General features: G+C 60.2%; 161 protein-coding genes, 9 tRNA genes and 1 other RNA gene (1 of these 171 only partly in view). 98 read left to right on the top strand and 73 right to left on the bottom strand.

Annotated elements, in window-relative coordinates; genetic code table 11:
- Positions 1-580, top strand: the 3' portion of a protein-coding gene (thrH, locus tag ACOYXJ_RS29375; protein WP_007916444.1) for a bifunctional phosphoserine phosphatase/homoserine phosphotransferase ThrH. It extends 38 nt beyond the left edge of the window; 580 of the gene's 618 nt are visible here — the last part of the coding sequence; the start codon falls outside the window, past its left edge; the stop codon is at positions 578-580.
- Between the two features lie 125 nt (positions 581-705).
- On the opposite strand, the gene pabB is transcribed toward thrH, so the two are convergent.
- The 4 genes from pabB to rloA all read right to left on the bottom strand — a co-directional run bounded on the left by pabB (position 706) and on the right by rloA (position 5,481).
- Entirely contained in the window at positions 706-2,049 is a 1,344-nt protein-coding gene (gene pabB, locus ACOYXJ_RS29370) for an aminodeoxychorismate synthase component I (RefSeq protein ID WP_460367237.1), read from the bottom strand.
- A 368-nt stretch (positions 2,050-2,417) separates the two neighbouring features.
- A complete protein-coding gene (locus tag ACOYXJ_RS29365) occupies positions 2,418-3,404 on the bottom strand; it encodes an alpha-L-glutamate ligase-like protein (protein ID WP_016983747.1) in 987 nt (328 codons plus the stop codon).
- Positions 3,404-4,939 carry an osmotic stress tolerance membrane protein RloB gene (gene rloB / locus ACOYXJ_RS29360; RefSeq protein WP_007916437.1) on the bottom strand — a complete coding sequence of 512 codons (1,536 nt, stop codon included), beginning with the start codon at positions 4,937-4,939 and terminating at the stop codon, positions 3,404-3,406. The genes ACOYXJ_RS29365 and rloB overlap by 1 nt, the downstream gene beginning before the upstream one ends.
- Before the next feature lie 5 nt (positions 4,940-4,944).
- The gene (gene rloA / locus ACOYXJ_RS29355; protein WP_016983749.1) at positions 4,945-5,481 is read right to left on the bottom strand and encodes a retropepsin-like aspartic peptidase RloA; all 537 of its coding nucleotides are present in this window, start codon (positions 5,479-5,481) and stop codon (positions 4,945-4,947) included.
- A gap of 406 nt (positions 5,482-5,887) precedes the next feature.
- On the opposite strand from rloA, the gene ACOYXJ_RS29350 reads away from it, so the two are divergent.
- The 6 genes from ACOYXJ_RS29350 to prpD all read left to right on the top strand — a co-directional run bounded on the left by ACOYXJ_RS29350 (position 5,888) and on the right by prpD (position 14,657).
- Positions 5,888-6,610: a GntR family transcriptional regulator gene (locus tag ACOYXJ_RS29350; RefSeq protein WP_172828118.1), complete on the top strand. Its 723-nt coding sequence runs from the start codon at positions 5,888-5,890 to the stop codon at positions 6,608-6,610.
- The gene (prpB, locus tag ACOYXJ_RS29345) at positions 6,607-7,500 is read left to right on the top strand and encodes a methylisocitrate lyase (protein WP_460367234.1); all 894 of its coding nucleotides are present in this window, start codon (positions 6,607-6,609) and stop codon (positions 7,498-7,500) included. Before ACOYXJ_RS29350 ends, prpB begins: the two co-directional genes overlap by 4 nt.
- Positions 7,501-7,638: 138 nt before the next feature.
- On the top strand, positions 7,639-8,766 hold the full coding sequence (gene prpC / locus ACOYXJ_RS29340) for a bifunctional 2-methylcitrate synthase/citrate synthase (protein ID WP_116032226.1): 1,128 nt from the start codon (positions 7,639-7,641) through the stop codon (positions 8,764-8,766).
- A gap of 203 nt (positions 8,767-8,969) precedes the next feature.
- Positions 8,970-11,564, top strand: a complete 2,595-nt coding sequence (acnD, locus tag ACOYXJ_RS29335; RefSeq protein ID WP_460367231.1) for a Fe/S-dependent 2-methylisocitrate dehydratase AcnD — start codon at positions 8,970-8,972, stop codon at positions 11,562-11,564.
- Positions 11,565-11,618: 54 nt separating this feature from the next.
- The gene (prpF, locus tag ACOYXJ_RS29330; RefSeq protein WP_460367229.1) at positions 11,619-12,809 is read left to right on the top strand and encodes a 2-methylaconitate cis-trans isomerase PrpF; all 1,191 of its coding nucleotides are present in this window, start codon (positions 11,619-11,621) and stop codon (positions 12,807-12,809) included.
- Between the two features lie 363 nt (positions 12,810-13,172).
- Positions 13,173-14,657, top strand: a complete 1,485-nt coding sequence (prpD, locus tag ACOYXJ_RS29325) for a 2-methylcitrate dehydratase (RefSeq protein WP_460367227.1) — start codon at positions 13,173-13,175, stop codon at positions 14,655-14,657.
- A gap of 89 nt (positions 14,658-14,746) precedes the next feature.
- On the opposite strand, the gene ACOYXJ_RS29320 is transcribed toward prpD, so the two are convergent.
- Positions 14,747-15,661: a DMT family transporter gene (locus ACOYXJ_RS29320; RefSeq protein ID WP_460373069.1), complete on the bottom strand. Its 915-nt coding sequence runs from the start codon at positions 15,659-15,661 to the stop codon at positions 14,747-14,749.
- 114 nt (positions 15,662-15,775) lie between these two features.
- Here ACOYXJ_RS29320 and ACOYXJ_RS29315 point away from each other — a divergent pair, with 114 nt between their 5' ends.
- Entirely contained in the window at positions 15,776-17,185 is a 1,410-nt protein-coding gene (locus tag ACOYXJ_RS29315; protein WP_460367225.1) for an aminotransferase-like domain-containing protein, read from the top strand.
- Positions 17,186-17,280: 95 nt separating this feature from the next.
- Here ACOYXJ_RS29315 and ppsR read toward each other — a convergent pair whose 3' ends face one another.
- Positions 17,281-18,099: a posphoenolpyruvate synthetase regulatory kinase/phosphorylase PpsR gene (ppsR, locus tag ACOYXJ_RS29310; RefSeq protein ID WP_016773826.1), complete on the bottom strand. Its 819-nt coding sequence runs from the start codon at positions 18,097-18,099 to the stop codon at positions 17,281-17,283.
- A 174-nt stretch (positions 18,100-18,273) separates the two neighbouring features.
- Here ppsR and ppsA point away from each other — a divergent pair, with 174 nt between their 5' ends.
- From ppsA to ACOYXJ_RS29270, 8 genes are all read left to right on the top strand, one after another.
- On the top strand, positions 18,274-20,649 hold the full coding sequence (gene ppsA, locus ACOYXJ_RS29305; protein WP_110719766.1) for a phosphoenolpyruvate synthase: 2,376 nt from the start codon (positions 18,274-18,276) through the stop codon (positions 20,647-20,649).
- 185 nt (positions 20,650-20,834) lie between these two features.
- On the top strand, positions 20,835-21,824 hold the full coding sequence (locus tag ACOYXJ_RS29300) for an alpha/beta fold hydrolase (RefSeq protein WP_460367222.1): 990 nt from the start codon (positions 20,835-20,837) through the stop codon (positions 21,822-21,824).
- 226 nt (positions 21,825-22,050) lie between these two features.
- On the top strand, positions 22,051-22,542 hold the full coding sequence (gene rraA / locus ACOYXJ_RS29295) for a ribonuclease E activity regulator RraA (RefSeq protein ID WP_102900780.1): 492 nt from the start codon (positions 22,051-22,053) through the stop codon (positions 22,540-22,542).
- A 22-nt stretch (positions 22,543-22,564) separates the two neighbouring features.
- Positions 22,565-23,560, top strand: coding sequence for a zinc transporter ZntB (locus ACOYXJ_RS29290; RefSeq protein ID WP_150794368.1), 996 nt, complete (start codon positions 22,565-22,567; stop codon positions 23,558-23,560).
- A 63-nt stretch (positions 23,561-23,623) separates the two neighbouring features.
- Positions 23,624-23,872, top strand: a complete 249-nt coding sequence (locus tag ACOYXJ_RS29285; RefSeq protein WP_102900778.1) for a CrfX protein — start codon at positions 23,624-23,626, stop codon at positions 23,870-23,872.
- Between the two features lie 2 nt (positions 23,873-23,874).
- Positions 23,875-24,699: a mechanosensitive ion channel family protein gene (locus ACOYXJ_RS29280; protein WP_007916401.1), complete on the top strand. Its 825-nt coding sequence runs from the start codon at positions 23,875-23,877 to the stop codon at positions 24,697-24,699.
- A 90-nt stretch (positions 24,700-24,789) separates the two neighbouring features.
- Positions 24,790-25,380: an RNA polymerase sigma factor SigX gene (sigX, locus tag ACOYXJ_RS29275; RefSeq protein WP_011333251.1), complete on the top strand. Its 591-nt coding sequence runs from the start codon at positions 24,790-24,792 to the stop codon at positions 25,378-25,380.
- Positions 25,381-25,487: 107 nt separating this feature from the next.
- Complete coding sequence (locus ACOYXJ_RS29270; protein ID WP_016985589.1) at positions 25,488-26,522, top strand: OmpA family protein; 1,035 nt, start codon at positions 25,488-25,490, stop codon at positions 26,520-26,522.
- A 90-nt stretch (positions 26,523-26,612) separates the two neighbouring features.
- On the opposite strand, the gene cobA is transcribed toward ACOYXJ_RS29270, so the two are convergent.
- From cobA to ACOYXJ_RS29230, 8 genes are all read right to left on the bottom strand, one after another.
- Complete coding sequence (gene cobA / locus ACOYXJ_RS29265; RefSeq protein ID WP_460367219.1) at positions 26,613-27,356, bottom strand: uroporphyrinogen-III C-methyltransferase; 744 nt, start codon at positions 27,354-27,356, stop codon at positions 26,613-26,615.
- Between the two features lie 13 nt (positions 27,357-27,369).
- A complete protein-coding gene (locus tag ACOYXJ_RS29260; protein ID WP_460367217.1) occupies positions 27,370-30,084 on the bottom strand; it encodes a nitrate reductase in 2,715 nt (904 codons plus the stop codon).
- Complete coding sequence (gene nirD / locus ACOYXJ_RS29255; protein WP_034152866.1) at positions 30,084-30,401, bottom strand: nitrite reductase small subunit NirD; 318 nt, start codon at positions 30,399-30,401, stop codon at positions 30,084-30,086. The genes ACOYXJ_RS29260 and nirD overlap by 1 nt, the downstream gene beginning before the upstream one ends.
- A complete protein-coding gene (nirB, locus tag ACOYXJ_RS29250; RefSeq protein ID WP_460367214.1) occupies positions 30,398-32,851 on the bottom strand; it encodes a nitrite reductase large subunit NirB in 2,454 nt (817 codons plus the stop codon). The genes nirD and nirB overlap by 4 nt, the downstream gene beginning before the upstream one ends.
- A 412-nt stretch (positions 32,852-33,263) precedes the next feature.
- Positions 33,264-34,934 carry a protein kinase domain-containing protein gene (locus ACOYXJ_RS29245; protein WP_460367212.1) on the bottom strand — a complete coding sequence of 557 codons (1,671 nt, stop codon included), beginning with the start codon at positions 34,932-34,934 and terminating at the stop codon, positions 33,264-33,266.
- 7 nt (positions 34,935-34,941) lie between these two features.
- On the bottom strand, positions 34,942-36,153 hold the full coding sequence (locus tag ACOYXJ_RS29240) for a nitrate/nitrite transporter (protein ID WP_102900773.1): 1,212 nt from the start codon (positions 36,151-36,153) through the stop codon (positions 34,942-34,944).
- Positions 36,154-36,716: 563 nt separating this feature from the next.
- A complete protein-coding gene (locus ACOYXJ_RS29235; protein WP_038365449.1) occupies positions 36,717-37,292 on the bottom strand; it encodes an ANTAR domain-containing response regulator in 576 nt (191 codons plus the stop codon).
- Between the two features lie 15 nt (positions 37,293-37,307).
- Positions 37,308-38,519, bottom strand: coding sequence for a CmpA/NrtA family ABC transporter substrate-binding protein (locus ACOYXJ_RS29230; protein WP_460367209.1), 1,212 nt, complete (start codon positions 38,517-38,519; stop codon positions 37,308-37,310).
- 223 nt (positions 38,520-38,742) lie between these two features.
- Between ACOYXJ_RS29230 and ACOYXJ_RS29225 the strand changes: the two genes are divergently transcribed.
- Positions 38,743-39,762, top strand: a complete 1,020-nt coding sequence (locus tag ACOYXJ_RS29225) for a quinone-dependent dihydroorotate dehydrogenase (protein ID WP_150794361.1) — start codon at positions 38,743-38,745, stop codon at positions 39,760-39,762.
- A 240-nt stretch (positions 39,763-40,002) separates the two neighbouring features.
- On the opposite strand, the gene rmf is transcribed toward ACOYXJ_RS29225, so the two are convergent.
- Positions 40,003-40,218: a ribosome modulation factor gene (rmf, locus tag ACOYXJ_RS29220; RefSeq protein WP_003223300.1), complete on the bottom strand. Its 216-nt coding sequence runs from the start codon at positions 40,216-40,218 to the stop codon at positions 40,003-40,005.
- Between the two features lie 532 nt (positions 40,219-40,750).
- Between rmf and rlmKL the strand changes: the two genes are divergently transcribed.
- The gene (rlmKL, locus tag ACOYXJ_RS29215) at positions 40,751-43,021 is read left to right on the top strand and encodes a bifunctional 23S rRNA (guanine(2069)-N(7))-methyltransferase RlmK/23S rRNA (guanine(2445)-N(2))-methyltransferase RlmL (protein ID WP_123448553.1); all 2,271 of its coding nucleotides are present in this window, start codon (positions 40,751-40,753) and stop codon (positions 43,019-43,021) included.
- Between the two features lie 145 nt (positions 43,022-43,166).
- Positions 43,167-45,548 (top strand): sensor domain-containing diguanylate cyclase, encoded by a 2,382-nt coding sequence (locus ACOYXJ_RS29210; protein WP_460367206.1) that lies wholly within the window; start codon positions 43,167-43,169, stop codon positions 45,546-45,548.
- A 120-nt stretch (positions 45,549-45,668) separates the two neighbouring features.
- Here ACOYXJ_RS29210 and dacB read toward each other — a convergent pair whose 3' ends face one another.
- Positions 45,669-47,129 carry a D-alanyl-D-alanine carboxypeptidase/D-alanyl-D-alanine endopeptidase gene (gene dacB, locus ACOYXJ_RS29205; RefSeq protein ID WP_150794359.1) on the bottom strand — a complete coding sequence of 487 codons (1,461 nt, stop codon included), beginning with the start codon at positions 47,127-47,129 and terminating at the stop codon, positions 45,669-45,671.
- A 233-nt stretch (positions 47,130-47,362) separates the two neighbouring features.
- On the opposite strand from dacB, the gene ACOYXJ_RS29200 reads away from it, so the two are divergent.
- Positions 47,363-47,707 (top strand): YggL family protein, encoded by a 345-nt coding sequence (locus ACOYXJ_RS29200; protein WP_007916365.1) that lies wholly within the window; start codon positions 47,363-47,365, stop codon positions 47,705-47,707.
- A gap of 256 nt (positions 47,708-47,963) precedes the next feature.
- Here ACOYXJ_RS29200 and ACOYXJ_RS29195 read toward each other — a convergent pair whose 3' ends face one another.
- Complete coding sequence (locus ACOYXJ_RS29195) at positions 47,964-49,154, bottom strand: benzoate/H(+) symporter BenE family transporter (protein ID WP_105707891.1); 1,191 nt, start codon at positions 49,152-49,154, stop codon at positions 47,964-47,966.
- 357 nt (positions 49,155-49,511) lie between these two features.
- Between ACOYXJ_RS29195 and ACOYXJ_RS29190 the strand changes: the two genes are divergently transcribed.
- Positions 49,512-50,276, top strand: coding sequence for a GntR family transcriptional regulator (locus ACOYXJ_RS29190; RefSeq protein WP_007918375.1), 765 nt, complete (start codon positions 49,512-49,514; stop codon positions 50,274-50,276).
- Positions 50,277-50,548: 272 nt separating this feature from the next.
- Here ACOYXJ_RS29190 and guaD read toward each other — a convergent pair whose 3' ends face one another.
- The 4 genes from guaD to xdhA form a co-directional block, all read right to left on the bottom strand.
- A complete protein-coding gene (guaD, locus tag ACOYXJ_RS29185) occupies positions 50,549-51,853 on the bottom strand; it encodes a guanine deaminase (RefSeq protein ID WP_460367203.1) in 1,305 nt (434 codons plus the stop codon).
- Between the two features lie 13 nt (positions 51,854-51,866).
- A complete protein-coding gene (gene xdhC, locus ACOYXJ_RS29180) occupies positions 51,867-52,724 on the bottom strand; it encodes a xanthine dehydrogenase accessory protein XdhC (protein ID WP_460367201.1) in 858 nt (285 codons plus the stop codon).
- 126 nt (positions 52,725-52,850) lie between these two features.
- Positions 52,851-55,244, bottom strand: coding sequence for a xanthine dehydrogenase molybdopterin binding subunit (xdhB, locus tag ACOYXJ_RS29175; protein ID WP_460367198.1), 2,394 nt, complete (start codon positions 55,242-55,244; stop codon positions 52,851-52,853).
- Positions 55,237-56,691, bottom strand: a complete 1,455-nt coding sequence (xdhA, locus tag ACOYXJ_RS29170; protein WP_460367196.1) for a xanthine dehydrogenase small subunit — start codon at positions 56,689-56,691, stop codon at positions 55,237-55,239. The genes xdhB and xdhA overlap by 8 nt, the downstream gene beginning before the upstream one ends.
- A 268-nt stretch (positions 56,692-56,959) precedes the next feature.
- Between xdhA and ACOYXJ_RS29165 the strand changes: the two genes are divergently transcribed.
- The 6 genes from ACOYXJ_RS29165 (at position 56,960) to ffs (ending at position 66,304) form a co-directional block, all read left to right on the top strand.
- Positions 56,960-57,619: a GntR family transcriptional regulator gene (locus ACOYXJ_RS29165; RefSeq protein ID WP_038365421.1), complete on the top strand. Its 660-nt coding sequence runs from the start codon at positions 56,960-56,962 to the stop codon at positions 57,617-57,619.
- Positions 57,620-57,621: 2 nt separating this feature from the next.
- The gene (gene smc / locus ACOYXJ_RS29160) at positions 57,622-61,110 is read left to right on the top strand and encodes a chromosome segregation protein SMC (protein WP_150794354.1); all 3,489 of its coding nucleotides are present in this window, start codon (positions 57,622-57,624) and stop codon (positions 61,108-61,110) included.
- A 259-nt stretch (positions 61,111-61,369) separates the two neighbouring features.
- Positions 61,370-62,233 (top strand): cell division protein ZipA, encoded by an 864-nt coding sequence (gene zipA / locus ACOYXJ_RS29155; protein WP_038365417.1) that lies wholly within the window; start codon positions 61,370-61,372, stop codon positions 62,231-62,233.
- Between the two features lie 161 nt (positions 62,234-62,394).
- Positions 62,395-64,752: an NAD-dependent DNA ligase LigA gene (ligA, locus tag ACOYXJ_RS29150; RefSeq protein ID WP_460367193.1), complete on the top strand. Its 2,358-nt coding sequence runs from the start codon at positions 62,395-62,397 to the stop codon at positions 64,750-64,752.
- A 157-nt stretch (positions 64,753-64,909) separates the two neighbouring features.
- Positions 64,910-66,073: a zinc-binding metallopeptidase family protein gene (locus tag ACOYXJ_RS29145; RefSeq protein WP_460367191.1), complete on the top strand. Its 1,164-nt coding sequence runs from the start codon at positions 64,910-64,912 to the stop codon at positions 66,071-66,073.
- Positions 66,074-66,207: 134 nt separating this feature from the next.
- Positions 66,208-66,304, top strand: an RNA gene (gene ffs, locus ACOYXJ_RS29140) — signal recognition particle sRNA small type.
- A gap of 196 nt (positions 66,305-66,500) precedes the next feature.
- Here ffs and ACOYXJ_RS29135 read toward each other — a convergent pair.
- Positions 66,501-67,250 carry a substrate-binding periplasmic protein gene (locus ACOYXJ_RS29135; RefSeq protein ID WP_460367189.1) on the bottom strand — a complete coding sequence of 250 codons (750 nt, stop codon included), beginning with the start codon at positions 67,248-67,250 and terminating at the stop codon, positions 66,501-66,503.
- Positions 67,251-67,395: 145 nt separating this feature from the next.
- On the opposite strand from ACOYXJ_RS29135, the gene dnaX reads away from it, so the two are divergent.
- From dnaX to ACOYXJ_RS29110, 5 genes are all read left to right on the top strand, one after another.
- On the top strand, positions 67,396-69,492 hold the full coding sequence (gene dnaX, locus ACOYXJ_RS29130; protein ID WP_460367186.1) for a DNA polymerase III subunit gamma/tau: 2,097 nt from the start codon (positions 67,396-67,398) through the stop codon (positions 69,490-69,492).
- A 67-nt stretch (positions 69,493-69,559) separates the two neighbouring features.
- The gene (locus tag ACOYXJ_RS29125; RefSeq protein WP_016984747.1) at positions 69,560-69,898 is read left to right on the top strand and encodes a YbaB/EbfC family nucleoid-associated protein; all 339 of its coding nucleotides are present in this window, start codon (positions 69,560-69,562) and stop codon (positions 69,896-69,898) included.
- Between the two features lie 275 nt (positions 69,899-70,173).
- Positions 70,174-71,208 carry an NADP-dependent oxidoreductase gene (locus ACOYXJ_RS29120; protein ID WP_150694861.1) on the top strand — a complete coding sequence of 345 codons (1,035 nt, stop codon included), beginning with the start codon at positions 70,174-70,176 and terminating at the stop codon, positions 71,206-71,208.
- 66 nt (positions 71,209-71,274) lie between these two features.
- Positions 71,275-71,877, top strand: a complete 603-nt coding sequence (recR, locus tag ACOYXJ_RS29115) for a recombination mediator RecR (protein ID WP_007918335.1) — start codon at positions 71,275-71,277, stop codon at positions 71,875-71,877.
- 192 nt (positions 71,878-72,069) lie between these two features.
- Positions 72,070-73,218 (top strand): acyl-CoA dehydrogenase family protein, encoded by a 1,149-nt coding sequence (locus ACOYXJ_RS29110; RefSeq protein ID WP_460367183.1) that lies wholly within the window; start codon positions 72,070-72,072, stop codon positions 73,216-73,218.
- Between the two features lie 110 nt (positions 73,219-73,328).
- Here ACOYXJ_RS29110 and ACOYXJ_RS29105 read toward each other — a convergent pair whose 3' ends face one another.
- Both ACOYXJ_RS29105 and fnr read right to left on the bottom strand, forming a co-directional pair.
- Positions 73,329-73,877, bottom strand: coding sequence for an adenine phosphoribosyltransferase (locus tag ACOYXJ_RS29105; protein WP_038365388.1), 549 nt, complete (start codon positions 73,875-73,877; stop codon positions 73,329-73,331).
- A gap of 78 nt (positions 73,878-73,955) precedes the next feature.
- Positions 73,956-74,690: a fumarate/nitrate reduction transcriptional regulator Fnr gene (gene fnr / locus ACOYXJ_RS29100; protein ID WP_003223347.1), complete on the bottom strand. Its 735-nt coding sequence runs from the start codon at positions 74,688-74,690 to the stop codon at positions 73,956-73,958.
- A 154-nt stretch (positions 74,691-74,844) separates the two neighbouring features.
- Between fnr and ACOYXJ_RS29095 the strand changes: the two genes are divergently transcribed.
- Complete coding sequence (locus tag ACOYXJ_RS29095; RefSeq protein ID WP_102900754.1) at positions 74,845-75,327, top strand: hypothetical protein; 483 nt, start codon at positions 74,845-74,847, stop codon at positions 75,325-75,327.
- Here the strand turns inward: ACOYXJ_RS29095 and hemN are convergent.
- The 7 genes from hemN to ACOYXJ_RS29060 form a co-directional block, all read right to left on the bottom strand.
- Positions 75,324-76,706 (bottom strand): oxygen-independent coproporphyrinogen III oxidase, encoded by a 1,383-nt coding sequence (gene hemN, locus ACOYXJ_RS29090; RefSeq protein ID WP_150794347.1) that lies wholly within the window; start codon positions 76,704-76,706, stop codon positions 75,324-75,326. The genes ACOYXJ_RS29095 and hemN overlap by 4 nt on opposite strands.
- 201 nt (positions 76,707-76,907) lie before the next feature.
- A complete protein-coding gene (locus ACOYXJ_RS29085; RefSeq protein WP_016984739.1) occupies positions 76,908-77,591 on the bottom strand; it encodes a sulfite exporter TauE/SafE family protein in 684 nt (227 codons plus the stop codon).
- Complete coding sequence (ccoS, locus tag ACOYXJ_RS29080; RefSeq protein ID WP_150705772.1) at positions 77,584-77,796, bottom strand: cbb3-type cytochrome oxidase assembly protein CcoS; 213 nt, start codon at positions 77,794-77,796, stop codon at positions 77,584-77,586. Before ccoS ends, ACOYXJ_RS29085 begins: the two co-directional genes overlap by 8 nt.
- Before the next feature lie 24 nt (positions 77,797-77,820).
- The gene (locus tag ACOYXJ_RS29075; RefSeq protein ID WP_460367180.1) at positions 77,821-80,271 is read right to left on the bottom strand and encodes a heavy metal translocating P-type ATPase; all 2,451 of its coding nucleotides are present in this window, start codon (positions 80,269-80,271) and stop codon (positions 77,821-77,823) included.
- A 211-nt stretch (positions 80,272-80,482) separates the two neighbouring features.
- Positions 80,483-81,022, bottom strand: a complete 540-nt coding sequence (locus ACOYXJ_RS29070; RefSeq protein ID WP_095120079.1) for a FixH family protein — start codon at positions 81,020-81,022, stop codon at positions 80,483-80,485.
- 11 nt (positions 81,023-81,033) lie between these two features.
- On the bottom strand, positions 81,034-82,449 hold the full coding sequence (ccoG, locus tag ACOYXJ_RS29065) for a cytochrome c oxidase accessory protein CcoG (RefSeq protein ID WP_007917180.1): 1,416 nt from the start codon (positions 82,447-82,449) through the stop codon (positions 81,034-81,036).
- Positions 82,450-82,712: 263 nt separating this feature from the next.
- On the bottom strand, positions 82,713-82,892 hold the full coding sequence (locus ACOYXJ_RS29060; RefSeq protein ID WP_150794344.1) for a hypothetical protein: 180 nt from the start codon (positions 82,890-82,892) through the stop codon (positions 82,713-82,715).
- A 12-nt stretch (positions 82,893-82,904) separates the two neighbouring features.
- Here ACOYXJ_RS29060 and ACOYXJ_RS29055 point away from each other — a divergent pair, with 12 nt between their 5' ends.
- On the top strand, positions 82,905-83,192 hold the full coding sequence (locus tag ACOYXJ_RS29055; RefSeq protein ID WP_460367177.1) for a hypothetical protein: 288 nt from the start codon (positions 82,905-82,907) through the stop codon (positions 83,190-83,192).
- A 102-nt stretch (positions 83,193-83,294) separates the two neighbouring features.
- Here the strand turns inward: ACOYXJ_RS29055 and ccoP (ACOYXJ_RS29050) are convergent, their stop codons facing one another.
- The 8 genes from ccoP (ACOYXJ_RS29050) to ccoN (ACOYXJ_RS29015) form a co-directional block, all read right to left on the bottom strand.
- Entirely contained in the window at positions 83,295-84,278 is a 984-nt protein-coding gene (gene ccoP, locus ACOYXJ_RS29050) for a cytochrome-c oxidase, cbb3-type subunit III (RefSeq protein ID WP_007917163.1), read from the bottom strand.
- Positions 84,275-84,460 carry a CcoQ/FixQ family Cbb3-type cytochrome c oxidase assembly chaperone gene (locus ACOYXJ_RS29045; protein WP_003175465.1) on the bottom strand — a complete coding sequence of 62 codons (186 nt, stop codon included), beginning with the start codon at positions 84,458-84,460 and terminating at the stop codon, positions 84,275-84,277. Before ACOYXJ_RS29045 ends, ccoP (ACOYXJ_RS29050) begins: the two co-directional genes overlap by 4 nt.
- Positions 84,461-84,465: 5 nt before the next feature.
- Entirely contained in the window at positions 84,466-85,074 is a 609-nt protein-coding gene (ccoO, locus tag ACOYXJ_RS29040) for a cytochrome-c oxidase, cbb3-type subunit II (protein ID WP_064391307.1), read from the bottom strand.
- Positions 85,074-86,516 (bottom strand): cytochrome-c oxidase, cbb3-type subunit I, encoded by a 1,443-nt coding sequence (gene ccoN / locus ACOYXJ_RS29035; RefSeq protein ID WP_077571867.1) that lies wholly within the window; start codon positions 86,514-86,516, stop codon positions 85,074-85,076. Before ccoN (ACOYXJ_RS29035) ends, ccoO (ACOYXJ_RS29040) begins: the two co-directional genes overlap by 1 nt.
- Before the next feature lie 482 nt (positions 86,517-86,998).
- Positions 86,999-87,952 carry a cytochrome-c oxidase, cbb3-type subunit III gene (gene ccoP / locus ACOYXJ_RS29030; RefSeq protein ID WP_460367174.1) on the bottom strand — a complete coding sequence of 318 codons (954 nt, stop codon included), beginning with the start codon at positions 87,950-87,952 and terminating at the stop codon, positions 86,999-87,001.
- On the bottom strand, positions 87,949-88,146 hold the full coding sequence (locus tag ACOYXJ_RS29025) for a cbb3-type cytochrome oxidase subunit 3 (RefSeq protein WP_008082033.1): 198 nt from the start codon (positions 88,144-88,146) through the stop codon (positions 87,949-87,951). The genes ccoP (ACOYXJ_RS29030) and ACOYXJ_RS29025 overlap by 4 nt, the downstream gene beginning before the upstream one ends.
- A gap of 3 nt (positions 88,147-88,149) precedes the next feature.
- Positions 88,150-88,758 (bottom strand): cytochrome-c oxidase, cbb3-type subunit II, encoded by a 609-nt coding sequence (gene ccoO, locus ACOYXJ_RS29020; RefSeq protein ID WP_003223389.1) that lies wholly within the window; start codon positions 88,756-88,758, stop codon positions 88,150-88,152.
- A 10-nt stretch (positions 88,759-88,768) separates the two neighbouring features.
- Positions 88,769-90,193, bottom strand: a complete 1,425-nt coding sequence (gene ccoN, locus ACOYXJ_RS29015) for a cytochrome-c oxidase, cbb3-type subunit I (RefSeq protein ID WP_034152830.1) — start codon at positions 90,191-90,193, stop codon at positions 88,769-88,771.
- A gap of 95 nt (positions 90,194-90,288) precedes the next feature.
- Here ccoN (ACOYXJ_RS29015) and ACOYXJ_RS29010 point away from each other — a divergent pair, with 95 nt between their 5' ends.
- Complete coding sequence (locus tag ACOYXJ_RS29010) at positions 90,289-90,969, top strand: alpha/beta family hydrolase (protein WP_460367171.1); 681 nt, start codon at positions 90,289-90,291, stop codon at positions 90,967-90,969.
- A gap of 1,045 nt (positions 90,970-92,014) precedes the next feature.
- The gene (locus tag ACOYXJ_RS29005; protein ID WP_460367169.1) at positions 92,015-92,380 is read left to right on the top strand and encodes a DUF6124 family protein; all 366 of its coding nucleotides are present in this window, start codon (positions 92,015-92,017) and stop codon (positions 92,378-92,380) included.
- Between the two features lie 204 nt (positions 92,381-92,584).
- Here the strand turns inward: ACOYXJ_RS29005 and ACOYXJ_RS29000 are convergent, their stop codons facing one another.
- The 3 genes from ACOYXJ_RS29000 to inhA form a co-directional block, all read right to left on the bottom strand.
- Complete coding sequence (locus tag ACOYXJ_RS29000) at positions 92,585-94,150, bottom strand: methyl-accepting chemotaxis protein (protein WP_007917140.1); 1,566 nt, start codon at positions 94,148-94,150, stop codon at positions 92,585-92,587.
- 102 nt (positions 94,151-94,252) lie between these two features.
- The gene (locus tag ACOYXJ_RS28995) at positions 94,253-95,044 is read right to left on the bottom strand and encodes a lysostaphin resistance A-like protein (RefSeq protein WP_460367167.1); all 792 of its coding nucleotides are present in this window, start codon (positions 95,042-95,044) and stop codon (positions 94,253-94,255) included.
- Between the two features lie 234 nt (positions 95,045-95,278).
- Positions 95,279-95,965, bottom strand: a complete 687-nt coding sequence (gene inhA / locus ACOYXJ_RS28990; protein ID WP_123592799.1) for an isonitrile hydratase — start codon at positions 95,963-95,965, stop codon at positions 95,279-95,281.
- Positions 95,966-96,054: 89 nt separating this feature from the next.
- Between inhA and ACOYXJ_RS28985 the strand changes: the two genes are divergently transcribed.
- Together ACOYXJ_RS28985 and ACOYXJ_RS28980 are read left to right on the top strand one after the other, a co-directional pair.
- The gene (locus tag ACOYXJ_RS28985; RefSeq protein WP_460367165.1) at positions 96,055-97,038 is read left to right on the top strand and encodes a GlxA family transcriptional regulator; all 984 of its coding nucleotides are present in this window, start codon (positions 96,055-96,057) and stop codon (positions 97,036-97,038) included.
- 75 nt (positions 97,039-97,113) lie between these two features.
- Positions 97,114-97,746, top strand: coding sequence for a hypothetical protein (locus ACOYXJ_RS28980; RefSeq protein WP_150794335.1), 633 nt, complete (start codon positions 97,114-97,116; stop codon positions 97,744-97,746).
- Here ACOYXJ_RS28980 and ACOYXJ_RS28975 read toward each other — a convergent pair.
- The 4 genes from ACOYXJ_RS28975 to ACOYXJ_RS28960 all read right to left on the bottom strand — a co-directional run bounded on the left by ACOYXJ_RS28975 (position 97,718) and on the right by ACOYXJ_RS28960 (position 102,221).
- Positions 97,718-98,107, bottom strand: coding sequence for a hypothetical protein (locus ACOYXJ_RS28975; protein WP_460367163.1), 390 nt, complete (start codon positions 98,105-98,107; stop codon positions 97,718-97,720). The genes ACOYXJ_RS28980 and ACOYXJ_RS28975 overlap by 29 nt on opposite strands.
- Before the next feature lie 360 nt (positions 98,108-98,467).
- A complete protein-coding gene (locus ACOYXJ_RS28970) occupies positions 98,468-100,294 on the bottom strand; it encodes a glycoside hydrolase family 15 protein (protein WP_150794334.1) in 1,827 nt (608 codons plus the stop codon).
- Positions 100,287-101,087 carry a 3-oxoacyl-ACP reductase FabG gene (fabG, locus tag ACOYXJ_RS28965; protein ID WP_460367161.1) on the bottom strand — a complete coding sequence of 267 codons (801 nt, stop codon included), beginning with the start codon at positions 101,085-101,087 and terminating at the stop codon, positions 100,287-100,289. Before fabG ends, ACOYXJ_RS28970 begins: the two co-directional genes overlap by 8 nt.
- 129 nt (positions 101,088-101,216) lie before the next feature.
- Positions 101,217-102,221 carry a terpene synthase family protein gene (locus tag ACOYXJ_RS28960; RefSeq protein WP_150794332.1) on the bottom strand — a complete coding sequence of 335 codons (1,005 nt, stop codon included), beginning with the start codon at positions 102,219-102,221 and terminating at the stop codon, positions 101,217-101,219.
- A gap of 328 nt (positions 102,222-102,549) precedes the next feature.
- On the opposite strand from ACOYXJ_RS28960, the gene ACOYXJ_RS28955 reads away from it, so the two are divergent.
- Positions 102,550-103,722 (top strand): MFS transporter, encoded by a 1,173-nt coding sequence (locus ACOYXJ_RS28955; RefSeq protein WP_460367159.1) that lies wholly within the window; start codon positions 102,550-102,552, stop codon positions 103,720-103,722.
- A gap of 111 nt (positions 103,723-103,833) precedes the next feature.
- On the opposite strand, the gene ACOYXJ_RS28950 is transcribed toward ACOYXJ_RS28955, so the two are convergent.
- On the bottom strand, positions 103,834-104,967 hold the full coding sequence (locus ACOYXJ_RS28950; RefSeq protein ID WP_460367157.1) for a cupin-like domain-containing protein: 1,134 nt from the start codon (positions 104,965-104,967) through the stop codon (positions 103,834-103,836).
- Between the two features lie 129 nt (positions 104,968-105,096).
- Between ACOYXJ_RS28950 and ACOYXJ_RS28945 the strand changes: the two genes are divergently transcribed.
- The 5 genes from ACOYXJ_RS28945 (at position 105,097) to ACOYXJ_RS28925 (ending at position 137,978) form a co-directional block, all read left to right on the top strand.
- A complete protein-coding gene (locus ACOYXJ_RS28945; RefSeq protein WP_460367155.1) occupies positions 105,097-105,834 on the top strand; it encodes a thioesterase II family protein in 738 nt (245 codons plus the stop codon).
- A gap of 240 nt (positions 105,835-106,074) precedes the next feature.
- Positions 106,075-118,395 carry a non-ribosomal peptide synthetase gene (locus ACOYXJ_RS28940; protein ID WP_460367153.1) on the top strand — a complete coding sequence of 4,107 codons (12,321 nt, stop codon included), beginning with the start codon at positions 106,075-106,077 and terminating at the stop codon, positions 118,393-118,395.
- A complete protein-coding gene (locus ACOYXJ_RS28935; RefSeq protein WP_460367151.1) occupies positions 118,395-131,921 on the top strand; it encodes a non-ribosomal peptide synthase/polyketide synthase in 13,527 nt (4,508 codons plus the stop codon). The genes ACOYXJ_RS28940 and ACOYXJ_RS28935 overlap by 1 nt, the downstream gene beginning before the upstream one ends.
- A complete protein-coding gene (locus ACOYXJ_RS28930) occupies positions 131,918-135,160 on the top strand; it encodes a non-ribosomal peptide synthetase (protein ID WP_460367149.1) in 3,243 nt (1,080 codons plus the stop codon). The genes ACOYXJ_RS28935 and ACOYXJ_RS28930 overlap by 4 nt, the downstream gene beginning before the upstream one ends.
- 337 nt (positions 135,161-135,497) lie before the next feature.
- Complete coding sequence (locus ACOYXJ_RS28925) at positions 135,498-137,978, top strand: TonB-dependent siderophore receptor (RefSeq protein WP_150794324.1); 2,481 nt, start codon at positions 135,498-135,500, stop codon at positions 137,976-137,978.
- Positions 137,979-138,158: 180 nt separating this feature from the next.
- Here the strand turns inward: ACOYXJ_RS28925 and ACOYXJ_RS28920 are convergent, their stop codons facing one another.
- The 5 genes from ACOYXJ_RS28920 to pvdM all read right to left on the bottom strand — a co-directional run bounded on the left by ACOYXJ_RS28920 (position 138,159) and on the right by pvdM (position 147,898).
- The gene (locus ACOYXJ_RS28920; protein WP_460373067.1) at positions 138,159-142,331 is read right to left on the bottom strand and encodes an amino acid adenylation domain-containing protein; all 4,173 of its coding nucleotides are present in this window, start codon (positions 142,329-142,331) and stop codon (positions 138,159-138,161) included.
- A 126-nt stretch (positions 142,332-142,457) separates the two neighbouring features.
- The gene (locus ACOYXJ_RS28915) at positions 142,458-144,119 is read right to left on the bottom strand and encodes a cyclic peptide export ABC transporter (protein WP_150794323.1); all 1,662 of its coding nucleotides are present in this window, start codon (positions 144,117-144,119) and stop codon (positions 142,458-142,460) included.
- Between the two features lie 161 nt (positions 144,120-144,280).
- The gene (gene pvdO, locus ACOYXJ_RS28910; protein ID WP_460367147.1) at positions 144,281-145,192 is read right to left on the bottom strand and encodes a dihydropyoverdine dehydrogenase; all 912 of its coding nucleotides are present in this window, start codon (positions 145,190-145,192) and stop codon (positions 144,281-144,283) included.
- Positions 145,193-145,238: 46 nt separating this feature from the next.
- The gene (gene pvdN, locus ACOYXJ_RS28905; RefSeq protein WP_460367144.1) at positions 145,239-146,531 is read right to left on the bottom strand and encodes a pyoverdine-tailoring periplasmic protein PvdN; all 1,293 of its coding nucleotides are present in this window, start codon (positions 146,529-146,531) and stop codon (positions 145,239-145,241) included.
- Positions 146,528-147,898 carry a pyoverdine-tailoring dipeptidase-like protein PvdM gene (gene pvdM, locus ACOYXJ_RS28900; RefSeq protein ID WP_150794321.1) on the bottom strand — a complete coding sequence of 457 codons (1,371 nt, stop codon included), beginning with the start codon at positions 147,896-147,898 and terminating at the stop codon, positions 146,528-146,530. Before pvdM ends, pvdN begins: the two co-directional genes overlap by 4 nt.
- A gap of 185 nt (positions 147,899-148,083) precedes the next feature.
- Between pvdM and pvdP the strand changes: the two genes are divergently transcribed.
- The gene (pvdP, locus tag ACOYXJ_RS28895) at positions 148,084-149,703 is read left to right on the top strand and encodes a pyoverdine maturation tyrosinase PvdP (RefSeq protein ID WP_460367142.1); all 1,620 of its coding nucleotides are present in this window, start codon (positions 148,084-148,086) and stop codon (positions 149,701-149,703) included.
- A gap of 133 nt (positions 149,704-149,836) precedes the next feature.
- On the opposite strand, the gene ACOYXJ_RS28890 is transcribed toward pvdP, so the two are convergent.
- Genes ACOYXJ_RS28890 through ACOYXJ_RS28880 form a run of 3 tightly spaced genes read right to left on the bottom strand, consistent with a single transcriptional unit; the run spans position 149,837 to position 154,385 of the window.
- Positions 149,837-151,231, bottom strand: coding sequence for an efflux transporter outer membrane subunit (locus tag ACOYXJ_RS28890; protein WP_460367140.1), 1,395 nt, complete (start codon positions 151,229-151,231; stop codon positions 149,837-149,839).
- Positions 151,232-151,238: 7 nt separating this feature from the next.
- On the bottom strand, positions 151,239-153,212 hold the full coding sequence (locus ACOYXJ_RS28885) for a MacB family efflux pump subunit (RefSeq protein ID WP_460367138.1): 1,974 nt from the start codon (positions 153,210-153,212) through the stop codon (positions 151,239-151,241).
- A complete protein-coding gene (locus ACOYXJ_RS28880; RefSeq protein ID WP_016983523.1) occupies positions 153,213-154,385 on the bottom strand; it encodes an efflux RND transporter periplasmic adaptor subunit in 1,173 nt (390 codons plus the stop codon).
- Between the two features lie 319 nt (positions 154,386-154,704).
- Between ACOYXJ_RS28880 and ACOYXJ_RS28875 the strand changes: the two genes are divergently transcribed.
- The 7 genes from ACOYXJ_RS28875 (at position 154,705) to ACOYXJ_RS28845 (ending at position 165,323) form a co-directional block, all read left to right on the top strand.
- On the top strand, positions 154,705-155,187 hold the full coding sequence (locus ACOYXJ_RS28875) for a sigma-70 family RNA polymerase sigma factor (RefSeq protein ID WP_150705744.1): 483 nt from the start codon (positions 154,705-154,707) through the stop codon (positions 155,185-155,187).
- A 132-nt stretch (positions 155,188-155,319) separates the two neighbouring features.
- The gene (locus ACOYXJ_RS28870) at positions 155,320-156,654 is read left to right on the top strand and encodes a lysine N(6)-hydroxylase/L-ornithine N(5)-oxygenase family protein (protein WP_150794318.1); all 1,335 of its coding nucleotides are present in this window, start codon (positions 155,320-155,322) and stop codon (positions 156,652-156,654) included.
- A gap of 578 nt (positions 156,655-157,232) precedes the next feature.
- Complete coding sequence (gene mgtA / locus ACOYXJ_RS28865) at positions 157,233-159,932, top strand: magnesium-translocating P-type ATPase (RefSeq protein WP_460367135.1); 2,700 nt, start codon at positions 157,233-157,235, stop codon at positions 159,930-159,932.
- 142 nt (positions 159,933-160,074) lie between these two features.
- Positions 160,075-160,791 (top strand): MgtC/SapB family protein, encoded by a 717-nt coding sequence (locus ACOYXJ_RS28860; RefSeq protein WP_007913384.1) that lies wholly within the window; start codon positions 160,075-160,077, stop codon positions 160,789-160,791.
- A 120-nt stretch (positions 160,792-160,911) separates the two neighbouring features.
- The gene (locus tag ACOYXJ_RS28855; RefSeq protein WP_150794315.1) at positions 160,912-161,334 is read left to right on the top strand and encodes a chemotaxis protein CheY; all 423 of its coding nucleotides are present in this window, start codon (positions 160,912-160,914) and stop codon (positions 161,332-161,334) included.
- Between the two features lie 134 nt (positions 161,335-161,468).
- Positions 161,469-162,095, top strand: a complete 627-nt coding sequence (locus tag ACOYXJ_RS28850; protein WP_150794314.1) for a response regulator transcription factor — start codon at positions 161,469-161,471, stop codon at positions 162,093-162,095.
- Positions 162,096-162,104: 9 nt separating this feature from the next.
- A complete protein-coding gene (locus ACOYXJ_RS28845; protein ID WP_460367133.1) occupies positions 162,105-165,323 on the top strand; it encodes a transporter substrate-binding domain-containing protein in 3,219 nt (1,072 codons plus the stop codon).
- Between the two features lie 4 nt (positions 165,324-165,327).
- Here ACOYXJ_RS28845 and dkgB read toward each other — a convergent pair whose 3' ends face one another.
- Both dkgB and ACOYXJ_RS28835 read right to left on the bottom strand, forming a co-directional pair.
- Positions 165,328-166,131, bottom strand: a complete 804-nt coding sequence (dkgB, locus tag ACOYXJ_RS28840) for a 2,5-didehydrogluconate reductase DkgB (protein WP_460367131.1) — start codon at positions 166,129-166,131, stop codon at positions 165,328-165,330.
- A gap of 229 nt (positions 166,132-166,360) precedes the next feature.
- Positions 166,361-167,269, bottom strand: a complete 909-nt coding sequence (locus ACOYXJ_RS28835) for a LysR substrate-binding domain-containing protein (protein WP_460373065.1) — start codon at positions 167,267-167,269, stop codon at positions 166,361-166,363.
- 105 nt (positions 167,270-167,374) lie between these two features.
- Here ACOYXJ_RS28835 and ACOYXJ_RS28830 point away from each other — a divergent pair, with 105 nt between their 5' ends.
- From ACOYXJ_RS28830 to ACOYXJ_RS28820, 3 genes are all read left to right on the top strand, one after another.
- The gene (locus ACOYXJ_RS28830) at positions 167,375-168,241 is read left to right on the top strand and encodes a pirin family protein (RefSeq protein ID WP_460367129.1); all 867 of its coding nucleotides are present in this window, start codon (positions 167,375-167,377) and stop codon (positions 168,239-168,241) included.
- An 86-nt stretch (positions 168,242-168,327) separates the two neighbouring features.
- Positions 168,328-168,954 carry an isochorismate family cysteine hydrolase YcaC gene (ycaC, locus tag ACOYXJ_RS28825; protein ID WP_460367127.1) on the top strand — a complete coding sequence of 209 codons (627 nt, stop codon included), beginning with the start codon at positions 168,328-168,330 and terminating at the stop codon, positions 168,952-168,954.
- 218 nt (positions 168,955-169,172) lie between these two features.
- A complete protein-coding gene (locus ACOYXJ_RS28820) occupies positions 169,173-170,615 on the top strand; it encodes a mechanosensitive ion channel domain-containing protein (RefSeq protein ID WP_460367125.1) in 1,443 nt (480 codons plus the stop codon).
- Between the two features lie 4 nt (positions 170,616-170,619).
- On the opposite strand, the gene ACOYXJ_RS28815 is transcribed toward ACOYXJ_RS28820, so the two are convergent.
- A complete protein-coding gene (locus ACOYXJ_RS28815; RefSeq protein ID WP_150794308.1) occupies positions 170,620-171,195 on the bottom strand; it encodes a GNAT family N-acetyltransferase in 576 nt (191 codons plus the stop codon).
- Positions 171,196-171,324: 129 nt separating this feature from the next.
- On the opposite strand from ACOYXJ_RS28815, the gene xth reads away from it, so the two are divergent.
- From xth to ACOYXJ_RS28800, 3 genes are all read left to right on the top strand, one after another.
- Positions 171,325-172,119 carry an exodeoxyribonuclease III gene (gene xth / locus ACOYXJ_RS28810; protein WP_460367123.1) on the top strand — a complete coding sequence of 265 codons (795 nt, stop codon included), beginning with the start codon at positions 171,325-171,327 and terminating at the stop codon, positions 172,117-172,119.
- A gap of 133 nt (positions 172,120-172,252) precedes the next feature.
- Positions 172,253-173,911, top strand: coding sequence for a hypothetical protein (locus ACOYXJ_RS28805; RefSeq protein ID WP_460367121.1), 1,659 nt, complete (start codon positions 172,253-172,255; stop codon positions 173,909-173,911).
- 189 nt (positions 173,912-174,100) lie between these two features.
- Positions 174,101-174,943, top strand: coding sequence for an arylamine N-acetyltransferase family protein (locus tag ACOYXJ_RS28800; protein WP_460367119.1), 843 nt, complete (start codon positions 174,101-174,103; stop codon positions 174,941-174,943).
- Here the strand turns inward: ACOYXJ_RS28800 and ACOYXJ_RS28795 are convergent.
- The 3 genes from ACOYXJ_RS28795 to ACOYXJ_RS28785 form a co-directional block, all read right to left on the bottom strand.
- Positions 174,925-175,356 (bottom strand): DUF4952 domain-containing protein, encoded by a 432-nt coding sequence (locus tag ACOYXJ_RS28795; RefSeq protein ID WP_460367117.1) that lies wholly within the window; start codon positions 175,354-175,356, stop codon positions 174,925-174,927. The two genes, ACOYXJ_RS28800 and ACOYXJ_RS28795, sit on opposite strands and share 19 nt — an antisense overlap.
- 72 nt (positions 175,357-175,428) lie before the next feature.
- Positions 175,429-176,106: a hypothetical protein gene (locus ACOYXJ_RS28790; protein WP_460367115.1), complete on the bottom strand. Its 678-nt coding sequence runs from the start codon at positions 176,104-176,106 to the stop codon at positions 175,429-175,431.
- 48 nt (positions 176,107-176,154) lie between these two features.
- On the bottom strand, positions 176,155-176,649 hold the full coding sequence (locus tag ACOYXJ_RS28785) for a PAAR domain-containing protein (RefSeq protein WP_460373063.1): 495 nt from the start codon (positions 176,647-176,649) through the stop codon (positions 176,155-176,157).
- 210 nt (positions 176,650-176,859) lie between these two features.
- Between ACOYXJ_RS28785 and ACOYXJ_RS28780 the strand changes: the two genes are divergently transcribed.
- The gene (locus ACOYXJ_RS28780; RefSeq protein WP_077571909.1) at positions 176,860-178,383 is read left to right on the top strand and encodes a nucleobase:cation symporter-2 family protein; all 1,524 of its coding nucleotides are present in this window, start codon (positions 176,860-176,862) and stop codon (positions 178,381-178,383) included.
- A 229-nt stretch (positions 178,384-178,612) separates the two neighbouring features.
- Here ACOYXJ_RS28780 and ACOYXJ_RS28775 read toward each other — a convergent pair.
- A tRNA-Asn gene (locus ACOYXJ_RS28775) sits at positions 178,613-178,688 on the bottom strand.
- Positions 178,689-178,907: 219 nt separating this feature from the next.
- On the opposite strand from ACOYXJ_RS28775, the gene ACOYXJ_RS28770 reads away from it, so the two are divergent.
- Positions 178,908-179,138: a hypothetical protein gene (locus tag ACOYXJ_RS28770; RefSeq protein ID WP_064116830.1), complete on the top strand. Its 231-nt coding sequence runs from the start codon at positions 178,908-178,910 to the stop codon at positions 179,136-179,138.
- Here ACOYXJ_RS28770 and ACOYXJ_RS28765 read toward each other — a convergent pair.
- Both ACOYXJ_RS28765 and ACOYXJ_RS28760 read right to left on the bottom strand, forming a co-directional pair.
- Positions 179,135-179,335 (bottom strand): hypothetical protein, encoded by a 201-nt coding sequence (locus ACOYXJ_RS28765; RefSeq protein ID WP_053118898.1) that lies wholly within the window; start codon positions 179,333-179,335, stop codon positions 179,135-179,137. The two genes, ACOYXJ_RS28770 and ACOYXJ_RS28765, sit on opposite strands and share 4 nt — an antisense overlap.
- Before the next feature lie 224 nt (positions 179,336-179,559).
- A complete protein-coding gene (locus ACOYXJ_RS28760; protein ID WP_460367112.1) occupies positions 179,560-180,756 on the bottom strand; it encodes an amino acid aminotransferase in 1,197 nt (398 codons plus the stop codon).
- Between the two features lie 337 nt (positions 180,757-181,093).
- Here ACOYXJ_RS28760 and uvrB point away from each other — a divergent pair, with 337 nt between their 5' ends.
- Positions 181,094-183,109 carry an excinuclease ABC subunit UvrB gene (gene uvrB / locus ACOYXJ_RS28755; RefSeq protein ID WP_007913411.1) on the top strand — a complete coding sequence of 672 codons (2,016 nt, stop codon included), beginning with the start codon at positions 181,094-181,096 and terminating at the stop codon, positions 183,107-183,109.
- Positions 183,110-183,225: 116 nt separating this feature from the next.
- Here the strand turns inward: uvrB and ACOYXJ_RS28750 are convergent, their stop codons facing one another.
- The gene (locus ACOYXJ_RS28750; RefSeq protein WP_460367110.1) at positions 183,226-184,776 is read right to left on the bottom strand and encodes an MDR family MFS transporter; all 1,551 of its coding nucleotides are present in this window, start codon (positions 184,774-184,776) and stop codon (positions 183,226-183,228) included.
- Complete coding sequence (locus ACOYXJ_RS28745; RefSeq protein WP_460367108.1) at positions 184,766-185,815, bottom strand: HlyD family secretion protein; 1,050 nt, start codon at positions 185,813-185,815, stop codon at positions 184,766-184,768. The genes ACOYXJ_RS28750 and ACOYXJ_RS28745 overlap by 11 nt, the downstream gene beginning before the upstream one ends.
- Positions 185,816-186,043: 228 nt before the next feature.
- Here ACOYXJ_RS28745 and gltX point away from each other — a divergent pair, with 228 nt between their 5' ends.
- From gltX to ACOYXJ_RS28685, 12 genes are all read left to right on the top strand, one after another.
- Complete coding sequence (gene gltX / locus ACOYXJ_RS28740; protein ID WP_007913414.1) at positions 186,044-187,525, top strand: glutamate--tRNA ligase; 1,482 nt, start codon at positions 186,044-186,046, stop codon at positions 187,523-187,525.
- Positions 187,526-187,728: 203 nt separating this feature from the next.
- Positions 187,729-187,804, top strand: a tRNA-Ala gene (locus ACOYXJ_RS28735).
- A 79-nt stretch (positions 187,805-187,883) separates the two neighbouring features.
- Positions 187,884-187,959: transfer RNA gene (locus ACOYXJ_RS28730), tRNA-Glu, on the top strand.
- A gap of 53 nt (positions 187,960-188,012) precedes the next feature.
- Positions 188,013-188,088 (top strand) — tRNA-Ala (locus tag ACOYXJ_RS28725).
- Between the two features lie 79 nt (positions 188,089-188,167).
- A tRNA-Glu gene (locus tag ACOYXJ_RS28720) sits at positions 188,168-188,243 on the top strand.
- A gap of 182 nt (positions 188,244-188,425) precedes the next feature.
- Positions 188,426-188,965, top strand: a complete 540-nt coding sequence (locus ACOYXJ_RS28715; RefSeq protein ID WP_007913421.1) for a TetR/AcrR family transcriptional regulator — start codon at positions 188,426-188,428, stop codon at positions 188,963-188,965.
- 30 nt (positions 188,966-188,995) lie between these two features.
- Positions 188,996-189,829, top strand: a complete 834-nt coding sequence (locus tag ACOYXJ_RS28710; RefSeq protein WP_150794302.1) for an alpha/beta fold hydrolase — start codon at positions 188,996-188,998, stop codon at positions 189,827-189,829.
- A gap of 46 nt (positions 189,830-189,875) precedes the next feature.
- Positions 189,876-190,325 carry an acyl-CoA thioesterase gene (locus ACOYXJ_RS28705; RefSeq protein WP_460372950.1) on the top strand — a complete coding sequence of 150 codons (450 nt, stop codon included), beginning with the start codon at positions 189,876-189,878 and terminating at the stop codon, positions 190,323-190,325.
- A 158-nt stretch (positions 190,326-190,483) separates the two neighbouring features.
- Positions 190,484-191,443, top strand: a complete 960-nt coding sequence (locus ACOYXJ_RS28700) for a tRNA dihydrouridine synthase (protein ID WP_460372948.1) — start codon at positions 190,484-190,486, stop codon at positions 191,441-191,443.
- Between the two features lie 121 nt (positions 191,444-191,564).
- Positions 191,565-192,011, top strand: a complete 447-nt coding sequence (locus tag ACOYXJ_RS28695) for an Hsp20 family protein (protein WP_007913433.1) — start codon at positions 191,565-191,567, stop codon at positions 192,009-192,011.
- 187 nt (positions 192,012-192,198) lie between these two features.
- Entirely contained in the window at positions 192,199-192,894 is a 696-nt protein-coding gene (locus ACOYXJ_RS28690; protein ID WP_460372946.1) for a DUF1266 domain-containing protein, read from the top strand.
- Complete coding sequence (locus ACOYXJ_RS28685; RefSeq protein WP_460372944.1) at positions 192,891-195,599, top strand: DUF805 domain-containing protein; 2,709 nt, start codon at positions 192,891-192,893, stop codon at positions 195,597-195,599. The genes ACOYXJ_RS28690 and ACOYXJ_RS28685 overlap by 4 nt, the downstream gene beginning before the upstream one ends.
- Here the strand turns inward: ACOYXJ_RS28685 and ACOYXJ_RS28680 are convergent.
- From ACOYXJ_RS28680 to ACOYXJ_RS28670, 3 genes are all read right to left on the bottom strand, one after another.
- The gene (locus ACOYXJ_RS28680; protein ID WP_460372942.1) at positions 195,596-197,287 is read right to left on the bottom strand and encodes an Hsp70 family protein; all 1,692 of its coding nucleotides are present in this window, start codon (positions 197,285-197,287) and stop codon (positions 195,596-195,598) included. The genes ACOYXJ_RS28685 and ACOYXJ_RS28680 overlap by 4 nt on opposite strands.
- Positions 197,288-197,373: 86 nt before the next feature.
- A complete protein-coding gene (locus ACOYXJ_RS28675; RefSeq protein ID WP_460372940.1) occupies positions 197,374-200,652 on the bottom strand; it encodes a sensor domain-containing protein in 3,279 nt (1,092 codons plus the stop codon).
- A gap of 74 nt (positions 200,653-200,726) precedes the next feature.
- Positions 200,727-201,611, bottom strand: a complete 885-nt coding sequence (locus ACOYXJ_RS28670; RefSeq protein WP_095123117.1) for a LysR family transcriptional regulator — start codon at positions 201,609-201,611, stop codon at positions 200,727-200,729.
- A gap of 140 nt (positions 201,612-201,751) precedes the next feature.
- Here ACOYXJ_RS28670 and leuC point away from each other — a divergent pair, with 140 nt between their 5' ends.
- From leuC to ACOYXJ_RS28555, 23 genes are all read left to right on the top strand, one after another.
- Positions 201,752-203,170, top strand: coding sequence for a 3-isopropylmalate dehydratase large subunit (gene leuC / locus ACOYXJ_RS28665; protein ID WP_460372938.1), 1,419 nt, complete (start codon positions 201,752-201,754; stop codon positions 203,168-203,170).
- 11 nt (positions 203,171-203,181) lie between these two features.
- Positions 203,182-203,826 (top strand): 3-isopropylmalate dehydratase small subunit, encoded by a 645-nt coding sequence (leuD, locus tag ACOYXJ_RS28660; protein ID WP_007913445.1) that lies wholly within the window; start codon positions 203,182-203,184, stop codon positions 203,824-203,826.
- Positions 203,827-203,960: 134 nt separating this feature from the next.
- Positions 203,961-204,728, top strand: a complete 768-nt coding sequence (locus tag ACOYXJ_RS28655; RefSeq protein WP_460372936.1) for a class I SAM-dependent methyltransferase — start codon at positions 203,961-203,963, stop codon at positions 204,726-204,728.
- Between the two features lie 54 nt (positions 204,729-204,782).
- On the top strand, positions 204,783-205,865 hold the full coding sequence (leuB, locus tag ACOYXJ_RS28650; RefSeq protein ID WP_460372934.1) for a 3-isopropylmalate dehydrogenase: 1,083 nt from the start codon (positions 204,783-204,785) through the stop codon (positions 205,863-205,865).
- 66 nt (positions 205,866-205,931) lie between these two features.
- On the top strand, positions 205,932-207,044 hold the full coding sequence (gene asd / locus ACOYXJ_RS28645) for an aspartate-semialdehyde dehydrogenase (protein WP_008083209.1): 1,113 nt from the start codon (positions 205,932-205,934) through the stop codon (positions 207,042-207,044).
- 244 nt (positions 207,045-207,288) lie between these two features.
- Complete coding sequence (locus ACOYXJ_RS28640; protein ID WP_460372932.1) at positions 207,289-208,299, top strand: aspartate-semialdehyde dehydrogenase; 1,011 nt, start codon at positions 207,289-207,291, stop codon at positions 208,297-208,299.
- Between the two features lie 208 nt (positions 208,300-208,507).
- The gene (locus ACOYXJ_RS28635; RefSeq protein ID WP_460372930.1) at positions 208,508-211,159 is read left to right on the top strand and encodes a FimV/HubP family polar landmark protein; all 2,652 of its coding nucleotides are present in this window, start codon (positions 208,508-208,510) and stop codon (positions 211,157-211,159) included.
- A 267-nt stretch (positions 211,160-211,426) separates the two neighbouring features.
- Positions 211,427-212,251 (top strand): tRNA pseudouridine(38-40) synthase TruA, encoded by an 825-nt coding sequence (gene truA, locus ACOYXJ_RS28630; RefSeq protein ID WP_460373061.1) that lies wholly within the window; start codon positions 211,427-211,429, stop codon positions 212,249-212,251.
- Positions 212,252-212,316: 65 nt separating this feature from the next.
- Entirely contained in the window at positions 212,317-212,955 is a 639-nt protein-coding gene (locus tag ACOYXJ_RS28625) for a phosphoribosylanthranilate isomerase (protein ID WP_460372928.1), read from the top strand.
- A gap of 204 nt (positions 212,956-213,159) precedes the next feature.
- Positions 213,160-214,080, top strand: coding sequence for an acetyl-CoA carboxylase, carboxyltransferase subunit beta (gene accD, locus ACOYXJ_RS28620; RefSeq protein WP_460372926.1), 921 nt, complete (start codon positions 213,160-213,162; stop codon positions 214,078-214,080).
- Positions 214,077-215,384, top strand: a complete 1,308-nt coding sequence (gene folC, locus ACOYXJ_RS28615; RefSeq protein ID WP_460372925.1) for a bifunctional tetrahydrofolate synthase/dihydrofolate synthase — start codon at positions 214,077-214,079, stop codon at positions 215,382-215,384. Before accD ends, folC begins: the two co-directional genes overlap by 4 nt.
- Complete coding sequence (locus ACOYXJ_RS28610) at positions 215,368-216,018, top strand: SPOR domain-containing protein (protein ID WP_150794289.1); 651 nt, start codon at positions 215,368-215,370, stop codon at positions 216,016-216,018. The genes folC and ACOYXJ_RS28610 overlap by 17 nt, the downstream gene beginning before the upstream one ends.
- A gap of 98 nt (positions 216,019-216,116) precedes the next feature.
- Positions 216,117-216,677: a CvpA family protein gene (locus ACOYXJ_RS28605; protein ID WP_007913461.1), complete on the top strand. Its 561-nt coding sequence runs from the start codon at positions 216,117-216,119 to the stop codon at positions 216,675-216,677.
- Positions 216,678-216,718: 41 nt separating this feature from the next.
- On the top strand, positions 216,719-218,224 hold the full coding sequence (gene purF, locus ACOYXJ_RS28600) for an amidophosphoribosyltransferase (RefSeq protein WP_016984539.1): 1,506 nt from the start codon (positions 216,719-216,721) through the stop codon (positions 218,222-218,224).
- Positions 218,225-218,297: 73 nt separating this feature from the next.
- Positions 218,298-219,509, top strand: coding sequence for an O-succinylhomoserine sulfhydrylase (locus ACOYXJ_RS28595; protein WP_095123129.1), 1,212 nt, complete (start codon positions 218,298-218,300; stop codon positions 219,507-219,509).
- Entirely contained in the window at positions 219,506-220,282 is a 777-nt protein-coding gene (locus ACOYXJ_RS28590; protein WP_460372922.1) for an SDR family oxidoreductase, read from the top strand. Before ACOYXJ_RS28595 ends, ACOYXJ_RS28590 begins: the two co-directional genes overlap by 4 nt.
- A gap of 215 nt (positions 220,283-220,497) precedes the next feature.
- A tRNA-Val gene (locus tag ACOYXJ_RS28585) sits at positions 220,498-220,573 on the top strand.
- 56 nt (positions 220,574-220,629) lie between these two features.
- A tRNA-Asp gene (locus ACOYXJ_RS28580) sits at positions 220,630-220,706 on the top strand.
- Positions 220,707-220,799: 93 nt separating this feature from the next.
- Positions 220,800-220,876 (top strand) — tRNA-Asp (locus tag ACOYXJ_RS28575).
- Positions 220,877-221,364: 488 nt separating this feature from the next.
- Complete coding sequence (locus ACOYXJ_RS28570; protein WP_460372920.1) at positions 221,365-224,196, top strand: xanthine dehydrogenase family protein molybdopterin-binding subunit; 2,832 nt, start codon at positions 221,365-221,367, stop codon at positions 224,194-224,196.
- On the top strand, positions 224,189-224,728 hold the full coding sequence (locus ACOYXJ_RS28565) for a (2Fe-2S)-binding protein (RefSeq protein WP_077571933.1): 540 nt from the start codon (positions 224,189-224,191) through the stop codon (positions 224,726-224,728). Before ACOYXJ_RS28570 ends, ACOYXJ_RS28565 begins: the two co-directional genes overlap by 8 nt.
- Positions 224,729-224,730: 2 nt before the next feature.
- Positions 224,731-225,966 (top strand): c-type cytochrome, encoded by a 1,236-nt coding sequence (locus ACOYXJ_RS28560; RefSeq protein WP_460372918.1) that lies wholly within the window; start codon positions 224,731-224,733, stop codon positions 225,964-225,966.
- A 1-nt stretch (position 225,967) separates the two neighbouring features.
- Positions 225,968-226,939: an XdhC family protein gene (locus ACOYXJ_RS28555; protein ID WP_150794285.1), complete on the top strand. Its 972-nt coding sequence runs from the start codon at positions 225,968-225,970 to the stop codon at positions 226,937-226,939.
- 47 nt (positions 226,940-226,986) lie between these two features.
- Here the strand turns inward: ACOYXJ_RS28555 and ACOYXJ_RS28550 are convergent, their stop codons facing one another.
- Positions 226,987-228,270, bottom strand: coding sequence for an NAD(P)/FAD-dependent oxidoreductase (locus ACOYXJ_RS28550; RefSeq protein ID WP_134174290.1), 1,284 nt, complete (start codon positions 228,268-228,270; stop codon positions 226,987-226,989).
- 183 nt (positions 228,271-228,453) lie between these two features.
- On the opposite strand from ACOYXJ_RS28550, the gene ACOYXJ_RS28545 reads away from it, so the two are divergent.
- Positions 228,454-228,530 (top strand) — tRNA-Val (locus tag ACOYXJ_RS28545).
- A 98-nt stretch (positions 228,531-228,628) separates the two neighbouring features.
- Here ACOYXJ_RS28545 and ACOYXJ_RS28540 read toward each other — a convergent pair.
- Genes ACOYXJ_RS28540 through ACOYXJ_RS28530 form a run of 3 tightly spaced genes read right to left on the bottom strand, consistent with a single transcriptional unit; the run spans position 228,629 to position 229,638 of the window.
- The gene (locus tag ACOYXJ_RS28540; protein WP_460380863.1) at positions 228,629-229,123 is read right to left on the bottom strand and encodes a tyrosine-type recombinase/integrase; all 495 of its coding nucleotides are present in this window, start codon (positions 229,121-229,123) and stop codon (positions 228,629-228,631) included.
- A 45-nt stretch (positions 229,124-229,168) separates the two neighbouring features.
- The gene (locus ACOYXJ_RS28535; protein WP_460372916.1) at positions 229,169-229,297 is read right to left on the bottom strand and encodes a hypothetical protein; all 129 of its coding nucleotides are present in this window, start codon (positions 229,295-229,297) and stop codon (positions 229,169-229,171) included.
- Positions 229,270-229,638 carry a hypothetical protein gene (locus tag ACOYXJ_RS28530; protein ID WP_460372914.1) on the bottom strand — a complete coding sequence of 123 codons (369 nt, stop codon included), beginning with the start codon at positions 229,636-229,638 and terminating at the stop codon, positions 229,270-229,272. Before ACOYXJ_RS28530 ends, ACOYXJ_RS28535 begins: the two co-directional genes overlap by 28 nt.
- Positions 229,639-229,743: 105 nt before the next feature.
- Between ACOYXJ_RS28530 and ACOYXJ_RS28525 the strand changes: the two genes are divergently transcribed.
- Positions 229,744-230,022 carry a hypothetical protein gene (locus ACOYXJ_RS28525; RefSeq protein ID WP_150794283.1) on the top strand — a complete coding sequence of 93 codons (279 nt, stop codon included), beginning with the start codon at positions 229,744-229,746 and terminating at the stop codon, positions 230,020-230,022.
- Positions 230,023-230,686: the final 664 nt, after the last annotated feature.

Genomic DNA, 230,686 nt, shown 5'->3' with positions numbered 1-230,686 from the left:
GCCGGAAATCTGGATCGCCTTCGCCGAAAAAACCGGAATCGAATCCCTCAAGGCCACCACCCGGGACATTCCCGATTACGACGTGCTGATGAAACAACGTCTGCGCATCCTCGATGAGCACGGTTTGAAGCTGTCGGACATTCAGGAAGTGATCGCCACGTTGAAGCCGCTGGATGGCGCGGTGGAGTTCGTCAACTGGTTGCGCGAACGCTTTCAGGTGGTGATTCTGTCGGATACGTTCTATGAATTCTCCCAGCCGCTGATGCGCCAGTTGGGCTTCCCGACCTTGCTTTGTCATCGGCTGATCACTGACGAAACCGGGCGGGTGACCAGCTATCAGTTACGTCAGAAAGATCCCAAGCGCCAGTCGGTGCTGGCATTCAAGAGCCTGTATTACCGGGTGATTGCGGCGGGGGATTCGTATAACGACACGACGATGCTGGGCGAGGCGGATGCGGGGATTCTGTTCCATGCACCGGAGAATGTGATTCGCGAGTTTCCGCAGTTTCCCGCGGTGCACACCTTTGCCGAGTTGAAGCAGGAGTTCTTGAAGGCCTCAAACCGCGACCTCAGCCTGTAAACCCAACCACCTGACGATCGTTCCCATGCTCTGCGTGGGAATGCCTCAATGGACGCTCCGCGTCCGCTTGGGACGCGGAGCGTCCCGGGCTGCATTCCCACGCGGAGCGTGGGAACGATCATTACTCAGAGGTTCTGCAGGGTTTCGAGGAGGATTCTGACTTTGGTAATCGACTCCTGATACTCCGCCTGCCAGTCCGAATCCGCGACAATCCCGCCACCGCCCCAGCAGCACACCTGCCCATCCTTGACCAACAGACTGCGAATCGCGATGGAGCTGTCCATCTCGCCACGCACGTCCAGATACAGCAACGAGCCGCAATAAAGGCCGCGCCGGGTCGGTTCCAGCTCATCAATGATCTGCATCGCGCGAATCTTCGGCGCGCCGGTGATCGAGCCGCCGGGGAAACTACCGGCGATCAGATTCAGTGCATCTTGATCCTTGGCCAGTTCACCGGTGACGCTGCTGACCAGGTGATGCACGTTCGGATAGCTTTCCAGGCTGAACAGCTCCGGCACCCGCACCGAACCGATGCGGCAAGTGCGCCCGAGGTCGTTGCGCAGCAGGTCGACGATCATCAGGTTTTCTGCGCGATCCTTGGGGCTGGCCAGCAGTTCGGCGGCGTTGGCGGCATCTTCGGCGGGTGTCAGACCACGCGGGCGGGTGCCTTTGATCGGGCGGGTTTCCACCTGACGCTGGCTGACTTTGACGAAGCGCTCCGGCGACAGGCTCAGCACTGCGCCGCCGTCGGGCAGGCTCTGGAAACCGGAGAACGGTGTCGGGCAGGCTTCGCGCAATTTGCAGTAAGCCAGCCATGGGTCGCCCTGGCACGAAGCGCGGAAGCGTTGGGCGAAGTTGACCTGATAGCAGTCGCCGGCCTGGATGTAATGCTGAATGCGTTCGAAGGCTTGGCGGTAATCGTCGGCCGAGAGGTCGGCGGTCATCGGGGCGTTCAGTTTGAACGGGGTCAGCGCATCAGCATGTGGCTGAGTGAATAACGCAATCAGGCGTTGTTTCTCGCCGTCGATCACGGACGGGTGGAAGACCAATTGGCTGGTGGCCATCTGGTGATCGCTGATCAGTGCCCAGGCGTACAGGCCAAAACGCGCATCCGGCAATTGCAGATCATCGCGCGCCTGACTCGGCAGGTTTTCGAGATGTCGGCCGAAGTCGTAGCTCAGATAGCCGATCAAGCCGCCAGCGAATGGCAGCTCGAAACCCATTGGCAATTCAGCCTCGCCCAAGCGACTGAGATTATCGCGCAGACGTTGCAGGAAAAAACTGCCGCTCTCATCCGGCAACACCGCCAGTTGTTCCAGCGGCCAGGCGCTGAGCAGGTCATATCGGCCACGGTCGGCACTCGGCCGGCCGCTGTCGAGCAGCACGGCGCCGGGGGCGTTGCGGATGGCCGCGAAGTAGTCGGCGGGATTGGCGCGGTAGGGCAGCGGGTGTACGGAGCAGGTCAACATGGGCGGGGCAGATCGGCCGTTGAGGCGGGGAGGGGATTGTAGTCCTCTCTCGGCTGTCAGATCAAAATCAAAAGCCTACCCCCTCACCCCAGCCCTCTCCCCCAAGGGGGCGAGGGGGAAAGGGAGCAGATCGGGGGCTTTTCAAAACTTGGGTTCGGCTCGATATCTTGGGGATGGAGCCGATCTGCATGCTTTTCAAGGCCAGGTTTCGGCTCGATATCTTGGGGAAAGGGCGCCGATCGTCATGCTTTTCAAGGCCTGAGTTCGACTCAAGACTTTCAAGTCGGCGTAGCTCTAATATCCACCTCGGTCAGTCCACTCTCCCTCTGGGAGAGGGCTAGGGTGAGGGGCTTTTAGCTTTTCAGCTCTTAGCCCTCGACAGCAGGAATATGCCCAAACATTTCCTGAGTAAACGCCACGCGCTCTTCAACCGTCTCCGTCACCCCACGCGCCTTCAGCTCTTCCAGCCGCGCTTCAACCGCGTGCGTGCGCAACGTCAGCCCACAATCGTTGGCGATCTGAATATTCAGCCCCGGCCGAGCATTCAGCTCCAGAATCAGCGGGCCTTTCTCCTGATCCAGCACCATATCAACGCCGATATAGCCCAACCCGCACAGCTCATAGCAGCCAGCGGCAAGTTTCATGAAACCGTCCCAGTAGGGCAGTTGCACGCCGTCCACCGCGTTGGTGGTGTCGGGGTGTTTGGTGATGATGTTGTTCAGCCAGGTGCCGCGCAACGTCAAACCGGTGGCCAGATCGACACCGACGCCAATCGCGCCCTGGTGCAGGTTGGCCTTGCCGCCGGACTGCCGGGTTGGCAGGCGTAGCATCGCCATCACCGGATAACCCATCAGCACAATGATGCGGATGTCCGGTACGCCTTCGTAGCTGATGCTCTTGAAGATCTGATCCGGGGTCACCCGGTATTCGATCAGCGCGCGGTCACGGTGGCCGCCCAGCGAATACAGGCCAGTGAGGATGCTCGAGATGTGATGCTCCAGCTCTTCATGGGCAAGGATTTTGCCCGACACCGTGCGATAGCGACCCTCGAAACGGTCGGCGATGACGATGATGCCGTCACCGCCAGCACCCTGCGCCGGTTTGATCACAAAGTCGCTGCGCCCGCCGATGATCTCGCCGAGTTTGTCGATTTCCTTCTCGGTGGAGATCACGCCATACAGTTCGGGCACGTGAATGCCGGCCTCGATCGCGCGTTCCTTAGTGATGATCTTGTCATCGACGATCGGGTACAGGCTGCGCTTGTTGTACTTGAGCACGTAGTCGGCGTTGCGTCGATTGATGCCCATGATGCCCCGCGCCTCGAGGGCCTTCCAGGTCTTCCAGAAACCGAACATCAGGCGTCAGCCTTCTTCAGGAAAGCCTTGAAACGCACCAGTTCAGTCAGGCGGTAGCCGCGATAACGACCCATCGCCAACATGAAGCCGACCAGAATCAGCAGGATCGCCGGGAAGGTAAACACGAAGTAAACCAGCTCAGGCACGGTCATGATCAGGTGCGCCAGGGAAGCGGCGAACAGCGTACCAATCGCGACTTTCATCGCATGGCTGGCGCCGCGCTCTTCCCAAGTGATCGACAGGCGTTCGATGGTCATGGTCAGAATCACCATCGGGAACAGCGCCACCGACAAGCCGCGCTCCAGGCCGAGCTTATGACTGAACAGGCTGATCGCCGCGATCAACACCACGACAAAGGTCAATACCACCGAGAGTCGCGGCAGCATTTGCAGCTTCAGGTGTTCCAGATACGAACGTAATGACAGGCCCAGCGCGGTGATCACGGTAAACAGCAGAATGCCGAAGCCCAGCTGCGTTTCGCGGAAGGCGAGGGCGATCAACACCGGGGTGAACGTGCCGAGCGTCTGCAGGCCGATCAGGTTGCGCAGGATCAGAATCACCAGCACGCCAATCGGGATCATCACCATGATCATGAACGTTTGCTGAGTCTGCAGCGGCAGGCCGTACAGCGAGTATTCGAGGAAGTTGGCGTCGGTGTTCTCGTCGGTCAGCTTGGCCAGACGAATCGCGTTCATCTCGCTGTTGTTCAGGCTGAAGGTCACGTTGGCTTTTTTGCCGCCGTCGACGGTGATCAGGTTTTCATCGCCGGTCCACCACAGCAGGCGGTCGGTCGGCAGGCCTTGCTCGCCGGTTTCCGGGTTGAAATACAGCCAGTCGTTGCCGTTGAAGCTGCGCAGCCACAGTTCAGGCGTTTGTGGCTGATCGGCGACGAGGCGGATGGTGTGGACTTTTTCCACCGGCACGTGGGCGATGGACAGCAGCAGCTCGACGATTTTGGCTTTGTGCGGTGTCGACGGATCGCCGGCCAGCAGCAGTTTCACGTTGTCATCGTTGACGTTGTTGACGCGTTTGATCGCCTCGCCAATAAACGTTTCGACGTCGGCGGAATGCTGGCGGATCGGCGCGAGCAGTGCTTCGGCGGCGATTTTCTCCGGGCCTTCGATGACCATGCTGTCGCGGAAGGTCGGGCCTTTGATCTTGGACTTTTCCGCGGTGTAACGCTTGGTCAGCACCAGACGGTAATAAAGCGTCTGATTCCCTTTGGCCCGGCGCGCCGACCAGGTGACCTTGCGGTTGCCGTCGACGCGGTTCACGGCCACGCCGTAATTATTGGAGATAAAGCTCTCGTTGAGGCTGACGTAATCGCGGCTCAACGGTGGCACGAACATCTGGATCTTCACCGGATCCTTGGTGCTGGCGACGAATTCGACCTTGGCGTCGATGTTCCACAAGTCGTCGGTCGCATCTTCGGTCACCGGGATGCCGAGCACGAAAATCTGATAGGCCGTAACCGAAACGCCCAGGAGCACCAGAATGGTGATCAGGATTTTCAGGTGGAAGGTTAGAGAACGCATGGAAATTACTCGGCGGTATGAGCGGCGATGGTGCAGGCGGGTTTGCCGGCAGCGTATTTAAGACTGGGGTCGACCAGCGCGTCGAAGCGTTTCAGCGCCTCGGAGCCAATCAAAAGCGGATATTGGAACGCACTTCGGTCGGTCAGGTTCACTTCGATGCTGCGCATCGCTGATCCCATGCAGATATCCAGCTCGATCACCGGACGGGCGGTGTACTTCTTGCCTTCTTCCGGGTCGTAGTCGCCGGCGCGGCGCTTGATCTTGCTGACCCGCGCCAGCGGCCGTTCGATCGGGTGCGAATGCGCGGCGTCGATGGCCAGGTAGAAACGCACCCAGGACTCACCGTTGCGTTTGAAGCGTTTGATGTCGCGGGCACTCAGCGAGGCGGTTTTCGCGCCGGTGTCGAGTTTCGCCGCGACTTCGAGATTGATGCCGTCAAGCGAAGCGTATTCGTTGAGGCCGTACACGGTTTTTTCCCCCGCGGCGGCGAGGCCGGGCAGGCAAAACAGGGCAAAGAATGTGGGAAAAGGCTTGAGTCTCATAAATCCTGGTGCGCAGCGTTCCGTTTTCGGTTCAGGTCCTTGGCAAAACTTGCGCAAGGCCCTTCGTGTGCCTGGCAGCTTTATATGACAAGCCGTACAAATGGCCAGCAAATGCGGGCGGCATTCTAGCACGGTGGGTTTATGGCGCCAGCGCCGGGGCCGGTCTATAACCCTTGGGATTCCCTGTGGGAGCGAGCCTGCTCGCGAAGGCGGTGCGTCATCCCAAGCAGATGCTGACTGACACTACGCTTTCGCGAGCAGACTCGCTCCCACAGGGATTAATCGACCAATGGAAGATTGCCTACGGTTATTAGACGATTGTCGACAATACCTATTTATCCTTTGACTGATGCGGGCGAATTGGCTAGTTTTTGCCGCATTGGATTTAAAGGTGTCGACAATCATGCTGGATCAACTCGATCCCCCGGTCATCAGCGGCGACGATTCCGAGACACTTTCGGAAAACGTCTTCCGGCGCATTCAGGCGGCCATCGTCAAAGGCGAGATCGCCCCGGGCAGCAAAATCTCCGAGCCGGAGCTGGCGCGCACTTACGGCATCAGCCGTGGGCCGTTGCGTGAGGCCATCCATCGGCTCGAAGGCCAGCGTCTGCTGGTGCGTGTACCGCACGTCGGTGCACGGGTGGTCTCGCTCAGCCATGCCGAATTGCTCGAACTCTACGAAATCCGCGAATCCCTCGAAGGCATGGCCTGCCGTTTGGCGGCCGAACGCATGAGCGTCGAAGAAATCGACGAACTGCGCCGGGTGCTGGAAACCCACGAGCGCGACGCGGCGTTTCAGGCCGGCGTCGGCTACTACCAGCAAGAAGGCGATTTCGACTTTCACTACCGGATCATCCAGGGCAGCGGCAACCGTACGCTGACGCAGATGCTCTGCGGCGAGCTGTATCAACTGGTGCGCATGTACCGCATCCAGTTTTCCACCACGCCGAACCGCCCGCGCCAGGCCTTTGCCGAACACCACCGGATTCTCGATGCCATCGCCGACCGTGACGGCGAACTCGCGGAATTGTTGATGCGCCGTCACATCGGCGCCTCGAAACGCAACATCGCCCGTCATTACCAGGACGGCGCCCACAATAAGACAGCCACTGAACGAGGTGAGTCATGAGTTCCAAGCACAGCACTCCAGGCCAGCGTTTCCGCGATGCGGTCGTCAGCGAGCACCCCTTGCAAGTGGTCGGCGCGATCAACGCCAACCACGCGCTGCTGGCCAAGCGCGCCGGTTTCAAGGCGATCTACCTGTCCGGTGGCGGGGTGGCCGCAGGCTCGCTCGGGGTGCCGGATCTGGGCATCACCGGTCTGGATGACGTGCTGACCGACGTGCGCCGCATCACCGACGTTTGCGATCTGCCGCTGCTGGTCGACGTCGACACCGGTTTTGGTTCGTCGGCGTTCAACGTCGCGCGCACGGTCAAGTCGATGATCAAGTTCGGCGCGGCGGCGATTCACATTGAGGATCAGGTCGGCGCCAAGCGCTGCGGCCACCGTCCGAATAAAGAGATCGTCAGCCAGCAGGAAATGATCGACCGCATCAAAGCCGCCGTCGATGCCCGCACCGATGACAGCTTCGTGATCATGGCGCGTACCGATGCGCTGGCGGTGGAAGGTCTGGAATCGGCACTCGATCGCGCGGCGGCGTGCATCGAGGCCGGTGCCGACATGATTTTCCCGGAAGCGATCACTGAGCTGGAAATGTACAAGCTGTTCGCCAACCGCGTGAAAGCGCCGATTCTGGCCAACATCACCGAGTTCGGTGCGACGCCGCTGTACACCACCGAGCAACTGGCCGGCGCTGACGTGTCGCTGGTGCTGTATCCGCTGTCGGCGTTCCGTGCGATGAACAAAGCTGCGGAAAACGTCTACACGGCGATCCGCCGTGACGGCACGCAACAGAATGTCATCGACACCATGCAGACTCGCATGGAGCTTTACGATCGCATCGATTACCACACCTTCGAGCAGAAGCTCGATGCGTTGTTTGCACAAAAGAAAGGCTGAACAAGACCCCTGTGGGAGCGAGCCTGCTCGCGAAAGCGGTGGATCAGGCTATATCAAAGTGACTGACACGACGCTTTCGCGAGCAGGCTCGCTCCCACAAGTTTTCCCCATACAAATTCAAGAAGATTGGAGAACACAATGGCCGAAGCAAAAGTACTCAGTGGCGCCGGGCTCCGTGGCCAGGTTGCCGGGCAAACCGCACTGTCCACCGTGGGCCAGGCCGGTGCCGGGCTGACCTATCGCGGCTACGACGTGCGCGAACTGGCAGCCGATGCACAATTTGAAGAAGTCGCGTATCTGCTGCTGTACGGCGAGCTGCCGACTCAAGCGCAACTCGACGAATACCAAGGCAAACTGAGCAAGCTGCGCGACCTGCCGCAAGCGCTGAAAGAGGTGCTCGAACGCATCCCCGCCGACGCCCACCCGATGGACGTGATGCGCACCGGTTGCTCGTTCCTTGGCAACCTCGAACCGGAGAAAGACTTCTCCGAGCAGCGCGACAAGACCGACCGCCTGCTCGCCGCGTTCCCGGCGATCATGTGCTACTGGTATCGCTTCAGCCACGACGGCAAACGCATCAATTGCGTCAGCGACGAGCCGACCATCGGCGGCCACTTCCTGCACCTGCTGCACGACAAGAAGCCAAGCGAACTGCACGTCAAAGTGATGAACGTTTCGCTGATCCTTTACGCCGAGCACGAATTCAACGCCTCGACCTTCACCGCACGGGTTTGCGCATCGACCCTGTCCGATCTGTATTCCTGCGTAACAGCCGCTATTGGTTCGCTGCGCGGCCCGTTGCACGGCGGCGCCAACGAAGCGGCGATGGAAATGATCGAGCGCTTCTCGTCGCCGGAAGAGGCGATCAAAGGCACCCTCGGCATGCTCGAGCGCAAGGACAAGATCATGGGCTTCGGCCACGCGATCTATAAGGACAGCGATCCGCGCAATGAGGTGATCAAGGGCTGGTCGAAAAAACTCGCGGATGAAGTCGGCGACAAGGTGCTGTTCCCGGTTTCCGAAGCCATCGACAAGACCATGTGGGAGCAGAAAAAACTCTTCCCTAACGCCGATTTCTACCATGCCTCGGCGTACCACTTCATGGGCATCCCGACCAAGCTGTTCACACCGATCTTCGTCTGCTCGCGCCTGACTGGCTGGGCTGCGCATGTGTTCGAGCAGCGCGCCAACAACCGCATCATCCGTCCAAGCGCCGAATACGTCGGCGTCGAACAGCGCAAGTTCGTGCCAATCGAACGTCGCTGAAATGGTGGGCTGACCCGATCCCGAAAGCCACCGCAAAACCCTGTAGGAGTGAGCCTGCTCGCGATGATGGACTGACATTCAACATTGATGTCGACTGATCTACCGCTATCGCGAGCAGGCTCACTCCTACAAGGGGCGGTGTGAATTTCGAGGTTGGTGCCAGGCCCACCCTTTGAAACCACCGTGACCCGAGTCCTGACCCGATGAACACAGAATTCCGCAAAACCCTGCCCGGCAGCCCTCTGGATTATTTCGACGCCCGCGCGGCTGTCGAAGCGATTCAGCCCGGCAGTTACGACACCCTGCCGTACACCTCCCGCGTGCTGGCGGAAAACCTCGTGCGTCGCTGCGACCCGGCCACGCTCACCGACTCCCTGAAGCAAATGATCGAACGCAAACGCGACCTCGACTTCCCGTGGTTCCCGGCGCGCGTGGTGTGTCACGACATTCTCGGTCAGACCGCACTGGTCGACCTCGCCGGCCTGCGCGACGCGATCGCCTTGCAGGGCGGTGACCCGGCGCAAGTCAACCCGGTGGTGCCGACGCAATTGATCGTCGACCACTCGCTGGCGGTGGAGGCGGGCGGTTTCGACAAGCAGGCGTTCGAGAAGAACCGCGCCATCGAGGACCGCCGCAATGAAGACCGTTTCCACTTCATCAACTGGACCAAAAAGGCCTTCAAGAACGTCGATGTGATCCCGCCGGGCAACGGCATCATGCACCAGATCAACCTGGAGAAAATGTCTCCGGTGATCCAGGTGCGCGAAGGCGTGGCATTCCCCGACACTTGCGTTGGCACCGACAGCCACACCCCGCACGTCGATGCCTTGGGCGTGATCGCCATCGGTGTCGGCGGCCTCGAAGCCGAGAGCGTGATGCTCGGTCGCGCGTCGTGGATGCGTCTGCCGGAAAGCGTCGGTGTTGAACTGACCGGCAAGCTGCAACCGGGCATCACCGCCACCGACATGGTGCTGGCGCTGACCGAATACCTGCGCAAACAGAAAGTCGTCGGCGCATGGCTGGAGTTCTTCGGCGAAGGCGCGGCGGCGCTGACCCTCGGCGACCGCGCGACCATCTCCAACATGGCCCCGGAATACGGCGCCACGGCGGCGATGTTCTACATCGACCAGCAAACCATCGATTACCTGAAACTCACTGGCCGCGAAGACCAGCAAGTGCAGTTGGTCGAGCAATACGCCAAGCTGACCGGCCTGTGGGCCGACAGCCTGAAAGGCGCGCAATACGAGCGCGGCCTGACCTTCGACCTGTCGTCGGTCGTGCGCAACATGGCCGGCCCGAGCAACCCGCACGCCCGCGTCGCGGTGGCGGATCTGGCAGCCAAAGGCATTTCCGGCCAGTGGGATGACGTGCCGGGACAAATGCCCGACGGCGCGGTGATCATCGCCGCCATCACCAGTTGCACCAACACCAGCAACCCGCGCAACGTGATTGCTGCCGGCCTGCTGGCGCGCAACGCCAACAAACTCGGCCTGACCCGCAAGCCGTGGGTGAAATCCTCGCTGGCACCGGGTTCGAAAACCGTCGCGCTGTACCTCGACGAAGCGGGACTAACCACGGAACTGGAACAGCTCGGTTTCGGCGTCGTCGCCTTCGCCTGCACCACCTGCAACGGCATGTCCGGTGCCCTTGATCCGGTGATCCAGCAAGAGATCATCGACCGCGATCTGTATGCCACCGCCGTGCTTTCCGGTAACCGCAACTTCGACGGACGCATCCACCCGTACGCCAAGCAAGCGTTCCTCGCATCGCCGCCACTGGTGGTCGCGTACGCCATCGCCGGGACCATCCGTTTCGATATCGAGAAAGATGTCTTGGGCGTGGTCGACGGCAAGGAAATTCGCCTGAAAGACATCTGGCCGAGCGACGAAGAAATCGACGCCGTGGTGAAATCTTCGGTCAAGCCTGAGCAGTTCCGTCAGGTCTACATTCCGATGTTTGCCGTTCACGAGGACACCGGGCCGAAAGTCACGCCGCTGTACGACTGGCGCGAGATGAGCACCTACATCCGCCGTCCGCCGTACTGGGAAGGCGCGCTGGCCGGCGCCCGTCCGCTTAAGGGCATGCGCCCGCTGGCGGTGCTGCCGGACAACATCACCACCGATCACCTGTCGCCATCCAACGCGATCATGCTCGACAGCGCCGCCGGCGAATACCTGGCGAAAATGGGCCTGCCGGAAGAGGACTTCAACTCGTACGCCACGCACCGTGGCGACCACTTGACCGCGCAGCGTGCAACGTTTGCCAACCCGAAACTGTTCAATGAAATGGTCGTGGAAAACGGCAAGGTCAAACAGGGTTCGCTGGCCCGTGTCGAGCCGGAAGGCAAAGTCATGCGTATGTGGGAAGCCATCGAAACCTACATGGAACGCAAGCAGCCGCTGATCATCATTGCCGGCGCCGATTACGGTCAGGGTTCGTCCCGTGACTGGGCGGCGAAAGGCGTGCGCCTGGCCGGTGTCGAAGCGATTGCCGCTGAAGGTTTCGAGCGCATTCACCGCACCAACCTGGTGGGCATGGGCGTGTTGCCGCTGGAGTTCAAGCCAGGCACCGACCGTCACACCCTGGCCATCGACGGCAGCGAAACCTACGACGTGATCGGCGAGCGCAAACCGCGTGCGGATCTGACGCTGGTGATTCACCGCAAGAACGGCGAGCGCGTTGACGTGCCGGTGACTTGCCGTCTGGATACCGCTGAAGAAGTGTCGATCTACGAGGCCGGCGGTGTGTTGCAACGCTTCGCTCAGGACTTCCTTGAAGAGTCGGCGGTTGCCGTTTAAATCAACTCATGTGGGCAGGGGATTTTAAGTCCCGTGCCCTCGGTAAGGAGCATCATGGCTCACGCACCACAAATAAAGATCCCCGCCACCTACATGCGCGGCGGCACCAGCAAAGGCGTGTTTTTCAGCCTCAAGGACCTGCCCGAAGCGGCGCAGATTCCCGGCCCGGTTCGCGACGCTTTATTGCTGCGCGTGATCGGCAGTCCTGACCCCTACGACAAACAAATCGACGGCATGGGCGGCGCGACATCGAGCACCAGCAAAACCGTGATCCTGTCGAAAAGCATCAAGGCTGATCACGACGTCGATTACCTTTTCGGCCAGGTCTCCATCGACAAGCCGTTCGTGGACTGGAGCGGCAACTGCGGCAACCTCTCGGCAGCGGTCGGTTCGTTTGCCATCAGCAACGGTCTGGTCGAGGCCAGCCGCATTCCGCACAACGGTGTCGCGGTGGTGCGCGTGTGGCAGGCCAACATCGGCAAAACGATTATTGCCCACGTGCCAATCACCAACGGTGAAGTGCAGGAAACCGGTGATTTCGAACTCGACGGCGTGACCTTTCCGGCGGCTGAAGTGCAGGTTGAATTCATGGATCCGGCGGCGGAAGAAGAGGGCGGCGGTGGTTCGATGTTTCCCACTGGCAACCTGATCGATGAGCTGGAAGTGCCGGGTGTTGGTACGTTCAAGGCGACCATGATCAATGCCGGAATCCCAACGATTTTCGTCAATGCCGAAGACATCGGTTACACCGGCACCGAGCTGCAAAGTGCGATCAACAGCGACCCGAAAGCGTTGCAGATGTTCGAGACGATTCGGGCTTATGGCGCGTTGCGCATGGGGCTGATATCGAATCTGGATGAAGCGGCCAAGCGGCAGCACACGCCGAAAGTTGCGTTCGTTGCCAAGCCTGCGGATTACGTGGCCTCCAGTGGCAAAACGGTTGGCGCTGGTGACATCGATTTGCTGGTGCGGGCGTTGTCGATGGGCAAGTTGCACCACGCGATGATGGGCACGGCGGCGGTGGCGATTGGTACTGCGGCGGCTATTTCCGGCACGTTGGTAAACCTTGCGGCCGGTGGCGTTGAACGGAATGCTGTGCGTTTCGGGCATCCGTCCGGGACGTTGCGCGTTGGCGCTGAAGCCAGTCTGGAAAACGGCGAGTGGGTGGTGAAGAAAGCCATCATGAGCCGTAGCGCGCGTGTCCTGATGGAAGGTTACGTGCGCATTCCCGGAGATTCCTTCTGATCCGAGAGCTTTTACCCTCACCCCAGCCCTCTCCCAAAGGGAGAGGGGGCCGACCGAGGTGTCTGGGGTTGTACATCGACCTGAGAGATTGAGTCGATTATGGATTTTGAGCGCCGACCGAGGTGTCGGGGATGTTCATCGATCTAATCGATTATGGATTCCGTGGAGATCGTTCACGTCGGTGCACCTCTACAGCATCCCCCAATCGGTTCCCTCTCCCTCGGGAGAGGGCTAGGGTGAGGGGCCTCCCACTGAAGAAACACAAAATGAGCAGGCACCCCAGACCTGCAATCAACCGGACCAAACCCGCCAAGCCCTGAGGAAGACCGCACCCACTCATCATTCCCGCACAGGAGAACCGCAATGAGCGCCAACGTCGACCTGAACAACCGACCCGACTATGATCGTGTCCTGCAGGACATCGCCGATTACGTCCTCACCTTCAAAGTCACCTCCGCCGAAGCCCTCGACACCGCCCGTAACTGCCTGATGGACACGCTGGGCTGCGGTCTGCTGGCGTTGCGCTTTCCCGAATGCACCAAGCATCTGGGCCCGATCGTCGAAGGGACAGTGGTTCCTTACGGTGCGCGGGTCCCCGGCACCAGCTATCGCCTCGACCCGGTGAAAGCCGCGTGGGACATCGGCTGCATCGTCCGCTGGCTCGACTACAACGACACCTGGCTCGCCGCCGAGTGGGGGCATCCGTCTGACAACCTCGGCGGAATTCTTGCGGTGGCTGATCACCTCTCGCAAAAACGTCTGGCCAACGGTGAGTCACCGCTGACGATTCGCGATGTGCTCGAAGCAATGATCATCGCCCACGAGATTCAAGGCGTGATTGCCCTGGAAAACTCCTTCAATCGCGTAGGGCTTGATCACGTCATCCTGGTGAAAGTCGCCTCGACCGCCGTTACCGCCAAACTGATGGGCGCCAATCGCGAGCAATTGTTGTCGGCGCTTTCCCATGCGTTCGCCGATGGTCAGGCGCTGCGTACCTATCGTCATGCGCCGAATGCCGGCTCTAGAAAGTCCTGGGCGGCGGGGGATGCGACGAGTCGTGGCGTGCGTCTGGCCGACATCGCCATGCGCGGCGAAATGGGTATTCCCGGCGTGCTGACTGCGAAACAGTGGGGCTTCTATGACGTGCTGTTCAGCCACACCAATAGCGATCTGGCGTTGAAACCGGATGATAAACGCGCTTTCAGTTTTTCGCGGCCGTTCGGCAGTTACGTGATGGAAAACGTCCTGTTCAAGATCAGCTTCCCCGCCGAATTCCATGCGCAAACCGCCTGTGAAACGGCGGTAACCTTGCACCCGCAGGTGCGCAATCGTCTGCATGAAATCGACCGGATCGTCATCACCACTCACGAATCGGCGATCCGCATCATTTCCAAAATCGGGCCGCTAGCCAATGCCGCCGACCGCGACCACTGCATCCAGTACATGACCGCCGTGCCGCTGGCGTTCGGCAATCTGGTCGCCGAGCAATACGAAGACGATTTCCACCGGGCGCATCCGGTCATCGATGTACTGCGCGAGAAAATGGTTATCGTCGAAGATCCGCGTTTCACTCGCGAATATCTGGAGGCCGACAAACGCTCGATCGCCAATGCCGTGCAGGTGTTTTTCAAGGACGGCAGCAGCACCGAAAACGTCGTTGTGGAATACCCGATCGGTCATCGTCGCCGCCGTGTCGAGGGCATTCCATTGCTGGAGGACAAGTTCAAGGCCAACCTGGCGACGCGTTTCACAGGTCAGCGCTGCGCCGAAATCTTCACGTTGTGCAAGGATCAGGCGCAGCTGGAGTCCACCCCGGTGAACCGTTTCGTCGACCTATTTGTGATCTGACGAAAAACCTGTAGGAGCTGCCGCAGACTGCGATCTTTTGACTTTGATTGTAAAAAACAGGATCAAAAGATCGCAGCCTGCGGCAGCTCCTACACGGACGATTTGCGCCATTTTTCGATGGGCAATTTGGTGATCGCAAAACCGCTCAACAAAATCGCCGAATAGATCATCAGCTCCCGGGACAGGGTTTGCCCCTCGTACCAGGCGCCGATGATCACGGCGAACACCGGGAAAATGATAAACACGAACGACAGAATGATCGGGCTCAAGCGTTTAAGCAGTAAAAAGTAAACGATGAATCCGCCGACCGAGGCCACCAGTCCCAGATACAGCAGGGCGCCCCACGAGCGGGCGCTGACGTCACTGAACACCGGTGTCTCAACGCGCAGTCCGACAATAAATAACATCACCCCGGCGATTCCGATCGGTAGCGTGTTGTAGGTGATCACGCTGATGGCGCTGCCATGTTTTTTCGTCACCACGTAACACAGCGCATGCATCACCGCTGCACACAGGATCGCCAGCACCCCCAGCCATTCCGCCTGATCGAGATGCAGACCCTGACTGCGAATAATCATGAACAGACTGCCAAAGCCGATAGCGATGCCGAGCATCTGCGACGGGTAGATTCTCTCGCGCAGAAACAGCGCGGAAAACAACAGGATAAACACCGGCATGCAACTGAACAGCAGTGCGGTCAGGCCGGACGATACGTGCATCTCACCGTAGTTGAGCAGGTAGTAAGGCAGGCTGAAATACGACAGCGTGACGAACACAAAAAACCAGCGACGTTGCCGGGGAAACAACAGCGGTTCCTTGCGCAACAGCGCGAAGCTGAGGAACAGCGGGAAGGCAATCAGAAAACGCAGCCCGGCGGCCGTCAGTGGCGGCACAGTTTCCACCGCAATCTTGATTCCCAGCCATGTCGTGCCCCAGCTCAGACAGACAATCAGAAACAGCGTGCCGGTGATCAATCCGGCGAGCCAGGGTTTGCTGATATTCATCGGTGTGCTGATAGCGGTCGACATGTGACGTGCTCCTCGCGGTGGAATTGACCTGATCGCGTAAACGGTCTATTTCTGATTGAACCTGTTTTCAGCACGCTATTCGGGGCGAGAATGACTGTCAAAGTAAGTATTGCCATGGTGTCAATCCTCCGCGACGGCCTCGCCAGTGGCGTCGGCGTGAAGTACAAACGCTTGGCCGATGCGGTCGCACAGGCCATCGACGAAGGTGTGATCGATGCGGGATGCAAGTTGCCGCCGCACCGATTGCTGGCCGACAGCCTGGGCGTGACCATCGGCACCATCAGCCGTGCCTACGGTGAACTGGAGCGTGTCGGATTGGTGGTTGCTCGCGTAGGAGATGGCACCTACGTCTGTCAGCGCGGGATGGAGCGGCCGCAGGACAAAGGCTTTCGCAATGTCAGCGATGAGCAGTCAGCCTGTTTCGACATGAGCCGCAATCAGCCGATTCCCGCACAGGAAGCGGCGTTCATGAGCCAGAGTCTGCAGGAACTGGCCAGCGATCCGCGGGTGCTACAGCAGTTGACCGGGTATACCGCTGAAGCCGGGTTGGCGCGGCATCGTGTGGCGGGGGCGGTGTGGTTGCAGCACGAAGCGTTCGTGCCGCACGCCGATCAGGTGTTGTGCGTCAACGGCGGTCAGCATGGTTTGTTGTGCGCGCTGATGGGCTTGCTCAAGGCCGGCGACACGGTGGTGACTGAGCAGTTGTCCTACCCCGGATTGATTGGAGTCGCACGTCAGCTCGGGATAAAACTCATTGGCGCGGCGATGGATGACGAAGGACTTGTGCCGTCGGCACTGGAGGAAATCTGCCGTCAGCATCGTGTTTCGGCGCTGTATTGCACCCCAACGATCCAGAATCCTACGGCCGCCGTGATGTCGATCCCACGGCGCGAGGCGATTGCCGATATCTGCCGCCGGCACAATTTGCTGATTATCGAAGACGAAGCCCACGCCGTGCTGGACCGTCAGCGTCCGTTGCCGCTGAGTTACTTTGCGCCTGAGCGCTCGGTGTTGATCGGCAGTCTGAGCAAGGCTGTTTCCGCCGGATTGCGCGTCGGTTATCTGCACGCGCCGCAAGCGTTGATCGGGCGTTTGAGTGCCGCCATTCGTGCAACGTCCTGGATGGCCAATCCGTTATCGATGGAAGTGGCCAGTCTGTGGATTGAAAGCGGTATGGCCGAGCGTTTGCTGGACGAGCAGATCAGCGAGATCGCTCGGCGCAAGGCGTTGGTGGCGCCTGTTCTGCAGGGTTTGAATTACAAGACTCACCCTTACAGCCCGCATTTCTGGGTGGAAGTGCCTGAGCTGTGGCGGGCGTCGCAGATTGCGGCGGAGTTGAAGGAGAACAACTATCTGGTGGCCACCGCTGAGGCGTTTGCGGTGGGGCACTCAGCGGTGCCGCAGTTTGTTCGGGTGAGTGTGTGTAATGCGGTGGGGGATGATCGGTTGTTGCTGGCAGGTTTTGAAGCTCTGGCCAAGGCATTAACAGACACCGTGTAATCGTTCTTCGCGAGCAGGCCCGCTCCCACATTTGAAACGCATTCCATTGTGGGAGCGAGCCTGCTCGCGAAAGCGTCAGCCCAGACACCACAAATCTACTTGAACCGCCGCTCCACACCTTTCTCGACCAGAATCTTCGCCGAAATCTCTTCCACCGAAAAATGCGTGGAGTTGATGTGCGGGATGTTCTCGCGGCGGAACAGATTCTCTACTTCACGCACTTCGAATTCGCACTGGGCGTAGCTCGAATAACGGCTGTTGGGCTTGCGCTCGTTGCGAATCGCGGTGAGGCGGTCGGGGTCGATGGTCAGACCGAACAGCTTGTGCTGATGAGCGCGCAGGGCCGTCGGCAGGGTCAGGCGTTCCATGTCGTCTTCGGTCAGCGGATAGTTGGCCGCGCGAATGCCGAACTGCATGGCCATGTACAGACACGTCGGCGTTTTGCCGCATCGCGACACGCCCACTAGTATCAAATCGGCTTTATCGTAATAGTGCGTGCGTGCGCCGTCGTCGTTGTCGAGGGCGAAATTCACCGCCTCGATGCGCTCCATGTAATTGGAGTTGTGCCCGATCGAATGAGACTTGCCGACGGTGTAGGAAGAATGCTCAGTCAGTTCCTGCTCCAGCGGGGCGAGGAAGGTCGAGAAAATGTCGATCATGAAACCATTGGACGTTGCGAGAATCTCACGGATGTCCTGATTGACGATGGTGTCGAAGATTATCGGGCGAAAGCCGTCGGTTTCGGCGGCTTTGTTGATTTGTTGTACCATGGCCCGCGCTTTTTCAACGCTGTCGATGTACGGTCGCGTGAATTTGCTGAAGGTAATGTTTTCGAACTGCGCCAGAAGGCTTTGACCCAGGGTTTCGGCTGTGATGCCGGTGCCATCGGAGATGAAGAAAGCAGATCGTTTCATTTGCACCTTGGGCCTTAAGCTAATGAGCATTTCTGGATATGATAGGCGCGATTTGCCGGCCGCCAATGGCCAGCATTCTCACTTATTTTCCAGGTCCAGGCCATACAACCGGCCAAGGCTCCCCCGGGCCGCCGGTTTCTGAGCTTTTCCAACACAGTTAGTGGAGAGATCACCTTGGTAGAGTACGTAGTTTCCCTCGATAAGCTCGGCAAACACGATGTTGAGCATGTGGGGGGCAAGAACGCATCCCTGGGCGAGATGATCAGTAACCTGGCAGGCGCCGGTGTTTCGGTCCCCGGCGGCTTCGCCACGACGGCTCAGGCTTATCGTGATTTCCTCGAACTGAGCGGCCTCAACGACCAGATCCACGCGGCCCTCGACGCGCTCGACGTCGACGACGTCAACGCCCTGGCCAAGACCGGCGCACAGATCCGTCAATGGATCATGGAAGCCGAATTCCCCGAAAAACTGAATGCCGAGATCCGCACCGCGTTCGCCGCACTGTCGGCCGGCAACCCTGACGTGGCCGTGGCCGTGCGTTCTTCCGCCACCGCTGAAGACTTGCCGGACGCTTCGTTCGCCGGTCAGCAGGAAACCTTCCTGAACATCCGTGGTGTGGAAAACGTAATCCGCGCCGCCAAAGAGGTGTTCGCTTCGCTGTTCAACGACCGTGCCATTTCCTACCGCGTGCATCAGGGCTTCGACCATAAACTGGTCGCTCTGTCGGCTGGCGTGCAGCGCATGGTGCGTTCGGAAACCGGCACTGCCGGCGTGATGTTCACCCTCGATACCGAATCCGGTTTCCGTGACGTGGTATTCATCACCGGCGCCTACGGCCTGGGCGAAACCGTCGTACAAGGCGCGGTCAACCCGGACGAATTCTATGTCCACAAGGGCACGCTGGAGGCCGGTCGTCCGGCGATTCTGCGTCGTAACCTGGGCAGCAAAGCCATCAAGATGATCTACGGCGACGAGGCCAAGGCCGGTCGTTCGGTCAAGACCATCGATGTCGACAAGGCTGATCGTGCGCGTTTCTGCCTGTCCGACGCTGAAGTCAGCGAGCTGGCCAAGCAAGCGATGATCATCGAAAAGCACTACGGCTGCCCGATGGACATCGAGTGGGCCAAGGACGGTGACGACGGCCAGCTGTACATCGTGCAGGCGCGTCCGGAAACCGTGAAAAGCCGCACCCAGGCCAACGTCATGGAACGTTACCTGCTGAAAGAAACTGGCACCGTGCTGGTGGAAGGTCGTGCGATTGGCCAGCGCATCGGCGCCGGTAAAGTGCGCATCATCAAGGACGTCTCCGAGATGGACAAAGTCCAGCCGGGCGACGTGCTGGTTTCTGACATGACCGACCCGGACTGGGAACCGGTGATGAAGCGCGCCAGCGCCATCGTCACCAACCGTGGCGGCCGTACCTGCCACGCGGCGATCATCGCTCGCGAGCTGGGCATCCCGGCAGTGGTCGGTTGCGGTAACGCCACCCAACTGCTGAAGGATGGTCAGGGCGTGACCGTGTCCTGCGCTGAAGGCGACACCGGTTACATCTTCGAAGGCGAGCTGGGCTTCGACATCAAGAAGAACTCCGTCGACGCCATGCCGGAGCTGCCGTTCAAGATCATGATGAACGTCGGCAACCCGGACCGCGCGTTTGACTTCGCGCAACTGCCGAACGCCGGTGTCGGCCTGGCCCGCCTGGAATTCATCATCAACCGCATGATCGGCGTACACCCGAAAGCGCTGTTGAACTACGACGGTCTGCCACAGGAAATCAAAGACAGCGTCGACAAGCGCATTGCCGGTTACAACGACCCGGTCGATTTCTACGTCGACAAACTGGTGGAAGGCATCAGCACTCTGGCTGCCGCGTTCACGCCGAAAAAAGTCATCGTGCGCCTGTCGGACTTCAAGTCCAACGAATACGCCAACCTGATCGGCGGCAAGCTGTACGAGCCGGAAGAAGAAAACCCGATGCTGGGTTTCCGTGGCGCTTCGCGTTACATCAGCGAATCGTTCCGTGACTGCTTCGAACTCGAATGCCGCGCGCTGAAACGTGTGCGCAACGAGATGGGCCTGACCAACGTTGAAATCATGGTGCCGTTCGTCCGTACCCTCGGCGAAGCCAGCCAGGTCGTCGATCTGCTCGCCGAAAACGGCTTGAAGCGCGGCGAGAACGGTCTGCGCGTGATCATGATGTGCGAGCTGCCATCCAACGCGATCCTTGCTGAAGAATTCCTCGAATTCTTCGACGGCTTCTCGATCGGTTCCAACGACCTGACGCAGCTGACCCTGGGTCTGGACCGCGATTCCGGTATCATTGCGCACCTGTTTGACGAACGTAATCCGGCGGTCAAGAAGCTCTTGGCCAACGCGATTGCCGCGTGCAACAAGGCCGGCAAGTACATCGGCATCTGCGGTCAGGGTCCATCCGACCACCCGGATCTGGCCAAGTGGCTGATGGAACAGGGCATCGAAAGCGTGTCGCTGAACCCGGATACCGTGCTGGAAACCTGGTTCTTCCTCGCCGAAGGCCAGGCACCGGCTTGATCAACATGTGAACGGGCCGCGTCTCCCTGTAGGAGTGAGCCTGCTCGCGATTGCGTCATGACAGTCAGCATTGATTCGAATGACACACCGCCATCGCGAGCAGGCTCACTCCTACACGATTCGGCTCCTTATGATTCAAACAGGGCGGGGTCTCCGGATGCCGCCCTTTTTTGTGCAAGAGCATTATGCAAAGCAGCAGTGACCTATTTCCTGTCGCCCTGATCAGCGCCGAACGGCGTGGCGATCTGAGCGAAGACGTGTATCGCCTGAAACCCGGCAACAGCCCCGACTGGTCTGTGGAAATCGCTGTGACCCGTTTGGGCATGGCTGATGACTCGCAGCCACGCGGCGTGCCGGTGATTCTGCTACACGGCAGTTTTTCCAATCGGCGCTTCTGGTTTTCACCGAAAGGTCTGGGCCTGGGCGCCTATTTGACGCGTCTGGGTTTCGACGTGTGGATTCCGGAGATGCGCGGCCACGGTTTGTCGCAGCGCAACGAGGAATACCGGCGCAACCGTGTCGCCGACTACGCCCGTTACGACTTGCCGGCGATTGCCGCGTTCGTGCGTGAGCAGAGCGGGCAGATTCCGCACTGGATCGGCCATTCGTTGGGCGGCATCACCTTGGCGGCGGCGCTCGGTGGCGAATACCTTGGCGAACCGGCAGTGGCTTCGGCGGCGTTTTTCGGCACCCAGGTCAGCCGTACTTACTGGCCGCTGAAAATTCCGCCGGTGGAGTGGAGCGGGCGCTTCATTCTCAAGCGCTTCGCACAGCTGTCGGGTTCGCGCCTCAAGCGTGGCCCGGAAGATGAGCCGATCGGTCTGGCACTGGAAAGCATGCGCTGGTACGGCTTGTTCGGCCGTTTTGGCGACAAGGACAAGGATTGGTGGGCGGGTCTGGCCGATGTTCAGGTGCCGGTGCTGGCAGTGAGCGCAGCGGGCGATCATCAGGATCCGGCCTGGGCCTGTCGCAAGTTGTTCGAACAGATCGGCTCGGCGCACAAGCAATTCATCAATCTGGGCCGCGAGCAGGGCTTCAACGATAATTTCGGTCATGTCGAGATGTTGGTGAGCAAAGCGGCGCAAACTGAGGTATGGCCATTGGTGGCGCGCTGGTTGAACGATCAGCAGACGCCGTTGCTGGGCGAGAAGCCGGACCTGGCCGCTGCGGTCTGAGAGGGAGGCCCTGAAAAGGGCATTTCGTTCGGGTTGGCTTGCGGCTAAGATATGACGAATTTTGCGGTTCTGGTCATATTCGGTGGCAGTTTAGCGATTACGTTTCAGCGTTTGTTCAGGTTCATTCAGCCAACATTCAATGAGCTAAGGTAAACAGCGACCACCGGAGATCGTCTCAAAAGAATGCGTCATCCTTGATCGTCTTCCTTGTTACAGGAGTTTTTCGATGAACCATTACCTTACGCCTGACCTGTGCGACGCCTATCCGGAGCTGGTGCAGGTGCTGGAACCGATGTTCAGCAATTTCGGCGGCCGTGATTCGTTCGGCGGTGAAATCGTGACCATCAAATGCTTCGAAGACAACTCGCTGGTCAAGGAACAGGCTGAACTCAAGGGCAACGGCAAGGTGCTGGTGGTCGATGGCGGTGGTTCGCTGCGACGTGCATTGCTGGGCGACATGATCGCCGAGAAAGCCGCTAAAAACGGTTGGGAAGGGCTGGTGATCTACGGCTGCATCCGTGACGTCGATGTGATTGCCCAGACCGATCTGGGCGTGCAGGCGTTGGCCAGCCACCCGATGAAAACCGAAAAACGCGGCATTGGTGACCTCAACGTCCCGGTGACTTTCGCCGGTGTGACGTTCCACCCGGGCCAATACATTTATGCGGACAACAACGGCGTGATCATCTCGCCGAGTCCGTTGAAAATGCCTGAATAAGCTTTTCGACAAAGGGATGCGGATGTTCGAGGAAGAAAACGCGCAATGGGGGCTGGTGCATGCCCTGGTGCTGGATGGAAAAGGCGGTGCGCGTTCGATAGCCCGGACTGAGCTCGACGATTTGCAGTTGCAGGCCCATGAAAGCCTGTGGCTGCATTGGGATCGCAGCCATCCGCAAACCCAGACCTGGCTGCGCAAATCCAGCGGTCTCAACGAATTCACCTGCGACTTGTTGCTGGAAGAGAACACCCGGCCGCGCCTGTTGCCGCTGCCGGATGCCGAGCTGTTGCTGTTTTTACGCGGGGTCAATCTCAATCCAGGCGCCGAGCCGGAAGACATGGTCTCGGTGCGGATTTTCGCTTCGGCCCAACGGGTGATTTCCCTGCGTTTGCGCCCATTGCGCGCCACCGATGAACTGTTGGTGCAATTGGCGGACGGCAAGGGCCCGAAAACCTCTTCTGAGCTCATCCTTTATCTGGCGCAGTTCCTCACCAACAAGGTGCAGGATCTGGTCACTTGCCTCTCGGAAATCGCCGACGAGGAAGAAGAAAAGATGGATGCCGACGAACGGTATACCCCCGAGCATGGCGCCATTTTGCACATCCGTCGCAGGGCTGCCGGGCTGAAGCGTTTTCTTGCGCCGCAGCGGGATATTTTCGGACAACTCACGCGGATAAAACTGCCGTGGTTTGTCGATGACGATGCCGATTACTGGAACGAATTGAACAACAGCCTGACCCGCTATCTCGAAGAGCTCGAATTGACCCGAGAGCGCGTGGGGCTTGTGCTGGAGGCCGAAGACCGGCGTTTGAGCGAGCGCATGAATCGCACGATGTACCGCTTCGGCATCATCACCTGCATCTTTTTGCCGATGAGTTTTATCACCGGTCTGCTGGGCATCAACGTCGGTGGAATTCCATTTGCCAGCAGCCCTTATGGTTTCCTGATCGCCTGCTTGACGGTGCTCGCCCTGGCCTTCGGTCAGTGGTGGTTATTCCGTCGTTTGCGCTGGGTCTGAAGATGGCGCATGTGACCCGACCAAATCTGCCCGCGTCTTTCACAGACATCACGAGAGGTGCGTATGCACGATCCGTTTGAACAGTCTTTGCGCGATATGCTCAACGCTTCGCCGTCCAGCCGCGACGACGATGCCTGTCTGGACCGCGTACTCAAAACCGCCAACCGCCAGGTTGGCGCCGGTGATCTGTTCAGCCTGCTGGGCCGCTGGCTGCCCGCGCTGATGATCGCCCTGAATAACGGATCGGCCCACGTCTCGCCGGTTTCCCGTCTTCGTAAACCTACCGCTCGCACTGCTGATAAGGCTGATTGAATATGGAACTCGACCTCTGGACTCAGAGCCTCGTCACTGCAATGACTGCGTTGTGGACCAAAGTAGCCAACTTCATCCCGAACCTGTTCGGCGCACTGGTCGTGCTGCTGTTGGGTTTCGTCGTGGCCAAGCTACTCGATACATTACTGTCCAAACTGCTCGCCAAACTCGGCCTCGATCGCCTGATGGGCGGTACCGGCCTGACTAAATTAATGTCGCGTGCGGGGCTGCAAGTTCCGATCTCGACCCTGATCGGCAAAATCGTCTACTGGTTTGTTCTGCTGATTTTTCTGGTTTCGGCAGCAGAATCCCTTGGCCTTGAGCGAGTTTCAGCTACGCTGGATATGTTGGCGCTCTATTTGCCGAAAGTATTCGGCGCGGCGCTGGTGTTGCTGGTAGGTGTTTTGCTCGCGCAATTGGCCAACGGGCTGGTGCGCGGGGCGGCAGAAGGCGTTGGCCTGGACTACGCTTCGGGGCTTGGGCGAATTGCTCAGGGGCTGGTTATCATCATCAGCATCTCGGTCGCGATCAGTCAGCTTGAAGTCAAGACTGACCTGCTGAACCATGTGATCGTCATCGTTTTGATTACCGTTGGTCTGGCCGTTGCGCTGGCCATGGGTTTGGGAAGCCGGGAAATTGCCGGTCAGATTCTTGCGGGAATCTATGTGCGTGAGTTGTATCAGGTTGGGCAACAAGTGCGTGTTGGCGAGGTCGAAGGGCAGATCGAGGAGATCGGCACGGTGAAAACCACATTGCTGACCGATGAGGGTGAGCTAGTCTCTCTTTCCAATCGGATCCTGCTGGAACAGCATGTGAGTAGCCGCTAATCCGGCAAACCCTGCTAATGTATGCCGCCGCGAAATGCCAGCTGATGCTGGTTGCGGTGGACATTGACCTGACTGTCGGCACGACTTGTTTTGAATAAAGCCCAAACGCTATCCACGCGCTACGACCCCCGCGAGCTCTCTGATGAGGAGTTGGTCGCGCGCTCGCATACCGAGCTTTTTCACGTAACGCGCGCCTATGAAGAACTGATGCGGCGTTACCAGCGAACATTATTTAACGTTTGTGCGAGATATCTTGGGAACGATCGCGACGCAGACGATGTCTGTCAGGAAGTCATGTTGAAGGTGCTGTATGGCCTGAAGAACTTCGAGGGGAAATCGAAGTTCAAAACGTGGCTCTACAGCATCACGTACAACGAATGTATTACGCAGTATCGGAAGGAACGGCGAAAGCGTCGCTTGATGGACGCATTGAGTCTTGACCCCCTCGAGGAAGCGTCCGAAGAAAAGGCGCCGAAACCCGAGGAGAAGGGCGGACTTGATCGCTGGCTGGTGTATGTGAACCCGATCGACCGCGAAATTCTGGTGCTACGATTTGTCGCAGAGCTGGAGTTTCAGGAGATCGCAGACATCATGCACATGGGTTTGAGTGCGACAAAAATGCGTTACAAACGTGCTCTAGATAAATTGCGTGAGAAATTTGCAGGCATTGCTGAAACTTAGTTCAGCGCAAATATCTCTTACGTGTAGGCAAGTTCTGATAGACTTGCCGCCGAGTTGTCCCCCGGTTTGCGGGACTGCTTCACAATCACCAGATGGGGATTTAACGGATGAAACTGAAAAACACCTTGGGCTTGGCCATTGGTTCTCTGATTGCCGCCACTTCGTTCGGCGCTCTGGCACAAGGCCAAGGCGCAGTTGAAATCGAAGGCTTCGCAAAGAAAGAACAATTCGACAGCGCTCGTAACTTCAAGAACAACGGCAACCTGTTCGGCGGTTCGATCGGTTACTTCCTGACCGACGACGTTGAACTGCGTCTGGGCTACGACGAAGTGCACAACGTACGTTCCGACGACGGTCGTAACATCAAGGGCGCGAACACCGCTCTGGACGCTCTGTACCACTTCAACAACCCAGGCGACATGCTGCGTCCATACGTATCGGCTGGTTTCTCCGATCAGAGCATCGGTCAGAACGGTTCCGGCGGTCGTGACCGCTCCACCTTCGCCAACCTGGGCGCTGGTGCCAAGCTGTACTTCACCGAGAACTTCTACGCCCGTGCCGGCGTTGAAGCTCAGTACAACATCGACCAGGGCGACACCGAGTGGGCTCCTAGCGTTGGTATCGGTGTGAACTTCGGTGGCGGCTCCAAGCCTGCTGCTGCTCCAGTTCCAGCACCAGCTGAAGTCTGCTCCGACAGCGACAACGATGGCGTTTGCGACAACGTTGACAAGTGCCCGGACACCCCAGCCAACGTAACTGTTGACGCTGACGGCTGCCCAGCAGTTGCTGAAGTTGTTCGTGTTGAGCTGGACGTTAAGTTCGACTTCGACAAGTCGGTTGTGAAGCCAAACAGCTACGGCGACATCAAAAACCTGGCTGACTTCATGAAGCAGTACCCATCCACCACCACTACTGTTGAAGGTCACACTGACTCCGTCGGTCCTGACGCTTACAACCAGAAACTGTCCGAGCGTCGTGCAAACGCCGTTAAGCAAGTTCTGACCAACCAGTACGGTGTTGAATCGTCCCGCGTTCAGTCTGTTGGCTACGGCGAATCCCGCCCAGTTGCTGACAACAAAACTGAAGCTGGCCGCGCTGTTAACCGTCGCGTAGAAGCGCAGGTTGAAGCTCAAGCTAAGTAATTAGCTGCCGCTCCGAGAAAAGCCCGGCTTAGGCCGGGCTTTTCTTTGTCTGCGATTTGAGTCTCAAGCGTTGAAAAAGTCAGGTTGTTCCTACATCGAGGCCACACGCGTCTCGCTGGCTTGCTCCGCATTACCAGCCACCGCGCCGATCACCAGTATCGCAGGGCTCTTCAATTTGAATCTGTAGGCCGCTTCGTTCATTGCCGTCAGATCACTCCGGCATTCGCGCTGCTCCGGCAACGATGCATTTTCGATCATTGCCACCGGCGTATCCGCCGCCATCCCGCCTGCCAATAACTGATCGCGAATCTCGCCCAGCTTGGCCACACCCATATAAATCACCAGCGTTGTGCCACTTTGCGCCAGTGCCTGCCAGTTCAACTGGCTGTCGTCCTGAGTATGCGCCGTCACCAGCGTCACACCTCGCGCCACACCCCGTAACGTCAGCGGAATATCGCACTGCGTCGCCCCAGCGAGCCCGGCGGTGATGCCATTGACCAGTTCCACCTCGACCCCACGCTCACGCAGCCACTGCGCCTCTTCGCCCCCTCGGCCGAAAATGCACGGATCGCCACCCTTGAGCCGCACCACACATTTGCCGTGGCGGGCATAGCGCAGCATCAGCCGATGGATAAACGCCTGCGGTGTCGAACGGCAGCCACCACGTTTACCTACCGCAATAATGCGTGCGGCAGGGCAGTGCTCCAGCACCGCGTCGTTGACCAGATCATCGATCAGCACCACATCGGCTTCGCGCAGGGCGCGCACTGCTTTGAGGGTCAATAATTCGGGATCACCAGGACCTGCACCCACCAGCCAGACTTTTGCGTTCACGGTGTTTTCCTCATCAGATGACGGCGACTGGCTGCACATCGGCAGCCAGCAAGCGTTTTATTTCCGGGACACAGGAGCCGCATTGCGTGCCGCAGCCCAAATTGTTTTTCAAACCTTGCAGATCCAGCCCTTGGCGAATGCCGGCGCAGACTGCGTTGAGACTGACGTTCTTGCAGTTGCACAGGGTTTTATCCGCGCTGGCCTGTACACCGTCGCTACCCGGTGGTGCGCTCATCGGCGCCAGTAACCAGCGCCGCAGTTGTTCGTCGGCGCGGCCCTCCAGCCACAACCCTTGCAACCAATGCTGCGCGAGGGTTTCGCCGGCCAGGCGAATCGCGGTGATACGACCGTTTTCAATACGCACGCGCTTGCCAATGGCCCGGCGAGGATCGTCATAGGCCAAAACCGGGCCGTCGATCAGTGACAGGCATCGGTCGATTTCACTGAGCAATTGCGCATCCGGCGCCTCACTGCTCGCAGCGCGTATCAGCAGCGCCGATCGCTCACGTCCGACAAGGCTGATACTCACGTAGGAAAATGCCTCACAGAGCGGTCGTAGCGTCTCGAAATGCCGTTGAACATCGCCCTCGATCAAGGCGAATAATTGCCAGGGCAGATTGACCGGTTCCACACGGACGCCGCTGTGCTTGAGTTCCGGTTGTTTCGACAGCGGATCAGAGGCCGGCAGGGTCAGGCTGTTCACGCCGCCCTTGAGAAAGCGGTCGCCCCAGTGCATCGGCAGAAATGCTTGCCCCGGACGTACGCTGTCATCACTACCGACCGCAACAATTACCGCGCCGCGACGACTCTTCAGATTGACCAGATCGCCCGGCTGCAAACGATGCCGGCGCATTTCGTCTGGATGCAGACTCAACACCGCTTCGCTGACATGCCCGAACAATTGCGCCGCCGTGCCGGTGCGGCTCATACCGTGCCATTGATCACGCAGGCGGCCAGTGATCAACGTCAGTGGAAAGCGAGCATCGCGCTGTTCTTTGGCGGCGCGGTAAGGGTCGGCAATGAAATGAGCGCGGCCAGTGGACGTAGGAAAAATACCGTCCCCGTAGAGTCGGAGTGTTCCTTCTCGGGCGCCGACAGGGAAGGGCCATTGCTGCGGTCCGATCTCGTCGATCAGCGCGTGACTGATCCCGGACATATCAAGATCCCGCCCACGCGTCAGCCCTTTGAATTCATCGAACAGTTGCGCAGGTTGGGTGAAAGTAAACAGGCTCGATGCAGAGGGACGCAGACGTTTCTCCAGACGCTGCGCGAAATCTACCGTAATCGCCCAATCCGGCCGCGTCTCACCCGGTGGGAGGATGGCTTTGCGCACGTGGGAAATGCGCCGCTCGGAATTGGTTACCGAGCCTTCCTTCTCGCCCCAACTGGCAGCGGGCAGTAGCAAGTCGGCGAATGCCGCAGTTTCAGTCGTGCGAAAAGCCTCCTGCAGCACTACAAACGGGCAAGCTTCCAGCGCCGCGCGCACCGCACTCTGATCCGGCATCGATTGCGCAGGGTTGGTGCAGGCGATCCACAACGCCTTGATCTTGCCGCTGCGCACTTGCTCGAACAGTTCGATGGCGCTGAGACCAGTGCTTTCCGGCAGTTGATCCACACCCCAATAAGCCGCCACTTCGGCGCGATGTTCAGGGTTGGCCGCGTCACGATGACCCGGCAACAGATTCGACAAACTACCGGTTTCGCGTCCGCCCATGGCATTCGGCTGACCGGTGAGAGAGAAAGGTCCTGCACCCGGACGACCGATTTGCCCGGTGGCCAAGTGCAGATTGATCAGCGCACTGTTTTTCGCGCTGCCAGCCGTGGACTGGTTCAAGCCCATGCACCACAGCGACAGAAAACTCGGCGAAGTGCCGACCCATTCGGCGCACTGCTGCAATTGCTCGACGCTGATGCCGCATAACTGCGAAACCATTTGTGGGGTGTAATCACGAACCAGACTTTTCAGTTCGGCGAGGCCATCGGTGTGCGCCTTGACGAAGTCGCGGTCGATCCAGTCTTCCCACAACAACAAATGCAAAATCCCATGAAACAAAGCGACATCTGTGCCCGGCAGAATCGCCAAGTGCAGGTCGGCGAGGTCGCAGGTGTCGGTGCGCCGAGGATCAATGACGATGACTTTCATCTGTGGGCGTCGGGATTTTGCCTCTTCCAGCCGGCGAAAAAGTACCGGATGGGCGTAGGCCATGTTACTGCCGACAATCATTACGCAATCGCTGAGTTCCAGATCCTCATAGCTGCACGGCGGGGCGTCGGCGCCGAGGCTGCGCTTGTAGCCGACCACCGCTGACGACATGCACAGGCGTGAATTGCTGTCGATGTTGTTGGTGCCGACCAGCGCCCGCGCGAGTTTGTTGAAGGCGTAATAATCCTCGGTCAGCAACTGTCCGGAGATATAGAACGCCACGCTGTCCGGGCCGTGTTCGGCGATGGTTTCGGCGAACACGTTGGCGGCATGTTCCAGCGCGGTGTCCCAATCCGTGCGGCTGCGGGCCAGGCCTTTGCCCAGACGCAGTTCCGGGTACAGCGCGCGGGCCGCGAGGTCGCCGGTCAGGTGCAGGGTCGAGCCCTTGCTGCACAGTTTGCCGAAGTTGGCCGGATGCGCCGGATCGCCGCTGACGCCGAGGATGCGCTCGCCGTCATGCTCGATCAGCACGCCGCAGCCGACCCCGCAATAACAGCAGGTCGAGGCGGTCGTCTGGCGGTTCATCAGACCGCGTCCCGCAGAGCCAACTGCACCCGACCGTTTTCGACCCGCGCCGGGTGATGGTGCGCGCAACCGATGTCAGGCGCCTGCGCTTCGCCAGACTCGAGATCGATTTGCCAGTTGTGCAGCGGACAGGCCACGCGTTTGCCGTAGATCAAACCTTGTGACAACGGCCCACCCTTGTGTGGGCAGCGGTCGTCGAGGGCGAAAACCTCATCGTCGCTTGTACGAAAAATCGCGATGTCACCTTTCGGTCCGGCAATGATCCGCGAACCGAGGGCGTTGATCTCGTCGAGGGCACAGATATCCAGCCAGTTCATGCTGGCACCTCCAGATTTTTCACGGGGATTACGTCGAATTCTTTCTTCAGTTGCGGCTGCGCCAGGCGTTCTTTCCACGGATCCTGTTCGAACGACAGGGAGAATTGCAGGCGCTCGTTCAGGGCTTTGCGGCGCTCCGGGTCTTCCAGCACGGCTTTCTTGATGTGCTCCATGCCGACCCGTTGCAGGTAGTGCACGGTGCGTTCGAGGTAGAAGGCTTCTTCGCGATACAGCTGCAGGAACGCGCCGTTGTATTCGCGTACTTCTTCGGCGGTTTTCAGCTTGACGAAGAACTCGGCGACTTCGGTTTTGATCCCGCCGTTGCCGCCGATGTACATCTCCCAACCGGAGTCGACGCCGATGATTCCTACGTCTTTGATTCCCGCTTCCGAGCAGTTGCGTGGGCATCCGGAGACGGCGAGTTTCACTTTGTGCGGCGACCACATGTTGAACAGGTCGTGCTCAAGCTCAATGCCCAGTTGCGTCGAGTTCTGCGTGCCGAAGCGGCAGAACTCGCTGCCGACGCAGGTTTTCACCGTGCGGATGGATTTGCCGTAAGCGTGGCCGGACGGCATGTCGAGATCCTTCCAGACACCCGGCAAATCCTGCTTCTTGATGCCAAGCAAGTCGATGCGCTGCCCGCCGGTGACCTTGACCATCGGCACGTTGTACTTGTCGGCCACGTCGGCAATCCGTCGCAGTTCCGAAGGATTGGTCACGCCGCCCCACATCCGTGGCACCACCGAATACGTGCCGTCCTTCTGGATGTTGGCGTGCGCACGCTCGTTGATCAGGCGTGACTGCGGATCGTCCTTGGCTTCGCCGGGCCAAGTGGAAATCAGGTAATAGTTGAGGGCCGGGCGGCACGTTGCGCAGCCGTTCGGCGTGCGCCAGTTGAGGTAGCTCATGGTGCCGGCGATGGTCAGCAGATGCTGTTCGCGAATGGCTTGGCGGATCTGGCCGTGATTGAGGTCGCTGCAACCGCAGATGGCTTTTTCGCTTTTCGGTTTGACGTCGGCCGCGCCACCCACGGTGTTGATCAGGATCTGCTCGACCAGCCCGGCGCAGGAGCCGCAGGAGCTGGCCGCTTTGGTGTGTTTCTTCACCTCATCGACGCTGAACAGGCCGTGTTCCTGAATGGCTTTGACGATGGTGCCTTTGCACACGCCGTTGCAACCGCAGACTTCGGCGGTGTCGGCCATGACCATGGCTTTGTCCTGGCCCTGATGTCCTACGTCGCCGAGGGCGTTTTCGCCGAACATCAAGTGATCGCGGATCTCGCCGATGGCGTGATTCTCACGAATCTGCCGGAAATACCAACCGCCATCTGCCGTATCGCCGTACAGACAGGCGCCGACCAGTACGTCATCCTTGATCACCAGTTTTTTGTACACGCCGCCGATCGGGTCGGAGAGGGTGATGGTCTCGGTGCCTTCGCCGCCCATGAAGTCGCCAGCGGAAAACAGGTCGATGCCAGTGACTTTCAATTTGGTCGAGGTCACCGAACCTTGATAACGGGCGAAGCCCAGTTGTGCGAGGTGGTTGGCGCACACCTTGGCCTGTTCGAACAATGGCGCGACCAGACCGTAGGCAATGCCGCGATGGCTGGCGCATTCGCCGATCGCGTAGATGCGCGGATCGTAGGTTTGCAGGGTGTCGTTGACCAGAATCCCGCGATTGCACGGGATGCCGGCTTTTTCCGCCAGTTCGGTGTTGGGGCGAATGCCGGCGGCCATCACCACCAGATCAGCGGGAATGATGTCGCCGTTCTTGAACTGCACCGAGCCGACCCGGCCATTGCCGGCGTCGTGCAAGGCCTGGGTCTGTTCGCACAGACGGAAGTGCAAGCCTCGGGATTCGAGGGCGCTTTGCAGCAGTTGGCCGCTGGTTTTATCCAGTTGCCGTTCCAGCAGCCATTCGCCGATGTGCACCACAGTGACGTGCATGCCGCGCAGCATCAGGCCATTGGCGGCTTCAAGGCCGAGCAGGCCACCGCCGATGACCACCGCGTGTTTGTGGGTTTTCGCGGTGTCGATCATCGCTTGGGTGTCGGCGATGTCGCGATAACCGATCACGCCCTGCAGGGTGTTGCCGGGGATCGGCAGAATGAAAGGCGTCGAGCCGGTGGCGATCAGCAGGCGGTCGTATTCGGCTTCGGTGCCGTCCTCGGCGATCACCCGGCGTTTGACCCGGTCGATCTCCACCACTTTGCGGTTGAGCAGCAACTTGATGTTGTTTTCCAGGTACCAGTCGAGGTCGTTGAGCACGATCTCCTCGAAGGTCTGCTCACCGGCCAGCACTGGTGAGAGCAGAATGCGGTTGTAGTTGGTGTGCGGTTCGGCGCCGAAGACGGTGATGTCGTACAGCTCGTTGCTCAGCTTGAGCAGTTCTTCGAGGGTGCGGACCCCGGCCATGCCATTGCCGATCATCACCAGTTTGAGTTTTTTCATCAGGTTCTCCGGGGAGCTGCGGCTGGCCTCTTGTGGGCAGTCAGGCCTTGCTCGAGAAATTTTGCGCAAACAAAAAAAGGCGTCCCGCTAGTTGCCTAGCGAGGACGCCTTTGTCCTGGTCCCGTTCTCTCGGGAAGCGCAGCCTTCGTCGTTGAAGGTTGGGCTTTATGTGTGTGTTGGTTGGGACAATGCAGTGGTTGTGCCAAGTGTGACGGTGGCGGGTTTATTGGGGTTTGGCAGTTTTTGAGGGTGATTTTTGCACTGAATCGAGGCGGGTTGCTCGTTCGTGGGGCGCTCAGGTAGATGGACTTGTGGTGATTGGGCTGACGTCATCGCGAGCAGGCTCACTCCTACAGGGGAACGCATTTCAAATTGTAGGAGTGAGCCTGCTCGCGATGGCCGCGACGCGGTGTCAGTGATGAAACAACAAAACGAGCAGCACCAGATTCCCGAGCAACGCCAACAACGCCATCGTCCGCCAGACCTTCAATGGCTCACGCTCCAGCAACGGTCGAGGCCGCACGCTCAAACTGCGCCTCTCGCCCTGTTCCAGCACCAACAACCACTCTTCAGCCGTTTCAAACCGTTGCTGCGGATCAGCCGCAACGCCGCGCTCCAGACTCTGCGCCAGCCATTCCGGCAGGTCCGGCCGATAACGGCTGGCACTTACCGGCAGACCAAAGCGCGGCCGTTGAAACGCTTCGATCTCGCCATAGGGAAAATGCCCAGTGAGCAAGAAATACAGGGTCACACCGACCGCATACAAGTCCTGCTGCACACTTGGCGGATCCCCACGAAACGCTTCCGGGGCGATATAACTGGGCGTTCCCGGTAGCGTCGACGGCGCGTCCTCGGACAAGCCTGGGCAGTACGCCAGGCCAAAATCCAGCAGGCGTAATTCACCGTCGTCGCCCGCGTGCAGGTTTTCCGGTTTGATGTCGCGGTGCAGAATCTGCCGCCGATGCAGCAGCCCGACCGCGCGCAACAGGCGCTCGGCGATGTCCTGCCACTGTGCCAACGGCGATGGGCCTGACTGTTGAAACAGCTGTGCCAGCGTCGCTCCGGAATATTCCCGCATCACGTAGTACAAATGCTGACGCTGCTGGCAGGCATGGACTTCAGGAAAGTGGCGACCGGCTACGCGTTTCAGAAACCATTCCTCGGACAACAGTGCTTGCCCGGCGTAGGAATCATCGGCGGAACGCGTAGGCAGGGTTTTCATAAGCCACGTCTGACCTTGTCCATCAAGCACCCGATACAGCAGCGATTGCTGGCTCTGAGCGACAACGTCCAGCACTTGCCAGCCTTCGAACGACTGACCGGGTTTCAGCGGTGGCGGCAGGGGCCATTGCTGCAGATGAATCAGCGCATCGCCGATACTGGCCTCACCCAAAGCATCCACCCGCACCAGCAAAGCACTGGCATTGTCCTGACTCCCGGCCAGATGCGCGGCATTGACCAGTGTTTGCGCGGCGCTGTGCAGATCCGGCTGATCACGCAGAATCGCCGCAATGGCGGTATCGCCGAGCGTCGACCAGACACCGTCACTGAGCAAAACAAAGTACTCGCCGTCGCGCAGTTCACCGTCAAGGAAGTCCAGCACCAGATGCTGATCCAGCCCCAATGCACGCTTGAGCACATGCTGCATGCCCGGCTGATCCCAGACATGATCTTCAGAGATCCGCTGCAAATTATCGCCGTGCCAGCGATACACCCGGCAATCGCCGACGTGGGCGAGGGTAAAACGCCGACCGCGCATGACCAAAGCACTGACCGTGGTGAGCAACGGTTGCCCACCACCGTTGGCCTGCAACCAGCGGTTTTGCGCGAGCAGCAGGCGATCCAGTGCCTGCGCCACGCTCCAGGTTTCCGGCGTGGCGTAGTAGTCGAGCGCCAGGGCCTGCACGGTCGAACGCGCAGCGAGGCCGCCATCGGCGCATTGGCTGACGCCGTCGGCGATGGCGAACAGATAACCTTTGCTCGCCGCCAGCGCCGGAGCGGGCGTGACCAGGCGCAAGGCGTCCTGATTCTCCGCGCGCGGGCCGGTGGCGCTGGCTTCGGCAAAACTCAGTTGCAGGGCCATTGACGCTTCAGACCCGCGCCGCCGTCACCGCCGCCGAACCCCAGGTGGTTCTCCAGCGACGCTTGACGCCGTGCAGGCCAAACCATGCCAACACGCCGAGGCTGGCGAACAACCACAGGGCCAGTTGATAGCTGCCGGTGCTCTGCTTGATCGCGCCCATGCCGGCGGCCAAGGCAAAACCGCCGATGCCGCCGGCCATGCCGATCAACCCGGTCATCACGCCGATTTCCAGACGAAAACGCTGCGGCACCAGTTGGAACACCGCACCGTTGCCCGCGCCCAATCCGAGCATGGTGCAGACGAAAAGTGCCAGCGCCGCGTAGGAACTCGGCAAGTTGAAACCAACCGCGGCGATGCACACGGCGGCGACGGTATACATCGCCAGCAATGTGCGAATGCCACCGAAGCGATCCGCCAGCGCGCCACCCAGCGGTCGCATCAAACTGCCGCCGAACACGCAGGCTGCGGTGTAGTAACCGGCCGTCACCGGGCTCAAGCCGTACTGATCGTTGAAGTAGCCGGGCAGGGCGCTGGCCAGACCGATGAAGCCGCCGAAGGTGACGCTGTAGAAAAACATGAACCACCAGCTGTCGCGGTCGCCCAAGGCTTTGAAGTAGTCGGTCATGGCTTTGGCTTTCGGCCGCTCAGGCGCGTTTTTCGCCAGCCAGGCGAACAGCACCAGGGTCAGGATCAGCGGGATCAGGGCGAAACCGAAGACATTGCTCCAGCCAAATGCGGCGGCGAGCACTGGCGCGAGCAGCGCGGCGAACACGGTGCCGGAGTTGCCCGCACCGGCAATGCCCATGGCTTTGCCCTGATGCTGTGGCGGATACCATTGCGAGGCCAGCGGCAGGGCGACGGCGAACGAGGCGCCGGCCATGCCGAGAAACAGGCCGAGGATCAGCGCCTGCTCGTAGCTATGAATGCCGATTTTCCAGGCACCGAACAGTGCGCAGATGACAATGACCTGGCCGATCAGCCCGGCGGTTTTCGGCGACAGTCGATCGGCGAGCATGCCCATCACAAAACGCAGCACCGCGCCCGCGAGGATCGGCGTGGCGACGACGAGGCCGCGTTGTTGCGTGGTTAGCTGCAGGTCGGCGGCGATTTGCACCGCCAACGGGCCGAGCAGGTACCAGACCATGAAGCTCAGGTCGAAATAGAGGAAGGCCGCGAACAGGGTCGGGGTGTGGCCGGATTTCCAGAAGCTTGAATTCATCGCGCACCTCAGCTGAAAAGAGTCTCGAAAGGAGTCATGCAACAGCAGGTGGGGCGCCGCCACGGCCGCACCACCGGCCCCGAGCTGTGGGGCCAAAACGCAAAAACGCCGCTACCTGATGCGCCGGTTGGGCGAACGGGTGAGCGACGTCTTTGTCGTGGGTGGGGCAACCGCCGTTGGTTACCTGTGCGTTTTACTTAGCGAGATTTGTGCCAACAGCCGGAAAATCAAAAGCCCCTCACCCTAGCCCTCTCCCAGAGGGAGAGGGGACTGATTGGGGGATGCTCGCGAAGTACGCCGACCTGTGATTTCTGCTGTGAATCCATAATCGACCGGGTCTTTCAGGTCGATGTTTGACGTCGGACAGCTCGGTCGGTCCCCTCTCCCAGAGGGAGAGGGGACTGATTGGGGGATGCGCGCGTAGTACGCCGACCTGTGATTTCTGCTGTGAATCCATAATCGACCGGGTCTTTCAGGTCGATGTGTGACGCCAGACACCTCGGTCAGTCCCCTCTCCCTCCGGGAGAGGGCTAGGGTGAGGGGCTCTCAGCGGTGAGAACGCCTCAGCCCAGCAACTCACTCATGGCAATAATCTGCTCCGCCACCTGAATCAGCTTCTGCTGGCGGCTCATCGCCTGGCGTCGCATCAAGGTGTAAGCCTCTTCCTCGTTGCAATCCTTCATCTTCATCAATAACCCCTTGGCCAGCTCAATGCGTTTGCGCTCAGCCAATTGCAGATCACGCGCCTGCAACTGCGCCCGCAACGCCTGATCACTCTCGAAGCGCGCCATTGCTACATCGAGAATCGGCTGCAAACGCTGGGCGTGAATGCCTTCGACGATGTAGGCACTGACCCCGGACTTGATCGCCTGGCGCATCACGCCGGGGTCATGTTCATCGGTAAACATCACGATTGGCCGTGGCTGGTCGCGGCTGACCAGCACGACTTGCTCCATGACATCGCGGCTCGGTGACTCGGTATCGATCAGGATCACGTCCGGTCGCACCGTTTCGACGCGCGCGGGCAGGTCGATGGTCAGACCGGATTCATCGATGACTTCGAAACCGGCTTCAGTCAGCGCGGCTTTCAGGCGCCCGACTTTTTTCGCTGTGTCGTTGATCAACAGAATGCGCAACATGTTTGCGGTCTCCTGTCAGCGGCGGGCGAGAAGGGGAACGTCGTCGTTCATCGCGTGCAGCTTGAAGCTGCGCGCATAACCGGCCGGGTCGCTGCCGTCCCAGATTTTGCCGTCGAGCAACTGGCTGCTGCGCATGTCGGTGCTCCACGCGGCAACACCGAGCTCAGTAGCGGCGTCGCGATACAGATCGAGTTGCTGAACCTTACGGGCGACAGCGAGGTAATCCGGGTCTTCGCGCAGCAAACCCCAGCGGCGGAACTGGGTCATGAACCACATGCCGTCCGACAGATAGGGCAGATTCACCTCGCCGTTGCCGTGGAAGCGCAGCGCATGAGGATCCTGCCAACGATTGCCCAGCCCATCGGCATAGTCACCGAGAAAACGCGGCTCAATACACGAAAGCGGCGCGTCCAGATACTCCGGCGCGCTGAGCAATTGCGCGGTGCTACGGCGATTCTCCGGGCTTTCTTCGATGAAGCGGCTGGCTTCAAGGATCGCCATCACCAGCGCGCGCGCCGTGTTCGGGTATTGCTCGACAAATTCGCGAGTGCAGCCGAGGACTTTTTCCGGGTGATCGGGCCAGATGGTCTGGCTGGTCGCCAGGGTGAAACCGAGATCCTGCTGCACCGCACTGGCGGCCCACGGTTCGCCAACGCAAAAACCGTCGATACGTCCGGCTTGCAGGTGCGCAACCATTTGCGGCGGCGGCACCACCACGCTGTCGACATCCTGCAACGGATGAATGCCCTGACTCGCCAGCCAGTAATACAGCCACATCGCATGAGTGCCAGTGGGAAAAGTCTGGGCGAAGGTGAGTTTTGCGCGGCTTTGGTGCACGTGGCGGTCCAGCGCTTCAGGACTGCTCACGCCAAGGTTCTGCAGACCGTGAGAGAGATTGAGGCTCTGACCGTTCTGATTCAGCCCCATCAGCACCGCCATGTCGGTCGACGCCACGCCGCCAATGCCCAGGTGCACGGCGTAGATCAGACCGTACAGACTGTGGGCGGCATCCAGTTCGCCGCTGACCAGTTTGTCGCGAAGGTTGGCCCAAGAGCTTTGGCGCTTGAGATTCAGGGTCAGCCCGTAAGGCTGGGCAAAGCCCTGTGTGGCAGCAACGACAACCGATGCGCAGTCGCTCAACGCCATGAAACCGAGGTTGATTGCAGTCTTTTCCGGGGCATCGCTGCCATTGACCCAGGCCAGTGGCCCTACCGAAGGTTCATTCATACACCGCCACCTCGAAAAAAAGCGCCGCCGCGGACTTTGCGCAGGCAAAACCCGGGACGACGCCATTGTCCTTGCCCGCGTGCCGTCATTGGCCTGCGCGCTGATATTCAAGGAGGGTGCAAGGCATATGCCAGTGCCAGTGATTTGCGCGTGCGCCTCGCGCCGCAGGTCGATGCCCGGCTATAATCGCCGCCTCTTTTCGCCGCCCGAGTCATCGCCGCCCATGTATTCCCTGGCCCGTCAGCTGTTGTTCAAACTTTCCCCGGAAACCTCCCACGATCTGTCGCTGGATCTGATCGGCGCGGGTGGGCGTTTGGGCCTCAACGGCTTGCTGTGCAAGGCGCCGGCGAAGAAGCCGGTGACGGTCATGGGCCTCGAATTCCCGAACCCGGTGGGTCTGGCGGCCGGTCTGGACAAGAATGGCGCGGCCATCGATGGCTTCGCACAACTGGGTTTCGGTTTTGTCGAAATCGGCACCGTGACCCCGCGCCCGCAGCCGGGCAACCCGAAACCACGGATCTTCCGCTTGCCGGAAGCCGAGGCGATCATCAACCGTATGGGTTTCAACAACCTCGGTGTGGATAACCTGCTGGCGCGCGTGGCAGCGGCGAAATACAAAGGCGTGCTGGGCATCAATATCGGCAAGAACTTCGATACGCCGGTCGAGCGTGCGGTCGATGATTATCTGATCTGCCTGGACAAGGTTTACGCCCACGCCAGCTATGTGACGGTCAATGTCAGTTCGCCAAACACCCCGGGCCTGCGCAGCCTGCAGTTCGGCGATTCGCTCAAGCAATTGCTCGCGGATCTGGCCACGCGCCGCGCTGAACTGGCGTTGCGTCATGGCAAACATGTGCCGTTGGCGATCAAGATCGCGCCGGACATGACCGACGAAGAGACCGCGCAGGTGGCTCAGGCGCTGATCGAAACGGGCATGGACGCGGTGATCGCGACCAACACCACGCTGAGCCGTGTCGGCGTCGAAGGTATGGAGCATGGCGACGAGGCGGGTGGTTTGTCCGGCGCGCCGGTGCGGGAGAAGAGCACGAATACGGTGAAGGTGCTGGCGGGTGAGTTGGCTGGGCGGTTGCCGATCATTGCGGCCGGTGGCATCACCGAAGGCAAGCATGCTGCCGAGAAGATCACTGCCGGTGCGAGCCTGGTGCAGATCTACTCCGGCTTCATCTATAAGGGCCCGGCACTGATCCGTGAGTCGGTAGACGCGATCGCCGCCCTGCGCTGATCCCTTGTGGGAGCGAGCCTGCTCGCGAAGGCGCCAGTTCAGTCAATATTTCTGTGACTGACACACCGCTTTCGCGAGCAGGCTCGCTCCCACAGGTTTTTTGTTTGGGCAAAGATAATGTGACAGGCATAAAAAAGGGCTCCTCGAAGGAGCCCCTGGGCCGCAGCCCGCCGTCCGGGAAGGACGTGCATGGTAAGTCGTTACAAATTCAGATTGTCGTGTCGGAATTAATGCCCTGTGTCAGCCGACGGCGTGAAGTTCGTTGAGTCTGTGGATTCCCGCAGTGCCGGTCATACCGTCCCAGTTGTCGCCGCGTCCTTCTCGCCAGCCGTTAATCCAGGCTTGGCGTACCGACGGTAGAGTAAATGGGCAAAGCTCACGGGATTTGCCACCAACGCCATATTGATATCCGCGCAAAAATGCTCTTTCCAACGGATCACGCTTAAGTCTTCTCATAGGGTGTTTCCCTCACTTGTTGACTGTTTTGTATCGCGTTGACCTCAACTGAGGTCTGGCAGAAGAAACCTGCCATGGTGCGGCTCGCTGCCGGCGTGGCGAGCCAAGGTGTTGACGCCGTTGCGACGTCAACCTGTGTTCAGTTCTAACCAATGAGTCACAACGATGGAATGACCGTTTTGTCATAAGGACGTAACGAAAAGAGTGCTATAGCGATAAGTAACCGCTTATTTATTGAACGTTTATTGAGCAAACCCCGGTATGATCGGCCCCGCGCTGGATGATGGGGTTAATTCTTTAGTGAGAATGACCCACGTTTGCGCTGGGGTATAAAGCGACGAAGGGTCGCTTTAAGACTTTTTGTTGCATCAACTTTTTTATCTGTCCCGGCATCTAAGCTCTTTTAACCCGAGCAGCGGGGATGGAACGGCACACCTTCGTGCCACGCGGGCGTTCTTTTAGAAAAGCGCCTGATTGAAAACCGGATCGGCAATGCGTTGCCGATTCACTAGCCAAAGGCTCTGGAAATACCATGTCCGACCGTTTCGAACTCTTCCTCACTTGCCCTAAAGGCCTTGAAGGCCTGCTCATCGAGGAAGCCGTCGGGCTTGGCCTTGAAGAAGCGCGCGAGCACACTTCCGCTGTGCGTGGCATGGCGACCATGGAAACCGCTTATCGCCTGTGCCTCTGGTCGCGCCTGGCCAACCGCGTGTTGCTGGTGCTCAAGCGCTTCCCGATGAAGGACGCTGAAGACCTGTACCACGGCGTGCTCGACATCGACTGGCAGGATCACATGCTCAGCGACGGCACCCTGGCCGTTGAATTCAGCGGCCACGGTTCCGGCATCGACAACACTCACTTCGGCGCCTTGAAAGTCAAAGACGCCATCGTCGACAAACTGCGCACGCCGCAGGGCGACCGTCCGTCGATCGACAAGCTCAACCCGGATCTGCGCATTCACCTGCGTCTGGATCGCGGCGAAGCGATTCTCTCCCTCGACCTCTCCGGCCACAGCCTGCACCAGCGCGGCTATCGCTTGCAGCAGGGCGCTGCACCGCTGAAGGAAAACCTCGCGGCGGCGATCCTGATCCGTTCCGGCTGGCCACGCATTGCTGCCGAAGGCGGCGCGCTGGCTGACCCGATGTGCGGTGTCGGTACGTTCCTCGTCGAAGCCGGCATGATTGCCGCCGACATGGCGCCGAACCTGCGCCGTGAGCAGTGGGGCTTTACCGCATGGCTCGGTCACGTGCCGGCACTGTGGAAAAAACTCCATGAAGAAGCCGTCGAGCGTGCCGCTGCCGGTCTGGCCAAGCCACCGTTGTGGATTCGCGGTTACGAAGCCGACCCTCGTCTGATTCAACCGGGCCGCAACAACGTTGAGCGTGCGGGCCTGAGCGAGTGGATCAAGATCTACCAGGGCGAAGTCGCGACCTTCGAGCCGCGTCCGGACCAGAACCAGAAAGGTCTGGTGATCTGCAACCCGCCGTACGGCGAGCGTCTCGGTGACGAAGCCAGTCTGCTGTATCTCTACCAGAACCTCGGCGAGCGTCTGCGTCAGGCCTGCCTGAACTGGGAAGCAGCGGTATTCACCGGCGCCCCGGATCTGGGCAAGCGCATGGGTATTCGCAGCCACAAACAGTATTCGTTCTGGAACGGCGCGCTGCCGTGCAAACTGTTGTTGATCAAAGTGCTGCCGGATCAGTTCGTCACTGGCGAGCGTCGCACCCCGGAACAGCGTCAGGCCGAGCGCGAGCAAGCGGCTTACGATCAGACCCCGGACGAGCCGCAAGAACGCAAGTTCAACAAGAACGGCAACCCGATCAAACCGACGCCAGCCCCGGCACCGGTGATTGAGCAGCCGCGCTTGAGCGAAGGCGGGCAGATGTTTGCCAACCGTCTGCAAAAGAACCTCAAGGCCATGGGCAAGTGGGTCAAGCGCGAAGGCATTGATTGCTACCGCGTCTACGATGCCGACATGCCTGAGTACGCGATGGCCATCGATCTGTACCACGATTGGGTGCACGTCCAGGAATACGCCGCGCCGAAATCCATTGATCCGGAAAAAGCCTCGGCGCGTATGTTCGACGCCTTGGCCGCCATTCCGCAGGCACTGAACGTCGACAAGAGCCGCGTGGTGGTCAAACGCCGCGAGCGCCAGAGCGGCACCAAGCAGTACGAGCGTCAGGCTGCGCAAGGCAAGTTCAATGAAGTCAGCGAGGGCGGCGTGAAGTTGCTGGTCAACCTCACCGACTACCTCGACACCGGCCTGTTCCTCGATCACCGTCCGATGCGCATGCGCATTCAGAAAGAGGCCGCCGGCAAGCGCTTCCTCAATCTGTTCTGCTACACCGCGACGGCCAGCGTCCATGCGGCCAAGGGCGGCGCGCGCAGCACCACCAGCGTCGATCTGTCGAAGACTTACCTCGATTGGGCGCGTCGCAACCTGTCGCTGAACGGCTATTCGGACAAGAACCGTCTGGAGCAGGGCGATGTGATGGCGTGGCTGGAAAGCAGCCGCGACGAGTACGACCTGATCTTTATCGATCCACCGACGTTCTCCAACTCCAAGCGCATGGAAGGTATCTTCGACGTGCAGCGTGATCAGGTGCAGTTGATTGACCTGGCCATGGCGCGTCTGGCGCCGGGCGGTGTGCTGTATTTCTCCAACAACTTCCGCAAATTCCAGTTGGAAGAAAACCTCGCCGAGCGTTACGCGGTCGAGGAAATCAGCGCGCAGACCATTGATCCGGATTTCGCCCGTAACACCAAGATCCACCGCGCCTGGAAAATCACGGCTCGTTGACGCTTTACCGGGTTGGATCCACAGAGCCTTGATTTTTAAAGGCTCCGTGGATCTGCCCGCGCTGGCTAAATTAGTGGCTAATAGCTATAACTCACACACGGTCAATGGGGTTTTCCCGTAAATGCTGGCGTAGTGAGTTGTCTTTATGTCGTTGCACCCCGTGCGCCCAAAGATTCTGGGTTTTATCAGCGAAGACGTCTCGGCCTGGCTGGTCGCGCTGCTGGTATTGCTCGCCGGTGGAATTCTCACGGGGCTGCTTGCCTGGGCCACCCTCAATCAGTTCCAGCAACAAACCCGTCAGCGTTTCCAACTGCTGGCCAACGAACGCTACACCCGCATCGAAGAACGCTTTCAGGATCAGGAACAACGCCTCGACGGCCTGCGCCGCTTCTTCGCCAACTCTGAATCGGTGTCCCGCGCCGAATTCGATGGTTACACCCAACCCTTATTAATGCGTACCCAGGCCTATTCGTTTGCCCTCAAGATCAAGGGTGGCGCGCGCGCGGCATTCGAGCAGCGCGTGCGTGACGAAGGCCTGACCAACTTCACCCTGCGTGAACTGAATGCCCAAGGCGAGCTGCAACTGGCTGGCGTGCGCGATGAATACGTACCGGTGCTCTACAGCCAGACGCAAAGTCGGCTCGGCTCACCGTTGGGTTATGACCTGCTCGCGCAACCTTTGCGGCGCGACACGTTGCAACGCGCCGACAGGCTCGGCGGGCTGGCGGTGTCGCAACCGATGCACCTGGTCAGTATCGAGCCATCCTATGCACGCGGTGTCCTGCTGGTGGCGCCAGTGAGTCGCAACGGCGAGCGCCAATCGTTCGGCTACGTGATGGCGGTGATCAGCATGCGTCAATTGCTGGCCGACGGTTTGCCGGATGCCTTCCATGACTACCTGTCAGTGCGCATTCTCGACATGTCGACCAATGATCAGCACGAGGTGTTGTTCGAATCGACCAACGATCCGGCACCGAGCGACCTGTCGGCCACGCGGTTACTGCGCATGGCCGATCACGACTATCAGGTCGATATTCTGCCGAGCGACGCCTTCGCGCAGGCCAATCATTCATCGGTCGGCAGCGTGCTCATTCTGGGTGGCTTGCTCAGTCTGCTGCTCAGCGCCTTGCTCTACGTGTTGGTCAGTCAGCGCCAGCGCGCCTTGCGCATGGTCGAGTTGCGCACGCAGGAGTTGCATGCCAGCGAACAGGAGCTGCGTGGCACTCACGGGCAGTTGCGCGGCGTGCTGAATGCCGCGACGCAGGTGGCGATCATTGCCACCGACTTGCGCGGGGTGATCAACACCTTCAATCCCGGCGCCGAACAAATGCTCGGTTACAGCAGCGCCGATGTCGTCGGCCACATGACTCTGGAAAACCTGCACCTGCCCCGCGAGCTGACGGCCCGTGCTGCCGAATTGAGTGCGCGCTACGGTAAAAGCATCCCGACCTGCCACGCGATGCTGGTCGAGGGCGGCGAAGTCGGCGGTCACGAGGCCCGCGAATGGACGCTGGTGCGCAGCGATGGCAGTCATCTGCCGGTGAACATGCTTGCCACGCCGGTACTGGATGAGCAGGGTTTGTGGGTCGGGCATCTGGCGATCTGCATCGACATCACCGAGCGCAAGCGCGTGCACGAGGTGCTGGCGGCGCGGGATGTGTTGCTGAAGAAGCTCAGCGCGCACGTGCCCGGCGGCATTTATCAATTCAAGATGGAATTCGACGGGCGCTTCAGTGTGATCTACGCCAGCGACGGCATCCGCGAGATCTACGAGCTGGAGCCGGACGTGCTGTTGTTCAACGCCGAGGCGATCTTCACGCGCATTCATCCACAGGACGTTACCCGCGTGCGCTCTTCGATTCGCGCCTCGGCCGACAGCCTCAGCCCGTGGCGCGAGGAATACCGTGTGCAGTTGCCCGAGCGCGGTCTGCGCTGGGTACGCGGCGAGGCGACGCCGGAAGAACTGCCGGGCGGCGGTGTGCTGTGGCACGGCTATATCTCGGACATTTCCGATTTGAAACGCGTGGAAGAAGAACTGCGCGCGCTGTCGGTGACCGACTCGCTGACCGGCATCCATAACCGCCGCTACTTCCAGGAACGCCTGACCACGGAAATGGCCCGGGTCGAGCGCGGCGGCGGTGAGTTGTCGGTGATCATGCTCGACATCGACCACTTCAAACGCATCAATGATCAGTATGGCCACGCCGTCGGTGACCGCGTGCTGCAAGCGGTGTGCGAACGCATCGGCCATCGTTTGCGGCGCACCGATGTGTTCTGTCGCTTGGGTGGCGAGGAATTCATGGTGCTGTGCCCGGACATCGACGGCGAACACGCCTACATGCTGGCGGTTGAACTGTGGCAGGGCTTGCGCAGTGCGCCGGTGGATGTGGTCGGTGTGGTCACGGCGAGTTTCGGGATCGCCAGTTGGCGACCGGGAGAGGGCGCGGATGCGCTGCTGTTGCGGGCGGATTCGGGGGTGTATATGGCAAAGCAGCGCGGGCGTGATCGTGTCGAGCAGATGAGCTAGGCCGCGACGCGATTCTCTTGTAGGAGTGAGCCTGCTCGCGATTGCGGTATGTCAGTCACACATGATGTATCTGGACTGACGCTATCGCGAGCAGGCTCACTCCTACAGGAGTCGCGGTGATCAGAGTACCGAAGCGGTCTGCGCCAGTTTCGGCTGCTTGTACAGATCCAGTAGCACCTGATCCAGCACCGACGATGCACCAAACGGCGCCTTGTCATTGAGGATCGCCACGACCGCCCAGGTATTGCCATTCACATCACGGCTGAAACCGGCAATCGCGCGCACGGTGTTCAGGGTGCCGGTCTTGACGTGCGCCTCACCGCGCATCGCCGTGGTCTTCAGACGCTTGCGCATGGTGCCGTCGGTACCGGCAATCGGCAGCGAGCTGATGTACTCGGCGGCATACGGGCTGTGCCAGGCGGCTTGCAGCATGCTCGCCATCTCACGGGCGCTGACCCGTTCGGCACGCGACAAACCAGAGCCGTTCTCCATCACCAGATGCGGCGCGGTGATGCCTTTCTTCGCCAGCCACTGACGCACTACGCGCTGGGCAGCTTTGGCGTCATCACCGTCGGCGTCGTTGCGAAAGCGTTGGCCGAGGCTGAGGAACAACTGCTGAGCCATGGTGTTGTTACTGTATTTGTTGATGTCGCGAATGATTTCCGCCAGATCCGGCGAGTAGGCACGCGCGAGCAGTTTGGCGTTGCTCGGGGTCGAGGCCAGACGATCCTTGCCCTGAATGCTGCCACCGAGTTCTTTCCAGATCGCCCGCACGGCGCCGGCCGTATAGGTCGCATGATCAAGCAGCGACAGGTAAGTCTGCGAGCTGCAACCTTCACCCAACTGGCCGGCAACGGTCACGGTCATGCTGCCATCGGGTTGCGCCACCGGGTTGTAGCGCACGCCGCCGGTGCATTGCTTGGAGGGCAGCGCTTTGACGGTGTTTTCAATGTGGATGCTGGCAATCGGCGGTTCTACCGAGATCAGCACGCGACCGCCGTCATTGCGGGCGACAAAGCGCAGAGCCTTGAGGTTGACCAGCAGCGAATCCGGTTTGACCAGAAACGGCTTGTTCTCGTCATTGCCGTCATCGTTGAATTCCGGCAGCACCGGTTGCACAAAGAAGTTGCGGTCGAGGATCAGGTCGCCGGTGATCTGCGTCACGCCGTTGGCGCGCAGGTCGCGCATCAGCAGCCAGAGTTTTTCCATGTTCAGCTTCGGATCGCCGCCACCCTTGAGGTAGAGGTTGCCGTTGAGGATGCCGCCGCTGAGGTCGCCGTCGGTGTAGAACTCGGTTTTCCACTGATGATTCGGGCCGAGCATTTCCAGCGCCGCGTAGGTGGTGACCAGTTTCATCGTCGAGGCCGGGTTGACCGACACGTCGGCGTTGAACACGGTCGGCGTGCCCGGGCCGTCGAGCGGCACCATCACCAGCGACAGGGCGCTGGGCTGCAGTTTACTGGCCTTGAGGGCTTTTTCGACGTTGGGGGTGAGGGCGGTGTTGATGGTGGCAGCAGAAACAGGCAGGGCCAGCGGCAGAAGAAGGCCGGCGAGAAGCAGAGGACGCAACGATTTGATCATATGAAATAAAACCCTACAGTCGAGGGGAAAATAACGAGGACATGGATGAAAAAGCCCTCAGCGGTCATGAAAGTGTCGGCATTATGCCCCAAGGTGTTACCGCTTGTGCCTTGTCCGGGTGGACCAATACGTTATTTTTTTACAGGCGGTCGGCTACAGGGGCCAGAGAGTCGGGCAATCGGCGGCTTAAACTGGTAAAGTGCCCGCCGTTAATACTTAAGAGGATTGTTCCAATGGCGACTAACCGTTCCCAGCGTCTGCGCAAAAAACTGTGCGTTGATGAATTTCAAGAGCTGGGTTTCGAACTGAACCTGGACTTCAAAGAAGACTTGTCCGAAGAAGCCATTGACGCTTTCCTCGAAGCCTTCATCAAAGAAGCCATGGAAGCCAACGGTCTGGGTTATGTTGGCGGCGACGACTTCGGTCTGGTTTGCCTGCAGAAGCGTGGCTCGGTCAACGAAGAGCAGCGTGCTGCCGTTGAAGCCTGGCTGAAAACCCGCTCTGAGCTGACCAAGTATGAAGTCAGCCCGTTGCTGGACGTTTGGTATCCGGAAAAGCCGATCAACGCGGCTAAGTGATACTGAAAAAAACGGCGACCTGAGGGTCGCCGTTTTTTTTCGTCTGGGGTTTGGGTGTTTGGTTTGGGATTTGTGGTGAGTCTGCCCCTCATCGGAACGCCGCCCGCCCAGCCCTCTCCCCCTGGAGAGGGAGACTACTTGTGGGCTTTTCAAAGCCTGAGTTCAACTCGGTATCCCACGTCGGCGTATGTCTTCCAAACACCTCGGTCAGTCCCCTCTCCCTCGGGGAGAGGGCTAGGGTGAGGGGCTTTTGACCTTAAGCTTTACGCCAATTCAAAATCACCAACGTCAAAACCCCCGCAACAATCCCCCAAAACGCCGAGCCAATGGAAAACAACGTCAGCCCCGACGCCGTGACCATAAAGGTAATCAACGCCGCCTCCCGTTCCTTCACCTCAGTCATGGCAATACTCAAACCATTGATGATCGAACCAAACAGCGCCAGCGCGGCAATCGACAGCACCAGTTCCTTCGGCAGCGCGGCAAACAACGCCGCCAACGTGGCGCCGAACACCCCGGCAATCCCGTAGAAAATTCCGCACCAAACCGCGGCGGTGTAGCGCTTGTTGCGATCTTCATGGGCGTGCGGCCCGGTGCAGATCGCCGCGCTGATCGCCGCCAGGTTGATGCCGTGCGAACCAAACGGTGCCAGCAACAGCGAGGCAATGCCTGTGGTGGTGATCAGCGGCGAGGCCGGGACGTTGTAGCCATCCGCGCGCAATACGGCGATACCGGGCATGTTCTGCGAGGTCATCGCGACCACGAACAAAGGAATGCCGATGCTGATGGTCGCCGCCAGCGAGAAGTGCGGCGTGGTCCACACCGGCGTCGCCACTTCCAGATGAAAACCGCTGAAATCCAGCAAACCCATGAACCCCGACAGCGCGGTGCCGATCAGCAGCGCGGCGAGCACGGCGTAACGCGGTGACAGGCGCTTGACTACTAAATAGGTGAAGAACATGCCCAACACCAGCCCGGTACGGTGCTGCGCGGCGACAAAGATTTCGCTGCCGATCTTGAACAGAATGCCCGCCAGCAATGCTGCCGCCAAGGAGGCCGGGATCTTTTTCACCAGGCGTTCGAAGCTGCCGGTCAGCCCGCAGATCGTCACCAGCACTGCGCAGGTGATGTAGGCGCCGATGGCCTCGCCATAACTGACGCCGCCCAGACTGGTGATCAGCAACGCCGCGCCGGGCGTCGACCAGGCGATGGTGATCGGCGTTCGATAACGCAGCGACAGGCCGATCGAACACACCGCCATGCCGATCGAGATCGCCCAGATCCACGAAGAAATCTGCCCGCTGGTCAGGCCCGCCGCTTGCCCGGCTTGAAACATCAGCACCAGTGAACTGGTGTAGCCGGTCATCATCGCGATGAAACCGGCGACGATGGCTGAAGGCGAAGTGTCGGCCAAGGGGCGCAGTTGAGTGTGGGTGGCGTCGTTCATGACAACGGTGTTCCTTATACCAATGAAGATGTCCCCTGTACGCCAAACCCCTGTGGGAGCGAGCCTGCTCGCGAAAGCGGTGTGTCAGTCAACATTCATTTTGAATTTGAAACGGCTTTCGCGAGCAGGCTCGCTCCCACAGGGGATTGTGGTCGACCAGCGGATTCTGCGATCAAGCCTAAACTCAATCGTAACGGATCGTTGCAATACAGCCGAAGTCACAAACAGCCGTACAGTCGTGTTGCCACCTTCCATTGTGTACAATCGCGCTGTTTTTTACGCGATACTTGCCAGCGACCTACTGTGCCGTATTACAGTCACGGTCTATTCGCCGCAGTTCTCCCGACTCGAGTGCCCATGAACGAACAGTTGCAACCCCTCAAGAAACAACCGCGAGCAGGCAAAGCCGGCCGCAGCGGAACCCAGGACGATATTGTCTACGCGCATATCTTCGAGGCCATCCTCGAACAGCGTCTGGCGCCCGGCACAAAATTGAGCGAAGAAGCGCTGGGGGAAATCTTCGGGGTCAGCCGCACCATCATTCGCCGTGCGCTGTCGCGTCTGGCCCATGAAGGCGTGGTGCTGTTGCGGCCGAACCGTGGCGCCGTGGTTGCCAGTCCGAGTGTGGAAGAGGCGCGTCAGGTGTTTCTCGCCCGCCGTCTGGTCGAGCGCGCGATCACTGAGCTGGCGGTGCAACACGCCACTGCCGAGCAGATTGCCGAATTGCGCCAGATGGTCAACGACGAGCGCGACAGCTTCTCCCGTGGCGATCGCGGCGCCGGCATTCGTCTGTCGGGCGAATTCCACCTGAAACTGGCGGAAGCGGCGATGAACGCACCGTTGATCAGCTTCCAGCGCAGCCTGGTTTCGCAGACGTCGCTTATCATTGCCCAGTATGAAAGCGGCAACCGCTCGCACTGCTCGTACGACGAACACACCCAATTGATCGACGCGATCGAGAAGCGCGACGGTGAGTTGGCGGTGAATCTGATGATGCATCACATGGATCACATCGACAGCAAGCTCAACCTCGACGAGGAAGGCGCGTCGGATGATCTGCATGCGGTGTTCTCGCATTTGTTGCAGACCAAGAAGCCTGGGCGTCCAGCGGCCAAGCTCTGAGCTGATACCGAGTCGACCCCTTCGCGAGCAGGCTCGCTCCCACAGGGGAATGCATTTCAAATGTGGGAGCGAGCCTGCTCGCGAAGGCGATCTGACAGGCAACAAAAAATCCCCCGGGGCTGAACACCTCCGGGGGATTTTTTGTGCCTGCCTGATCGTTCCCACGCTCTGCGTGGGAACGCCTCTGGGGACGCTCCGCGTCCAGTGACGCGGAGCGTCACGGGCTGCATTCCCATGCAGAGCGTGGGAACGATCATGGGGCGGGGGGAAACTCAGCGCTGATGCACCAAAGCACCCGCCGCATACGTCTGCTGCACCGTGCGGTCATCGCCCAGCGTCATCAACACAAACAACGTCTCGGCAATGTTGTTGGCCTGCTTCAAGCGATAGCTGAGCAGCGGCGTAGCGTTGTAATCCAGCACCAGGAAGTCAGCGTCGCTACCCGGTTGCAGGTTGCCGATCTTGTCTTCCAGACGCAGCGCGCGTGCGCCACCTAGAGTCGCCAGATACAGCGACTTGAACGGGCTCAGGCGCGCACCTTGCAACTGCATCACTTTGTACGCTTCGTTCAGCGTCTGCAGTAGCGAGAAACTGGTACCGCCGCCGACGTCAGTGCCCAGGCCGACATTGAGTTTGTGCTTCTCGGCCATCGGCAGGTTGAACAGGCCGCTGCCGAGGAACAGGTTCGAGGTCGGGCAGAACGAGATCGCCGAGCCGGTTTCCGCCAGTCGCGCGCATTCGTCGTCGCACAGGTGCACACCGTGGGCGAATACCGAGCGCTCGCCGAGCAGTTGGTAGTGATCGTAAACGTCGAGGTAGCCCTTGCGCTCCGGGAACAGCTCCTTGACCCACTCGATTTCCTTGAGGTTCTCGCTGATGTGGGTCTGCATATACAGATCCGGGTATTCGGTCAGCAGTTGCCCGGCAAGGGTCAGTTGTTCCGGAGTGCTGGTCGGCGCGAAGCGCGGGGTGACCGCATAGTGCAGACGACCCTTGCCATGCCAGCGCTCGATCAGCGCTTTGCTCTCGACGTAGCTCGATTCAGCAGTATCGGTCAGATAATCCGGCGCGTTGCGGTCCATCATCACCTTGCCGGCGATCATCCGCAGGTCGAGCTTCTCGGCCGCTTCGAAGAACGAGTTCACCGACTGCGGGTGCACGCTGCCGAAGACCAGCGCGGTGGTGGTGCCGTTGCGCAGCAGTTCCTTGACGAAAATGTCAGCGACTTCATCGGCGTGGGCCTTGTCGCCGAACTGGCTTTCGCAGGGGAAGGTATAGGTGTTCAGCCAGTCGAGCAGTTGCTCGCCGTAGGCACCGACCATGCCGGTTTGCGGAAAGTGAATGTGGGTGTCGATGAAGCCTGGGGTGATCAACGCGTCCTGGTAGTGCTCGATTTCGATGTCCGCCGCCAGGGTCGGCAGCAGCTCACTGGCGTGGCCGAGGGCGCTGATCTTGCCGCCATCGACCACCAGCAGGCCATCCTCGAAATATTCGTAGGAGGCTTCGATCCCGACTTCGGCGGGGTCGGCGATGCTGTGCAGGATGGCGGCGCGGTAGGCTTTGCGAGTCAGAGGCATGAGGGTTCTCTAATCAGTTTGAGGCTTTGAGTTTGGTCGCCTGACTGCGCCGCGAAACCGGCAGCAGTCTGGCAATCGGTTCGGCGCTGGCAGTCTGCTGGCCGAAGTTGGCGTTGTAGGTGGCAATGATTTCGCCGGCGATGGAGATGGCGATTTCCACAGGCAGTTTGCCTTTGACTTCGCCGATGCCCATCGGGCAGCGCATGCGTTGCACGACGCCGCTGTCGAAACCGCGATCGCGCAAACGGTGTTCGAACTTCACGCGTTTGGTCTTCGAACCGATCAGGCCGAAGTAGGCGAAGTCGTTGCGCTTGAGGATCGCAGCAGTGAGTTCAAGGTCGAGCTGATGGTTGTGGGTCATGACGATGCAGTAACTGCCGGCGGGCAGGTCATCGATTTCATCCACAGGCTCTTCGGCGACGATTTTACGCACGCCGTGAGGGATCTGTTCGGGGAATTCGGCAACACGCGAATCGATCCAGCGCACCCGGCAGGGCAGGCTGGCGAGCAGCGGCACCAAGGCGCGGCCAACGTGGCCGGCACCGAACACGGCGATTTGCGCCTGCACCTGGCCCATCGGTTCGAACAGCAACACGGTGGCGCCGCCGCAGCACTGGCCCAGGCTGGCGCCAAGGCTGAAGCGCTCCAGATGAGTGTCCTGCTTACCGCTGGCGAGCATCTCGCGGGCGATCTGCATGGCTTTGTATTCCAGATGCCCGCCACCAATGGTGTCGAAGCTCCGGTTAGCGCTGATGACCATTTTCGAACCGGCGTTACGTGGCGTCGAGCCGAGTTCTTCGATGATCGTCACCAGCACACAGGGTTCGCCCTGGTTCTGCAGGTCGGCGAGGGCGTCGATCCAGTTGTACATACACACCTCTCAGATCGTTCCCACGCTCTGCGTGGGAATGCATCACTGGACGCTCCGCGTCCGCTGTTCAGGATGCGACGCAGAGCGTCGCGGGCTGCATTCCCACGCAGAGCGTGGGAACGATCATCAAACAACCTCGGTTTCAGCTTCGACGGCTTTCACCGCTTTCAGCTGACGCATCTGCTCGCAGCCCCACAACACCCGCTCCGGCGTCGCTGGCGCATCGATCTGCGGCTGATGCTTGTAATCACCGAGGCTCGCCACCGCATCCTTGATCGCACACCACGAAGCAATCCCGAGCATGAACGGTGGTTCGCCGACAGCCTTGGAGTGGAACACCGTGTCTTCCGGGTTCTTGCGGTTTTCCACCAGCTTCACCCGTAGATCCAGCGGCATGTCCGCCACGGCCGGGATCTTGTAGCTGGCCGGGCCGTTGGTCATCAGCTTGCCTTTGTTGTTCCAGACCAGCTCTTCCATGGTCAGCCAGCCCATGCCCTGAATGAAACCTCCCTCGACCTGACCGATGTCGATGGACGGGTTCAGCGAGGCGCCGACGTCGTGAAGAATGTCGGTGCGCAGCATCTTGTACTCGCCGGTCAGGGTGTCGACGATCACTTCGCAGCACGCCGCGCCGAAGGCGAAGTAGTAGAACGGACGGCCACGGGCCTGGCTGCGGTCGTAGTAGATTTTCGGGGTCTTGTAGAACCCGGTGCTCGATAGCGACACCTGATTGAAATACGCCTGCTGGATCAGCGCTTCAAAGGTCAGGATATGGTCGCGAACGCGCACGTGGCCGTTGTGGAATTCAACGTCTTCTTCTGTGACTTTGAAGTGACGCGCAGCGAATTCGACCAGACGTTTCTTGATGATTTCCGCCGCGTTCTGCGCCGCTTTACCGTTCAGGTCAGCGCCGCTGGACGCCGCCGTCGGTGAGGTGTTCGGCACTTTGTCGGTGTTGGTCGCGGTGATCTGCACGCGGTCGATTTCCACCTGGAACACTTCGGCCACGACCTGCGCGACTTTGGTGTTCAGGCCCTGGCCCATTTCCGTGCCGCCGTGGTTCAGGTGGATGCTGCCGTCGGTGTAGATGTGGATCAGCGCACCGGCCTGGTTCAAGAAACTCGCGGTGAAGGAAATGCCGAATTTCACCGGGGTCAGCGCCAGACCTTTTTTCAGGATCGGGCTGTTGGCGTTGTAGCGACGGATCGCTTCGCGGCGTTCGTGATACTGGCTGCTTTCTTCCAGTTCGGCGGTCATCTCTTCGAGCATGTTGTGCTCGACAGTCTGGTAGTAGTGGGTGACGTTACGCTCGGTCTTGCCGTAGTAGTTGGCCTTGCGCACAGCCAGCGGATCGAGTTGCAGGTGACGGGCAATCGCGTCCATCACCTCTTCGATTGCGACCATGCCTTGCGGGCCACCGAAACCACGGTAAGCGGTGTTCGACGCGGTGTTGGTCTTGCAGCGGTGACCGTTAATGGTCGCATCGCCCAAGTAGTACGAGTTGTCCGAGTGGAACATCGCCCGGTCAACGATCGACGCGGACAGGTCCGGCGAACAGCCGCAGTTGCCGGCCAGGTCCATGTTGATCCCGTGCAGGCGCCCGGTGCTGTCGAAGCCGACGTCGTATTCGACGTAAAACGGGTGACGCTTGCCGGTCATCAGCATGTCTTCGACGCGCGGCAGGCGCATCTTCGTTGGCTGACCGGTGAGGTGCGCAACCACGGCGCACAGGCACGCCGGGCTGGCCGCTTGAGTTTCCTTGCCACCGAAACCACCGCCCATGCGGCGCATGTCGACGACGATTTTGTTCATCGACACGTCGAGTACTTCGGCGACCAGTTTTTGCACTTCGGTGGGGTTCTGCGTCGAGCAGTAAACGATCATACCGCCGTCTTCGGTTGGCATCACCGAGGAGATTTGTGTCTCTAGATAAAAGTGTTCCTGACCGCCAATGTGCAGCGTGCCTTGAATGCGGTGTTCAGCCGTGGCCAATGCACCGGCCGAATCACCACGTTGATGGGTGTGGCTGTCGAGCACGAAGTGGCGTTTGCGCAGCGCTTCAACCACGTCGAGCACAGGTTCGAGATCTTCGTATTCGATGATCGCCGCCATCGCGGCTTTGCGCGCAGTTTCCAGATCTTTTGCGGCAACGGCGAGCACTGGTTGTCCGACGAATTGCACGTCATCGATGGCCAGCAGCGGGTCGCCCGGCATCAACGGGCCGATGTCTTTCAGGCCCGGCACGTCTTCGTGGGTGATGGCGATGCGCACGCCTTCGAAGGCGTAGCACGGCGAGGTGTCGATGCTGATGATCTTCGCGTGGGCGCGGTCCGACAGGCGTGCGTACAGGTGCAGCTGGTTCGGAAATTCCAGACGGTCATCGATGTACTGCGCTTCACCGGACACGTGCTTGGCGGCGCTGTCGTGCTTGACGCTGCGGCCGACACCTGTGGTCAGGTCCTTGGCGAACAGTTCAGCCAGTTCAGCTTGGGTTTTCTCTACGCCGTGATGGTTAGACATAAGCGGTCACCCGAGTCTCGATGTGCGGTGTTTGCAGTTCGATGAAGTATTTACGCAGCAGGTTCTGCGCGCTGAGCAGGCGGTATTCCTTGCTGGCGCGGAAGTCAGAGAGTGGGGTGAAATCTTCCGCCAGCGCGGCGCAGGCACGCTCTACCACGGCGTTGTTGAACGGCGCACCGATCAGCGCGGCTTCACAATGGGCGGCGCGTTTCGGGATCGCAGCCATGCCGCCAAAGGCCATGCGCGCATCGGTAATCACGCCGTTTTCGACGCGCAGGTTGAACGCGGCGCAGACGGCGGAAATGTCATCGTCCAGACGCTTGGAGACTTTGTAGGCGCGGAACAACTGCTCGGCGCTGGCGCGCGGCACGATGATCTTCTCGATGAACTCACTTTCCTGACGGGCTGTAACCTTGTAGTCGATGAAGTAGTCGTCGAGGTCCAGGGTGCGGCGGGTTTCACCTTTGCACAGCACCACCTGCGCGCCGAGGGCGATCAGCAGTGGTGGCGAGTCACCGATCGGCGAGGCGTTGCCGATGTTGCCGCCGAGGGTGCCCTGGTTGCGGATTTGCAGCGAGGCGAAGCGGTGCAGCAGTTCGCCGAAGTCCGGGTACTCGGCGTTCAACGCTTCGTAGCAGTCGGAGAGGGCGGTGGCGGCGCCGATTTCGATGCGGTCGTCGAAGGTTTCGATGCGCTTCATTTCGGCGACGTTGCCGACGTAGATCATCACCGGCAGGGTGCGGTGGAACTGGGTGACTTCCAGTGCCAAGTCGGTGCCGCCGGCGAGCAGACGCGCTTGTGGATAAGCGTCGTAGAGATCGGCCAGGTCAGCGACAGTCAGCGGCACCAGGCAGCGCTTGTCGCCGCTGTTGAGTTCGCCGATATCGGTCGGGGCAATCGCTTTGAGGCGCGCGATGGTCTCCGCTTCGCGGGCATCGAACTGATCCGCTTGCTTGCCGCAGCAGGATTGCTCGGCAGCCGCCAGAATCGGCCGGTAGCCGGTGCAACGGCAGAGGTTGCCGGCCAGCGCTTCGTGGGCCTTGGCCTGATCCGGTGCATCGCTGTTCTTTTGCAGGGCGAACAGCGACATGACGAAGCCGGGGGTGCAGAAGCCGCACTGCGAGCCATGGCACTCGACCATGGCTTTCTGCACGCTGTGCAGTTCGCCTTTATGTTTGAGGTCTTCGACGCTGATCAATTGTTTGCCGTGCAGCGACGAAACAAAGGTCAGGCACGAGTTGAGGCTGCGATAGCGAATGTGTTCGCGGCCAGCCTCATCCGTTTGCAACTCGCCGACCACCACGGTGCAGGCGCCGCAGTCACCGCTAGCGCAACCTTCTTTGGTGCCGGATTTACCAACGTGTTCACGCAGGTAATTGAGCACAGTCAGATTCGGGTCCAGGGCGTGCTCGCTACGGAGTTCCTGGTTAAGTAAAAACTGGATCACGGAAGGCCTCGCAGACTCATTATTGTTGTTAACCGACGTGAACCGAATTTAGCAGGTCTGACTTTTCGGTCAATGGTTTTCTGACTTAAGGGTCAGGAAAAAGCATTTCGTCGATCAACAACGTGTCTATTCAGTATTGACCCTCATTGGATCCCCTGCTTTTTTGCGGGAATCGTGCCAAAAACCGCTGAGTGGGCACTCCGCCATGAGCCCGCATTTGCGCTACACTGCGCCGCTTGTGCAGATCGATAGAGTTTGAAGGACAACCATGACGTTCAAGGCGCCGGACAGCCTCGCCGAGCAAATCGCTCACCACCTCGCCGAACGCATCATTCGTGGCGAAATGAAGCCGGGAGAGCGCATCCAGGAACAGAAGGTCACGCTGGCGCTGAACGTCAGCCGCGGTTCGGTCCGCGAAGCCTTGCTGATCCTCGAACGCCGCCACCTGATCGCGATCCTGCCGCGCCGTGGCGCGCACGTCACCGAGCTGACGCCGCACAAGGTGCAGAGCCTGTGCACGCTGATGAGCGAGCTGTACATCCTGCTCGGCAACTCGGTGGCCAATGGCTGGCAAGTGCAGTCGGACATGGCGCCGTTCGTGCAGATTCAGCAGCGCCTGACCGCCAGCTACGAGCGTCAGGACATCCGCAGCTTTGTCGACGACAGCTTCAGCGTGATGCGTGCCGCCTATCCGTTCGCCAACAACCCGTACCTGCAAGAGACCGTCGAGAACCTCCAGCCGGCGATGAGCCGCGCGTACTTCCTCGCCCTCGAACAGCGCAAGGCCTCAATGAGCGAGTTCCTCGAACTGTTCGAACGCCTGCTCGCCGCCGTGCTCGCCCGTGATTTGCCGCAGATCCGCATCGTGCTGACGGCGTACGCCCAGCGCAGCTGCGATCTGGTGGTTTCCGCGCTGACGGTTGCCTAAGCGTGCGGCTCAAGTGCATCAAGCTGGCGGGATTCAAATCCTTCGTCGACCCGACCACGGTGAACTTCCCCAGTAACATGGCGGCGGTTGTCGGGCCGAACGGTTGCGGCAAGTCGAACATCATCGACGCCGTACGCTGGGTGATGGGCGAAAGTTCGGCGAAGAACCTGCGTGGCGAGTCGATGACCGACGTCATCTTCAATGGCTCGACCAGCCGCAAACCGGTGAGTCAGGCCAGCATCGAGCTGGTCTTCGATAACTCCGACGGCACCCTGCTGGGCGAGTACGCGGCCTACGCCGAGATTTCGATTCGCCGCAAAGTCACCCGCGACAGCCAGACCACGTATTACCTCAACGGCACCAAATGCCGTCGTCGCGACATCACCGATATCTTCCTCGGCACCGGCCTCGGCCCGCGCAGCTACTCGATCATCGAGCAGGGGATGATCTCCAAGCTGATCGAATCCAAACCCGAAGACCTGCGTAACTTCATCGAAGAAGCAGCCGGCATCTCGAAATATAAAGAGCGCCGCCGCGAGACCGAAAACCGTATCCGCCGCACCCACGAAAACCTTGCCCGTCTGACTGACCTGCGCGATGAGCTGGAGCGTCAGCTCGAACGCCTGCACCGCCAGGCCGAGGCCGCCAAGAAGTATCAGGAATTCAAAGCCGAAGAGCGTCAGCTCAAGGCGCAACTGTCGGCCCTGCGCTGGCAGGATCTCAACGATCAGGTCGGCCAGCGCGAGTCGATCATCGGCACCCAGGAAGTCAGTTTCGAAGCGCTGGTCGCCGAACAGCGCAATGCCGACGCGTCTATCGAGCGCCTGCGCGACGGTCACCATGACCTGTCCGAACGCTTCAATCTGGTGCAAGGGCGCTTCTATTCGGTCGGCGGCGACATTGCCCGGGTCGAGCAGAGCATCCAGCACGGTCAGCAACGTCTGCGGCAGTTGCAGGACGACTTGAAAGAAGCCGAGCGCGCCCGCCTGGAAACCGAGTCGCACCTGGGCCACGACCGCACCTTGCTGCTGACCCTCGGCGAAGAGCTGGACATGCTCACCCCTGAGCAGGAAGTCACCAGTGCTGCCGCCGAAGAAGCCGCCGCTGCGCTGGAAGATTCCGAATCGGTCATGCACGGCTGGCAGGAGCAGTGGGACGCCTTCAACCTGACCGCCGCCGAACCACGCCGTCAGGCCGAAGTGCAGCAGTCGCGCATCCAGCAGCTGGAAACCAGCATGGAGCGTCTTGCTGACCGGCAAAAGCGTCTTGGCGAAGAGCGCGCGTTGCTCTCGGCCGACCCGGAAGATGCAGCGATCATGGAGCTCAACGAGCAGCTCGCCGAGTCTGAAGCGACCCTCGAAGATTTGCAGACCAGTGAAGAAGCGCAGGTCGAAAAACTCGAACAACTGCGCCAGGAATTGCAGCAAGCGCTGACCGCGCAGCAGCAGGCGCAGGGCGATTTGCAGCGGCTCAATGGTCGCCTGGCTTCCCTTGAAGCCTTGCAGCAAGCCGCGCTCGACCCGGGCACCGGCACCGCCGAATGGTTGAAGGAACACAACCTCGCCGAGCGTCCGCGTCTGGCCGAAGGCCTGAAGGTCGAGGCCGGTTGGGAACTGGCGGTGGAAACCGTGCTCGGCGCCGATCTGCAAGCGGTGCTGGTCGACGACTTCAGCGGCTTCGATTTGTCCGGATTCACCCAAGGCGACTTGCGCCTGCTCAGCCCGGCCAGCGATGGCGTGCGCGTGGCGGGCAGCTTGCTCGATAAGGTCGATGCGCAGATTGATCTGTCGCCGTGGCTGGGCCAAGTCAAACCGGTCGACAGCCTTGAACAGGCTTTGGCCTTGCGCGGGCAGTTGAGCGCTGGCGAGAGTTTGATCAGCCGCGACGGTTACTGGGTCGGTCGGCACTTTTTACGCGTGCGTCGAGCCAGCGAAGCGGAAAGCGGCATGCTCGCCCGTGGCCAGGAAATCGAAGCGCTGCACCTCGAGCGGGAAGAAAAAGAAGCCACGGTCGAGGCCATGGAAACTCGTCTGCAAACGCTGCGCGCGCAACAGCGTCAGCAGGAAAACGGCCGCGAACATTTGCGTCGTTTGCTGCAAGACGAAGCGCGTCAGCAGGGCGAATTGAAAGCACAGCTGTCCGCCGGCAAAGCCAAGGCCGAACAGCTGACCTTGCGCCGCACGCGTCTTGATGAAGAGCTGGTCGAACTCGGCGAACAACGCGAACTCGAGCACGAACAGATCGGCGAAGCGCGCATGCAATTGCAGGAAGCGCTGGATGCCATGGCGCTCGACACCGAGCAGCGTGAATTACTGCTGGCCCAGCGCGACAGCCTGCGCGAACGCCTTGACCGGGTGCGCCAGGAGGCGCGGCAGCACAAGGATCACGCCCATCAATTGGCCGTGCGTCTCGGCTCGTTGCGCGCGCAGCATGACTCCACGCGTCAGGCGCTGGAGCGTCTGGAAATGCAGGCCGAGCGTCTCACTGAAAAGCGCGAACAGTTGAGTCTGAACCTGGAGGAGGGCGAGGCACCGCTGGAAGAGCTGCGCCTGAAACTCGAAGAGCTGCTCGACAAGCGCATGACCGTCGACGAAGAACTGAAAACCGCGCAGATCGCTTTGGAAGATGCCGACCGCGAATTGCGCGACGCGGAAAAGCGCCGGACGCAGGCCGAGCAGCAATCGCAGCTGATTCGCGGCCAGCTCGAGCAGCAGCGCATGGAATGGCAAGCCCTGACCGTGCGCCGCAAGGCTCTACAGGATCAATTGCTCGAAGACGGCTACGATCTCAACGGCGTGCTCGCGACATTGACCGCGCAAGCCAGTGAACGCGAAGCCGAAGAAGAACTCGAACGCATCAATGCGCGGATTCAGCGCCTGGGTGCGATCAACCTCGCGGCCATCGACGAATACACGCAACAATCCGAGCGTAAACGTTATCTGGATGCGCAGGACGCCGATCTGGTCGAAGCGCTGGAGACGCTGGAAAACGTCATTCGCAAGATCGACAAGGAAACCCGTAACCGCTTCAAAGATACCTTTGATCAGATCAATGGCGGTTTACAGGCACTTTTTCCAAAAGTTTTCGGTGGTGGACGGGCGTATTTGGAACTGACGGGCGAAGATCTACTCGATACAGGGGTAACGATCATGGCGCAGCCGCCCGGGAAGAAGAACAGCACCATCCATTTGCTCTCTGGCGGGGAAAAAGCCCTGACCGCGCTGGCACTGGTTTTTGCCATCTTCAAATTGAACCCGGCGCCGTTCTGCATGCTTGATGAGGTTGACGCGCCACTGGATGACGCTAACGTTGGACGCTACGCACGCTTGGTCAAAGAGATGTCGCAGACCGTGCAGTTCATCTATATCACCCACAACAAGATCGCCATGGAAATGGCCGAGCAGTTGATGGGCGTGACGATGCATGAGCCGGGTTGTTCGCGACTGGTAGCCGTGGATGTCGAGGAGGCGATGGCGATGGTGGACGCCTGAGCCAGCGTGGTGTCGGAAAGGTAATCGAGGGTTGTAGGACTTTTTTACCGGGTTCGACTTGCTGGCCAATCGACATATTCGCGCAAGCCAATGAGACAGACGGTGTAAAGTTGTCTTTGGTCGTGCTAGTTTAATGTCAATTTTTCGTATACGTGGGCAAAACGCCTGTCAGAACATAGAGTTGGCGCCACGTTTTAAAGCGGTTTGCACAATGTAAACCCCTTATTTTTCAGCATTTTTTATAGAGGCACGGGATTACATGGAAATCGGTCTGCGCGAGTGGCTGATCGTCATCGGCATCATTGTGATAGCCGGTATTCTTTTCGATGGCTGGCGCCGTATGCGCGGCGGCAAGGGAAAACTGAAATTCCGTCTTGACCGAAGTCTGTCCAACCTGCCGGACGAGGACACCAGCGCTGAGCTGTTGGGCCCGGCTCGCGTGCTGGATACACATAAAGAGCCGCAACTGGACGAACACGATCTGCCATCGGTAAGCATGCCGGCCCGCGAAGCACGCGAGCCTCGCGAATCCGGTTCGAAACGTGGCAAGCGTGGCAGCAATGGCCCGGCCCAGGGCGACCTGAACCTCGACCTGGATCTGGACGGCGGCCCGAGCTTCAGCAGTCGTGACGACGATTTCGCCGAAGACAGCAAGCCTTCGCCGGCGGTGGTCGACAAAGACCAGCCGCAAGCTGAAGAAGTCTTGGTGATCAGCGTGATCTGCCGTGACGCTGCCGGCTTCAAAGGCCCGGCGTTGTTGCAGAACATTCTCGAAAGCGGTCTGCGTTTCGGCGAGATGGATATTTTCCACCGCCACGAAAGCATGGCCGGCAACGGTGAAGTGCTGTTCTCCATGGCCAATGCGGTCAAGCCGGGTATCTTCGATCTGGACGACATCGACCATTTCAGCACCCCGGCGGTGAGCTTCTTCCTCGGCCTGCCAGGCCCGCGCCATCCGAAGCAAGCCTTCGACGTGATGGTGGCTGCAGCCCGCAAGCTGTCGCAGGAACTGAACGGCGAACTGAAAGATGACCAGCGCAGCGTTCTGACCGCACAGACCATCGAGCACTACCGTCAGCGCATCGTCGAATTCGAACGTCGCGCCCTGACCCAGAAGCGCTAAGGCCAAGATCAAAAGATCGCAGCCTCGTTACACTCTGCAGCTCCTACAGGATTGCGATGTCTGTAGGAGCTGCCGAAGGCTGCGATCTTTCGCTTCTGCTGCCAGAGATAGATGAATTAGAGCAGCCTCGGCTGCTCTTTTGCTTTATGAGAGAACACCCCATGACCGCCGCCAAAAACCGCATTCTCGAGCTACGCGCTGAACTCGATCAACACAACTACCGTTATCACGTCCTCGACGAGCCGAGCATTCCGGACGCCGAGTACGACCGGTTGTTCCACGAGCTCAAGGCGCTGGAAGCGGCCAACCCGGAACTGATCACCAGCGACTCGCCGACCCAGCGCGTTGGCAGCGTGGCGCTCACCGCGTTCACTCAGGTGCGTCACGAAGTGCCGATGCTCAGCCTCGGCAACGCCTTCGAAGAAAGTGACATGCGCGAGTTCGATCGCCGCGTGACCGAAGGTCTGGACTTGCCGGCCGGCGATTTGTTCGGTGGCGGCGGGGCGGTGGAGTACAGCTGCGAACCGAAACTCGATGGCCTGGCGGTCAGCCTGCTTTATCAGGACGGCGTGCTGGTGCGCGGTGCCACACGCGGCGACGGCACCACCGGTGAAGACATCAGCGTCAATGTGCGCACCGTGCGTAACATTCCGCTGAAGCTGCACGGCGAAGGCTGGCCGGCGACGCTGGAAGTGCGCGGTGAAGTGTTCATGTCCAAGGCCGGTTTCGAGCGCCTCAACGCCTCGCAACTGGAAGTCGGCGGCAAGACTTTCGCCAACCCGCGCAACGCTGCCGCCGGCAGTTTGCGTCAGCTCGATTCGAAGATCACCGCCAACCGTCCGCTGGAGTTCTGCTGCTACGGCATCGGCCAGGTTTCCCACGATATTTCAGATACGCACATCGGCAACCTCAAGCAGTTGCAGAAGTGGGGCATGCCGATCAGTCACGAACTGAAACTGGCCAAGGGTATCGGCGAATGCCTGGATTACTACCGCGACATCGGCGAGCGCCGTAACTCGCTGGCTTACGAAATCGACGGCGTGGTGTTCAAGGTCAACAGCATTGCCGATCAGCGCGAACTGGGCTTCCGCGCTCGCGAACCGCGTTGGGCGATCGCGCATAAATTCCCGGCGATGGAAGAGCTCACCGAACTGCTCGATGTGGAATTCCAGGTCGGCCGCACCGGCGCCGTTACGCCGGTGGCGCGTCTCAAGCCAGTGAAGGTTGCCGGCGTCACCGTGGCCAACGCCACGTTGCACAACATGGACGAAGTTGCGCGTCTGGGCCTGATGATCGGCGATACCGTGATCATTCGCCGTGCCGGTGATGTGATTCCGCAAGTCGTACAAGTGGTCATGGATCGCCGCCCTGAAAACGCGCGCGCGGTGCAGATTCCCGAGAGTTGCCCGGTGTGCGGTTCTCACGTCGAGCGTACGCAACTGATCAAACGCAGCAAAGGCAAGGAAACCGTCAGCGAAGGCGCGGTGTATCGCTGTGTCGGCCGTCTGGCCTGTGGCGCGCAACTGAAACAGGCGATCATCCACTTCGTCTCGCGTCGCGCGATGGACATCGAAGGCCTGGGCGACAAGAGTGTCGAGCAACTGGTCGATGAAGGTTTAGTCAATTCGCCGGCCGATCTTTACGCACTGAAGTTTGACGACATCGTCGATCTGGAAGGCTTTGCCGAAGTCTCCAGCAACAAGTTGCTGGCGGCGATCGAAGACAGCAAGAAGCCGGGGCTGGCGCGCTTCATCTATGCGCTGGGCATTCCCGATGTCGGCGAAGAGACGGCCAAGGTGCTGGCGCGCTCGCTGGGTTCGCTGGAGCGCGTGCAGCAGGCGCTGCCGCAAGTGCTGACCTACCTGCCGGACGTGGGTCTGGAAGTGGCGCACGAGATTCACAGCTTCTTTGAAGATGCGCATAACCAGCAGGTGATTACCGAGTTGCTCGGCCATGGTTTGCAGATTCAGGATCAGGGTGAGCTGGGCGCCGAGTTTGCCGCCAGCACCACGCTGGGTGGCTTCCTCGACAAGCTGCACATTCCTTCGGTTGGCCCCGGTGGCGCGCAGAAACTGGCGGACAAGTTCGGCTCGCTGGAAGCGGTGATGGATGCGGACTGGCTGGACATGCGTCAGGCTTTGCCGGAGAAACAGGCGAATTCGGTTCGCGAGTTTTTTGCTGTTCCGGAGCATCGTCAGTTAGCCGAGGACTCCGAAAAGCAACTGCGCGATTTCGGCATGCACTGGCAGAGCGAGAAGAAAGTCGTAGAAGGTTTGCCGTTGTCAGGCGAGACCTGGGTGCTGACCGGCAAGGTCGAGTTGATGAGCCGCGATGTCGCCAAGGAGCACTTGGAAAGCCTTGGCGCCAAGGTCGCCGGTTCGGTGTCGGCGAAGACTCATTGCGTGGTCGCGGGGCCGGGTGCCGGTTCCAAATTGACCAAGGCCAATGAGCTGGGCGTGAAAGTGATGGACGAAGAAACCTTCATCGCCTTCCTCAAAACCCACGGCGTCGCCGTTTAAGATTGATCGTTCCCACGCTCACGCGTGGGAATGCCGCCCCGGACGCTCCGCGTCCGCTGTGACGCAGAGCGTCACTGGATGCATTCCCGCGCAGAGCGTTGGAACGATCAGCCCGCCAGAATGATCTAGTCTTGGCAAGCCCCAGGGAGAGATCGCCATGCACCGCTTTTTCGAGCAGCTCAGTTCCCGCATCATCGCGCCGTTCATGGGCGAATCCTCACGCAACAGCAAAGTCTGGCCGTGCCGCTGCGGCCAGTCGCTGTTCTTTCGCAACAGCCAGTGCCTGGCCTGTAACGCCTTGCTCGGTTATCAACCCGAAGAAAGCCGCCTGACGTCGCTGCAGCCGGGGCCGTACGAGGGCACCTGGACGCTCGACGCCGATCCTGAGGCCGGGTTGTTCCGCCGCTGCGCCAACCTCGACACAGCCGCCGCATGCAACTGGCTGCTGCCGGCCAACGATCACGACAGCCTGTGCATCGCTTGCAGCCTCAACCGCACCATCCCTGACTTGTCTGATCCAGACAACCCTGAGCGCTGGCGCAAAGTCGAAATCGCCAAGCGTCGCCTCGTCGCGCAGTTGATCACCCTCGGCTTGCAGGTCATCCCGAAAACCGTCGATGAAGACACCGGTCTGGCGTTCGATTTCATCGGTGTCGACCTCGAAGGCAATGCGCCAATGACCGGCCACGCCAACGGCCTGATCACCCTCGACATCAAGGAAGCCGACGATGCTCACCGTGAGCAGGTGAGGGCGGCGATGCACGAACCCTATCGCACGCTGCTCGGGCATTTCCGTCATGAGGTCGGCCATTATTACTGGGATCGCCTGATCGCCAACGGTCCATGGCTCGGCTCATTCCGCAACCTGTTCGGCGACGAACGCGCCAGTTACGCCGAGGCGCTTGATCGCCACTATCAGCAAGGCGCGCCACTCGACTGGCCGCAGCACTACGTCAGCGCCTACGCAACCATGCACCCGTGGGAAGACTGGGCGGAAACCTGGGCGCATTACCTGCACATGATGGACGCCGTGGACACAGCGCTGGGTTTTGGCATGAGCGCGCGGGAAATGGATTTCGATTACCAGCCGTTTCCGCCCAGCACGCTCTATGACCCGGAGCATCCCGGTGGCGAGGCGTTTCTGTCGTTCGTCAACGCGTGGATCGAGTTGGCGGGGATGCTCAACGAATTGTCCCGCAGCATGGGCCAGCCGGATTTCTATCCGTTCGTGCTCCCGGCGCCGGCGATTGCCAAGCTGCACTTCATTCATCTGGTGATCCAGCAAGCAGGCGGCAGGGCGGATGAGGTGTTGGCCCTGTAGTAGCTGCCATCGGCTGCGATCTTTATGTCGTTGAAGCGATTCATGTTTTTAATCTGCAACCAACGGTTGTAACTTCGTCTCAGATAGGTACAATGGCGCGGCTCGCCGACAGGCAAGCGTCGTTATGGTGACCCCATCGGTCCCCCCGCAACGATTACCCGTGAACCTGGTCAGAGCCGGAAGGCAGCAGCCACAGCGGGAACATTGTGTGCCGGGGTGTGGCTGGTGGGGTTACCACCTTAACGAACAATCGAACGCTTCAACCAGAACTGCATGGGTTTCGCCCACTGCGGTTTTTTTGTGCCTGCGATTTACCAAGCCGACACGAATCCCCTGTAGGAGTGAGCCTGCTCGCGATGGCGGTGGGTCAGTCAGCTCATGTTTGGGAGACAGGACGCCATCGCGAGCAGGCTCACTCCTACAAGGGTTATGGGGAATTTTCAGAGCTGCCGGTATAGAGCCGGATAATCTGATCAATCTCCCCCGACATTTTCATCCGCAGCAACGTGCGCAATATCCGTTGCACCGGCACCTTCGGATCATTCCTCACATAGCAACCCACCTTCTGCTCCTGCAGCACGGCGACATCTTGCAGTTGCTGCTCAGGCATCAATCGCTGGTTGAACCAGTCCAGCGTCCACTGATTACTCACTGCATAGCGATAACGTCCGGCCAGCAGCTTCTCCAACACCTGCTCCTGATTGCGCGCATCTTCGCGTTGCAGGCGATCAGCATCAAACAGCGGTTGCAGGGTAGGGTAGGTGTAGCCCAGAACGGTGCCGATGGATTGGCGGGGCAGGTGTGCGGGGTCTGTGCTGGCCGGTTGATCCTTGCGGCTGATCAATAGATCGCGCTGAAAGAACAGCGGAAGGCTCCAGATGTAATCCCCTGACTGATTCGGCAGCCATGACTGTGCGGCATAGCAGCGCACGTCGATCTCGCCGTGTTCCATCGCGCTCTGCACGCGTGCGCGGGGCAGGACGTGAAACTCGGCCGGTACGCCGACCTGCGTGGCCAGGCTGAGCATCAGGTCGTAAAGAATGCCCTGGGTCGGACGGCCGCGTTCGTATTGCACCATCGGCATCGCCCAGCTGTCGGGCATGGCGAAGCGCAACGGGGTTTCCGCTGCCGTCACATTCAGGCTGATTCCCAGCAACGCCCCCACGGCCCACCGCATAAACGCTCCGGTAATTCCCGATCCCGAGCCGATAAAAGCCTCTGCTGATGCAGCTTAGCCATATTAGACGAGGACACCGGATGCAATTTTGCCCTTGCTCCGCTAGCATTAGCCGCTTCAGCTTCCTTCGTTGCGACGGTTTTCGATGAGTTATCAGGTTCTTGCACGTAAATGGCGTCCGCGCTCGTTCCGCGAAATGGTCGGCCAGACCCATGTGCTCAAGGCTCTGATCAATGCCTTGGACAGCCAACGGCTGCACCATGCGTACCTGTTCACCGGTACGCGTGGGGTGGGTAAGACCACGATTGCGCGGATCATTGCCAAATGCCTGAACTGTGAGACAGGTATCACTTCCAGCCCGTGCGGCGAGTGCTCGGTGTGCCGGGAAATCGACGAGGGCCGTTTCGTCGACCTGATCGAGATCGACGCCGCGAGCCGCACCAAGGTCGAAGACACCCGCGAGCTGCTCGACAACGTGCAGTACGCGCCGAGCCGTGGGCGCTTCAAGGTCTACCTGATCGACGAAGTGCACATGCTTTCCAGCCATTCCTTCAATGCGCTGCTGAAAACCCTCGAAGAGCCACCGCCGTACGTCAAGTTCATCCTCGCGACCACCGATCCGCAGAAACTTCCGGCAACGATTTTGTCGCGCTGTCTGCAGTTCTCGCTGAAGAACATGACGCCCGAGCGTGTGGTCGAGCATTTGACCCACGTCCTGACCGCCGAAAACGTACCCTTCGAAGACGATGCGCTGTGGTTGCTCGGCCGCGCCGCTGACGGTTCGATGCGGGACGCCATGAGCCTGACCGATCAGGCGATTGCCTTCGGTGAAGGCAAGGTGCTCGCCACCGACGTGCGGGCAATGCTCGGCACGCTGGATCACGGTCAGGTCTATGACGTGTTGCATTCGTTGATCGAGGGCGATGCCAAGGCGTTGCTCGAAGCTGTGCGTCACCTGGCTGAGCAAGGCCCGGACTGGAACGGCGTGCTCTCGGAAATTCTCAACGTGCTGCACCGCGTGGCCATCGCTCAGGCGTTGCCGGAAGGTGTCGACAACGGCCATGGCGACCGCGATCGCGTGCTGGCACTGGCACAGGCCTTGCCCGCCGAAGATGTGCAGTTCTATTACCAGATGGGTCTGATCGGTCGCCGCGATTTACCGCTGGCGCCGGATCCGCGCGGTGGTTTTGAAATGGTCCTGCTGCGGATGCTCGCCTTCCGGCCCGCCGACACCGCGGACGCCCCGAGGCAACCGCTAAAGCCAGTGGGGATCAGCCAGGCCACAGTTGATTCCGCAAACTCCGTGGCTGCCGCGCCTAAACCTGCGCCGGTAGTCGCTACGGCTGTTGTGCCGACGCCTGCTGCAGCGCCTGCGCCAGTGGCTGCACCTGCACCGGCTCCCGAGCCGGCGCCGGTTGCTCCTGTTGCCGCGCCAGAACCTGAGCCAGCGCCTGTCGTCGCTGAAGAAGTCGTCGACCTGCCGTGGAATGACCCGGTAGAGCCCGAGGCCGAGCCCGAACCTGCACAGCAACCCGCCGTCGAGCCGGTGCTGGAAACCACCGCCGAGCAACCCGAGTTGCCGCCGATGCCGCTGCCGACCCCGGACAGCGTCGTCCCGGAGGCGCCTGAGTGGGCTGCCGCGCCGATTCCCGAGCCGTCGGTCGCCGACGTTGATGCCGCTACCCCGGGCATGGACATGGACGATGAGCCGCCGTTGGACGAGGACTACATCGAGCCGGACATGGATTCGGCGTACAGCTATCTCGACGAACTGGCCAGCGAACACGCCGCCGAGCCTGCCCCGGAACCCGAGCCAGAGCCTGCTGCCGCGCCGGCCACCGGTCTGGCGTTGCAATGGCTGGAGCTGTTCCCGAAACTGCCGATCTCCGGCATGACCGGCAGCATCGCCGCCAACTGCACATTGATCGCCGTCGATGGCGACCATTGGCTGATGCACCTCGATCCGGCGCACAGCGCGCTGTTCAACGCCACGCAGCAGCGCCGTCTGAACGATGCGTTGAACCAGTTCCACGGTCGCACGCTGAGCCTGACCATCGAGCTGATCAAGCCCGAGCAGGAAACCCCAGCACAAGCCGCATCCCGTCGCCGCGCCAACCGTCAGCGCGAAGCGGAGGAATCGATCCACGGTGATCCGTTCATCCAGCAGATGGTTCAGCAGTTCGGCGCGGTGGTGCGACACGATACTATTGAACCTGTCGAGGCCCTGGTCACTCAGGGCTAGTAACTGAAGGCGTTCGGCTCCGTTGGCCGGGCGCTGTTTTGATCCAAGTACTTTTGAGGTGATTCCCATGATGAAAGGTGGCATGGCCGGCCTGATGAAGCAGGCGCAGCAGATGCAGGAAAAAATGGCCAAGATGCAGGAAGAGCTGGCCAACGCCGAAGTCACCGGTAAGGCCGGCGGCGATATGGTCACCGTGGTGATGACCGGTCGTCACGACGTCAAAAGCGTGAGCATCGACCCAAGCCTGGTCGAAGGCATGAGCGAAGACGACAAAGAGATGCTGGAAGCGGTTATCGCCTCTGCCGTCAACGATGCTGTGCGCAAGATCGAAAAGAACAGCCAGGACAAAATGGGCAACATGACCGCCGGCATGAACCTGCCAGCGGGTATGAAACTGCCATTCTGATTCGCCATTCGGCGGCAGATGAGCTACACAAAATGCCAGGCATCGCGCCTGGCATTTTTGTTTCTGACTGATCGTTCCCACGCTCTGCGTGGGAATGCAGCCCGGGACGCTCCGCGTCCCAAGTACAGAGCCGAACGCGGAGCGTCCGTTGCGGCATTCCCACGCGGAGCATGGGAACGATCAGCCCCGGCACCTGAATAAACATCGAACGCGCAAAAGCCTCAACGGTCTGCTCCCTATACCCGCTGAATTCACACTTCACAGGAGACGCTGACATGTCCGATCCTCTCACCCTCAATCAACGTTTCGTCCTCGCCTCACGCCCGGTCGGTGCACCAACCCCGGAAAACTTCCGCCTCGAACGTGAAGCGCTGCCGGATCTGCAGGACGGCGAGGTACTGCTGAAAACCCTGTACCTGTCTCTCGATCCCTACATGCGCGGACGCATGAGTGACGCGCCGTCCTACGCTGCCCCGGTACAAATCGGCGAAGTGATGACCGGCGGCGCTGTCAGCCGTGTCGAAGATTCGCGCCATCCAAAATTCCATAAAGGTGATCTGGTGGTCGGCGCCACCGGTTGGCAGAGCCACAGCATCAGCGACGGGCGCAACATCATTCCGATCCCGGCCGGGCTGCCGAGCCCGTCGATGGCCCTGGGTGTGTTGGGCATGCCGGGCATGACCGCGTACATGGGCTTGATGGACATCGGTCAGCCTAAAGAAGGCGAAACGCTAGTCGTCGCTGCGGCATCCGGCGCGGTGGGCTCGGTGGTCGGCCAGGTGGCGAAGATCAAAGGCCTGCGCGCGGTCGGCGTGGCCGGCGGTGCCGACAAATGCAAGTACGTGGTCGAAGAGCTGGGTTTCGATGCCTGCATCGATCACAAGGCGGCGGATTTTGCCGAACAACTGGCCAAAGCCTGTCCCGATGGCATCGACATCTATTACGAGAACGTCGGTGGTCATGTGTTCGATGCGGTGGTGCCGCTGCTCAATCCCAAGGCGCGCATTCCTTTGTGCGGTCTGATCGCTGGTTACAACGCCTCCGAAGCGCCGCAAGGCCCGGATCGTCTGCCGATGCTGCAACGCACACTGCTGACCAAGCGCGTGCGTATTCAGGGCTTCATCGTGTTCGACGATTACGGCGACCGTCAGCCGGAATTCATCAGCCACATGGTGCCGTGGGTGCGCGACGGCAAGGTGAAATTCCGCGAGGACGTGGTCGATGGACTGGAGCAGGCGCCTGAGGCGTTTATCGGTCTGCTCGAGGGGCGCAACTTCGGCAAACTGGTGGTGAAGGTCGCGCAGGACTGAGTATTTGACGCTGGCCGGAGGCGCGGGTATAAACCGCGTCTCGTTGTTTTGTCGGACTTTTTACCCATGAGCTTCAGCCCTTTGATTCGCCAACTGATCGACGCTCTGCGCACTCTGCCGGGCGTGGGTCAGAAAACCGCCCAGCGCATGGCGTTGCAGATGCTCGAGCGTGACCGTAGCGGCGGCTTGCGCTTGGCCCAGGCCCTCAGCCAGGCCATGGAAGGGGTCGGTCACTGCCGCCAGTGCCGCACGCTGACCGAAGACGATCTGTGCCCGCAATGCGCCGACACCCGCCGCGACGACACGTTGTTGTGTGTGGTGGAAGGACCTATGGATGTGTATGCCGTCGAGCAGACCGGCTTCCGTGGGCGCTACTTTGTGCTCAAGGGGCATTTGTCGCCGCTTGATGGCCTCGGGCCGGAGGCGATCGGCATTCCGCAGTTGATGACGCGAATCGAAGAAGCGGGGACGTTTACCGAAGTCATCCTCGCAACTAACCCGACCGTGGAAGGTGAGGCGACGGCGCATTACATCGCTCAGCTGCTGAGCAACAAAGGCCTGATCGCTTCGCGGATCGCTCACGGCGTACCGTTGGGTGGTGAGCTGGAACTGGTCGATGGCGGCACACTGGCGCATTCGTTTGCCGGGCGTAAACCGATTTCCCTCTGAATTTGTGGTGTCTGAACTGACGCCTTCGCGAGCAGGCTCGCTCCCACATTGGTTTTGTGTCGTTCACAAATCCCCTGTGGGAGCGAGCCTGCTCGCGAATGGCGCACCTCGGTCAATCTGATTCACACAATTGAGTTGAAAACCAAGCAAGCGCTCGGTTAAGTTCGGCGAACCCTTCCGTGGAGCTCGCCCATGCCTGCCTTTCAGGAATACTTCGACCCTAGCCACCAATTGGTCCGCGACAGCGTCAGACGTTTCGTCGAACGCGAGATCCTGCCGGACATCGACGAATGGGAAGAGGCGGAAAGCTTCCCCCGCGAGCTGTACCTGAAGGCTGGCGCGGCGGGCATCCTTGGCATCGGTTACCCGGAAGCGCTGGGAGGCAGCCATGCAGGCGATCTGTTCGCCAAGGTCGCCGCCAGTGAGGAATTGATGCGCTGCGGCTCTGGCGGCCTGGTAGCGGGGCTGGGATCGCTGGATATCGGCCTGCCACCGATCGTCAAATGGGCGCGTCCCGAAGTTCGCGAGCGCGTCGTGCCGCAAGTGCTCAGCGGCGAAAAGATCAGCGCACTGGCGATCACCGAACCCGGCGGCGGCTCCGACGTCGCCAACCTGCAAACCCGCGCCGTGCGCGACGGCGATTTCTATCGGGTAAGCGGCAGCAAAACCTTTATTACCAGTGGCGTGCGCGCCGATTTCTACACCGTTGCGGTACGCACCGGTGCGCCGGGTTTCGGCGGTATCAGCCTGTTGTTGATCGAAAAGGGCACGCCGGGCTTCACCGTTGGCCGTCAGTTGAAAAAAATGGGTTGGTGGGCGTCGGACACGGCTGAGTTGTTCTTCGACGACTGCCGGGTGCCTGTGGGCAATCTGATCGGTGCCGAAAACATGGGCTTCGCCTGCATTATGGGTAACTTTCAAAGCGAACGTCTGGCGCTGGCATTGATGGCCAACATGACTTCACAGCTAGCGTTGGAAGAAAGTCTGAAATGGGCGCGCGAGCGTGAGGCGTTCGGCAAGCCGATCGGCAAGTTTCAGGTAATCAAACATCGATTGGCGGAGATGGCCACGGCGCTGGAGGTGTCGCGGGAATTCACCTATCGGCAAGCGGCGAAAATGGCGGCGGGGCAGAGCGTGATCAAAGAGATTTCGATGGCAAAGAATTTTGCCACGGATACCTCGGACCGAATCACTACCGAGGCGGTGCAGATTCTTGGCGGGTTGGGCTATATGCGCGAGAGTCTGGTGGAGCGGCTGTATCGGGATAGCCGCATTCTGTCGATTGGCGGCGGGACGCGGGAGGTGATGAACGAGATCATCAGCAAGCAGATGGGGCTTTGATTTGTTGGTGAGGCGACCGGCCTCATCGCGAGCAGGCTCACTCCTACAGTGGAACGCATTCCAAATTGTAGGAGTGAGCCTGCTCGCGATGGCGGCCTGAAGGGCGCCGCTTATTTATCGGTCAACGCAAACTGCGTCAGGCAGAAGGTAGGAATGCCCATGTCCTCAAGCCGCTGCGACCCGTTCAACTCAGGCAAATCAATGATCGCCGCCGCCTCATGCACCCGCGCGCCCATGCGGCGAATCAGGTTGGCTGCTGCAATCAACGTCCCGCCAGTGGCGATCAAGTCATCGAACATCACCACCGAATCGCCTTCACAGAGGCTGTCGGCGTGCACTTCCAGAAACGCTTCGCCGTACTCGGTCGCGTAACCTTCCGCCAGCACGTCCGCCGGCAGTTTGCCTTGTTTGCGGAACAGCACCAGCGGCTTGTTCAACTGGTAAGCCAGCACCGAGCCGATCAGGAAGCCACGGGCATCCATCGCACCGATGTGGGTGAAATCGGCTTCAACGTAGCGGTGGGCGAAGCTGTCCATCACCAGGCGCAGGGCCGTCGGCGACTGGAACAGCGGGGTGATGTCGCGAAAGATCACGCCCGGTTTCGGGAAGTCGATCACAGGGCGGATAAGCGATTTGATGTCGAAGGAGTCGAAGACCATCGTCGAGGTGTCCTGGCAGGGCTGCAAACGGCGCAGTATACCCGCGGCTGAAACGATTCGCTCGGCCGCGGGTCGAGATCAGCCTTCGAGCGAGCCACCGGCCAGCGCGCAGAGCTGGATCGGGTCGAGGATGTGAATCTCCTTGCCCTCGGCGGCGATCAGCTCGTTTTGCTGGAAGCGCGTGAACACGCGAGACACGGTTTCCACCGCCAGGCCGAGGTAGTTACCGATTTCATTGCGCGACATGCTCAGGCGGAACTGATTGGCCGAGAAGCCGCGAGCGCGGAAGCGCGCGGACAGATTGACCAGGAACGTCGCGATGCGCTCGTCAGCGGTTTTCTTCGACAGCAGCAACATCATTTGCTGGTCGTCGCGGATTTCGCGGCTCATGACGCGCATCAACTGGCGGCGCAGCTGCGGCAGTTGCAGGGCCAGTTCATCAAGACGTTCAAAAGGGATTTCGCAGACCGAGGTGGTTTCCAGTGCCTGGGCGGAAACCGGGTGTTTCTCGGTGTCCATGCCGGACAGGCCGACCAGTTCGCTCGGCAGGTGGAACCCGGTGAGCTGTTCTTCGCCGCTGTCGCTGAGGCTGAAGGTCTTCAGGGCGCCGGAGCGTACTGCATAAACGGAATCGAACGTGTCGCCCTGGCGGAACAGGAACTCGCCTTTTTTCAACGGGCGGCCACGTTTGACGATTTCGTCCAGCGCATCCATGTCTTCCAGATTCAGAGAAAGTGGCAGACAGAGAGGGGCCAGGCTGCAATCCTTGCAATGGGCCTGGTTGTGAGCGCGCAGTTTAACTGGCTCGGACATTTCTTTAATCCTTGTGGGAAAACACACATAAGCCGTAAGGGTAACCTACGGGAGGACATTCAGGCCAGTCTGGGGCGACTTTGCCCTACAGGTGTAAAGCCGCAGGGCCAGCCGCCGATAAACAGGTATCAGAACGCATACAAGGAACGCTTCGATGGCCGCCATTGGCACGCTGGGCCCCGGTAGCAGCGACGTTGCGGCAATGCCGGAAACGTTTAAAACCTCTTTAGACAATGCACGGGAAGCAGGCTCGACCGAAGAGGCAACCCCGACCTTGGTCGAGGGCGTCAAAGTGTCGCTGTCCGGTGCCTCGATTGAAAAAGCCGCCAGTGTCGGTGGCGAAAACAGCGACATTGACGACAGCGGGCTGCCTGAGAACATCCAGCAATTGCTGAAGATGATCCGCAAGTTGCAAAAACAGATCGCCGAGAAAAAGGCACTCATCGAAGCGGTCATGACCGACAAACGCCTTTCCAACGAAGAAAAGATCAACAAACTCGCGGCTCTGCGCGGCGCCATTGCTGCGTTGAACACGGGGCTGATCACCGCCAATCTGGCCTTGTCCAAAGTGGTCGGGCAGTCGGGCCTGACGTCGGATCAGAATCTTAAAGTCGGTTCGCTGCTGACGAAAAACTAAATCACCCGCGAGAAACGCTGGCGGTTTTGCTGCTCAAGGTAGGCATCAAACACCATGCACACCGAGCGCACCAACAGGCGTCCCGCCGGCAACACCTCGATTCGTTCGCGATCCAGCTCGATCAGACCATCGCTGGCCATGCCTTGCAGTTGCGGCCATAGCGCGCCGAAATAGCCCTGAAAATCGATATTGAACTGCTGCTCGATCTCGGCGAATTCCAGACTGAAATTGCAGATCAGTTGCTGGATCACCGCGCGGCGCAAGCGATCATCGGCGTTGCACACCAGGCCACGGCTGGTCGCCAGTTGTGCGGCGGCGAGGGTGTTCTGGTACTCGTTGAGATCGCTGCTGTTCTGGCAGTACAGGTCGCCGATCTGGCTGATCGCTGACACCCCCAGACCAATCAGATCGCAATGACCGTGGGTGGTGTAACCCTGGAAGTTGCGTTGCAGGGTTTCCTCTTCTTGGGCAATGGCCAGTTCATCGTCGGGCAGGGCAAAGTGGTCCATGCCGATGTAGCGATAGCCAGCGGCGGTAAGCTGTTCGATAGTGCGCTCGAGCATTTCCAGTTTCTGCGCTGGCGCAGGCAATTCATTGCCGTTGATCCGCCGCTGCGGCATGAAACGCTCCGGCAGGTGCGCGTAGTTGAACACCGAGAGTCGATCCGGTTGCAGGCTGATCACTTCCTCGACGGTGCGGGCGAAGTTTTCCGGGGTCTGCTTGGGCAAGCCGTAGATCAGATCGATATTGATCGAGCGAAACTGCAGGGTGCGCGCGGCGTCGATCACCGCACGGGTTTCTTCCAGACTTTGCAGGCGATTGACTGCACGCTGCACCGCCGGATCAAGGTCTTGCAGGCCGATGCTGACCCGGTTGAAACCCAGTTCGCGCAGCAGGCCCATGGTCGACCAGTCGGCTTCACGCGGGTCGATCTCGATGCCGTAATCGCCAGAGTCGTCATCCAGCAGATTGAAATGCTTGCGCAGGTGCGCCATCAACTGCCGCAGTTCGTCATGGCTGAGAAAGGTCGGCGTGCCGCCGCCAAAGTGCAGTTGCTCGACCTTCTGCGCCGGGTCGAGGTGGCAGGCGATCAACTGGATTTCCTGTTCCAGCCGCTGCAAGTACGGCAACGCACGACCGCGATCCTTGGTGATGACCTTATTGCAGGCGCAGTAGTAGCAAATGTTCGCGCAGAACGGCACATGCACGTACAGCGACAAGGGGCGCAGGGCTTTGCGGCTGTCGCGCAGGGCATGGAACAGGTCGAAGGTGCCAACTTGACTGTGAAATTGCACAGCCGTCGGATAAGAGGTGTAGCGCGGCCCCGCCAGGTCATAGCGGCGGATCAGATCAGAGTCCCAACGAATGGCGTCGAGCATGCGGGCATTCCCCCGGATAGGCTGGCAGTGTGAGCGAGTCTAGGGGGACGCGTGCGGGGGCATCTTGATTTGCATCAACAGCAAGGAGATGTGTTGATCGTGCGGGCCTCTTCGCGAGCAGGCTCGCTCCCACATTGGATCGGTGGCGCAACACAAATCCCCTGTGGGAGCGAGCCTGCTCGCGAAGGCCGCGCCGCCGATCTAATGGCCCATAAGCCAATGCTGATGCGGGCCGGGAAGGGTCCAGATGCCGAACAGGATCACCAGCAAACCACCGGCCATGCGCACACTTCGTTTGCGCAAAATGGCGGTGACGCGTTCTGCCGCGAGGCCCGTGGCGAGCAGCACCGGCCAGGTGCCGAGGCCAAACGCAAGCATCAACAATGCACTGTCCAGCGCATTGCCCTGACTCGCCGACCACAACAACGTGCTGTAAACCAGTCCGCACGGCAGCCAGCCCCACAGCGCGCCAAGCAGTAGCGCACGAGGCAAACTCGACACCGGAAGCAAGCGGTTGGCGACGGGTTGGATGTAGCGCCACAAACCGCGTCCGAGACTTTCTATGCGCGTCAGTCCGCTCCACCAACCGGCCAGATACAAACCCATGGCGATCAGCAGTAGTCCGGCCAGCACGCGCATGAACAATGCGGCTGGACTGTTCGCGACCGCCCAGCCTGCAAGGCCAATCAGCAATCCGGCGGTGGCATAACTGAGGATCCGCCCCAGGTTGTACGCCAGCAGCAGACGAAAGCGCCGGCTGCGCTGTTCCTTGGGAATCGCCAGGGTCAGAGCGCCCATCAAACCGCCGCACATGCCCAGACAATGCCCGCCACCGAGCAAGCCAAGAATCAGTGCAGACACCAACAGCGGCGCCAGTTCAAGCATGGGGTGGGGCCTTGTCGTCCGGTTTGCTGGTGTTGGCTTCGTCCACCGCCGCGGTGTGGTTCGGATCCTGATCATCGAAGAGGATGCTGTGCGCCGGACCGTCGAGGTCGTCGTACTGACCGCTGTCCACTGCCCAGAAGAAGATGTAAACGGCGATGGCCACGATCAGCAGGGCGGCCGGGATCATCACGTAGAGAGCTGGCATCTGTACTCCAGACGCCCGCGCGGCTCAGGCCGGCAGCGGACGGGTTTCTGACCGGGTGCTGACGGGCGGCGAACTCGGCAGGCGAGTCAGGCGCAGCGCGTTGAGCACCACGGTCAACGAACTGATCGACATGCCGACGGCGGCCCACACCGGAGTGATCCAGCCGAGGGCGGCGAACGGCAACATGAGGCCATTGTACAGCGCCGCCCACAGCAGGTTCTCGATGATTACCCGGCGCGTGCGCCGCGCGAGCGAGAAGGCTTGGACCAGGGCGTCGAGGCGATTGGACAGCAGCACTGCATCGGCGCTGGTTTTCGCCAGATCGGTGGCTGAACCCATGGCCACGCTGATATCAGCGGCAGCCAGCACCGGCACGTCGTTGACGCCGTCACCGAGCATCAGCACCTTGCGACCTTCCTTGTGCAGTTGTTGCAGCACTTGCAGTTTGTCGTCCGGACGCAGACCGCCGCGAGCCTCATCAATGCCCAGTTCCGCTGCCACACTGGCGACCATCGGCGAGCTGTCACCGGACAAGAGCAGCGTCCGCCAGCCACGCGCCTTGCACGCGGCGAGCAGCGCCGGGGCGTCATCACGCAAGCGATCGTCGAGGACGAACCATGCCAGTGGTCCTTGAGTGTCGCCGAGCAGCAACCATTGGCCGGCCTCGTCCGGCATCGACGGTGTCGCGGTGCCGCTGAGGGCGCAGACAAATTCCGCCTGACCGATGCGCAAACGCTGCCCACCCACCAAGCCTTCAAGGCCAAGCCCCGGCGTGCTGTGGACTTCTTCAGCGGCCAGCGGGGCACGGCCGAAAGCGCGGGCAATCGGGTGTTCCGAACGGTTTTCCAGCGCGGCGGCGAGGCTTAGGCATTGATCGCTGTCGAGCGCGCCGAGTGGGCGAATCGAACGCAGCACCAGTCGGCCTTCGGTGAGGGTGCCGGTCTTGTCGAAGATCACTGTGTCGATCTGATTCAAACCTTCCAGCACATGGCCGCGCGTCAGCAGCAAACCGAGTTTGTGCAGGGTGCCGGTGGCGGCGGTGAGCGCGGTCGGCGTTGCCAGCGACAGTGCGCAAGGGCAGGTCGCAACCAGCATGGCGAGGACAATCCAGAATGCTCGCGACGAATCCAGTTCCCACCACAACAGGCCAATGGCGGCCGCCGCGATCAGCGATAACAGCAAAAACCATTGCGCGGCGCGATCGGCGATTTCCGCCAGTCGCGGTTTTTCCGCCTGGGCGCGATCGAGCAGGCGGACGATGGCTGACAGGCGCGTATCTTGACCCAGTGCCTGAACTTCCACGGTTAGCGCGCCTTCAACGTTGAGCGTGCCGGCGGTGACCGCGTCGCCCGGCATGCGCGGTTGCGGCAGGTATTCGCCGGTCAGCAGTGATTCGTCGATGCTCGACTGGCCGTCGATGATCTTGCCATCCGCCGGCAGAATCGAGCCGGCCTGTACCAGAATCCGCTCGCCGAGGCGTAGCTCGCTGAGCAGGATGCGTTCGCTCTGGCCGCTGTCGTCGAGGCGCAGACACGAGGCCGGCAATAGATTCACAAGCTGCGCCGTCGCCGCGGCGGTACGCTCGCGAGCGCGGCGTTCGAGATAACGCCCGGCAAGCAGAAACAGCGCAAACATTCCGACCGCATCGAAATACAACTCGCCAACGCCGGTGATCGAGGTCCAGATCCCGGCGATGTAGGCGCTGCCGATCGCCAGCGACACTGAAACATCCATGGTCAGGTGACGCGTGCGCAAATCGCGCATCGCCCCTTTGAAGAACGGCGCGCAGCTATAGAACACGATCGGCGTGGTCAGGAACAGCGCGACCCAGCGCAGAATCGTGTGCAGCTCGGGGCTGAGGTCGATGTTGAATTCCGGCCAGGTGGCCATGGTCGCCATCATTGCCTGGAACCACAGCAGACCGGCGACGCCGAGCTGGCGCAGGGCGAGGCGGTTTTCGCTGGCCAGTTGTTCGCTGGCGCGGTCGGCCTGATACGGGTGGGCGGCGTAACCGATGTGGCGCAGCTCGGCGAGGATCTGGCTCAGCGGTAATTGCGCGTCGGCCCAGCGTACGTGCAAACGATGGTTGGACAGGTTCAGCCGCGCCTCGGCCACGGCGGGCAACGTGCGCAGGTGTTTTTCGATCAGCCAGCCGCAGGCGGCGCAACTGATGCCTTCCATCAACAGCGTGGTTTCGGCCAGTTCGCCTTCGTGGCGGACGAAGGGTTGCTGGACATCGGCGCGGTCGTACAGGGCCAGTTCGTCGGTCAGTTGCACCGGCAGCGCTTCGGGGTTGGCTGAGGCTTCACTGCGATGTTGGTAATAGCTTTCCAGGCCACCAGCGACGATGGCTTCGGCCACGGCCTGACAGCCCGGGCAGCAGAACTCACGGGATTGCCCGAGTACGACAGCGGTAAAGCGGCTGCCGGTCGGGACGGGCAGGGCGCAGTGGTAGCAGGGGAGTGGGCTGGTCATGGCATCGTTGAGGGGGTAAGCCCTTGCATTGGAGTTGTCCGCTTGCCCTCACCCCAGCCCTCTCCCGGAGGGAGAGGGAGCCGATCGTGTGAGCCGGAAAAACAGGTTCAGTCGCCTGGATTTTCACTGTCATACACAAACCGTGCAAACGCTCGAGATCAGTTCCCTCTCCTGGGGGAGAGGGCTAGGGTGAGGGGGCTTTTGAAGTTGTTTACTTCTTCAAGTCTTCGGCACCTTGCAACGGTTCATCACCCAACAACAGATCCTTGTCATGGCTGACCAGTTCTTCTTCGAACATGCGCCACACATGGTCATCCTGACTGCCGAGCAACTCAACAAACCGGCGACCTTCAACCTTGTCGCCCAATTGCCCAATGTAGCGGCCCGTTTCAGTCTCGCTGCGAGTCAGGACAATCTTGCGATCCTTCTCGGGCTGCGTCGGCGAAATCAGGTTCAATTCCAGCGTCTTCGGTTGGCTGTCACCGCTCAGGCGCAAATCAACTTCACCGGTCACGTCATCCAGATGCATAGCCGCACGCATCTTCAGATTTTGCGCCAACAGTTCACGATCCAGCGAACGGTTGATGCCTTTGCCAGCCTCGTAGTAGTTGTCGTTGACCAGATTGTCCGGGTTGTTCACCGCAATAGTCACCATGGACAGAGTCAGGGTCACCGAACAGGCCAGAATCCCGATGATGATCCATGGCCAAAGGTGCTTGTACCAGGGACTTGCGGCGTTTGCTGCGGGCATGTTCAGTTCTCTCAACGGATTTGTGGGCCGATGAATCGGCTCTTGGCTTCAACGTGGACGCTGTCGTCATCGGCATCCTTGAGGAGGAATTTCACCTCGTTGGTGCTCGATGGCAGTTGTTCCGGTGCGCTCGACAACTCGACCGGCATGCTGACGATATCGCCGGCCGCGACCTTGATCTCGCGTTTGCCTTGCAGGCGCAGATCCGGCAAACCGCTGGCTTCGAGCACGTAGGTGTGGTCGCGCTGATCCTTGTTCATGATCTTCAGGCTGTAGACGTTTTCGATCCGGCCTTCGGCGTTTTCGCGGTACAGCACGCGGTCCTTGCTGACGTCGAAACCGACCAGCGAGCGCATGAAGAACGCAGTGACCAACAGGCTGATCATCGCCAGCAACACCACGGCGTAGCCGATCAGGCGTGGCCGCAGTTTATGGGTTTTCTGCCCGGACAGGTTGTGTTCGGTGGTGTAGCTGATCAGTCCGCGCGGGTAATCCATCTTGTCCATGATGCTGTCGCAGGCGTCGATGCACGCGGCGCAGCCGATGCACTCGATTTGCAGGCCATCGCGGATGTCGATGCCGGTCGGGCAGACCTGCACGCACATCGTGCAATCGATGCAATCACCGAGGCCCTGCGCTTTGTAATCGATACCTTTCTTGCGTGGGCCACGGCTTTCACCGCGACGCGGGTCGTAGGAAACGATCAGCGTGTCCTTGTCGAACATCACGCTCTGGAAGCGCGCATACGGGCACATGTAGATGCACACCTGCTCGCGCAACCAACCGGCGTTGCCGTAGGTGGCGAGGGTAAAGAAGCCGACCCAGAAATACGACCAGCCATCGGCTTGGCCGGTGAAGAACTCGAAGACCAGTTCGCGGATCGGCGAGAAGTAGCCGACGAAGGTCATGCCGGTGACAAAACCGATCAGCAACCACATCGAGTGTTTGGCGGCTTTGCGCAGCAACTTGTTGGCGCTCATCGGCGCCTTGTCGAGCTTGATGCGCTGGTTGCGGTCGCCTTCGGTGACCTTCTCGCACCACATGAAAATCCACGTCCACACACTTTGCGGGCAGGTGTAGCCGCACCAGACACGCCCGGCATACACGGTGATGAAGAACAGGCCGAACGCAGCAATGATCAACAGGCCCGAGAGCAGAATGAAGTCCTGTGGCCAGAAGGTCGCGCCGAAGATGAAGAACTTGCGTTCCGGCAGATTCCACCACACGGCCTGATGGCCGCCCCAGTTCAGCCACACCGTACCGAAATACAGCAGGAACAATGCGGCACCGCCCATCATCCGCAGATTGCGGAACAGGCCAGTGAAAGCGCGGGTGTAGATTTTTTCTCGAGAGGCGTAAAGATCAACGCTGTTGTTCGCGTTTTTGCTCGGTGGTGTGACGTCGTGTACCGGAATCTGGTTGCTCATCATTGCATCCCACGGCAGTGGAAAAATGCCTCGGTCGATACGTGCCGACCGGGGTCAGAAAGGGCGTTGCAGTGGCGTGATGATACGCCTGTCACGCCGACGAACGGGTGCGACCTTTGGTCGCGTTGGGGAAAAAACCTGAATGGTGTATCGAATGCAGCAAAGCATGATGCAGGTCAATTGACTATAGACGATGGGTGTTGCTGGAATCGGCTTCTGGCGGAAAGGGGCAACGCGAGCGCTGCCCCGCTTTCACTCATTGATCAGAGCAGTCGACCACCGCCAAGGCTGTCGAGCCCACCGCTGCCGCTTTTTCTGTCGACAGTGCTTTCGTCATTGACGGAGCGCTTTTGCCTGTTCGGATTTTCGGTGTCAGCCCGTGGCACGATGGCGTCGTCCGGGCTCGAGGTTTCGGTGTTCAGGGTTTCGTTTTGTTGGGTCACGGCTCAGCATCCTTGCTTGATAATATTCAGGGTATTCAATTGCGCGCTGCAGGCGAGTCCAGACGTTATCGCTTATCGTCGGACGTGCCCAGTGAAGTTCATTTGCCAGATATGACCGCGGGTCTTCACTCCCAGGGGTTGATCAACGCGACGCCGCTGGATTTGAATTCGCCGGTGTTGCGCGTCACCGGCGACGCCCGTTTCCAGTTCCTTCAGGGTGATGGCCGAGATGAACAGGCCATTCTGGCGTCCTCCCTGAGGAAGATTTGTAGCGGCGTTACTACCTATCTCGAAAGGTGACAACTGCTGAGTATCACCGCCGGTCGCGCAATCAATGACTGCAAACAAAACGGCCCCGCCAATTCTCATTGGCGGGGCCGTTTGTTGTTTCAGGCGTCGGCCTTACTCGGCGTTCGCTTCCGGTGCTTTTTCACCGTGGGACAGGCTGTAAACATACGCCGCCAGCAGGTGAACCTTGTCGTTGCCTTGCAGCTGTTCCTGCGCCGGCATCTGGCCCTGACGGCCGTAACGGATGGTCTGCTGCAGTTGCGCGAAGCTCGAACCGTAGATGAAGGCACCCGGGTGGGTCAGATCAGGCGCGCCCATGGCGGGTGTGCCCTTGCCGGCCGGTCCGTGGCAGGCCACGCAGTTGGCGGCGAACAGTTTGCCACCGTTGGCCGGATCAGCCTTGGTGCCTTCCGGCAGTTTGCGCCCATCCAGGTTGGTCACGACAAACGCTGCCACGTCGGCAACGCCTTGCTCACCAATCACTTCAGCCCAGGCCGGCATCACCGCGTGACGACCGCCCATGATGGTGGTCTTGATGGTTTCCGGTTCGCCGCCCCAGCGCCAGTCGGCGTCGGTCAGGTTAGGGAAGCCGTAAGCACCCTTGGCGTCGGAACCGTGGCACACCGAGCAGTTGGAGGCGAACAGACGGCCACCCATCTTCAGTGCTTGCGGGTCCTTGGCCACTTCTTCAATCGGCATGGCGGCGAACTTGGCGAAGATCGGACCGAACTTCGCGTCCGAGCGGGCCATTTCCTTTTCCCACTCGTGCACGCCGGTCCAGCCGGTCTGGCCGTTGGCGAACGCGGTCTGCTTGTCGTTATCGAGGTAGTTGTAACCCGGCAGCAGGCCTTTCCAGTTGCCCAGGCCCGGGTACAGCACCAGGTAACCCAAGGCAAAAATGATCGTGCCGACAAACAGCATGAACCACCATTTAGGCAGCGGGTTGTCGTACTCCTCGATCCCGTCGAAGGAGTGCCCGACCGTCTCGTCCGTCTGTTCGCTGCGCTGGCCCTTGCGGGTCGACAGCAGCAGCCAGGTCAGGGCGAAGATCGTACCGAGACTGAGGACTGTGACGTACAGACTCCAGAATGTAGTCATTCTTTGTTACTCCTAGAAGCTTGCTCGACGTGCTTGATGGCTTCGGGATCATCCGCAAAAGGCAACAAGGTCGCGTCTTCAAACTCCGACTTGCGCTTGGGGCTGAACACCCACAGCGCCAGACCGATGAAGGCCACCATCACGACAACGGTGCCCAGGCCACGAATCATCCCGATATCCATCTGATTCACCGTTTGCTTTTGATGATGGTGCCCAGGCCTTGCAGATAGGCCACCAGCGCGTCCATTTCGGTTTTGCCCTTCACGGCATCCTGTGCACCGGCGATGTCTTCGTCGGTGTAAGGGACGCCGAGGGTGCGCAAAACCTCCATTTTCTTGGCGGTTTCCTTGCCGTCGAGCTTGTTTTCCACGAGGAACGGGTAAGCCGGCATTTTCGACTCAGGCACCACGTTGCGCGGGTTGTACAAGTGCGCACGTTGCCAGTCATCGGAGTAACGACCGCCGACACGGGCCAGGTCCGGACCGGTACGTTTGGAACCCCACAGGAACGGGTGATCCCAGACGCTTTCACCGGCGACCGAGTAGTGGCCATAGCGTTCGGTTTCAGCACGGAACGGACGGATCATCTGCGAGTGGCAGCCGACACAGCCGTTGGCGATGTAAACGTCGCGGCCTTCCAGTTCCAGTGCCGAACGCGGCTTCATGCCTTCGACCGGCTTGTTGGTGACGTCCTGGAAAAACAGCGGAACGATTTGGGTCAGGCCGCCAATGCTGACGGCGATGACCATGAAGAAGGCCAGCAGGCCAATATTCTTCTCGACAGCTTCATGCTTCATCAGTGAGCTCCAACGACAGCGATCTGGGCAGCGGCTTCAGCTTCAACCGGGTTCGAGGCGCGCACCGTGCGCCAGACGTTGTAAGCCATCAGGAACATGCCGCTGGCGAAGAAAGCGCCGCCCAGGGCACGAACGATGTAACCCGGGTGGCTGGCTTGCAGCGCTTCAACGAACGAGTAGGTGAGGGTGCCGTCGTCGTTGATGGCACGCCACATCAGGCCCTGAGTGATGCCGTTGACCCACATCGAAGCGATGTACAGCACGGTGCCGATGGTCGCGAGCCAGAAGTGCGCGTTGATCAGGCCGACACTGTGCATCTGCGCACGGCCGAACAGCCGCGGGATCATGTGGTAGATCGCGCCGATCGAGATCATCGCTACCCAGCCGAGAGCGCCGGCGTGTACGTGGCCGATGGTCCAGTCGGTGTAGTGCGAGAGCGAGTTGACGGTCTTGATCGCCATCATCGGCCCTTCGAAGGTCGACATGCCGTAGAACGCCAGCGAGACCACGAGGAAGCGCAGGATCGGGTCGGTGCGCAACTTATGCCAGGCGCCCGACAGGGTCATCATGCCGTTGATCATGCCGCCCCAGCTTGGCGCCAGAAGAATGATCGACATTGCCATGCCCAGCGATTGTGCCCAATCCGGCAGTGCGGTGTAGTGCAGGTGGTGCGGGCCGGCCCAGATGTACAGGGTGATCAGTGCCCAGAAGTGCACGATCGACAGGCGATAAGAGTAAATCGGACGTTCGGCCTGTTTCGGCACGAAGTAATACATCATCCCCAGGAAGCCGGTGGTCAGGAAGAAACCCACGGCGTTGTGGCCGTACCACCACTGGATCATCGCGTCGGTCGCGCCCGAGTAGGCGGAGTAGGACTTGAACAGATTCACCGGCAGGGAAGCGTGGTTGACGATGTGCAGCATTGCGGTCACGACGATGAAAGCACCGTAGAACCAGTTACCGACATAGATGTGTTTGGTTTTGCGCTTGGTGATGGTGCCGAAGAACACCAGACCGTAGGTGACCCAGACAATGGCCAGCAAAATGGCGATCGGCCATTCCAGTTCCGCGTATTCCTTGGTGGTGGTGTAACCCAGTGGCAAGGTAATGATCGCGCCGACGATTACCGCTTGCCAGCCCCAGAAGGTGAAGGCCGCGAGGCTGTCGGAGATCAGTCGCGTCTGGCAGGTTCGCTGCACGACATAGTAGGAAGTGGCAAATAGTGCACAACCACCGAAGGCGAAAATCACCAGGTTTGTGTGCAACGGGCGCAGGCGTCCAAAGCTCGTCCACGGCAGACCGAAGTTCAATTCCGGCCAGACCAGTTGCGAGGCGATGAAAACACCGAGCCCCATGCCAAGGATCCCCCAGACCACCGTCATGATGGCGAACTGGCGGACTACCTTATAGTTATAAGCAGTCGGACTGATTGCTGTGCTCATTCTAAGGTTCCACGGTTTGGGTATTTTATTAGGATGTAATTCGGCCGCAAGTATGGGCAAAGCAGGGGGTCATTGCAACGCGCCATGACCTGGGTCAATGCTTTCCAACGCTGATTCTGCGGCCTTTCCATGCGCCGCGTAAGGACAAAATCGGCCTCGGACAAAATGTCGCAGCGGACGAAAAAAGCGAGGGGTTCAGGTCGCTTGTAACGGGGTGTGTTCAAACGCTCGGTTCGGGTGACGGACGGTGAATGGCACGACAGCCGGTATCTACCGGCGTTTGCGGCCACATCAGTCAGCCGGTTCGCGGAACACAGCAGTCAGCGTTGACCTGGAACCGGCACAAGCCAGTCCGCATCGAGCAAGCGTAGACCTGAATCAGAGGAACCGAAAGGAGAGGGTGTGAAGGGGTGCGACAATGCGTCGCAAAGGGGCAGGATGCTGCCGCACCGAGAAAGGTGCGGCAGAGGTGTACGCAATGATTACTTCTTGTTGTCTTCAGTAATCAGTTTTTCTGTATTCAATCCGTGCGACAGGCTGTACACATAAGCGGCCAGCAATTGCACTTTATCATTGCCCAATAGCTCGTTCTGCGCCGGCATATGACCCTGACGACCATGGCGAATGGTCTGCTCGAGTTGGGTCAGGCTGGTGCCGTAGATAAACCCGGCCGGGTGCGTCAGATTCGGCGCACCCATGGCTTCAGTGCCGTGGCCGGTTGCCCCATGACAGGCTACGCACGTGGTGCTGAACGCCTGCTGTCCGGCTTGCAGGTCTGCCTTGCTGTCGGCGGGCAATGGCAGACCGGCCAGTTCGTGACGCACATACGCGGCAACGTTCTTCACCCCGGCCTCGCCGAGCACTTCGCCCCAGGCCGGCATCGCCGCCATCCGGCCACCCATGATGGTGGTCTTGATGGTTTCGGCGTCGCCGCCCCAGCGCCAGTCGCTGTCAGCGAGGTTAGGGAAGCCGAACGCACCTTTCGCGTCGGAGCCGTGGCACACCGAGCAGTTGGAGGCGAACAGGCGGCCACCCATCTTCAGCGCCTGCGGATCCTTCGCCACTTCTTCCAGCGGCATGGCGGCGAACTTGGCGAAGATCGGCCCGAATCTGGCGTCGGCCTTGTTCATTTCCTTTTCCCACTCGTGCACGCCGGTCCAGCCATCCTCGTAACCCGGCAGGATGCCTTTCCAGTTGCCCAGGCCCGGATAGAGGATCAGATAGCCCACGGAAAACACCAGCGTGCCGGCGAACAGCATGAACCACCACTGCGGCAGCGGGTTGTCGTACTCCTCGATGCCGTCGAAGCTGTGGCCCATGGTCTGGTCGACGCTGCCCTTGGTTTCGCCCCGGCGGGTGCCGATCAGCAGCCACGTCAGGCCGATCAGGCTGCCGATGGTCAGTACGCAGATCCACGTACTCCAGAAGGTGGTCATGGCCGGGTACTCCTTGTCTCATTTGCTTGGGTTGTTTCGGCTTGCGGTTCGTCGGCGAACGGCAGCAGACGTGCTTCAGCGAATTCCGGGGTGCGCTTGCGGTTGAACACCCAAAGCGTTAAACCAACGAAGGCGACGAACACCACTACCGTGCCGAGGCCGCGAATCAGGCCTGCACTCATTTCAATGACCATGGTTCACCTCTTGCTCTTGATCGCAGTGCCGAGCACTTGCAGGTAGGAGACGAGGGCGTCCATTTCGGTCTTGCCCTTGAGGCTGGCCACCGCGCCGCTGATGTCGTCGTCGGTGTACGGCACGCCGAGGGTGCGCATGGTCTTGAGCTTGGTTTCGGTGTGGCTGCTGTCGACCGCTTGCGTAACCAGCCACGGATAGGCCGGCATCTTCGATTCCGGTACGACGTTGCGCGGGTTGTACAAGTGCGCGCGGTGCCAGTCATCCGAGTAACGCGCGCCGACCCGGGCCAGATCCGGCCCGGTACGTTTCGAGCCCCACAGGAATGGGTGATCCCAAACGCTTTCGCCGGCTACCGAGTAGTGCCCGTAACGCTCGGTTTCGGCGCGGAACGGGCGGATCATCTGCGAGTGGCAACCGACGCAGCCTTCGCGGATATAGATGTCGCGGCCTTCCAGTTGCAGCGCGGTGTAGGGCTTCATGCCTTCCACCGGTTTGTTGGTGACGTCCTGGAAGAACAGCGGGACGATCTGGGTCAGGCCGCCGATGCTCACGGCGAACACCATGAGCAACATCAACAGGCCGACGTTCTTTTCAATCGTTTCGTGTTTCATGGCGGACTCCTCAGGCCATCTGCGCGGCAGCGACGACATCAGCAGGCTGCGAGGCCCGCACGGTGCGCCAGGTGTTGTAAGCCATCAGGAACATGCCGCTGAGGAAGATCGCCCCACCGATCAGCCGCACGACGAAGCCTGGGTGGCTGGCCACCAGGGTTTCGACGAAGGAATAGGTCAGCGTGCCGTCCTCGTTCACCGCGCGCCACATCAGGCCCTGGGCGATGCCGTTGACCCACATCGATGCGATGTAGAGCACGGTGCCGATGGTCGCGAGCCAGAAGTGCGCGTTGATCAGGCCGACGCTGTGCATCTGCGCTTTGCCGAAGATTTTCGGGATCATGTGGTACAGCGCGCCGATCGAGATCATCGCCACCCAACCGAGCGCGCCGGCGTGTACGTGGCCGATGGTCCAGTCGGTGTAGTGGGAGAGGGCGTTGACGGTTTTGATCGCCATCATCGGACCTTCGAAGGTCGACATGCCGTAGAACGCCAGCGAGACCACGAGGAAGCGCAGGATCGGGTCGCTGCGCAACTTATGCCAGGCGCCCGAGAGGGTCATCATGCCGTTGATCATGCCGCCCCAGCTCGGTGCCAGCAGTATCAGCGACATCACCATGCCCAGCGACTGCGCCCAGTCCGGCAGCGCGGTGTAGTGCAAGTGGTGCGGGCCGGCCCAGATGTACAGGGTGATCAACGCCCAGAAGTGCACGATCGACAGGCGATACGAATACACCGGGCGCTCGGCCTGTTTCGGCACGAAGTAGTACATCATCCCGAGGAAACCGGCGGTGAGGAAAAAGCCTACGGCGTTGTGGCCGTACCACCATTGCACCATCGCGTCGGTTGCACCGGCGTACACCGAGTACGACTTGGTGAAACTCACCGGCAACTCAAGGTTGTTGACGATGTGCAGAATCGCCACGGTGATGATGAACGCGCCGAAGAACCAGTTGCCCACATAAATGTGCTTGGTCTTGCGCTGCATGATCGTGCCGAAGAACACGACGGCGTAGGCGACCCAGACGATGGTGATCAGGATGTCGATCGGCCATTCCAGCTCGGCGTATTCCTTGGAACTGGTGTAACCCAGCGGCAGGCTGATCGCCGCCAGCAGGATCACCAGTTGCCAGCCCCAGAAGCAGAACGCGGCGATTTTCGGCGCAAACAGCTGAGTCTGGCAGGTGCGTTGCACCGAGTAGAACGAACTGGCGAACAGCGCACAGCCACCGAACGCGAAGATCACCGCGTTGGTGTGCAGTGGGCGCAGGCGGCCGAAACTGGTCCAGGGCAAATTGAAGTTGAGTTCGGGCCAGACCAATTGGGCCGCGAGAAAAACCCCGAGCCCCATGCCGACGATGCCCCACACCACCGTCATAATGGCGAATTGGCGGACCACCTTGTAGTTGTAGGCGGTACTGATAGAAGTGTTCATGGTTCCCCATCCACGGTTCAGCCGAAGTGAGCGCGCGCAAGACACGCGGCGAATCCTTCGTCTGGAGTTATAGGCAGACTAAAAGCGAGGCAAGCATGGACAAACAGCACAAGGCCAGTATTGACGGGGATCAATGGGCGCAGTGCGTGCGGGATCATGGGTGGCTTTGGGACGCCGCCAGTGGTGAGGCTTCGGCGACGTTGATCCTTGCTCACGGTGCTGGTGCGCCGATGGATAGCGAGTGGATGACGGATATGGCTGGGCGCCTTGCCGGGCTTGGGGTGAATGTGTTGCGGTTTGAGTTTCCTTATATGGCGCAGCGGCGCGTTGATGGGGTGAAGCGGCCGCCGAATCCTGCGGGGAAATTGCAGGAATGCTGGCGTGCGGTGTATGCCGAGGTGCGGCGTCATGTCGCTGGGGGTTTGGCCATTGGCGGGAAGTCTATGGGTGGGCGGATGGCGAGTCTTTTGGCTGACGAATTGGGTGCCGATGCGTTGGTGTGTCTGGGGTATCCGTTTTATGCGGTGGGGAAGCCGGAGAAGCCTCGGGTTGAGCATTTGGCTTCCTTGCAGACTCGGACGTTGATTGTGCAAGGGGAGCGGGATGCGCTGGGCAATCGAGAGGCGGTTGAGGCGTATACGTTATCGCCGAGTATCAAGGTTTTTTGGCTGGTGGCCGGGGATCATGATTTGAAACCGCTCAAGGCTTCAGGTTTTACCCATGAACAGCATTTGGCCAGCGCCGCGCAGAAAGTAGCCGAGTTTCTCAGCAACTGACCGAGCTGGGCTGAAATTTTGAACTGCATGAAGATCTGCTCCCTTTCCCCTCGCCCCCTTGGGGGAGAGGGCTGGGGTGAGGGGGATCGATTTCAGCAACGACATATTTTTTGGGTACATATCCATTCCTGCGGCAACGGCCACTTAGGGTTCCGCCCTTACGGCGGGTCACTTTTTCCAAACGCCGAAAAAGTAACCAAAAAGGCTTGCTCCTACGTACGGCCCGCTCGCTAAAGCTCGGGGTTCCTTCGCTCCGGGATCGATCCGGGCGCAGCGCCTACGGTTTGCTTCGCTGCACCTCCTCTCGCTGTGTTTGGCTGCGCCAAACGGTCGCTGCGCTCCCACGCCCGGATCAATCCCTCCACTCAGCCTTCCGACGTCGCCCGTGGATCAAGATCAAAAGCAGGCGAGCTGACACTCGGCCTATTGAGTGGTGAAGAGCGGGGCGTAGTCGGCTTTGGATTTGTGGTGGATTTTTTCCTCACCCCAGCCCTCTCCCGGAGGGAGATAGAGCTGATTTGTGGGCCTTTCAGAATCTGAGTTCGACTCGGTATCGCACGTCGGCGTATCTCTTCCATTCCACGCGGTCAGTCCCCTCTCCCTCTGGGAGAGGGTTAGGGTGAGGGGCTATTTCGCTGACACGATAAAAAACTTGAAGCGCTCACTGTCCACCATTTCCCGTGCGTAAACATGATTTTGTGAGCACGTTTAAATTACACAACCCGTTACGCCACGGGGCCTACAACACCTTGCGCCGTTACCTACGCGTACGCCAGAATCCGCCGGCTTACACGACCATGGCTCGGGCTATATCGTTTCCCTGCCACTGCCCATCAGTGGTCGGGTTTAGTAGCCCGTATGGTTTTAGTAAGTGCATAGGTCCCATTAAGTCAGGCGCATCTGCCTGTACTCAATGGTGGCTGTGCTCAGGGCGCTTTCGAGCGCGCCGGTCTTGCTAATTCCTCCGGTCTACTAACCTGCGCACAGCCGCCACCCTTCTTTTAGTAGAGAACGGTCGCGGCCCTTGTTCAGGAATTAGATATTTATGTTCAAAGCCACGCCAAACCCTCCGGGCACAGACCCAACCCCTCACGACCCAGCGCTTGAGTCTCAAAAGACAAAAGAAGCAACCGATCGCGCCCTCGACTACTACCTCAGACCCGAAGCACTGGGTGCTCCACCAAGCTCGCCAAAATTTCGCCCCGTCTATCTCGTCGACCCCACGCTGGATGACGAAACCCTACTGGTCGAGGCGAGCGAGTCGCTTTCATACGCCCATGCCATGGCCGGCAACATCGCCAACTCAATAGGCGGCCCGGAGCGCAAACCGTTGCTGGCGCTGCAACAGGTGATCATGCTCAACGAACTGTTGGTCAATCGATTGCTGGATAAGCTGAAGTTGCCTCAGTAATTTCTCTGGCTGTTATGGCCTCTTCGCGAGCAGGCTCGCTCCCACATTGGAACTGCTCGGGACCACAGTTTTTTGTCCGACGACAATCCCCTGTGGGAGCGAGCCTGCTCGCGAAAGCGGCCTGCCCAACAACGTCCATTTCATACAGGCAACAAAAAACCCGGAAGCTCTCGCCATCCGGGTTTTTTGTTATCGCCAGTTCAATCAGCGGTTAAACCGCTCCACCAACGAGTACTGCGTATTCGCCGTCTTGGTCAGCTCTTCACTCAGCAACGCCGAGTTATGCGCCTGTTCCGACGTCTGATCCGCCAACTCCGAAATATTGCTGATGTTGCGGCTGATCTCTTCAGCCACCGCACTTTGCTCTTCCGTCGCCGCAGCAATCTGCGTGGTCATGTCGGTGATGTTGGCCACCGCTTCACTGATGCCGACTAACGCCTGATCCGCTTCGAGCACTCGCGCTACACCTTCTTCGGCCTGACGATGCCCGGCTTCCATGGTCTGTACGGCACTCGAAGCCGTCTGCTGCAACTTGGCGATCAGGGCGTGAATCTGCCCGGTCGATTCACTGGTGCGTTGCGCCAGTTGGCGAACTTCATCGGCCACTACCGCGAAACCACGGCCCATCTCACCGGCACGCGCGGCTTCAATCGCTGCGTTCAGCGCCAGCAGGTTGGTCTGGTCGGCGATGCCTTTGATCACGTCGACCACGCCGCCGATTTCGTCGCTGTCCTTGGCCAGTTGGGTCACGGTCAGACCGGTTTCCCCAACCACCACGGACAAACGCTGAATGGCTTCGCGGGTTTCCCCGGCGATGTCACGGCCGCGACCGGTCAGGCGATTGGCTTCCTGAGTGGCGTCAGCAGTGCGCTGCACGTGGCTGGCCACTTCCTGAGTAGTCGCGGCCATCTGGTTGACGGCGGTGGCGACCTGTTCGGTTTCCACCCGCTGACGTTCCAGGCCGGTCGAGCTGCTGTGTGCCAGTCGGTCGGATTGCTTGGCCTGATCGGTCAAGTGTTCGGCGGTGTCCTGCAGGCGGGTCAGGCAGGTTTTCAGGCGTGCTTCCTGGCTGAGGATCGACATTTCCAGACGCGCTTGGGCGCCACGGCTGTCGGTGTACATCTGCGCGATCAGCGGGTCGGAGGTGGTCTGCTCGGCCAGGCGCAGCAGGCGTTTAAGCCCGCGTTGTTGCCATTGCAGACCCATCAGGCCCAGCGGTACCGACAAACCGGCAGCCAGAGCAAAGCCCCACTGCGAGTTCAGCGTCGCGCCGATCACGAAGCTCAGTTGGCTGACCAGAATGAACGGCAGCCAGTCTTGCAGAACCGGCAGCCATTTATCGCTGGAAGGGATCGCCGACTTGCCTTGGTTGATGCGTTGGTAGAGCGCTTCGGCACGGCGGATCTGCTCGGCGGTGGGTTTGATCCGCACCGACTCGTAACCGACCACCTGATTGCCGTCGAACACCGGTGTTACATAGGCGTTAACCCAGTAATGGTCACCGGTCTTGCAGCGATTCTTGACAATGCCCATCCATGGCAAGCCTTGTTTCAATGTGCCCCACATGTGCGAAAACACCGCCGCCGGGACGTCTGGGTGACGGACCAGGTTGTGCGGTGCACGGATCAGCTCTTCACGCGAAAACCCGCTGATCTCGACGAAAGCGTCGTTGCAGTAGGTGATCACGCCCTTGGCATCAGTTGTGGAGATCAACCGCTGCTGAGCCGGGAAAGTCCGTTCGCGTTGTGTAATGGGCTGGTTGTTACGCATGGTTTTTCAATCCGCAAGGCTTTGAAAGGTTGTCGGCGGTGACAGCTTTTTATTGAAATTTTTTTTCAATAATCAGCACGGCGTCGCAAAACGGCGCTTGCTTCAGCCGGCGAGCATCGGATAGGTGAACAGGCCGAAGTGCAGCAGGTTCAGGCCGAAATGCGTGGCGATCGCCGCGCCGAGTCCGCCGAAACGGTAGGCCAGACCATAGCCGACACCCGCCAGGCCTGCCAGCAACACCCAAGTCCAGCCCGCGCCGGCATGCACCAGACCAAACAGCAACGAGGCCAGCAGCAGGGCGAGGTTTTCACCGTAAGGCAGGTGTTTGAAGCGGTGGCTGAGGCCGCCCTGTATATAGCCGCGAAACAGCGCTTCCTCGACCAGTGTCACCAGCAGCAGGTTATTCAGCACCCACAACCATGCCTGATCCGGCCACTTCGGCGCCCAGGCGATTACGCCAAGCAACAGCGCACCGCCAAGGGCCAGCATCGCGCTCAGCGTCAGGGCGAGGGCGGTGGCGTAGACGCTCAGACGCAATGAACGGCGCCCGACAATCCACGGGCAGACCAGTAGCAACCAGAAGCCAATCAGCGGTTTATCGAGATTCAGATACATCGAGAACGGCACGGCATTGTCGGTGAAGCGCTGCAGATCGATGGCGCGCCCGTTGGCAAACCCCGGCAACCAGTGCAACGCCAGCGCCAAGGCCAGCACGATGAACAGGCCATGGCCGAGAAACCGTGCGACCGGCACCTGTTGTTGGCGCACGGCAAAACCGGCGAACACCAGTAATCCAACGGAGATCAACGCCAGCCAACCGAGGTGGCCGTAGCTCAGCGCCCATCCGTAACCGAGGCTGAGAAGCGCCAGATAGAGCCATGGCAAAGCCTTCATCGAAAGTCCCTGTGCAGAATGTGTGGAGGGGCTTTCTACACGGGTGGGGGCGTGGGGACAAGTGAAGGTGTGGCGGGAAGTGGGGACGGCAAACAAACCCGAGGCCGCACACAAAACCCATTGTGGGAGCGAGCCTGCTCGCGAAAGCGGTGGGTCAGACAACATCAATGTCGACTGATCCGCCGTCTTCGCGAGCAGGCTCGCTCCCACAGGGGATTTATGTAGGGATTGGATCTAGTGCAGGTTAAGTTTCGCGGCAGCACGCTCGGTAATTTCCGTACGCAGCTTCAGCGATGGCGCTGCACGTAAACGTGCTTCATCGACAATCGCACCCGGCGCAGTCTCCGGGCTGCCTGCGTTGAACGGTGGCGCCGGAGCATATTCCAATTGCAACTGGATCAGTTGCGCCGCGTCAGCACCCACCAACTCTTCCGCCAGCACCAAGGCAAAATCGATCCCCGCCGTAATCCCGCCACCGGTAAACAGATTGCCGTCACGCACCACCCGATCCTTCACCGCAATCGCGCCCAGTGTCGGCAGCAGATCGTGATACGCCCAGTGCGTGGTCGCGCGTTTGCCTTGCAGCAGGCCCGCCGCGCCAAGGACCAGCGAACCGGTGCACACCGAGGTCACATACTTCGCTTGAAGAGCCTGGCGTTTGATGAAGTCCAGCGTCTGCGCGTCTTCCATCAACGGCCCGACACCGCCGCCACCGGGAATGCAGATCACGTCCAGGCACGGGCAATCCTCGAACGTGGTGGTCGGTTTCAGCAGCAGACCGGTGCTGGCGGTGACCGGCATCAAATCCTTCCAGATCAGATGTACTTGCACGCCCGGCAGCGAGGCGAGCACGTCATAGGGACCCGTCAGGTCGAGTTGCTGAACCTGTGGAAACAACAAAAAACCGATCTGCAGCGTCATTGTTCTTGCTCCATGAAAAAGGGTGGACGGCTTCACTGTAGGCGCGTAGGTTCTGGCGCATACGCCAATAACCCCACGAATTACGCCAAATGCCCAAAGCCATCCACGTACTCGCGTTTGCCAATATGCAGATACTCGATGTCACCGGACCGTTGCAGGTGTTCGCCTCGGCCAATGACCTCTGTCGTCAACGCGGTTTGTCCGTGCCCTATGCGCCGTCGGTGATTGCCAGCGAGGGCGGGGCGGTGATGTCCTCGGCGGGGCTGGCGGTATTGGCCGAACCGCTACCGCTGGAGCCCAGCGACACGCTGATCATCGCCGGTGGCTGGGGCATTTATCCTGCCGCCGAAGATGTGGCGTTGGTGGATTGGGTGCGCGAACATGCGGCGAAATGTCGGCGCGTAGCGTCAGTGTGCACCGGGGCATTTTTGCTCGCGGCCAGTGGCTGGCTCGACGGTCGTCGCGTCGTCACCCACTGGACCCGTTGCGAACAATTGGCGCAGCAACATCCGAAACTGCAGGTCGAGGCCAATCCGATTTTCATCACCGACGGCCCGGTATGGACCTCGGCGGGTGTCACCGCTGGCATCGATCTGGCACTGGCGATGGTTGAAGAGGATCTGGGCAGCGACATCGCCTTGGACGTCGCCCGCCATCTGGTGGTGTTCCTCAAACGCCCGGGCGGGCAATCGCAATTCAGCGTGACCTTGTCGTTGCAGAATCAGGGCAATCGTTTTGATGAGTTACATGCGTGGATCGCCGAGAACCTCACCTGCGACCTCGGCGTCCCGACCCTGGCCGAGCAGGCGGGCATGAGCGAACGCAGCTTCGTCCGCCACTACCGCGCCGACACCGGTCAAACTCCGGCGCGGGCCATCGAACTGATCCGCGTCGAAACCGCCCGGCGATTGCTCAGCGACACTGGTTTACCGGTCAAACGCATTGCGGCCAATTGCGGGTTTGGCAGTGAAGAAACCTTGCGCCGCAGTTTCCTGCGGGCGATTGGCGTGACGCCGCAAGCCTATCGCGAGCGGTTTTCGGTCAGCGCTGCAACCGATCCGGTCATGCCTTGAGGGTTTCCAGCGGGGCTTCTTCGGGTTCAGATAAACTGCGCAGCTAATTCTGCCGACCGACTTCAAGGACGATGCATGTCACTCAAACCGCTGCTTGCTCTGCTGGTACTCGTCGGAATGCTGGCCGGTTGTGCCTCGCCGCCCCCGTCACTGCCGGATACCCCGCAACGCCGTGAACTGATGGAGCGCATGTTTGCCAAGTCGACGATCATGCTGTCGTTCAAGGAACTCGAAGCACGAGCTGCCGCCGAGCCGGGCGAACCAAAGCGCCAAGTCTCAGCAGACGAAGCTTTGGCCAAACATAAGCAACAAATGAATGTCGACCTGCCAGCCGCGTACTGGCAGCAGCGCCGCGCAAACCTCGCGCAACTGATCGATGCCAGGGCCAAGGGCGAAGCCGTCGGTCTGGCGGCGTACAAAGAGAAGTACTTCGAGCAGTTGTCCCAGGCTCCGACGCCCATGCTAGCGGCTCTGGCCCATGCACCGCGGATGGACGCGCTTCCAGAGTTTCCATTAGTGCTGCCGAACGATCATCAACTCAGTTACTTCTACCTGATGACCGTCGCGGAAGAGACGTTCTGGGAGATTGAGCAGTTTTACCAGCACATGGCCGATCTGGATGCCCAGTACGGCGTGTGCGCGCTGTACCCGGGTTGCTACCGACCGGACTTCCGCACGGCTAAGCCTCGGCTTCCGCCACCTGATTGAAATACTTGCTCCGATCCGGGGTAAACGTCACCAGCATCTTCGTCCGCGAACAGGTCAGCGAACGTTCGCTGCTCAAGTCGATATCCAGATCCTCCCCACGTAACCCCTGCCATTGCGCCAGATATTTCAGCGAGCCATATTTTTCGTTTTTTTTCAGGCTGCGGCTCACACCACCTTTCCAGCCAAGCACGGGCAGTTCGCCGGCCAGACATTTTTGCGCGAGGTCGGGGAAGCGGGTGGCGCGCTGGCGGCCGATTTCCCAGCATTTGATCAGGCCTTTGTCCGCGGCTTCCCAGAGTTGGGTGCGGGTCAGGCCGCTGCGAAGGGGCGTGTCGATGGTGCGCTGGACGTGCTGGCTCATTCTGGTTCCTTGAATTCGGGTTTTATTGGACAGCTCCGCTGTGCCCGTTGCGGTGGATGGTAGGGGCGGATGTAACAGCTGGCAACAGGGTATTTCCGGGTGTGACTGCGAGTTGCGGGGTAGGGATGACAGGGGGGATGTTGAACCGCTGTAGTCCGCAGGTGTGTCCAACTGTGGTGAGGGGATTTATCCCCGTTGGCCTGCGCAGCGGCCCCAAAGTCAGAAGCCCCGGTACTTCTGGATGAATGAGTTGGATGGTTTGGGGGCTAATGCACAGCCGAGCAGGGATAAATACCCTCGCCACAGGGATCCTACAAAGTCATCGTTTTATGGGCTATTTCCTACAGCCTCTAGCGAACATTACGGCTGCCACTCACTCTTTTCCCCGCTCAAGCGCCGATCCAGAAAACTCGCCGCACTGATCAACGCCAGATGTGTCAGCGCTTGCGGTGTATTGCCCAAGTGTCGACCATGGCTGTCGAATTCCTCTGCATAGAGGCCCAGCGGGTTGGCATAACGCAGCAATTGCTCAAACTCCAGATGGGCTTTTTCAACCTGCCCCGCGCGAGCCAGGCATTCGACGTACCAGAATGAACACGCGGCAAACGCGCCCTCGGTGCCGGCCAGGCCATCGATATTGCTGTCGTCATTGCGATAGCGATAAACCATGCCGTCGCGCACCAAGGTCTTTTCGATGGCTTCAAGGGTCGACAGCCAGCGTGGATCCTTGGCGCTGACGAAACGCACCAGTGGCATCAACAGCATCGAACCGTCGAGTGCGGTGCCGCCCTTGTACTGGACGAAATGCCCGCGCTCTTCATCCCAGAAATTGTCCCAGATGTCGGCGTAAATCGCCTGTCGGGTCTGGTCCCACTGGGCGAACGGTGCCGGCAGCGAGCGCTTCGAGGCCAGTCGAATCGCCCGGTCAAGCGCCACCCAGCACATCAGTCGAGAATGCAGAAAGTGGTGCTGTTCACCGCGCATTTCCCAAATGCCTACATCCTTGGTCTGCCAGGTCTCACAGACTTGATCGACCACTTCGCGCACGTGTTTCCAGCCTTCGTGGGAAATCGCGTCGCCATATTTGTTGACCAGATACACCGCGTCCATCAGCTCGCCGAAGATGTCGAGCTGGATCTGCTCGTACGCGCCGTTGCCGATGCGCACCGGTTTTGCGCCGCCGTGTCCGGACAGATGATCCAGTTCGGTTTCCGGCAATTCCTGGCGACCGTCGATGGCGTAGAGAATATTCAGTTTCATCGGCTGGCCACAGCAGTCGCTGACCCGCCCGCGCAACCAGCCCATGTAGGCGTTGGCCTCGCCGACAAAGCCCAGGCGCATGAACGCGTACACCGTGAACGAGGCATCGCGGATCCATGTGTAGCGATAATCCCAGTTGCGCTCGCCACCCGGTGTTTCCGGAAGACCGAAGGTGGCGGCGGCGAGAATCGCGCCGTGTTTTCGCGATGTCAGCAGTTTCAACGCGAGGGCCGAGCGGTTGACCATTTCCCGCCAGCGGCCGCGGTAAATCGATTGACCGATCCAGTCGCGCCAGAACTTCAGCGTGCGTTCCATGCACAAGTGTCCGGCGCCTTCGGCGAATCGAGGATCATCGGTGGCACCGAGCATGAACGCCGCCGTTTCATTTTGCTTGAGCGTGAATTGCGCCACCGCCGCTTGCGCGTCGATCTGCATCGGCTGGTCCGAGGCCAGGCGCAGTGACGGTTGGCCGGCAGCGCTGAACGTCACGTCTTGTTGATCCATCTCTGCTCGGGTGTCGGCTCGGGCGTAATCGTGGCGCACGGCGCAGCGCATCGTGAAAGTCGCCGACCCGCTCACTACGCGAACCCGCCGCATCAGTAGCGGCAGGGCATCGTCACTGTCTCCGATAGGCAGCAGATCGGTGACTTCCACCACCGCCCGCTCGCTCAGCCAGCGGGTTTGCAGAACATTGGTGTCGGGCAGATAGATCTGCTCGCGGCGCGCGTCGGGCAAGTCCGGCGCCAACTGGAAAATCCCCGCGTCGGGGGTATCCAGCAACGAACAGAAAATCGACGGGCTGTCGAACTCCGGCCAGCAGAAAAAATCGACACTGCCGCGATCATTGACCAGCGCTGCACTGCGCATGTCGCCGATAATGCCGTGGGCGTCGATCGGGCTTTGTCGTTCCAGGTGATGCTCAGCCATTGCCGCGAAACTCCGGATAGAGGCTCATGCCGCCGTCGATGAACAGGGTGGTGCCAACGATGTAGTCGGCAGCATCCGAGGCGAGAAAGACCACGGCGTTGGCGACGTCTTCCGCGTCGCCGATACGCCCGTAGGGAATCAGATCAAGCAGCTTTTCGCCGGCAGCGCCTTCGGTGGCGTCTTTATTGATCGCCGTGCGAATCGCCCCCGGCGCGATGCCATTGATGCGGATGCGTTGATGGCTGACTTCCTGCGCGAGGGTCTGCATCAACTGATCGACGCCACCCTTGGACGCTGCATAGTTGACGTGCCCGGCCCAGGGAATGCGCTGGTGCACTGAACTCATGTGGATGATCTTGCCGGCCGCGCGGGACACGCCTTCACGAACGCCTTGGCGATTGAAGATCCGCAGGGCGGCGCGGGCGCAGAGGAATTGGCCGGTGAGGTTGACGCCGATCACCGCGTTCCAGTCGTCCAGCGACATATCCACAGCGGGCGCGTCTTTTTGCATACCCGAGTTGGCCACCAGAATATCCAGTGAGCCGAAGGCATCGAGGGTTTCGGCGAACAGCCGTTCAACCTCGTCTTCCTTTGATACGTCGGCGCGGATGGCGATGGCCTGGCCACCGTCGGCGACGATCTGCCGGGCAAGTGCTTCGGCAGGTTCGGCCTGTCGGTTGTAGTTGATGACCACTGCAGCGCCGGCAGCCGCAAGGGCCTTGGCGGCGGCGTGACCGATGCCAGAACTGGCGCCGGTGATCAGGGCTACCTGGCGGGTAAGGGAGATCTGCATGAGTGTCTGGGCCTGAAGCTTTGTCTTCAATAGCTGACTGGCCAGCGCAGGCGAGAGTTCAGTGAAAATTCTCTACACCCTCCTGGCCCAAATGCGCTGTGAGGCAGTTGAGCGTTTTATAGCGACCATTCAGATGTGGTAGCGCGCACTGTGTTTATGCCATTCCAGATTACCCGCCACCCAAGTGGTCAAGCCCTTCAAATAGCGTTTGGTCAAAGGTGCGGCATTGTTCAGCAGTTGCTTTTCGAGCGTTGAGTATTCCTGCATGACGGCATCATGAATATCCGCCGCCTTATCGATGGCCTCTTGCAGCGAGCAGTGATGTCTGGACGCCAGAAGGTAGGGAAGCTTGAAGTCTCCCGTTTCCTTGAGGTGCTCCTTGTACGCGGAATACAAGTCATTGACCAAAGTCGTGGCCAGTGCCGCCAAGGCGCTGATGCGATGAATCTGTGGGTGGGAATACAGGTTGGCGGGTACTTCGTAGCCACCAATAACATCAATCAGAACCTGACAAGGCCAGAAACTGTTGACCTGTCGGCTGGCCAGATATTCGGCGATGGTGGGTTGGGTACCGTAGATACGCCACGGGGCTTCGGCAGCCATGGTGACAAACATGGCAATGGTGATTTGCCGTACTCGAGCCACTTGTGATGGGGTGGAGAATTGCCCCACGCGTTTCATGTAAGACAGCAAGCCCCTGATTACCGGGTCGCACGTTTGTTGTTGCGAAAGTTCTTCATCGAAAGGCGCAGGCAAATACACCGGATCGATTGCCGTAATGGCGAACGACAGCATTTCGGCCACTTTCTCGGGGCGGCCACCGAGCGATAGGTCGTCACAATAATGGTCATCCACGGCGAACAGTGCCGCGAAACATTGCGCAGCGAGCAGTAACCTGTCCGGATCGTCCGTGTCGGCGTGGCACAACATCGCGTAGCGACCGAAGTCACTGGCGCGCAGTTTTTCGTGTTTACCGGCAAAGATACCCACGCTCGGTATCCACGTCATAAGACGCTCGTTGACTTCCTGGCCCAGCGCCTCATCAATGCGTGTCGGGGAAGGACAGAAAAGGCTGCGCACGACAAAGGGCGAAACGGCGCTGCGTGGTTGTGCCGTGAAGGTGGGGCGATTCATGGTCTGCTCCTTTTACGCCGCTTGCCTCGGGACACTGGATGCAGTCGTCGGGTCTGAGCAATGTTCTCAACCTGCGAGTTCCTGCATGGGTAACGTTGGGTATATGAATGCGCTTTGTTGGGGAACGATGCACCTGTCAGGTCTGACAGGTACGCATGATTTGCGACGAATGGTTGCGTTGCCAACAGCAGGCGGCTGAAGCTTCAAGTGTGAAAAAACGGTACTGGCTTCATTTGCATTTCAGGCCTTCACATTCCACCAACAATTGCGCGCTTCCACGCCCCCCGAGCCTATGGCAACTTGGCGGCCCTTGATGAGGCTGCAGTCCATGGCAAACCCCTACCGCGAACTGTTCTCCGCCCCCGGCGCAGGCAATTTTGTGCTGGCCGGGATGATCGCGCGCATGCCGATCTCCATGACCGGTATCGGTGTGATCACCATGCTTTCTCAGTTGAAGGGTGGCTACGCTTTGGCTGGTGGCGTGGCGGCGACGTTTGCGCTCGCCACGGCGTTTTGTGCGCCGCAGGTTTCAAGGCTGGTGGACCGCTTCGGTCAGGGGCGGATTCTGCCGGTATCGGCGTTGATCGGCGGCGGGGCACTGTTGATGTTGCTGCTCTGCACCCGCTTGCAGGCACCAACCTGGACGCTGTTCATTTTCGCCGCATTGGCCGGTTGCATGCCGAGCATGTCGGCGATGGTGCGCGCACGCTGGACCGAGATCTATCGTGGCCAGCCGCAATTACAGACCGCGTATGCGCTGGAATCGGTGCTTGATGAGGTCTGTTTTATTGTCGGTCCGCCGCTGTCGGTGGGGTTGTGCGTGGCGGTGTTTCCTGAGGCCGGGCCGTTGGCGGCGTTGTTGGCGCTCGCGATTGGTGTCACGGCGTTCGTCGCCCAGCGCAGCACCGAGCCGGCAGTGCATCCGCAGGAGTCGCATCATCAGGGTTCGATCATTGCATCGACGGACATTCAGCTACTGCTGGCGTTGATGATTGCCATGGGCATCATCGTCGGTGTGATTGATGTGGTCAGCGTCGCGTTTGCCCAGCAGCAAGGGCAACCGGCGGCAGCGAGCATTGTGTTGTCCGTGTACGCCATCGGTTCGTGCCTGGCCGGCATAGCCTTCGGTGCGATGCGCTCGAAATTGCCATTGCCGCAGTTGTTCCTGTACGGCGGCGTGGCGACGGCGGTGACGACGTTACCGCTGTTGCTGGCGAGCAATATTTTTGGCTTGTCGCTGGCCGTGTTCATTGCCGGACTGTTCTTCTCGCCGACGCTGATTGTGGCGATGGCGTTGATCGAGCGCATCGTGCCACCAGCCAAACTGACTGAAGGCCTGACCTGGCTGGTCACCGGTTTGAGTATCGGCGTGGCGATGGGGGCTGCGGGTTCCGGCTGGCTGGTGGATGCCTTCGGCGCCCGTAGCGGGTTCTGGCTGGCGATTGCGGCCGGGGCGGTGGTGCTGGGTTCGGCGGTACAGAGTTACCGCCATCTGAAATGAAATTTCCATTGTGGGAGCGAGCCTGCTCGCGAAAGCGGTGTGTCAGGCAACATTCAGATTGAATGTGAAATGGCTTTCGCGAGCAGGCTCGCTCCCACAGGATTTGCAGTGTTACCAGCCCCGTCCCGAATTCACCCAGAAATTCACTGACAGTGATGTCGACACCGACTCCACCTGATGGAACCAGCCCTCCGGCAGGAACAGCAAATCCCCGGCCTCCAGCGTTACGCGCAAGAAGGTCACGTCCCGAGCGGCGGGGAAGCGCTCGTAGTCCGGCGCATCGGGGTTGAAATCGCAGCCATCCAGACCGCCCTTGGGCGCCGTCGACCAGGTGCCCAAGGCTTCACGATGATGCGGCGCGGCGAGGGTGAATTTCTTCTGCCCCCAGACCTGCGCGAAGAGGTTGTCGGTGTCGTCACGATGCAACGGCGTCAACGTGCCTTTCGGCCCGATCCAGATACGCGGCGGGATGAATAACGAGGCGTCGAAGTAGGCCGGGTATTTGATCTGTTGCATCAGCTGCGCCGGCAGGATGTTGTTGCCCATATACGCTGGCGGCTCGCCATCGGCGCCCTTGACCGCCGGTTGGTCCAGCGAGGCGATGAAGTCGGCCATCGAGGTAGAGCGAAAATCACGTTCGGTGGAGAAGGTTTTCTTCACGTAGTCGCCATGGCGGGTAATGCCTTGCAGTTCGGCGAAATGCACCAGCGATTGTTCACGGCTGAGCTTGAACAGTGGCCAGTCCTGCAACGCATTGCTGATCACCACGGGAATGCCATTGGGCAGATAGCGGCTTTTGAACTCGGTGACCGACAGTTCGCTGCGCGCAAGACGTTCGATGCTGCTTTGGGTTGGCAGGCCGGCAGTGAGTTTTTCACTGAAGCGCGGCGGGGTCGGGTAGCGCTTGTTCATGTCGACTTTTTCCGCCACGGCGCGGCCGTGCATCGCATGCTCGATGATCTGCGGCAGCATCGTTGCCAGGCCCATGTTGCCGCCGATCTTCAGGCGCCCGCTGGCGAACAGCTCTTCGACGTTGGCCATGCCGCTCATGATCCCGAGGAAATCGCGCTCGGCGACTTCAATGGTCACGTCCGGGCTGGCGTGGCGTCCGGGCACGGTGCGGCTGCTGGCCTTGACCTCGGACCAGTAGGCCTGCTGCGGACCAAACACGAATTGAAAAACGCCTTCGATGCCGACGGCGCCGGCATTGGCGAACAGTTTGCCCAGGATGCTCTGCAGGTCCACGGTGATCCCTCATTATTGGTTTTGGCCTGAACAGTTAACGAGCACCTGTTGGGGGAATTTACCGGTCGATGACTAATTTGCCTGGCGCGGGATCCGTCTCTCTCTACAGATGAATTTTTCGAGGAAAGCGTGGTGACCAAGCTGACCCTGCTGTGCCTGCCGTACTCCGGCGCCAGTGCCATGGTCTATAGTCGCTGGCGGTCGAAACTGCCGCAGTGGCTACACTTGCAACCGGTTGAGCTGCCGGGACGTGGCGCACGTTTTGGTGAGCCGCTGCACACCGACATGCGTGGGCTGGCGATGCAACTGGCCAAGGAATTGCGTCCGACACTCAACGCACCTTATGCGCTGTTCGGCCACAGCCTTGGCGCGTTGCTGGCCTGCGAAATTGCTCATGCCTTGCGTGCGCTGGGTTGTCCGGAGCCGGTGGCGATGTTCGCTTCCGGCACGGCGGCGCCAACCCTGCGTGCCGATTACGATCGCGGCTTTGCCGACCCCAAGACCGACGCCGAGCTGATCGAACAACTGCGCACGCTCAATGGCACCAGCGAAGAAGTGCTGGCCAACGAAGAGCTGATGAGCCTGACCCTGCCGATCCTGCGCGCGGATTTTCAACTGTGCGGCAAGTTCGAACCGCTGGCGCGACCGCTGCTCAACTGCCCGGTGCATGTGCTCGGCGGCAAGGCTGATCGTGCCACCACCGAGCAATTGATCGGCTGGAGCAAGGAGACCCGCGGCAGTTTCTCGGTGGATATGCTCGCGGGCGGGCACTTCTTTATTCATGAGCATGAAGCGAAGGTGCTGAAGGTGATCAAGGATCAGCTCGATGTGCATCATCGCCGGCATGCCATGGCCGCAACCGCCTGAACACCGAAAACCCCTGTGGGAGCGAGCCTGCTCGCGAATGCGCCGTGTCAGCCAATATAGATGGCGCCTGACACACCGCGTTCGCGAGCAGGCTCGCTCCCACAATGATTTGCACATGTCTCAAACCCCGCATAGCCCCACCTGACAGTTGTTCTCATTCGCTAATTTTTCCGGTCTGCATTCGTTTTATAGGGATGACGTGCCTTTGTGCTTCCTGCCTACTGATCCGGATGCTGAGAAATGAATGCTGAAGACTCCTTGAAACTTGCTCGCCGGTTTATCGGGTTGCCCCTGGAAAAGCGCCAGATGTTCCTCGCGGCGCTGCAAAAGGAGGGCGTGGATTTTGCCCGGTTTCCGATTCCGGCCGGGATCGAGGCGGAGGATCGCCAAGCGCTGTCCTACGCGCAGCGACGCATGTGGTTTCTCTGGCAACTCGATCCGCACAGCGGCGCCTATAACCTGCCGGGCGCTGTGCGCCTGAGCGGTCGCCTAAACCTCGGCGCGCTGGAGCAAGCTTTCGCCAGCCTGGTCGAGCGGCACGAAACCCTGCGCACAGTCTTCCAGCGCCAGGCTGACGACAGCCTGTTGCAGGTGCCGGCCACGGCGCCACTGATGATCAGCCATGAAGATTTCAGCGCGCTGCCAGCCAGTGAGCGTGAACAGGCCGTGGTGCAGGCCGCCGAACAGCAATCGGTATTGCCGTTCGATCTGGCCGTCGGCCCGTTGCTGCGGGTGACCTTGCTCAAGCTCGCCGAGCAGGAACATGTTCTGCTGCTGACCCTGCACCACATCGTCTCCGATGGCTGGTCGATGAACGTGCTGATAGACGAATTCATTCGTTGCTACGACGCGTTCGATGCCGGCCAGCAGCCGCAACTGGCCGCGTTGCCGATCCAGTACAGCGACTACGCCTTGTGGCAGCGCCGCTGGCTCGAAGCGGGCGAACAGGCGCGCCAGCTCGATTACTGGCAAGCACAACTGGGCGACGAACACCCGGTGCTGGAGCTGCCGCTGGATCATGCCCGCCCGGCGATGCCGAGCTATCGCGGCACCCGTTACGAATTCGCCATTGATGGGCAACTGGCCGAACAGCTGCGCAACACCGCGCAGCAGCACCAGGTCACTTTATTCATGTTGTTGCTCGGTGCCTTCAACGCGCTGCTGCATCGCTACACCGGCCAGAGCGACATCCGTGTCGGCGTGCCGATTGCCAACCGTAACCGTGGCGAAATCGAAGGGCTGATCGGCTTCTTCGTCAACACCCAGGTGCTGCGCACCCGACTGGACGGGCAGACGCGGGTCGATGACCTGCTGCGCGCGATCAAGGAAACCGCGCTTGGCGCTCAGGCGCATCAGGATTTGCCGTTCGAGCAACTGGTCGAAGCGCTGAAACTGGAGCGCAGCCTCAGTCACACGCCGTTGTTCCAGGTGATGTACAACCACCAGCCGCAAGTGGCCGATATTGCCAGCCTCAGCACGGCGTCCGGCCTGGTGCTCGACAGCCTCGACTGGCAGAGCCGCACCACCCAGTTCGACCTGACCCTCGATACCTATGAGAAGGGCGGCAAGTTGCACGCGGCGCTGACGTACGCCAGCGACTTGTTCGAGGCTTCAACCATCGAACGCATGGCCCGCCATTGGTTGCGCTTGCTCTCGGCCATGGTCGCCGATCCGGCGCAACGCGTCGGCGAATTGCCGCTGCTGGAAGCGGATGAACAACACACGCTGGTGCATGACTGGAACAACGTCCACGCGGTCTATCCGACCGAAACACCCATCCACCAACTGATTGAGGCGCAAGTTACGCGCACGCCGAATGCGCCTGCGCTGGTCTTTGGCGAGCAGAACCTGAGCTACGCCGAACTGGATGCCCGGGCCAACCGCCTCGCGCATCTGTTGCGTGAGCAAGGCGTGCGGGCCGACAGTCTGGTCGGTGTTTGCGCGCTGCGCTCGGTAGAAATGGTCGTCGCGCTGCTGGCGATTCTCAAGGCCGGTGGTGCCTACGTACCACTCGATCCGGAGTACCCGCAGGAACGTCTGGCCTACATGATCGAGGACAGCGGCATCACCTTGCTGCTGACCCAGGATGCTTTGCTGGCATCGCTGCCGACTGACGGCGTGCAGGTCATCACGCTGGATCAACCGGGCCTGCTCGACCGCTACAGCGACAGCCGCCCGAACGTCAGTGTCGATCCGCTGAACCTGGCCTATGTGATTTACACCTCAGGCTCTACGGGTAAACCGAAAGGCGCCGGCAACAGCCACGCCGCGCTGGTCAACCGTTTGTACTGGATGCAAGAAGCCTACGGCCTCGACGCCAGTGATTCGGTGTTGCAGAAAACCCCGTTCAGTTTCGACGTGTCGGTCTGGGAGTTCTTCTGGCCGCTGCTGACCGGCGCGCGTCTGGTGGTTGCTGCGCCAGGTGCACACCGCGATCCACTGCAACTGATCGACATCATCAACCGCCACGGCATCAGCACGCTGCACTTTGTGCCGTCGATGTTGCAGGCGTTCATTCACGAGGCGGGCGTTGAAAGCTGCACCGGCCTCAAACGCATCGTGTGCAGCGGTGAAGCACTGCCGCTGGACGCGCAACAGCAAGTCTTCGCCAAACTGCCGAACGCCGGCCTCTACAACCTCTACGGCCCGACCGAAGCGGCCATCGACGTGACCCACTGGACGTGCGTTGACGAAGGCGCCGACAGCGTGCCGATCGGCCGGCCGATCGCCAACCTGCGCACCCATGTGCTTGATGCCGAGCTGCTGCCGGTACCGAGCGGCGTGGCCGGCGAACTGTACCTCGGCGGCGCCGGGCTGGCGCGCAGTTATCACCAGCGTCCGGCGCTGACCGCCGAGCGTTTTGTGCCGTGCCCGTTCCACGACGGCGCGCGGCTGTACCGCACCGGTGACCGGGTGCGCCAGCGTGCCGACGGTGTGATCGAATACCTCGGTCGTCTCGACCATCAAGTGAAACTGCGCGGTCTGCGCATCGAGCTGGGCGAAATCGAAACCCGCCTGATGCAGCATCCGCTGGTGCGCGAAGCGGTGGTGCTGGTGCAGGGCGGCAAGCACTTGGTGGCTTACCTTGTGCTGGAGAATGCTCAGGCGGACGAACAGTGGCAGCAGGACGTCAAAGCGTGGTTGCTCGGCAGCCTGCCGGAATTCATGGTGCCGACCTACCTGGTTACGCTGGCCAAACTGCCGGTCACCGCCAACGGCAAGCTCGACCGTAAAGCCTTGCCGCAACCGGACGCCGCGCCGCAACAAGCGTTCGTCGCGCCGCAGGATGCGCTGCAAAAAGCCTTGGCGGCGATCTGGGAAGATGTGCTCGGCCTTGAGCGCGTTGGTCTGGAAGACAACTTCTTCGAACTGGGCGGCGACTCGATCATCTCGATTCAAGTGGTCAGCCGTGCGCGGCAGGCCGGGATTCGTCTCAGCCCGCGCGACCTGTTCCAGTACCAGACCGTGCGCAGCCTCGCGCTGGTTGCCACGCTGGATAATCAGACCTCGGTAGATCAAGGGCCGGTGACCGGCGCCGCTGTGCTCGGGCCGATCCAGCAGCATTTCTTCAGTCGCGTGATGCCGCTGCGTGAACACTGGAACCAGTCGCTGCTGCTGACCCCGCGCGACACCCTGAATGCACAGTGGCTTGATGCCGCGCTGACGCAGGTGATCAATCACCATGACGCCTTGCGCCTGCGCTTTGTCGAAAGCGCCGACGGCTGGCAGCAAAGCCATGGCCCGTTGATTGAAGGGGCCGACCTGTGGTTGCGAGATGCCGAGTCCGCTGAACAGTTGCAGGCGCTGTGCAACGAAGCCCAACGCAGCCTCGATCTGCGAAACGGTCCGCTGCTGCGTGCACTGCTGGTGACGCTGGCCGATGGCACGCAGCGTCTCGCGTTGATCATTCACCATTTGGCGGTGGACGGCGTTTCCTGGCGGGTGTTGCTGGAAGATCTGCAGCAGGCTTACGAGCAATTGGCGGCGGGCGGCGGCATTCAGTTGCCGGCCAAGACCACTGCCTTCCAGAACTGGACCGCGCGCCTCGAAAGCGCCGCTGCATGCTTCGATGAACAACTGGATTACTGGAAAACCCAGCATCAAGCTGCGCAGGATCTGCCGTGCGAACGTCCCGATGGCAGCCTGCAAAACCTGCACGGCGAGAAAATCGAATGGCGCCTCGACGCCGAGCGCACGCGCCAGTTGCTGCAACAGGCACCGGCGGCGTATCGCACGCAGGTCAACGATCTGTTGCTGACCGCATTGGCCCGCACCATCAGCCGCTGGAGCCAGCAGCCCGGCACGTTGATCGAACTGGAAGGGCATGGCCGCGAAGACCTGTTCGACGACATCGACCTGACCCGCACTGTGGGCTGGTTCACCAGTCTGTTCGCGGTCAATCTGACGGCCGCCGACGATCTCGACGGGTCGATCAAGTCGATCAAGGAGCAGCTGCGCGCCGTGCCGGACAAAGGTCTGGGCTACGGCGTGCTGCGTTATCTGGCTGCGCCATCGGTGCGCGCCGAACTGGCAACGTTGGCGCCGCCACGGATTACCTTCAACTACCTCGGTCAGTTCGATCGTCAGTTCGACGAAGCGGCGCTGTTCGTACCTTCTGCCGAAACCAGCGGTGTCGCGCAGGATCCGGCCGCGCCTCTGGCCAACTGGCTGACCGTGGAAGGTCAGGTGTATGGCGGCGAGTTGTCGATGAGCTGGGGTTTCAGCCGCGAAATGTTCGACGGTGCGACCGTGCAGAAACTGGTGGATCAGTACGCCATCGAATTGCACGCGCTGATCGAGCATTGCTGCACGCTGCAAGCCGCACAGGCGACGCCATCGGACTTCCCACTGGCCCGCGTGACGCAAGCGCAACTGGATACGCTGCCGGTGCCGGCAGGTCAGCTCGACGATGTTTATCCTCTGTCGCCGATGCAGCAGGGCTTGCTGTTCCATACCCTCTACGAACAAGCGGCGGGTGAGTACATCAACCAGTTGCGCGTCGATGTGCAGGGTATCGACCCTGAGCGGTTCCGCGCCGCGTGGCAGGCCACCGTCGATGCACAGGAAATTCTGCGCAGCGGTTTCGTCTGGCAGGGCGAGTTGGCGCAGCCGCTGCAGATCGTTCACAAGCAGGTGCAGTTGCCGTTCCGCACGCTGGACTGGCGCGACCGCGACGATCAGCCCGCAGCGCTCGCGGCGTTGGCCGATGCCGAACGTCAGCAAGGCTTCGATCTGAGCTGTGCGCCACTGCTGCGACTGGTTCTAGTGCAGACCGGTGCCGAGCAATGGCATTTGATTTACACCCATCACCACATCCTGATGGACGGCTGGAGCAACTCGCAGTTGCTCGGCGAAGTCTTGCAGCGCTATAGCGGGCGCACGCCGGCGAGTGGCGGCGGGCGCTATCGTGATTACATTGCCTGGCTGCAACGCCAGGATGGCCAACTGAGTGAGGATTTCTGGAACGGTCAATTGGCCGCCCTGCAAGAGCCGACGCGACTGGCGCGCGCAGCCACCGGCGGCGAGAACCTCAGCGGTCACGGCGATTACTACCTGACCCTGGACGCGCAGCGCACGCAAGCGCTGGAGGCCTTCGCCCGCCAGCAAAAAGTCACCGTCAACACCTTGGTGCAAGCGGCGTGGCTGCTGTTGCTGCAACGCTATACCGGTCACGAAGCCGTGGCGTTCGGTGCGACCGTGGCTGGGCGTCCGGCGGATCTGCCGGGCATCGAGCAACAGGTCGGCCTGTTCATCAACACCTTGCCGGTGATCGGCGCGCCGCGTCCGGATCAAAGCGTTGGCAGCTGGTTGCAAGCGGTACAGGCGCAAAACCTCAGCTTGCGTGACTTCGAACACACGCCGCTGGCAGACATCCAGCGTTGGGCCGGGCAGGGCGGTGAAGCGCTGTTCGACAACATTCTGGTGTTCGAAAACTACCCGATTGCCCAGGCGCTGAGTCAGGCCGGGCAAGGGCTGACATTCGGTGAGGTCGGCAACCTCGAACAGACCCATTACGCGCTGAGTGTGGCGGTCACGCTTGGCCAGCAACTGGCGTTGCACTACAGCTTTGATCGCGGCCAGTTTGCCGACGATGTCATCGCCGACATCAGTGCGCACCTGCTGCAATTGCTTGAGCAGTTCACCGTGTCGGCCGAGCGCAATCTCGGTGAAATCGCTCTGGCAGATGCTCAAGAGCAGGCGCGCCAGCAAGGCGAAAACCAGCCGCAGCCGTACCCGGTGGACATCGGCGTGCATCAGCGCATTGCCGCGCTGGCCGCGGAAAATCCGCAGCGCACGGCGGTGATCTTCAACGGTCAGCGTTTCAGCTACGGTGAGATCGATCAGCGCGCCAATCAACTGGCGCACGCGCTGATCGCCCGTGGCGTCGGTGCGGAAACCCGCGTTGGCGTAGCGCTGCCGCGCAGTGAGTCGGTGATCGTCGCGCTGCTGGCGGTGCTCAAGGCGGGCGGCGCTTATGTGCCGCTGGACACCAGCTACCCGAGCGAACGTCTGGCCTATCTGATCGAAGATTCCGGGCTGGCGTTGTTGATCAGCGACTCGTCGGTGTCGGCGCAATTGCCGGTCGATGAATCGGTGCCGCTGCTGGAACTGGATCGTCTCGAGTTGCGCGAGTTGCCGATCAAGGCGCCGCACGTGCAACTCGATCCGCACAACCTCGCCTACGTGATCTACACCTCCGGTTCCACCGGCAATCCGAAAGGCGTCAGCGTCGCCCACGGCCCGCTGGCCATGCACTGCCAGGCCATCGGTCAACGTTATGAAATGCGTGACAGCGACTGTGAATTCCACTTCATGTCGTTCGCTTTCGACGGTGCCCACGAACGCTGGCTGACCAGCCTGACCCACGGCGCGTCGCTGTTGATTCGCGACGACAGCTTGTGGACGCCGGAGCAGACCTACAACGCGATGATCGAACACGGCGTGACCGTGGTCGCGTTCCCGCCGGTGTACTTGCAACAACTGGCCGAACACGCCGAGCGCGTCGGCAATCCGCCGAAGGTGCGTATCTATTGCTTCGGCGGTGATGCGGTGCCCAACGCCAGTTTCGAGCGGGTCAAACGCGCGCTCGATCCGGACTACATCATCAACGGTTACGGCCCGACCGAAACCGTGGTCACGCCGCTGATCTGGAAGGCCAGTCGCGAGGTGCCATGCGGCGCTGCGTATGCGCCAATCGGCAGCCGCATCGGTGACCGCAGCGCCTACGTGCTCGACGCCGATCTGAACCTGCTGCCGCAAGGCATGGCCGGTGAGTTGTACCTTGGAGGTACAGGGCTGGCGCGGGGTTATCTGAACCGTCCGGGGCTGACCGCCGAGCGCTTTGTGGCTGACCCGTTCAGCACCACCGGCGGTTTGCTTTATCGCACTGGCGACCTGGTGCGTCAGCGTGTCGATGGCACGTTCGACTATCTGGATCGCATCGACAATCAGGTGAAAATTCGCGGTTTCCGTATCGAGTTGGGCGAAGTCGAAGCGGCACTGCAAGCGCTCGACGGCGTGCGTGAAGCGGTGGTCGTGGCGCAGGAAGGCAGCGCCGGCAGTGGCAAGCGTCTGGTGGCGTATGTGGTGGGCGATGCAAGCCGTGCCGACTTCACCGACGATCTGCGTGCGCAACTGAAAGCCACGTTGCCGGCGCACATGGTGCCGGCGTACGTCTTGCGTCTGGAGCGCATGCCGCTGACGCCGAACGGCAAACTCGATCGCAAGAACCTGCCGAAACCGGACGTCAGCCAACTGCAACAAACCTACGTCGCACCGCAAACCGCGCTGGAACAGCAACTGGCTGCGATATGGCAGGACGTGCTCAAGCTTGAACAAGTCGGCAGCAGCGACAACTTCTTCGAACTGGGCGGCGATTCGATCATCTCGATTCAAGTGGTCAGCCGTGCGCGGCAGGCCGGGATTCGCTTTACACCGAAAGACCTGTTCCAGCACCAGACTATTGCCGCGTTGGCAGCAGTGGCGCAGACCGGTGAAGCGCTGCAACTGATCGATCAGCAACCGGTCACCGGCAGCACAGCACTGCTGCCAATTCATCAGGAGTTCTTCGCGCAGGCGATTCCCGATCGTCATCACTGGAACCAGTCAGTGATGCTCAAACCCAATCAACCCCTGAATGCTCACGTGCTCGAGCAGGCGCTGGATGCCTTGGTGCTGCATCACGACAGCTTGCGTCTGGATTTTGCCGAGCAGGCTGAGCGTTGGGTCGCGCAATACCGCGATGCTGCAACGCAAGCGGGCGAGACCATCCTCTGGCAAGTCGAGGTGGCAGACCTTACGGCGCTGGAGGCTCTGGGTGAAAAGGCCCAGCGCAGCCTGCAATTGAGCGGCGGCTCGCTGATTCGCGCGGTGTTGGCGAACCTGGCTGACGGCACGCAACGGCTGTTGCTGATCGTCCATCACCTGGTGGTCGACGGCGTGTCGTGGCGGATCCTGTTCGAAGACCTGCAAAACGCTTATCGGCAGATCCTCGCGGGTAATCCCGTGCAATTGCCGGCCAAGACCAGCGCAGTCAAAGTCTGGGCGGCAGCGTTGCAGGACTACGCGGCAACCCCTGCGTTGCAGACTGAATTGAGCTTCTGGCAGCAACAGTTGCAGGGCGCTTCGGCTGCTTTGCCTTACGACCATCCACACGGCGGGCAGCAACACGATCAGGCGCTGACGATCCGCAGCAAACTGGACAAAGCCCTGACCCGTCAACTCTTGCAGGATGCGCCACAGGCCTATCGCACGCAGGTCAACGATCTGCTGCTGACGGCATTGGCGCGAGTGATGGTGCGCTGGACCGGTGCTGACAACGCGTTGGTCTTGCTTGAGGGCCACGGTCGCGAAGACCTCTTCGACAGCATTGACCTGACCCGCACCGTTGGCTGGTTCACCAGTGTGTTCCCGGCGCGACTGTCGCCGGTGGCTGAACTCGGCGCATCGCTCAAGCAAGTCAAGGAGCAACTGCGGGCGATTCCGCACAAGGGCATCGGCTTCGGTGCTCTGGCACATCTGGGCGATGAGCAGTCTCGCAAGGCATTGCAAGGCTTGCCGGCACCGCGCCTGACGTTCAACTATCTGGGCCAGTTCGACGGCAGCTTCGATGCGGCCGACCAAGCCTTGTTCGCACCGACCAGCGAAGCCGGCGGTGCCGAAGTCAATATGCAAGGGCCACTGGGCAATCCGCTGGCGCTGAACGGCAAAGTCTTCGGCGGAGAACTGGACCTGAGCTGGACCTACAGCGGCGCCATGTTCGACGCGGCGACCATTCAGCGTCTAGCCGATGACTACGTGCAGGAGCTGACCGCGCTGATCGGCCATTGCTGCGACACCGGCAACCGTGGCGTGACGCCGTCGGACTTCCCGCTGGCGCACCTGTCGCAAGCACAACTGGATGCGCTGGTGCTGGAGCCGCAAGGCATCGATGACATCTATCCGCTGTCGCCGATGCAGCAGGGCATGCTGTTCCACACTTTGCTCGAACATGGCAATGGCGACTACATCAACCAGATGCGCCTCGACGTCGATGGTGTCGATCCGCAGCGTTTCCGCGCGGCCTGGCAAGCGGTGGTGGATGCCCACGACATTCTGCGCAGCGGGTTCTTCTGGCAGGGCGACTTGCCGCAACCGGTGCAAGTGGTGCAGCGCCAGGTCGAGGTGCCGTTCAGCGTGCTCGACTGGAACGGCAAGGCTAATCTGGATTCGGCGTTGCAAACCCTGGCTGATGAGGAGCGCGCACTGGGCCTGGATCTGAACAGTGCGCCGTTGTTGCGCCTGGTGCTGGTGCGCACCGCGACTGATCGTCATCACCTGATCTACACCAACCACCACATCCTGATGGATGGCTGGAGCAGCGCGCAGTTGCTCGGCGAAGTGTTGCAGCATTATCGCGGCGAAGCGGTGCCGCGTCCGGCGGGTCGCTATCGCGATTACATCGGTTGGCTGCAACGTCAGGATGCAACGGCGGCTGAAGCCTACTGGCTGGCGACGCTGGGCAATCTGCAAGAGCCGACGCGTCTGGCCAATGCCATTGCACGGCCAGTCGACGCTTTGCCGAGTGTCGGTTATGGCGACCATTACCAAGTGCTGGACGCCGACCTGAGCGTGCGTCTGGGTGAATTTGCCCGCGCTTCGAAAGTCACCGTCAACACGCTGGTGCAAGCCGCTTGGCTGTTGCTGTTGCAGCGTTACACCGGCAAGGACTGTGTGGCGTTCGGCGCGACCGTGGCCGGGCGTCCGGCGGATCTGCCGGGAGCCGAAGAACAGATCGGTCTGTTCATCAACACCTTGCCAGTGGTGGCCGCGCCGCAAGCGCAGCAGAGTCTGGCCAGTTGGCTGCAAGCCGTGCAGGCGCAGAACCTCGCTTCACGCGAGTTCGAACACACGCCGCTGGCGGATATTCAGCGCTGGGCCGGGCAGGGCGGTGACGCGTTGTTCGACAGCCTGATGGTGTTCGAGAACTACCCGATTGGCGAAGCGCTGGAGCGCGGTGCGCCGCAGGGGTTGCGTTTCGGTGCGGTGGTCAATCAGGAGCAGACCAACTATCCGTTGACCCTGCTGGTGAGCATGGGCGCGCAACTGTCGGTGCATTTCAGCTATCAGCGCGACAGCTTCGCCCCGGCCAGCGTGGCGCAGTTGGGTGCGCATTTGCACCGCTTGCTCAGCCAGATGACCGGCGCGGGCGAAGGCTTGCTCAGCGAGTTGAACCTGATCGACAACGGCCCAAGTGTCGACACTGATTTCGTCACCGAGCTGTGCATTCATCAAGGCATTGCCCGCCAAGTGGCAGCAACTCCGGATGCGCTGGCGGTGACCTTCGCCGATACGCGACTGACCTACGCCGAACTGGACGCGCAGGCCAATCGTCTGGCGCACAAGCTGATCGAGCTCGGTGTCGGTCCTGAAGTGCGCGTGGGTGTGGCGATACCGCGTTCCGAGCAGTTGCTGATTGCCTTGCTGGCGGTGCTCAAATCCGGTGGCGCGTATGTGCCGCTGGACCCGGATTACCCGGCTGATCGCGTTGCCTACATGCTCGAAGACAGCCGTGCGCGGGTGCTGCTCACTGAGCAGGCCGTTGCCGCAACCCTGAGCGTGCCGGGCGATACGCAAGTGCTGCTGATGGATCAGGTGTCATTGAGCGGATATTCAATGGTTGCACCTCAAACCACGGTGCAGCCGGACAACCTCGCCTATGTGATCTATACATCGGGTTCCACCGGCAAACCGAAAGGCGTGGCGATTGCCCATCGCAACGTCATGGCGCTGATCGACTGGTCGGCCAAGGTCTACAGCCGCGACGACATCCAAGGCGTGCTGGCGTCGACTTCGGTGTGCTTCGACCTGTCGGTGTGGGAGCTGTTTGTCACATTGGCCAACGGCGGTTCGCTGATCATTGCGCGTAACGCTTTGGAGCTGCCGAGCCTGCCGGCGCGTGATCAGGTACGCCTGATCAACACCGTGCCGTCGGCCATCGCTGCACTGCAACGCGCCGGGCAGATTCCTGCGAGCGTGCGCATCATCAATCTGGCTGGCGAACCGCTCAAGCAAGGCCTGGTCGACGCGCTGTATCAACAGTCGACGGTCGAGCACGTCTATGACCTTTACGGCCCGTCGGAAGACACCACCTATTCGACCTGGACCCGCCGCGCCGCCGGTGGCCAACCGCGCATCGGTCGTGCCCTCGATCACAGCGTCAGCCATTTGCTCGACGCCGATCTGCAAGCGGTGCCGCAAGGGGTTTCCGCCGAGCTGTACCTGTCCGGCGCCGGCATCACCCGTGGTTATCTGGGGCGTGCGGCGATGACCGCCGAGCGCTTCGTGCCAAACCCGTTCGTCGGCAATGGCGAGCGCATGTACCGCACCGGCGACCTGATTCGTGAACGCGAAGAGGGCGCGCTGGAGTACATGGGCCGGATCGACCATCAGGTGAAAATTCGTGGATTCCGCATCGAACTGGGCGAGATCGAGGCGCGATTGCTCGCTCAACCGGCGGTCACCGAAGCGGCGGTGCTGGCCGTTGAAGGCGAGGGCGGTGCGCAACTGGTGGCCTATGTGGTCGCCCCGCAGCTGGATCTGTACGACGGCGAAGCGCAGCGGCAACTGCGCGACGGACTAAAGACTGGCCTTAAGTCTTCGTTACCTGACTACATGATTCCCGCGCACCTGCTGTTCCTTGAGCAGTTGCCACTGACGCCCAACGGCAAACTCGACCGCAAGGCCCTGCCAGCGGTGGATGCCAGCCAGATGCAGGCCGCGTATGTCGCGCCGCAGAGTGAGCTTGAGCAGCAGGTCGCGGCGATCTGGCAGCAAGTGCTCGAGGTTGAACGCATTGGTCTGAACGATCACTTCTTCGAACTGGGCGGGCACTCGCTGCTGGCGGTCAACGTGGTGTCGCGCATGGCCCTCGAACTGGGCCTGACGCTGACCCCGCAACTGTTATTCCAGCACCCCGTCCTGAGTGACTTTGTCGCTCGACTCGATACAGGAGGCGGGGCAATCAACGAACAGAAACTGAGCAAGCTGGAAGCCCTGCTTGACGATATGGAGGAAGTCTGATGGACAAGAGTGTTGCTTTGAGGGTAGCCAAGCGCTTTATCACTCTGCCGCTGGACAAACGTAAGCTGTACCTGGAAAAGATGCTCGAAGAGGGCGTCTCTCCGGCCAACCTGCCGATCCCGGAAACACGTTCCGGGTTTGCAGCGATTCCTCTGTCGTACGCTCAGGAACGTCAACTGTTCCTCTGGCAAATGGACCCGCACAGCACCGCGTATCACATTCCCAGCGCCTTGCGCCTCAAGGGGCAACTGGATGTGGCGGCGCTGGAGCGCAGCTTCAATGCCGTGGCCGCGCGCCACGAAAGTTTGCGCACCACGTTTGCCGAGCACGGTGAAACCTTCTGCCAGGTGATTCACCCGCAGTTGCCGCTGAGCATCACCTTGACACCGTTGCCGGCCGGCCTCGACGCCGCTGGCGAAGAGGCGGCGATCAAGGCGTTCGTCGAAAGCGAAACCGCGCGCCCGTTCAATCTGCAACAGGGCCCGCTGCTGCGCGTGGCACTGCTGCAAGTGGCGCCAGACGATCATGTGCTGGTGTTGATCCAGCACCACATCATCTCTGATGGCTGGTCGATCAAAGTGCTGGTCAACGAGCTGATCCAGCATTACGCCGCCGACACCGCCGGGCAGCCACTGGCATTGCCGGAACTGGAGGTGCAATACGCCGACTACGCGATCTGGCAGCGTCACTGGCTGGAAGCGGGTGAGCGCGAGCGGCAACTGGCTTACTGGATCAAGACGCTGGACGGCGAGCAGCCAGTACTGGAGTTGCCGATCGATTTTCCGCGTCCGGCGGTGCAAAGCCTGCGCGGTGCACGTCTGCAACTGGACCTGCCAGCCGCCCTCGGCGATGCGCTCAAGCAACTGGCCCAGCGCGAAGGCGCCAGCCTGTTCATGGTGTTGCTGGCGTCGTTCCAGGCCTTGCTGCATCGCTACAGCGGTCAGGCGCAGATTCGCGTCGGCGTGCCGACCGCCAACCGCAATCGGGTCGAAACTGAAGGCCTGATCGGCTTCTTCGTCAACACCCAGGTACTCAATGCCGAGGTCAACGGCCAGTTGCCGTTCAACCAACTGCTGGCCCAGGTCAAGCAAGCGGCGATGGCCGCGCAGGCGCATCAGGATCTGCCGTTCGAGCAGTTGATCGAAGCACTGCAACCGGAACGCAGCCTGAGCCACAGCCCGGTGTTCCAGGTGATGTTCAACCACCAGACCAGCCGTGATCAGGGGCGTGGCGCGGTGCAACTGCCGCAGCTGAGCGTCGAGGATGTGCAGTGGGAAGGGCGCACCGCGCAGTTCGACCTGACCCTCAATACCTATGAATCGAATGACGGTTTCGCCGCCGAACTGACCTACGCCAGCGATCTGTTCAAGCCGCAAACGGTCGAGCGTCTGGCGCGTCACTGGCAGAACCTGTTGCAGGGCATCATTGCCGCGCCAACCCAGCGTGTCGGCGAACTGCCGCTGCTGGACAGCGCTGAACACGGGGTGTTGTTGCAGGACTGGTTGCGCGTGGCGGATCACAGTGCGCAGGCCGAGTGCGTGCAGCTGGACTTTGCCTTGCAGGCGCAGCGCAACCCGCAGGCGACGGCGCTGATCATCGGCGACGACGTACTGACGTTTGGCGAACTGGATGCCCGGGCCAACCAACTGGCGCACAAACTGATCGAGGCCGGCGTCGGCCCCGATCAATTGGTCGGCATCGCGGTGGAGCGCAGCGTTGAGATGATCGTCGGCCTGTTGGCGATCCTCAAGGCCGGCGGCGCCTATGTGCCGCTGGACCCAGCCTATCCAGAAGATCGTCTGGCCTACATGATCGAGGACAGCGGCCTGCAATTGCTGCTGACCCAAATGCATTTGCAAGCGCAGTTGCCGATCCCGGCGGGTGTGCACACCCTGTTGCTTGATCAGTCAGGTGACTGGCTAGCGACTTATCCACACACCGCGCCGGACGTTGCCGTCAACGGTGAGCATCTGGCGTACACGATCTACACATCCGGCTCTACCGGCAAACCGAAAGGCGTGATGGTGCGCCACGCGGCGCTGCGCAACTTTGTCGCGAGCATGATCAAGCAGCCGGGAATTGCCGCTGCTGATCGCATGCTGTCGCTGACCACGTTCTCGTTCGATATTTTTGGCCTGGAAATCTATGGCCCATTGCTCGCCGGCGCCTGTGTGGTGCTGACCGGCAAGGATGTGCATCAGGATCCGCAAGCGGTGCTCGAACTGATCGAGCGTCATGCCGTCAGCGTGCTGCAAGCCACGCCATCGACCTGGCGCATGCTGCTCGACAACGAACACGCAGCAATTCTCAAGGGCCGCACGTTCCTCTGTGGCGGTGAAGCGCTGCCGCAGGAGCTGGCCAATCGCATGCTGGCGCTGACGCCGAGCGTATGGAACCTCTATGGCCCGACCGAAACCACGATCTGGTCGGCGCAACATGCACTGAACGCGGACCACAGCCGTCCGTTCCTTGGCACGCCGATCGACAACACCGCGCTGTACATTCTCGGCAGCGACCTTGAGCTCAATCCGCTCGGCGCACCCGGTGAATTGCTGATCGGCGGTGACGGTCTGGCCCGTGGTTACTTCCAGCGTCCGAGCCTGACCGCTGAACGTTTTGTGCCGGATCCGTTCTCGGCAAACGGTGCGCGTCTGTACCGCACGGGCGACCTGACCCGTTATCGCGCAGAAGGCGTGATCGAGTACATCGGGCGCATCGACCATCAAGTGAAAATCCGTGGTTTCCGTATCGAACTCGGCGAGATCGAAGCGCGTTTGCTTGCATTGGGCTGCGTGCGAGAAACCGTGGTGGTCGCTCAGGACGGCCCGACCGGTCCGCAACTGGTCGGCTATGTGGTGCCGTCCGCCAGTGCTGTTGACGAAGTCGAACTGCGCGCTGAATTGAAAGCCAGTCTGAAGGCTGAGCTGCCGGAATACATGGTGCCGGCGCACCTGTTGTTCCTCGCGCAATTGCCGCTGACCCCGAATGGCAAAGTCGACCGCAAGGCCTTGCCGGCACCTGACGCCAGCCAGTTGCAGTCAACCTACATCGCGCCGCAAACCCCGACTCAACACGCCGTCGCCGAGATATGGCAAGCGGTGCTCAAGCTTGAGCGTGTCGGCCTGAGTGACAACTTCTTCGACCTTGGCGGCCACTCCTTGCTGGTGACCCAAGTAGTCTCGAGAGTGCGTCAGGCGCTGAACGTTCAGGTGCCGCTGCGCACGCTGTTCGAGCACAGCACGCTGGAAGATTTCGTTGCTGCTTTGGGTGTCGATCAGGCCACTCAGGAACCGGCGATTGTCGCGCTGCCGCGTACGCAACCGATGGCGCTTTCCTATGCGCAGGAGCGTCAGTGGTTCCTCTGGCAACTGGAACCGACCAGCAGCGCTTATCACGTTCCGGCCGCACTGCGTCTGCGCGGCGAACTGGATCTGGCGGCGTTGCAGCAAAGCTTCAATGCGCTGATCGCGCGCCACGAATCCCTGCGCACCTGCTTTGTCGAAGAGCAGGGCCAGACCCTGCAAGTGATCCAGGCCCAAGGCACGCTGGATCTGCAAGTGCAGGACGTGGCGGGGCTCGACGACGCGGCGCTGCAAGCGCTGGTCGCCGCAGAAACCCTGCACCTGTTCAACCTGCAGCAAGGCCCGTTGCTGCGAGTGAAGCTGCTGCGTCTGGCCGCCGATGATCACGCGCTGGTCATCACCTTGCACCACATCGTCTCCGATGGCTGGTCGATGAACATCATGGTCGATGAGCTCGTGGCGTTGTATGCCGCGTACAGTCAGGGTCAGACCGCACATTTGCCAACGCTGCCGGTGCAATACGCCGACTACGCCGTGTGGCAGAAACAGTGGATGGACGCCGGCGAGCGCGAGCGTCAATTGAGCTACTGGACCGCGCAACTCGGCGATGGCGATCAACCGTTGCTGGAGCTGCCGACCGACCGTCCGCGTCCGCCCGAGCAAAGCTATCGCGGCGCCCGTCGCGACATCCCGCTGAGCCGCGAACTGGCTACAGCGCTCAAGCAAGTCGCGCAACGTGAAAACGTCACCCTGTTCGCGCTGCTGCTAGCCTCGTTCCAGACCTTGCTGCACCGCTACAGCGGTCAGGCCGACATCCGTGTCGGCGTGCCGGTGGCTAACCGTAACCGGGTCGAGACCGAGGGCCTGATCGGCTTCTTCGTCAACACTCAGGTACTCAAGGCTGAGTTCGACAGCCAACAGACCTTCCGCGGCCTGTTGCAGCAAGTGAAGAACACCGTGCTCGGCGCTCAGGCGCATCAGGATCTGCCGTTCGAGCAACTGGTCGATGCGCTGCAACCGGAACGCAGCCTCAGCCACAGCCCGCTGTTCCAGGTGATGCACAACCACCAGAGCCAGGCGCGTCAGGCACAGGGCGCGACACGCCTGCCGCAACTGCACATCGAAGTCTTGCCTTGGGCGTCGAATACCGCGCAGTTCGACCTGACCCTGAACACCTTCGAATCGACCGACAACGTCTGGGCCGAGCTGACCTACGCCACTGACCTGTTCGACGTCGAGACCATCGAGCGCCTGTCGCAACACTGGACGAATCTGCTGCACGGCATCGTCGCCGACAGCGGCCAGCGCATTGCCGAACTGCCGCTGCACGACGCCGCCGAACGCGCGGCGACGCTGCTGCAATGGAACCCGGCCGTGGCCGATTTCCCTAACGAGCAGTGCCTGCATCACTTGATCGAAGCCCAGGCCGCCCGCGCACCGCAAGCCGTTGCCGTGACGTATGCCGAGCAATCCTTGAGCTACGGTGAACTCAACAGCCGTGCCAACCAGTTGGCCCACAAGCTGATCGCCAGCGGCGTCGGCCCGGACGTACGCGTCGGCCTCGCGGTAGAGCGCAGCCTCGACATGCTGGTCGGCCTGCTCGCCATTCTCAAGGCTGGCGGTGCTTACGTGCCGCTGGATCCGAGCTACCCGGAAGAACGCCTGAGCTACATGATTGGCGACAGCGGCATCGGCCTGCTGTTGACCCAGAGCCATTTGCTCGCACGTCTGCCAGTGCCGGACTCCGTACGCAGTCTGATGCTCGACCAGGATCGTGAAGATCTCGAAGGCTACAGTGACTGCAACCCGCACGTGCGCATGAGCGCCGACAACCTGGCGTACGTGATCTACACCTCGGGCTCGACCGGCCAGCCCAAGGGCACCTTGCTCGCCCATCGCAACGTGCTGCGCCTGTTCGAAGCCACTGCGGCGTGGTTCGATTTCGGCGCGCAGGATGTCTGGAGCCTGTTCCATTCCTACGCCTTCGACTTCTCCGTCTGGGAGATTTTCGGTGCGCTGCTGTACGGCGGCAAATTGGTGGTGGTGCCTTACGAGGTCAGCCGTGCGCCGGAAGATTTCTTCGCTTTACTGTGCCGCGAAGGCATCACCGTGCTCAACCAGACGCCCTCGGCGTTCAAGCAACTGATGCAAGTGGCCTGCGCCCCGGAACATGCCGCGCAACAGCTGGCGTTGCGTTATGTGGTGTTTGGCGGTGAAGCACTGGAAGTGAAGAGCCTGCGCCCGTGGTTCGAGCGTTTCGGCGATCAGGCACCACAACTGATCAACATGTACGGCATCACTGAAACCACCGTGCACGTGACTTACCGGCCGTTGTCGCTGGCCGATTTGCAGCGCGACGCGAGCAGCCCGATCGGCGAGCCGATTCCGGACCTGTCGTGGTATTTGCTCGACGGCGATCTCAACCCGGTGGCCAAGGGCTGCATCGGTGAGCTGTACGTCGGTCGCGCCGGTCTGGCTCGTGGATATCTGAACCGTGCCGACCTGACCACGCTGCGTTTCATTCCCGATCCGTTTGCCGCTGACGGCGGTCGTCTGTATCGCACCGGTGATCTGGCGCGCTATCGCGCCGACGGCGTGATCGAATACATCGGGCGGATCGACCATCAGGTGAAGATTCGCGGTTTCCGAATTGAGCTGGGCGAAATCGAAGCGCAACTGCTCGAACAGGCTGCCGTACGCCAAGCCGTGGTGCTGGCGCAACCGGGTCTCAGCGGTCAGCAACTGGTCGCCTGGCTGGTGCCGAGTGATGCCACGCTGCACGACGCCAGCCCAGCGGAACAGGCGCAGTGGCGTGACCGCGTGCGTGCCGAGCTCAAGGAAAACCTGCCGGATCACATGATCCCGGCGCACCTGTTGCTGCTCGCGCAATTGCCGCTGACCGCCAACGGCAAACTCAACCGCAGCGCGTTGCCGTCGCCGGATGCCAGTCAGGCTCAGCAGGCCTATCAGGCACCGCAAAGCGAGCTGGAACAGCGTTTGGCGGCAATCTGGCAAGACGTGCTGAAGCTGCCGCAAGTCGGCCTCAACGACAACTTCTTCGAACTGGGTGGCGACTCGATCATTTCGATTCAAGTGGTCAGCCGTGCACGGCAGGCCGGCATTCGCCTCAATCCCAAGGACTTGTTCCAGCACCAGACCATTCAGCGTCTGGCGCTGGTCGCGCAGTTGGGCGACGACGAAACGAGCATCGACCAACAAGCGGTGACCGGCGCGGCTTTGCTGCTGCCGATCCAGCAGCAGTTCTTCGACGACGAAATCCCTGAGCGTTATCACTGGAACCAGTCGGTGCTGCTCCAACCGCGCGAGCCGCTGGACGCGGAGAAAATCGAGCAAGTATTGCGCGCGCTGGTCGCGCATCACGATGCCTTGCGCCTGAGCTTCACTCAGCACGACGGCGTGTGGCAGGCCCAGCACCGCGCTGTTGAAGATCAGCCGCACAACCTGCTGTGGCAGGAAGACGTCGCCGATGCGGCTGCGCTGGAAGCCTTGGGCAACCGCGCGCAGCGCAGCCTCGATTTGCAGAACGGGCCGCTGTTGCGCGCCGCGCTGGCGAATCTGGCCGATGGCACGCAGCGCTTGCAGCTGGTGATCCATCACCTGGCTGTCGACGGTGTGTCGTGGCGGATTCTGCTGGAAGACCTGCAAAACGCTTATCAGCAATTGCTCGACGGTCAGCCACTGAAGCTGCCGGCGAAAACCAGCGCCTTCAAGGACTGGAGCGAGCACTTGCAGCGCTACGCCAACAGCGCAGCGTTGCAACAGGAACTGGCTTACTGGCAGGCGTGCCTGAGTGATGTCGGCAGCGATCTGCCGTGCAAGCGCATCGACGCCGGTCAGCAGAACAGACTGGCGCAGACGGTACAGACCAAACTGGGCGCGGAGCTGACCCGACAACTGTTGCAAGAAGCGCCGGCGGCGTATCGCACTCAGGTCAACGACCTGTTGCTGACCGCATTGGCGCGGGTGATCGGGCGCTGGAGCGGGCAGACGTCGACGCTGATTCAGCTCGAAGGCCATGGTCGTGAAGAGCTGTTCGACGGTGTCGATCTGACCCGCACCGTGGGCTGGTTCACCAGCCTGTTCCCGGTGCGTCTGACCCCCGCGGCTACGCCGGGCGAGTCGATCAAGCAGATCAAGGAACAACTGCGCTCGATCCCCAATAAGGGCATCGGTTTCGGCGCACTGCGTCACCTTGGCGATGCTCAGGCACAACAGAGCCTGCGCGCGTTGCCGACGCCGCGCATCACCTTCAACTACCTCGGCCAGTTCGACGGCAGTTTCGAGGGCGATGACGGCGCGCTGTTCGCTCCGGCGCCGGACAATGCCGGCCTCGATCAGAGCGCGGACGCGCCGCTGGGCAACTGGCTGACCCTCAATGGTCAGGTGTATGGCGGCGAATTGCGCGTGGGCTGGACCTTCAGCAGCGAGCGTTTCGACAACGCCGTGATCGAAGCACTGGCGGCGGATTACGCCGAAGAACTGGCCGCTTTGATCGAGCATTGCCTGACCCCGGGAGTCGAAGGCCTGACGCCGTCGGACTTCCCGCTGGCCGGCCTGACCCAGGCGCAGCTCGACGGCTTGCCAACCCGCCCACAGCAGATTGCAGACATTTATCCGTTGTCGCCGATGCAGCAGGGCATGTTGTTCCACACCCTCTACGCCCAACAGTCCGGTGATTACATCAACCAGATGTGTGTGGCCGTCGATGGCTTGCAGGTCGAGCGTTTCCGCGATGCCTGGCAAGCGGCGATGGACAGCCACGAAGTGCTGCGCAGCGGTTTTGTCTGGGAAGGCGATCTGCCCAACGCCCTGCAAGTGGTGCACAAAGGCTTGCAAGTGCCGTTCAGCGTGCTCGACTGGCGTGATCGCGGCGACCTGGCGCCAGCCCTGAAAGCCCTGGAGCTTGAGCAACGCCTGCAAGGTTTTGATTTGCACGCGGCGCCGTTGCTGCGCCTGGTCGTGGTGCAGGTGGCGGCTGAGCGCTTCCATCTGATTTACACCTCGCACCACATTCTGATGGACGGCTGGAGCAACTCGCAGTTGCTCGGCGATGTATTGCAGCGCTATCACGGCCACGCGCCGGCGATGGGGGCGGGGCGTTATCGCGATTACATCGAGTGGTTGGCGCAGCAGGATGCGCAAGTCACGGAAAACTTCTGGAAGGGCCAACTGGCCGACTTCGAGACACCGACGTATCTGGCCGATGCCGTGCCGCACCTCGTTGATGCAACCGCCACTGGTCAGGGTGAATACCTGCTGACCCTCGACACTCACGCGACCGCCGAACTCAACAGTTTTGCCCGGGCGCAAAAGGTCACGGTCAACACGCTGGTGCAAGCCGCGTGGCTGTTGCTGTTGCAACGCTATACCGGGCAGGACACTGTCACGTTCGGCGCCACGGTATCGGGGCGACCGGCGCAGTTGAATGGCGTCGAAGGCCAGATCGGGCTGTTCATCAACACCTTGCCGATCATTGCCAGCCCACGTGCCGAACAGTCGTTGCCGCAATGGCTGCAACAGGTGCAGGCACAGAACCTGTTGCTGCGCGAGCAAGAGCACACACCGCTGTTCGATATTCAGCGTTGGGCAGGGCAGAGCGGTGAGGCGTTGTTCGATAACATTCTGGTGTTCGAGAACTACCCGATTGCCGAAGCCTTGCAGCAAGCCGAATCGGCGGATCTGCGCTTTGGCGAGGTTGACCGGTATGAGCAGACCAACTATCCGCTGACGTTGATGGTCAACCTCGATCAGCAACTGACCGTGCATTTCAGCTATCAGCACACAAGCTTTGCCGCCAGTACCGTGATCAAACTGGCGACACAGTTGCAGCAACTGTTGAGCGGCATGCACGCCAGCGTCGATGCCTGCCTGGGCGAGTGGAACTTGCTGGAGGCAGGCGACGAGCAACGTATTCTGCGTGACTGGAATCCGCAGACAACCGCTGACCTTGAGCCGATTTGCATCCACCAGGCCATCGAGCGTCAGGTCGCTGCCCAGCCGGACGCGCGCGCCGTGACGTTCGGCCAGCAGTCCTTCACTTATGGCGATATCGATGCCCGGGCCAATCGCCTGGCGCACCGTTTGATCAGCACCGGCGTCGCCGCCGAAGTGCGCGTCGGTGTGGCGATGCAGCGCTCCGACAATCTGCTGGTGGCATTGCTCGCGGTCCTCAAGGCTGGTGGTACCTACGTGCCGCTGGATCCGGATTACCCGGCGGATCGGGTCGCCTACATGCTTGAAGACAGCCGCGCCCGCGTGCTGCTGACCGAGACCGATGTGGCGGCCACCCTGTCGCTCGCCAGCGACATGCAAGTGTTGCTGCTGGATCAACTGGATCTCTCGGCCTACAGCACGGTCGCGCCTGTCACCGACGTGAATGTGAACAATCTTGCTTACGTGATTTACACCTCTGGTTCCACCGGCAAGCCCAAAGGCGTATCGATCAGCCATGCCAACATCATGGCGCTCAGCGACTGGTCGAAGCACCTCTACAGCCGCGAGGACATTCAAGGTGTGCTCGCTTCGACGTCGGTGTGTTTCGACCTGTCGGTGTGGGAGCTGTTTGTCACCCTGGCCAATGGCGGTTCGTTGATCATTGCGCGCAACGCACTGGAGTTGCCGCACTTGCCGGCGCGCGATCAGGTGCGTCTGATCAATACCGTGCCGTCAGCAATCAATGCCTTGCAGGACTCTGGCGATATTCCTGCCAGCGTACGCATCATCAACCTGTGCGGCGAAGCGCTGAAGCAGAACCTGGTGGACACCCTGTATCAACAGGCGACCATCGCCGATATCTTCGACTTGTACGGCCCGTCGGAAGATACCGTTTACTCCACCTGGACCCGTCGAGAGGCAGGCGGCACGGCGAACATCGGTCGACCGATGATCCGCACCGCCAGTTATGTGCTGGGCGGCGATCTGCAACCGGCACCGCAGGGTGTGTCGGCGGAGTTGTACCTGGCCGGTGCCGGTCTGAGCCGTGGCTATCTGGGCCGGGCGGCGATGACCGCAGAGAAATTCGTGCCCAATCCGTTCGCCGGCAATGGCGAGCGTATGTACCGCACCGGCGACCTGACCCGTTATCTGGGCGACGGCACGTTGCAATACGTCGGGCGTATCGATCACCAGGTCAAGGTGCGCGGTTTCCGTATCGAGCTGGGCGAAATCGAAGCGCGTCTGTTGCAGATCGACAACGTCAGCCAGGCACTGGTGGTGGCGCAACCGATCGCCTCCAGCCATCAACTGGTGGCGTATGTGGTGGTCGATGACGCGACCGTGGCCAGCGCCGATGCGGCCGCGCAAGCGCTGCTGCGCGAAGCGCTGAAGACGCGACTCAAGGCGCACCTGCCGGACTACATGATTCCGGCGCACGTGCTGTTCCTCGCCAGCCTGCCGCTGACGCCGAACGGCAAGGTCGACCGCAAGGCCTTGCCGAGCGTCGACGCGTTTGTCGCGGCGGGTGACTTCGTTGCCCCGGTCGGTGAACTGGAACAGCAGATCGCAGCCATCTGGCAGAACGTCCTGGAACTCGATCAGGTCAGCCGCGAAGATCATTTCTTCGAACTGGGCGGGCACTCGCTGCTGGCCACTCAGGCCGTCTCGCGTTTGCGCCATTTGACCGGCGGCGCGTTGAGCCTGCGCGACCTGTTCAATTATCCGCGCCTCAAGGATCTGGCCACCTGGATGGCCGAGGAGCAGACACCGACCCTCGGCGGGACGGCCAGTCAGGCCGTTCCACTGAAGGCCTGGGGCGCCAAGTCGACGGCACCGCTGTCGTTGGTGCAACGTCGTTTGTGGGTCGCCGAACAATTGTCCGGCGGCAGCTCGGCCTACGGCATGCCGCTGGCCCTGCGCTTGCGCGGTGAGCTGTCGGTCGAGCGCTTCATGAGCAGTTTTGCCGAAGTGGTGCGCCGTCATGAAGTGTTGCGCACCGCGTACTCGCAGGATGACGAAGGTGATCCGATTGCGCTGATTGCCGAGCAGGTCGACGTCGACTTCCCGTTGCTCGATTTGTCCGGTCTGTCGCGCAGTGCCCAGGAAGAACAGGTCGCGCAGGCCGCGCTGGATAACGCACGGACACCGATCGATCTGGAGCAGGCGCCATTGTGGCGCGGGCGCATCCTGCATCTGTCACCGACCGAGCATGTGCTGCTGTTCTCCATGCATCACATCATTTCCGACGGTTGGTCGATGGGCGTATTGGTCAACGAACTGGTGCAGATCCATGAGTTGAGCAAGGCCGGTGACACCACGCCGTTGCCGGCGCTGGAAGTGCAATATTCCGACTTTGCCCTGTGGCAGCAGGAACTGGAACGCCAAGGCATTCTCGGCCAGCAGGCGGATTACTGGAGAGATGTACTAAGTGGCTACAGCGGGCAGCTCAACCTGCCGCTGGACACCCCGCGCGGGCCGGTGGCGTCGTACGACGGTGATGCTGTGCAGTTCCATCTGCCGAAGGATTTGAGCCAGGCCTTGCGCAAGGTTGCCAGTGATGCGGGCGTGACCCTTTACAGCACGCTGCTGGCGTCGTTCCAGGTGCTGTTGCATCAATTCAGCGGCGGCGACGATGTGTTGGTCGGCGCCGACGTCGCCGGGCGCGAGCAGGCGCAGCTGGAGCAACTGATCGGCTTCTTCGTCAACGTCTTGCCGTTGCGTTCACGCTTCTCGGCCGACACGGCGTTCTCGACTTTCCTGGCGGGCACTCAGGACACCTTGCTCGGCGCACTGGAGCATCAGGACCTGCCGCTGGACATGATCGTCGAATCCTGTGGCGTGCCGCGCCACAAGGGCATGAACCCGTTGGTGCAAGTGTTGTTCGTGATGAACAACCTGCCGGGCCGTACCCAATCCATGGGCGGTTTGAGCGTCGAGCCGCTGGCGGCGCTGCAGAGCCATTCTAAATTCGACATGGCATTGTTCGTTGACGAAGAAGAAGGGCAATTGCTGGGTAATTGGCAATTCGCCACAACCTTGTTCGGACACGAGCGCATTCAGTACCTGGTGCAGGCCTGGATAGCCCTGTTGGAACAGATCGTCGCTGATCAGGACATTCAATTGGGAGCTATCAGCATGCCAGTCGACAATTTAGCAGTGGCGGCCAAACCCGCTGCCCCCGGACCCAAGGCCGACAAACTGGGCAAGTTCCTCAAGCGTGGCGCCGCCCCGGTGGCCAAGGTTCGCCCGGCGCCGATCCGCGAATCGCTGATCGCTGCGCCGCAGCCGTTCCCGCTGTTGATGGAACCGAACGAGCCGCAGCTGGATTTGATCGAGTGGATCAAGCACAACCGGCCGCTGATCGAAGAAAAACTGGCGACCCACGCCGGCATTCTCTTCCGCGGTTTCGAGCTCGACGGCATTCAGGGTTTTGAAGCGTTCGCCGAAGCGATCCAGCCAGGCCTGTACGGTCAATACGGCGATCTGCCGAAGAAGGAGGGCGGCAAGAATACCTACCGCTCCACGCCGTACCCGGAACGCAAGATGATCCTGTTCCACAACGAGAGCTCGCACCAGGATCGCTGGCCGCGCAAGCAGATGTTCTATTGCGAGCAAGCAGCGCCGGTCGGCGGTGCAACGCCGGTAGTGGACTGCCGCTTGATGTACGAAAAACTGCCGGCAGAGCTGCGTGACAAGTTCGAGTCCAAAGGCTTGCTGTATGTGCGCACCTTCACCGACAACCTCGACGTGTCGTGGCAGCACTTCTTCAAGACCGAAGACCGTGCCGAAGTCGAAGCCCGCTGCCGCGCGGGCGGTATCGAGTGGCGCTGGCTCGACAACAACGAATTGCAAACCCGCACACCGGGGCCGGCGATCATTCGTCACCCGATCACCGGCGCCAAGTCATTTTTCAATCAGGTGCAGTTGCACCACATCTATTGGCTGGAGCCGGATGTGCGTGAAGACCTGCTATCGATGTTCGGCGCCGAGCGCATGCCGCGTCACGTGTATTACGGCGACGGCACACCGATCGAAGACGACGTGATGCAGCGCATTGGCGAGCTGTACGAAGAGTGCGCCGTGCGATTCGACTGGCAGAAAGGCGATGCCATTCTGCTCGACAACATGCTGGTGGCGCATGCCCGCGATCCGTTCGAGGGGCCGCGCAAGATTGTCGTCGCCATGGGTGACATGTACGACCACAGCAGCCTGGAGCGCCCGGCCAGCAACGCCCGGGCGGCATTGAATACCGAGGAAAGCGGCGCATGAGCGAAGTCATGAAGGACGAGCAGGATCCGGGTTTCGCCCTGACGCCTGAGCAACAGGCGCTGCTTGAGCGCCTGTCGAACACCGCCACCTGTGGCGAGGCCTTGCGCTGGCTCAGCGTTGTCATTGACGGAGATCTTGACCCGCAACGTTTGCAGGCCGCGTTCGATACCGTACTGGCACAACAGCCGATGCTGTTGGCGCGGCTGGACAAGGTCAGCGGTTTTCACGGTTTGCGTCAGGCTGCGGCCGACGCCGGACGCTTCCCGCTGACGATCCATGCCGGCGAGCAGCGCGCCGAGGACGTTCAGGCGCAAATCAGCGAATCGCTGGAGCGCGCCTTTGTCATCGGCGAATCAGCCAGTGTCCAGGCCGTGCTTTATCGCCTGGCGCCCCAGCAATGGCAGCTGCTGCTGGGCATTGCTCGCTACAGTGCCGACGCGCCATCGTTGAGCCTTGTGCTGCAACAAGTGCAGCAAGCGTACGCCGGGGTTCAGCCAACCGAAGACGAGGAGTCGGGGGAATTCGCCCAGTATCTGGAATGGCGCAGTGAGGTGGTGCTCGATGAAGACGCTGCCAGCGCGCGTACCTACTGGCAGCAGCACCTGCAAGGTGTGCAGACGGACATCGCAACGCCATGGCTGGCCGCTCGCAGCGCCAGCATTGAAACAAGTGCCGCCGATTCGCGCCTATCGCTGAATCTGCAGTCGGCGCAGCGTGATGCTCTGCAAGCGCTGGCCGAGCAGCTCGGTCAGCCAGTCGCCACGTTGCTGCAAGGCGCGTGGTGGGTGTTGCTGGGGCGTTTGAGCGGGCTCGATCACGCACTGGTCGGTCTGCGGCATGACAGCCGTGCCGACTATGAGTATTTCGCCAACGCCGTTGGCGTGTTCGAGAAAAGCTTGCCGCTCTCGCTGGATCTGCCTGGCAGCGCGCGCTTCAGTGACTGGCTGGGGCAACTGGCGGCGCGTGTCGAAGAACATCGCACCTGGCAGGAATACTGGACGCCGGAACTGGCGCTTGAAGCCGCGCGCCCGGCTTACGGCTTCAGCCTTGGCCAGATCGGCGTTGCCGCGAGCAGCGGCGGTCTGCGTTGGAGCGTGGCTGACGCCGTGCAGGTGCAGGCCGACGCTTTCGAGTTGTTGTTGCAAGTGCAACTGGACGAAAACCAGCGTCTTGCCGGTGTTGGTCTGCAGTACGCCGCTTCGCGCTATTCGCCAGCGGCAGCCAACGCCGTACTGGAACAGTTCGATGTGCTGTTGAGCGCGATTGTCGATGCGCCGCACACCGCACTGGCGCAACTCAACCTGCTCAGCCGCGCCGCCGAACAGCGCTTGCTGGCAATCAATCCGGCGATACAGGCGCTGGCTGATCAGCGTTATCTGCCTCAGCGCATCGCTGATCTGGCGCTGCGTACGCCGCACGCTATCGCCTTGACCGACGCTGAGCAGTCATTGAGCTACGGTCAGTTGCAGGCCCGCGTCGAAAGCGCCGCTCAGGGTTTGAACCATCAAGGTGTCAGCGCAGGCTCGATCATTGCGCTGGCGTTGCCACGCTCGGCGGATCTGGTGATCGCGATGTTGGCGAGCTGGCGCCTCGGGTGCGCGTATCTGCCGCTGGATGTGCAGTGGCCACAGGCGCGTCAGGCATTGATGCTGGAACAGGCCGGCGCCGCACTGTTGTTGACCGATACGGCGCACGTCACGGCTTGGCAGGATCAGCCGTACAAAGCTCACACGCTGGCAGAACTCGGCGCATCGGGCGCGCCGTTGCCCGCGCTTGCGACGCAAGGCACCGACATCGCTTATGTGCTGTTCACCTCCGGCTCTACCGGCATGCCTAAAGGTGTGGTGATCGAGCATCGGCAATTGCTCAATTACGTCGCTCAGGCCAGTCAGGCACTGGGTCTGGAACAGTGCAAAAACATCGGCTTCAGCTCCACTGTCGCGGCAGATCTGGGCAACACGGCGTTGTTCGGGGCGTTGTTCAACGGGGCGACCCTGCATGTTGCCAGCGATGCGCAGATGCAGGACGGCGCCTTGTTCGCCGAGTACCTGCAGCAGCATCAGGTCGACTGCCTGAAAATCGTCCCGTCGCACCTTGCGGCGCTGCTCGACAATGAGCAGGCAACCTTGCCGCACACGCTGGTGCTGGGCGGCGAACCGATTGCGCCGACGCTGATCGAGCGCATTGCGCGGCTGCGCAGTGATTGCCGGGTGTTCAACCACTATGGCCCGACCGAAGCCACCGTCGGCGTGATGATTCATCCACTGCCACTGCCACTGCCACTGGACGGCACGGCCAGCGATTGCTCGGCGCTGAGCCATGTGCTGGGCAACAATCAGGTGTATGTGCTGGACGCTGATTTGCGTTTGGCCCCCGTCGGTGTGCTGGGCGAGTTGTACCTGGGCGGTGCGCAATTGTGCCGTGGTTATTTGAATGCCGAGGCCGATGCTCAGACGTTCATCCAGAGTCCGTTCGATGCGGCGCAGCATTTGTATCGCACGGGTGATCTGGCGCGTTACCGCACGGACGGAGCGATCCAGTTGCACGGTCGGCGCGATCAGCAGGTCAAGGTGCGCGGGTTCCGTATCGAACTCGCGGAAATCGAAGCCGAGTTGCTGCGCCTGCCGGCGGTTGCCGAAGCGCTGGTGTTGCCTGCCGCGTCGACCGAGCAAGGTCTGCTGGCGTTTATCGTGCCGCAGCAGGGCGCCACAGCGAGTCTGCTCGACACCGCACGTGCCGAACTGAGTGCACGTCTGCCCGCCGTGATGGTGCCGCAGCATCTGCAACTGATCGAGCGTTTTCCACGGCTGGCCAACGGCAAGATCGATCGCAAGGCGCTGCAACAATTGGCCGCTACGGCAGCGGATGACGAAGGCGTTGCGCCGCGTGATGCACTGGAGCAATTGCTCGCCGTGCGCATGGCGCAACTGCTGGGGCTTGAACGCTTGAGCATCGAGCGCGACTTTTTCGCGGCCGGAGGCCATTCGCTGTTGGTGATCAAACTGGTCGCCGGTATTCGCAAGTTGCTGCAATGCGAAATTCATCCGGGACTGGTTTTCGATCATCCGACCGTGGCGTCGCTGGCGCTGGCGTTACGTGCGGTGGAAAGCAGCCCGGGGCAGTTGGAGAAAATGGCTCAGGTGCGCCTGCGCATGGAGGCGATGAGTCCTGAGGAAAAGGCCCGTCTGGCTGAGCAGGCGCGACAGTTGCAGGCCGCCAAGGCTGCGCAAACAAGCTGACACAGAAAGAAACAAAAGGCCGTCGCCCAACAGCGTCGGCCTTTTTTTTAACTTTTTGAGTTAATGATAAATAAACTCATTCCGGTTTTTTGGAGGTGCTGCGTCTTAATAAGGTATGTGGGCAAATCCGGTCAGGCAGGGCAGCCAAGGCAGCGGATTGTTCAGTAGAAAAATTTCGCCGTCGTCCAGCAGGATGACCGCGCCCGGGGAGGGGCCGGTCAACCGCGCACTGCCATGTCGCCCACGGGGCCAACGACAGTGGGCGGTTCCCATGTGCTGGCCGTGGCGGGCCCTTTGGCCCAATGGACTTTCACTTCTACCAATAATAGAGAGCACGATGTCAGCAATTCATGAGTTGAAACCTCTGTTCAAGGCACTCGTCATGTCCCGCGGCCTGCGTTCACGTCGCGTGTTGACCGGTCTGGGGCTGGTCTGTGTATTGCCTTTGAGCGCTCAGGTGATGGCTGAAAGCGTCAGCATCAATATCCCGGCGCAATCGTTGCCACAAGCGCTGCAGGCGTTCGGTCAGCAGACCAACCAGCAAGTGATCTACAACGCTGACGACATGGCCGGGCTCAAGAGCCACGCGGTCAGCGGCAAGATGAGCCCGCAGGCGGCCATCGCCGAATTGCTCAGGGGCACCGACGTGCGCTACAGCGTCGAGGGCAACACCCTGATGCTGGTGCGTGGCAGCAGCACTCAGGGTCTGGAGCTGGGTGCGACCAACATCAGCGCACGTCAGGTCGGCGCAACGACCGAAGGCAGCAACTCCTACACCTCCAACGCAGTGACGATTGGCAAGGGCACCCACACCCTCAAGGAAATCCCCCAGTCGGTCACCGTGATGACCCGCAAGCAGATGGACGACCAGGATCTGGTCGACCTCAAGGATGCGCTGAACCAGACCACCGGCGTCGTAGGTCTGCAGGGCGTCGGCAAGGGTTTGATCATCTCCTCGCGCGGTTTCCAGATCGATGACTGGCAGTACGACGGCGTGCCGATTCCACGTAACACCTATTCGCTGGGTAACTGGGCGACTCAGGATCTGGTGTTTTTCGATCGCCTGGAAATCCTGCGCGGTGCCTCCGGGTTGCTGCAAGGCACTGGCAGCCCTGGTGGCGCCATCAACCTGGTGCGCAAGCGCGGCCAGGCTGCACCGACTGTGTCCGTGACCGCCAAGGCTGGCTCCTGGGACCATTACGGTCTGCAGGTAGACGCGGGCGGCCCGCTGAACCAGGCCGGCACCATCCGCGGTCGCCTGGTGGCCGATCAGGATCAAAGCAACTCGTTCATTGATCACGACTGGAGCCGGACGTTGTCGCTGTACGGCTCGCTGGACTTCGACCTGAGCGAAGACACCACTCTGGGCCTGGCCGTCAGCCGTTCCGACGGTGATTCGCGTCCGATGATTCGTGGCCTGCCACGTTACGCTGACGGCAAGATGCCGGATGTCTCGCGCTCCACCTACACCGGTGCACGCTGGAACAGTTCCGACATCGACGTCACCACGCTTTACGCCGACCTCGAACATCGCTTCAACGAAGACTGGGCACTCAAGGTCGGTGCGGTGCGCATGACCGAGAGCAACAAGGCGAAAAACCAGCGCGTGCAAAGTGCCGGCGACGGTCTGGAACCGGATGGCAGCGGCGTGCAGTACGCCAACTTCGTGACGGATTTCGACTCGACAAAAGTCGGTATCGACATGAACCTGAATGGCAAGTTCGAAGCCTTGTCGATGCAGCAGGAAGTGATGTTGGGCGGTAACTTTTCCCAGCTCGAAACGGACGATCAGCTCGCCCGTACCTTCAGCAACAGTAGCGACACGATTTTCGGCGTCAACAATGACCGTCCCGATATCAACTACGACAGCCTGATCGCTTCCGGTGGTCGCGGCACGCTGAGTAAATACGACGTACGCCAGAAAGGCCTGTATGGCACCTGGCGCGTCAAGCCGATCGACGATCTGACTTTGGTGCTCGGCTCCCGTGTCAGCTGGTATGACTTCAGCTACAAATCCAAGGCGCAATCCTCGTTCGGCGGCATCACCAAGAACGACCCAAGCACCGCGACCGAAACCGGGGAAGTCACGCCTTACGCAGGTATCGTCTATGACCTGAGCCGCGAGTGGGCGGTTTACGCCAGTTACACCGACGTGTTCCAGCCGCAGACCAACCGCGATGCCGGTGGCACCGTGCTCAAACCGGTGGTCGGCAGCAACTACGAAATCGGTCTCAAGGGTGAGCTGATGGACGGCCGGGTCAACACCTCGTTGGCACTCTTCCGCTACGACCAGGAAAACCGTGCGGTCAACGACATTGCCGGTGGCTTCGAGTGCGACGGTTCGTATTGCTCGACGGCCTCGGGCAAAGTGCGCAGCCAGGGTATCGACGCCGAGATCAGCGGCGAAGTGGTGGAAGACCTGCAACTGTTCGCCGGTTATACCTACAACACCACCAAGTATCTCAAAGACCCGAACAACGAAGGCCGCGTGTTCAGCACCTGGACGCCAAAACACATGCTGCGCATGTGGGCCAACTACCAGTTGCCGGGTGAATGGGATCGTGTCAGCACCGGTCTGGGCTTCACCACTCAGAGCCATACGCTGGGCTATGAAGGGACCTACGATGTCGCGGGTTACACCGTATGGAACGCCCGTGTCGGTTACCAGCTGACTCCGGAAGTCGGTCTGGCGGTGAATGCCAACAACCTGTTCGACAAGAAGTACATTGCGGCCGGTTACAACCAGCTCGACGGCAACAACAACTTCGGTGATCCACGCAACCTGATGTTCTCCGTGAAGTGGACCCCAAAGTTCTGATGCACTGAAGGGCCTTCACCGAAGCGGCCCACGCTCCTCGAAAGAGGGCGTGGGCCGTTTTTTTGCATGCCGTCGGCAGGTGAATCGCGGTGGACGCAGCGCCCACAGGTTATGTGGCAAATCATGCAAAAAAAAACGCAGAAGCCAGCGCTTCTGCGTTTTTGTTTGCCCGTATGAAAGTCAGTTGTTCAGTGCCGCCTCACACGTCAGGAACACCGCTTCAAAGGACTCGAGCAACGACTCACCGTAAATCATGCTGCGGTGGGGCAGGTTGGAATGCACTGAGCCTTGCAGTCGTCCGCTGACGGTGTGTTCACGCAGCACCTGTTCCGAGTGCAACACCTGCTCCAGGGTCTTGTGCGACAGCGACCACCAGCAACTCGCCTCGACCTTGAGCGTTGGCAGCGTGAAGGCGTCGTAGGATTTCACCAGTCGGTCATGAATTTCGAACGCCTGGGCGTTCATGATTTCCTGTTTGATGGCGTCCAGTGTCGCCACCATTTCCTGTTCGCTGGTGGCGGCCTGTTGGCTGGCCCACTGGTAGAAAGCCTTGAGATCGGTTTGCGGGTTTTCGGCGAGGAAGCGTGCCGCCGGCTCGTGCAGATGAGCGAACATCAGGCTGAACATTTCCACGGCTGTCGCCAATTCATTTTGGGCACTGAAGTACTCGGGATTTTCTTCTTCCAGCGGTTTGCGCGGCAGATCGGCCGGCAACAGGCTGTCCGGCAAGGTGGTATCGACCAGGCCGAGAAAGCTCACTTCACGTCCCTGACGCTCCAGTTCGGCGGCGATGTCCATGGCGATGGAGCCGCCGAGCGACCAGCCCATCAGGCGATACGGGCCGTCAGCCTGTTTATCGATAATCTGTCGGGTGTAATCGGCGATCATTTGCGCCCATGTCTGGGCGTGGGCGTGTTTGTCGGCGAAGCCTGTGTGCATCACGCCGAAGGTGCGCGCGTGTTTGCTCAGGCGTTTGGCCAACGGTTGGTAGCAGAACACGATGCCGCCGCTGGGATGCAGGCAGAACAGCGGCGGGGCACTGGCGGCCGAGGCCGAGAGTTCCACCACGCATTGGGCTTGCTGCTGGTGTTGCGAAGCAATGAATTGCGCCAGGGCTTCGACGGTGGCGTGGGCGAGCATTTGCTGCAAGGCGAGTTTGATCCCCAGGCGCGCATTGAGCGCGGCAATAAACTGGATGGCCAGAATCGAATGCCCGCCCAGTTCGAAGAAGTTGTCGTCGAGGCCGACCCGGTCGACGTGCAGGGTTTCCTGCCAGAGCTCGGCCAGCGCTTGCTCCAATGCAGTTTCCGGGGCCTTGAAGCGGGTCTCCGATTGACTGAAATCAGGCAGCGGCAACGCCTTGCGATCAAGTTTGCCTGTCGGGCTGACGGGCATGGCTTCCAGCATCAGCAGATGGCTCGGCACCATGTAAGCGGGCAGACGGCTTTTCAGTTCAGCCTTGAGCGCTGCGCGCAGTTGATCGTGCTGTTCGCTCGACAAATCACTGTCGCTCGGCACGATATAACCGATCAACTGCATCCCGGCCAATCCTTCGCGGGCAAGGACCAGGGCTTCGCGAACGGCCGGGATTTGCAGCAGGCAGGATTCGATTTCACCGAGTTCGATACGGAAGCCGCGAATCTTCACTTGATGATCGAGTCGGCCGACGTATTCGATGACGCCATCGGCGCGATAGCGTGCCAGATCGCCGGTTCGGTACAGACGCCCGCCCTGCGTGCTGAACGGGTCAGGCATGAAGCGTTCGGCGGTCAGATCCGGGCGCTGGAAATAGCCCCGGGCCAATAGATCGCCGGCAATCACCAATTCACCGACGACGCCCACCGGGACCGGTTGGCCACCGCTGTCCAGCAGGTAAATGGCGCGTCCAGCCAAGGGGCGGCCGATCGGCATGGTTTTCGGCAGCGGCGCATGCCCGGTGACGTAGTCCGTGCAATCGAGCACCGTGGCACTGACCGTGGTTTCCGTCGGGCCATAGGTGTTGAGCAGGCGCACATGGCCAAGTCCCGCCTTGCCCCACGCCGCCACGCCTTCTGGTGGCATGGCTTCGCCGCCCACGATCACCTGGCGCAACGGGCCATAGTCACGGACACCGGCAGCGGCAAAATCCCTCGCCAGCATGTTCCAGTACGTGGTGGTCAGGTCGCTCACCGTGAATTGCTTGTCGAGCAACTGCTGATACCAGGTTTCGCTGTCCCAGATGTCCGGCCCGCGCAGTACCACCGACGCGCCGCAGATCAGCGCCGGGTAGAGCTGTTCGACAAAGGCATCGAAGTTGAACGTGGCAAATTGCAGCGAACGATCAGCGGCTGTAAGGCCGAGGAATTGCAGGGCGACTTGCGCGTGTCGGGTCAAAGCCGCCTGAGTAATCCCCACACCCTTTGGTCGACCGGTGGAACCTGAGGTGAACATCACATACGCCAGGTTATGGCCATGGGTACGGCAGGTCGGATTGTCGCTGTGCGCGCTGTCGGCGAGGTCGAGTTCATCGACGCACAGCACGCTTACCGCGGCTACCGAGGGCAGGCGCTGGCGCAAAGAGCGCTGGCTGAGCAGCACGCTCAAGCCGCTGTCTTCGATCATCCAGGTCAGGCGTTCCTGCGGGTATTCGGGATCGAGAGGCACGTACACACCGCCGGCCTTGAGCACCGCCAGCAGGCTGACGATCATCCGCGCCGAGCGCTCGACCGCGATGCCTACCCGCACTTCCGGGCCCACGCCGTAGCCGAGCAGGGTCTGTGCCAGGCCATTGGCTGCCGAGTTGAGTTGGGCATAGCTCATGCGCACGTCATCGCAAATCAGCGCGAGGGCCTGCGGCGTGGCCAGTGCCTGGCGTTCGAAGAGTTGATGCACGCCTTCGCTCGGCAATGGCGCAACGGCTGGGTTCCATTGTTCGCGTTGCTGGCGGCACTCGGTGTCGCTCAGCAGCGACAATTCGCTCAGGGCAACCTCGGGATTTGCAGTGATGGCGTGCAACAGGTTCTGCCAATGCCCGGCCAACCGCTCGATGGTGGCAGGGCTGTACAGGTCGCGGCTGAATTCGATGTTGGCGTCGATGCGGTTCAGGGAATAACTGACGTCCAGCGACAGGTCGAATTTCGCCTGCCCGCTGCCGGCATCGACAAAGTCCAGGGTCAATTCGCCCAGGTTCAGCGGCACCGAGGTGCCGGCGTCCGTGCGCCAGTTGAACAACACCTGGAACAACGGATTGATCTGCTGACTGCTTTGCAGTTGCAGGTCGTCGAAGCTCAATTCCAGCGGATAGTCGGCATGGTCGAGCGCGGCCAGCGATTCGCGGCGCAGACGCAGCAGAAAGTCCTTGCAAGGCTGCTGCGGGTCAATCCGCACGCGATAGACCTGAGTGCTGACAAAGAACCCGACCAGGTCCTGAATTTCACTGCGGTTACGTGTGGCGTTGGGCACGCCGACAGTGAAATCGTCCTGGCCACTGTAGCGGCTCAGGAGCAATTGCCAAGCACCCAGGGCGACCACAAAGGGAGTCAAACCGTGCTGCTGGCAGAAGCGATTGAGTGCTTGCGCCAAGGTGGCGGGCAGGCTGAAGTCGTGTTTGCCGGCCGCATGGCTATGCTGGTCGTTGCGCGCAAAGTCCACCGGCAGATCCAGCGGCGGCAACGTCTGGCCCAGATAATTCTGCCAGTATTCGGCGCTGGTCTTGCAGGCCGGGCTGTGCAGATAGTCGCCACGTTGCCAGTCGGCATAGTCGGCGTACTGGATGGCCGGGCGCGGCAGTGGCGCGCTCATGCCCATTGCCGCTTGCGCGTAGGCGCGGGTGAGGTCCTGCATCAGGATCGCGTTGGACCAGGCGTCCGAGGCGATATGGTGCATGTTGAGCAACAGCAAGTGCTCCGTGTCGGCGACTTGCAGCAGAGTCGCGCGCATCAGTGGTGCTTGCTTCAGGTCGAAGGGCTTGGCGGCCTCTTCGGCAATGCGCTGGGCAATCTGCTGTTCGCGTGCTTCAGCGCTCAGTCCGCGCAGATCATCGAACCCCAACGGCAGCGTTGCGTGTGCATCGACCACCTGCATGGCTACCCCGTCGATCTCGACGATCGCACTGCGCAGGACATCGTGGCGTTCGATGACTTTATTCAGCGCCATTTCCAGATGCTGTGCTTGCAGGGCACCGCTGAGGCGCACGGCGCGTGGCAGGTTATAGGCGGCACTGTCAGGTGTCAGCTGTTGCACGAACCACAGTCGCTGTTGCGCGAAGGAGAGGGGGGCCGGAGCCGGGTGGGGACGGGCAATGATGCCTTGGGATTGCTCGCCGGCATCTGCCATCAGCAGCGCCAGTACCTCATCATCGAGTAAGTCGTTCATCGGGCTCTCGTGGTTGGCAGCACCGTGAGCGCTGACGGCGTTGCCGACAGTCGGGTCCACGGCGATAAACATTCGGATTGAAGGCCGGCAGGACGGGTGTCCGGCCGGCTGCAAAGGTGCAATCGATCAAGCAGTCTCGAGGGGCTTCTTGTGGGTGACCACTCGGCCTCCCTCCATCCTCACCAACTGATCGGCGACGTCGAAGTAGCGGTCATCGTGGGAGATCACGATGATGGTCTTGCCCATCTGTTTCAGCTCCGGCAGCAGCTCGGTGTAGAAGATGCGCCGGAAGGCCGGGTCCTGATCGGCAGCCCATTCGTCGAACACCAGCACCGGACGCTCTTCCAGCCAGGCGTTGATCAGCGCCAGGCGTTTGCGCTGGCCGGTGGACAGATCGGTGGTACTGAAAACACCGTCGTTAATGCTCACCTTGTGCGCAATCTCCAGGCGTTCCAGATAGCGGCTGGTGTCGGCCGGCACTTGTTTATCGCCCTGTACCAGTTCATCGAACAGGTAGTAGTCGGCGAAAATCGTGGTGAACAGTTGGCGATAGTCATCGCGCGCCTGGGCATCGACCACCTGGCCATTGAGCAGGACTTCCCCGCGTTGTGGCGCATACAGGCCCAGCAACAATTTGATCAGGGTGGTTTTACCGCCGCCGTTCTCGCCGACGATAAACACGATGTCACCCTGCGCGATGTCCAGATTGACCGGCCCCAGTTCAAACGCTGCACTGCCCTGAACCGGCGGGAAGGCGTAGTGCACGTTGTGCATTTGCAACTGTTGCACCGCCGTTTTGCTCGCCGCAGCGGAGTCGCGCAGGAGCAAGTGCGGTTCCGGCGAGGAAAACTGTTCGGCCAGTTCGGCAATGCGTTTGAAGGCAATGTTCGCGCGACTGACCACCGGCAACGTGGTGACCAGATATTCCAGTGGGCCTTTCATGTACAGCAGCACCAGCACGAAGCCGCTGAGCACCGCTTTGTCGGTACCGAGCCAGAACGATTGCAGGGCCAGGGCCAGACCGATCACCACGAAAAACAGCATCGAGCCAAAGGTTTTTGCCACCACGAACGTGTTGATCGAACGGATGTGCGTGTTGCAGATGTAATCCGCCGTGCCCTCGATGCGCTGGCTGAACATGCGTTGGCGGCGCGGGCGATGAATACGCAGCTCCTTGGCGCCCGCGGCGATCGCGCTGTAGTGCTTCTGCAGTTCGTCTTCGGCTTCGCGCGCCGCTTCGAAACCTTTGATGCCTTTGGACCGGGCAATGTATTGCACGACGGTGCCGATCACGATCGCGATCAACAGCAGGGCAAACATCGGCAGGGACAGGTAGGCCAGGTAACCCAGGCAACCGAGGGTGACGGTGAACGCGATCGCCAGCGGCGCGAAGGAAAACGCGAAATCACTGACGGTGTCGACATCATGGGTCAGCACCGGAATCAGGCGATGGCTGCGAAACCGTTCGATCTGCTCGATGGGCGCCAGCAGGACTTTTTCGCCGAGTGATTTACGCAGGCCGGCGATGATGTGCTGGCCGACATGGTTGGTGCCGATGTCCGACAGAATCGAGGTCAACAGGGCGAACGCGCAGAGGCCGGCAAACGTCAGGAGTACGGTGGCTGACGGAACGCCGCTGCCGTTCAGGGCTTTGTTGATGGTCGCGAGCAGGGCAGTGACGCTGACGCCACCGAGCATGCCGAGCAGGATCGACAGCGCCACAACGACCCGGTAAGGCTTGAGCAGGCCGAGGACTTCACTGATGGCTCCGCGCGATTTTGTGGTCATGGAGGTTTCCGCTTCTAGTGCCGCTAACGGCATCGTTTCAAGGATTGGGCTGGTTAAAAGACGAAACCCGTGGGCGGCGATTTAGCCGACCACGGGTTTATCGAGGCTGAGGCGACGAGCGAGCGCCCAGCGCCGCCATGGCGGCTGCCGTTACCGCGTCCTTACAGATCGCGCGCGACGCGAAAACCAATCCAGTCGCCGCGGGTGTCGCTGTAGGTGGCGTTGCGGTTGCCCGAGCGCGAGAACACTGGTGCTTCACCCCAGTCGTTGCCGCGAATGCGGCGAATCTTGCAATCACCGGTCAGCCAGGCGCTGCCATCACTCGGCGCGCCGACATAGTTTTCGTTGTAGCAGTCGGCGGTCCATTCGTAGATGTTGCCGTGCATGTCGTAGACGCCGAAGGCATTGGCCGGGAACTTGCCTGCCGGAGCGGTGAAGTTGTAGCCGTCGGCGGCGCCATAGGTGTTGGCGTGTTTAGCGATGCTGTATTCCTTGCCTTCATCGAAGGGGAACGGGAAAGGCCCGGTGCTACCGGCACGGGCGGCGTATTCACGCAGCGATTCGCTGACCAGTCGATACGATTTACCGGTTTTCTTCGACAGCCAGGCTACATAGGCCTCGGCCTCGGGAAAGTCCATGCACACCGCCGGATGCTTGTCGGTGTACTGCTTTTTCGGATCGCTGCCCGCGTAGTCGGGAATACCGGCCTTGCACGCGCGGCCCGGGCGTTTGTCGCCGTCGGGCATCTGATAGCCGGTGTCGGCGAGGTAGGCGTCCCATTGCCCTTTGAGCACCTGGAAACGACTGATGGCCAGCGGTTTGGCAAAGGTCACCGGGTGCATCGGACCTTCGTCCGGCTCACGGCCGACTTCGTCATCCGGGGTGCCCATGGTGAAGGTGCCGGTGGGCAGCACGACCATTTCCGGGCAGTCCTTGCAGTCCTTGAAGACTTTGCCCGGTTTGAGCGGTTCGGCCGCTTGCGCCAGCCCCGGCAAGGCACAACCGAGCAATGCGGCCAGACCGAGCGCGGGCAACGCTTTCAAGGAAAAATTACGCAGTTCACTACTGTTCATCATGGTTCTCGATAACAGGTTGAAAGGAAGCGTGGGAGCGGGGCGCCTACAGCTGTTTGGCCAATAGCGCCATCAAACGATCGATTTGCGCTTCGTCGTTGAGCAGGCCCGGTGCGGTACGAATCACCGGACCCACGTCGCGGTTCACGGCGTCGGCAACCACCCGGTTCTGCATCAGGTACGCGGCGACTTTGTCGCTGTCCTGGCCCTTGACTCGAAAGAAGGTAAAACCGGCCGACAGTTGCGGACTCAGCGGGGTGACGAGTTCGATTTGCGGGTGTTCCAGCAGGCGCTTCTTCAGGTAGCTGTTGAGCGCGTGGATGCGCGCTTCGACCTCGGCCTTGCCCAGTTGCAGATGCAGCTTGAAGGCTTCGTCCAGCGCCCAGCGATATTCGAAGGAGTGATAGCCACCAGGCGTCATGGTGGTGGAAAACGCTGTGGCCTCGGAGAAGGTCGGGGTGATCGGCGTCACGTATTTGACCTCCTCGAAACGGCTGCAGACGATGCCGGTGCCGCGCGGGCCAAACATCCACTTGTGGGTGCCGGCGATGAAGAAGTCACAGTTCATCTGCGCGAAGCTCAGGTTGTCGACGCCGAAACCGTGCACGCCGTCGACCACATAAATGATCCGGTCGGCATCGCTGCGGCCACGGTTGTGCTTGTCGACGATGGCGCCGATGTCACCGATCGGCAGCTTCACGCCGCTGCCCGAATGCACCCAGCACATGCCCAGCACGCGGGTTTCAGGGCGGATGGCAGTGTCGATGGCGGCGAGGATTTCGGCTTTGGTCGCGGTCTGCGGATCCTTGAACAGACGGATCTTGCGCACCTGCGTGCCTTCACGTTCCTTGCGCAAGGCGAGGATGGTGTGGGTGGCGTAGTGTTCGTGGGCGGTGGTGAGAATTTCCTGATCGGGGCGCACATGCACACCGCCGTAAATCATCGTCAGACCTTCAGTGGTGCTGCCGGTCAGGGCGATCTGTTTGGCGTTGGCTTGCAGGTATTGGCCGGCCCAGACGCGCACGTTTTCCTCGCGCTGCTCGATCACGCCGAGGTCCCAATCCATGGCCAGGCCGGGATTTTTGTCGAGGGCGGCGCGATGCCGTTCAATCGCTTCGCGCACGGGTTTCGGGTGCGAGGTGATCAGGAAGTTGGAAAAGTGCAGGTAGTCCGGATCCTGATTGAACAGTTGCTGCAACTGCGTCCACTTGCTGCGCGGCATTGGCGCAGCGGGCGCAGCCGTGGCGGCAGCGCTGGCGATGTTCGGCAGGCTTGCGCCCAGTGGCAGCGCAGCGGCGAGCAGTCCGGCCTGTTTCAGAAAATCACGACGATTACTCATGGCTGCGTCGTTCCCTGCGCGTTGGCCAGCGCCGGTTTCGCGGCTTTTTCGACCTGATCCCAGACGCGCAGGAAGTTGCCACCCCAGAGTTTGCCGATGTCGGCTTCGGAGTAACCGCGCGACAGCAGTTCAGCGGTGACATTGCGGATCTCGCCGACGTTCTCGAAACCTTTGACGCCGCCGCCCTCATTGAAGTCGGAGCTGATACCGACATGGTCGATGCCGATCTTGCGCACGGCGTATTCGATGGCGTCGCCGAAATCCTTGAGGCTGGCCTTCGGTTCGTCTTCGAGGATCGCGTAGAGGCGGCTGGCGTACAGGCCGAATTTCGTTTCGGACCAGGCCGCAATGATCGGGTCGCCCGGCATCAGCGCCATCGCCAGGTTCGGCAATGGCGGCAAGTCGAATTCCTTGCGCAGCTCGTTGAGGCGATCCTGGGTCTTCTGGGTCAGCGGCCGCAGGTACTGCGAGAACGCGACGATTTGCACCACGCCGCCGCTGTTCTTGATCAGTTGCATCTCTTTGTCGCTGAGGTTGCGTGGGATGTCGACCATCGCGCGCGGCGCCGAGTGCGAGGCAACCAGCGGCGTACGGCTCAGCTGTGCGACTTGTTCGAGGGCCTTGGTCGACATCTGTGATACGTCGATGATCACGCCCAGATCATTGAGGCGCTTGACCGCCTGCTTGCCCAGATCGGAGAGGCCGTCGAGGGCGTCCGGTGAGTCATTGAGAAATGGCAGTGGGCGAGACGAATCCGCCCAGTCGTTGTTGCCGATGTAGCTGAAGCCGAACATGCGCATGCCACGCGCCGTCCACAGGTCCAGCAGATTCAGATCATGGCCCAGCGGATAGGCGTTGAGCATGCTGATGAAAATCGCGAACTTGCCTTCGCCGTGCAGGCGGCGCATATCGTCCGGGGTGTAGGCGATCGCGACCTGATTGGGGAAGTCGCGCACCATGCCGGAAATGATCCGGTAACGGATCTCTTGCTGGTTGCGCGCTTCGTCGATGAAGCCGGCAGTCGGTTTGTGGGGGGCATCGGGGCCGTTCCACATTTCCGGCCAGCCGAAAATGGTCAGCGCCGCGCCAGACAAACGACCGCGACTGGTTTTGGCCAGGTCGAACTGGCCGGAGCCATCCTTGTCGGCTTCGTGACCGTCGGTGCCGAAGTTCTGCATCAGGCTGACATGGCTGTCGAAAGAGAGCATGCGTTCGTGCAGTTCATCTGCCTGCTTCACAATCTTGGCGTCATAGCCAAGGTCGTCCTTGAACCAGTGATGCCAAGCGGCAAAGCCTGCACCGGCGCTGATCGCCAGGGCTAAGGGCAGGCCGATGAATAGAGCCTTTTTCGAACGTGGTTTTGTCATTGCCATCTCAGTCGGGTTCGCCATCGAGGTGCAGGCGCAAAGCCTTTGCTATCTGGGAGGAACGAGCGATCGAGCGGGAAATTTAGGGCGAGCGCCCCCCGGCGAAAATGACGGCTTAAATTTGCCCGGGCAGCAAACGTTCTAGCTTGGATAAAGCCTGCTTCATGGCTGACACAGGTAGGGCAATGAAGATTTCTCGACGATGGTTCATGGCGGGCCTGGCGCTGACCGGCGCAGCCGTGCCAGCGGCTTATTTTGGGCATCGTGAATGGACGAAGCCGGATCCGACGATCACTCCGGGTGAAGCGTCTTTCGACGTCGCCGACCTCGCCGGACAACGTTTGGCCAGTGCCTTGCGGGGCGTCTGGGATATTCGCTTCGAAGGCCGTGACGCGGGCCTTGAAGGCCTGCCGGTCAGGGGGCTGCAAGTGTTCCTCGACATCGGCCAGAAAGGTCGTGGCGTCTGTGGTTTTCTTGATACGCCGGAGCGTTTGCGTTCCGGCGAAACACCTCGTTACCGAATTCTTGGCGATCTGGCCGGTGCCGATGCGGCGAAACTGAGTTGGCGGCTGATCGGTGCGCAAGGCCAGATCAGCTATGAGCTGGAGATGATCCTTGATGAGGTCTGGGCCGATTTCGGCAACGCCGGCAAAGGCACCCTCAGCGGTAAAGTCTTGCGTCTGGATCGCCCCTTGGCCTTGCCGGTACAGGACAATGGTTTCGTCGCAGTCAAGCGACTGTTTCCCGAGGCGCGTGAACGTACGCCGTTGAATCCGACGTTGCTGGCCTGGTTGATTTCCCCCGAGCACCGACTGTTCCACCAGTTGTGGCATGCCACGCGGGACAAGTGGCACACCTTGCCGGAAGACAAGCGCGAAGCCCTGCGCGGCATCGGCTGGCAGCCCGGACCGCGTGACAAGGAGCGCGATGCCCGAGGGCCGCGCAAGGATCGCAACGGCTCCGGGGTGGATTTCTTCTTCATGCACCGGCACATGCTCGGCACGGCGCGTTCAATGCAGGACCTGCCATCGTGGGAATACTTTCCGCTGCCACAACCGGAATTGATCCGTGATCGCCCGGGCTTCGCCCGTTACTTCGACAATCATGACGGCACGGCGCTGCCGCCTGCATGGCTGGCTGATGGTGATGACGAGTACAGCAAGTGGGTCAGCGACATCAAGACGGCCGAGACCTACGAAAGCAACTTCCAGGTCTGGGAGTCGCAATACCGTGATCCGGTGTACCTGGCCAGACTCACGCTCGGACAGTTCGGTTCCGAGGTTGAATTGGGCCTGCACGACTGGCTGCACATGCGCTGGGCGTCTGTACCGCGCGACCCGTCGAACGGTCAGCCGGTGCCTTTCGCGCGTGATCCTGCCGACTTCGCTGCGCGTTGGTACGGCCCGGAAAATGACTTCCTTGGCGACCCGTTTTCATCCCACGTCAATCCGTCGTTCTGGCATTTTCATGGCTGGATCGACGACCGTATCGAAGACTGGTTTCGCGCGCACGAGCGCTTCCATCCGGGTGAAGTCACTCGCAAGGTGGTCAATGGTGTGCAGTGGTTTGCACCAGGGCGCTGGAACGAAGTCGATGATCCGTGGCTGGGGCCGGTCACGCATGGCTGCAGCACTACGCCGGGGTTGCAGGCGGGCAAGACGGTGGAGATGGACCCGGAAACCATGAAGCTGGCACTGCGCATCACCTTCCTCAATGACGAGAAAAAACTCGCCGGGCTGTTCCGCCGCGTGCCGCAACGGCCCTGGTATGCGCGCAATCTGAAGGCTAAAACCAGCCCGGCTTGAGGGTTGGGTCATCGTTCATTCGCGAGCAGGCTCGCTCCCACAGGTTCATGTATCAGACCGCAATGTCTGAGCTAACCACGAATTCCCTGTGGGAGCGAGCCTGCTCGCGAAAGCGGTCTGCCAGGCAACGCAATTATTGCGTCTGCCATCCACCACCCAGCGCCTTGTACAAGGCAATACTCGCCTGCATTCGCGACAGCCGCAGTTGCACGTTCTGATCCTGCGCCGCATACAGCGTGCGCTGGGTTTCCAGTACGGTCAGCAAGTCCTCGGCGCCGGCCTGATAACGGCTCTGGGCGATGTTGAAGGCGGTTTGCGCCTGGTTCAGTTCTTCGCTCTGCCACTGCCGTTGTTGATCAAGACCGCGGATGCTGTTGAGGGCTTTTTCGACGTCAGCGAAACCGTTGATGATGGCGCCTCGATAAGTTTCCAGCAGCTCCTCCTGACGAGCCGTCGCTTTGTCGCGTTCGGCCCCTAGACGACCATTGTTGAAGATCGGTGCGATCAGCCCGGCGGTGAGGTTGTAGAACGGACTGCGCCACACATCGTCAGCCTGGTTGGCGCCGGAGCCGATGCTCGCGCCCAGCGTGATTTTCGGCAGCATCGCCGCTCGTGCCACTGTGACGTTCGCCTGAGCTGCCGCCAATTGCGCCTCGGCGCGGGCAATATCCGGGCGCCGCGTCAGCAGTTCGCTGGGCACGCCGGCGGATATCGGCGGCCACTGCAACTGGTCAAAGGACTCGTGGCTGGCCGGCAGGTCTTGCACCGGGCGGCCGAGCAGGGCCGCCAGGGCGATCTGCGCGTCTCGAGCCTGTTGCTGGACGGTCGGCAGTTGGCGTTGCTGCGCGGCCACCAGGCTTTTTTGTTGCGCCAGTTCAAGCGCCGTGGCGGAGCCTGCGTTGTAGCGCGTCTGCACCAGTTGCAGGACGTTTTGCGCGTTGGCCAGATTAAGCTCGGCAATGCGGCTCTGTTCCTGTAGCGACAGGACCTGCGTGTAGCTGTTGGCGACGCCGCTGAGCAGGGTCAACTCGACGGTGGCGCGATCAAACTCGCTGGCTTGAAGGCTGAACTGTGCGCTGTCGCGCGATGCGCGCTTGCCGCCCCAGAAGTCGATTTCGTAACTGGCGCTGAGGCCGACGTCGAAGTAGTCCACCGCCCTGTTACTGCTGTCGGCATCCAGTTGACGATAGCCATCGCCACGCAACAGCTTTTGCCGATTGGCGTTGCCGGTACCTTGTATTTCCGGCAGCAACGAGCCGCCGGCAATCACGGTGTCGGCACGCGCCTGGCGCACGCGAGCGATGGCTGCGGCCAGGTCATAACTGCCGACCTGGGCCTGCTCGATCAATTGATCGAGTTGCGGGCTGGCGAAGCGCGTCCACCAGCGCAGGGCGTCGCGTTCGGCGCTGGTGTTGTGCGGTGATTGCCAGGCGGCAGGCGGCACGATGCCGCTGTCCGGGGGTTGTGGGGTACTGCCGCAAGCGCTGAGTATCAGGCAGACGGTCAACAGACTGAGGCGCGGTTTCATAGAGCGATCATTCACTGGTAAGGGCCGTGACCGGGTCGAGTCGGGCAGCTTTGCGGGCCGGCATGAAGCCGAAGACAACACCGGTGACCAAGGCGCAACCAAATGCGCCGAGTACCGCCATCAATGAGAACGCTACCGCGACTTCACTGAGAATCAGCACGCCGCCAATGATCAGCGCCAGGGCGATGCCGGCGATGCCGCCGACCACCGAGAGCATCACCGCTTCAGTGAGAAACTGGCGCAGGATGTCGCGCTGGCGGGCGCCGGTGGCCATGCGGATGCCGATCTCGCGAGTGCGTTCGCGAACGGTCATGAGCATGATGTTCATCACGCCGATGCCGCCGACCAGCAGCGAGATCGCCGCAATCGAGCCGAGCATCAGCGACAGGGTGTTTTGCGTGCGCGCTTCGGCCTGGATCATCGCGGCGTTGTTGGTCAGTTCGAAATCCTTCTTGCCGTTGTGCAGGTTCAGCATCAATTGTTTGATGGCGTGTTCGGTGTCCTTGACCTTGCGCGCGTCGGCGGCAGCGATGGCCACGTACTCCGGATTACGCGTGCCGAACAACCTCACGCTGGCGGCGGAGTAGGGCACGGCGATGCGGTTGTCACTGTCGGAATCGCCGGAGCTGGCACCTTTTTCCGCCAGTACCCCGACCACCTGAAACGGCACGTTCTCGATCAGAATGTACTGGCCGATCGGGTTGGCAACGTCTTTGAGGAGTTTGCTCCGCACCTTGTGGCCAATCACCGCAACGGCTGCTGCGTTCTGTTCGTCGGCCTCTGTGAAGTAACTGCCCTGAACCACCGGCCAGTTGAAGATTGCCGGGAAGTTGGTGTCATTGCCGCCAACGTAACTGAGGTGGTCGGCATTGCCGAAGCGCACACCGGCCTCGGCGCCGTTGACCGGCATGATCCGCTGTACTTGTGGCAGGCTCGCCAGGGCATGCACATCGTCGAGGGTGATGATGCCCGGTGGCGTTCGCGGGTTGGGCGCCGAGCCGCTGAGATAAATGATGTTCGAGCCGAACGCGCCCATTTGTGCCATGACCTGGCGCTTGCTGCCTTCGCCGACGGCGAGCATCACCACCACCGAGGCTACGCCGATGATGATGCCGAGCAGGGTCAGCGCGGTGCGGAAGCGGTTGATCCACATCACTCGCCAGGCGGCGTGCAGGGCGTCCACCAGTTCGCCTTTCCAGGCCCCGGTGGCTTCGGCACCTTCGCTCAAGCGCTTGCGCAGATCCACCGCTTGCAGGGCGCCGGGATTGGCACTGTGCTGGGCGTCAGGGTTGTTTCTGGCGCTATCGCTGATGATCAAGCCATCGCTGATTTCGATAATGCGTTTGGCCCGCGCCGCCACTTCGCGGTCGTGGGTGATGAGAATGACCACATGGCCCTGGCTCGCCAGTTCATCGAGCAGCGCCATGACTTCCTTGCCGCTGTGGCTGTCGAGGGCGCCGGTCGGTTCGTCGGCCAGGATGATATGGCCTCCATTCATCAGTGCGCGAGCAATCGACACGCGTTGTTGCTGGCCTCCGGAAAGCTGATGGGGGCGGTTGCCGGTGCGCGAGGCGAGGCCGAGACGGTCGAGCAGGGCGGCGGCGCGCGCGTGACGCTCGGCGGCAGGGGTGCCGGCGTAGATCGCCGGCATCTCGACGTTTTCCTGGGCCGAGCCGGACGGAATCAGGTGATAGCCCTGAAACACGAAACCGAAGGCTTCTCGGCGTAGCCAGGCGAGTTCATCGCTGTCGAGGCCGGCGACGTTTTCCCCGGCGAAGCGGTATTCGCCGGACGTCGGCCGGTCGAGGCAGCCGAGAATGTTCATCAGCGTCGATTTGCCGGAACCGGACGCGCCGACAATCGCCACGAACTCGCCGGCGTGAATCGACAGGTCGATGCCGCGCAACACGTGAACTTCGGGAGCGTCACCGCCGCCGTAGGATTTGCGGATGTCCTGCAGGTCGATCAGAGGCGTTTGCATTTAACCTCCGCTGCCGTCGGCCGGGCCGATCAGCAAATGATCGCCTTCGTTCAAGCCCTCGATAATCTGCACTTTGAGACGGTCGCTGATGCCGGTGCGTACTTCGCGGGACTGAATCTCGCCATTGGCGGCGATGACCTGCGCGGTCTGCCGATTGGCCGCCGCGCTGCCTTGCAGGGCGGCGACCGGTGCGGTGAGCACGTTTTTCGCCTGGTCAGCGACGAAGAACACTTGCGTGGTCATCTCTGCCATCAAGGCGTTGTCGGCGTTATCGACGTCCAGCAGCACGGTGTACAGCACCACGCGCGCGCTGCCGCTTTTACTCGAACTGGCCGGGCTGCCACCGCCCTGGCTGGTCTGGTCCAGCGGTTTGGGTGGCACCGGCAGAATTTGCCGAACGGTGCTGCTCCAGCGCCGATTGCCACCGCTGAGTGTGGTGAAGTAAGCAGTCATGCCCGGTTTGACATGGCCGATATCGGCCTCGGAGACCTCGGCCCAGACCGTCATCGGCGACAGTTTGGCGATGCGCAGAATCAGTGGCGTCTGTTGCTGGGCATTGAGTGTCTGGCCTTCGCGGGCATCGAGTGCGACCACGGTGCCTTCCATCGGCGCATAAATGCGCGTGTAACCGAGTTCGGCCTGATCACTGCGCAGGCTGGCCTCGGCCTGACGGATCTGGGCGCGGAACATGTCGATACGTGCCTGGGTGGCCTTGAGTTCGGCGCGGGCGGTCTGCACGTCTTCTTCACGGGTGGCGCCGCCGGCTGCGAGGTTCTGCTGGCGCTGGTACTTCTGCCGCGCCAGTTCGTGCTGCGCCTGTTGCTCTTGCAACTGCGCCTTGAGGTTTTCGATGGAGAACTGGCTGGCGTCGAGCTTGGCCTTTTGCGTCGACGGGTCGATTTCCACGAGCAATTGGCCTTGCTTGACCACGTCGCCGACTTCCACATGGATTTTGCGGATTTGCCCGGAGGCCTGGGCGCCGACATCCACGTAGCGCCGTGGCTGCAATGTGCCAAGGGCAGTGACGCTGCTTTCGATGTCGCCGCGACTGACTTGCACGGTGGCGAACTTGTCCCGGCCGGGCGGCAATATCTGCCAGGCGGCTACGGCGACAACGGGAATCAGACAAAGGGCTACGAGCAGGGCGCGTCGGGCGGGGCGGGGACGTTTCATGCAGGGTTCCGGCCAGTGGAAATCGACCCGTCATCCAGCCGGCACCGCACAGGGGCCAAGACCGAACGCTGGCGCAGGAGGCGACAGATACGGGGAACTGTTTTTTAAACGAGGGACGCGTTGGGTAATTTAAGCGCTGAAAAACGCGGTAACAGGTATAGAAGCTAACAATTTGTCGGGCAAATCGAAACAGCGCTTTAAATCTATATGAGAATTACTATAAATTACGCATCTGAAATTGCCAGCATCGTGCCACTGTCGTTTTGACGGTGGCGGGTGTGGCTCAAGGATCGAAACCGCACTGCTGCGGCCGGGAGTCATGTTGGAAAACTACTATCGCGAGCTGGTGTGTTTCCTGAACGCCAAGCTGGGCAACCGCCAGGTTGCCGAGGATGTGGTGCATGACGCCTATTTACGCGTACTCGAGCGCTCCAGCGACACGCCGATCGAGCAGCCCCGGGCGTTTCTTTATCGAACGGCATTGAATCTGGTCATCGACGACCATCGTCGCAATGCCTCGCGCCAGGTCGAATCGCTGGAAGTGCTCGACAACGAAGAGCGCTATTTCACCCCGTCGCCCCATGGCACCCTCGATCACGGTCAACGCCTGGAGATGCTCCAGCGCGCGCTGGCCGAATTATCGCCGCTGTGCCGCGAAAGCTTTCTGCTGCGCAAGATCGAAGGCCTGTCCCACAACGAAATCGCCGCAAGCTTGGGCATTTCCAAAGCGCTGGTGGAAAAACACATCGTCAATGCCATGAAGCATTGCCGGTTACGCATCAAACAATGGGACGCCCATTGATCCTTCCTCAGTAAATTTTTTTTCACCGTCCTCGTTCCTACTCAACAGACGATCTGCTGTCCTGCTTCGGGCCGGTCAGGTCACCCAGGCTTTATCCCCACGGTTGAGGGGTTCATCCAGAGGACACTGGAAATGACACAGGCAATTGCATCGCCCATCGTTCACGACCTGATCGGCGTCGGTTTCGGCCCTTCGAACCTGGCGCTGGCCATCGCTCTGCAAGAGCGCGGGCCGACCCACGGCGAGCTGGATGTGCTGTTCCTCGACAAGCAGGCCAATTACAGCTGGCATGGCAATACCCTGTCGACCCAGAGCGAGCTGCAGATTTCCTTCCTCAAGGATCTGGTGACCCTGCGCAATCCGACCAGCCCGTACTCGTTCGTCAATTACCTGAAGTACCACGGTCGCCTGGTCGACTTCATCAACCTCGGCACCTTCTATCCGTGCCGCATGGAATACAACGACTACCTGCGCTGGGTCGCCGGGCAGTTCACCGAACAAAGCCGTTACGGCGAAGAAGTGTTGACCATCGAGCCGGTGCTGCACAACCATCAGGTTGAAGCGCTGCGCGTCATCTCCCGTGGCACCGATGGCCAGCAATTCGTGCGCACCACCCGATCGGTTGTCGTCAGCGCCGGCGGCACCCCGCGAATCCCCGAGGCGTTCAAGGCGCTGAAGGGTGACACCCGTGTGTTCCACCATTCGCAATACCTGTCGCAAATGGCCAAACAACCTTGCGTGAACAATCAGCCGATGAGCATTGCGATCATCGGCGGCGGGCAGAGCGCGGCGGAAGCCTTTATCGATCTGAACGATTCGTTCCCGTCGGTGCAGGTCGACATGATCCTGCGCGGCTCGGCCCTGAAGCCTGCGGACGACAGCCCGTTCGTCAACGAAGTGTTCTCGCCGGAGTTCACCGATCTGGTGTTCCAGCAGAACAGTGCCGAGCGCGAACGTCTGGTCAACGAGTACCACAACACCAACTACTCGGTGGTCGACATCGACCTGATCGAGCGCATCTACGGCATCTTCTATCGTCAGAAGGTCTCGGGGATTGCCCGTCACGCGTTCCGCACCCTGACCACCGTCGAAAGCGCGACCGCCACCGACAACGGTATCGAACTGGCCGTGCGCAACAACGCCACCGGCGAAGTCACCGTGCGCAATTACGATGCGGTGGTCCTGGCCACCGGTTACGAGCGGCAGATGCACCGCAAACTGCTGGCGCCGCTGGAAGAGTATCTGGGTGACTTCGAAGTCGATCGCAACTACAAACTGATCACCGACGAGCGCTGCAAGGCTGGCCTCTACATGCAGGGCTTCTGCCAGGCCAGCCATGGTCTGAGTGACACGTTGCTGTCGGTGTTGCCGATCCGTGCGGACGAGATTGCCGGCTCACTGTATGAGCATGGCAAGAACCGTGGGCATCGTTCGATGGCGGATCTGCTGCTGGCGACTGCCAGCTAAACCTGCTTTGCCTGAACCAGATCGTTCCCACGCTCTGCGTGGGAATGCCTCAACGGACGCTCCGCGTTCGGCTTCTGGAAGGGACGCGGAGCGTCCCAGGCTGCATTCCCACGCAGAGCGTGGGAACGATCATCCTGAACCCTTCCTGAACATCCCCCACATTCCCCGAAACACCTCCTTTTGCCGGTTTACTCTCCAATCATCGGGGCGTAAGCTTCGCGCGTTTTCATCAATAGCGGAGACCCACAGTGGGTACTTGTTCGAGTGACAGTTGTCGGCCGGTCTCGGTAACCGGCAGATTCTCGGCAAGATAACGCGCAGACTTTCTCTGTCGTTGTCTCGCCGTAAAAGCGAGCAGCGGCATCCCGTGCATGACCCGTCCTGGGCCATGTCTCGACGTCCTTCTCATCGACGCTGAACAGAGCGTGATTGCGACTTTATTGTTGTGATCGCAGCCCTATCGACACGCCTGTCTTTTCTGACCGGCGCGCCAGGCCTTGCCGTGCCGGTTTTTCCGGCGGACGAGGTGCGGCCGTACCTGCTTGACGGTTTCCCGGCTGACCATAGGGGCAACAGCCATGAAACTTACGCTCAAGGAATTTTTCGCAGGCTTCCTGCGCACCCGCCACATCGCCCGGCACTTCCGTCGCCTGGCGCTGCTGGAATCGATCAACGACACCACGGTCAGCCGTGAAGTCCCGCCCACGCTGGCCAACACCCTGGTCGATGCCGCGCATTGCGACACCGCTGGTTTACTGTCGTCACTCGGCACGCATTCCGATGGCCTGACCGATTTCGAAGTCGATGCGCTGCGTGCGCAATACGGCCTCAACGAAGTCGAACACGAGCAGCCGCTGCCATGGTGGATTCACCTGTGGCACTGCTACAAAAACCCGTTCAACCTGCTGCTGACCCTGTTGGCGGTGATCTCGTGGCTGACCGAAGACCTCAAGGCTGCCGTGGTGATTTTCTCCATGGTGGTGCTGTCGACGCTGCTGCGCTTCTGGCAGGAAAGCAAATCCAACCAGGCCGCCGATGCGCTGAAAGCCATGGTCAGCAACACCGCCACGGTGATGCGCCGTGACGCGCCGCGCAGCGAATTGCCGATCAAGCAACTGGTGCCGGGCGATCTGATCGTGCTATCGGCTGGCGACATGATTCCTGCCGATTGCCGCGTGCTCAGCGCCAAGGATCTGTTCGTCAGTCAAGCGGCGATGACTGGTGAATCGATGCCGGTGGAGAAGTTTCCACATCAGCAGGATCGCGATACGCGCAATCCACTGGAGCTGGACAACATCCTGTTCATGGGCACCAACGTCGTGTCGGGTACGGCGGTGGCGGTGATTCTCACCACCGGCAACAGCACTTATTTCGGTGCGCTGGCCCAGCGTGTTGGCGCAACTGATCGTGCGGTAACTTCGTTCCAGCAAGGCGTGAATAAAGTCAGCTGGTTGTTGATCCGTTTCATGTTCGTGATGGCGCCGCTGGTGCTGTTCATCAACGGTTTCACCAAGGGTGACTGGACCGAAGCGCTGCTGTTCGCGCTATCGATTGCCGTCGGCCTGACCCCGGAAATGCTGCCGATGATCGTCACCTCGACGCTGGCCAAAGGCGCGGTGTTTCTGTCACGGAAAAAAGTCATCGTCAAACGTCTCGATGCGATCCAGAACTTCGGCGCCATGGATGTGCTGTGCACCGACAAGACCGGCACGCTGACTCAGGACAAGATCTTCCTCGCACGCAATGTCGATGTCTGGGGTAAAGACTCCGACGATGTGCTGGAAATGGCTTACCTCAACAGCTACTACCAGACCGGTCTGAAAAACCTGCTGGATGTCGCGGTGCTGGAACACGTGGAAATCCACCGTGAACTGAAAGTCGGCACGGCGTTTCGCAAGGTCGATGAGATCCCGTTCGACTTCAACCGTCGGCGCATGTCGGTGGTGGTCGAAGGGCGTAGCCAGCCACATCAACTGATCTGCAAAGGCGCCGTGGAAGAAGTATTGGCGGTGTGCAGCCGCGTGCGTCACGGCGAAGTCGATGAAGCCTTGAGCGATGAATTGCTGACCCGGATTCGTCAGGTCACCGCAGCATTCAACGCTGAAGGCTTGCGCGTGGTGGCCGTGGCCGCCCGCTCGATGCCGGAAGGTCGCGACACTTACAGCCTGGCCGATGAACAGGAACTGACGCTGATCGGTTACGTGGCGTTCCTCGATCCACCGAAGGAAAGCACCGCGCCAGCGCTCGAGGCCTTGGCCGAACATGGTGTGGCGGTAAAAGTGCTCACCGGCGATAACGAGCTGGTGACTGCGAAGATCTGCCGCGAAGTCGGTCTCGCGCAACAGGGATTACTGCTGGGCAATGACGTTGAGCGCATGAGCGATGCCGAACTGGCGGTGGCCGTGGAAACCACCAACGTCTTCGCCAAACTGACGCCGTCGCACAAGGAGCGCATCGTGCGCATCCTAAAGGGCAACGGTCATGTGGTCGGCTTCATGGGCGACGGCATCAACGATGCACCCGCGCTGCGAACTGCCGACATCGGAATTTCCGTGGACAGCGCGGTGGACATCGCCAAGGAAGCGGCGGACATCATCCTCCTCGAAAAGAGTCTGATGGTTTTGGAGGAGGGCGTGCTCGAAGGGCGGCGCACCTTCGCCAACATGCTCAAGTACATCAAGATGACCGCCAGCTCCAACTTCGGCAACGTGTTCTCGGTGCTGGTCGCCAGTGCGTTCATTCCGTTCCTGCCAATGCTGCCGATGCATCTACTGGTGCAGAACCTGCTCTACGACATTTCGCAGATTGCCATTCCATTCGATAACGTCGATGAGGAAATGCTGAAGAAACCACAACGCTGGCAGCCGGGCGACGTTGGGCGCTTCATGCTGTTCTTCGGCCCGATCAGTTCGATCTTTGACATCACCACGTTCGCCTTGATGTGGTACGTGTTTGACGCCAACACCCCGGATCACCAGACGCTGTTCCAGTCCGGCTGGTTCGTGGTCGGCTTGCTGACCCAGACGCTGATCGTGCACATGATTCGCACGCCGAAGATTCCGTTTCTGCAAAGCCGTGCAGCCATGCCGCTGCTGGTGATGACCGGAATCATCATGGCGGTCGGCATCTTCCTGCCGATGGGCCCGCTGGCGCACTACTTCAAATTGCAGGCGCTGCCGTCGCTGTACTTTGTGTTCCTGCCGGTGATTCTGCTGGCGTACATGGCGCTGACCCAGGCAGTGAAAGGTTTCTATATCCGCCGGTTCGGCTGGCAATAACAGCAGAACAACGCTGTTCCCAATGTGGGAGCGAGCCTGCTCGCGAAGGCGTCGTGTCAGTGCCATGGATGTTTGCTGACACACCGCCTTCGCGAGCAGGCTCGCTCCCACAGGGGGACTTTGTGTTTTCAAGGATTTCATCATGCAAGCCATCAACAACCTCAACCTCGATTCGCTGCTCGACACCCTCGTCAGCCTCAGCGCTGCTTTCATCCTCGGTGGTCTGATCGGTTTCGAGCGCCAGTACCGGCAACGCACTGCCGGCCTGCGCACCAACGTGCTGGTCGCCGTCGGCGCGGCGATTTTTGTCGACATGGCCAACCGCCTCGCCGGCGCTGAAGGCGCGGTGCGTGTGGTCGCCTACGTGGTGTCCGGCATCGGTTTTCTCGGCGCCGGGGTGATCATGCGCGAAGAGGGCAACGTGCGCGGCCTCAACACCGCCGCAACCCTGTGGACCTCCGCAGCGGTGGGCGCCTGTGCCGGGGCCGATCTGCTCGCCGAAGCCGTGCTTGGCACATTGTTCATTCTGGCTGCCAACACCTTGCTGCGGCCGATCGTCAACAATATCAACCGCCAGCCACTGGACGTGGTCTCGGCGGAAGTCACCAACATTGTCTACGTCATCGCTCGACGCTCACAGCAAACCGCCGTGTTCGCCTTGCTCGAAGCCGAGCTTGAGCGCAGCAATTACCCGGCCAGTGATGTCGACGTCCATGCCTTCGGTGCCGATGAAATCGAGATCGAAGCCACCCTGGCGACCACTTCGGTGGATGGTGATGAACTGGATGCTCTGGTGGCACGGATCTCGACGTCGGCCCTGGTGGTACAGGCGTTCTGGAGTCCGAGTACCACCGAGTGAGTGGCAACCGTGCTGGCTCTCAGGCGAACGGCCAATTTTTTCGGAAAAGTCCTACAGAAGCTGCCGATCAGGTTGCGTAGTCTTGCCGCACCCGAAAACCTGACTGCCAGGAGATTGAGCATGATCAATAAGGCCCTGCGTATCCTCATCGCCGACACGCAACATTTTTACCGGATGAAAATCGAGCGGTTGTTCAATGAGCTCGATTACTACCGTGTTGCACCGGTGCAGAGCCTCGCCGAGCTGTTGACACTGGTGGACTACGGTTGCGAACCGTTCGATGTGGTAGTCATCAACGCCGAACTGGCGGGCGGTGCGCTGGATCTGCCGGGATTCTTGCTCGATAACCCGCAGGTGCGTCATGCGATGGTCTACAAAGTGCCGTCGACAACGATGCAGATGGCCGAGGACTTTGCCTTGGGCAACCTGCAGATCAGTCATGCGGCATTGCCCAATGCACAGGCGATCACGCACTTGATGACGTGGGTCGACAGACCTCGGTCGGAGCAGGATGAGGCGTTGCGGCGTTTGGCTTATGCATAGAAAGACACTGGGCGCAACTGTCAGGTCTGACAGGTGATTCACTTGCCGTTACGTGTAACAGTCCCAGCGCAGCCACTGAGTCCGCGTGAGCCTGTGCCAGCGGTCCGTCGTCAGATTTTGCACCGGGAGTGGACATGAGGTCAGCGCTGATCGTCGACGATCATCCGGTGGTGCGCGCCGCCGTTAAAATCGTATTGCAGGCCGAAAGCTTTAAACAGATTCATGAGGTTGCCAATGGCGAGCAAGTGATGGAGATGATTCGTGAGCATTCGCCACAGTTGGTGGTGCTTGATCTCAATTTACCGGGGCTCAGTGGCCTGGACGTGATCGTGCGCATCAAGGCCAACTACCCGGCCTGCCGAATACTGGTGTTCTCCCTGCATGCGCCGGAGATCTATCAGGAACGCTGCCTGCGCGCCGGAGCCATGGCTTATGTGACCAAAAGCAATCAATTGCAGCAGTTGCACAAGGCGATCCAGGCGCTGATGGCGGGCTACAGCTATTTCAGCGCGCTGACTGACAGCACCAGTACTTTGAACGCTATCCAGCTATCGGAAAAGCAGATGATCGATCAGCTTTCCGACCGTGAGCTGGCCATTTTGCTGCAACTGGCACAAGGCAAAGCCAACAAGATCATTGCCCAGGACATGCATCTGAGCCACAAAACCGTCAGCACCTACAAGACCCGCCTGATGATCAAGCTGGGAATATTGTCACTGGTGATGCTACGCGAATTTGCCCAGCGTAACGGTTTGATTTGAGGATCGGCCATGGAGCTGCGTCGGGTCGTTTTCGCGCTGTTGATGACCCTCGGCGCATCGGCAGGAGCAAACGATGCGCCAGTGATGCTGGAAGTGCTGAGCCGGACCCGCCCGGAAAATATCCAGATACGACTGGACGGACAGGATCGTCAATGGCTGCAGGAGCATCCACTCTTGCGCGTCGGTATTTCAGGGCCCGACTATCCGCCGTTCGAGGTGACGCGCAATCGGCATGAGCTGGAAGGGCTGACGGCTGACTACGCGGATCTGATCGCGCAATTGCTCAACGTGCGGATACAGGTACAGCGCTACGCCAACCGGGATGCGGCCATGGCCGCGCTTAAACACGGTGAAGTGGAGCTGCTGGGCACTTCGAACAGTTTCGAGCTTGCTGATCCTGCGTTCATTTTGTCCCGGGCCTACGCCGAAGATCAGCCGATGCTGGTGACCCGGCTCGAAGAAACCTTGCCGGTGGATCTTGCGGGCAAGCGCGTGGCCATGGTCGAGGATTATCTGCCGTTGGCGAGTGTGCAGGCGTTCTATCCCGAAGCGAACGTGCAGCGCTACCCGTCGGCGATGGATGCACTCGGCGCCGTGGCGTTTGGCACAGATGACGTTTACCTGGGCGACTTCATCAGTGCCAACTACTTGATCAACACCAATTATCGTAACGATCTGCAGTTGACCGGGCCCGCCGGGCTCGACGCCAATCCGTTCGGCTTTGCGCTGCTGCGTAGCCAGGTGCGCCTCAAGCGTATCGTCGACCAGGCGTTGGCAGCCATCCCCATGGAACATCGGCAGCGCATCGAGCAGCGCTGGAGTGCCGGCCTTGCCGAGATGGCGGAACAATCACGGGTGCAACTCAGTGCCGTCGAGCGGCAATGGCGAGATCTGCACCCAGTGGTACGGGTCGGCGGCATTGAAGACTTCGCTCCCCTGACGTTCTTTGACGCGGATGGCCGTTTCAGCGGGCTTTCAGCGCAACTGCTGGCCTTGATCAGCCAGCGCAGCGGATTGAATTTCGAGATTGTCCGAGGGAGCTCGCTGGATCGTCAGATCGAGCAATTGAAAACCGGGGAACTGGATCTGTTGCCCGTGGTAACGCCCAGCAGTGAGCGCGAAAACGAACTGCAATTTACCCGTGCCTATCTGAATAATCCGTTTGTGCTGGTCAGTGCGGCAACGACGCAGGGTGTGCGCAGTTTCGACAATCTGCAGGGCAAGCGCTTGGCGATTTATCGCGGCCATCCATTGCGTGGTTATCTGCAGGAGCGCGTCCCGCACTTACGCATTGTCGACGTCAGAAGCCCCGCCGAGGGCATGGAAATGATTGCCAAGGGGCAGGTCGACGCCACGGTCAGCTCTTTGCTGGTCGCGCGCTTTCTGATCTCGCGTCATTACCGCGATCGTCTGCGCATCGCCAGTACCATCGGCGACCAACCGGCCCGGATCGCACTGGCCACTGCGCCGCAAGCGTCGGCGCTGCATTCGATCCTGAACAAGGCGCTGCTGAGCATCGCCCCGCAACAGATGGACGAACTGGTCGAACGCTGGAGCCATGACGTGGTGGTGGATGACAGCTATTGGTTGCGGCATCGCCGTGAGATTGTCTTTGCTTTCGCCGGTGCGGCAGGCTTGCTGATACTGGCGCTGGCGTGGATCGGTTTTCAGCGCTGGCAGATCCGCCAGCGTCAGCAGTGGTTACGGCAATTGCAGCAAGCCAAGGACGCGGCGGACGATGCCAACCGGGCCAAGACCACGTTTCTGGCAACCATGAGCCATGAAATTCGTACACCGATGAACGCCCTGATCGGCATGCTCGAGCTGGCTTTGAAACGGGCGGAGGAAGGCGTGACCGATCGATTGGCGATTCAGGTGGCCTCCAACGCCGGTCAACAGTTGTTGGCACTGATCGGTGACATTCTCGACATCGCGCGTATCGAGACTGGCCATTTGTCCCTGGTTCCCGAACGGGCCAATCTGCGTGAACTGGTGGTGTCGGTGTGTCGGGTGTTCGAAGGGCTGGCACGGCAGAAACGCTTGCTGTGGCACATCGAACTGGATGCCCATAGCGACGTCGATGTGTTGATTGATCCGACGCGCTTCAAGCAGGTGCTGTCAAACCTGCTGAGCAACGCGATCAAGTTCACCGAAGATGGCGAAGTGAGTCTGTGGCTGGTTGTGACGCCAACGTCAGCCGAGCGACTGGCGGTGAAGGTGCTCATCGAAGACAGCGGGATCGGGATCAGCAATGAGGACCGGCAACGGCTGTTCAGTCCGTTCGTGCAGGCGAGCAATAACGTTCAATCGGCGCGCAGCGGTTCCGGTCTGGGCCTGGTGATCAGTCGCAGCCTGTGCGAAATGATGGGCGGCGAATTGCGGCTCGACAGTGAACCGGGTCTCGGGACCCGGGTTGAAATCAGACTCCAGATGCCACTGCTGCAGGCGTTGTCACACGTTCCGGCCCACGCGCAAGTATTGGAGGCGGTAGGGCATTCACTCAGCGTTCTGGTGGTGGACGATCATCCGGTCAATCGTTTGTTGTTGTGCTGGCAGTTGAGTGAACTGGGGCATCGCACGGTTGACACCGAGGACGGTCATGCCGGGCTGGAGCGTTGGCGGGCACAGGCGTTCGATGTGGTGATCACCGACTGCAACATGCCACGGCGTAACGGCTACGCGCTCGCGCGGGCCATTCGTGATGAGGAAACGCAGAGCGCTCGGGCACCTTGCCTGATCCTCGGGTTTACCGCCAACGCGCAGGTGGAGGAGAAGCTTCGCTGCCTCGATGCCGGTATGGATGAGTGCCTGTTCAAACCGATTCGCTTGCACGATCTGCAGCAGGCCTTGAAGGGGGCCAGCCATTGTGAAAGTGAAGTTCAGTCGGTCGGGGAGGTCGCTCTGAAGGAACTCGATCTGAGTACGCTGGAGCAGATGGCCGGCAATGACCATTCGATGATCCGACGCCTGCGTGAAGAAGTATTGAGCAGCCTGCACAACGATCTGCAACAGCTCGACCAGATGAACCATGAACATGACCGCGGCGGACTGCGCGAGTTGGCCCATCACATCAAGGGGGGCGCGCAAATGGTCGGCGCGGCGCGGCTGGTGTCAGCGTGCACTGATCTGGAAGAGGCCTGCCGTGCGGCCGAAGCCGAGGCGGTCGTCATGGCGATCAAGACGTTGCGTGATGCCTTGCACGGCCTCGCGCAACGTCTTGAGGCTTAACGGTTCAATCCCACTGTGGCGCAATGCCTGTTGGACTGGTCAGGCGATAGCCACGATCGAGCGTGGCGATGTGCATCATGTCGGCATCGCTCAACGTGAGTGCGGTGGCGCCGAGGTTACTGAGCAGATTTGCGCGCTTGGTCGATGACGGAATCACCGCATAACCCGATTGCATCGCCCAGGCAAGAGTGACTTGCGCCGGGGTGGCCTGCAGGCGCTCGGCGATCTGCTGGATCAGCGGATCCTTGAGTACTTCGCCGTAAGCGAGGGTCATGTACGAGGTGACGTGAATGCCCTGGCTGTGGGCGAACTCGACCACTTGGCGGTTTTGCAGATACGGATGCAACTCGATCTGGTGGGTCGCGATGTTTTCGGCGCCGACGGCCGCAATGGCCTGTTTCATCAGGTCGATGGTGAAGTTCGAAATGCCGATCTGCCGGGTCAGGCCCAGACGCTTGGCTTCCAGCAATGCGCCCATGAATTCTTCGACCGGCACTTGGTTGTCCGGCGATGGCCAGTGGATGAGCGTCAGGTCGAGGTAGTCGGTCTGCAGCTTCTCCAGGCTCTCTTTGAGACTGGCAATCAGGCGCTCTCTGGCGAAGTTGGCAATCCAGATCTTGCTTGTGATGAACAGCTCTTCGCGGGGGATACCGCTGGCGGCGATGGCCACACCGACATCGGCTTCGTTTTCGTAGATCTGCGCGGTGTCGATGACCCGGTAGCCGAGTTCCAGGGCGGTACTGACCGAATCGATGACCACCTGGCCTTGCAGACGAAATGTACCAAGACCGAAAGCGGGAACAGACATGAAGGACTCCAGGGGTTGCAGTGGGAATGGTCAGGAGTATCCGCATCAGGATGGTTGAGAAAAACCGCTGACGGGACAAAGCACTGTTGATCAGAAGTCATGAATCATTTCCAGGATTTGTGTTGTCCGGGCTGGCCTCTTCGCGAGCAGGCTCGCTCCCACAGGAGATCTGCGGTGTTCACAAATCCCCTGTGGGAGCGAGCCTGCTCGCGAAGGGCGCACCACCAATTCAGGCAATATCGCTGTGCGCGAACTCCTCCCCGAGAAAATCAATCAATGTGCGTACCGACGGCAACAATCCGCGCCGCGACGGGAAAATCGCATGCACCACGCCGCACTTGGGCGCCCAACCCGGAATCAGCTCGACGACGCGTCCGGCGGCAATATCCTCACGCACCACCACACTCGGCAAGTGCGCCACGCCAACGCCGGCAATCACCGCCTGGCGCAAGGCAATCAAGTCATCGGTGACCATGCGCGGTGTGTGCCGAATCAGCGCCGTGTTGCCATTCGGCCCGAGCAACTCCCACTGATATTCGCGCTGCGCCGCCCCCCAATGCAGGCTCGGCAGGCCATTGAGGTCGGCGGGCGAGGGCGGTGATGACAGGTGTTCGACAAACTGCGGGCTGCCGACCACCGATTGCGTGCTGTTGCCCAGCACTTTCATGACCATGTCGGTGTTCTCCAGTGGTGGAAAACGCACCCGCAGCGCAATGTCGAATCCTTCGTGAATCAAATCGACCCGGCGGTTGGTGCTCTCGATGAACAACTCCACCAGCGGGTACTTGAGCATGTAGCGCGTGAGCATCGGCCCGACCCACGAATTGAGCAGCGCCGTCGGGCAACTCAGACGCACCAGACCTTGCGGTTCGGAACGATTGCGTTCGATCAGCTCGGCGGCGCTCTCGGCTTCGATGCGCATCGCTAGGCAGCGTTGGTAATAGGCCTGGCCGATTTCGGTCAGCGAACAATGGCGGCTGGTGCGATGCAGCAGGCGTACGCCGAGGCGTTCTTCCAGTTCGGCAATGCGTCGGCTGAGTTTTGATTTGGGCATGTCCAGTGCGCGCCCGGCGGCAGCGAAACCATGATGTTCGACCACTTGGGTGAAGTAGTAGAGGGTGTTGAGGTCTTCCACTATCGTTCTCCAGATAGAACGCTAAGGCTGATTTTTGCAGTCTAGTGCATTAATGGTCATGGATTTAAGCTTGATCCATCGCATCACTTACCCAAATTGGAGACAACCATGAAAAACATCATCGGTATCTACACCAGCCCGCGCGGCCATTGGGTCGGCGATGGTTTCCCGGTTCGCACACTGTTTTCCTACGACAACCTGGGCAAACACATCAGCCCGTTCCTGCTGCTCGATCACGCCGGCCCGGCCGATTTCACCCCGACCACCGAACGGCGTGGCGTTGGTCAGCATCCGCACCGTGGTTTCGAAACCGTGACTATCGTTTATGAAGGCGAGGTTCAGCACCGCGACTCGACCGGCAGTGGCGGTGTGATCGGCCCGGGCGATGTGCAATGGATGACTGCGGCTTCCGGGATCCTCCACGAGGAATTCCATTCGGAAAACTTCGCCAAAACCGGCGGCAAACTGGAAATGGTCCAGCTGTGGGTCAACCTGCCGGCCAAGGACAAAATGGCCGCGCCGGGCTACCAGACCATTCTCGACAGCGACATCCCGAGCATCGTGCTCAAGGACAACGCCGGCAGCCTGCGCCTGATCGCCGGTGAGTTCGATGGCCACACCGGCCCGTCGCGTACTTTCACACCGATTGATGTGTGGGATCTGCGCCTGAACGCCGGCAGGTTGCTGACGCTCGATCTGCACGAAGGCCGCAACACCGCGCTGGTGGTGCTCAAAGGCTCGGTGCAGGTCAACGGTGTGGAGTCGGTGCGCGAAGGGCAGTTGGCGCTGTTCGAACGCAACGGTCATCAACTGAGCCTCGAAGCCAGTCAGGATGCGGTGGTGCTGCTGCTCAGTGGCGAACCGATCGACGAACCGATCGTTGGCCACGGCCCGTTCGTGATGAACACCGAGCAGGAAATCCACCAGGCGTTCGCCGACTTCCAGTCCGGCTGTTTCGGCCAGATGCACGCTTAACGCATAACCACTCCGCTCTACACAGGACGCGTAGGCCGGTTCGCAGGCCAGGGATGGCTGTCGCCTATAGAAAAGAGGAAACGCACATGACCACTCAATACAAACGTCTGGACAAGAACAACGCTGCGGTGCTGCTGGTCGACCATCAGGCCGGGCTGCTGTCGCTGGTGCGCGACATCGATCCGGACAAATTCAAGAACAACGTGCTGGCCCTGGCCGATCTGGCCAAGTACTTCAAGCTGCCAACGATCCTCACCACCAGTTTCGAAACCGGCCCCAACGGCCCACTGGTGCCGGAGCTGAAAGCGCTGTTTCCGGATGCGCCGTACATCGCCCGTCCGGGGCAGATCAACGCTTGGGACAACGAAGATTTCGTCAAGGCGATCAAGGCGACGGGCAAGAAGCAACTGATCATTGCTGGCGTGGTGACTGAGGTCTGCGTGGCATTCCCGGCACTGTCGGCGATAGAGGAAGGTTTTGATGTGTTCGTGGTGACCGATGCCTCGGGCACGTTCAACGAACTGACCCGCGAATCGGCGTGGAATCGCATGTCCAGCGCCGGTGCGCAATTGATGACCTGGTTCGGTCTGGCCTGTGAGCTGCACCGCGACTGGCGCAACGACATCGAAGGGCTGGGCACGCTGTTCTCCAATCACATCCCGGATTACCGCAACCTGATGACCAGCTACAGCACCCTGACCAACGGCAAATAACCCAGGCCTTACGCAATACCTGTAGGAGTGAGCCTGCTCGCGATAGCGGTGGGTCAGTCAAAGAGATTTCGACTGATACCCCGCCATCGCGAGCAGGCTCACTCCTACATGGGTTTTGTGGTGTTTTTGCGCGGGTGTTCATCCTCTGAAATCAATTGCTCCTACACTTGCTCAATCTGTGCGATCTTCTCGCGATTGGCCCCCGTCGGAGTTGTTTGATGCTGTCTCTGCTCACCGAACACCCGTTGTTCTGCGCGTTGATCCTGATCCTCCTCGATCTGGGCCTGTGGCGTCTGATCAGTTCCCATGGCAGCGAGTGGAAACTGCTGGTGCGGGTGCTGATTTTCACTTTGTTCAGCGTGCTGCTGTTCAACGAAGGTCTCAACCCGATGGAGCCCGCACCGTGGGCCGACAACGTGCCGCTGCATCTGGCGGCGACCGGGTTGCAGATTGGCTGGTGGCTGTTCGGTGCGCGCACCCTGACGGTGCTGATCGGCGCGGTGATGATGCAGCGGGTCGGCCACACCGGGCGGCTGTTGCAGGACTTGCTCGGCGCGGTGATTTTCCTCATCGCGATCATTGCCGCGCTGGCCTATGTGCTGGATCTGCCGGTCAAAGGTGTGCTGGCGACGTCCGGTGCGCTGGCGATCATCGTCGGTCTGGCCTTGCAGAGTACGTTGAGCGATGTGTTCTCCGGCATCGTCCTCAACACCACCAAGCCGTATCAACTGGATGACTGGATCTCCATCGACGGCACCGAAGGCCGGGTCACCGATATCGACTGGCGCGCTACGCGCCTGCAAACCAGTCAGGGCAGCATGGCGGTGATTCCCAACTCGCTGGCGGCCAAGGCCAAGATCATCAACTTCAGTCGACCGAGCAACATGTTCGGCGTCGCGGTCAGCGTGCAGGTCAGCCCGCATGCCCGGCCCAGTTCGGTGATCGATGCGCTGGAGCGGGCGATGCAGGGCTGCCGGCAACTGCTCGACACGCCGGCGCCGAGCGTCTCCCTGAAAAGCTCCGGCAGCAGCGGGGCGGAATACGAGATCAGCGGGTTCGTTGCGTCGATGGGCGAGAAACGCGTGGTGCGCAATCAACTGTTTGACCTGGCGTATCGGCACTTGCAGGCGTCCGGGGTCAACCTGCTGTCGAGTGATGAAAGCACTGTGCCGACCAATTTGTCGCGACCACGGGCGCTGCTCGACAGTTCGCCGATCTTCTCGACCCTGCGCCAAGAAGAAAAAGACACCTTCAGCCAGAACATGAGCCTGCAAACCTTCCGCGCCGGCGAAGTCATTCTGGCGGGCGGCGAGGTCAGCGATCACCTGTTCATTATCGAGTCCGGCGTGGTTTCGGTGACCCTGAAGCGCCACGGCACAACATTCGAGTCCGGGCGCATGGGGCCGGGCGAGGTGATTGGCGAGGCTGGGATCTTGTCCGATACCGCGTTGCCGGCGGACTTTTCGGCGAAGACCTTTTGCGCGTTGTATCGCATCGAGAAGTCGTACCTCAAGCCGTGTCTCGATGCCCGTCATGACATTCATGACGCGATGCAGACACTGCTCGATTACCGCCTGCACAAGGCGCAATCGCTGACCGAGGAAGCGCCTGCGGTGGTACCGAAAAGAGGCTTTCTGCAGTGGCTGCGCAATCGCGCCTGAAGGGTCAGGCGCCGAGTTTCTGCTCCAGGTGCAAGCGCACCTGCGGCCACTCGTCGTCGATGATGCTGAACCGCACCGAGTTGCGCTTGCGTCCGTCCGGCATGATCCGCTCATGGCGGACGATGCCTTCCTGTTGTGCGCCAAGACGCAGGATGGCCTTGCGTGACTTCTGATTGTTCTCGTCGGTGGTGAACTGCACGCGCACGCAACCGAGCACGTCGAAGGCGTGGCGCAGCATCAGATACTTGGCTTCGGTGTTGACGAAGGATTTCTGCCAGCTCGCCGCGATCCAGCTGCTGCCGATTTCCAGCTTGCGATTGAGCGGGTCGATCTTCCAGAAGCGCGTTGAGCCGATCACTTCCCCGGTGTCTTTCAAAACAATGACAAACGGCATCACGGTACCGGCATCACGTCCATCGAGCGCTTTTTTCAGGTAGCTGTCGACGGTGCTTGCTGAAGGCACAACCGTGACGGTGAGATTCCACAATTCGCCATCGGCGGCAGCGTGGAGCAGGGCAGCGGCATCTGAATACTGAAGCGGGCGCAAAAGGATGCGCTGACCTTGTAGCGTGGTGGGCATGGGATTCAGGTCTCGGCTTTGCGGGCGAAAGGCGAGGGCCCATTACGCCGCACGAGACCGATCTGATGCAACCGGCGCGATGATCACGGGGTCACAATTTTTACAGCCCTTGGGCAGGAGCCTCAGCCGATGAAAAACCTGCGGATCGCCACCTACAACGTCAACGGTTTACGCGCACGTTTGCCGAACCTGCTGGATTGGCTCAAACGCGAGCAGCCGGACATCGCCTGCCTGCAAGAACTCAAATCCGTCGACACGGCATTCCCCGTCGCTGAACTGGAAGCCGCCGGTTACGGCGCAATCTGGCAGGGCCAGGCCTCGTGGAACGGCGTGGCGATTCTCGCCCGCGATGCGCAGCCGCTGGAGAGCCGGCGCGGTCTGCCGGGCGATCCGGATGACAAGCACAGTCGTTATCTGGAGGCAGCGGTGCACGGCGTGCTGGTCGGCTGCCTGTATCTGCCCAACGGCAATCCGCAGCCTGGGCCAAAATTTGATTACAAACTGGCCTGGTTTGAACGATTGATCAGCTATGCGAAAGACCTGCAAAGCAGCGATCACCCGGTGGTGCTGGCCGGTGACTACAACGTCGTACCCACCGACATGGACATTTACAACACCCGTTCCTGGCTCAAGGATGCGTTATTGCAACCCGAGAGCCGCGAGTGTTATCAACGCTTGCTCGATCAAGGCTGGACCGATTCGCTGCGCCATCTGTATCCCGAGGATCGCCTCTATACGTTTTGGGATTATTTCCGCCAGCACTGGCAAACCAACTCCGGTCTGCGCATCGATCATCTCCTGCTCAATCCGGCGCTGAGTCCGTATTTGCACGAGGCCGGGGTAGACGCCTGGGTACGCAATGAACCCCACGCCAGTGACCATGCGCCGACGTGGATTCGGATCGGCTCGCGCAAGCGGTCTTAGTAGAGATTCTTACTTGAGAATATTTATCAGGATAGTTTGTCAGTAATGGTCTGAAACCTATAGTGGCTTTTTGGTTGCGGATGTCGTAATTTTGAAAAATGGAAGTACAAAAAAATACGACGGAGCGGAGCGAATGGCCAGTTATTTTAAAGACGCGATTTCAAAAATTTATGGCGATGATGACGACTTCATTATTATTGGGCTAACCGGTCGCACCGGAAGTGGATGCTCGACAGTTGCTAAAATACTTTCTAAACCTCAAGCAGAAATAAAGCACTCACTTTATTCCGGTAATAATCCTGATTCAAATCCTCAAAGAAAACAGAAGATCGTTCTTAAGAATTTCGAAAAGACTTGGGAACCGTTTGTGACTATTCAAGCAAGTTCGGTTCTAACGCTTATGTTGTCGGAGTTGGATGTCGCTGAGTCATCTGTTTTTTTGGGTGGAGTGGATGGTATAAGTGAACAGGTTAAGCGGGAAATTATAGATGTTTTACAAGAAATAAAAAACGAACCTGTGGTTGAGGAGGATGTAAGAAGTTTGCGCCGTTACTACGCAGAATTTTTACCTGGGCAAAATGAAAAGCTTAAGCGAATTATTGGTGGGTCAGGATATGTCAAGCTGTTTCAGCAGGTTGGAAATAATTTAAGAAATTCAGGAAGTCCTACTTCCGAAGAGCGTAAAAGCGGTAGCTTTTATTCCTTGGCGGACAAAATAAATATAATCATAAAATTAATCCGTGCTGCGAGAGGCAAAGGGAAGAAAACTTTCATTGTTATCGATGCTATTCGAAATCCTTTTGAGGCGACATATTTTCAAGATCGTTACTCATCATTTTATCTTATGGCTGTCTCATGTGAAGATGAACAGCGTAAGAGACGATTGAGGCTATTAGGATATACTGATGAACAAGTCGGTAAGATTGACGGGGAAGAATATAGTTCTCGAAGCCTAGCTCAACAGTCAACGTATATAAAGCAAGATATACAAGCTTGTTTAGAGCGTTCGGAGCTCTATATAAGTAATCCAGACTCGGAAAATGCTGTCTCGGATTTCTCCAGTTTGGCAAATCAACTGATTACTTTCGTGTCGTTAATGACAAGGCCTGGGCTTGTAACACCCACACCTTTAGAACGCTGTATGCAAATGGCCTATACCGCAAAATTAAATTCTGGCTGTATTTCCAGGCAGGTGGGGGCAGTCGTTACGGATCTAAATTTTTCAGTTCAATCTGTAGGTTGGAATGATACACCGTATGGGCAAGTGCCTTGTAGTTTGCGTAACAGGTTTGATTTGGTTAGCGGTTATGATCAAGATGCTTATTCAGAGTATGAGAAAACTGATGTTGGTTATATCGAGAGATTCAGTGGGGAGAATTCTAAGTATCTTAAGATTGCGAGTACGGGAAGAAATATTTCCTATTGCTTTAAGAGTGAATACAATAGCCTGAAGAAAGAGAAGAATCAGGTGCATACTAGATCTCTGCATGCAGAAGAGAATGCTTTTTTGCAAATATCTAAGTATGGTGGAAGACCTATTGAGGGTGGTAAACTTTTTACAACGGCTAGTCCTTGTGAGTTGTGTTCAAAAAAAGCATATCAACTAGGTATTAAGGAGATTTATTACATTGATCCGTATCCAGGGATAGCTGTAACTCATATTTTGATGGGTGGAACTAATAACCCGCAGCTTATAATATTTTCTGGTGCTGTTGGGCGCGCTTTTCATAATTTATACTCTCCTCGGCTTCCCTATAAAGATGAGCTGAATGCGTTGGCGCTTGATGACTGATTTACTTGGGCCTCTGATTGCTTGCATGGAGGCCAACCCCCCTCATGCAACTGCAATCGTATCGCATCGGTTTGTGCGGGCGGCGATTGATTCGATTGGCGAAATCAATTGTCGAAAACAGTGCCTGATCCCGTATACATGGCGACCATCAACGCAGTGAACTGCGGCCCCATGCAAAAGGACTGAGCAATGAGTGAGCCACGCCTGACGAATCTGAAGCTGTACCTGCAACGTCTGGGTTTCGATGCGCCGCCGGCACCAACGCTGGCAACGCTGCGCCAATTGCAGTGGCGCCACACCGGCGTGTTTCCTTTCGAGAATCTGGCGACGATTACCGGCGCGGCGGTGTTGATCGATCTGCCGTCCATTGAAGAAAAAGTCTTGCTCGGTCGTCGCGGCGGTTACTGCTATGAGCTGAATAACCTGTTCTTTGCCTTGTTGCTGGAACTGGGCTTCGACGCTAGGGCCATCAGTGGGCGCGTGGTGATGAATCAGCCAGAAGGTAGCTGGACAGCGCGTACGCACCGTTTGAGTCTGGTGACTATCGACGACGTGCGTTACATCAGCGATGTCGGCTTCGGTGGCATGGTGCCAACGGCACCACTGCTCCTCGACACCGAAGCGGAGCAACCAACGCCACACGAACCTTATCGCATTGAAAAACAGGCCGACGGCTACATGCTGCGTGCCAACGTGGCGGGTGAATGGCGGCCGATGTACCTGTTCGACCTGCAACGCCAGGAAGACATCGATTACACCGTCGGCAACTGGTACGTCTCGACGCATCCGGAGTCACCGTTTACCCAACGTCTGATGGTCGCGCGCACCGGCGATGGTTGGCGCAAGACGCTGAACAACGGCAGCTTCGCTGTCCACCGCATGGGCGGCGAAAGCGAGCGGCGTGATGTCGCGGACGTCGAGGATCTACTCGATCTGCTTGAGGTTGAGTTCGGGATTCGGGTCGCGAGCCTGGAGTTGTTGAGGCCGGTGCTCGGACGCCTTATCCAGCCTGGTCAGGGATCTTCAGCGTAAGCATCGACCTGAATCGTAAAGAGATTGATCTTGGCCCACGACTCCCGTTGCCTGACCTCTGTTTCCTCTGAGCCAATGCTGATGAGGTAGTTGATGCCTGTTGCCGGGTCTCTGAAACCATTTTGGGTCGAGTCCCAGACACAACAGGCGCGCGTCATCGGCGAAATCCCGAAGTGCTGTTCAAAGTACTGTTCGGCTTTCGAAGCATTGGCCCCGGATACTTCATAGCTGGCGGAAAATGGCTGGCCCATGCGGTCAAGCGCCTGTTTGCAGCCTTTGAATTCAACAAACGATGGCTTGTCTGCGAGCTTCGACAGAAAGTCATCACAGCCAAAGTCGGCACTGGCACTGGCACTGCTGGCAATGACCAGCAACAGCGCGGGTATCCATCGGATAAGTAGCAACCGTTTCAATTATTTCTCCACCAGCAATTCACCGACATATTTCCCGCCTTCACCTTTGACTCGCTGGCAGATCAGGTAGTCTTAGATGTCGTTCCATTTGATCAACTCATAAAAGGTGACACAGCCGTCGGACAAATGACCGACATGGATGTAACGGCTGCTGTTGCCTTTTGTGCCTTGCAGTTCGATTGGAAACCAGACGTCGGTGCAATGCAGATTACCTTGTGCCTTGTAGCCATCCGTGGAGATATTTCCGTGGGAGCGGTCCGGGGCCATGATCCGGTGGCGTCCGGGTGGGATCGGGGTAAATTCGCCGCCCCACTGGCTGTTCAGCGTCACCTTCGCCGTTTTGCCATTGAAGCTGACCTGTGCCCATTGCTGCAGCAGTTTGCCTTTGAACTCCGAGACCGCATGGGCCGGTGCACCGGTGTACTTGACCTTGACGGTGGCCGGCGCCGTTGGCGGGGTATCCATCAGGTACTTCAAGGCATTTTCGGTTTTCAGGCTGGTCGTCTGTCCGACGAACTCCGAATTGCCATTTGCAATCCTGAAATAGGTTCGACCACCGGACTCCTTGGTGAAGGTCACTTTGGTGTATTCGCAGAGGGCGACGAGCGTGCCTTTTGGTTCGAGTTTTACACTCAGCCAACCGTTTTCGTCGGCTCGTTTGGTGTATTTGGTGACAACGACTGCGGGATGCGTACTGCCACTCTGCCGGTTCGAGGGAGCCCGGTTATTGTTGAGGATTGCCTGCGCCATGCTGGTTACAACTCCTTTCAGGTGAATTCAGCCACTGGTTTTTCCTGCTTAGGCAAGGTCGTCAGGCTCCAGATGCAGCAGTTCGCTCGCTCGGGTCGAGACTCTCTGGGTCAGTCCGCGCTCATTGGTAACGCCACGGATTACCTTGCCGGACGCGGTGGTGATTTTGTAAGCGAAGTCGGGCACGGGCTCGCCGTCGGCGTCCAGCAACGTGAACTGTTCGTCGAAACCGAGGTTGATCGGCGGAACCGGACTGATCGGCGCGCCACCACCACTCTGGCCAATGATGACGGTGCCGGAACCGCCAACGATAACGTCACCGTGGCTGCCCTGAATGCCTTGGGTGGCGGCGTTTTTACCGTTGATGAAGACGGTTGCGGAAATGTTACCGCTGATGGAACTGCCACAAGAGGCTGGATCGCCAAGGCGCGCGGCAGGCAAACCATCGAAGAATACGTCGGGAGAGCCGGCAACTATTTTCTGCGCGGCATGGGCAGGGCAGGTTGTGGCGTCTGTGACGCGTGCAGCGGGTTTTCCACTTATGGTGACTTCCTTTTCTTGCCCGGCGGGGGGCATCCGTTGATCCGTACGGCATGGCTTCTGATCGTGCCACGTGATGAGGGGGTACTCAAGTCATCAGGCCGTTTGAGTGACGGGTAACCCGCCCCTGATTTTTTGTATACAAAACCATGGACACTTGTCGCGAGTTTTGAATACAGTGTGCGCATAACAAAAAACAGGGAACCCCCCACCATGAAAACGCCCCATGTTTCACACCAACGGCCCGAGGACGAAAATCTCGGGGTCGGCGCGAATATGGCTTACGGCCTGCAACATGTTCTGACCATGTACGGCGGTATCGTTGCGGTGCCACTGATCATCGGCCAGGCGGCCGGCCTGTCGCCGGCGGATATTGGTTTGCTGATTGCTGCTTCATTGTTTGCGGGGGGGCTGGCGACGCTGCTGCAAACCCTGGGTCTACCGTTTTTTGGTTGTCAGTTGCCGCTGGTACAGGGTGTGTCGTTCTCCGGCGTGGCGACCATGGTCGCGATCGTCAGCAGTGGCGGGGAGGGCGGCTTTCAGTCGGTGCTTGGCGCGGTGATTGCCGCGTCCTTGATCGGGTTGCTGATCACGCCGGTATTCTCACGCATCACCAAGTTCTTCCCGCCACTGGTTACCGGTATCGTGATCACCACCATCGGCCTGACGCTGATGCCGGTGGCCGCACGCTGGGCCATGGGCGGTAACAGCCACGCGCCGGACTTCGGCAGCATGCAGAACATCGGTCTGGCGGCGGTCACGCTGGTGCTGGTGTTGCTGCTGAGCAAGGTCGGCAGCTCGACCATCTCGCGTCTGTCGATTCTGTTGGCCATGGTGATCGGCACCGTGCTGGCGGTATTCCTCGGTATGGCTGACTTCTCCAACGTCACCACCGGGCCGATGTTCGGCTTCCCGACGCCGTTTCACTTCGGCATGCCAACCTTCCACTTCGCCGCGATCCTGTCGATGTGCATCGTGGTCATGGTGACTCTGGTAGAGACTTCAGCGGACATTCTGGCGGTCGGTGAAATCATCGGCACCAAGGTCGATTCCAAGCGTCTGGGCAATGGCCTGCGCGCGGACATGCTGTCGAGCATGTTTGCGCCGATTTTCGGTTCGTTCACCCAGAGCGCCTTCGCCCAGAACGTCGGGCTGGTGGCGGTGACCGGGATCAAGAGCCGTTACGTGGTCGCTACTGGCGGCATCTTCCTGGTGATCCTTGGCCTGCTGCCATTCATGGGCCGGGTCATTGCGGCTGTGCCGACTTCGGTGCTCGGCGGCGCCGGTATCGTACTGTTCGGTACCGTGGCGGCAAGCGGCATCCGTACGCTGTCGAAAGTTGATTACCGCAACAACGTCAACCTCATCATCGTTGCTACTTCGATCGGTTTCGGCATGATCCCGATTGCCGCACCGAACTTCTACGATCACTTCCCAAGCTGGTTTGCGACCATTTTCCACTCGGGCATCAGCTCGTCGGCGATCATGGCGATCCTGCTCAACCTGGCGTTCAACCACTTCACCGCCGGTAACTCGGATCAGCAGTCGGTGTTTGCCGCGGCGGAAGAGCGGACCTTGCGTTACCGCGATCTGGCAGCGCTGCGCGAAGGCGACTACTTCAGCGATGGCAAGCTGCATGACTGCGATGGCAAGGAAGTGCCAGTCATCGAGCCGGATGATCACGACCATGGGCATGGTGCGCCGAAGGTGCAGGTCAAGAGCAGCGAGCACGTCTGACGGCTGTCTCTGAATAGAAAAGGGCCGATCTGTTAACCGCAGATCGGCCCTTTTTCATTTCAAGATCAAAAGATCGCAGCCTTCGGCAGCTCCTGCACAGATCTCATACTCCGCTGATTCTGCGGATGAACGCTGAATCTGTAGGAGCCGCCGAAGGCTGCGATCTTCTGATCTTTTCGAGCGGCCACAAAAAAGCCCCTGAATCTTTCGATTCAGGGGCTTTGCTATTTGGCTCCACAACCTGGACTCGAACCAGGGACCCAATGATTAACAGTCATTTGCTCTACCAACTGAGCTATTGCGGAATTGGTGCGTATGTTACTGATTCAAAAAGAGAAGTCAAGCATCGGTTGCAAAAATGAGTGAATCTTCGGGACGGACGGTGGTTTGTCAGCGATTGGCGGTTACCAGAACCGTAGCAGAGGTCTACCATGGCCGCCCGGAAGTGGTCACACGCGCTGCCGGCCATTCGCCGAAAAGGTACGTGACATGAAGCAGTCAATCCGCAACAACGAGGTGTTCGCATGAGCATCGCGCAAATCAGCCTGCCCAAGGGCGTCGGCCCACACGCCGAAAAACTCTTCGACGCGATCACTCAGGCCAGCACCGCTGAAGAGCTGAACCGCGCTGGCGGCAAGGCCGAAGGGTTCGTCCTCGGTCTGGAAAGCACCAAGGCGATCAAAAGCCAGATCGCCGAATCGCTGTACGTCGTCTATGACGATGCCGCGACTCAGCGCGCGAGCGAACTGGCTTAACTGCCGAAGGTGATAGTGCCCAGCATCAGTTTGGCGTAGGCCGCAGTGGCGGCCAGTTGCACCAGCCACAGCACAAGGCCACCCAGAAACACCCCGGCGGCGACTTGCAGCACCAGGCTTTTTTCGCGTTTGGCCGAGGCGCGGGGGATGAAATCATCCAGGTCGTCACGGTCGGCGCGCAGGTTGTCGTTTTTCATGTGGTTTCTCTCAAAAAACTCGGGTGTACACAAAACCTGTAGGAGTGAGCCTGCTCGCGATAGCGTTGTGTCAGGCAGTGAGGCGTCAACTGAGCCGACGCTATCGCGAGCAGGCTCACTCCTACATTTTGATTTGTGTGCAGTCTAGAGGGTATGGGGCGTTATTCGGGACAAATAAAAAACGGGAAGCCCCAAGGCTTCCCGTTTTTCATCACGCAGCGAAATCAGATGACCTGAACAATCGCATCCGTCACAGCCTTGATGTTGCTCTGGTTCAGCGCAGCCACGCAGATTCGGCCGGTGTCCAAAGCGTAGATGCCGAACTCGTTACGCAGGCGATGCACTTGCTCGGTGGTCAGACCGGAGTAAGAGAACATGCCGCGCTGACGACCAACGAAGCTGAAGTCGCGGTCCGGGGCTTTCTCTGCCAGCAGATCAACCATCTGCGTACGCATGCCGCGAATGCGCAAACGCATCTCTGCCAGCTCGGCTTCCCACTGCGCGCGCAGTTCCGGGCTGTTCAACACCGCAGCGACGATGCTAGCACCGTGAGTCGGCGGGTTGGAGTAGTTGGTGCGGATCACGCGTTTGACTTGCGACAGCACGCGCGCGCTTTCTTCTTTCGATTCGCTGATGATCGACAGGGCGCCAACGCGCTCGCCGTACAGCGAGAACGATTTGGAGAACGAGCTCGAGACGAAGAAGGTCAGGCCGGACTCAGCGAACAGGCGCACGGCAGCGGCGTCTTCATTGATGCCGTCGCCAAAACCCTGGTAAGCCATGTCGAGGAACGGCACGTGACCTTTGGCCTTGACCACGTCCAGCACGTTGTTCCAGTCCGCCGGGGTCAGGTCGACGCCGGTCGGGTTGTGGCAGCAAGCGTGGAGGATAACGATCGAGCCGTTTGGCAAGGCGTTGAGGTCTTCGAGCATGCCGGCACGGTTTACGTCATGGGTGGCAGCGTCGTAGTAACGGTAGTTCTGCACCGGAAAACCGGCGGTTTCGAACAGCGCGCGGTGGTTTTCCCAGCTCGGGTCGCTGATCGCCACGACGGCGTTCGGCAGCAGTTGCTTGAGGAAGTCGGCACCGATTTTCAGTGCGCCGGTCCCGCCGACAGCCTGAGTGGTGATGACGCGACCGGCGCTGATCAGCGGCGAGTCGTTGCCGAACAGCAGCTTTTGCACGGCCTGGTCGTAGGCAGCGATGCCATCGATCGGCAGGTAACCGCGCGAAGCGTGTTGAGCGACGCGAATCGTCTCGGCTTCGATCACGGCGCGCAGAAGTGGAATTCGCCCCTCTTCGTTGCAGTAAACACCCACGCCCAGGTTGACCTTGGTGGTCCGGGTATCGGCGTTGAATGCTTCGTTGAGGCCCAGGATTGGATCGCGGGGTGCCATTTCGACAGCGGAGAACAGGCTCATTATTGCGGCGGCTCTGAATGGAGAATGGAGGGACGTGTCGCGCTCCAGCCGGATGCACTAGAGCGGTGCACAAACGGGGAGCTAGTATAGAGGCCATTACTGAACAATGGCGACAGGCGATTCGGCTTTTCGGGTAAGTTTTTCCGATTATTTCTTGACCGTTAGTCGACTGCCCGTGTCAGAGTCTTTACCGGATGTAGGACGTTTGCCTTGAAAGGTGAGGCAATCGCCACCACATTCAGCACAATCCAGGTTTTTTCTTGCGCGACACCGGTCGTTTGCGGTCGTCCCCGTGGTGCTCCGCTTTGCTCGGAATGCCGCGATTCCAGAGGTGTTTATGTCCGAATTCCAGCTCGTCACCCGCTTCGAGCCCGCCGGCGACCAGCCAGAAGCCATCCGCCAATTGGTCGAAGGCATCGAGGCCGGGCTGGCGCACCAGACGCTGCTCGGTGTGACCGGCTCGGGCAAGACCTTCAGCATCGCCAATGTCATCTCGCAGATTCAGCGCCCGACGCTGGTGCTGGCGCCAAACAAGACCCTCGCCGCGCAGCTGTATGGTGAATTCAAGGCGTTCTTCCCGAATAATGCCGTCGAATACTTCGTTTCCTACTACGACTACTATCAGCCGGAAGCCTATGTGCCGTCGTCCGACACCTTCATCGAGAAGGATGCGTCGATCAACGACCACATCGAGCAGATGCGTCTGTCAGCGACCAAAGCGCTGCTGGAGCGCAAGGATGCGATCATCGTCACCACGGTGTCGTGCATCTACGGTCTCGGTAGCCCGGAAACCTATCTGAAAATGGTCTTGCACGTTGATCGCGGCGACAAGCTCGATCAGCGTGCATTACTGCGGCGTCTGGCCGATCTGCAATACACCCGCAACGACATGGATTTTGCCCGCGCAACCTTCCGGGTGCGCGGCGATGTGATCGATATCTACCCGGCGGAATCCGACCTGGAGGCGATCCGCATCGAGCTGTTCGACGACGAAGTCGAAAGTATTTCGGCGTTCGACCCGCTGACCGGTGAAGTCATCCGCAAGATGCCGCGCTTTACCTTTTACCCGAAGAGCCACTATGTGACGCCACGGGAAACCCTGCTCGACGCCATCGAACACATCAAAGTCGAATTGCAGGAACGCCTCGAATACCTGCGCAGCAACAACAAGCTGGTCGAAGCCCAGCGGCTGGAGCAGCGCACCCGTTTCGACCTGGAAATGATCCTCGAGTTGGGCTACTGCAACGGCATCGAAAACTACTCGCGCTACCTGTCCGGGCGTCCGGCCGGTGCCGCGCCGCCGACCCTTTACGATTACCTGCCGGCCGATGCCTTGCTGGTGATCGACGAGTCCCACGTCAGCGTGCCGCAAGTCGGCGCGATGTATAAGGGCGACCGTTCGCGTAAGGAAACCCTGGTCGAATACGGTTTCCGTCTGCCTTCCGCGCTGGATAACCGGCCAATGCGTTTTGACGAGTGGGAAGGGGTCAGTCCGCAGACCATTTTTGTTTCGGCAACCCCGGGCAACTACGAAGCCGAGCACGCCGGGCGGGTGGTCGAGCAAGTGGTACGGCCGACCGGTCTGGTCGACCCGCAGGTTGAAGTGCGTCCGGCGCTGACTCAGGTCGACGATCTGCTCTCGGAAATCAGCAAACGCGTGGCGGTCGAGGAGCGGGTGCTGGTCACCACGCTGACCAAACGCATGGCCGAAGACCTCACCGATTACCTCGCCGATCACGGCGTGCGCGTGCGTTATCTGCACTCGGACATCGACACCGTCGAGCGCGTGGAAATCATCCGTGATCTGCGCCTCGGCACCTTTGATGTGTTGGTCGGGATCAACTTGCTGCGTGAAGGTCTGGACATGCCGGAAGTGTCGCTGGTGGCGATTCTTGATGCCGACAAGGAAGGCTTCCTGCGTTCCGAGCGCTCGCTGATCCAGACCATTGGCCGCGCGGCGCGTAACCTCAATGGCCGGGCGATTCTGTATGCCGATCGCATGACCGGTTCGATGGAGCGCGCGATTGGCGAGACCGAGCGGCGTCGTGACAAGCAGATCGCCTTCAACCTGGAAAACGGCATCACCCCGCGCGGTGTGATCAAGGACGTCGCCGACATCATGGAAGGCGCCACTGTGCCGGGTTCGCGCAGCAAGAAGCGCAAAGGCATGGCCAAGGCTGCCGAAGAGAACGCCAAGTACGAAGCCGAACTGCGCTCGCCGAGCGAAATCACCAAACGCATTCGTGCGCTGGAAGAGAAGATGTATCAGTTGGCGCGGGATCTGGAATTTGAAGCGGCGGCGCAGATGCGCGATGAGATTGCCAAACTGCGCGAGCGGCTTTTGGCTGTGTAAGGAGGATCGTTCCCACGCTCTGCGTGGGAATGCAGCCCCGGACGCTCCGCGTCCGCTGTGACGCAGAGCGTCACCGGAGTCATTCCCACGCGGAGCACGGGAACGATCAGTTGCAGTTAGTGGGACTCCCCAGCCTTCAGCCCTTGCGGCAATTTCTTGGTCAACAAAATCGCCAACATGCTGATCCCCAGCGCAATCCCGACAAAGTGAAACGCATCGTTGTAAGCCATGATCGCCGCCTGCTGATGGACGATCTCACTCAACTTGCCCAACGCCGCCGTGTCACTGCCAAACCGATCGGTCATCGACGCCAGTCGCTCAGCCACCTGCGGGTTGGTCGGCACCACCGCCTCACGCAAATAATCGAAGTAAGTCTTGGTGCGCGCATCCAGCAGCGTTGCCAGCAAAGCAATCCCGATCGCACCACCGAGGTTACGCAGAATATTGAACAGACTCGACGCCGACCCCGCGTCCTGCGGCAGGATGTACGCCGTGGCGATCAGCGAAATGGTCACCATGATCAACGGCTGCCCCAGTGCCCGAATGATCTGGATCTGATTGAACTGCGGCCCGGCGAAATCCGGATTGAGCACGCCGGAAGAAAAACTCGCCAGTCCGAACAACCCGAAGCCGATCGTGCACAGCCATTTCGGCGAAACGAACTTCATCAGCTTCGGCACCAGCGGAATCAGAAACAGCTGCGGCACGCCCATCCACATGATCACTTCGCCGATCTGCAGGGCGTTGTAGTTCTGAATCTGCGCCAGGTACAGCGGCAGAAGATAGATCGAGCCGTACAGTCCGACCCCCATGCCCAGGCTGGAAATACTTGATAAGCCGAAGTTGCGATTGCGCAGAATGCCAAGGTTGATCAGCGGATTCGGTTTGGAGATCTGCACGATCACAAAGGTGATCAGGCTCACCAGCGCAATGCTGCCCAGCATCACGATCAGGCTCGATTCCAGCCAGTCCTTGCGATGGCCTTCCTCAAGAAAAACCTGCAAGCAACCGAGGCCAATCCCCAGCGTGAGGATGCCGGTGTAGTCGGTGCTTTTCAGCAGTTCCCAGTGCGCTTCTTTCTTCTCCAGCCCGTACATCAGGCCGGCGATCATGATCAGGCCCGGCGGAATGTTGATATAGAAGATGTATTCCCAACCCCAGTTTTCCGTGAGCCAGCCGCCCAGCGTCGGGCCGATGGACGGCGCGAACGTGGCGGTCATGGCGAACATCGCCATGCCTTTGGCGCGGTGGTGTTCGGGGAGCTTGATCAAGGTCAGGGTGAACGCCAGCGGAATCAACGCGCCGCCGGTGAAACCCTGCATGGCGCGGAAGACGATCATGCTCTCCAGGCTCCAGGCCATTGAGCACAGCAACGACGAAACCAGAAATCCCAGCGACACCCACACCGCCAGACGCCGCGCCGACAGCAACTGCACCAGCCACGCGGTCAGCGGGATCATGATGATTTCCGCGACCAGATACGAGGTGGAAATCCACGAGCCTTCTTCCAGCGTCGCCGACAACGCGCCCTGAATATCCTTCAGCGACGAGTTGGTGATCTGGATGTCGAGCACGGCCATAAAGGCGCCGAGCATCACGCTCATCACCGCAATCCAGTCGCGCCGGGTCGGTTCGCCGACCGGGCGCATCAGCGCATCACCGGCCATTGTCCGGGGCGTCTTTGATGTTCACTTTGGCGGTGACGGACATGCCCGGGCGGATCTTGCCGTGCAGCGGGTTGTCGGCCTTGAAGGTCAGTTTCACCGGAATCCGTTGCACGACTTTGGTGAAGTTGCCGGTGGCGTTGTCCGGCGGCAGCAGGCTGAACTGCGCGCCGGAGGCGGCGAACAGGCTATCGACCCGCGCTTCGATTGGCGTATCCCCATAGGCATCGAAGGTCAGCTCGGCTTTTTGGCCGGGTTGCATATGGCCGATCTGGGTTTCCTTGAAGTTGGCCTGCACCCAGATGTCTTCGTCCGGGACGATCGACAGCAGATAGGCACCGGCCTGCACCACTTGGCCGTTACGGGCGGCGCGTTGGCCAACGAGGCCGCTGATCGGCGCGTGGATTTCGCTGCGGGTCAGGTTGAGTTCGGCTTGCGCGAGGTCGGCGCGGGCGTTGGCAATCTGTGCGTCGAGGCGTTTGATTTCCGCGTTCAGGGCGTTGACCTGTTGGCGCTGGCCCTGTGCGTCGGCTTGCGCCTTGGCCACTTGCGAGCGGGCGATATGGGCGTCAGCGGAGAGGGTGGTTACGCGTTCCTCGGAAACGTAACCGGGTTTGCGCAGGGTTTCGGCGCGCGACAAATCCATCTGCGAGCGGCCAAGCGTGGCTTGGGTGGTCGCCACTTGCGCATCGCTGGCAGCGATCAGGCTCGACTGCTGAGTCAGTTTGCTTTGCGCCTGCAGGCGTTCGGCTTCACGGGTGGCGAGGGCGGCGTTGGCGCGGTCGATGGCCAGGCGGAAATCATTCGGTTCCAGGCGTACCAGCAACTGGTCTTTTTCCACGTGCTGATTGTCCTGCACCAGTACTTCATCGATGCGCGCGCTCAGTTGGCTCGAGACACGGGTGATTTCGCCCTGGACATAAGCGTTGTCGGTGCTTTCATAGAAGCGTCCCTTGAAAAACCAATGGGCAAAAAAGCCCCCGGCAATCAGCAGGACGAGCAGCAGAAATATCAACAGGCGACGCTTGAGTTGGGCAGGCATGGGCAAACTGTAGTCGAGGAATTGTAAGGAAAGTTATCAGCAGGCGAATCTGGCATACAGCCGATAAACGGTAAATGCCATCCGCTGATATTTGCCCATTCACCACGGCTTACGGGCGTTCCAGAGGCAAACTTGGCTTAAATGCCCTGCCTGCTGGAGCGGGGCGGGTGTCGCCTGTTACCATTCGCCGCTTGATTGTTTTGCTTTTCATTCTTTTCGAGACATGCCATGACCACCGTCCGCACTCGCATCGCGCCATCGCCTACCGGGGACCCCCACGTAGGTACCGCTTACATCGCATTGTTCAACTACTGCTTTGCCAAGCAGCATGGCGGTGAGTTCATCCTGCGCATCGAAGACACTGACCAGTTGCGTTCGACCCGCGAGTCTGAACAGCAGATCTTTGATGCCCTGCGCTGGTTGGGTATCGACTGGAGCGAAGGCCCGGACGTCGGCGGCCCGCACGGCCCGTACCGGCAGAGCGAGCGCGGTGACATCTACCAGAAGTACTGCCAGCAACTGGTCGACATGGGTCACGCGTTCCCGTGCTTCTGCACCGCTGAAGAACTCGATCAGATGCGCGCCGAGCAAATGGCTCGCGGCGAAACTCCGCGTTACGACGGCCGCGCGCTGCTGCTGTCGAAAGAAGAAGTCGCCGCCCGTCTGGCTGCCGGCGAACCGCACGTAATCCGCATGAAAGTGCCGAGCGAAGGCGTTTGCGTGGTGCCGGACATGCTCCGTGGTGATGTCGAGATCCCATGGGATCGCATGGACATGCAAGTACTGATGAAGACTGACGGTCTGCCGACGTACTTCCTCGCCAACGTCGTCGACGATCACCTGATGGGCATCACCCACGTGCTGCGCGGCGAAGAATGGCTGCCATCGGCGCCAAAACTGATTCTGCTCTACGAATACTTCGGCTGGGAACAACCCGAGCTGTGCTACATGCCGCTGCTGCGTAACCCGGACAAGAGCAAGCTGTCCAAGCGCAAGAACCCGACCTCGGTGACGTTCTACGAGCGCATGGGCTTCATGCCGGAAGCGATGCTCAACTACCTCGGCCGCATGGGCTGGTCGATGCCGGACGAGCGCGAGAAGTTCTCGCTGCAGGAAATGGTCGACAATTTCGACCTCAAGCGTGTTTCCCTCGGCGGGCCGATCTTCGACATCGAGAAGCTGTCCTGGCTAAACGGCCAGTGGCTGCGTGATCTGCCGGTGGAAGAGTTCGCCGCACGCGTGCAGAAGTGGGCGTTCAATTCCGAATACATGATGAAGATCGCGCCGCACGTTCAGGGTCGCGTCGAAACCTTCAGCCAGGTTGCACCGCTGGGCGGGTTCTTCTTCGCTGGTGGCGTCAATCCGGATGCCAAGCTGTTCGAATCGAAGAAACTCTCCGGCGATCAGGTTCGCCAGTTGATGCAGTTGATCCTGTGGAAGCTGGAAAGCCTGCGTCAGTGGGAGAAGGACAACATCACCGCGACGATTCAGGCAGTGGTCGAATCCCTCGAGCTGAAACTGCGTGATGCGATGCCGCTGATGTTTGCTGCGATCACCGGTCAGGCGAGTTCGGTCTCGGTGCTCGATGCCATGGAAATCCTCGGCCCGGATCTGACCCGGTATCGTCTGCGCCAGGCAATCGACCTGCTGGGCGGCGTGTCGAAGAAAGAAAACAAAGAGTGGGAAAAGCTGCTGGGCGCTATCGCTTAAGCACGCCTGACTCTGCAGGAACCACCGAAGGCCGGGATCTTTTGATTCCGGCCTTCGGCGTTTTTACCCCCGAATTTACGGGGGAGGGCGGTAAGTGATTGTTATGCCGACGAAAAACTTTGAAATTTTTCAAAAATAAGTTTGACAGGCTTTCGATACGCCCTTAAGATTCGCCCCGTCCTCAGCGATGACATCAACGATGAGGGGCTATAGCTCAGCTGGGAGAGCGCCTGCATGGCATGCAGGAGGTCAACGGTTCGATCCCGTTTAGCTCCACCAATTTACACTTCGAAGCCTGGCCACACCGGCTCCGAAGCGATCAACACTCAGCGTTGATCAGTTGTATAGAAGGGTTTGCGTCCCCTTCGTCTAGTGGCCTAGGACACCGCCCTTTCACGGCGGTAACAGGGGTTCGAGTCCCCTAGGGGACGCCAGTTTTACAGAAGCGATGTTACAAAATGTCGCTCCGCCGCGAGGCGAAAAATCCGGGGCTTTAGCTCAGCTGGGAGAGCGCCTGCATGGCATGCAGGAGGTCAGCGGTTCGATCCCGCTAAGCTCCACCAATTTACAAGTTCAAGGTCTGGCCACACCGGCCTTGAATCGATCAGATCTCAGCACTGATCAGTTGTATAGAAGGTTTGTGTCCCCTTCGTCTAGTGGCCTAGGACACCGCCCTTTCACGGCGGTAACAGGGGTTCGAGTCCCCTAGGGGACGCCACGATTACCCGCTCTGCGGGATTTTATAAGGGTCATTCAATTATTGAATGGCCCTTTTGTTTGTCTGGCGTTTGGCCAATTCTCCTTTTTCCTTACACTGTGCTTCAGACCAGCGGTCATATCCTTGACTTGCAGAATATTATTATGCGAATAATATTCTAGTCGTAATATTCGGAGGCAACGATGAACGATAAAAAAGCTCAAACCCGCGAACGCATCCTAAAGGCTGCCAGCGCCGCACTGATTCAGCGCGGCCCGGCTGACCCGAGCGTGGGCGAAGTGATGGGCGCAGCCGGCCTCACCGTCGGTGGCTTCTATGCGCACTTCGAAAGCAAGGACGCGATGATGCTCGAAGCGTTCAAGCAATTGCTCGGTCGCCGCCGCGACCTGATTGCCGACATGGATGCCGAATTGACCGGCGAAGAGCGCCGCGCTCTGGTCGCTGCGTTTTACCTGTCGCGCAAGCATCGTGATTCCAGCGACGCGGCGTGTCCGATTCCAGCTTCGATTGGCGAATTGGGTCGTCTGCCGGAATCGTTCCGCATCGCGCTGAACGAACACCTGGAGTTGATGATTGCGCAGTTGGCGTCCAGCCCTGAGGACACCGACAAAGCCCTGGCCGACGTGGCCTTGATGGTGGGTGGTCTGGCGCTCGCAAGGGCGTTGGGCCCGGGAGATTTATCCGATCGATTGCTGCGCGCTGCCAAGTCGGCGGTGCGTTGACCTGAAGGCAACACGCCTGAGGAGAGAGCGATGAACACGTTGAAGTGGGTTCGTGGCGTTAATGGCACCTTGGGCTGGATTGCACCGCAACGGGTAGCGAGCAAAATGCGTCTGGCGTTCATGACGCCGCGGTCGTTGCCGCTGCGCGATTGGGAGCTGCCGCTGCTGGCCAGCTCCGAACGCATCACTTTGCGCTTTGGCCTTTCGGCGCTGCGCTGGGGCCAAGGCCCGACCGTGCTGCTGATGCACGGCTGGGAAGGGCGGCCAACCCAGTTCGCTGCCCTGATCACCGCGCTAGTCGAGGCCGGTTATACCGTTGTTGCCCTGGATGGCCCGGCCCACGGGCGTTCGCCGGGGCGTGAAGCCAATGTCGTGCTGTTCGCTCGGGCGATGCTCGAAGCGGCTGCCGAGTTGCCGCCATTGCAAGCGGTCATCGGTCATTCCATGGGTGGCGCCAGCGCGATGCTCGCCGTACAACTGGGCCTGCGCACCGAAACCCTCGTCAGCATTGCCGCGCCGGCTCGAATCCTCGGCGTACTGCGCGGTTTTGCCCGCTACGTCGGTATGCCGCCGCGAGCGCGTTCCGCCTTTATTCGTCAGGTCGAACAAGATGTCGGGATGCGCGCCGCGACTCTCGACGTTGCCCACTATCAACTGGATATGCCTGGCCTGATCGTGCATGCCGAGGACGACAACTTCGTCTCGGTCAAGGAGTCGCAACTGATCCACGAATCCTGGTTCGACAGCCGCCTGTTGCGCCTTGAAGGCGGCGGGCATCAGCGTGTGCTGGCCGACCCGCGAGTGGTTGATGGCGTGTTATCACTGCTGGCCGGCCGCAGCCTTCAGGCGCGCCAATCGGCGTGAGCTCCGTTACACTGCCCCGGTTGAATACATTGATCGGGAGTGGGGCATGGGCTGGGATCGGGCAACGCCGTTTACCATTGATCTGCAAGTAGGCGCCGAGGACATTGACGGGCTGGGCCACGCGAACAACGCGGTGTACGTGACTTGGCTCGAGCGTTGCGCCTGGCGTCATTCGCAGCGTCTGGGCCTGGATCTGGTCGAGTATCGGCGACTGGATCGGGCGATGGCCGTGGTCCGTCACGAGATCGATTATCTGGCTGCGGCCTATGAAGGCGACGAACTGCAATTGGCGACCTGGATCGTCGATTGGGATCAGCGCCTGAAAATGACCCGGCAGTTCCAGCTCAAGCGCCCGAGCGACAACACCACGCTGCTGCGTGCGCAAACCACGTTTGTCTGCATCGAACTGTCCACGGGCAAGCCAAAGCGCATGCCGGCCGAGTTCGTCGAGGGCTATGGTCCGGCTATCCTGCTCTCAGAATCTGCGCAAATCTAAATTGTAGGAGTGAGCCTGCTCGCGATAGCGATGTACCAGTCGATGCAGAGGTGACTGACACACCGCGATCGCGAGCAGGCTCACTCCTACAAGGTTTCTGCGATTTCTTGCGATATCCAGTAAACTGCCGCACGTTTTTCTTCAAGTAGTGTTTTCCCATGCAAATTGCTCTGGCGCCCATGGAGGGGTTGGTCGACGACATTCTCCGCGACGTGCTGACCCGCGTTGGCGGCATCGACTGGTGCGTGACCGAATTCATTCGGGTCAACGATCAGTTGCTCACGCCGGCCTATTTCCACAAGTTCGGCCCGGAGTTGCTCAACGGTGCACGCACCGCGTCCGGTGTGCCATTGCGCGTGCAATTGCTCGGTTCCGATCCGGTGTGTCTGGCGGAAAACGCTGCACTGGCCTGCGAACTCGGCTCCGAAGTGATCGACCTCAACTTCGGCTGCCCGGCCAAGACCGTGAACAAATCCCGTGGCGGCGCCGTGCTGCTGAAAGAGCCTGAACTGCTCAATCAGATCGTCGAACACGTGCGCCGCGCCGTACCCGCGCATATTCCTGTGACCGCGAAAATGCGCCTGGGCTTCGATAGCCCCGACGGTTCGCTGGTCTGCGCCACGGCGCTGGCTGAGGGCGGCGCCGAGCACATCGTGGTTCACGCCCGTACGAAAATGGACGGCTACAAACCACCAGCACACTGGGAGTGGATTCCGCGCGTGCAGGACGTGGTCAAAGTCCCGGTGTTCGCCAACGGTGATATCTGGAGCGTCGAAGACTGGCGGCGTTGCCGCGAAATCAGTGGTGTGGAAGACATCATGCTCGGTCGCGGTCTGGTGTCGCGCCCGGATCTGGCCAAGCAGATCGCCGCCGCTCGTGCTGGTGAGGAAGTCGTCGAGATGACCTGGGCCGAGCTGATGCCGCTGATCCAGGACTTCTGGTTGCAAGCCAAAGCGAAGATGACTGCACGCCAATCGCCGGGCCGTTTGAAGCAATGGCTGGCCATGCTGACGCGCAATTATCCCGAGGCTACCGAGCTGTTCACCGTGCTGCGCCGTGAGACCGAGCCGGATCACGTCTCGCGTCTGCTCGGTTTGCCGGTCGCCGAAGCGGCCTGAAAAAAATCTGCAAATAATCTCTTGAAATCATTTCAGCGGTCCCTATCTAAGGGTTACGCGATGCCGAATTCGGGTCGCGGAGTCAAAAAACCTTGCTGATTGTTTTCAGGAGATTTGAACCATGAGTACTGCATTTTCCCTCGCGCCACTGTTCCGTTCCTCGGTAGGTTTCGACCGTTTCAACGACCTGTTCGAAACCGCCCTGCGTAACGAGCCAGGCAGCAGCTACCCACCTTACAACGTCGAAAAGCACGGTGATGATCAATACCGCATCGTCGTAGCGGCAGCCGGTTTCCAGGAAGAAGACCTGGAACTGCAAGTCGAGAAAGGTGTGCTGACCATCAGTGGTGGCAAGCGTGATGCCAACGAAGGCGTGACCTTCCTGCACCAGGGCATCGCCCAGCGTGCGTTCAAGCTGTCCTTCCGCCTGGCCGATCACATCGAGATCAAGGCTGCCGATCTGAGCAACGGTCTGCTGAGCATCGACCTGTTGCGGGTGATCCCGGAAGAAGCGAAAGCCAAACGCATCCCGATCAACGGGACGCAGAAGCCGGCGTTGCAGCACTGAGTCATGCGCCGCAACACAATCGTCTGAACCGGCGATGAGCCGCTGAATGAAGGCCCCGATACGTCGGGGCCTTTTTTGTGCGCGCAAGAAAACCGTTGTGCGACTTTGCCGCTGGCGGCGGTTTCTCTACAATCCACGGCAGTTTTGCCGACCCCATTCCTCACCGGTCGGCCTGGAGCCTTTTTTCATGGACGAGATTCAACAGCGCTGGCTGTGCGCCCTGTCTGCACCCATGGCGGCGATCAATACCGGCGCCAGCTACGACGACCCCGCGTTCTGCAATGATCGCTACATTGATCTGCAGGACAGTTGGGGGATCGATGACCGTGGCCAGCTGTTCGACATGCTCGTACGGATGACCGACGACGGCCATGCCAAGCACCTCAGCGCGGCCTACTTGGCGTGGCAGCGTTGTCTGCCGAGTGAATGGCAGGCCTTGCTGGACGATCTCTCCCCCCGTGAACGCATCCTGCACGAGTTTGCCAGTCGCACCTTCGGCAGTTGTGGGCCGGGCGGGATACTGTCCTGGGACTATGGCCGCATGGGCTTTCTCTTGCGCTGTGCGGTGCGCAATCAGTGGGTCGACCTGGACGAAAGCAATTGGCTGCACAGTCGTTTGGCCCTCAGAGCGCAATTTCACTACGGTAGCTGGATGGCTTACTTCGATGGCTTTGTCGTGGGCCGGACGTTTTGGTCCTGCCTGAGTGCCAGCGACGATGAGCTGGCGCGCGAACTCGATCGACAAGGCGCCAACGCCCTTAACCTGCGGATTGCCCGCGGCCTTGCCGAAAACATCCCTCGGTTCCTTGCTGATTTGCCGTGGCATATGGAAATCGATTTGCCGCCACGCCCGGCATCGCTCAAGGAGTTCGACTGGTCATGAGTTGCTGGATCCGCTTGGGCATCGAGCCTACCACCGACGAAAACCTGATCCGCAATGCCTACCGCGCACGTTTGCCAGCGCATCATCCGGAGACCGATCCGCAAGGGTTTCAGGCGCTGCGCATGGCCTACGAAAACGCCCTGCGTCTGGCGCGTGAAGACGAGGAAGAAGAGCCCGAGGACGAGGACGAGGACGAGTCCCAGGCCTCAGAACAGACTGTCGTTGAGGTTCCTCCGGCGTTCGGGGCGTTCTGCGAGCTGCTGGATGATCCCGCGCGCCGGTTCAATTTCTCCGCGTGGCAGGCCTTTGTCCGAGGGCTGGATGAGCTGTCGCTGGACGTGCTCGATGAACTCAACTGGGCGCTGTACCACCGGATGGCCGACGCCGGTCCGTTGTCGTACCGTTGCGCGAATCTGTTGGCCAAACGTATGGCCTGGGATCAACAGTTGCTGGATCTGGGTTTCGACGACGCACATCGGGTGGAATCCTTTCTCCAGCGAATCGAAACGCCGGACCCGTTCGATACGGATCTGATGAGCACATGGTCAGAGGCTGCGCAGACCGAATCACTGTGGTACGCCCGCAGCCTCGACTTCATCTTCAACCAGCGTCCACTGCCTGAGTTCGCCGACTTCGCCACTCAGCACACCTGCCTGCCGTTGCCGGAGGATGCCGCGTTCCTCAAGCGTCTGTTGGTGCAGTTCACTCAAGCGGGAATCGGCGGGCCGACGTTTTTGCAGTGCTGTATCGAGCAGCAGCTTGCTGCACCGGACGATGTCGACTGGCTTTACCTGCTGGCGTGTCAGAACAGTCTGCTGGGGCGGGACGATCAGGCATTGCCGTGCTGGATCCGGCTGTGGAACGAACATCGCCATCCGATGGCGGAAAGTCGTCTGCTGGAGTTGTGTGCCAAGCGTCAGCCGACTTTTCTGCCGCTGCTGATTCAGGCATTCGATCGCCTGCAGGGTATTTCTGCCTGGCCAGAGGATCTTGGCGATGACGCCCAGGTGTATGGCTGTCCGTCACAACATCCCGAGACGCTGAACCGCTGGCTGGGTGTCGGGCGGTTAAAGCTTGAGAGCCTTGCGCACAGTTTTGTCGATTGGCGCATGAGCGGTGATGAGCTGCCATTGCTCGCGCGATTGCTGGGCGAAAATGCCGACAGCCGATTGCTGCATCTGTACCGGCATGCCTGGGCGCTGCATCGCGGTGATACGGCGTTGTTGCAGCAGATTGTGGATGCACCGTTGCCGATCGATGCCCTCGAAAGCCTGGTGATGAGTGGGTTCAAATATCAGGCCGAGCAACACCTGCGCTGGTTGCGCAGGGCACCGATTGCGTTGGCCATGAGCGCGTTCAGCGACACGGACTCAGGTTCGCGGCCATTGCCGCAGGTGCTGACCGACGGCGAGCCGCACAAGGTCTGTCGGCTGTGGTTGCGGCGCTTGCGGCCTTACAACGACGCTGCGCTGGAACGACTGGCAGACGCGTTCACGCTGGCCGCGGTCAAAGATGATTGCGACTTGTCCGAACTCGACTTGATTCTGCAGTTGAGCCGGCGCGGGATTCAGTTGCCACCGGTCGGGCTGGGTGAGGCCACTTGGGAGTGGCATGCGCAGACTTTGTTTTTGCTGGCGTTGCTGGAACAACCCGAACGCTGGTTGCAGTTGATTGACGCGCAGTGCCTTGAGCGCCTGCCATTCAATCCGGCTCATCCTTTGAGTCGCCTGCAACCACTGCTGCGGCGCTTGCTGCGCGAGCAAGGCAATTGCAACGGTTTGCTCGGATGGCTGCAAGGCAATGATCCGGTGCACGGTTTGCTGGTGCAGCAATTGTTCAGCGTAGAGCAGGCACTCGACAGCGTGCGGTTGCCTGCCAATACCCTGCTTTACACCTGCCTCGAAAGTGATCGTGCGGCATGCGGCGACGATTTGCTGGGTTTGATGATGTTCTGGGGCGTGCTCTATCACGACCCGAGCCTGAGTGCCGAGCAGCATCGCGCATTGTTGCAATCGATTGCGGCAATCAGTTGTGAGGATGAATGGTTCGAAGGCTTCCGCGACGGTTTGATCAAGGGCGAACCGGTGTGGCCGCCGCGCAAAGTGCTGACGGATTTTGGTGTCGACAAACTGCTGGCGTACGAGGCGCTGGACGCGCTCAAGGGCTTGATTCGTTATGGCGCTGCCGGGGTGCCGAAAACGCGCGTCCTGCGCCAACTGCAACAGGGCAAGGACGATGTGCAGAACAGTGTCGGGTTGCGCCTGGCCCTTTGCGCGATATTGTCCTGGTCGGAACGATTACTGCTGGCGAAAAGCGATGTGCAGCCGGTACCGGCGACCGCGATCTGGCGTCTCGGCTCGCGGTTGGGGCGCAAGGCTTTTATCGCTCAGGTCTTGGGGTGTGTGGTAATTGCGCCGGTGGCAGGGCTGATCAGTGGCACCACGGGCGCTGGCATCCTTATCCTGTTATTGGCCGTGCTGCTGGTGTTCGGCGCCATTCTGCGTCGCTTGCACGACATGGGCCGGGGCATTCCGACGTTGCTGATCTTCATGGCGCTGACGCCGGTTCTGCCATTTTTGCCGTTGGTGTTGTTCGGGCTTGCCGGTGACAAGTTGCCCAACCGCTATGGTGTGCCGCCGGACAGCGGCGATACCGAGATGCTGTCCGGCGGCCTGCAGGCCGCGTTGCGGCGGCTCAACGGTTAGAGACGCAGTTGATCCAGCGCCTTGTTCAGCTCTGAGCGATGGCTGGCGATCTCCGCGGGTTGCTGGCCGCCGAGCACGCTGGTGAAGTTGTGCAACCATTCGGCAATGTGCTCGCGTTGCTCGCCCAGACTCTGCATCCATGCCCGCTCCAGACGAGCCAGCAATGTGCGGTTGGGCAGCGCATCGCGCGGATGGACTTTCAGAGTGGACAGCCGGTTATGGCTGTCGCGGCGCGCTTGCTCGTCCAGACCGGTGGGGCTACGGTCGATGCTGTGACTGTGGCGCTCTCCGGTTTCGAGCAGGGTGACGTCGACTTCGAGCAAACCGTTGATGTCATAACTGAAGCGCACGTCCAGTTCCTGGATGTGTTGAGTAGGCGTCAACGTGACATCGAAAGCATCAATCAGAATGTTGTCGCAAACCCACGGCCGTTCACCCTGATAGACGGCGATGCGCAGCAGCGATTGCTTAGGCTGGGTGGTGTAATAGCGCTCCACCCTTGACGTCGGAATGATGGTGTTACGTTCGATGATGGGCGAGAAGGCTCCTTTGATGTCTTCGCCACGCATGGTCGCAATCCCCAGCGTATACGGGCAGACATCCGTCAGAATCAACTCTTCGACCGCACCGTCGCGCGCCTTGCACGCCGCTTGCGTCGCCGCCCCCAACGCAACAATGGTATCCGGATCAAGATGCCGGTAAGGCAGGCGCCCGAACAGCGTGGCGACCATTTGCTGCACGGCCGGCATGCGCGTGGCGCCGCCGACCAGTACCAGGCTGTCGAGGTCGCGAGGTTTGAGGCGGGCATCGCGCAGGGCTTGCTCGATCGGCGCGCGCAAACGGGCCAGCAACGGTTCCCAGATTTTTACCGCCGCCGCTTCGTCCAGTGACCATTCGAAGGTCTTGTCGGCGTAGCGCCAGCTCAGGTGTTGAGTGCCTTCGCCGAGTTTGCATTTGAGCTGCTCAAGGGCATCACCGAGGCTGGCCATGCTTTGCGCATCGACCATTGCCGGGGTCAGTTGCCAGTGTTTCAGGCAGGCCTGCAACAGCGCGGCCGTGAAGTCTTCGCCGCCGAGAAAGTTGTCGCCGGTGGAGGCGTGCACTTCGATCAGCGGCAAAGCGTATTCCAGCACCGTGACGTCGAAGGTGCCGCCGCCGAGATCGAAGATCAGCGTGCGTTCGAATTTCTGCTCATGCAGTCCGTAAGCCATGGCGGCGGCCGTCGGTTCGTTGATCAGGCGCGTCACCGAGAGCCCGGCCAGTTCGGCGGCGAACAGCGTGCGTTTGCGTTGTTCATCGCTGAAATACGCCGGCACGGAAATCACCGCTTCCGACACCGGGTGGCCGAGAAAGGCTTCGGCGTCCTGCTTGAGTGAGCCGAGCACCAGCGCGGACAACTCTTCGGGGCTGAACTGACGTGTGCCGAGCTGGACTTGTTTATCGCTGCCCATGAAACGCTTGAATGCTGCAGCGCTGCGCTCGGGGTGCGTAGTCAGGCGGGCGCGGGCGGCTTTGCCGACCAGAATCGTGTCGTCTTCATCGAGGCTGATCACCGAGGGCGTCAGCACATCGCCCAGAGCGTTGGGAATCAGTCGGGCCTGACCGTCCTGCCAGACGGCGATCAGGCTGTTGGTGGTGCCAAGGTCGATGCCCAGCAAAGCCGGGCGGGGGAGGGTTGCATCCTGCATGACAGATCTCGAAACGGCGCAAAAAACGCGACCCTACAGGTTGCCGCAAATCGTGGCAATTGCGCGTCTGTTGCAACGTGCAGCGGTTATGGCAGGAGCTTTTTCAGATCCTCCAGCGCAACCGGTCGACTGTGCAGATAACCCTGATACAGATGGCAGCCCAGACCTTGCAGGAACGCCAGTTGTTCCGGGGTCTCCACACCTTCGGCAATCACCTCCAGCTCAAGGCTGCGCGCCATGGCGACAATCGCGCGAATGATCTCGGCATCGTTGGGGTCAGTGGTCGCATCTCGAATAAACGACTGATCGATTTTCAGCGTGTCCACCGGCAGCCGCTTGAGGTAAGTCAGCGACGAATAACCGGTGCCGAAGTCGTCCATGGCGAAACTTACGCCGAGCTTTTTCAGCCGGCGCATTTTGCTGATGGTGTCTTCCAGGTTCTGGATGACGATGCCTTCGGTGATTTCCAGTTTCAGCAGCGAGCAGGGCAGGCCATGGCTGCTCATGCTGTGTTCGATGCGCTCGACAAAATCGTTCTGGCGGAACTGTCGCGGGCTGATGTTGACGCACAGGCTGAAGTTCAGCGGGTCGACCAGTTTCAGCGCAATCAGTTGTTTGAAGGCATTGCAGGCTTCGTCGAGGATCCACGTGCCGACTTCGAGAATCAGGCCGCTGTCTTCCAGCACCTTGATGAACTCGGTAGGCGACTGCGCGCCCAGTTCCGGGTGATTCCAGCGCACCAGGGCTTCGGCGCCGATGATGCGGTTGTCGCGGGCATCGACCTGCGGCTGAAAGTGCACGTTGAATTCACCGCGCGACAGCGCCAGACGCAGGTCGGTCTCCATGCGCAGCCGCTCGCTGGCGGCTTTCTGCATGGTGTTGTGGTACATCTGCGTGGTGTTGCGCCCGGAATCCTTGGCCCGGTACAGCGCAATGTCGGCGCGTTTGAGCAGGTCGGTCGGCGTCGAGCCGTGATCGGGGATCAGCGCCACGCCGATGCTCGGCGTCACTTGCAGGCGCTGGCCGTCGAGGAACATCGGTTCCGAGAGCAATTCGCGCAGGGTGTCGGCCAGATTGCGCACTTGCGTGCTGACTTCATTGCGCGAGCCTTCGAGACCGCTGAGCAATACCACGAACTCATCGCCACCGAGGCGCGCGACCGTGTCTTCCATGCGCACGCTGGCTTCGAGCCGCGCGGTGATGATCTTCAGCACCGTATCCCCGACCGGATGGCCGAGGGAGTCGTTGATGTGCTTGAAGTGATCGAGATCGAGAAACAATAAGGCACCGCGCAGGTTGTGGCGCTTGAGCAGGGCGATCTGCTGGCTCAGGCGATCCATCAGCAGGGCGCGGTTGGGCAGGTTGGTCAGCGGGTCGTGATAGGCCAGATGGCGAATCTGCGCTTCGGCGTTTTTCAGCAGGCTGACGTCCCGCGCGGTCAGCAGCAGGCACGCGGTTTCATTTAGCGTGATCGGTTCGACCGAGACCTCCACCGTCAGCATTTCCCCGCGTTTGTTGCGCCCGAGCATTTCCTGATGATGCACGCGACCTTTGATTTGTAACTCGGCGAGTAAGGCCGAGCGCTGTTTTTCCTCTGCCCAGATACCGACCTGATACACGGTTTTGCCCACGACCTCTTCAGCACGATAGCCAGTGAGACGGCAGAAGCCGTCGTTGACCTCCAGATAACGTCCGGTGTCGCGTTCGGTGATGGTGATTGCGTCCGGGCTGGAGTGGAACGCCTTGGCGAATTTCTCTTCACTGGCTTTCAGCGCTGCTTCCGAGCGCTGCTGCTGGGTAATGTCGCGCAGGGTGGTGACGATGCAGGGCTGATCGCCGACGCTGATCTGCCGGCTGGAAATCACGCAGGTCAGCGACTGGCCGTCCTTGTGCTGGACGATGATCGCGACGTTGCTCAGGCCTTGTTCGCGGATAACCCTTTCGATGCGTTGCAGGCTTTTTGCCGATGCGTCCCACAGGCCGATTTCTTCGGCGGTGTGGCCGATCACGTCGGCGGCGCTCCAGCCGAAGGTCTGGGTAAAGCTGTTATTGATTTCGATGAACTCGCCACTGTCCTGGCGGGTGACGCAGATCGGGTCCGGGCTGACCTGGAACAGCGTGGCGAATTTCTCTTCCGAGGCCACCAGCCGCTGCTCGCGCTCGACCTGATCAGTGATGTCGAGCAAGGTGCCGGCCATGCGCAGCGGCGCGCCATTGTCGTCACGGTAGAGGCGGGCGCGGCTTTCCAGATAGCGCGAACTGCCGTCCGGCAATTGCACGCGATAGGTCAGCTGATAATTGCCCGCCGGGCCTTCGCGCAGGCTGCGGTAGGCGTCGCGCATGCTGTCGCGTTCCTCACCGGGCACGCCTTCGAAAAACTCTTCGAACGACTCATGAAACGGTTTCGGTTCCAGCCCGTGCAGTTGCGCGGCCCGCGCTGAACCGTAGAGCATGCCGCTGGGGATGTGCCAGTCCCAGGTGCCGAGCTGTGCCGAGTCCAGCGCCAGATCGAGGCGTTCCTGGCTGTCCTTCAAGGCGTGTTCGGCGGCTTTGCGTTCGGTGGTGTCGAGGAAGGTGCTGAGCAGATATGGCTGGCCTTCGAGCTCGACTTTCTGCGCGCTGAGAATGCCGTCGTGAATCTGCCCGTTGCTGGCGCGAAACTGCACCTCCATGCTGATCAATTCGCCCTTGGTGTTGGTCTTCTTCACCAGTTCGCCGCGTTGCTCCGGATGCACCCACAAACCCAGCTCAAGGGTGGTGCGGCCGATGGCGCTCTGCACCGGCCAGCCGAACAGGCTTTCGAAATACTGATTGGCTTCGCTGATCAGGCCGTCTTCCTGGCGGGTCAGCAAGACCATGTTCGGGCACAGGTGAAAAAGTGTCGCGAAACGTTTCTCCGAGCTGCTCAGGGCCTGTTCGCGTTGGCGCTGGTGGGTGATTTCACGAATCACCCCGATCATTCGGGGGCGGCCGTTTTTGTCCGGCAGCAGGCTACCGTTGATCTCCAGCCAATGCAGACTGCCGTCGGGCCAGCGGATGCGGTGGTGCATCGCTTGTTCCAGCGGCGCACCGGCAATCACGGCGTGGAAGGCGCGAACGGTTTTGGCGCGGTCTTCCGGCGGCAGCAAATCAAGGTATTCGAGATCTGCTGGCAGCGGTTGCCGCGGATCGAAGCCGAACAATGCCTGGGTGCCACGCGACCAACTGATCTGCCCGCGCTCGATGTCCCAATACCAGGCGCCGAGCCGCGCACCGTTGAGCGCCGCCAGCAATTGCGGCGCACTCTCCCAGCTCTGCTCGGAATGACGCGGGTCAATCGCCTGAATACGCGGCATCGGCGGAGTTCGGTCAACAGATTTCGGCATTGTGGACAGGCCTTGAGCTGATGGTGGCATTAGGCACAGGGGCAGCGGCTCTATAGGAGTAGCACAAGTTGGCCTCAAGTCCCTGGCAGATCGATTTGTGCATCCAGCAACGCCATAAAGGCTCTTGCCGCGTTCGAGAGCGTCCGTTCAGTGTGCAGGATATAGCCTAGCTGGCGACTGAGCTGTATGCCCGGCAATACGATGCTCGCCACCTGCTCATCGAGCATGGTGCGCGGCAAAACGCTCCAGGCCAGGCCGATCGAGACCATCATCTTGATGGTTTCCAGATAGTTGGTACTCATGGCGATGTTCGGCGTCAGCCCTTGGGCCTCGAACAAGCGCTGGACAATATGGTGGGTGAAGGTGTTGCCACCGGGGAAAACCGCCGGATGACCGGCGATGTCGGCCAGATTGACCGGGCCATTGCTGATCAGCGAATGCTCCGGGGCGACCACGAAATCCAGCGGGTCATCCCACACCGGTGTGGCTTTGACCAGTGTGTGTGGCTCAGGCGCGAGGGTGATGACCGCCAGTTCGGCACGGCCGTGGAGAATTTCCTCGTAGGCCACTTCCGAGTCGAGGAACTGAATATCCAGCGCCACCTGTGGGTAGCGACGGGTGAATTCCCTTAATAGCGGCGGCAAACGGTGCAGGCCAATGTGGTGACTGGTGGCCAGGGTCAGGCGCCCGCTGACTTCGCCGGTCAGATTGGTCAGCGCGCGGCGAGTATCATCGAGCACGTTGAGAATCTGATAAGCCCGCGGCAGCAGGGCACGCCCGGCCTCGGTCAGGCCGACTTCACGGCCCAGCCGATCAAACAACCGCACCTTCAATTGCTGCTCCAGCCCGGCGATGCGTTTGCTGATCGCTGGCTGTGTCAGGTGCAAGCGTTCGCCGGCGCCGGAGAAGCTGCCGGTCTCGGCAATCGCGATAAAAGCGTTGAGGTTGGCCAGATCCATGTTCGTATTCCAGTTGGTTATCCAAAGCATAAAAAATATGAATTTGAGTTATTTAATCTAACCCCATAGGATCGGCCTCACAAGCCAAAGGGTTATTGATAAGCCCAGGGCATAGAAACAAGCTGATGAGGAACCGTCTGATGGCCGGCAAAACGCTCTACGACAAGCTCTGGGATTCGCATTTGGTCAAGCAGCGCGACGATGGCTCGGCGCTGATCTACATCGATCGTCACATCATCCACGAAGTGACCTCGCCGCAAGCCTTTGAAGGCCTGCGTCTGGCCGGGCGCAAGCCTTGGCGCATCGATGCCAACATCGCGACCCCGGACCACAACGTACCGACCACCCCGGAGCGCAAGGGCGGCATCGAAGCCATTGCCGACCAGGTCTCGCGTTTGCAGGTTCAGACCCTCGATGACAACTGCGATGAATACGGCATTGTCGAGTTCAAGATGAATGACGTGCGCCAAGGCATCGTTCACGTGATCAGCCCGGAGCAGGGCGCGACCTTGCCGGGCATGACCGTGGTCTGCGGCGACTCGCACACCTCGACCCACGGCGCGTTCGGCGCTTTGGCTCACGGTATCGGCACTTCCGAGGTCGAGCACGTGCTCGCCACCCAGTGCCTGGTCGCGAAGAAAATGAAGAACATGCTGGTTCGCGTTGAAGGGCAATTGCCGTTCGGCGTGACCGCCAAGGACATCGTCCTCGCAGTGATCGGCAAGATCGGCACCGCCGGCGGTAACGGCCATGCCATCGAATTCGCTGGCAGCGCAATCCGCGACTTGTCCGTCGAAGGCCGCATGACCATCTGCAACATGTCCATCGAAGCTGGCGCTCGCGTCGGTCTGGTGGCCGCGGATCAGAAGACTGTCGATTACGTGAAGGGCCGTCCATTCGCCCCGAAAGGCGCGGAATGGGACATGGCTGTCGAAGCCTGGAAAAACCTGGTCTCCGACGCCGATGCCAAATTCGATACCGTGGTTGAACTCGACGCTGCGCAGATCAAGCCGCAAGTCAGCTGGGGTACCTCCCCGGAAATGGTTTTGGCCGTTGATCAGAACGTGCCGGACCCGGCCAAAGAGATGGATCTGGTCAAACGCGACTCGATCGTCCGCGCCTTGAAATACATGGGTTTGACTGCCAATCAGGCGATCACCGACATTCTGCTGGATCGTGTATTCATCGGTTCCTGCACCAACTCGCGCATCGAAGACTTGCGCGCTGCGGCGGTGATCGCCAAGGGCCGCAAAGTCGCGTCGACCATCAAGCAAGCGATCGTGGTGCCGGGCTCGGGTCTGGTCAAGGCGCAAGCCGAAGCCGAAGGTCTCGACAAAATTTTCCTCGAAGCCGGTTTCGAATGGCGTGAGCCGGGTTGCTCGATGTGCCTGGCGATGAACCCGGACCGTTTGGAGTCCGGCGAGCATTGCGCCTCGACGTCCAACCGTAACTTCGAAGGCCGTCAGGGCGCCGGTGGCCGTACCCACCTCGTCAGCCCGGCCATGGCGGCGGCGGCAGCGGTGAACGGTCGTTTCATCGACGTTCGTGAATTGATTTAAAGGAGCACAGCATGAAAGCTTTTACTCAGCACACTGGTCTTGTCGCGCCTTTGGATCGTGCCAACGTCGACACTGACCAAATCATTCCGAAACAGTTTTTGAAGTCGATCAAACGCACCGGTTTCGGCCCGAACCTGTTCGATGAATGGCGTTACCTCGATGTGGGGCAGCCGTATCAAGACAACTCCAAGCGTCCGCTGAACAAGGACTTCGTCCTCAACGCCGAGCGTTATCAAGGCGCCAGTGTGTTGCTGGCCCGTGAGAACTTCGGTTGCGGCTCCAGCCGTGAACACGCGCCGTGGGCCCTGGAAGAATACGGTTTCCGCAGCATCATCGCGCCGAGCTACGCCGACATTTTCTTCAACAACAGCTTCAAGAACGGCTTGTTGCCGATCATCTTGAGCGACGCTGAGGTTGATGAGTTATTCAAGCAGGTTGAGGCCGAGCCGGGTTATCAATTGCAGGTCGATCTGCAAGCGCAGACCGTGACCCGTCCGGATGGCAAGGTGTACAGCTTCGAGATCGATGCGTTTCGCAAGCACTGCCTGTTGAATGGTCTGGACGATATTGGCCTGACCTTGCAGGACGGTGATGCGATTGCGACGTTTGAGGCCAAGCACCGTGTGAGCCAGCCTTGGTTGTTCCGCGACGCATAATTTGCGTATGGCGAATGGCGCCATCGCGAGCAGGCTCACTCCTACAGGGGAACGCATTCCAAATGTAGGAGTGAGCCTGCTCGCGATGAGGTCCGCAAAGGCAATACAAGACTCCAACCCAAAAGGAAGTCCCCATGACCAGCACCGCCCAGCACACCCAGGTCGTACAAAAGCAATTCGGTGAACAGGCCGCCGCCTACCTGAGCAGCGCCGTTCACGCGCAGGGCACCGAATTCGCACTGCTACAAGCTGAGCTGGCCGGGCAGGGCAACGCACGGGTGCTGGACTTGGGTTGCGGCGCCGGTCATGTCAGTTTCCACGTCGCACCGCTGGTCAGGGAAGTGGTCGCCTACGACCTGTCGCAGCAAATGCTCGACGTGGTCGCCGCCGCTGCCGTTGATCGCGGTTTCACCAACATTGCCACGGTCGATGGCGCCGCCGAGCGCCTGCCGTTTGCCGATGGCGAGTTCGACTTCGTGTTCAGCCGTTATTCGGCGCATCACTGGAGCGATCTCGGCGTGGCCCTCCGCGAGGTGCGTCGGGTGCTGAAACCGGGCGGTGTGGCGGCGTTCGTTGATGTGTTGTCACCGGGCAGTCCGTTGTTCGACACTTACCTGCAAAGCGTTGAAGTGCTGCGTGACACCAGTCATGTGCGCGATTATTCCGCCGCTGAGTGGCTGCGGCAGGTCAGCGAGGCCGGTTTGCACGTGCGCAGTACCACGCGTCAGCGCCTGCGTCTGGAGTACACCAGTTGGGTTGAACGCATGCGCACGCCTGAAGTGATGCGCGCGGCGATCCGCCAGTTGCAGCAGTCGATGGGCAATGAAGTGCGCGAATATTTTGAGATTGATGCTGATGGTTCGTTCAGTACAGATGTCATCGTGCTGATGGCCGAGCGATAAGAATTTTTCCGGGCGCGCCTAAGGTGGCGCACCGACTGAAGACACGAGGAAAGCATGAGCAAGCAGATTCTGATTCTCCCAGGTGATGGTATTGGTCCGGAAATCATGGCCGAAGCGGTCAAGGTGCTGGAGTTGGCCAACGACAAGTACAGCCTGGGTTTCGAGCTGAGCCATGACCTGATCGGTGGCGCGGCCATCGACAAGCACGGCGTGCCGCTGGCCGACGAAACCCTCGACCGTGCCCGCGCCGCCGATGCTGTGCTGTTGGGCGCCGTCGGCGGCCCGAAATGGGACACCATCGAGCGTGATATCCGCCCTGAGCGTGGTCTGCTGAAAATCCGTGCGCAACTGGGCCTGTTCGGCAACCTGCGTCCGGCGATCCTGTACCCGCAACTGGCCGACGCTTCGAGCCTGAAGCCGGAAATCGTTGCCGGTCTGGACATCCTCATCGTTCGCGAGCTGACCGGCGGTATCTACTTCGGCGCGCCACGCGGCACCCGCACCCTGGAAAACGGCGAGCGTCAGTCCTACGACACGCTGCCGTACAGCGAAAGCGAAATCCGTCGCATCGCCCGCGTCGGTTTCGACATGGCCATGGTTCGCGGCAAGAAACTCTGCTCGGTGGACAAGGCCAACGTGCTGGCCTCCAGCCAACTGTGGCGTGAAGTGGTCGAGCAAGTGGCCAAGGATTACCCGCAAGTCGAACTGAGCCACATGTACGTCGACAACGCCGCCATGCAACTGGTGCGCGCACCGAAGCAGTTCGACGTGATCGTCACCGACAATATGTTCGGCGACATCCTGTCCGACGAAGCGTCGATGCTCACCGGCTCCATCGGCATGCTGCCGTCGGCCTCGCTGGACTCCAATAACAAGGGCATGTACGAGCCTTGCCACGGTTCCGCTCCGGACATCGCCGGCAAAGGCATTGCCAACCCGTTGGCGACCATTCTGTCGGTGTCGATGATGCTGCGTTACAGCTTCAATCTGCACGACGCGGCCGATGCCATCGAAAAAGCCGTCAGCGTTGTCCTCGATCAAGGGCTGCGCACCGGCGACATCTATTCGGCCGGTTGTAGCAAAGTCGGTACGCAGGAAATGGGCGACGCAGTAGTCGCCGCGCTGCGGAATCTGTAATCTCTCGGGCCCGCTGCGAAATTCAATACAAAGCAGCGGCCCACTTTTCAAGAAGGTGTAGTTGCGATGAAACGTGTAGGTCTGATCGGTTGGCGCGGGATGGTCGGTTCCGTGCTCATGCAGCGGATGCTGGAAGAGCAGGATTTCGATCTAATCGAGCCGGTGTTTTTCACCACTTCCAACGTCGGTGGCCAAGGCCCGTCCGTGGGCAAGGACATTGCTCCGCTCAAGGATGCTTACAGCATTGATGAGCTGAAGACCCTCGACGTGATTCTGACCTGCCAGGGCGGCGACTACACCAGCGAAGTGTTCCCCAAGCTGCGCGAAGCCGGCTGGCAGGGTTACTGGATCGACGCGGCCTCGAGCCTGCGCATGAACGATGACGCGGTGATCATTCTCGATCCGGTCAACCGCAAGGTCATCGACCAGCAGCTCGACGCGGGCACCAAGAACTACATCGGCGGCAACTGCACCGTCAGCCTGATGCTGATGGGCCTGGGCGGTCTGTTCGAAGCCGGTCTGGTCGAGTGGATGAGCGCCATGACCTATCAGGCGGCCTCCGGTGCCGGCGCGCAGAACATGCGTGAACTGATCAAGCAAATGGGCGCGACCCACGCCGCTGTCGCTGATCAACTGGCCGATCCGGCCAGCGCGATCCTCGACATCGACCGTCGCGTGGCCGATGCCATGCGCAGCGAAGCCTACCCGACGGAAAACTTCGGCGTACCTTTGGCCGGCAGCCTGATCCCGTGGATCGACAAGGAACTGCCGAACGGCCAAAGCCGTGAAGAGTGGAAAGCTCAAGCCGAGACCAACAAGATCCTCGGTCGCTTCAAGAGCCCGATCCCGGTCGACGGCATCTGCGTGCGCATCGGTGCCATGCGCTGCCACAGCCAGGCGTTGACCATCAAGCTGAACAAAGACGTGCCGATCGCCGATATCGAAGGGCTGATCAGCCAGCACAACCCTTGGGTCAAGCTGGTGCCGAACAACCGCGATATCAGCATGCAGGAGCTGAGCCCGACCAAGGTCACCGGCACCCTGAATGTGCCGGTTGGCCGTCTGCGCAAGCTGAACATGGGCTCGCAGTTCCTCGGCGCGTTCACCGTCGGCGACCAACTGCTGTGGGGCGCGGCCGAACCGCTGCGTCGCATGTTGCGGATTTTGCTTGAGCGTTGATCGCTTGAAGTAATGAAAGAACCCGTGCCTTGTGAGAGGTGCGGGTTTTTTTATGCCGATCGTTCCCACGCTCTGCGTGGGAATGCATCCCGGGACGCTCCGCGTCCCTTTACAAGCCGAACGCAGAGCGTCCGATGTGGCATTCCCACGCAGAGCGTGGGAACGATCTGGGTGGGCAGAAATTGCCTGTGCGCCAGTCACCCGGTAAAGTGCCGCTCCCCCCGTTTCGCCAGAGGCTCGCACCATGACCCAGACCCTAGATATTGCCGTGATCGGCGCCACCGGTACTGTCGGCGAAACCCTCGTACAGATTCTCGAAGAACGCAGCTTCCCGGTTGCTAACCTGCACCTGTTGGCGAGCAGCGAATCCGCCGGCAGTTCGGTGCTGTTCCGCAACAAGAACGTACGCGTTCGCGAAGTCGACGAGTTCGACTTCAGCAAAGTCAAACTGGTGTTTTTCGCCGCAGGCCCGGCGATTACCCTGAGCTACGCCGCCCGTGCCCACGCCGCCGGTTGCTCGCTGATCGACTTGTCCGGCGCCTTGCCGGCCGATCAGGCGCCGCAAATCGTGCCGGAAGCCAACGCCGAAGTGCTCGCCGGTCTGAAGGCGCCGTTCCAGGTCAGCAGTCCAAGCCCGTCGGCCACTTCGCTGGCCGTGGTGCTGGCGCCGCTGCTCGATCTGATCGATCTGCAATATGTGAATGTCACCGCCAATCTGGCCGTTTCCGCCCAAGGTCGTGAAGCCGTGACTGAGCTGGCGCGACAGACCGCCGAGCTGCTGAACATGCGCCCATTGGAACCGACTTTCTTCGATCGGCAGATGGCCTTCAACCTGCTGGCTCAGGTCGGCACACCTGACGCCCAGGGCCATACGCTGCTGGAAAAACGTCTGGTGCGCGAGCTGCGTCAGGTGCTGGCTTTGCCTTTATTAAAGATTTCCGCAACTTGCGTTCAAGCCCCGGTGTTTTTTGGCGATAGCTTTAGCGTGACCTTGCAGTCAACGTCGGCTGTCGACCTGGCAAAAGTCAACGCTGCACTCGAAGATGCGCCGGGTATCGAGCTGGTCGAGGCCGGCGATTATCCGACCGCAGTCGGTGACGCGGTGGGGCAGGATGTTATTTATGTCGGTCGCGTGCGCAGTGGTGTCGACGACCCGGCGGAACTAAATCTGTGGCTGACGTCAGATAACGTACGCAAAGGCGCGGCCCTTAACGCTGTGCAGGTAGCTGAGTTGTTGATAAAAGACCTGCTGTAAAAGATACTTGGCAACAATTTGTCGACTGATTCTAGGTGAGCGCTATGCTTGCCCAGATCGCTTGATAACGTGTCACCCTCCGGGACATTCCGGGGCATCAAAGAAATGATCGCGCGCGACATCTGTCGTCGTCGCGCGCAATGCCTTACGGCAGCGGTATTCAACATCTTCTCGCTGGCCGAGGAACGTTCAAACAAAGGATGAGGCTATGGTTCAAGTTCGCAAACTGGTGTTAGCAATAGCGGCCGCCTCGGCGCTGTCCTCCGGTATGGCGCATGCCCTCGGGCTCGGGGAGCTGACCCTGAAGTCGACCCTGAACCAGCCGCTGGTGGCCGAGATCGAGCTGCTCGACGTCAAGGATCTCACCGCTGCCGAAGTGGTGCCGAGCCTGGCTTCCCCTGAAGATTTCGCTAAAGCCGGCGTTGATCGCCAGGCCTTCCTCAACGATCTGACCTTCACTCCGGTGCTCAACGCCAGCGGCAAAAGCGTGCTGCGCGTCACCTCGAGCAAGCCGTTGTCGGAACCAATGGTCAAATTCCTCGTGCAGGTGATGTGGCCGAATGGCCGTCTGCTGCGCGACTACAGCGTGCTGCTCGATCCGTCGAAGTTCTCGCCACAGACCGCTGATGCCGCCGCACAACCGGCGCCGTCGCAGACCATCACCGCACCGACCACTGGCGCCACGCACCCGACGCAATACACCACTACGCCGCGCGATACCCTCTGGGAAATCGCCGCGAAGGCGCGCAACGGTGGTTCGGTGCAGCAGACCATGCTGGCCATTCAAGCGCTGAACCCGGATGCGTTCATTGGCGGCAACATCAACCGTCTGAAAACCGGTCAGGTGCTGCGTCTGCCGGATTCGGTGCAAAGCACTGCATTGCCGCAATCGAAAGCGATTGCTGAAGTGGCGGCGCAGAACGAAGCCTGGCGTCAGGGCCGTCGTTATGTGGCCAAGCCCGGCGCCGGTCAGCAGCAGCTCGATGCGACCAACCGTGGTCGCGGCAATACTGCTGGTGCCCAGAACGCCCAGGACAATCTGAGCCTGGTCTCCGCCGAAAGTGCCAAGGCGCGCGGCAAAGGTCCGGCAGGTGACGCCCAAGCCTTGAGCAACAAGCTTGCGGTCACTCAGGAAAACCTCGACACGACCCGTCGTGACAACGAGGAACTGAAAAGCCGTATGTCCGATCTGCAAAGTCAGATGGACAAGCTGCAAAAACTGATCGAGCTGAAGAACAATCAACTGGCGAAACTGCAGGCTGAAGGGGCGGGCGCTGCGCCGGCCGCGAATGGCGCAGTCGCACCAGTTCCGGCGATCACTGCTGAACTGGCAGCCACACCGCCGGCTACTCCTGCAGAAGCAGCGCCGACGCCAGAATCCGCCATTGCGCCACCTGCCGAGACGCCGGTTGAGCCTGTGGTCGAACCGGTTGTCGAAACCAAGCCTGCCGCCGATGATGAAAAGACCTTCAACGAGCTGCTGACCAATCCGATCCTGCTGGGTCTGGTCGGTGGTGGTGCCGTCGTTCTGCTGCTTCTGCTGTTGCTGCTGGCGCGTCGCCGCAAAGCCCAGCAGGAAGCCGAAAAACACATGCGCATGGCCCGTGCTCTGTCGGAAGAGCAAGAGTTCTCCGCCGAACAGGATCTGCCGGAAAGCAGCTTCGAAGGCCTGGAAACTCCGGCGGCAAGCGTCAAACTCAACACCCCGGCGCCTGCTCCTGCTCCCGTCGTGGCTCCGGTAGTGGCGCCGATCGTAATGGCTGAGCCAATCGCTGCGCCGCTGGTGGCACCGGCCGCCGAGCGTTCCGATGACGTGCTCGACAAGGCGCAATCGCACATCAACGCCGGTCGCCTGAATCAGGCCGCCGCGCTGCTCGAAGAGGGCGTCAGCCTGGAGCCGCAGCGCAGTGATCTGCGTCTGAAGCTGATGGAAGTCTACGGTCAGCAGGGCGATCGCGATGCGTTCGTCGGTCAGGAGCGTCAGCTGGTGGCCAATGGTGACAACTTCGCCAAGGTCGAGGAGCTGAAAAGCCGCTTTCCGGCCATGGCCGTCGTGGCTGCTACGGGTCTGGCCGCTGCTGCCGTGGCTGCTGAGCTGGACGCGCAATACGTCAAGGAGCTGCTGCTGGATGAGCCAGAAGCACCTGCGCCGACGCCAGTGGAAGATGATCTGGACAGCGCGTTTGATCTGAGTCTGGACGATCTCGACAACATCACCCCGGTCGAGCCTGCGCCAGTGGTTGAGCCTGAAGCCCCGGTCGAGCTGGACGAATTCCCGTCTGACGACGACCTGAGCTTTGAATCGGTGCTGCAACAGCAGACCGAGATCAAGGAGAACTTGGACGACCTGTCGGACTTCGACCTGGATATGGACCTGGGGGTCGAGCCGGCGCCTGCGGTTGATCTGGCGGACGATGACTTCCTGCTGGATCTGGACGAAGGCGTGAAGGATCTGCCTCCGGTCGAGGCGCCAGTGGTGGCTGACGTGCCACAGGATGATCTGGAGCTGCCGGCCGATTTCGATCTGTCGCTGGCCGACGAAATGGACAGCAATCCTGCGGCCGAACCCGATGCGTTCGCGGCCGAGCTGGATGACGTCAACGCCGAGCTGGATCGCCTGTCGCAGAGCATTGCCGAGCCGACCTTCACCGAAGCCGATGCGGCAATCGGTGGTGATCTGGGCGAAGACGATTTCGACTTCCTCGCCGGCACCGACGAAGCTGCAACCAAGCTTGATCTGGCCCAGGCCTACATCGACATGGGTGACAGCGATGGTGCGCGCGACATCCTCAACGAAGTGTTGACCGAGGGTGACGAGAAACAGCGTGGCGAGGCCAAGGACATGCTTTCGAGCCTGTAGTAAATCTGCGGTAAACAAAACGGCAGCCCATTGAGGCTGCCGTTTTTGTTTGGGCGGGATTCAGTGGTGTCTGAAGGATTGCTATCGCGAGCAGGCTCACTCCTACATTTGGAATGCGTTCCCCTGTAGGAGTGAGCCTGCTCGCGATAGGGCCAGAACTGCCAATAGAGAGTTCTGGCATCCCTGAACCACAGCCTTATAATGCCCGCCTTTGCACAAACAGCAGGCTGTCCCACCTTGGCAAACATAGATAACCCGGTCGCCGAAATGGCTCCCGACGGCTTTTACCGCGTCGCGCTGGGCGTTGAGTACAAAGGCTCGCGCTACAGCGGCTGGCAGCGTCAGTTGACGGGTGTAGCGACGGTGCAGGAAGAGCTCGAAAAAGCCTTGTCGAAAGTCGCCAACTCGCCGGTTTCCCTGCAGTGCGCCGGGCGCACCGACGCTGGCGTGCATGCCTGCGGGCAAGTGGTGCATTTCGATACAACCGTCGATCGTTCGCTGAGAGCCTGGGTCATGGGCGCCAATATCAATCTGCCCCATGACATCAGCGTCAGTTGGGCGCGGGTGATGCCGGCGCATTTTCACGCGCGCTTCAAAGCCATCGCGCGGCGCTATCGCTACGTGATCTACAACGATCAGATTCGCCCGGCGCATCTCAACGAAGAGATTACCTGGAACCACCGTCCGCTGGACGTCGAGCGTATGGCCGAGGCCGCGCAATACCTGATTGGCACCCACGATTTCAGCGCGTTCCGCGCCGGCCAGTGCCAGGCCAAGTCGCCGATCAAGAAGATGCATCACCTGCGCGTGACCCGTCACGGCAAGATGATCGTGCTCGACATCCGCGCCAATGCGTTCCTGCATCACATGGTGCGCAATATCGCCGGTGTGCTGATGACCATTGGTGCTGGCGAGCGTCCGGTGGAGTGGATGAAGGAAGTGCTGGAAAGTCGCGAGCGTCGTTCTGGCGGCGTCACGGCGCATCCGTACGGCTTGTATCTGGTGCAGGTCGAGTACCACGACGAATTCCCGTTGCCCGAGCGTTTTATCGGGCCACATTTCCTTACGGGTTTCTCCGAACTTGACGGCTGACGCCCTCGAACGCTTTTGTTACCATCCGGGACTTTCCCGGTTTCTGCCTCGGAGTTTTTCTCGATATGTCAGCCGTTCGCAGCAAGATCTGCGGGATTACCCGCATAGAAGATGCGCTGGCCGCCGTTGAGGCCGGGGCGGATGCGATCGGGTTCGTGTTCTACGCCAAGAGCCCGCGGGCGGTGACCGTGCAGCAGGCGCGGGCGATCATCAAGGCGTTGCCGCCATTTGTCACCACTGTGGGTCTGTTCGTTAACGCCAGCCGCTGCGAGTTGGGGGAAATCCTCGATGCCGTGCCGCTGGATCTGCTGCAGTTCCATGGCGATGAAGTCGCTGAAGACTGCGAAGGCTGGCATCGTCCGTATATCAAGGCGCTGCGGGTCAAGGCTGGCGACGATATTGCGGCAGCGGTTAATGCCTATCCAGGCGCCAGTGGCGTGCTGCTCGACACTTATGTCGAGGGCGTGCCCGGCGGAACCGGTGAGGCCTTCGACTGGTCATTGATTCCGCAGGGTCTGAGCAAGCCGTTGATTCTCGCGGGTGGTTTGACCCCAGAGAACGTCGCAGGCGCCGTGGCTCGAGTAAAACCCTACGCGGTAGACGTCAGCGGTGGGGTAGAGGCGAGCAAGGGCATCAAGGATCACTCAAAGATTCACGCGTTCATCAAAGCGGTACGCAAAGCGGTACGCAAAGCGCCATATTGATGTGACGGCTGGCAGTCTGCCGCCGTCCATCAATGCACTTGCACAAAGCAGGCGCGGCTGAGGGTTTCTGGATCGCACGCAGGTCATGTTTCGCGCTGACCGTGGCGTTCCACCAATCATCGCCACACACATGAATTTAGCTCAAGGGCATACGCGGGGCTGCGAACCAGAGCGTTCGGGCCGCCGGTACTGGAGAAAGAAAGCATGAGCAACTGGTTAGTAGACAAACTGATCCCTTCGATCATGCGTTCCGAGGTCAAGAAGAGCTCGGTGCCTGAAGGTCTGTGGCACAAATGCCCGTCTTGCGAGGCGGTGCTGTATCGTCCAGAGCTGGAAAAGACCCTGGACGTTTGCCCCAAGTGCAACCATCACATGCGCATCGGCGCACGTGCGCGCATCGACATCTTCCTCGATGCCGAAGGTCGCAACGAACTGGGCGCCGATCTGGAGCCGGTTGACCGTCTGAAATTCCGCGACGGCAAGAAATACAAGGATCGCCTGACCGCTGCCCAGAAGCAGACTGGCGAAAAAGACGCGCTGATCTCCGTCAGCGGCACTTTGCTGGGCATGCCGGTGGTGGTTTCGGCGTTCGAATTCAGCTTCATGGGCGGTTCGATGGGCGCCATCGTTGGTGAACGCTTCGTGCGCGCCGCCAACTTTGCGCTGGAAAACCGCTGCCCGATGATCTGCTTCGCCGCCTCCGGTGGTGCGCGCATGCAGGAAGCGCTGATCTCGCTGATGCAGATGGCCAAGACCTCGGCTGTGCTGGCGCGTCTGCGTGAAGAAGGCATCCCGTTCATCTCCGTACTGACCGACCCGGTCTACGGTGGTGTTTCCGCGAGTCTGGCGATGCTTGGCGACGTCATTGTCGGTGAGCCGAAAGCCCTGATCGGCTTCGCCGGTCCGCGCGTTATCGAGCAAACCGTGCGTGAAAAACTGCCGGAAGGTTTCCAGCGCAGCGAATTCCTGCTGGAGCACGGCGCGATCGACATGATCATCCATCGTCAGGAACTGCGCCCGCGTCTGGGTAACCTGCTGGCACAGATGACTGGCAAGCCGACGCCGAAATTCGTCGCCGCGCCAATCGAGCCGATCGTGGTTCCACCGGTCCCTGCTGGCCTATGACCGAGCGCACCCTTGGCGAATGGCTCGCCTACCTTGAGCAGTTGCATCCGTCGGCCATCGACATGGGCCTGGAGCGTTCGCAACAGGTAGCGTCCCGCATGGGGCTGGGCCAGCCGGCGCCTCGGGTGATCACGGTCACCGGCACCAACGGCAAGGGTTCGACGTGCGCATTCGTGGCTTCATTGCTGCGGGCGCAGGGCTTGAGCGTTGGTGTCTACAATTCTCCGCACCTGCTGCGTTACAACGAGCGGGTGCAGCTCAATGGCGTCGAAGCCACTGACGCGCAGCTGTGTGAAGCCTTCGCAGCGGTCGAGTCCGGACGCGGCGACACTTCCCTGACCTACTTCGAAATGGGCACCCTCGCGGCGTTCTGGCTGTTTCAACAGGCCGGGCTTGATGCGGTGGTGCTGGAAGTCGGGCTGGGCGGGCGTCTGGACACGGTTAACGTGGTTGATGCCGATATCGCGCTGGTCACCAGCATCGGTGTCGATCATGCCGATTATCTCGGTGATACCCGTGAATCCGTGGCTTTCGAGAAGGCCGGAATTTTCCGCCAGGGCAAGCCTGCCTTGTGCGGCGATCTGAATCCTCCGCAACCGCTGCTCGACAAGGCGCGTGAACTGGCCTGTCCGTTCTTCCTGCGTGGGCGTGACTTCGATCTCGGCATCACTGATCAGCACTGGCAGTGGCGCGGTACCGATGCGCAAGGGCAGGCTGTCGAATTGCGTGATTTGCCGCTGCTCGATCTGCCAATGGAAAACGCCGCGCTGGCGTTGCAGGCGTATCTGCTGGTCGGTTTGCCGTGGAATGCGCAGCAGATCGTCGCGGCGTTGCAGGCCACTCGCGTGGTCGGACGGCTGGATCGCCGCTCGTTCGAGTGGGGCGGCAAACGTCTGAATCTGTTGCTGGATGTTGGTCACAACCCGCATGCTGCCGAGTATCTGGCCCGACGTCTGGCCTCGCGGCCACCGGTCGGCAAGCGACTGGCGGTGTTTGGTCTGCTGGCGGACAAGGATCTGGATGGTGTTGTCAGCGAATTGAATGCTAGTGTCGAGCATTGGGCCGTTGCACCGCTGGATTCGCCGCGCGCACGTCCAGTGGCTGAATTAAACGCTGCATTGCAGAACCTTGGCGCTGCGGTCTCGTCTTACGACAGTGTCGCCGCCGCTCTGGAAGGGCAGTGCGCAGTGGCTACAAGCGACGACGAGATTCTGTTGTTCGGATCATTTTATTGTGTCGCCGAGGCCCTTGAATGGCTGGCCCGGCGCTCCACGGAGGACGCGGCAAATGGCTTTGCTGGATAAAGCGTACAAGCAGCGCATGGTTGGCGCTCTGGTGCTGGTTGCGCTGGCGGTGATCTTCCTGCCGATGCTGTTTTCCCGTCAGGATGAGCAGCGTCAGGTGACCGTTGAGGCGCCGGCGTCTCCGCAGGCGCCTGCCATGCCGCAGATTCAGATGGAAACGGTTGCAGTGCCTGAACCGCAAGCCTTGCCGCAAGAGCCTGTGCCGACTGACGAAGAAGTCGCTGAAGACGCTGCGCCTGCTGCGCCCGTTGCAGTGACACCGGCGGCCCCCATTATGATCACCAAGCCTGCTGCGCCGCCCGCGGTGGCCAAGCCGATTCCTGCGCCTGCCCAGCCGATTACCTCGGCATCGAGCAAGCCTGACACCACGCAAAGCCGTGTCGATGCCAATGGTCTGTCGGTGAGCTGGTCGGTGCAACTGGCCAGTCTGTCGAGCCGCGCCAGTGCCGAAAGCCTGCAGAAAACCCTGCGCAGTCAGGGCTATAACGCTTACATCCGCTCCGCCGATGGCAAGAATCGGGTGTTTGTCGGCCCGTTGATCGAGCGTGCGGAGGCTGATCGTCTGCGTGATCTGTTGGGGCGTCAGCAGAACCTCAAGGGTTTTGTTGTGCGCTTCCAGCCTGAGCGCGGCTAAAAACTATCGCGCCGATTGAAATGCACTGACAATCGCAGCTTACCGAGAGGCATGCGCTCTGCTAAAATGCGCCGCCTTATCCGTCTGTAGGCTGCACTGTGCCATTTACCTGGGTTGACTGGGCGATCGTTGCAATCATCGCCATCTCCGCTTTGATCAGTTTGAGCCGCGGCTTCGTCAAGGAAGCATTATCGCTGGTGACCTGGATCATCGCAGGAGTCGTCGCCTGGATGTTCGGTGGTTCACTGTCCGAGTACCTCGCCGGATACATCGAAACCCCATCGGCTCGCGTGATCGCGGGCTGTGCCATCATGTTTGTCGCCACACTGATCGTGGGCGCAATGATCAATTACCTTATCGGCGAGTTGGTTCGCGTCACCGGGTTGTCCGGGACCGATCGATTCCTCGGCATGGCCTTCGGCGCCGCGCGTGGCGTGTTGCTGGTGGTCGTGGCGGTCGGGCTGTTGAGCCTGGGGCCGGTACAGCAGGACGGGTGGTGGAAAGAATCACAGCTCGTACCAAAATTTCTATTGGTCGCTGATTGGTCCAAAAACCTGATTCTCGGGTGGAGCAGTCAGTGGCTTGCCAGCGGAATCAGCGTACCCGCTGATATTCCGTTCAAGGAGCAACTCTTGCCGTCGGCGAAAACGCCTCAGTGAGTGTTGTTCAGTTCAGATCCATTAAGTAGGGGTTGCGTCGCATGTGTGGCATCGTCGGTATCGTCGGTAAGTCGAACGTCAATCAGGCGCTGTATGACGCGCTAACCGTGCTCCAGCACCGCGGCCAGGACGCTGCCGGTATCGTGACCAGCCATGATGGCCGGTTGTTCTTGCGCAAGGACAATGGCCTGGTGCGTGACGTGTTTCAACAGCGTCACATGCAGCGTCTGGTCGGTCACATGGGTATCGGCCACGTCCGTTACCCGACCGCGGGCAGCTCGACGTCGGCCGAAGCTCAGCCGTTCTACGTCAACTCGCCTTACGGCATCACCCTGGCGCATAACGGTAACCTGACCAACGTTGAGCAGTTGGCCAAAGAGATCTACGAATCCGATCTGCGTCACGTCAACACCAGTTCCGACTCGGAAGTGCTGCTCAACGTGTTCGCGCATGAGCTGGCCCAGCGCGGCAAGCTGCAACCGACCGAAGAAGACGTGTTTGCCGCCGTGACCGACGTGCACAACCGTTGCGTCGGCGGTTACGCCGTCGTGGCGATGGTGACCGGTTACGGCATCGTCGGTTTCCGTGACCCGCACGGTATTCGTCCGATCGTGTTCGGTCAGCGTCACACCGACGAAGGTGTCGAGTACATGATCGCCTCGGAAAGCGTTTCGCTGGACGTGCTCGGTTTCACCCTGATTCGCGACCTGGCACCGGGCGAAGCGGTCTACATCACTGAAGACGGCAAGCTGCACACCCGTCAGTGCGCGACCAACCCGTCCCTGACTCCATGCATTTTCGAACACGTCTACCTGGCGCGTCCGGATTCGATCATCGACGGCGTGTCGGTCTACAAGGCCCGTCTGCGCATGGGCGAGAAGCTCGCCGAGAAGATCCTGCGCGAGCGTCCAGAGCACGACATCGACGTGGTGATCCCGATTCCGGATACCAGCCGCACCGCGGCGCTGGAACTGGCCAACCACCTGGGCGTGAAATTCCGCGAAGGTTTCGTCAAGAACCGTTACATCGGTCGTACCTTCATCATGCCGGGCCAGGCCGCGCGCAAGAAGTCGGTACGCCAGAAGCTCAACGCCATCGAGCTGGAATTCCGCGGCAAGAACGTGATGCTGGTCGACGACTCGATCGTGCGCGGCACCACGTGCAAGCAGATCATCCAGATGGCCCGCGAAGCCGGCGCGAAAAACGTCTACTTCTGCTCGGCAGCCCCGGCGGTACGCTTCCCGAACGTGTATGGCATCGACATGCCAAGCGCCCACGAACTGATCGCACACAACCGTTCGACTCAGGACGTGGCGGATCTGATCGGTGCCGACTGGCTGATCTATCAGGACCTGCCTGACTTGATCGAAGCGGTCGGTGGCGGCAAGATCAAGATCGAGAACTTCGATTGCGCGGTGTTCGACGGCAAGTACGTCACCGGCGACGTCGATGAGGCTTACCTGGACAAGATCGAACAGGCACGCAACGATGCCTCGAAGGTCAAGACCCAAGCGGTCAGTGCGATCATCGATCTGTACAACAACTGAGTTTCTACCGGCCCTGAGGGGCCGGTTTTGTATCTGACTTTCAATTTTCGAGAACAGGGCAAGGAGTGACAGCATGAGTCAGGAATGGGATGCCGGTCGGCTGGACAGCGACCTCGAAGGCGTAGCGTTCGATACCCTGGCCGTACGTGCCGGTCAGCACCGTACGCCGGAAGGCGAGCACGGTGATCCGATGTTCTTCACCTCCAGCTACGTGTTCCGCACGGCTGCCGACGCGGCCGCGCGGTTTGCCGGGGAAGTGCCGGGCAACGTTTACTCGCGTTACACCAACCCGACCGTGCGCGCGTTCGAAGAGCGCATCGCCGCGCTGGAAGGCGCCGAGCAAGCCGTGGCGACCGCCACCGGCATGGCCGCGATCATGGCGGTGGTGATGAGCCTGTGCAGCGCCGGCGATCATGTGCTGGTTTCGCGCAGTGTGTTCGGTTCGACCATCAGCCTGTTCGAGAAGTACTTCAAGCGTTTCGGCGTGGAAGTCGATTACGTTCCGTTGGCCGATCTGTCGGCCTGGGATGCGGCGATCAAGCCCAACACCAAGCTGCTCTTTGTCGAGTCGCCTTCCAATCCATTGGCTGAGCTGGTCGATATCACCGCACTGGCGGAAATCGCGCACGCCAAAGGCGCGATGCTGGTAGTCGACAACTGCTTCTGCACACCAGCGTTGCAACAGCCGCTGAAAATGGGCGCAGACATTGTCGTGCACTCGGCGACCAAGTTCATCGACGGCCAGGGTCGTTGCATGGGCGGCGTGGTAGCCGGTCGCAGTGAGCAGATGAAAGAAATCGTCGGCTTCCTGCGCACCGCCGGCCCAACCTTGAGCCCGTTCAACGCGTGGATCTTCCTCAAAGGTCTGGAAACCCTGAACCTGCGGATGAAGGCGCACTGCGCCAACGCCCAAGAGCTGGCCGAATGGCTGGAGCAGCAGGATGGCATCGAGAAAGTCCATTACGCCGGTCTCAAGAGTCATCCGCAGCATGAACTGGCCCAGCGTCAGCAGAAGGGCTTCGGTGCCGTTGTGAGCTTTGAGGTCAAGGGCGGGAAAGAGGGCGCCTGGCGCTTCATCGACGCGACTCGACTGATTTCGATCACCGCCAACCTCGGCGACAGCAAGACCACGATCACGCACCCGAGCACCACCTCCCACGGCCGTCTGGCGCCGCAGGAGCGTGAAGCAGCAGGCATTCGCGACAGTCTGATCCGCATTGCGGTCGGTCTGGAAGACGTCGCAGACCTGCAAGCCGACCTGGCGCGCGGTCTGGCAGCGCTGTGATCGAGTTGTCCACTCCGAAAGCCGGTACCCATGGCCGTGTTGCATTGGTCACGGGGGCCGCGCGTGGTATCGGTCTGGGGATTGCGGCCTGGCTGATCAGCGAAGGCTGGCAAGTGGTGCTGACCGATCTGGATCGTGTGCGCGGTTCGAAAGTGGCGAAAGTCCTGGGCGAAAACGCCTGGTTTATCGCCATGGACGTCGCCGATGAGGGCCAGGTTGCGCTCGGTGTTGCTGAAGTGCTGGGGCAGTTTGGTCGTCTCGATGCGCTGGTGTGCAACGCGGCGGTCGCTGATCCGCACAACATCACGCTCGAAAGTCTCGACCTGGCTTATTGGAATCGCGTGCTGGCGGTGAATCTCAGCGGGCCGATGTTGTTGGCCAAGCACTGTGCGCCGTACCTGCGTGCGCACAACGGTTCGATCGTCAATCTGGCCTCGACCCGAGCGCGGCAGTCGGAGGCGGACTCCGAGGCGTACGCGGCGAGCAAGGGTGGCTTGCTTGCGCTGACGCATGCGCTGGCGATCAGTCTGGGTCCGGAGATTCGTGTCAACGCGGTCAGTCCGGGCTGGATTGATGCGCGGGATCCTTCTGCGCGTCGCGCCGAGCCGTTGGCTGATGCCGATCATGCTCAGCATCCGGCGGGCAGGGTAGGGACGGTCGAGGATGTCGCGGCCATGGTTGCGTGGTTGCTGTCGAGGAATGCCGGGTTTGTCACCGGGCAGGAATTCGTGGTCGATGGCGGCATGACGAAAAAGATGATCTACAGCGAGTAGATCGCCTTTTTCTCTGAGTTTGCGTTGAATCAACTGACGCCTTCGCGAGCAGGCTCGCTCCCACATTTGGGATGCATACCCCTGTGGGAGCGGGTTTGCCCGCGAAAGCGGTTTTGCAGGATTGAAGCAATTTTGTCTTTTTTAGAAAAACTTCAATCCTGCTATTGACTTAGGTTCGCTACCTGCGTAAATTTCGCGGCCTCGGAGATGCAAACGGGTGATTAGCTCAGCTGGGAGAGCGTCTGCCTTACAAGCAGAATGTCGGCGGTTCGATCCCGTCATCACCCACCACTCCCCGAGAGACTTGCGTAAGCAAGAACGTAGGCTGAAAGTGCCTGCACCGACGCGCAGCGGTAGTTCAGTCGGTTAGAATACCGGCCTGTCACGCCGGGGGTCGCGGGTTCGAGTCCCGTCCGCTGCGCCATATTTTACGAATCAGGCTTGTCTGGTTCGCGATTGCAAAGCACCGAAGCTTGCAGTCAAAACGAGTTACTTGAGCGCAAGCTCAAAGCGATACGCAGCGGTAGTTCAGTCGGTTAGAATACCGGCCTGTCACGCCGGGGGTCGCGGGTTCGAGTCCCGTCCGCTGCGCCATATCTGCTCCAAGGACCACTGAACGCCTTGAAGCACCGAAAGCAGTCATTGACTGGTTCGGAATCGATAGCAAAGACCCTGGTCGAAAGACCGGGGTTTTTTGTGTCTGAAATTTGACTATTCCCCCTCTTTTTCCCTCTGCTCCAACCCTGAAGCCATTCAAGTTCCTGTAGGAGTGAGCCTGCTCGCGATGGCGGAGTGTCAGTCACCAAAATTAACCGCTTAACTGACGCCATCGCGAGCAGGCTCACTCCTACAAGTGTCTACCCGCTTGCTGCGGTCTCACGTCGCATTGATTTTTTGATTCTTTAGTCAAATTTTTGTAACTGGTTGTTTGCTGCGAGCGCAGAAACCTTTAAAGTTAACCTTTCGGTCAGCTTTGCACTGTCAACACGCCCTTTGTTTCGCCAAAGAGGGCTTCTGCAAGACTCGAGATTCCCCAGTAGATAACCAGAAGGGCGGACACATAACCGCCCAGAGGATGATCCATGTCCAACCGTGATATATCCCGGCGCTCGTTCCTCCAGGGCGGGCTGGTGGCGGGTGTGAGCGTCACGCTCACGCCGCTCAGCAGTCAGGCGCTGGCTGCCTTGATGGAAAACAGCGTCACCGTGCCGTCCGAGAAATGGCTCGGCAATAACGGCAAGGCGCGTCAGCGTAACGACGCACTGTCCAAGGTCTGCGGTAGCAAAGTCTTTGCCCGCGACATCCGCTCCAAGGACATGCCGGGCTGGCCTGAACAGCAAGGCCACGCCATGCTGCTGAAAACCATCAAGGCTGACCGCATCTACGCCGGTTACGACCTGTCGTGGCTCGGCGCCGATTTGCAGCCGGACCGCATCGTCACCGCCGCGGATCTGGACAAGGACGGCATCGTCTTCCCGGAAGAACACGCGCCGGATCCACTGCTGCCAGAAGGCAAAGTGCCGATGTTCATCGGTCACCCGGTGGCGATCCTGATCTGGAATGACTTCGAGCGTTTCCGTCAGGCCAAGAACAAACTCAAATTCAATGACAAAGCGATTCGTTACGGTGCCCAAGTGCCGTTCTACGAAGGCGACCCCTACGGCAGCTTCCGCTATGTGCGCGTTGGCGGCGCGACCTCGGCTGATGAAGATGAGTTCGCCAGCCTGAAGGACTCGATCCTGTTCCCGATGCTGAAGAACCGTCGCCCGGTATGGAATTCCCAGCCGAACCTGCACGGCAACTTGACCGAGCGCGGCCTGTTCTACGCCGACCGCATGAAGAAAGAGATCGATACGCCGCCGGACAACTGGCTGGTGTTCGACGAGCGTTACAAGACCCCGTCGATCGAGCCGGCCGCCATGGAGCCGGACAACGGCAATGGCTGGTATGACCCGAAGACCAAGACCCTGCATTTCGTGGTGGCGACCCAGTGTCCGCTGGAGGCGGCGACCGAAACCGCAAAGATGATCGCGCCGTCGCGTTTCGGCCTCGACAACCTCAACATGCACCCGGGTTACACCGTCGGTTACGGTTCCAAAGATCACAACATCTTCGTCTACTACGCAGCTCTTGCCGCGTTGTACGGCGCCGGTGTGCCAGTGCGCTTGGCCAACGACCGCTATGAACAGTTTCAGAGCGGCATCAAGCGTCACCCGTTCGACATCCGCTACCAGTTGGCCGTGGACAAGAACGACTACACCTTCAAGATTTTCCGCGCCGAAATGAGCGTCGACGGTGGTGGCCGAATCAACTACAGCCCATCCGTAGCGGCAGTGGGCGCCACGGCGGCGCAGTCGATCTACTACATGCCGCAGAACGACCTGCAAGTCACCGCCTACCATTCGCGTGGCGTTGAGGCCGGTTCGATGCGCGGCTACGGCACGCTGCAAAGCATGGCGGCGACCGAAATGATGGTCGACGAAATCGCCAATCGCCTTGGTGTCGATGCCATCGACCTGCGTCGCAAGAACGCCCTGCGCTCGGGCATGAAAAACACCCAAGGCGCGATCCCGGCCGGTGCCTTGCGCCTGCACGAGATCCTCGACAAGGCGTCGGTGCACGAAGTCTGGAAAAACCGCGACGCGATCAAGAAACAGCGCGAAGCCGCAGACCCGGATAACTGGTACGGCGTCGGTTTCGCCATCTGCCAGAAAGACTTCGGCACCGGTTCCGAAGCGCCGATGGCCAGTATTGAATTCACTGCTGACGGTCGCATCACCCTGCGCCATATCGGCATTGAAATCGGCACCGGCATGTCCACCTCGCAAGCCCTGGTCGTGGCCGATTTCCTCGGCAGCCCGGCGCACGAAGTGAAGACCGGCGAAACCGAATGGAAGGAAATGCAGCTGATCACCAGCGGCAACCCTTACATCATGAGCCAGGCCGAGCAGGACAACCTGCTGCGCAATCCGCGTTGGGTCGGCAAGTTGGCTTCGGCCTCGTCGGCGACCAACTCGGCGTACTACTTCAGCCACGCCACCCGTGAAGCGGCGCGCGTGCTGTTCAACAACGGTTTGTGGCCAGCGGCCATGGAAATCTGGCGTCAGGGTCCTTACGGCGGTCAAGCCAACCCTTACGTCGTGCGTCGCGAAGATGCGCACTGGGTCGACGGCAAGCTCACCGCCAACGGCATGCAGCCGTTGACCTTCGAAGAGCTGGCCAAACACGCTCACGAGCGTGGCCTGGTGACCGGCGCCACCGTCCACGCATTCAACCGCTGGAGCTGGGCTGAAGCCGAATACAGCATCGACGGTGTGCGCGAGCGTCTGCCGCTCGATGGTCTCGCCGTGAAATACGGTGACGGCGCGCCGAAAGCGAAGAAAGCGTTGATGAGCGCGTCTGGTTTCCACCTGCTGGATCGCCAGAACATCAATTACCCGGTTGTCCAGTTGAACAACGCTGCCGTGACTTACTACAGCCCGGTCGCGACGCTGGTCGAACTGAAGGTCAACAAGGGTTCTGCTGAAGTCGAAGTGCTTAACCACCATTCGTGGGTCGAGTGCGGTCGTGTGTTGGTCGAAGAACTGGTCAAGGGCCAGCTCGAAGGCGGTATCGCCATGGGCATCGGTCACGCCTTGATGGAAGAGATGCCGCTGTATGAAGGCGGGCCGGGGGAGGGTGACTGGAACTTCAACCGTTACCGTCTGCCGATGGCGCGTCACGTTGCCGTGTGGAAGCAGACGTCGGAGATTCTCCCGGCGCTGTCGCCAAGTGATCCGTCGAAAGGCATCGCCGAAGTGGTGATGATCCCGATTGTCGGTGCCATCGGTAACGCCGTGGCGCACGCCATCGGTAAACGTGTTCGCGATCTGCCAATCACTGCTGCGCGCATCAAGGAGGCCCTCAATGGCTAACCGTCCGCTTCAACTGACCCTCAATGGTCAATCCGTCGGCCCGGTGGACATCCCTGATGACCTGCCGATGATCGATTACCTGCACGAATACAAAAACCTCACCGGTTCGCGTCTGGGCTGCGGCCAGGGCATCTGCCACGCCTGCGTGGTGATCGTCGATAACCCGGACGGCACCAGCGAAGAAGTGCGCACCTGCATCACCGGCGCGCATTACTTCGAAGGCAAGAAAGTCCGCACCATCGAAGCTCACGCCAAGCGTGATGAGGCGGGCCAGGTCACTGAGCTGAACCCGATCCAGCAGCGCTTCGTCGACGAGTTCGCCTTCCAGTGCAGCTACTGCGCACCGGGCTTCGTCAACGCCGCGACCGTGCTGGTCGAGAAGCTGCAGCGCCAACCGATAGTGCAGAGCAAGCTCGAACAAGTCATCGAGGACAGCCTCGGCCACCACGTCTGCCGTTGCACCGGGTACGTGCGTTATTACAACGCCACCCGCAACGTCCTGACCGATCTCGGCCTGGTCAAGGAGGGTTAAGCATGAAGCTTTTTCTGACCCGCCTGACCCTGGCGGTCGGCCTCGCTGCGCCGGTGTTGTTTGCCCACGCCGATGATCAGGTCAAGCGCGGCGAATACCTCGCCCGCGCCGCCGACTGCATGGCTTGCCACACCGCAGCGGGCGGCGCGCCGTTTGCCGGCGGTCTGCCGATCGTCTCGCCATTCGGCACGATCTATGGCACCAACATCACCCCGAGCAAGGATCACGGCATCGGTTTGTACAACGATGACGAGTTCTTTGCTGCGCTGACCGAAGGCAAGCGTCGCGATGGCGCGAACCTGTATCCGGCGATGCCGTACACCTCGTATCACTTGATGCCGCGTGAAGATTCGGATGCGATTCATGCGTACCTGAAAACCATCGAGCCGATCGAGCGCGCAGCTCCGGTCACCAGCCTGAGCTTTCCGTTCAACGTACGTCCGGGCCTGATTGGCTGGAACATGATGTATGGCAAAGCGCTGAAGCTGGAGTCGGCCGAAGGCAAAAGTGAAGCCTGGAAGCGCGGCCAGTACATGGTCGAGGTGCTCGGTCACTGCGGCGAATGCCACACGCCACGCGGCCTGCCGGGCGCGATGCAGTTGGATAAACGCCTCACCGGCGGCATCCTCAATGGTTATCTGGCGCCGAGCCTGCTGGCCACCGATCTGGCCGCTCGCGGCTGGAACGAGCAGGACCTGAGCACGTTCCTCAAGCACGGCATGAGTGCGCAGGGGACGATGTTCAACGAGATGTTCCCGGTGTTCCACAACAGCACGCAAGGCCTGAGCGATACGGATCTGGCGGCGATGGCAACGTTCCTGCTCGGCGACAAACCGCCGGCTGCCAAAGCACTTGTTGAAGTGCCGGTAGAACAGCTCAGCGCCAGTGCCCAGCGCGGCCGTCAGGAATATCTGAACGTCTGCGCCGGTTGCCATGCGGTCGGTGGCGAAGGCAAACCGCACATCGCGGTGGCCATGCGCGGCAACACCACGCTGCGCCTGGAAGATCCGCGCAATCTTTTGCGGGTGATTGAGGACGGTATCGGTGAGCAGAAGTTCTCCGGCTTCGAGCACATGCAACCGATGCCGGATTTCGCCGACAAGCTCAGTCCTGAACAGCTGACCGATCTGCTCAACTACCTGCGTCAAGGTTGGGGTGGTCAATCCGCCGAGCTGGCAGTGAGCGAAGTGCAAAAGCTGAAAGACGACGCACCGTCCATCGAGCACAAGGCGCACTGACATGCAGCATCTCGATCTACAAGTGCTGCGCCGCGCGCTGGAGTGGTCGGTGGCGGGGCAGCGCATCTGGCTTTGCACCGTGCTGACCACCTACGGTTCGGCACCGCGTGCGCCGGGTTCGCTGCTGGCGGTGAATGACGGCGGACAGTGGATCGGCTCGCTGTCCGGCGGTTGCGTCGAGGAAGATTTCCTAGAGCGCGTCGCCGAAGGTGCGTTTCTCGATGCGGTCAATGTCGTGCGTTACGGCGAAGGCGACGATCCGCGCTCGCGGGTCAGCCTGCCTTGTGGCGGCATTCTCGATGTGCTGGTAGAGAAATTTGACGCTGACTGCGAGATGCAGGCGCATCTGCGTGAATTGGAGTCGGCGCTGCTCGGTCAGCGCCGCTTGATTCGCGAGGTCGATCTGGCTAGCGGTGCGCGCAGTCTGTTCGCTGATCGCGAGCAGGGTGCGCGGATCGAGCGCGAGATTGATCGGGTGCGGATTCGCGTTGGTGCGGCGCAGCGTTTATTGCTCGCTGGGTATTCCAGTGTGGCGCAGGCGTGTGCCGAGTTTGCTGTCGGCCTCGGGTTTGAGGTGATTCTCTGTGATCCGCGCGATGAGGTGCTTGAAGGCGTGGTGCTGGATGGTGTGGAGATTCGCCGGCAATTGCCGTCGGTGTTTATTGCTGACGGTGGCTGTCATCGTGATACGGCGGTCGTAGCGCTCACTCACGATCCGCGCATCGACGACCTGGCGATGATGGAAGCGGTGCGCACTGAGGCGTTCTACATTGGCGTGATGGGGTCGCAGCAGACGTCGCAGAAGCGCTTTGAGCGGTTACGTCGGATTGGCGGGCTGGGGGAGAACGAGTTGGCGCGGATTCATGCGCCGATCGGGCTTAACCTCGGCAGCAAGACGCCAGCGGAAATTGCCTTGGCGGTGCTGGCTGATATCCTGCGGATCCGTAGCGGGATTGCCCGAAACCAACTCTGAAACCGTTCAGTGTTGAATAAAAAGGGCCGCTGTTCAGCGGCCCTTTTTTACATCCCGAATTTGTCGCGCAAGCCGTAATACCAGGCGCCTAACGCAGCAAATGGCGTGCGCAGCAACTGCCCGCCGGGGAACGGGTAGTGCGGCAAATCGGCAAACGCATCAAAACGCTCGGCCTGCCCGCGCAACGCTTCGGCCAACACCTTGCCGGCCAGGTGGGTGTAGGTCACGCCATGGCCGCTGCAACCCTGCGAGTAATAGATGTTGTCGCCCAGGCGCCCAACCTGTGGCAAGCGCGACAAGGTCAGCAGGAAATTTCCGGTCCAGGCGTAATCAATCTTCACATCTTTGAGCTGCGGAAACGCCTTGAGCATTTTCGGACGGATGATCGCCTCAATGTTTGCCGGATCGCGCGCGCCATACACCACGCCACCGCCGAAAATCAGACGCTTGTCGCCTGTCAGGCGGTAGTAGTCGAGCAGGTAGTTACAGTCTTCAACACAGTAGTCCTGCGGCAGCAGCGCTTTCGCCAACTCATCCCCCAGTGGCTCGGTGGTGATCACCTGGGTGCCGCAAGGCATCGATTTCGCCGCCAGCTCCGGCACCAGGTTGCCGAGGTAGGCATTGCCCGCGACGATGATGAACTTGGCCCTGACCTTGCCTTGCGGAGTATGCACCACCGGGCTGGCGCCGCGCTCGATACGTACGGCGGGTGATTGTTCATAGATAGTGCCGCCGAGGGACTCGACCGCTGCTGCTTCGCCGAGCGCGAGGTTCAGCGGATGAATGTGCCCGCCGCTCATGTCGAGCATGCCGCCGACGTACTGATCGCAGGCAACCACTTCGCGGATACGGCGTTGATCGAGCAGTTCGAGTTGCGTATGGCCAAAGCGCTCCCAGAGGCGCTTCTGCGATTCCAGATGGCCCATCTGCTTGGCCGTCAGCGCGGCGAACACGCCGCCGTCCTTCAGGTCGCACTGGATGTTGTACTTGGCCACCCGCTCGCGAATGATCCGACCGCCCTCGAACGCCATCTGCCCGAGCAGTTGCGCCTGCTTCGGCCCAACGCTGCGCTCGATCACGTCGATGTCTCGGCTATAACTGTTGACGATCTGCCCGCCATTGCGCCCCGAAGCGCCGAAACCGACCTTGGCCGCTTCCAATACGGTGACGCGAAAACCGTTTTCCAGCAAAAACAGGGCAGAGGACAATCCGGTATACCCGGCGCCGATCACACAGACGTCCGTCTCCACATCATCCTGCAAGGCAGGGCGCGGCGGTACGGCATTGGCCGACGCGGCGTAATAAGACTCTGGGTAAAGGGTGTTCGCCATCCTGCAGCCTCTGTTTAATATATTTTACGAGTGCGTCGATCCTACCCGAGTTGAAAAACCTCCGCCAGCCACCGGAAAATCTTCGTCGGCGAGCCGAAATTAAATATTTTGCATATTCATAGGGTTAGGTGAAAAAAAGGTGTTGACACCCCTCCGGAATTCCGTAGAATGCCGCCTCACAGCAGGCACGTAGCTCAGTTGGTTAGAGCACCACCTTGACATGGTGGGGGTCGTTGGTTCGAGTCCAATCGCGCCTACCAAACAAAATCCGCTCTGCTGGGCGGTCTAGAAGGGCTCACCGAAAGGTGGGCCCTTTTTTGTTGTCTGCGATTTGCAAAACTTTTGCAAAACCCCCACCTCAGAACGCCAGTCCGGCGCTCACCTCAACATAGTCTATTGTCTTATCGCCGTGTCCCTCCTGATAGTGCTTCGTCATCTTCTCGTCCGCGTGGCCCAGCAGTGCCTGGATGTATTCCTGCGGGAAGTTCTGCTGCTCGTACAGCCATGCACCTAAAGCGCGGATCTCGTGAAAAGTGGGGCGCTCACCGGCCAACACATTGTCGTACGCGTGCGCGGCGTCGCGGGCCTTACTGAACTCCTTGGTCAGATAGTCCGGCGTCACCGACGTCCAGTGATCCTTCGCGTCGATCTGTTCCCGGCGCCGCGCCTTCGGTTTGTAGTGGATCAGGTAGGGCGACACCAGCGGCGACCGCAGGCATTCACCGACGACTTCACGCAGCGCGGCCCCCATGGTGATCTTCAGGTGAACCGGATTGTCGTAGCCCTGAGTCTTGCCCGGCGACACGGTCAGCGTGTTCTTGTCCATGTCGACCGCCGACTTCAGCCAGGTCACGATATCCTCGCGGCGCTGAAGGCAGGCCAGTGCCAGGCGGATTGCTCACTTGAGCCAGGGCGGTGTGGTCACCGCATCGATGATCGTCTTCAGTCCTTCCAGCGTATGCCTCTGGCGCTTATTCTCGGCTTCCTTCTTGACCAGCGTCAGCTCGGCGCAGTTGCGCTCGGCCAATCCCTTGGCCACGGCGAAGGCGAATAATCACGCAGGCTGTCTTCGTCGAAGAAATACTGGTCGCCATCGAAGATAACCAACGGCTCACCGGCCCAGTCCTTGATCGGCATCGCTGCAAACTTCGCCAGCCGACTTTCCTCGTAGCACTGGCGGCAGTAGCTCCGGATCTCGTGGATTGGATGTTCTGGATTTTTCTCGCAGCGACGGTGGGTGGCGCCGCACCAGCGGGCCATGTGCTCATCGTTGCCCCAGAAGCGGCCATCAGCGGCGACCCAGCCAGTTAGGGTCTGAATGCTGGCGGCGTCCGGGGATTCGTACATCACAACTTTTTCTTCAGGCATGACTTCGTCCTTGCCGCTATAGCGGCTGACTTTGAAGGGGGAGGGAGTAGAGGTTTTTGGTGCTACGGCTACTATCGATATGAATCGGTTATAGCGGTGGCTCAGATGCTCAATGAAACGGATACGGTCGGGCAGACGTTCAAGCGGGCGTTTCGCCGGGTCGACGGCGTAACGATGTATGTCTTTTGGGCAATTTGGCTAGGGCTCACAACTTGGGCGCTGTTTGACCCTGTTCCCTTAAGAATGCCCGCCTGGATACCTTTCCTGATCGGCCTGGTAAGTCCATTTCTCTACATCTTTTTTGGTGTAATGCGCTCACCTGGCTTGTTGACCGCGCTGATCATCGTTTTCTTCAATGTTAAATTCCTCTCGGTCTTCATCTGACTTTGAAGGGGGACGGGAATACGAGATGCTTGGATTTGTGTCGGGCGCACATCGGCCGATACTTGAAGTCTCAACAGTGCAATCAGATTGTTTTTCTTGAAGGGATGACAGGGCAAATATGGAACAGGAAAACCGCGCTCTGAGTGTTCTCAAACGTTATCGTTACTTGATCTTGGGCCTCATGGTCATCGCATCACTAATAAGCGCTTTTTGGCGCTTTGCAGGCGAGTGGAGTCAGTTTTGGATGTCTGTAGGCGCGCAAGCATGGTTTACACAAGCCGTCTTTGCTTACCTTAGGGGGGGCTGGGTAGCTATCGGGCCCGGTGGTTTATCGAAGGATGCGAATCCTTTCGGCAGGGCACTATTGGCCGCAGTGGCGCTGGGATTTTACTTATTGATGTTTGGCTACGAAGGCCATAAGCCCGACTCGATTTATGAAAGGCGTCCCTCGGATTGGACCATGCCTACTCGGGAGGAGATGCGGCGTTCTGCAGAGTGATGGCTGGCTCTCAACAGAAAACACGACTGTCTAGCTCATCCTGCAATCTCCATCGATACCAGATCATGGGTATTCACAACCTTCATGCCGAACTCCTTGCTGATATGAACCTCAAGGCTGGCGCCGCGGGAATCCTACCAGCCGGGCAGGGTGGACACGGTGTCG

This window comes from Pseudomonas sp. Tul2A7 (assembly GCF_054790505.1).
The sequence above is the reverse complement of the archived record's forward strand: the minus strand, read 5'-3'. Positions and strand labels throughout refer to the sequence as shown.

Excerpts from the sequence above, each read along its gene's own strand:
- ACOYXJ_RS29120 (WP_150694861.1), top strand. The coding sequence starts at position 70,174 with ATGTCCGATCCTCTCACCCTCAATCAACGTTTCGTCCTCGCCTCACGC.
- ACOYXJ_RS28690 (WP_460372946.1), top strand. The coding sequence starts at position 192,199 with ATGGACGAGATTCAACAGCGCTGGCTGTGCGCCCTGTCTGCACCCATG.
- ACOYXJ_RS28815 (WP_150794308.1), bottom strand. The coding sequence starts at position 171,195 with ATGCCCACCACGCTACAAGGTCAGCGCATCCTTTTGCGCCCGCTTCAG.
- ACOYXJ_RS29095 (WP_102900754.1), top strand. The coding sequence starts at position 74,845 with ATGGCCGCCATTGGCACGCTGGGCCCCGGTAGCAGCGACGTTGCGGCA.
- ACOYXJ_RS28700 (WP_460372948.1), top strand. The coding sequence starts at position 190,484 with ATGCAAATTGCTCTGGCGCCCATGGAGGGGTTGGTCGACGACATTCTC.
- prpD (WP_460367227.1), top strand. The coding sequence starts at position 13,173 with ATGAGCGCCAACGTCGACCTGAACAACCGACCCGACTATGATCGTGTC.
- ACOYXJ_RS28975 (WP_460367163.1), bottom strand. The coding sequence starts at position 98,107 with ATGAGCCAGCACGTCCAGCGCACCATCGACACGCCCCTTCGCAGCGGC.
- ACOYXJ_RS29365 (WP_016983747.1), bottom strand. The coding sequence starts at position 3,404 with ATGTTCGGTTTCTGGAAGACCTGGAAGGCCCTCGAGGCGCGGGGCATC.
- ACOYXJ_RS28610 (WP_150794289.1), top strand. The coding sequence starts at position 215,368 with ATGGCTTTGCTGGATAAAGCGTACAAGCAGCGCATGGTTGGCGCTCTG.
- ACOYXJ_RS29110 (WP_460367183.1), top strand. The coding sequence starts at position 72,070 with ATGCCTGCCTTTCAGGAATACTTCGACCCTAGCCACCAATTGGTCCGC.
- ACOYXJ_RS28530 (WP_460372914.1), bottom strand. The coding sequence starts at position 229,638 with ATGCCTGAAGAAAAAGTTGTGATGTACGAATCCCCGGACGCCGCCAGC.
- ACOYXJ_RS28935 (WP_460367151.1), top strand. The coding sequence starts at position 118,395 with ATGGACAAGAGTGTTGCTTTGAGGGTAGCCAAGCGCTTTATCACTCTG.
- ACOYXJ_RS28780 (WP_077571909.1), top strand. The coding sequence starts at position 176,860 with ATGAAAACGCCCCATGTTTCACACCAACGGCCCGAGGACGAAAATCTC.
- ACOYXJ_RS28625 (WP_460372928.1), top strand. The coding sequence starts at position 212,317 with ATGTCAGCCGTTCGCAGCAAGATCTGCGGGATTACCCGCATAGAAGAT.
- ACOYXJ_RS28765 (WP_053118898.1), bottom strand. The coding sequence starts at position 179,335 with ATGAAAAACGACAACCTGCGCGCCGACCGTGACGACCTGGATGATTTC.
- ACOYXJ_RS28560 (WP_460372918.1), top strand. The coding sequence starts at position 224,731 with ATGAAGCTTTTTCTGACCCGCCTGACCCTGGCGGTCGGCCTCGCTGCG.
- ACOYXJ_RS28670 (WP_095123117.1), bottom strand. The coding sequence starts at position 201,611 with ATGGATCTGGCCAACCTCAACGCTTTTATCGCGATTGCCGAGACCGGC.
- ACOYXJ_RS28550 (WP_134174290.1), bottom strand. The coding sequence starts at position 228,270 with ATGGCGAACACCCTTTACCCAGAGTCTTATTACGCCGCGTCGGCCAAT.
- ACOYXJ_RS29280 (WP_007916401.1), top strand. The coding sequence starts at position 23,875 with ATGGAACTCGACCTCTGGACTCAGAGCCTCGTCACTGCAATGACTGCG.
- ACOYXJ_RS29190 (WP_007918375.1), top strand. The coding sequence starts at position 49,512 with ATGAACGAACAGTTGCAACCCCTCAAGAAACAACCGCGAGCAGGCAAA.
- xdhC (WP_460367201.1), bottom strand. The coding sequence starts at position 52,724 with ATGTACAACTGGATCGACGCCCTCGCCGACCTGCAGAACCAGGGCGAA.
- ACOYXJ_RS28640 (WP_460372932.1), top strand. The coding sequence starts at position 207,289 with ATGACCCAGACCCTAGATATTGCCGTGATCGGCGCCACCGGTACTGTC.
- ACOYXJ_RS29315 (WP_460367225.1), top strand. The coding sequence starts at position 15,776 with ATGACTGTCAAAGTAAGTATTGCCATGGTGTCAATCCTCCGCGACGGC.
- ACOYXJ_RS28995 (WP_460367167.1), bottom strand. The coding sequence starts at position 95,044 with ATGAAGGCTTTGCCATGGCTCTATCTGGCGCTTCTCAGCCTCGGTTAC.
- ccoO (WP_003223389.1), bottom strand. The coding sequence starts at position 88,758 with ATGAAACACGAAACGATTGAAAAGAACGTCGGCCTGTTGATGTTGCTC.
- recR (WP_007918335.1), top strand. The coding sequence starts at position 71,275 with ATGAGCTTCAGCCCTTTGATTCGCCAACTGATCGACGCTCTGCGCACT.
- ccoN (WP_034152830.1), bottom strand. The coding sequence starts at position 90,193 with ATGAACACTTCTATCAGTACCGCCTACAACTACAAGGTGGTCCGCCAA.
- leuD (WP_007913445.1), top strand. The coding sequence starts at position 203,182 with ATGAAAGCTTTTACTCAGCACACTGGTCTTGTCGCGCCTTTGGATCGT.
- ACOYXJ_RS29245 (WP_460367212.1), bottom strand. The coding sequence starts at position 34,934 with ATGGCCCTGCAACTGAGTTTTGCCGAAGCCAGCGCCACCGGCCCGCGC.
- acnD (WP_460367231.1), top strand. The coding sequence starts at position 8,970 with ATGAACACAGAATTCCGCAAAACCCTGCCCGGCAGCCCTCTGGATTAT.
- ACOYXJ_RS28920 (WP_460373067.1), bottom strand. The coding sequence starts at position 142,331 with ATGAACGACTTACTCGATGATGAGGTACTGGCGCTGCTGATGGCAGAT.
- ACOYXJ_RS29085 (WP_016984739.1), bottom strand. The coding sequence starts at position 77,591 with ATGCTTGAACTGGCGCCGCTGTTGGTGTCTGCACTGATTCTTGGCTTG.
- ACOYXJ_RS29075 (WP_460367180.1), bottom strand. The coding sequence starts at position 80,271 with ATGACCAGCCCACTCCCCTGCTACCACTGCGCCCTGCCCGTCCCGACC.
- ACOYXJ_RS29005 (WP_460367169.1), top strand. The coding sequence starts at position 92,015 with ATGTTCAAAGCCACGCCAAACCCTCCGGGCACAGACCCAACCCCTCAC.
- ACOYXJ_RS28570 (WP_460372920.1), top strand. The coding sequence starts at position 221,365 with ATGTCCAACCGTGATATATCCCGGCGCTCGTTCCTCCAGGGCGGGCTG.
- purF (WP_016984539.1), top strand. The coding sequence starts at position 216,719 with ATGTGTGGCATCGTCGGTATCGTCGGTAAGTCGAACGTCAATCAGGCG.
- ACOYXJ_RS29105 (WP_038365388.1), bottom strand. The coding sequence starts at position 73,877 with ATGGTCTTCGACTCCTTCGACATCAAATCGCTTATCCGCCCTGTGATC.
- ACOYXJ_RS28770 (WP_064116830.1), top strand. The coding sequence starts at position 178,908 with ATGAGCATCGCGCAAATCAGCCTGCCCAAGGGCGTCGGCCCACACGCC.
- ACOYXJ_RS29285 (WP_102900778.1), top strand. The coding sequence starts at position 23,624 with ATGCACGATCCGTTTGAACAGTCTTTGCGCGATATGCTCAACGCTTCG.
- ACOYXJ_RS28525 (WP_150794283.1), top strand. The coding sequence starts at position 229,744 with ATGCTCAATGAAACGGATACGGTCGGGCAGACGTTCAAGCGGGCGTTT.
- leuC (WP_460372938.1), top strand. The coding sequence starts at position 201,752 with ATGGCCGGCAAAACGCTCTACGACAAGCTCTGGGATTCGCATTTGGTC.
- ACOYXJ_RS29260 (WP_460367217.1), bottom strand. The coding sequence starts at position 30,084 with ATGAACCGCCAGACGACCGCCTCGACCTGCTGTTATTGCGGGGTCGGC.
- ACOYXJ_RS28745 (WP_460367108.1), bottom strand. The coding sequence starts at position 185,815 with ATGCCTGCCCAACTCAAGCGTCGCCTGTTGATATTTCTGCTGCTCGTC.
- ycaC (WP_460367127.1), top strand. The coding sequence starts at position 168,328 with ATGACCACTCAATACAAACGTCTGGACAAGAACAACGCTGCGGTGCTG.
- dkgB (WP_460367131.1), bottom strand. The coding sequence starts at position 166,131 with ATGTCTGTTCCCGCTTTCGGTCTTGGTACATTTCGTCTGCAAGGCCAG.
- ACOYXJ_RS29145 (WP_460367191.1), top strand. The coding sequence starts at position 64,910 with ATGCACCGCTTTTTCGAGCAGCTCAGTTCCCGCATCATCGCGCCGTTC.
- ACOYXJ_RS28565 (WP_077571933.1), top strand. The coding sequence starts at position 224,189 with ATGGCTAACCGTCCGCTTCAACTGACCCTCAATGGTCAATCCGTCGGC.
- ACOYXJ_RS28930 (WP_460367149.1), top strand. The coding sequence starts at position 131,918 with ATGAGCGAAGTCATGAAGGACGAGCAGGATCCGGGTTTCGCCCTGACG.
- leuB (WP_460372934.1), top strand. The coding sequence starts at position 204,783 with ATGAGCAAGCAGATTCTGATTCTCCCAGGTGATGGTATTGGTCCGGAA.
- ACOYXJ_RS29070 (WP_095120079.1), bottom strand. The coding sequence starts at position 81,022 with ATGCCCGCAGCAAACGCCGCAAGTCCCTGGTACAAGCACCTTTGGCCA.
- ligA (WP_460367193.1), top strand. The coding sequence starts at position 62,395 with ATGACCGCCGCCAAAAACCGCATTCTCGAGCTACGCGCTGAACTCGAT.
- ACOYXJ_RS29200 (WP_007916365.1), top strand. The coding sequence starts at position 47,363 with ATGGCGACTAACCGTTCCCAGCGTCTGCGCAAAAAACTGTGCGTTGAT.
- fabG (WP_460367161.1), bottom strand. The coding sequence starts at position 101,087 with ATGCAGATCTCCCTTACCCGCCAGGTAGCCCTGATCACCGGCGCCAGT.
- ACOYXJ_RS28685 (WP_460372944.1), top strand. The coding sequence starts at position 192,891 with ATGAGTTGCTGGATCCGCTTGGGCATCGAGCCTACCACCGACGAAAAC.
- inhA (WP_123592799.1), bottom strand. The coding sequence starts at position 95,965 with ATGACGCTGCAGATCGGTTTTTTGTTGTTTCCACAGGTTCAGCAACTC.
- ACOYXJ_RS28705 (WP_460372950.1), top strand. The coding sequence starts at position 189,876 with ATGGGCTGGGATCGGGCAACGCCGTTTACCATTGATCTGCAAGTAGGC.
- ACOYXJ_RS28925 (WP_150794324.1), top strand. The coding sequence starts at position 135,498 with ATGTCAGCAATTCATGAGTTGAAACCTCTGTTCAAGGCACTCGTCATG.
- ACOYXJ_RS29135 (WP_460367189.1), bottom strand. The coding sequence starts at position 67,250 with ATGCGGTGGGCCGTGGGGGCGTTGCTGGGAATCAGCCTGAATGTGACG.
- accD (WP_460372926.1), top strand. The coding sequence starts at position 213,160 with ATGAGCAACTGGTTAGTAGACAAACTGATCCCTTCGATCATGCGTTCC.
- ccoO (WP_064391307.1), bottom strand. The coding sequence starts at position 85,074 with ATGAAGCATGAAGCTGTCGAGAAGAATATTGGCCTGCTGGCCTTCTTC.
- ACOYXJ_RS28710 (WP_150794302.1), top strand. The coding sequence starts at position 188,996 with ATGAACACGTTGAAGTGGGTTCGTGGCGTTAATGGCACCTTGGGCTGG.
- ACOYXJ_RS28675 (WP_460372940.1), bottom strand. The coding sequence starts at position 200,652 with ATGCCGAAATCTGTTGACCGAACTCCGCCGATGCCGCGTATTCAGGCG.
- ACOYXJ_RS28595 (WP_095123129.1), top strand. The coding sequence starts at position 218,298 with ATGAGTCAGGAATGGGATGCCGGTCGGCTGGACAGCGACCTCGAAGGC.
- ACOYXJ_RS28845 (WP_460367133.1), top strand. The coding sequence starts at position 162,105 with ATGGAGCTGCGTCGGGTCGTTTTCGCGCTGTTGATGACCCTCGGCGCA.
- ccoG (WP_007917180.1), bottom strand. The coding sequence starts at position 82,449 with ATGAGCAACCAGATTCCGGTACACGACGTCACACCACCGAGCAAAAAC.
- ACOYXJ_RS28805 (WP_460367121.1), top strand. The coding sequence starts at position 172,253 with ATGGCCAGTTATTTTAAAGACGCGATTTCAAAAATTTATGGCGATGAT.
- zipA (WP_038365417.1), top strand. The coding sequence starts at position 61,370 with ATGGAAATCGGTCTGCGCGAGTGGCTGATCGTCATCGGCATCATTGTG.
- rloB (WP_007916437.1), bottom strand. The coding sequence starts at position 4,939 with ATGCGTTCTCTAACCTTCCACCTGAAAATCCTGATCACCATTCTGGTG.
- pvdO (WP_460367147.1), bottom strand. The coding sequence starts at position 145,192 with ATGAACAGTAGTGAACTGCGTAATTTTTCCTTGAAAGCGTTGCCCGCG.
- fnr (WP_003223347.1), bottom strand. The coding sequence starts at position 74,690 with ATGTCCGAGCCAGTTAAACTGCGCGCTCACAACCAGGCCCATTGCAAG.
- ACOYXJ_RS29010 (WP_460367171.1), top strand. The coding sequence starts at position 90,289 with ATGGACAAACAGCACAAGGCCAGTATTGACGGGGATCAATGGGCGCAG.
- ACOYXJ_RS28800 (WP_460367119.1), top strand. The coding sequence starts at position 174,101 with ATGAGTGAGCCACGCCTGACGAATCTGAAGCTGTACCTGCAACGTCTG.
- ACOYXJ_RS28680 (WP_460372942.1), bottom strand. The coding sequence starts at position 197,287 with ATGCAGGATGCAACCCTCCCCCGCCCGGCTTTGCTGGGCATCGACCTT.
- pvdN (WP_460367144.1), bottom strand. The coding sequence starts at position 146,531 with ATGAGTAATCGTCGTGATTTTCTGAAACAGGCCGGACTGCTCGCCGCT.
- ACOYXJ_RS28820 (WP_460367125.1), top strand. The coding sequence starts at position 169,173 with ATGCTGTCTCTGCTCACCGAACACCCGTTGTTCTGCGCGTTGATCCTG.
- ACOYXJ_RS28850 (WP_150794314.1), top strand. The coding sequence starts at position 161,469 with ATGAGGTCAGCGCTGATCGTCGACGATCATCCGGTGGTGCGCGCCGCC.
- nirB (WP_460367214.1), bottom strand. The coding sequence starts at position 32,851 with ATGAAAAAACTCAAACTGGTGATGATCGGCAATGGCATGGCCGGGGTC.
- rlmKL (WP_123448553.1), top strand. The coding sequence starts at position 40,751 with ATGTCCGACCGTTTCGAACTCTTCCTCACTTGCCCTAAAGGCCTTGAA.
- ccoP (WP_460367174.1), bottom strand. The coding sequence starts at position 87,952 with ATGACCACCTTCTGGAGTACGTGGATCTGCGTACTGACCATCGGCAGC.
- ACOYXJ_RS28715 (WP_007913421.1), top strand. The coding sequence starts at position 188,426 with ATGAACGATAAAAAAGCTCAAACCCGCGAACGCATCCTAAAGGCTGCC.
- ACOYXJ_RS28855 (WP_150794315.1), top strand. The coding sequence starts at position 160,912 with ATGATCAATAAGGCCCTGCGTATCCTCATCGCCGACACGCAACATTTT.
- pabB (WP_460367237.1), bottom strand. The coding sequence starts at position 2,049 with ATGTTGACCTGCTCCGTACACCCGCTGCCCTACCGCGCCAATCCCGCC.
- ACOYXJ_RS29025 (WP_008082033.1), bottom strand. The coding sequence starts at position 88,146 with ATGGTCATTGAAATGAGTGCAGGCCTGATTCGCGGCCTCGGCACGGTA.
- ACOYXJ_RS28885 (WP_460367138.1), bottom strand. The coding sequence starts at position 153,212 with ATGCAAACGCCTCTGATCGACCTGCAGGACATCCGCAAATCCTACGGC.
- gltX (WP_007913414.1), top strand. The coding sequence starts at position 186,044 with ATGACCACCGTCCGCACTCGCATCGCGCCATCGCCTACCGGGGACCCC.
- prpF (WP_460367229.1), top strand. The coding sequence starts at position 11,619 with ATGGCTCACGCACCACAAATAAAGATCCCCGCCACCTACATGCGCGGC.
- ACOYXJ_RS28890 (WP_460367140.1), bottom strand. The coding sequence starts at position 151,231 with ATGAAACCGCGCCTCAGTCTGTTGACCGTCTGCCTGATACTCAGCGCT.
- ACOYXJ_RS28860 (WP_007913384.1), top strand. The coding sequence starts at position 160,075 with ATGCAAGCCATCAACAACCTCAACCTCGATTCGCTGCTCGACACCCTC.
- prpB (WP_460367234.1), top strand. The coding sequence starts at position 6,607 with ATGAGTTCCAAGCACAGCACTCCAGGCCAGCGTTTCCGCGATGCGGTC.
- ACOYXJ_RS28875 (WP_150705744.1), top strand. The coding sequence starts at position 154,705 with ATGTTGGAAAACTACTATCGCGAGCTGGTGTGTTTCCTGAACGCCAAG.
- rraA (WP_102900780.1), top strand. The coding sequence starts at position 22,051 with ATGAACCATTACCTTACGCCTGACCTGTGCGACGCCTATCCGGAGCTG.
- xth (WP_460367123.1), top strand. The coding sequence starts at position 171,325 with ATGAAAAACCTGCGGATCGCCACCTACAACGTCAACGGTTTACGCGCA.
- ACOYXJ_RS29290 (WP_150794368.1), top strand. The coding sequence starts at position 22,565 with ATGTTCGAGGAAGAAAACGCGCAATGGGGGCTGGTGCATGCCCTGGTG.
- ACOYXJ_RS28915 (WP_150794323.1), bottom strand. The coding sequence starts at position 144,119 with ATGACCACAAAATCGCGCGGAGCCATCAGTGAAGTCCTCGGCCTGCTC.
- ACOYXJ_RS28940 (WP_460367153.1), top strand. The coding sequence starts at position 106,075 with ATGAATGCTGAAGACTCCTTGAAACTTGCTCGCCGGTTTATCGGGTTG.
- ACOYXJ_RS29300 (WP_460367222.1), top strand. The coding sequence starts at position 20,835 with ATGCAAAGCAGCAGTGACCTATTTCCTGTCGCCCTGATCAGCGCCGAA.
- rloA (WP_016983749.1), bottom strand. The coding sequence starts at position 5,481 with ATGAGACTCAAGCCTTTTCCCACATTCTTTGCCCTGTTTTGCCTGCCC.
- ACOYXJ_RS29320 (WP_460373069.1), bottom strand. The coding sequence starts at position 15,661 with ATGAATATCAGCAAACCCTGGCTCGCCGGATTGATCACCGGCACGCTG.
- pvdM (WP_150794321.1), bottom strand. The coding sequence starts at position 147,898 with ATGACAAAACCACGTTCGAAAAAGGCTCTATTCATCGGCCTGCCCTTA.
- ACOYXJ_RS29000 (WP_007917140.1), bottom strand. The coding sequence starts at position 94,150 with ATGCGTAACAACCAGCCCATTACACAACGCGAACGGACTTTCCCGGCT.
- ACOYXJ_RS29165 (WP_038365421.1), top strand. The coding sequence starts at position 56,960 with ATGACGTTCAAGGCGCCGGACAGCCTCGCCGAGCAAATCGCTCACCAC.
- ACOYXJ_RS29235 (WP_038365449.1), bottom strand. The coding sequence starts at position 37,292 with ATGTTGCGCATTCTGTTGATCAACGACACAGCGAAAAAAGTCGGGCGC.
- truA (WP_460373061.1), top strand. The coding sequence starts at position 211,427 with ATGGCTCCCGACGGCTTTTACCGCGTCGCGCTGGGCGTTGAGTACAAA.
- ACOYXJ_RS28880 (WP_016983523.1), bottom strand. The coding sequence starts at position 154,385 with ATGAAACGTCCCCGCCCCGCCCGACGCGCCCTGCTCGTAGCCCTTTGT.
- uvrB (WP_007913411.1), top strand. The coding sequence starts at position 181,094 with ATGTCCGAATTCCAGCTCGTCACCCGCTTCGAGCCCGCCGGCGACCAG.
- ACOYXJ_RS28970 (WP_150794334.1), bottom strand. The coding sequence starts at position 100,294 with ATGGCTGAGCATCACCTGGAACGACAAAGCCCGATCGACGCCCACGGC.
- ccoS (WP_150705772.1), bottom strand. The coding sequence starts at position 77,796 with ATGCCAGCTCTCTACGTGATGATCCCGGCCGCCCTGCTGATCGTGGCC.
- folC (WP_460372925.1), top strand. The coding sequence starts at position 214,077 with ATGACCGAGCGCACCCTTGGCGAATGGCTCGCCTACCTTGAGCAGTTG.
- ACOYXJ_RS28790 (WP_460367115.1), bottom strand. The coding sequence starts at position 176,106 with ATGGCGCAGGCAATCCTCAACAATAACCGGGCTCCCTCGAACCGGCAG.
- dacB (WP_150794359.1), bottom strand. The coding sequence starts at position 47,129 with ATGATCAAATCGTTGCGTCCTCTGCTTCTCGCCGGCCTTCTTCTGCCG.
- mgtA (WP_460367135.1), top strand. The coding sequence starts at position 157,233 with ATGAAACTTACGCTCAAGGAATTTTTCGCAGGCTTCCTGCGCACCCGC.
- ACOYXJ_RS29210 (WP_460367206.1), top strand. The coding sequence starts at position 43,167 with ATGTCGTTGCACCCCGTGCGCCCAAAGATTCTGGGTTTTATCAGCGAA.
- ACOYXJ_RS28655 (WP_460372936.1), top strand. The coding sequence starts at position 203,961 with ATGACCAGCACCGCCCAGCACACCCAGGTCGTACAAAAGCAATTCGGT.
- ACOYXJ_RS28635 (WP_460372930.1), top strand. The coding sequence starts at position 208,508 with ATGGTTCAAGTTCGCAAACTGGTGTTAGCAATAGCGGCCGCCTCGGCG.
- ACOYXJ_RS29195 (WP_105707891.1), bottom strand. The coding sequence starts at position 49,154 with ATGAACGACGCCACCCACACTCAACTGCGCCCCTTGGCCGACACTTCG.
- ACOYXJ_RS28870 (WP_150794318.1), top strand. The coding sequence starts at position 155,320 with ATGACACAGGCAATTGCATCGCCCATCGTTCACGACCTGATCGGCGTC.
- ACOYXJ_RS29240 (WP_102900773.1), bottom strand. The coding sequence starts at position 36,153 with ATGAATTCAAGCTTCTGGAAATCCGGCCACACCCCGACCCTGTTCGCG.
- ccoP (WP_007917163.1), bottom strand. The coding sequence starts at position 84,278 with ATGACTACATTCTGGAGTCTGTACGTCACAGTCCTCAGTCTCGGTACG.
- ACOYXJ_RS28980 (WP_150794335.1), top strand. The coding sequence starts at position 97,114 with ATGTCACTCAAACCGCTGCTTGCTCTGCTGGTACTCGTCGGAATGCTG.
- rmf (WP_003223300.1), bottom strand. The coding sequence starts at position 40,218 with ATGAGAAGACTTAAGCGTGATCCGTTGGAAAGAGCATTTTTGCGCGGA.
- ACOYXJ_RS28830 (WP_460367129.1), top strand. The coding sequence starts at position 167,375 with ATGAAAAACATCATCGGTATCTACACCAGCCCGCGCGGCCATTGGGTC.
- ACOYXJ_RS29225 (WP_150794361.1), top strand. The coding sequence starts at position 38,743 with ATGTATTCCCTGGCCCGTCAGCTGTTGTTCAAACTTTCCCCGGAAACC.
- hemN (WP_150794347.1), bottom strand. The coding sequence starts at position 76,706 with ATGCTCGACGCCATTCGTTGGGACTCTGATCTGATCCGCCGCTATGAC.
- ACOYXJ_RS28695 (WP_007913433.1), top strand. The coding sequence starts at position 191,565 with ATGAGTACTGCATTTTCCCTCGCGCCACTGTTCCGTTCCTCGGTAGGT.
- ACOYXJ_RS29270 (WP_016985589.1), top strand. The coding sequence starts at position 25,488 with ATGAAACTGAAAAACACCTTGGGCTTGGCCATTGGTTCTCTGATTGCC.
- ACOYXJ_RS28960 (WP_150794332.1), bottom strand. The coding sequence starts at position 102,221 with ATGAATCGCCCCACCTTCACGGCACAACCACGCAGCGCCGTTTCGCCC.
- ACOYXJ_RS28555 (WP_150794285.1), top strand. The coding sequence starts at position 225,968 with ATGCAGCATCTCGATCTACAAGTGCTGCGCCGCGCGCTGGAGTGGTCG.
- ACOYXJ_RS28750 (WP_460367110.1), bottom strand. The coding sequence starts at position 184,776 with ATGGCCGGTGATGCGCTGATGCGCCCGGTCGGCGAACCGACCCGGCGC.
- prpC (WP_116032226.1), top strand. The coding sequence starts at position 7,639 with ATGGCCGAAGCAAAAGTACTCAGTGGCGCCGGGCTCCGTGGCCAGGTT.
- ACOYXJ_RS29125 (WP_016984747.1), top strand. The coding sequence starts at position 69,560 with ATGATGAAAGGTGGCATGGCCGGCCTGATGAAGCAGGCGCAGCAGATG.
- nirD (WP_034152866.1), bottom strand. The coding sequence starts at position 30,401 with ATGAACTGGCTGGATATCTGTGCCCTCGACGAGATCAACGCCCTCGGT.
- ACOYXJ_RS29230 (WP_460367209.1), bottom strand. The coding sequence starts at position 38,519 with ATGAATGAACCTTCGGTAGGGCCACTGGCCTGGGTCAATGGCAGCGAT.
- ACOYXJ_RS29045 (WP_003175465.1), bottom strand. The coding sequence starts at position 84,460 with ATGGATATCGGGATGATTCGTGGCCTGGGCACCGTTGTCGTGATGGTG.
- ACOYXJ_RS28985 (WP_460367165.1), top strand. The coding sequence starts at position 96,055 with ATGCCCAAAGCCATCCACGTACTCGCGTTTGCCAATATGCAGATACTC.
- xdhB (WP_460367198.1), bottom strand. The coding sequence starts at position 55,244 with ATGTCTAACCATCACGGCGTAGAGAAAACCCAAGCTGAACTGGCTGAA.
- pvdP (WP_460367142.1), top strand. The coding sequence starts at position 148,084 with ATGAAGATTTCTCGACGATGGTTCATGGCGGGCCTGGCGCTGACCGGC.
- ccoN (WP_077571867.1), bottom strand. The coding sequence starts at position 86,516 with ATGAGCACAGCAATCAGTCCGACTGCTTATAACTATAAGGTAGTCCGC.
- ACOYXJ_RS28955 (WP_460367159.1), top strand. The coding sequence starts at position 102,550 with ATGGCAAACCCCTACCGCGAACTGTTCTCCGCCCCCGGCGCAGGCAAT.
- asd (WP_008083209.1), top strand. The coding sequence starts at position 205,932 with ATGAAACGTGTAGGTCTGATCGGTTGGCGCGGGATGGTCGGTTCCGTG.
- ppsR (WP_016773826.1), bottom strand. The coding sequence starts at position 18,099 with ATGAAACGATCTGCTTTCTTCATCTCCGATGGCACCGGCATCACAGCC.
- guaD (WP_460367203.1), bottom strand. The coding sequence starts at position 51,853 with ATGCCTCTGACTCGCAAAGCCTACCGCGCCGCCATCCTGCACAGCATC.
- dnaX (WP_460367186.1), top strand. The coding sequence starts at position 67,396 with ATGAGTTATCAGGTTCTTGCACGTAAATGGCGTCCGCGCTCGTTCCGC.
- ACOYXJ_RS28760 (WP_460367112.1), bottom strand. The coding sequence starts at position 180,756 with ATGAGCCTGTTCTCCGCTGTCGAAATGGCACCCCGCGATCCAATCCTG.